The 230,686-nt window shown below is 72.2% G+C and carries 183 protein-coding genes, 4 tRNA genes and 2 pseudogenes (2 of these 189 running past the window's edge); 111 read left to right on the top strand and 78 right to left on the bottom strand.

Annotated elements, in window-relative coordinates; all coding sequences use genetic code 11:
- A protein-coding gene (locus tag ACZ5DC_RS08750) for a DUF8185 domain-containing protein (RefSeq protein ID WP_468650755.1) crosses the window boundary here: on the top strand, nucleotides 1–185 show its 3' end. The gene continues 496 nt to the left of window position 1, outside the view; only the last 185 of its 681 coding nucleotides appear in the window; its start codon lies off the left edge, out of view; the stop codon is at nucleotides 183–185.
- Between the two features lie 63 nt (nucleotides 186–248).
- Here the strand turns inward: ACZ5DC_RS08750 and ACZ5DC_RS08745 are convergent, their stop codons facing one another.
- The 4 genes from ACZ5DC_RS08745 to ACZ5DC_RS08730 all read right to left on the bottom strand — a co-directional run bounded on the left by ACZ5DC_RS08745 (nucleotide 249) and on the right by ACZ5DC_RS08730 (nucleotide 8,441).
- Nucleotides 249–1,199, bottom strand: coding sequence for an ABC transporter ATP-binding protein (locus ACZ5DC_RS08745; RefSeq protein WP_468650753.1), 951 nt, complete (start codon nucleotides 1,197–1,199; stop codon nucleotides 249–251).
- 82 nt (nucleotides 1,200–1,281) lie between these two features.
- The gene (locus ACZ5DC_RS08740) at nucleotides 1,282–4,293 is read right to left on the bottom strand and encodes an FtsX-like permease family protein (protein WP_468650751.1); all 3,012 of its coding nucleotides are present in this window, start codon (nucleotides 4,291–4,293) and stop codon (nucleotides 1,282–1,284) included.
- Between the two features lie 269 nt (nucleotides 4,294–4,562).
- Entirely contained in the window at nucleotides 4,563–7,874 is a 3,312-nt protein-coding gene (locus tag ACZ5DC_RS08735) for an FtsX-like permease family protein (RefSeq protein ID WP_468650749.1), read from the bottom strand.
- Nucleotides 7,875–8,036: 162 nt separating this feature from the next.
- The gene (locus ACZ5DC_RS08730; RefSeq protein ID WP_468650747.1) at nucleotides 8,037–8,441 is read right to left on the bottom strand and encodes a globin; all 405 of its coding nucleotides are present in this window, start codon (nucleotides 8,439–8,441) and stop codon (nucleotides 8,037–8,039) included.
- 85 nt (nucleotides 8,442–8,526) lie between these two features.
- On the opposite strand from ACZ5DC_RS08730, the gene ACZ5DC_RS08725 reads away from it, so the two are divergent.
- The gene (locus ACZ5DC_RS08725; RefSeq protein WP_468650745.1) at nucleotides 8,527–9,504 is read left to right on the top strand and encodes a methyltransferase domain-containing protein; all 978 of its coding nucleotides are present in this window, start codon (nucleotides 8,527–8,529) and stop codon (nucleotides 9,502–9,504) included.
- 6 nt (nucleotides 9,505–9,510) lie between these two features.
- Here ACZ5DC_RS08725 and ACZ5DC_RS08720 read toward each other — a convergent pair whose 3' ends face one another.
- The 15 genes from ACZ5DC_RS08720 to ACZ5DC_RS08650 form a co-directional block, all read right to left on the bottom strand.
- Complete coding sequence (locus tag ACZ5DC_RS08720) at nucleotides 9,511–11,184, bottom strand: FHA domain-containing protein (RefSeq protein WP_468650743.1); 1,674 nt, start codon at nucleotides 11,182–11,184, stop codon at nucleotides 9,511–9,513.
- 34 nt (nucleotides 11,185–11,218) lie between these two features.
- Nucleotides 11,219–12,562, bottom strand: a complete 1,344-nt coding sequence (locus tag ACZ5DC_RS08715; RefSeq protein ID WP_468650741.1) for a VWA domain-containing protein — start codon at nucleotides 12,560–12,562, stop codon at nucleotides 11,219–11,221.
- Between the two features lie 115 nt (nucleotides 12,563–12,677).
- Nucleotides 12,678–14,315, bottom strand: coding sequence for a PP2C family protein-serine/threonine phosphatase (locus ACZ5DC_RS08710; protein ID WP_468650739.1), 1,638 nt, complete (start codon nucleotides 14,313–14,315; stop codon nucleotides 12,678–12,680).
- Nucleotides 14,316–14,318: 3 nt separating this feature from the next.
- Nucleotides 14,319–16,802, bottom strand: a complete 2,484-nt coding sequence (locus ACZ5DC_RS08705) for a tetratricopeptide repeat protein (protein WP_468650737.1) — start codon at nucleotides 16,800–16,802, stop codon at nucleotides 14,319–14,321.
- Entirely contained in the window at nucleotides 16,799–18,079 is a 1,281-nt protein-coding gene (locus ACZ5DC_RS08700; RefSeq protein WP_468650735.1) for a hypothetical protein, read from the bottom strand. Before ACZ5DC_RS08700 ends, ACZ5DC_RS08705 begins: the two co-directional genes overlap by 4 nt.
- 41 nt (nucleotides 18,080–18,120) lie before the next feature.
- Complete coding sequence (locus ACZ5DC_RS08695) at nucleotides 18,121–19,152, bottom strand: glutamate ABC transporter substrate-binding protein (protein ID WP_468650733.1); 1,032 nt, start codon at nucleotides 19,150–19,152, stop codon at nucleotides 18,121–18,123.
- Between the two features lie 14 nt (nucleotides 19,153–19,166).
- Complete coding sequence (locus ACZ5DC_RS08690; RefSeq protein WP_468650731.1) at nucleotides 19,167–20,615, bottom strand: hypothetical protein; 1,449 nt, start codon at nucleotides 20,613–20,615, stop codon at nucleotides 19,167–19,169.
- Between the two features lie 195 nt (nucleotides 20,616–20,810).
- The gene (locus ACZ5DC_RS08685) at nucleotides 20,811–22,265 is read right to left on the bottom strand and encodes a purine-cytosine permease family protein (protein ID WP_468650729.1); all 1,455 of its coding nucleotides are present in this window, start codon (nucleotides 22,263–22,265) and stop codon (nucleotides 20,811–20,813) included.
- Between the two features lie 72 nt (nucleotides 22,266–22,337).
- Complete coding sequence (locus ACZ5DC_RS08680) at nucleotides 22,338–23,324, bottom strand: N-acetylglucosamine kinase (protein ID WP_468650727.1); 987 nt, start codon at nucleotides 23,322–23,324, stop codon at nucleotides 22,338–22,340.
- Nucleotides 23,315–24,580, bottom strand: coding sequence for a 6-phospho-beta-glucosidase (locus ACZ5DC_RS08675; RefSeq protein WP_468650725.1), 1,266 nt, complete (start codon nucleotides 24,578–24,580; stop codon nucleotides 23,315–23,317). The genes ACZ5DC_RS08680 and ACZ5DC_RS08675 overlap by 10 nt, the downstream gene beginning before the upstream one ends.
- A 7-nt stretch (nucleotides 24,581–24,587) precedes the next feature.
- Nucleotides 24,588–25,481, bottom strand: coding sequence for a carbohydrate ABC transporter permease (locus tag ACZ5DC_RS08670; protein ID WP_468650723.1), 894 nt, complete (start codon nucleotides 25,479–25,481; stop codon nucleotides 24,588–24,590).
- 2 nt (nucleotides 25,482–25,483) lie between these two features.
- Complete coding sequence (locus ACZ5DC_RS08665) at nucleotides 25,484–26,425, bottom strand: carbohydrate ABC transporter permease (protein ID WP_468650721.1); 942 nt, start codon at nucleotides 26,423–26,425, stop codon at nucleotides 25,484–25,486.
- On the bottom strand, nucleotides 26,425–27,768 hold the full coding sequence (locus ACZ5DC_RS08660; RefSeq protein ID WP_468650719.1) for an ABC transporter substrate-binding protein: 1,344 nt from the start codon (nucleotides 27,766–27,768) through the stop codon (nucleotides 26,425–26,427). The genes ACZ5DC_RS08665 and ACZ5DC_RS08660 overlap by 1 nt, the downstream gene beginning before the upstream one ends.
- A gap of 41 nt (nucleotides 27,769–27,809) precedes the next feature.
- Nucleotides 27,810–29,021, bottom strand: a complete 1,212-nt coding sequence (locus ACZ5DC_RS08655) for an ROK family transcriptional regulator (RefSeq protein WP_468650717.1) — start codon at nucleotides 29,019–29,021, stop codon at nucleotides 27,810–27,812.
- A 218-nt stretch (nucleotides 29,022–29,239) separates the two neighbouring features.
- Nucleotides 29,240–30,067: a hypothetical protein gene (locus tag ACZ5DC_RS08650; RefSeq protein ID WP_468650715.1), complete on the bottom strand. Its 828-nt coding sequence runs from the start codon at nucleotides 30,065–30,067 to the stop codon at nucleotides 29,240–29,242.
- 258 nt (nucleotides 30,068–30,325) lie between these two features.
- On the opposite strand from ACZ5DC_RS08650, the gene ACZ5DC_RS08645 reads away from it, so the two are divergent.
- Nucleotides 30,326–30,862 carry a hypothetical protein gene (locus tag ACZ5DC_RS08645; RefSeq protein WP_468650713.1) on the top strand — a complete coding sequence of 179 codons (537 nt, stop codon included), beginning with the start codon at nucleotides 30,326–30,328 and terminating at the stop codon, nucleotides 30,860–30,862.
- Between the two features lie 322 nt (nucleotides 30,863–31,184).
- Here the strand turns inward: ACZ5DC_RS08645 and ACZ5DC_RS08640 are convergent, their stop codons facing one another.
- Complete coding sequence (locus tag ACZ5DC_RS08640; protein WP_468650711.1) at nucleotides 31,185–31,811, bottom strand: Uma2 family endonuclease; 627 nt, start codon at nucleotides 31,809–31,811, stop codon at nucleotides 31,185–31,187.
- Between the two features lie 83 nt (nucleotides 31,812–31,894).
- Entirely contained in the window at nucleotides 31,895–33,007 is a 1,113-nt protein-coding gene (locus ACZ5DC_RS08635) for a mechanosensitive ion channel family protein (RefSeq protein WP_468650709.1), read from the bottom strand.
- A gap of 317 nt (nucleotides 33,008–33,324) precedes the next feature.
- Here ACZ5DC_RS08635 and ACZ5DC_RS08630 point away from each other — a divergent pair, with 317 nt between their 5' ends.
- Nucleotides 33,325–33,861 (top strand): HNH endonuclease, encoded by a 537-nt coding sequence (locus tag ACZ5DC_RS08630; protein WP_014672759.1) that lies wholly within the window; start codon nucleotides 33,325–33,327, stop codon nucleotides 33,859–33,861.
- Nucleotides 33,862–34,311: 450 nt separating this feature from the next.
- Here ACZ5DC_RS08630 and ACZ5DC_RS08625 read toward each other — a convergent pair.
- Both ACZ5DC_RS08625 and ACZ5DC_RS08620 read right to left on the bottom strand, forming a co-directional pair.
- A pseudogene (locus ACZ5DC_RS08625) lies at nucleotides 34,312–34,521 on the bottom strand (ATP-binding cassette domain-containing protein); the annotation flags it as partial.
- Complete coding sequence (locus ACZ5DC_RS08620) at nucleotides 34,431–34,988, bottom strand: RNA polymerase sigma factor (RefSeq protein ID WP_468651284.1); 558 nt, start codon at nucleotides 34,986–34,988, stop codon at nucleotides 34,431–34,433. The gene ACZ5DC_RS08620 and the pseudogene ACZ5DC_RS08625, both read right to left, overlap by 91 nt.
- 155 nt (nucleotides 34,989–35,143) lie before the next feature.
- On the opposite strand from ACZ5DC_RS08620, the gene ACZ5DC_RS08615 reads away from it, so the two are divergent.
- From ACZ5DC_RS08615 to ACZ5DC_RS08605, 3 genes are read left to right on the top strand one after another with little or no spacing between them, the layout of a single operon-like run.
- The gene (locus ACZ5DC_RS08615) at nucleotides 35,144–35,389 is read left to right on the top strand and encodes a hypothetical protein (protein WP_366750552.1); all 246 of its coding nucleotides are present in this window, start codon (nucleotides 35,144–35,146) and stop codon (nucleotides 35,387–35,389) included.
- Entirely contained in the window at nucleotides 35,390–37,519 is a 2,130-nt protein-coding gene (malQ, locus tag ACZ5DC_RS08610) for a 4-alpha-glucanotransferase (protein ID WP_468650706.1), read from the top strand.
- A gap of 9 nt (nucleotides 37,520–37,528) precedes the next feature.
- Complete coding sequence (locus ACZ5DC_RS08605; protein ID WP_171156272.1) at nucleotides 37,529–37,810, top strand: hypothetical protein; 282 nt, start codon at nucleotides 37,529–37,531, stop codon at nucleotides 37,808–37,810.
- A gap of 237 nt (nucleotides 37,811–38,047) precedes the next feature.
- Here the strand turns inward: ACZ5DC_RS08605 and ACZ5DC_RS08600 are convergent, their stop codons facing one another.
- A complete protein-coding gene (locus ACZ5DC_RS08600; RefSeq protein ID WP_468650704.1) occupies nucleotides 38,048–38,548 on the bottom strand; it encodes a MarR family winged helix-turn-helix transcriptional regulator in 501 nt (166 codons plus the stop codon).
- A 368-nt stretch (nucleotides 38,549–38,916) separates the two neighbouring features.
- On the opposite strand from ACZ5DC_RS08600, the gene ACZ5DC_RS08595 reads away from it, so the two are divergent.
- Nucleotides 38,917–39,222 carry a hypothetical protein gene (locus tag ACZ5DC_RS08595; protein WP_468650702.1) on the top strand — a complete coding sequence of 102 codons (306 nt, stop codon included), beginning with the start codon at nucleotides 38,917–38,919 and terminating at the stop codon, nucleotides 39,220–39,222.
- 162 nt (nucleotides 39,223–39,384) lie between these two features.
- On the opposite strand, the gene pepN (ACZ5DC_RS08590) is transcribed toward ACZ5DC_RS08595, so the two are convergent.
- Nucleotides 39,385–41,961: an aminopeptidase N gene (pepN, locus tag ACZ5DC_RS08590; RefSeq protein ID WP_468650700.1), complete on the bottom strand. Its 2,577-nt coding sequence runs from the start codon at nucleotides 41,959–41,961 to the stop codon at nucleotides 39,385–39,387.
- Between the two features lie 112 nt (nucleotides 41,962–42,073).
- On the opposite strand from pepN (ACZ5DC_RS08590), the gene ACZ5DC_RS08585 reads away from it, so the two are divergent.
- Nucleotides 42,074–42,556, top strand: a complete 483-nt coding sequence (locus ACZ5DC_RS08585) for a DUF1203 domain-containing protein (RefSeq protein WP_468650698.1) — start codon at nucleotides 42,074–42,076, stop codon at nucleotides 42,554–42,556.
- 7 nt (nucleotides 42,557–42,563) lie between these two features.
- Here ACZ5DC_RS08585 and ACZ5DC_RS08580 read toward each other — a convergent pair whose 3' ends face one another.
- Nucleotides 42,564–43,583, bottom strand: coding sequence for an aspartate-semialdehyde dehydrogenase (locus ACZ5DC_RS08580; RefSeq protein ID WP_468650696.1), 1,020 nt, complete (start codon nucleotides 43,581–43,583; stop codon nucleotides 42,564–42,566).
- Between the two features lie 329 nt (nucleotides 43,584–43,912).
- Here ACZ5DC_RS08580 and ACZ5DC_RS08575 point away from each other — a divergent pair, with 329 nt between their 5' ends.
- Complete coding sequence (locus ACZ5DC_RS08575; RefSeq protein ID WP_468651282.1) at nucleotides 43,913–44,464, top strand: RNA polymerase sigma factor; 552 nt, start codon at nucleotides 43,913–43,915, stop codon at nucleotides 44,462–44,464.
- Nucleotide 44,465: 1 nt separating this feature from the next.
- Nucleotides 44,466–45,422, top strand: a complete 957-nt coding sequence (locus ACZ5DC_RS08570; RefSeq protein WP_468650694.1) for a hypothetical protein — start codon at nucleotides 44,466–44,468, stop codon at nucleotides 45,420–45,422.
- Nucleotides 45,423–45,498: 76 nt separating this feature from the next.
- On the opposite strand, the gene ACZ5DC_RS08565 is transcribed toward ACZ5DC_RS08570, so the two are convergent.
- Nucleotides 45,499–48,798, bottom strand: a complete 3,300-nt coding sequence (locus ACZ5DC_RS08565; RefSeq protein WP_468650692.1) for a S8 family serine peptidase — start codon at nucleotides 48,796–48,798, stop codon at nucleotides 45,499–45,501.
- A gap of 152 nt (nucleotides 48,799–48,950) precedes the next feature.
- On the bottom strand, nucleotides 48,951–49,493 hold the full coding sequence (locus ACZ5DC_RS08560; protein ID WP_468650690.1) for a CGNR zinc finger domain-containing protein: 543 nt from the start codon (nucleotides 49,491–49,493) through the stop codon (nucleotides 48,951–48,953).
- A gap of 124 nt (nucleotides 49,494–49,617) precedes the next feature.
- On the opposite strand from ACZ5DC_RS08560, the gene ACZ5DC_RS08555 reads away from it, so the two are divergent.
- The 6 genes from ACZ5DC_RS08555 (at nucleotide 49,618) to ACZ5DC_RS08530 (ending at nucleotide 55,942) form a co-directional block, all read left to right on the top strand.
- Complete coding sequence (locus ACZ5DC_RS08555) at nucleotides 49,618–50,064, top strand: VOC family protein (RefSeq protein WP_468650688.1); 447 nt, start codon at nucleotides 49,618–49,620, stop codon at nucleotides 50,062–50,064.
- 2 nt (nucleotides 50,065–50,066) lie between these two features.
- Complete coding sequence (locus tag ACZ5DC_RS08550; protein ID WP_468650686.1) at nucleotides 50,067–50,954, top strand: pyridoxamine 5'-phosphate oxidase family protein; 888 nt, start codon at nucleotides 50,067–50,069, stop codon at nucleotides 50,952–50,954.
- Nucleotides 50,955–50,981: 27 nt separating this feature from the next.
- Nucleotides 50,982–51,446: an NUDIX hydrolase gene (locus ACZ5DC_RS08545; RefSeq protein ID WP_366750614.1), complete on the top strand. Its 465-nt coding sequence runs from the start codon at nucleotides 50,982–50,984 to the stop codon at nucleotides 51,444–51,446.
- 199 nt (nucleotides 51,447–51,645) lie between these two features.
- Nucleotides 51,646–53,394 carry a TIGR03767 family metallophosphoesterase gene (locus ACZ5DC_RS08540; RefSeq protein ID WP_468650684.1) on the top strand — a complete coding sequence of 583 codons (1,749 nt, stop codon included), beginning with the start codon at nucleotides 51,646–51,648 and terminating at the stop codon, nucleotides 53,392–53,394.
- 95 nt (nucleotides 53,395–53,489) lie between these two features.
- Nucleotides 53,490–54,617: a serine hydrolase domain-containing protein gene (locus tag ACZ5DC_RS08535; RefSeq protein ID WP_468650682.1), complete on the top strand. Its 1,128-nt coding sequence runs from the start codon at nucleotides 53,490–53,492 to the stop codon at nucleotides 54,615–54,617.
- Between the two features lie 140 nt (nucleotides 54,618–54,757).
- Nucleotides 54,758–55,942 carry a glycosyltransferase gene (locus ACZ5DC_RS08530; protein ID WP_468651280.1) on the top strand — a complete coding sequence of 395 codons (1,185 nt, stop codon included), beginning with the start codon at nucleotides 54,758–54,760 and terminating at the stop codon, nucleotides 55,940–55,942.
- Between the two features lie 4 nt (nucleotides 55,943–55,946).
- Here ACZ5DC_RS08530 and ACZ5DC_RS08525 read toward each other — a convergent pair whose 3' ends face one another.
- From ACZ5DC_RS08525 to pepN (ACZ5DC_RS08515), 3 genes are all read right to left on the bottom strand, one after another.
- Nucleotides 55,947–56,756 carry an SGNH/GDSL hydrolase family protein gene (locus ACZ5DC_RS08525; RefSeq protein ID WP_468650680.1) on the bottom strand — a complete coding sequence of 270 codons (810 nt, stop codon included), beginning with the start codon at nucleotides 56,754–56,756 and terminating at the stop codon, nucleotides 55,947–55,949.
- A gap of 107 nt (nucleotides 56,757–56,863) precedes the next feature.
- A complete protein-coding gene (locus ACZ5DC_RS08520) occupies nucleotides 56,864–57,937 on the bottom strand; it encodes a hypothetical protein (RefSeq protein ID WP_468650678.1) in 1,074 nt (357 codons plus the stop codon).
- 207 nt (nucleotides 57,938–58,144) lie between these two features.
- Nucleotides 58,145–60,724 (bottom strand): aminopeptidase N, encoded by a 2,580-nt coding sequence (gene pepN, locus ACZ5DC_RS08515; protein WP_468650676.1) that lies wholly within the window; start codon nucleotides 60,722–60,724, stop codon nucleotides 58,145–58,147.
- A 138-nt stretch (nucleotides 60,725–60,862) separates the two neighbouring features.
- Between pepN (ACZ5DC_RS08515) and ACZ5DC_RS08510 the strand changes: the two genes are divergently transcribed.
- Nucleotides 60,863–61,501, top strand: a complete 639-nt coding sequence (locus tag ACZ5DC_RS08510; protein ID WP_468650674.1) for a mycothiol-dependent nitroreductase Rv2466c family protein — start codon at nucleotides 60,863–60,865, stop codon at nucleotides 61,499–61,501.
- Nucleotides 61,502–61,612: 111 nt separating this feature from the next.
- Here the strand turns inward: ACZ5DC_RS08510 and ACZ5DC_RS08505 are convergent, their stop codons facing one another.
- From ACZ5DC_RS08505 to ACZ5DC_RS08470, 8 genes are all read right to left on the bottom strand, one after another.
- Nucleotides 61,613–62,260 (bottom strand): superoxide dismutase, encoded by a 648-nt coding sequence (locus ACZ5DC_RS08505; RefSeq protein WP_468650672.1) that lies wholly within the window; start codon nucleotides 62,258–62,260, stop codon nucleotides 61,613–61,615.
- A gap of 123 nt (nucleotides 62,261–62,383) precedes the next feature.
- A complete protein-coding gene (locus ACZ5DC_RS08500; protein WP_468650670.1) occupies nucleotides 62,384–63,769 on the bottom strand; it encodes an amino acid permease in 1,386 nt (461 codons plus the stop codon).
- Nucleotides 63,770–63,891: 122 nt separating this feature from the next.
- Entirely contained in the window at nucleotides 63,892–64,782 is an 891-nt protein-coding gene (locus ACZ5DC_RS08495) for a TauD/TfdA dioxygenase family protein (protein WP_468650668.1), read from the bottom strand.
- 11 nt (nucleotides 64,783–64,793) lie between these two features.
- The gene (locus tag ACZ5DC_RS08490) at nucleotides 64,794–66,131 is read right to left on the bottom strand and encodes an LLM class flavin-dependent oxidoreductase (RefSeq protein ID WP_468650666.1); all 1,338 of its coding nucleotides are present in this window, start codon (nucleotides 66,129–66,131) and stop codon (nucleotides 64,794–64,796) included.
- A complete protein-coding gene (locus ACZ5DC_RS08485; protein WP_468650664.1) occupies nucleotides 66,128–66,862 on the bottom strand; it encodes an ABC transporter ATP-binding protein in 735 nt (244 codons plus the stop codon). Before ACZ5DC_RS08485 ends, ACZ5DC_RS08490 begins: the two co-directional genes overlap by 4 nt.
- The gene (locus ACZ5DC_RS08480; RefSeq protein ID WP_468650662.1) at nucleotides 66,838–67,683 is read right to left on the bottom strand and encodes an ABC transporter permease; all 846 of its coding nucleotides are present in this window, start codon (nucleotides 67,681–67,683) and stop codon (nucleotides 66,838–66,840) included. Before ACZ5DC_RS08480 ends, ACZ5DC_RS08485 begins: the two co-directional genes overlap by 25 nt.
- Nucleotides 67,680–68,723 carry an ABC transporter substrate-binding protein gene (locus ACZ5DC_RS08475; protein ID WP_468650660.1) on the bottom strand — a complete coding sequence of 348 codons (1,044 nt, stop codon included), beginning with the start codon at nucleotides 68,721–68,723 and terminating at the stop codon, nucleotides 67,680–67,682. Before ACZ5DC_RS08475 ends, ACZ5DC_RS08480 begins: the two co-directional genes overlap by 4 nt.
- Before the next feature lie 206 nt (nucleotides 68,724–68,929).
- Nucleotides 68,930–70,129, bottom strand: coding sequence for an ROK family protein (locus tag ACZ5DC_RS08470; protein WP_468650658.1), 1,200 nt, complete (start codon nucleotides 70,127–70,129; stop codon nucleotides 68,930–68,932).
- A gap of 437 nt (nucleotides 70,130–70,566) precedes the next feature.
- On the opposite strand from ACZ5DC_RS08470, the gene ACZ5DC_RS08465 reads away from it, so the two are divergent.
- Nucleotides 70,567–71,148 (top strand): biotin transporter BioY, encoded by a 582-nt coding sequence (locus ACZ5DC_RS08465; RefSeq protein ID WP_468650656.1) that lies wholly within the window; start codon nucleotides 70,567–70,569, stop codon nucleotides 71,146–71,148.
- A 400-nt stretch (nucleotides 71,149–71,548) separates the two neighbouring features.
- Nucleotides 71,549–71,887: a hypothetical protein gene (locus ACZ5DC_RS08460; protein ID WP_468650654.1), complete on the top strand. Its 339-nt coding sequence runs from the start codon at nucleotides 71,549–71,551 to the stop codon at nucleotides 71,885–71,887.
- Nucleotides 71,888–72,002: 115 nt separating this feature from the next.
- Here the strand turns inward: ACZ5DC_RS08460 and ACZ5DC_RS08455 are convergent, their stop codons facing one another.
- Complete coding sequence (locus ACZ5DC_RS08455; RefSeq protein ID WP_468650652.1) at nucleotides 72,003–73,421, bottom strand: amino acid permease; 1,419 nt, start codon at nucleotides 73,419–73,421, stop codon at nucleotides 72,003–72,005.
- Between the two features lie 214 nt (nucleotides 73,422–73,635).
- On the opposite strand from ACZ5DC_RS08455, the gene ACZ5DC_RS08450 reads away from it, so the two are divergent.
- Together ACZ5DC_RS08450 and ACZ5DC_RS08445 are read left to right on the top strand one after the other, a co-directional pair.
- Nucleotides 73,636–74,124, top strand: a complete 489-nt coding sequence (locus tag ACZ5DC_RS08450; RefSeq protein ID WP_366750580.1) for a ribose-5-phosphate isomerase — start codon at nucleotides 73,636–73,638, stop codon at nucleotides 74,122–74,124.
- Nucleotides 74,125–74,155: 31 nt separating this feature from the next.
- The gene (locus tag ACZ5DC_RS08445) at nucleotides 74,156–74,965 is read left to right on the top strand and encodes an Fpg/Nei family DNA glycosylase (RefSeq protein WP_468650649.1); all 810 of its coding nucleotides are present in this window, start codon (nucleotides 74,156–74,158) and stop codon (nucleotides 74,963–74,965) included.
- Between the two features lie 43 nt (nucleotides 74,966–75,008).
- On the opposite strand, the gene ACZ5DC_RS08440 is transcribed toward ACZ5DC_RS08445, so the two are convergent.
- Nucleotides 75,009–76,250, bottom strand: coding sequence for a GNAT family N-acetyltransferase (locus ACZ5DC_RS08440; protein ID WP_468650647.1), 1,242 nt, complete (start codon nucleotides 76,248–76,250; stop codon nucleotides 75,009–75,011).
- 160 nt (nucleotides 76,251–76,410) lie between these two features.
- On the opposite strand from ACZ5DC_RS08440, the gene ACZ5DC_RS08435 reads away from it, so the two are divergent.
- Together ACZ5DC_RS08435 and ACZ5DC_RS08430 are read left to right on the top strand one after the other, a co-directional pair.
- Nucleotides 76,411–77,583: a PP2C family protein-serine/threonine phosphatase gene (locus ACZ5DC_RS08435; protein ID WP_171156339.1), complete on the top strand. Its 1,173-nt coding sequence runs from the start codon at nucleotides 76,411–76,413 to the stop codon at nucleotides 77,581–77,583.
- Between the two features lie 69 nt (nucleotides 77,584–77,652).
- Complete coding sequence (locus ACZ5DC_RS08430) at nucleotides 77,653–78,099, top strand: HD domain-containing protein (protein ID WP_468650645.1); 447 nt, start codon at nucleotides 77,653–77,655, stop codon at nucleotides 78,097–78,099.
- Nucleotides 78,100–78,133: 34 nt separating this feature from the next.
- Here the strand turns inward: ACZ5DC_RS08430 and ACZ5DC_RS08425 are convergent, their stop codons facing one another.
- Entirely contained in the window at nucleotides 78,134–79,309 is a 1,176-nt protein-coding gene (locus tag ACZ5DC_RS08425) for an acyltransferase family protein (protein ID WP_468650643.1), read from the bottom strand.
- A 440-nt stretch (nucleotides 79,310–79,749) separates the two neighbouring features.
- Between ACZ5DC_RS08425 and ACZ5DC_RS08420 the strand changes: the two genes are divergently transcribed.
- A complete protein-coding gene (locus tag ACZ5DC_RS08420) occupies nucleotides 79,750–79,944 on the top strand; it encodes a hypothetical protein (RefSeq protein ID WP_171156343.1) in 195 nt (64 codons plus the stop codon).
- Between the two features lie 212 nt (nucleotides 79,945–80,156).
- Here ACZ5DC_RS08420 and ACZ5DC_RS08415 read toward each other — a convergent pair.
- Nucleotides 80,157–80,227 (bottom strand) — tRNA-Gly (locus ACZ5DC_RS08415).
- Nucleotides 80,228–80,385: 158 nt separating this feature from the next.
- On the opposite strand from ACZ5DC_RS08415, the gene ACZ5DC_RS08410 reads away from it, so the two are divergent.
- The 5 genes from ACZ5DC_RS08410 (at nucleotide 80,386) to clpX (ending at nucleotide 85,117) form a co-directional block, all read left to right on the top strand.
- Nucleotides 80,386–80,462: transfer RNA gene (locus ACZ5DC_RS08410), tRNA-Pro, on the top strand.
- A 195-nt stretch (nucleotides 80,463–80,657) separates the two neighbouring features.
- The gene (gene tig, locus ACZ5DC_RS08405) at nucleotides 80,658–82,046 is read left to right on the top strand and encodes a trigger factor (RefSeq protein ID WP_366750585.1); all 1,389 of its coding nucleotides are present in this window, start codon (nucleotides 80,658–80,660) and stop codon (nucleotides 82,044–82,046) included.
- Between the two features lie 274 nt (nucleotides 82,047–82,320).
- Nucleotides 82,321–82,926, top strand: coding sequence for an ATP-dependent Clp protease proteolytic subunit (locus tag ACZ5DC_RS08400; protein ID WP_051009690.1), 606 nt, complete (start codon nucleotides 82,321–82,323; stop codon nucleotides 82,924–82,926).
- A 67-nt stretch (nucleotides 82,927–82,993) separates the two neighbouring features.
- Nucleotides 82,994–83,659, top strand: coding sequence for an ATP-dependent Clp protease proteolytic subunit (locus ACZ5DC_RS08395; RefSeq protein WP_053710263.1), 666 nt, complete (start codon nucleotides 82,994–82,996; stop codon nucleotides 83,657–83,659).
- Between the two features lie 171 nt (nucleotides 83,660–83,830).
- The gene (gene clpX / locus ACZ5DC_RS08390; RefSeq protein ID WP_014672712.1) at nucleotides 83,831–85,117 is read left to right on the top strand and encodes an ATP-dependent Clp protease ATP-binding subunit ClpX; all 1,287 of its coding nucleotides are present in this window, start codon (nucleotides 83,831–83,833) and stop codon (nucleotides 85,115–85,117) included.
- An 82-nt stretch (nucleotides 85,118–85,199) separates the two neighbouring features.
- Here the strand turns inward: clpX and ACZ5DC_RS08385 are convergent, their stop codons facing one another.
- A complete protein-coding gene (locus ACZ5DC_RS08385; RefSeq protein WP_468650640.1) occupies nucleotides 85,200–86,159 on the bottom strand; it encodes a hypothetical protein in 960 nt (319 codons plus the stop codon).
- 137 nt (nucleotides 86,160–86,296) lie between these two features.
- Here ACZ5DC_RS08385 and ACZ5DC_RS08380 point away from each other — a divergent pair, with 137 nt between their 5' ends.
- The 13 genes and pseudogenes from ACZ5DC_RS08380 (at nucleotide 86,297) to ACZ5DC_RS08320 (ending at nucleotide 107,107) form a co-directional block, all read left to right on the top strand.
- Nucleotides 86,297–88,921 (top strand): valine--tRNA ligase, encoded by a 2,625-nt coding sequence (locus tag ACZ5DC_RS08380; RefSeq protein WP_468650638.1) that lies wholly within the window; start codon nucleotides 86,297–86,299, stop codon nucleotides 88,919–88,921.
- Between the two features lie 201 nt (nucleotides 88,922–89,122).
- Nucleotides 89,123–90,637: a bifunctional tetrahydrofolate synthase/dihydrofolate synthase gene (folC, locus tag ACZ5DC_RS08375; RefSeq protein WP_468650636.1), complete on the top strand. Its 1,515-nt coding sequence runs from the start codon at nucleotides 89,123–89,125 to the stop codon at nucleotides 90,635–90,637.
- Nucleotides 90,638–90,644: 7 nt separating this feature from the next.
- Nucleotides 90,645–91,007 (top strand): DUF4233 domain-containing protein, encoded by a 363-nt coding sequence (locus tag ACZ5DC_RS08370; protein ID WP_468650634.1) that lies wholly within the window; start codon nucleotides 90,645–90,647, stop codon nucleotides 91,005–91,007.
- 65 nt (nucleotides 91,008–91,072) lie between these two features.
- Complete coding sequence (gene ndk / locus ACZ5DC_RS08365; RefSeq protein ID WP_031099045.1) at nucleotides 91,073–91,486, top strand: nucleoside-diphosphate kinase; 414 nt, start codon at nucleotides 91,073–91,075, stop codon at nucleotides 91,484–91,486.
- 261 nt (nucleotides 91,487–91,747) lie between these two features.
- A complete protein-coding gene (locus ACZ5DC_RS08360) occupies nucleotides 91,748–92,767 on the top strand; it encodes a rod shape-determining protein (protein WP_014672705.1) in 1,020 nt (339 codons plus the stop codon).
- A 165-nt stretch (nucleotides 92,768–92,932) separates the two neighbouring features.
- Nucleotides 92,933–93,871: a rod shape-determining protein MreC gene (mreC, locus tag ACZ5DC_RS08355; RefSeq protein ID WP_366750590.1), complete on the top strand. Its 939-nt coding sequence runs from the start codon at nucleotides 92,933–92,935 to the stop codon at nucleotides 93,869–93,871.
- 13 nt (nucleotides 93,872–93,884) lie between these two features.
- Nucleotides 93,885–94,562, top strand: coding sequence for a rod shape-determining protein MreD (mreD, locus tag ACZ5DC_RS08350; protein WP_366750591.1), 678 nt, complete (start codon nucleotides 93,885–93,887; stop codon nucleotides 94,560–94,562).
- 131 nt (nucleotides 94,563–94,693) lie between these two features.
- On the top strand, nucleotides 94,694–96,946 hold the full coding sequence (mrdA, locus tag ACZ5DC_RS08345; RefSeq protein ID WP_468650631.1) for a penicillin-binding protein 2: 2,253 nt from the start codon (nucleotides 94,694–94,696) through the stop codon (nucleotides 96,944–96,946).
- Nucleotides 96,943–98,139, top strand: coding sequence for a rod shape-determining protein RodA (gene rodA, locus ACZ5DC_RS08340; RefSeq protein WP_468650629.1), 1,197 nt, complete (start codon nucleotides 96,943–96,945; stop codon nucleotides 98,137–98,139). The genes mrdA and rodA overlap by 4 nt, the downstream gene beginning before the upstream one ends.
- Nucleotides 98,140–98,187: 48 nt before the next feature.
- Entirely contained in the window at nucleotides 98,188–99,720 is a 1,533-nt protein-coding gene (locus ACZ5DC_RS08335; protein WP_468650627.1) for a CYTH and CHAD domain-containing protein, read from the top strand.
- Nucleotides 99,721–99,760: 40 nt separating this feature from the next.
- Nucleotides 99,761–101,722, top strand: a complete 1,962-nt coding sequence (locus tag ACZ5DC_RS08330; protein WP_468650625.1) for a TIGR03960 family B12-binding radical SAM protein — start codon at nucleotides 99,761–99,763, stop codon at nucleotides 101,720–101,722.
- Between the two features lie 453 nt (nucleotides 101,723–102,175).
- The gene (locus tag ACZ5DC_RS08325) at nucleotides 102,176–106,021 is read left to right on the top strand and encodes an NACHT domain-containing protein (protein WP_468650623.1); all 3,846 of its coding nucleotides are present in this window, start codon (nucleotides 102,176–102,178) and stop codon (nucleotides 106,019–106,021) included.
- Nucleotides 106,022–106,206: 185 nt separating this feature from the next.
- Nucleotides 106,207–107,107: pseudogene (locus ACZ5DC_RS08320) on the top strand (phosphotransferase family protein).
- 188 nt (nucleotides 107,108–107,295) lie between these two features.
- Here ACZ5DC_RS08320 and ACZ5DC_RS08315 read toward each other — a convergent pair.
- Together ACZ5DC_RS08315 and ACZ5DC_RS08310 are read right to left on the bottom strand one after the other, a co-directional pair.
- Entirely contained in the window at nucleotides 107,296–108,915 is a 1,620-nt protein-coding gene (locus ACZ5DC_RS08315) for a recombinase family protein (protein ID WP_468650621.1), read from the bottom strand.
- Between the two features lie 243 nt (nucleotides 108,916–109,158).
- A complete protein-coding gene (locus ACZ5DC_RS08310) occupies nucleotides 109,159–111,660 on the bottom strand; it encodes a transcriptional regulator (RefSeq protein ID WP_468650619.1) in 2,502 nt (833 codons plus the stop codon).
- A gap of 1,455 nt (nucleotides 111,661–113,115) precedes the next feature.
- On the opposite strand from ACZ5DC_RS08310, the gene ACZ5DC_RS08305 reads away from it, so the two are divergent.
- The 9 genes from ACZ5DC_RS08305 to ACZ5DC_RS08265 all read left to right on the top strand — a co-directional run bounded on the left by ACZ5DC_RS08305 (nucleotide 113,116) and on the right by ACZ5DC_RS08265 (nucleotide 125,478).
- Nucleotides 113,116–114,228: a hypothetical protein gene (locus ACZ5DC_RS08305; RefSeq protein ID WP_468650617.1), complete on the top strand. Its 1,113-nt coding sequence runs from the start codon at nucleotides 113,116–113,118 to the stop codon at nucleotides 114,226–114,228.
- 46 nt (nucleotides 114,229–114,274) lie between these two features.
- Entirely contained in the window at nucleotides 114,275–115,045 is a 771-nt protein-coding gene (locus ACZ5DC_RS08300) for a TIGR03936 family radical SAM-associated protein (RefSeq protein ID WP_468650615.1), read from the top strand.
- Nucleotides 115,046–115,307: 262 nt separating this feature from the next.
- On the top strand, nucleotides 115,308–119,858 hold the full coding sequence (locus ACZ5DC_RS08295; RefSeq protein ID WP_468650613.1) for an Rne/Rng family ribonuclease: 4,551 nt from the start codon (nucleotides 115,308–115,310) through the stop codon (nucleotides 119,856–119,858).
- Between the two features lie 146 nt (nucleotides 119,859–120,004).
- A complete protein-coding gene (locus ACZ5DC_RS08290; protein WP_468650611.1) occupies nucleotides 120,005–120,757 on the top strand; it encodes a phosphocholine cytidylyltransferase family protein in 753 nt (250 codons plus the stop codon).
- Nucleotides 120,745–121,806, top strand: a complete 1,062-nt coding sequence (locus ACZ5DC_RS08285) for an iron-containing alcohol dehydrogenase family protein (RefSeq protein ID WP_366755309.1) — start codon at nucleotides 120,745–120,747, stop codon at nucleotides 121,804–121,806. The genes ACZ5DC_RS08290 and ACZ5DC_RS08285 overlap by 13 nt, the downstream gene beginning before the upstream one ends.
- Nucleotides 121,807–121,994: 188 nt before the next feature.
- Entirely contained in the window at nucleotides 121,995–122,315 is a 321-nt protein-coding gene (gene rplU / locus ACZ5DC_RS08280; RefSeq protein ID WP_366755308.1) for a 50S ribosomal protein L21, read from the top strand.
- A gap of 14 nt (nucleotides 122,316–122,329) precedes the next feature.
- Nucleotides 122,330–122,584 carry a 50S ribosomal protein L27 gene (gene rpmA, locus ACZ5DC_RS08275; protein WP_014672692.1) on the top strand — a complete coding sequence of 85 codons (255 nt, stop codon included), beginning with the start codon at nucleotides 122,330–122,332 and terminating at the stop codon, nucleotides 122,582–122,584.
- A gap of 118 nt (nucleotides 122,585–122,702) precedes the next feature.
- Complete coding sequence (gene obgE, locus ACZ5DC_RS08270; RefSeq protein WP_468650607.1) at nucleotides 122,703–124,148, top strand: GTPase ObgE; 1,446 nt, start codon at nucleotides 122,703–122,705, stop codon at nucleotides 124,146–124,148.
- Nucleotides 124,149–124,395: 247 nt separating this feature from the next.
- Nucleotides 124,396–125,478, top strand: a complete 1,083-nt coding sequence (locus ACZ5DC_RS08265) for a glycosyltransferase family 2 protein (protein WP_468650606.1) — start codon at nucleotides 124,396–124,398, stop codon at nucleotides 125,476–125,478.
- A gap of 80 nt (nucleotides 125,479–125,558) precedes the next feature.
- On the opposite strand, the gene ACZ5DC_RS08260 is transcribed toward ACZ5DC_RS08265, so the two are convergent.
- Both ACZ5DC_RS08260 and ACZ5DC_RS08255 read right to left on the bottom strand, forming a co-directional pair.
- Nucleotides 125,559–129,122 (bottom strand): bifunctional glycosyltransferase/CDP-glycerol:glycerophosphate glycerophosphotransferase, encoded by a 3,564-nt coding sequence (locus ACZ5DC_RS08260; protein WP_468650604.1) that lies wholly within the window; start codon nucleotides 129,120–129,122, stop codon nucleotides 125,559–125,561.
- 24 nt (nucleotides 129,123–129,146) lie between these two features.
- Nucleotides 129,147–131,378: a bifunctional glycosyltransferase/CDP-glycerol:glycerophosphate glycerophosphotransferase gene (locus ACZ5DC_RS08255; RefSeq protein WP_468650602.1), complete on the bottom strand. Its 2,232-nt coding sequence runs from the start codon at nucleotides 131,376–131,378 to the stop codon at nucleotides 129,147–129,149.
- A 331-nt stretch (nucleotides 131,379–131,709) separates the two neighbouring features.
- On the opposite strand from ACZ5DC_RS08255, the gene galE reads away from it, so the two are divergent.
- A complete protein-coding gene (gene galE / locus ACZ5DC_RS08250) occupies nucleotides 131,710–132,681 on the top strand; it encodes a UDP-glucose 4-epimerase GalE (protein ID WP_468650600.1) in 972 nt (323 codons plus the stop codon).
- A gap of 93 nt (nucleotides 132,682–132,774) precedes the next feature.
- Here the strand turns inward: galE and ACZ5DC_RS08245 are convergent, their stop codons facing one another.
- The gene (locus tag ACZ5DC_RS08245) at nucleotides 132,775–133,503 is read right to left on the bottom strand and encodes a hypothetical protein (RefSeq protein WP_468650598.1); all 729 of its coding nucleotides are present in this window, start codon (nucleotides 133,501–133,503) and stop codon (nucleotides 132,775–132,777) included.
- A 521-nt stretch (nucleotides 133,504–134,024) separates the two neighbouring features.
- Here ACZ5DC_RS08245 and proB point away from each other — a divergent pair.
- From proB to ACZ5DC_RS08220, 5 genes are all read left to right on the top strand, one after another.
- Complete coding sequence (proB, locus tag ACZ5DC_RS08240; RefSeq protein ID WP_468651278.1) at nucleotides 134,025–135,131, top strand: glutamate 5-kinase; 1,107 nt, start codon at nucleotides 134,025–134,027, stop codon at nucleotides 135,129–135,131.
- Between the two features lie 221 nt (nucleotides 135,132–135,352).
- On the top strand, nucleotides 135,353–135,778 hold the full coding sequence (locus ACZ5DC_RS08235) for a hypothetical protein (protein ID WP_103810746.1): 426 nt from the start codon (nucleotides 135,353–135,355) through the stop codon (nucleotides 135,776–135,778).
- Nucleotides 135,779–136,083: 305 nt separating this feature from the next.
- Complete coding sequence (locus ACZ5DC_RS08230) at nucleotides 136,084–137,370, top strand: glutamate-5-semialdehyde dehydrogenase (RefSeq protein ID WP_171156412.1); 1,287 nt, start codon at nucleotides 136,084–136,086, stop codon at nucleotides 137,368–137,370.
- Between the two features lie 143 nt (nucleotides 137,371–137,513).
- The gene (locus ACZ5DC_RS08225; RefSeq protein ID WP_468650596.1) at nucleotides 137,514–138,086 is read left to right on the top strand and encodes an SCO2584 family spore wall biosynthesis protein; all 573 of its coding nucleotides are present in this window, start codon (nucleotides 137,514–137,516) and stop codon (nucleotides 138,084–138,086) included.
- Between the two features lie 88 nt (nucleotides 138,087–138,174).
- The gene (locus ACZ5DC_RS08220) at nucleotides 138,175–139,245 is read left to right on the top strand and encodes an SCO2583 family membrane protein (protein ID WP_468650594.1); all 1,071 of its coding nucleotides are present in this window, start codon (nucleotides 138,175–138,177) and stop codon (nucleotides 139,243–139,245) included.
- Nucleotides 139,246–139,354: 109 nt separating this feature from the next.
- On the opposite strand, the gene ACZ5DC_RS08215 is transcribed toward ACZ5DC_RS08220, so the two are convergent.
- Nucleotides 139,355–140,440: a M48 family metallopeptidase gene (locus ACZ5DC_RS08215; RefSeq protein ID WP_468651276.1), complete on the bottom strand. Its 1,086-nt coding sequence runs from the start codon at nucleotides 140,438–140,440 to the stop codon at nucleotides 139,355–139,357.
- Nucleotides 140,441–140,541: 101 nt separating this feature from the next.
- On the opposite strand from ACZ5DC_RS08215, the gene ACZ5DC_RS08210 reads away from it, so the two are divergent.
- The 7 genes from ACZ5DC_RS08210 to ACZ5DC_RS08180 all read left to right on the top strand — a co-directional run bounded on the left by ACZ5DC_RS08210 (nucleotide 140,542) and on the right by ACZ5DC_RS08180 (nucleotide 144,973).
- A complete protein-coding gene (locus ACZ5DC_RS08210; protein ID WP_468650592.1) occupies nucleotides 140,542–140,706 on the top strand; it encodes a hypothetical protein in 165 nt (54 codons plus the stop codon).
- A gap of 165 nt (nucleotides 140,707–140,871) precedes the next feature.
- Nucleotides 140,872–141,036 (top strand): hypothetical protein, encoded by a 165-nt coding sequence (locus ACZ5DC_RS08205; RefSeq protein WP_014672678.1) that lies wholly within the window; start codon nucleotides 140,872–140,874, stop codon nucleotides 141,034–141,036.
- Between the two features lie 56 nt (nucleotides 141,037–141,092).
- Nucleotides 141,093–141,779, top strand: coding sequence for a nicotinate-nucleotide adenylyltransferase (gene nadD, locus ACZ5DC_RS08200; protein WP_468650590.1), 687 nt, complete (start codon nucleotides 141,093–141,095; stop codon nucleotides 141,777–141,779).
- A 16-nt stretch (nucleotides 141,780–141,795) separates the two neighbouring features.
- Nucleotides 141,796–143,571 carry an LCP family protein gene (locus ACZ5DC_RS08195; protein ID WP_468650588.1) on the top strand — a complete coding sequence of 592 codons (1,776 nt, stop codon included), beginning with the start codon at nucleotides 141,796–141,798 and terminating at the stop codon, nucleotides 143,569–143,571.
- A gap of 125 nt (nucleotides 143,572–143,696) precedes the next feature.
- A complete protein-coding gene (gene rsfS / locus ACZ5DC_RS08190) occupies nucleotides 143,697–144,140 on the top strand; it encodes a ribosome silencing factor (RefSeq protein ID WP_366755294.1) in 444 nt (147 codons plus the stop codon).
- Nucleotides 144,140–144,808 (top strand): histidine phosphatase family protein, encoded by a 669-nt coding sequence (locus ACZ5DC_RS08185; protein WP_468650585.1) that lies wholly within the window; start codon nucleotides 144,140–144,142, stop codon nucleotides 144,806–144,808. Before rsfS ends, ACZ5DC_RS08185 begins: the two co-directional genes overlap by 1 nt.
- A gap of 92 nt (nucleotides 144,809–144,900) precedes the next feature.
- A tRNA-Ala gene (locus ACZ5DC_RS08180) sits at nucleotides 144,901–144,973 on the top strand.
- 87 nt (nucleotides 144,974–145,060) lie between these two features.
- On the opposite strand, the gene ACZ5DC_RS08175 is transcribed toward ACZ5DC_RS08180, so the two are convergent.
- Complete coding sequence (locus ACZ5DC_RS08175) at nucleotides 145,061–145,927, bottom strand: helix-turn-helix transcriptional regulator (protein ID WP_468650583.1); 867 nt, start codon at nucleotides 145,925–145,927, stop codon at nucleotides 145,061–145,063.
- Between the two features lie 292 nt (nucleotides 145,928–146,219).
- On the opposite strand from ACZ5DC_RS08175, the gene ACZ5DC_RS08170 reads away from it, so the two are divergent.
- Together ACZ5DC_RS08170 and ACZ5DC_RS08165 are read left to right on the top strand one after the other, a co-directional pair.
- Entirely contained in the window at nucleotides 146,220–147,584 is a 1,365-nt protein-coding gene (locus tag ACZ5DC_RS08170) for an MFS transporter (RefSeq protein WP_468651274.1), read from the top strand.
- A 246-nt stretch (nucleotides 147,585–147,830) separates the two neighbouring features.
- Nucleotides 147,831–148,064, top strand: a complete 234-nt coding sequence (locus tag ACZ5DC_RS08165) for a hypothetical protein (RefSeq protein WP_030653820.1) — start codon at nucleotides 147,831–147,833, stop codon at nucleotides 148,062–148,064.
- Here ACZ5DC_RS08165 and ACZ5DC_RS08160 read toward each other — a convergent pair.
- The gene (locus ACZ5DC_RS08160; protein ID WP_468650581.1) at nucleotides 148,054–149,265 is read right to left on the bottom strand and encodes a glycosyltransferase 87 family protein; all 1,212 of its coding nucleotides are present in this window, start codon (nucleotides 149,263–149,265) and stop codon (nucleotides 148,054–148,056) included. The two genes, ACZ5DC_RS08165 and ACZ5DC_RS08160, sit on opposite strands and share 11 nt — an antisense overlap.
- Nucleotides 149,266–149,380: 115 nt before the next feature.
- On the opposite strand from ACZ5DC_RS08160, the gene ACZ5DC_RS08155 reads away from it, so the two are divergent.
- Nucleotides 149,381–149,453, top strand: a tRNA-Ala gene (locus tag ACZ5DC_RS08155).
- A gap of 115 nt (nucleotides 149,454–149,568) precedes the next feature.
- On the opposite strand, the gene ACZ5DC_RS08150 is transcribed toward ACZ5DC_RS08155, so the two are convergent.
- Both ACZ5DC_RS08150 and ACZ5DC_RS08145 read right to left on the bottom strand, forming a co-directional pair.
- A complete protein-coding gene (locus tag ACZ5DC_RS08150; protein ID WP_468650579.1) occupies nucleotides 149,569–151,179 on the bottom strand; it encodes an NADH-ubiquinone oxidoreductase-F iron-sulfur binding region domain-containing protein in 1,611 nt (536 codons plus the stop codon).
- On the bottom strand, nucleotides 151,176–152,456 hold the full coding sequence (locus ACZ5DC_RS08145) for a cytochrome b/b6 domain-containing protein (RefSeq protein WP_468650578.1): 1,281 nt from the start codon (nucleotides 152,454–152,456) through the stop codon (nucleotides 151,176–151,178). Before ACZ5DC_RS08145 ends, ACZ5DC_RS08150 begins: the two co-directional genes overlap by 4 nt.
- A 418-nt stretch (nucleotides 152,457–152,874) precedes the next feature.
- Between ACZ5DC_RS08145 and leuS the strand changes: the two genes are divergently transcribed.
- The 8 genes from leuS to holA all read left to right on the top strand — a co-directional run bounded on the left by leuS (nucleotide 152,875) and on the right by holA (nucleotide 164,150).
- Complete coding sequence (gene leuS, locus ACZ5DC_RS08140) at nucleotides 152,875–155,754, top strand: leucine--tRNA ligase (protein ID WP_468650576.1); 2,880 nt, start codon at nucleotides 152,875–152,877, stop codon at nucleotides 155,752–155,754.
- Nucleotides 155,755–155,891: 137 nt separating this feature from the next.
- A complete protein-coding gene (locus ACZ5DC_RS08135; protein WP_468650574.1) occupies nucleotides 155,892–156,629 on the top strand; it encodes a hypothetical protein in 738 nt (245 codons plus the stop codon).
- Nucleotides 156,630–156,701: 72 nt separating this feature from the next.
- The gene (locus ACZ5DC_RS08130; RefSeq protein ID WP_468650572.1) at nucleotides 156,702–157,547 is read left to right on the top strand and encodes a DegV family protein; all 846 of its coding nucleotides are present in this window, start codon (nucleotides 156,702–156,704) and stop codon (nucleotides 157,545–157,547) included.
- Nucleotides 157,548–157,713: 166 nt separating this feature from the next.
- Nucleotides 157,714–158,862: a ComEA family DNA-binding protein gene (locus tag ACZ5DC_RS08125; protein ID WP_468650570.1), complete on the top strand. Its 1,149-nt coding sequence runs from the start codon at nucleotides 157,714–157,716 to the stop codon at nucleotides 158,860–158,862.
- A gap of 77 nt (nucleotides 158,863–158,939) precedes the next feature.
- Nucleotides 158,940–161,780: a ComEC/Rec2 family competence protein gene (locus tag ACZ5DC_RS08120; RefSeq protein WP_468651272.1), complete on the top strand. Its 2,841-nt coding sequence runs from the start codon at nucleotides 158,940–158,942 to the stop codon at nucleotides 161,778–161,780.
- 63 nt (nucleotides 161,781–161,843) lie between these two features.
- Nucleotides 161,844–162,680, top strand: coding sequence for an arylamine N-acetyltransferase family protein (locus ACZ5DC_RS08115; protein WP_468650568.1), 837 nt, complete (start codon nucleotides 161,844–161,846; stop codon nucleotides 162,678–162,680).
- A 111-nt stretch (nucleotides 162,681–162,791) separates the two neighbouring features.
- On the top strand, nucleotides 162,792–163,037 hold the full coding sequence (locus tag ACZ5DC_RS08110; RefSeq protein ID WP_468650566.1) for a hypothetical protein: 246 nt from the start codon (nucleotides 162,792–162,794) through the stop codon (nucleotides 163,035–163,037).
- Between the two features lie 123 nt (nucleotides 163,038–163,160).
- Nucleotides 163,161–164,150 (top strand): DNA polymerase III subunit delta, encoded by a 990-nt coding sequence (gene holA, locus ACZ5DC_RS08105; protein WP_366749556.1) that lies wholly within the window; start codon nucleotides 163,161–163,163, stop codon nucleotides 164,148–164,150.
- A 345-nt stretch (nucleotides 164,151–164,495) separates the two neighbouring features.
- Here the strand turns inward: holA and rpsT are convergent, their stop codons facing one another.
- On the bottom strand, nucleotides 164,496–164,762 hold the full coding sequence (rpsT, locus tag ACZ5DC_RS08100; RefSeq protein WP_004001350.1) for a 30S ribosomal protein S20: 267 nt from the start codon (nucleotides 164,760–164,762) through the stop codon (nucleotides 164,496–164,498).
- A 225-nt stretch (nucleotides 164,763–164,987) separates the two neighbouring features.
- Between rpsT and lepA the strand changes: the two genes are divergently transcribed.
- From lepA to ACZ5DC_RS08075, 5 genes are all read left to right on the top strand, one after another.
- Nucleotides 164,988–166,862 carry a translation elongation factor 4 gene (gene lepA, locus ACZ5DC_RS08095; RefSeq protein WP_468650564.1) on the top strand — a complete coding sequence of 625 codons (1,875 nt, stop codon included), beginning with the start codon at nucleotides 164,988–164,990 and terminating at the stop codon, nucleotides 166,860–166,862.
- A 260-nt stretch (nucleotides 166,863–167,122) separates the two neighbouring features.
- Nucleotides 167,123–168,997 carry an AMP-dependent synthetase/ligase gene (locus ACZ5DC_RS08090; RefSeq protein ID WP_468650562.1) on the top strand — a complete coding sequence of 625 codons (1,875 nt, stop codon included), beginning with the start codon at nucleotides 167,123–167,125 and terminating at the stop codon, nucleotides 168,995–168,997.
- 129 nt (nucleotides 168,998–169,126) lie between these two features.
- Nucleotides 169,127–170,947, top strand: a complete 1,821-nt coding sequence (locus ACZ5DC_RS08085; protein WP_468651270.1) for a SpoIIE family protein phosphatase — start codon at nucleotides 169,127–169,129, stop codon at nucleotides 170,945–170,947.
- 27 nt (nucleotides 170,948–170,974) lie between these two features.
- Nucleotides 170,975–172,207, top strand: a complete 1,233-nt coding sequence (hemW, locus tag ACZ5DC_RS08080) for a radical SAM family heme chaperone HemW (RefSeq protein WP_468650560.1) — start codon at nucleotides 170,975–170,977, stop codon at nucleotides 172,205–172,207.
- Nucleotides 172,208–172,306: 99 nt separating this feature from the next.
- Nucleotides 172,307–172,885, top strand: a complete 579-nt coding sequence (locus tag ACZ5DC_RS08075; protein ID WP_468650558.1) for a Uma2 family endonuclease — start codon at nucleotides 172,307–172,309, stop codon at nucleotides 172,883–172,885.
- On the opposite strand, the gene ACZ5DC_RS08070 is transcribed toward ACZ5DC_RS08075, so the two are convergent.
- Nucleotides 172,863–173,678, bottom strand: coding sequence for a DUF3097 domain-containing protein (locus tag ACZ5DC_RS08070; protein WP_468650556.1), 816 nt, complete (start codon nucleotides 173,676–173,678; stop codon nucleotides 172,863–172,865). The two genes, ACZ5DC_RS08075 and ACZ5DC_RS08070, sit on opposite strands and share 23 nt — an antisense overlap.
- Before the next feature lie 68 nt (nucleotides 173,679–173,746).
- Entirely contained in the window at nucleotides 173,747–174,469 is a 723-nt protein-coding gene (locus ACZ5DC_RS08065; RefSeq protein ID WP_468650554.1) for an MBL fold metallo-hydrolase, read from the bottom strand.
- Nucleotides 174,470–174,630: 161 nt separating this feature from the next.
- Here ACZ5DC_RS08065 and hrcA point away from each other — a divergent pair, with 161 nt between their 5' ends.
- The 10 genes from hrcA (at nucleotide 174,631) to ACZ5DC_RS08015 (ending at nucleotide 185,538) form a co-directional block, all read left to right on the top strand.
- Nucleotides 174,631–175,647, top strand: a complete 1,017-nt coding sequence (hrcA, locus tag ACZ5DC_RS08060; protein ID WP_366749548.1) for a heat-inducible transcriptional repressor HrcA — start codon at nucleotides 174,631–174,633, stop codon at nucleotides 175,645–175,647.
- Nucleotides 175,648–176,784 carry a molecular chaperone DnaJ gene (gene dnaJ, locus ACZ5DC_RS08055; protein WP_468650552.1) on the top strand — a complete coding sequence of 379 codons (1,137 nt, stop codon included), beginning with the start codon at nucleotides 175,648–175,650 and terminating at the stop codon, nucleotides 176,782–176,784.
- Nucleotides 176,785–176,884: 100 nt separating this feature from the next.
- Nucleotides 176,885–177,958 carry a nitronate monooxygenase gene (locus tag ACZ5DC_RS08050; protein WP_468650550.1) on the top strand — a complete coding sequence of 358 codons (1,074 nt, stop codon included), beginning with the start codon at nucleotides 176,885–176,887 and terminating at the stop codon, nucleotides 177,956–177,958.
- Nucleotides 177,955–178,707 (top strand): 16S rRNA (uracil(1498)-N(3))-methyltransferase, encoded by a 753-nt coding sequence (locus tag ACZ5DC_RS08045; protein ID WP_468650548.1) that lies wholly within the window; start codon nucleotides 177,955–177,957, stop codon nucleotides 178,705–178,707. The genes ACZ5DC_RS08050 and ACZ5DC_RS08045 overlap by 4 nt, the downstream gene beginning before the upstream one ends.
- A gap of 14 nt (nucleotides 178,708–178,721) precedes the next feature.
- Nucleotides 178,722–179,114, top strand: a complete 393-nt coding sequence (locus ACZ5DC_RS08040) for a VOC family protein (RefSeq protein ID WP_468650546.1) — start codon at nucleotides 178,722–178,724, stop codon at nucleotides 179,112–179,114.
- Nucleotides 179,115–179,414: 300 nt separating this feature from the next.
- Nucleotides 179,415–179,924, top strand: coding sequence for a hypothetical protein (locus ACZ5DC_RS08035; RefSeq protein ID WP_468650544.1), 510 nt, complete (start codon nucleotides 179,415–179,417; stop codon nucleotides 179,922–179,924).
- A 47-nt stretch (nucleotides 179,925–179,971) separates the two neighbouring features.
- Nucleotides 179,972–183,205: a S41 family peptidase gene (locus ACZ5DC_RS08030; RefSeq protein ID WP_468650542.1), complete on the top strand. Its 3,234-nt coding sequence runs from the start codon at nucleotides 179,972–179,974 to the stop codon at nucleotides 183,203–183,205.
- 42 nt (nucleotides 183,206–183,247) lie between these two features.
- Nucleotides 183,248–183,601 (top strand): histidine triad nucleotide-binding protein, encoded by a 354-nt coding sequence (locus ACZ5DC_RS08025; protein WP_171156474.1) that lies wholly within the window; start codon nucleotides 183,248–183,250, stop codon nucleotides 183,599–183,601.
- A gap of 6 nt (nucleotides 183,602–183,607) precedes the next feature.
- Nucleotides 183,608–184,513, top strand: a complete 906-nt coding sequence (locus ACZ5DC_RS08020; protein ID WP_468650540.1) for a ribonuclease Z — start codon at nucleotides 183,608–183,610, stop codon at nucleotides 184,511–184,513.
- Nucleotides 184,514–184,533: 20 nt separating this feature from the next.
- Entirely contained in the window at nucleotides 184,534–185,538 is a 1,005-nt protein-coding gene (locus tag ACZ5DC_RS08015; protein ID WP_468650538.1) for an adenosine deaminase, read from the top strand.
- Here ACZ5DC_RS08015 and ACZ5DC_RS08010 read toward each other — a convergent pair.
- Entirely contained in the window at nucleotides 185,511–186,836 is a 1,326-nt protein-coding gene (locus tag ACZ5DC_RS08010) for an MFS transporter (protein WP_468650536.1), read from the bottom strand. The two genes, ACZ5DC_RS08015 and ACZ5DC_RS08010, sit on opposite strands and share 28 nt — an antisense overlap.
- Nucleotides 186,837–187,127: 291 nt before the next feature.
- Between ACZ5DC_RS08010 and ACZ5DC_RS08005 the strand changes: the two genes are divergently transcribed.
- The 7 genes from ACZ5DC_RS08005 to ACZ5DC_RS07975 all read left to right on the top strand — a co-directional run bounded on the left by ACZ5DC_RS08005 (nucleotide 187,128) and on the right by ACZ5DC_RS07975 (nucleotide 193,806).
- Nucleotides 187,128–188,417 (top strand): glucarate dehydratase family protein, encoded by a 1,290-nt coding sequence (locus ACZ5DC_RS08005; protein ID WP_468650534.1) that lies wholly within the window; start codon nucleotides 187,128–187,130, stop codon nucleotides 188,415–188,417.
- Nucleotides 188,418–188,492: 75 nt separating this feature from the next.
- Nucleotides 188,493–189,650: a carbohydrate kinase family protein gene (locus ACZ5DC_RS08000; protein ID WP_468650533.1), complete on the top strand. Its 1,158-nt coding sequence runs from the start codon at nucleotides 188,493–188,495 to the stop codon at nucleotides 189,648–189,650.
- 497 nt (nucleotides 189,651–190,147) lie between these two features.
- On the top strand, nucleotides 190,148–191,230 hold the full coding sequence (locus ACZ5DC_RS07995; protein ID WP_468650531.1) for a PhoH family protein: 1,083 nt from the start codon (nucleotides 190,148–190,150) through the stop codon (nucleotides 191,228–191,230).
- 12 nt (nucleotides 191,231–191,242) lie between these two features.
- On the top strand, nucleotides 191,243–191,740 hold the full coding sequence (gene ybeY, locus ACZ5DC_RS07990; protein ID WP_189882633.1) for an rRNA maturation RNase YbeY: 498 nt from the start codon (nucleotides 191,243–191,245) through the stop codon (nucleotides 191,738–191,740).
- Between the two features lie 7 nt (nucleotides 191,741–191,747).
- The gene (locus ACZ5DC_RS07985) at nucleotides 191,748–193,049 is read left to right on the top strand and encodes a hemolysin family protein (RefSeq protein WP_366749536.1); all 1,302 of its coding nucleotides are present in this window, start codon (nucleotides 191,748–191,750) and stop codon (nucleotides 193,047–193,049) included.
- Nucleotides 193,046–193,405 (top strand): MmcQ/YjbR family DNA-binding protein, encoded by a 360-nt coding sequence (locus ACZ5DC_RS07980; protein WP_468650528.1) that lies wholly within the window; start codon nucleotides 193,046–193,048, stop codon nucleotides 193,403–193,405. The genes ACZ5DC_RS07985 and ACZ5DC_RS07980 overlap by 4 nt, the downstream gene beginning before the upstream one ends.
- A 47-nt stretch (nucleotides 193,406–193,452) precedes the next feature.
- Complete coding sequence (locus tag ACZ5DC_RS07975) at nucleotides 193,453–193,806, top strand: cytidine deaminase (RefSeq protein ID WP_468650526.1); 354 nt, start codon at nucleotides 193,453–193,455, stop codon at nucleotides 193,804–193,806.
- 83 nt (nucleotides 193,807–193,889) lie between these two features.
- Here ACZ5DC_RS07975 and ACZ5DC_RS07970 read toward each other — a convergent pair whose 3' ends face one another.
- Nucleotides 193,890–194,228: a P-II family nitrogen regulator gene (locus ACZ5DC_RS07970; RefSeq protein ID WP_468650524.1), complete on the bottom strand. Its 339-nt coding sequence runs from the start codon at nucleotides 194,226–194,228 to the stop codon at nucleotides 193,890–193,892.
- Between the two features lie 5 nt (nucleotides 194,229–194,233).
- A complete protein-coding gene (locus ACZ5DC_RS07965) occupies nucleotides 194,234–195,538 on the bottom strand; it encodes an ammonium transporter (RefSeq protein WP_468650522.1) in 1,305 nt (434 codons plus the stop codon).
- A 174-nt stretch (nucleotides 195,539–195,712) separates the two neighbouring features.
- On the opposite strand from ACZ5DC_RS07965, the gene era reads away from it, so the two are divergent.
- Nucleotides 195,713–196,666 (top strand): GTPase Era, encoded by a 954-nt coding sequence (era, locus tag ACZ5DC_RS07960; RefSeq protein ID WP_468650520.1) that lies wholly within the window; start codon nucleotides 195,713–195,715, stop codon nucleotides 196,664–196,666.
- Here the strand turns inward: era and ACZ5DC_RS07955 are convergent.
- Nucleotides 196,663–197,517, bottom strand: a complete 855-nt coding sequence (locus tag ACZ5DC_RS07955; RefSeq protein ID WP_468650518.1) for a helix-turn-helix transcriptional regulator — start codon at nucleotides 197,515–197,517, stop codon at nucleotides 196,663–196,665. The genes era and ACZ5DC_RS07955 overlap by 4 nt on opposite strands.
- A 135-nt stretch (nucleotides 197,518–197,652) precedes the next feature.
- Here ACZ5DC_RS07955 and ACZ5DC_RS07950 point away from each other — a divergent pair, with 135 nt between their 5' ends.
- Entirely contained in the window at nucleotides 197,653–198,498 is an 846-nt protein-coding gene (locus tag ACZ5DC_RS07950) for an NAD-dependent epimerase/dehydratase family protein (RefSeq protein ID WP_468650516.1), read from the top strand.
- Here the strand turns inward: ACZ5DC_RS07950 and ACZ5DC_RS07945 are convergent.
- Genes ACZ5DC_RS07945 through ACZ5DC_RS07935 form a run of 3 tightly spaced genes read right to left on the bottom strand, consistent with a single transcriptional unit; the run spans nucleotide 198,493 to nucleotide 201,231 of the window.
- Nucleotides 198,493–199,815 carry a GH1 family beta-glucosidase gene (locus ACZ5DC_RS07945; RefSeq protein WP_468650514.1) on the bottom strand — a complete coding sequence of 441 codons (1,323 nt, stop codon included), beginning with the start codon at nucleotides 199,813–199,815 and terminating at the stop codon, nucleotides 198,493–198,495. The two genes, ACZ5DC_RS07950 and ACZ5DC_RS07945, sit on opposite strands and share 6 nt — an antisense overlap.
- Nucleotides 199,816–199,872: 57 nt before the next feature.
- Complete coding sequence (locus ACZ5DC_RS07940; protein WP_468650512.1) at nucleotides 199,873–200,139, bottom strand: protealysin inhibitor emfourin; 267 nt, start codon at nucleotides 200,137–200,139, stop codon at nucleotides 199,873–199,875.
- 21 nt (nucleotides 200,140–200,160) lie between these two features.
- Nucleotides 200,161–201,231 carry a M4 family metallopeptidase gene (locus ACZ5DC_RS07935; protein ID WP_468650510.1) on the bottom strand — a complete coding sequence of 357 codons (1,071 nt, stop codon included), beginning with the start codon at nucleotides 201,229–201,231 and terminating at the stop codon, nucleotides 200,161–200,163.
- Nucleotides 201,232–201,572: 341 nt separating this feature from the next.
- On the opposite strand from ACZ5DC_RS07935, the gene leuA reads away from it, so the two are divergent.
- The 3 genes from leuA to ACZ5DC_RS07920 all read left to right on the top strand — a co-directional run bounded on the left by leuA (nucleotide 201,573) and on the right by ACZ5DC_RS07920 (nucleotide 205,531).
- On the top strand, nucleotides 201,573–203,294 hold the full coding sequence (leuA, locus tag ACZ5DC_RS07930) for a 2-isopropylmalate synthase (protein ID WP_366749526.1): 1,722 nt from the start codon (nucleotides 201,573–201,575) through the stop codon (nucleotides 203,292–203,294).
- A 212-nt stretch (nucleotides 203,295–203,506) separates the two neighbouring features.
- Complete coding sequence (locus tag ACZ5DC_RS07925; protein ID WP_468650508.1) at nucleotides 203,507–204,202, top strand: tellurite resistance TerB family protein; 696 nt, start codon at nucleotides 203,507–203,509, stop codon at nucleotides 204,200–204,202.
- A gap of 93 nt (nucleotides 204,203–204,295) precedes the next feature.
- A complete protein-coding gene (locus tag ACZ5DC_RS07920; protein ID WP_468650506.1) occupies nucleotides 204,296–205,531 on the top strand; it encodes a sialidase family protein in 1,236 nt (411 codons plus the stop codon).
- Here ACZ5DC_RS07920 and ACZ5DC_RS07915 read toward each other — a convergent pair.
- The 5 genes from ACZ5DC_RS07915 to ACZ5DC_RS07895 are packed head-to-tail and all read right to left on the bottom strand — an operon-like array spanning nucleotide 205,528 to nucleotide 212,045.
- Nucleotides 205,528–206,466, bottom strand: a complete 939-nt coding sequence (locus ACZ5DC_RS07915) for a dihydrodipicolinate synthase family protein (protein WP_468650504.1) — start codon at nucleotides 206,464–206,466, stop codon at nucleotides 205,528–205,530. The two genes, ACZ5DC_RS07920 and ACZ5DC_RS07915, sit on opposite strands and share 4 nt — an antisense overlap.
- Nucleotides 206,467–207,471, bottom strand: coding sequence for an oligopeptide/dipeptide ABC transporter ATP-binding protein (locus ACZ5DC_RS07910; RefSeq protein ID WP_468650502.1), 1,005 nt, complete (start codon nucleotides 207,469–207,471; stop codon nucleotides 206,467–206,469).
- On the bottom strand, nucleotides 207,468–209,450 hold the full coding sequence (locus tag ACZ5DC_RS07905) for a dipeptide/oligopeptide/nickel ABC transporter permease/ATP-binding protein (RefSeq protein ID WP_468650500.1): 1,983 nt from the start codon (nucleotides 209,448–209,450) through the stop codon (nucleotides 207,468–207,470). Before ACZ5DC_RS07905 ends, ACZ5DC_RS07910 begins: the two co-directional genes overlap by 4 nt.
- Nucleotides 209,450–210,406, bottom strand: coding sequence for an ABC transporter permease (locus tag ACZ5DC_RS07900; protein ID WP_468650498.1), 957 nt, complete (start codon nucleotides 210,404–210,406; stop codon nucleotides 209,450–209,452). Before ACZ5DC_RS07900 ends, ACZ5DC_RS07905 begins: the two co-directional genes overlap by 1 nt.
- A gap of 4 nt (nucleotides 210,407–210,410) precedes the next feature.
- A complete protein-coding gene (locus tag ACZ5DC_RS07895; protein WP_468650496.1) occupies nucleotides 210,411–212,045 on the bottom strand; it encodes an ABC transporter substrate-binding protein in 1,635 nt (544 codons plus the stop codon).
- A 251-nt stretch (nucleotides 212,046–212,296) separates the two neighbouring features.
- On the opposite strand from ACZ5DC_RS07895, the gene recO reads away from it, so the two are divergent.
- From recO to ACZ5DC_RS07880, 3 genes are read left to right on the top strand one after another with little or no spacing between them, the layout of a single operon-like run.
- The gene (recO, locus tag ACZ5DC_RS07890) at nucleotides 212,297–213,043 is read left to right on the top strand and encodes a DNA repair protein RecO (RefSeq protein WP_132783564.1); all 747 of its coding nucleotides are present in this window, start codon (nucleotides 212,297–212,299) and stop codon (nucleotides 213,041–213,043) included.
- A 30-nt stretch (nucleotides 213,044–213,073) separates the two neighbouring features.
- On the top strand, nucleotides 213,074–213,922 hold the full coding sequence (locus tag ACZ5DC_RS07885) for an isoprenyl transferase (RefSeq protein WP_468650494.1): 849 nt from the start codon (nucleotides 213,074–213,076) through the stop codon (nucleotides 213,920–213,922).
- Between the two features lie 40 nt (nucleotides 213,923–213,962).
- Entirely contained in the window at nucleotides 213,963–215,288 is a 1,326-nt protein-coding gene (locus ACZ5DC_RS07880; protein WP_468650492.1) for a histidine-type phosphatase, read from the top strand.
- A gap of 22 nt (nucleotides 215,289–215,310) precedes the next feature.
- Here the strand turns inward: ACZ5DC_RS07880 and ACZ5DC_RS07875 are convergent, their stop codons facing one another.
- From ACZ5DC_RS07875 to ACZ5DC_RS07860, 4 genes are read right to left on the bottom strand one after another with little or no spacing between them, the layout of a single operon-like run.
- Nucleotides 215,311–215,730, bottom strand: a complete 420-nt coding sequence (locus ACZ5DC_RS07875; RefSeq protein WP_366749516.1) for a Fur family transcriptional regulator — start codon at nucleotides 215,728–215,730, stop codon at nucleotides 215,311–215,313.
- A 59-nt stretch (nucleotides 215,731–215,789) separates the two neighbouring features.
- Nucleotides 215,790–216,692 carry a metal ABC transporter permease gene (locus tag ACZ5DC_RS07870; RefSeq protein WP_468650490.1) on the bottom strand — a complete coding sequence of 301 codons (903 nt, stop codon included), beginning with the start codon at nucleotides 216,690–216,692 and terminating at the stop codon, nucleotides 215,790–215,792.
- The gene (locus tag ACZ5DC_RS07865; protein ID WP_468650488.1) at nucleotides 216,692–217,462 is read right to left on the bottom strand and encodes a metal ABC transporter ATP-binding protein; all 771 of its coding nucleotides are present in this window, start codon (nucleotides 217,460–217,462) and stop codon (nucleotides 216,692–216,694) included. The genes ACZ5DC_RS07870 and ACZ5DC_RS07865 overlap by 1 nt, the downstream gene beginning before the upstream one ends.
- 11 nt (nucleotides 217,463–217,473) lie before the next feature.
- Entirely contained in the window at nucleotides 217,474–218,451 is a 978-nt protein-coding gene (locus ACZ5DC_RS07860) for a metal ABC transporter substrate-binding protein (protein ID WP_468650486.1), read from the bottom strand.
- A gap of 160 nt (nucleotides 218,452–218,611) precedes the next feature.
- Between ACZ5DC_RS07860 and ACZ5DC_RS07855 the strand changes: the two genes are divergently transcribed.
- Complete coding sequence (locus ACZ5DC_RS07855) at nucleotides 218,612–219,994, top strand: glycine--tRNA ligase (RefSeq protein WP_468650484.1); 1,383 nt, start codon at nucleotides 218,612–218,614, stop codon at nucleotides 219,992–219,994.
- Between the two features lie 67 nt (nucleotides 219,995–220,061).
- Here the strand turns inward: ACZ5DC_RS07855 and ACZ5DC_RS07850 are convergent, their stop codons facing one another.
- Nucleotides 220,062–221,105: a chitinase gene (locus ACZ5DC_RS07850; protein WP_468650482.1), complete on the bottom strand. Its 1,044-nt coding sequence runs from the start codon at nucleotides 221,103–221,105 to the stop codon at nucleotides 220,062–220,064.
- A gap of 183 nt (nucleotides 221,106–221,288) precedes the next feature.
- Between ACZ5DC_RS07850 and ACZ5DC_RS07845 the strand changes: the two genes are divergently transcribed.
- Nucleotides 221,289–222,299, top strand: coding sequence for an aldo/keto reductase (locus ACZ5DC_RS07845; protein ID WP_468650480.1), 1,011 nt, complete (start codon nucleotides 221,289–221,291; stop codon nucleotides 222,297–222,299).
- 25 nt (nucleotides 222,300–222,324) lie between these two features.
- Complete coding sequence (locus tag ACZ5DC_RS07840) at nucleotides 222,325–222,930, top strand: TetR/AcrR family transcriptional regulator (RefSeq protein WP_468650478.1); 606 nt, start codon at nucleotides 222,325–222,327, stop codon at nucleotides 222,928–222,930.
- Nucleotides 222,931–223,209: 279 nt separating this feature from the next.
- Here ACZ5DC_RS07840 and ACZ5DC_RS07835 read toward each other — a convergent pair whose 3' ends face one another.
- Nucleotides 223,210–224,637, bottom strand: coding sequence for an MFS transporter (locus ACZ5DC_RS07835; protein WP_468650476.1), 1,428 nt, complete (start codon nucleotides 224,635–224,637; stop codon nucleotides 223,210–223,212).
- Nucleotides 224,638–224,827: 190 nt separating this feature from the next.
- Between ACZ5DC_RS07835 and ACZ5DC_RS07830 the strand changes: the two genes are divergently transcribed.
- Nucleotides 224,828–225,697, top strand: a complete 870-nt coding sequence (locus ACZ5DC_RS07830) for a helix-turn-helix transcriptional regulator (RefSeq protein WP_468650474.1) — start codon at nucleotides 224,828–224,830, stop codon at nucleotides 225,695–225,697.
- Between the two features lie 90 nt (nucleotides 225,698–225,787).
- On the opposite strand, the gene ACZ5DC_RS07825 is transcribed toward ACZ5DC_RS07830, so the two are convergent.
- A complete protein-coding gene (locus ACZ5DC_RS07825) occupies nucleotides 225,788–227,239 on the bottom strand; it encodes an MFS transporter (RefSeq protein WP_468650472.1) in 1,452 nt (483 codons plus the stop codon).
- Between the two features lie 175 nt (nucleotides 227,240–227,414).
- Between ACZ5DC_RS07825 and dusB the strand changes: the two genes are divergently transcribed.
- Nucleotides 227,415–228,545, top strand: coding sequence for a tRNA dihydrouridine synthase DusB (gene dusB, locus ACZ5DC_RS07820; RefSeq protein WP_468650470.1), 1,131 nt, complete (start codon nucleotides 227,415–227,417; stop codon nucleotides 228,543–228,545).
- A gap of 95 nt (nucleotides 228,546–228,640) precedes the next feature.
- On the opposite strand, the gene ACZ5DC_RS07815 is transcribed toward dusB, so the two are convergent.
- Together ACZ5DC_RS07815 and ACZ5DC_RS07810 are read right to left on the bottom strand one after the other, a co-directional pair.
- Complete coding sequence (locus ACZ5DC_RS07815) at nucleotides 228,641–230,431, bottom strand: LTA synthase family protein (RefSeq protein ID WP_468650469.1); 1,791 nt, start codon at nucleotides 230,429–230,431, stop codon at nucleotides 228,641–228,643.
- A gap of 149 nt (nucleotides 230,432–230,580) precedes the next feature.
- Nucleotides 230,581–230,686, bottom strand: partial view of an amylo-alpha-1,6-glucosidase gene (locus ACZ5DC_RS07810; protein ID WP_468650467.1) — the 3' portion only. It continues 1,832 nt past the right edge of the window; 106 of the gene's 1,938 nt are visible here — the last part of the coding sequence; its start codon lies off the right edge, out of view — the gene reads right to left on this strand; its stop codon occupies nucleotides 230,581–230,583.

Raw genomic sequence — 230,686 nt, 5'->3', positions numbered from 1 at the left:
GCACCCGGCTGCCGGTACGGGCCGTGCACGCGGCCCAGTCCCTGGGCTTCCTGCGGCCCGGCGGTGAGCCGGGCGGCATCGGGCTGTTCTCCTCGGGGGCGTGGCTGCGGCTGCGTACGCCGTACGGCTCGGTGGCCGTGCGGCAGGCGGGGCTGCTCGGGGCCTTCGGGGTCAGTGTGCGCTGAGCGGGGCGGGCCGGCGTGTGCGGGGCCAGGCGGGCCGGTGTGCGCTGAACCCGGTGGTTCCGCTCATGGTGTGTCGTCGGGCCATACGCCGATGTGGTCGGACTCCAGTTCCAGGGCCACGCGGTCGCGCATGTCCAGGGCGCGCAGGTAGTCGGCGGGCAGCTGGAGGCGGCCCGCGCGGTCGAGCATGGCGTACTCGCGGGCCACGACCGTCTCGTGGCCGGTCGCCGCGTCGATCTCGCTGCGGCGCAGCACCTCGGTGGAGGTCCGGCCGTCCCGGATCGCCACCGTACGGCGGACCTCGCCCGCCACCGCCTGGTCGTGCGTGACGATGACGATCGTGGTGCCCAGGGCCTCGTTGGCCGTGCGGAAGGCGTCGAAGATCTGCGCGGCCGTCTGGGAGTCGAGTTCGCCGGTGGGTTCGTCGGCGAGCAGGACGGCCGGGCCGTTGGCGAGGGCCACGGCGATCGCCACGCGCTGCTGCTGGCCGCCGGACATCTGCTGCGGGCGGCGGTCGCGGCAGTCGGCCACCTGGAGCAACTCCAGGAGTTCCAGGGCGCGTTCGGTACGGGCGCGGCGGCCCTTGCGGGTGCGGGAGAGCTGGAGGGGGAGCGCGACGTTCTGGGCCGCGGTGAGGTAGGGCAGGAGGTTGCGGGCGGTCTGCTGCCAGACGAAGCCGACGACCTCGCGGCGGTAGGCGAGACGGTCGGCGGCGGTCATGGTGAGCAGGTCGCGTCCGGCGACGCGGGCCGCGCCGGCGGTGGGGGTGTCGAGGCCGGCGAGGATGTTCATCAGGGTGGACTTGCCGCTCCCGGACGCGCCGACCAGCGCCATCAGTTCGCCCTCGCGGACGAGGAGGTCCAGTCCCTGGAGGGCCTGCACCTCTGTCCCGGCGGTGGCGAAGACGCGGACGAGGCGGTCGCAGGTGATCAGGGCGTCGTGGCCGTAGGCCGGGTTCGCCCCGGCCTCGGTGACGCGGTTGGCCAGCTCGGTCAGGCTCGGGTCGGTCGTCATGGGGTCTCCTGCGGGTACGCCGTGTCCGTGCCGGGCGGGGGCGGGGTCGCCGGCCCGTGCCGGCCGGGAGCCCTGCGGGGGGTCATCGGCCGTCCCCCGCCCGTAGTTCCGTCACCGAGCCCCGCCTCGCCGTCCACCAGGCCTGGAGCGCCGCCACTCCCACCGCCACTGTCACCACGGCGAGTGCCGGGAGCAGCAGCGACCAGGCGTCCGGGTGGAGGCGGATCCCGGTCACGGGGGTCTGGGCCGACGGGAAGGCGACGGCCGTCAGGTCGACGCCGGGCGCGAGGAGGTGGATCGCGGTCCAGCCGGTCAGGGTGCCGCCCAGGGCCGCCAGGAGGGCCTGGGGCAGGGATTCGAGGACCAGCAGGCGGCGCGACTCGGTTCGGGTGAGGCCCATCGTGCGGAGGCGGGCCAGCAGCGCGGAGCGTTCGGGGGCGGCCCGGAGCAGCGACAGCAGCAGGGCCAGCACGGCGAAGCCGGCCCCCGTGGCGACGGCCGCCGTGTAGACGCGCTCGGCGCCGGACTGGACGGGCGAGTCGGCGTACCGGGCGCGTTCCTCGGCCCGCAGCCGTACGGCGGCCGAGCCCCCCACGGCCTTCCGCAGGGCGTGCGCGTCCACGTGGTCGCCGGTGAGCAGCAGGGTCGTGGGGCGGCTCGCCGGGGCGGGCAGGCCCGCCCGGTCCACGACGAGGAAGTCGGGACCGGAGACGGCCGGCGTGCGGTCGCGGACGAGGACGATCCGCACGGTGACCGCGCTGCCGTCCTCCAGCCGCACCAGGAACGGCCGCCGGGTGCCGTACGAGGAGGCGACGGAGGGGGAGGCGACGGCGGGGAGGGGCCCGGAACGGGTCTCGCCCGCGAGGTGGCCGGCTCCGGGGCGGGCCTTGGCCGTCAGGGGGCTGGCGGCGGGGTGGGCTTCGACTGTCAGGGGGCTGACGCGGGGGTGGTGCCCGTCTGCCGGGGGACTGGTGCGGGAGTGGTCTCCGTCTGTCAGGGGGCTGATGCCCGCGTGGTCCCCGTGCGTCAGGAGGCTGGTGCGGGACCGTCCCCCGTCTGCCGAGGAGCGGCTGGGGGACAGGTACCCGCTACCGGAGCGGCCCCCCGCCGTCACCCGCCCCGTGCCGGTCCGCCCCCCCGCCGTCAGCCGGTCGGCCGGGAACGTGCCCAGGGCGGTGTGCGTCGTCAGGGCGTCATAGCCGCCCGGGTCGACGCCCACCAGGGGCACCGCGTTCGCGCCGTCCTCCGGTTTCGCCTCGTACGCGATGCTGACGGGGGTCACCGCGTGGACCCCGGGGACCGCGCGGGCCCGGGCGGGGGCGTCGGCGGGCAGGGGGACGCCCGCGTCCGCGCGGGCGTCCGCGCCGACCGTGAGGAGGGCCGCCCGGTCGCGGGCCTCGGCCACGCCCGCCAGCACCGAGCCGCCGAACGCCGCGGTGGTCAGCGCGGTCAGCAGGGCGAGGAGCGGGAGCACCGCGGAACCCTGGGTGCGGCCGGCGCGGGCCAGGGAGAGGTGGCCGACCGCGCCGCGGAGCCGTCCGGCGGGGCCGGACAGGCGGCGCAGCAGCAGCGGGTACACGCGCAGCAGCACGAGCGCGGCGATGACACCGACCAGGACGGGGGCGACGGCCGTCAGCTGGTCGCCCGACGTGCCGCGCCGGCGCAGGGTGGCCACCGCGCCGGCGGCCAGCACCAGCAGGGTCAGCTCGGCGACCGTACGGCGCCGGGACGGCCGTACCGAGGTGATGTCCTCGCGCGGGGCCGCCAGCCGGACCGTGCGGTGGGCGAGGGCGGCGCGCAGGGGGAGGGCGGCGCAGGCGGCCAGGATGACGGCCAGGGCGCACAGGACGGCCGGGGTGGTCCGGCCGGCGGGGACCACGAGCAGGGACACCGCCAGGCCGAGGACGCCCGCCGGTACGGCGATCACGGCGGTCTCGGCGAGCAGCCGCCCGGCGAGCCCGGACAGGGAGGCGCCGCGGGCGTGCAGCAGGGCGAGTTCGGCGCGGCGCCGGTCGGCGGCCAGACCGCCGGTCATGAGCAGGACGACGGCGACGACCGTCGCGGCGCCCGCGGCGGCCACGGAGACCAGCGGGGCGATGCCGGAGCGCAGCCGGGAGAAGGAGGCGAGGGCGTCGTCCAGGTCGGTGCTGACGTCGGTGCCGTCGTCGGTGACGGCGCGGGCGCGTTGCAGGCCGGGACCGGACTCCAGGGCGGCGACGGCCGGCCGCAGGCGGTCCAGGTCGTGGGCGCGCAGGCCGCGCAGATCGGGGGCGAGGTGCCAGTAGCGGGCCGGGTCGGTGCTGGTGCCCAGGAGGGCGGGAGCCGCCTCGGGGGCGAGCAGCAGCGCACCGAGCCAGTACTTGTCCGGGTCCGGGCCGGGGGTGGGCAGGGTCACCAGGGTGGGGGTGCGCAGCAGCGGGACGGTGGACCAGTAGGCGCTGCCGGGGTCGCGCGGGACGAGGATGCCGGTGACCCGGACGGCGAGCGGGGCACGGCCGGGCGCCGGCATGTGGACGACCGAGCCCACCTCGATGTGCAGGGCCTTGGCGGTGGCGGTGGTGACGGCGGCCTCCACCTCGGGGGTCGAGGCGTCAACCGGGCGCGGGGCGCGGGGGAACCGGCCGGTGCGCACGCGCGCGTGGTCGGCGAGGCCGTTCTGCGCGGCCAGCGAGATGCGGGCGGGCAGTCCGGTCGGCCGGGGCAGCCACGGGTCGGGCACCGCCGGGCTGACGGTGCCGGCGACGCCGTACGCGGACTCGGGGCGCCGCACGCTCAGCGGGCTGCCGACCGTGCCGAGCACCTTCTCGTACTGCCGCTTCAGTGCGCCGGGGCGCAGGGCCGCGGCGCGCCGCTCGGGTGGCAGAGCGAGGTCGGGCTGGGGGGCGGTCACGCGTACGGTGGTGTGTTCCGGGCGGGCCTGGCGGAGTGTTTGCCGTAGTCCCGCGTCTTCGTACCGGTCCACTGCGCGGGGAAGGGCGCCGGCCAGGCAGGCGGCGAGTGCGACCAGTACCGCGAGGGCGAGGGCGGCGCCGGGCGCGGCCCGCAGCCGGGTGCGCACCCAGGGAGCGACCATGCGGGCCGAGGGCCGGCTCATGTCACTCACCTCCCTGACCGTGCGGCACCTGTCCGGGGCCCGGCCGGCGCGCGGCGGCCACCGTCGCAGGCGGGTCCGGCAGTTGGGCGCGGGTGGGCGGAACGGCCCTGGGGGGTGCCCCGGGTGAGGGGGCGTGGGGCATCGGCGGGCTGGTGGGGGCCCGGTGCGCGGTGGCCGCCGGGCCGGCTGCGGGCCGGGGCGGCCGGCATGCAGTCACCGACCAGGCAGTGGCCGCCTCCGCGGCGACGGGACCAGGAACGATCCCCACGTCACTCACCTCCCTGCGCGCGCAGCGCCCGTGACGGGTCCGTCCGGCGTACGGCGGCCGCCGCCGCGATCGCCAGGGGGGCTGCCGCGACGGCGGTGAGCAGCAGCGCCACCGGTCCGGGCGGGAGGCGGACCAGCAGGTCCGGCACCGGGCGGGCCGCCTCGCCGGTCAGCACGATCAGGGGCAGGACGGTGCGGGCCAGTACGGCGCCCAGGCCCAGGCCCACCGCGAGCGCCAGGCCCACCAGGACGGCCTGTTCGGCGGCGACCGTCCGGGTCAGCCGGCGGCGCGGTACGCCGAGGGCGCGCAGGACGGCGAACTCGGCGCCGCGCGCCCGCTGCGCACCGGCGGCGCCGACCGCGAAGCCGACCGCGGCGAGCGCCGCCGCGACCACGGCCGCCGCCGTGAACGCGGCCTCGGGTCCGGCGCCGAACGGGTCGTCCCGCAGGTCGGCGGCGATCTCGTCGCGGACCACGACCTGCCCGGGACCGACGTCCGGCATCGCCCGGACGTCGGCGGCCACGCGCGCGGAGGCGCCGGGCGCGGTGGCCAGCCACCACTCGGTGGGGGTGGCGTTCTCGCCGTACCGGGCCTGGAGCAGCTGGTTCAGGGCGCGCAGGTCGAGCAGGACGGCACCGCCGTCGTGCGCGCCGGTGGCGGCCGGGTCGGCGGTGGCCGGAAGCGCCCGTACCGCCCGCACGATCCGCACCGGCACGCGCCGGTCGCCGACGGTGAGGTCGACGCGCTCTCCGGTGCGGGCGCCCGCCGCGCCCAGGTAGCGGTCGGTGGCGACGGCCGGGACCTCGGCGGGCGCGGCCTGGGCGACCTGGAACCGCAGGGTGACGGAGGCGACGGTCCAGACGTCGGCGTCCGGGAGGTAGCCGGTGCCGTAGGCGAAGGTCAGCGGGTGGGTGCCGGTGACCTCGGGGCGGGTGGGGCTGGTGGCGGCGCTCGGTACGGCGGCGCCACCGGCCTCCGCCGTGGTCGTCCACCGGGTGGGCAGCGTGAGCCGGTGGTCCGTGCCGTCGGTGCCCGACGCGGTCAGCCCGTCGATCGTCAGCCGGTGGCGCTCGGCGCGCCCGGCGGGCTGGGTCAGGTCGAGGCGGAGACCCGTCAGGGTCGCCGGTCCGGTGGCGGCGCCGAGGTCGAGGGTCAGGGTGTGCGGGCGCCCGTCGGCGGGGAGCAGTCCGGCCGGCAACCGGTACGGCACCCCGTACCGGTCGGTCAGGGTCGCCGTCAGCGCGGTCGTGGTGCCCGGTCCGGTCGAACTGCGCAGCCGGGCCGTCAGCTTCAGCCGGGCGGTGCCCGCCGGAATGCCGGCCCCGGCCGGGGTGCCCCTCGGGGTGAGCCGGCCCAGCAGCCGCCGTACCGGTTCGTCCGCCAGGTCGGGCCGCATGAGGACCGCGTCCGCCGCGTGCGCGGTGTCCAGGGCCAGCACGGTCGCCGTACGGTCGCCGGACAGTGGCTGGGCGGCGCGCACGGCCGGGGCGGCCTCGCGCACCCGGGGCAGGCGCGCGTACCGGTCGGTGCGGCCGAACTCGTCGTCGCCGGTGGCCAGGACCCGCACCGGCACCCCCGCCCGGAAGTCGGCCTGGTCGTCCTGCGAGCGGTCCCAGGAGGCGGCCTGCCCGATCGCGAGCACGCCGAGGGCGACGGCGAGGACGAGCAGCAGGACCGGGCCCGCGCCGCGCGCGGTGCGCCGGCTGAACTGCCAGCCGGCCAGCGCCACCGGCAGCCCCCGCCCGCCGGCCGCCCAGCGTTCGGCGAACCGCGCCACGGGCGGCAGCAGCCGCAGCGTGAGCACCGTCCCGGCGAGCAGGGCCAGCGCGGGCGCGGCCACCAGCAGCGGGTCGACGCCGAGCGCGCCGGACCGGTCGGCGGCCACGGCCCCGGAGTCCTGCCGGCCCAGCTGCCAGTACGCCACCCCGGCGATCGCGAGCAGTCCGAGGTCGGCGCCGGCCCGCAGCGGGACCGGCACGGCCCGCGCGCCGCCCGGCCGGGCCGCCTTCCCGCGTGGCCGCAGGGCCCAGGAACGCCGGGGAGCGGACGGGCGGGCCTCGGGCCCCGTGCCCGTCACCGCCGGCACGGTCACCGCCAGCGCACAGCCGACGGCGACGCCGGCCGCGACCAGCCAGACAGCGGGCCCGCCGGCGGCCGGCAGGTCCAGGCGCAGGCCGAGCCGGGCCAGCGGGCCGTGCCCGGCCAGCAGGGCGGTGAGCGGGCCGGCGAGCAGCGGCGCGCACACGGCCGCGGGCAGCGCGAGCAGCAGCGCCTCGGCCCCGGCGAGCGCGGCGATCCGGGTGCGGGAGGCGCCCCGGGCCCGCAGCAGCCGGGTCTCGTCGGCGCGTTCGGTGCTGAGCAGCCGGGCGACGAGCAGCAGCGCGTATCCGGCGAGCAGCACCAGTTGCAGCGCGACGATCAGCAGGGTGGAGCGGGACACCAGCAGCGCACGGTCCACCCGGTCCAGCACGTCCGGCAGCGCGGTCTGCGACACCGTCGTACCGCTCAGCGCGGCCGGCCGGCGCAGGGCCGCGCTGCCGGCCCGGGCCGCCGCGCGCAGCTCCCCGATCCGTCCGGTCGTCACCGAGGCGAAGTCCGCCGACGCCAGCCAGCCCGTCGCCCCCGCGCTGACCCGGCCGCCGGTGAGGACGGCGGGCTCGGCGAGCAGCGGGCCGTACGTCGTGAAGCCGGACTCCTTCACGCCGCGCCCCAGCAGGTCGTCCAGCCGCCAGTACGGTGCCGTCACCGAGACGGGGCGGTACACGCCGACGACCCGGACCCGGACCGCGGGGCCCTGGAGGCGGTCCGTCAGGGTGAGCCGGGCGCCGGGCTCCAGCCGCAGCGCGCGGGCCGCCGTCTCGGGCAGCGCCACCTCCGGCTCGCCGTCGGTGCGGCGGGGGAGGCGGCCGGCGGTCACCCGCACCTGCGTGAGGTCCAGTGCCGCGAAGTACGTGAGGTCCGGGTCGCCCGGCCTGCTCGCGGGCGGCTGGAGGGAGCGGGGCAGGGCGTACGGCCCTGAGCGGCGCAGGGTCCGCACGGTCACCGGTGCGCCGGCGAAGGCACGGCGCGCGCCCTGGCGTACGGCGGTGTCGGCGGCGGTCCGCTCGGCCGGGGGCACGTCCGCCTTGACGATCAGCGCGGTGTCGGCGGCGTTGCGCGGGTCGGCGAGCACATGGCGCAGCGCCGCGTCACCGATCGCCCCCGAGTACGCCGTGAGCGTCGCCAGCACGGTGGTGGTGAGCACCACCGTCAGCAGCGCGGCGCCCAGCAGCAGGCGGTGCGCACGCGCGCGTGAGAAGACGAACCCCGTCACCCGGCCCCCGTGTGTCCGGCGCTTCCAGACCTTCGGGCGATGCTGGCAGAGCGCCGGGCGGCGGGTAAGCGGTTGTCGGCCCGTCTATACCGGATTGTGACCGCAATGCGGCGCGGAGTGACCGGAATCCGACCTTCAGTGACGACCCGTCAGCCCGGATGATCAGTCGGGGGCGTTCACCATCGACGCGGCGGCGTACGTCAGGTAGTTCCACAACGTCCGCTCGTGCTCCTCCGACAGCCCCAGCTCGTCGACGGCCGCCCGCATGTGCCGCAGCCACGCGTCGTGCGCCGCGCGGTCCACGGTGAACGGGGCGTGCCGCATGCGCAGCCGCGGGTGGCCGCGGTTCTGGCTGTACGTCGTCGGACCGCCCCAGTACTGCATCAGGAACAGGACCAGCCGCTCCTCGGCCGGGCCCAGGTCCTCCTCCGGGTACATCGGGCGCAGGAGCGGGTCCTCCGCGACCCCCTCGTAGAAACGGTGGACGAGCCGGCGGAAGGTCTCCTCCCCGCCGACCTGCTCGTAGAAGGTCTGCTCCTGAAGCGTGCCGCGCCGAATCTCATTCACCCGTCCATCGTCTCAGACCGGGTGACCGAGGACTCGAGGCTTAGGACCAGCCCGTCCGCGGACCGTCCGTCCCTACTGTGGACCCATGGGCGGCTACGACACCGAGACCGAGGCCCTCGCCGACGCGGCGCGGGCCGAGCTGGTGCGGGAGATCGACGCGGACGGGGCCTGGGCGGACGACCCGGTGTGGCGGGAGGCGTTCGCGGCGGTGCCCCGGCACCTGTTCGTGCCGTACTACTACGTCACCGGGGCGCGCGGCTACGAGCGCCGCTGGGGCGAGAGCCCCGACCGCCGGGCCCGCGAGCGCTGGGTGCGCGGCGCCTACGCGGACGCACCGCTGGCCACCCGGCTGCGCGACGGCGAACTGCTCTCCTCCAGCAGCCAGCCCTCCCTGATGGCCCGGATGCTGACCGCCCTGCGCGTCGGGGACGGCGACCGGGTGCTGGAGGTGGGCGCCGGCACCGGATACAACGCGGCCCTGCTCGCCCACCGGCTCGGCGCCGACGACCTCGTCACCACCATCGACCTGGAACCGGAGATCACCGAGTCGGCCCGGCAGCACCTCGCGGCGGCCGGCCACCACCCCCTCGTCGTCACCGGCGACGGAGCGCGCGGGGTGCCCGAACGCGCCCCCTTCGACCGGATCATCGCCACCTGCGAGCTGTCCACGGTGCCGCGCGCCTGGCTCGCCCAGAGCCGCCCCGGCGCGCGCGTCCTCACCCCGCTCGCCACCGGCCTGCTCACGCTCACCGTGCGGGACGCGGAGCACGCCGAGGGCCCGTTCCTGCCCGGGGCCGCCTATTTCGTGCCGCTGCGCGGCGGGCGCCGGGTGATGCCCGAGGGCGTCTCACTGGCCGGGCTGCCCAGCCGGGCCCGTGAGCAGGAGTCGTTCCGCTTCCTGCTCACGCTGACCCGCGGCGCCCTCGGCCCGCAGGAGGCGTACGCCCTGTGGGACCGCGAGGGCGAGCCGGAGCGCGGACGGTACGGCGTCACGGTCGCCGGCGAGGACACCTGGGCGTGGCTGGACGACCCGCGGGGGCCGTACGCCTGGCCCCTGCCCTGAGCGCGGTCAGCCCCGGCGGACGGTGATCGTCGTCCAGGCGCCCACGTGCACCCGGTCGCCGTCCTGGAGCGGGACCGGCACGAACGGCTGGATGGGCTCCTCGGACATGTTGACCGTGGTGCCGTTCGTCGAGTTCTGGTCGACGACCGCCCAGCTGCCGTCCGGCTGCTGCACCAGCACCGCGTGCTGGTGCGAGACGCCCGGGTCCTCCGGCGGCACCGACAGGTCGATGTCGGGGGTGTCGCCGGTGGAGTGCCGGCGGCGGCCGATGGTGACCTGGTTGCCGGTCAGCGTGCGCTGCTGCTCGGGCGAGTACGCGGGCAGGTTCAGGCCCGCGGCCTCGGGGCCGGAGCGCTGCATCATCGCCATGAAGTACTCGCGGTCCGGGCCGATGGTCGCGGTCCAGGTGGCCGACCGGGGGGCCTGCGGTGCGTGCGGCGCCTGCGGGAAACCGCCCGGTCCGCCGGGTCCCGGCGGGGTCTGGGTGCCGCCGGACTGCGGGTAGCCGTAGCCGCCGCCCTGACCGCCGGGGCCGGTCGACGACGGCGGGGAGATCACCCAGTCGTCGTCGGCGGCCGGGGGCCGGGGGGTCTCGCCCGGGAACGCGGGCGGGGCCGACGCGCCGGACGGCTGGAACGCCTGCGGGGCACCGCCGGGACCGCCGGGCGCCGGCACCGGACCCGAGGGGTCACCGCCGAAGCCGGAGGGACCGGACGGCGTGGGGCCACCGGGACGGGAGGGCTCACGGCCGAAGGGGGAGGGGCCTTGGGACCCCTGACCCTGACCCTGACCCGGGTTGCCGCCGAAGCCTGAGGGCCCGCCGGAACCCGGGCCGCCCGGTCCCTGGCCGCCGAAGCCGGACGCGTCACCCGGACCCGGGCGCTGTCCCCGGCCACCGCCGAACCCGGACGGGCCGCCCGGGCCGCCGGGACCCTGCCCCGGACCGTCGGGACCGCCCGGACCCTGCCCCGGACCGCCGCCGAAGCCGGACGGGCCGCCGGAACCCGGGCCGCCGGGGCCCTGGCCCGGCACCGTGCCCCGGCCGCCGAAACCTCCGGGGCCGCCGGGACCGGACGGGCTGCCGGCACCCGGGCCCTGGCCAGGACCGCCCTGGCCCGGACCCTGGCCGAAGCCCTGCGGCGCCCCGGGCGGGCGGTGGTCGCCGGTGCCGAACGGGGGAGCGCCCGAGGGGCCGGGGGAGGTCGGCGGGCCGGACGGGGCCCGGTCGCCGCCGAACGGCGTCGGGCCCGACGGCTCGCTGTGGAAGGACGGGAGCGGCTCGGCGGGCCGGTTCACCTGCGAGGGCCGCGAACCCTGGTACTCGTACCCGTCACCCCCGCCGAACGTCGAGCTCGGCGGCTGGAACCGCGGCTGCGGCGGGCGCGGGGCGGCCGGGGTGTAGGAGGTCGCCGTGTTGGTCAGGAAGTTCCACCGGCACTCCTCGCAGAACGGCGCGCCGCCCTCGCGGGGCGTACGGCACTGCGGGCACAGCTCCGGCTCCGGGGCGGACCCGCCGGCCGGGCCGGGCCGGGTGCCGGCCCGGCCGCCCTGCGGGGGCGGGAAGCCGTAACCGCCCGGGGGCGGCGGAGGGGGCGGAGGTACGGCACCGGCCATGCGGTGACCGCAGACCTCGCACCAGTCGTCGGAACCCGACTGGTGTCCGTTCGGGCAGGTCGGCATGTCGGTGCTTCCCCTTCTCCTGCGCTCTGGAGGGTCACTTCTTCACACGGACGGTCTTGGTGGACCGGGTCTCCAGAGTCATCTCGTCCGCCTCCGCGACCCTCGTCTTCAACCGCACAGTACCTGTCACGGCGTCGACCACGTCCACCACCTTCGCAAGCAGTTTCGCAGTATCCGCGTTCCCCGAGGCGTTCGCGAGCTGAACCGCCCGCCCCAGTTTGGCCGTTGCTCCATCGAAATCGCCAACTTTGCGAAGGTCCAGGCCCTTCTGGATGACTTGCGCCAGTTCGGCCTGCCCGGTGTAGTGGGCGACTTGGGGGCTGATCGCGGTGGAGGCGGTCATGTCGTCGGTCCACACGGCCCGTACCAGCCCCTGTGCGCCCAGGTTCTGCGCGGTTCCTCCCGGTTCCGGAACGACCAGGGAGACCCGCGCGGCGAGCATCTCCCGGCCCAGTCCGGCCGGCGGGACCGTCACGCACAGGTGGTAGTCGCGGGACTCGTCGCCCCAGGAGCCCGTCGGGTAGTCCCCGGCGCGCGGCCCGGCCTCGGTACGCCGGCCGGTCAAGTCCTCGACAGCAGGGGCGACTTGCTTGACGAACCGGATGGTCGTGCCGACCGGCGTCCACACCCGCAGAGCGACGTCGGCGACCTCCTTGCCCATCGCCGTCTCCATCATCCGCGTGAAGTCGGCCGCCAGACCGGCCGGGTCGGCGACGATGTCGGCGGTGCCGAGCAGCGCCGAGGCGATCCCTGTGACTTCTTTCACTTCCCAGTCGGTGCCCACGCCCCGCGCGTCACAGGTGAACCGGCCGGCGCAGGCGTCGAGCGTGGCCCGCAGGTCCTCCGCCGACTCGTGCTCGTTGCGGCCGTCGGTGAGCAGGATGCCGTGCCGGATGGTGACGTCCGCTGCGGACAGCAGCCGGTCGGCGAGCCGCAGCCAGGTGCCGATGGCCGTGCCGCCGCCCGCGCTCAGCCGGCGCAGCGCCTGCTTGGCCTGCTCGCGGGTGGTGGCGTCGGCGACCGCGAGCCGGCCGCCGCCCGGATAGACCTCCTTGGCCACGTGCGTGCCGCCGATCACCGCGAAACGGGTGCCGTCGCGCAGGGTGTCGACCGCGGCGGCCGTGGCGTCACGGGCGCCCAGCATCTTGGCCGGCGGGTAGTCCATGGAGCCCGAGCAGTCCACCATGATCGCCACGGCGGCGGACGGCCCCCCGCCCGGCGGGTACACCGGCGCGGTGACCGCGCTGCCGAGGGTGCCGCCGCCGGTCGCGGTCACCGTGACGATGGCGTTGACCTCGCTGCCGCCCTCGGGCAGGTACTCGTTCTGGTAGACGTCCACCGAGAACCGCGGCACGTTCGACTTCGCGAAATTGGCCATGCTTGCTCGCATCCCCCTCGGACGCCCCGCCGACGCGAGGCGACGACTGTGAGCGGACCGGTCCCCTCCGGTCCGCCGCGGCTTCCCCGTGCCGTTCCCCCGTCGGATACGGCCCTCAGGCCGATCCTGCCCCCTGCGGCGGCAGCGGGAACGGCAGGACCGCCACTGTTACGTTGTCGTGGCCCCCGCCGTCCAGCGCGTGGCCGACCAGCACCCGTGCGCCGTGCAGCGGGCGGGCCGCCGCGTCGGGCGGGAGGACCTCGGACATCTCCTCCGCCGTCTCGGCGTAGTTCCACAGCCCGTCGGTGCACACGACCACGGCGCCGGGCCGGTCCGGCTCGAACGACGCGGTGTGCGGCTCCAGTTCGTAGGCGTCCGCGCCGAGCCAGCCGGTGATCGCGTGGGCACGCGCGTCGGCGTACGCCTCGGCCTCGCTCATCAGTCCGGCGGCGACCATCTGCGCGGCCCAGGAGTCGTCCTCGGTCAGCCGGGCGGGCGGGGCGGTGCGGTCGGCGGGCACCCAGTAGACGCGGCTGTCGCCGACCCATCCGACGACCAGCAGCCCCGGGGTGACCACCGCGCCGACGATCGTGCAGGCCGGCGCGTTCTGGTGTGGGGCGTGCTCGCGGGCCGTGGCGGGCTCCTCGGCGAGCGCGTTGACGGCCTGCGCGGCGGCGAGGATCGCCTCGTGCATCGCCGCCTGCGGGTGGGTGCCGCGCGGCAGCGCGGCCAGCAGAGTGTCGCCGGCGGCCCGGGAGGCGGCCAGGGAGGCGTCGTCGGGGCGGGTCGCGGACGACACGCCGTCGCAGACGACGGCCAGCGCGGCCGGGGTGCCGTCGGGCAGCGTGGTGTGGCCGACGGCGAAGGCGTCCTCGTTGCGGTGGTGGCGCAGACCGCGGTCGCTGACGGCGGCGACCGGTCCCGACTCCCGCTCCACGTGGTCGCGTTCCCGCGGCTGGGCGTGCCCGCAGTTCTCGCAGTAGCCGTCGCCGTCCACCCGGCCCGCCCGGCAGGCCACGCACAGCTGCGCCGGGTCGGTCGGTGCGGAGGCCGGCCGGGGGTCCGGTGCCTGCAACGGGTACTCCTCTGGCTCGTGCGACCGGTCGAACCGCACCCCGGAACCGGAGGCGTGCCCGCCCGGCTCCGCGTCACCCGGGACGGGACCGCTCTCGCCCGGGGGCAGCGACGCGCCGCCCGAACCGGATCCCCGGCCGGGCAGCGGGGCGGCTCCCGGTGTGGGTCCGGACTCCTGTGCGGACAGCGGTGTGCCGCCCGGGGTGCCGTGGGGCTCCTGGCCGGACGGTGACGCGTTGCCCGGGGCGGCCCCGAAACCGTGCGCGGCCGGCGGCAGGGCGCCGGGGTCCTGGCCGGGCAGCGGCGCGGCTGCCGGGGTGCCGTGGGAGCCCTGGCCGGACAGCGGGGCGGGCCCGGCGGCGGGGGCGCCGTCCTGTGCCGGCGCAGGTGTGGTCCCGGAGGCATCGCCGGACAGGGGTGTGCCGCCCGAGTCGGTGCCCGGCAGGTCCGTCGGGAGGTGGGGGGCGGACGAGGCCGTGGGCGGTCCGGGGGCGGGCCACGCCGGGCCGTCCCCGGGACCGGCGGGGCCCGTCATGGTGAGCGTCGGATGGTCCTGCGGCGGTGCGGGCACCACCGAAAGGTCGTATCCGCACGCTCCACAGAACAGGTCACCCGACTCCACGGGCTCCGCGCAGCTCGGGCACTTCGCCAGTGCGGCCTGCTGGGGCATCTGCGACATCGACTACACCCACGTCCGGGGGCGGTAACGGTTGGCCCGTTCCACCAGCTCGATCCTCTCATCGCCGCCGGGCGCCAGCCGGGCCAGCGTGCGGTAGGCGCGCTCCAGGCCGAAGCGGAGGCCCCGCTCGTCCAGGCCGCTGCCCAGCAGCACCCGGCCGCCGGCGGCGGGCCCGGTGCCCTGGCCCCCGGAGAGTATCCAGTCCAGCGCGCAGCCGAGCACCTCCGCCGACAGCAGCTCGCGCCGCGCCGGGTCCAGGCCGTACGCCTGGAGTGCCTCGACCTGACCGGCGGCGGCCGTCAGGTCGTCCAGGAACGGTACGTCACCCGCGCTCGCGGTGCGCTGTCTCAGCCGGGCCCGGACGGCGGCGACCCGGGCGGCCGTGTAGTGGATGGAGGACTCCGGCACCGACTCCAGCGTCGTCACGGCGCCCCGCCGGTCCCCGGCCGCGAGCTGCACCCGCGCCAGCCCGAACGCGGCGCTCACGAAGCTCGGGTCGGTCGTCCACACCAGGCGGTAGTACTCGGCCGCGTTGTCCAGCTGGCCCAGCACCTCGGCGCACAGGCCGAGCGCCAGCTTGGGCGCTGCCTCGCCGGGAAAGGCGTCGTAGACCGCGTCGAAGGCGAGCGCGGCCTGCTCGAAGTCGCCGGTGGCCAGCGCGGCCACACCCCGGTACCACACCACCCGCCAGTCGTCGCGCTGTTCCTCGTCCAGCTCGGCCAGGCTCGTCAGCGCCCCCCGGTGGTCGCCGCTCTCCAGCCGGGCGCGGATCCGCCGGAGCCGGGTCTCCACGGTCTGCGCGGGTGCCGCCGCCAGCGCGCTCATCAGCTCGGCCGGCGCCGAGGCCATCAGGCCCGCGAGGAAACCGGCGCTGGGGTCGCCGGGGTCGACCAGCGGGACCGGCAGGGCGAGCGCGGCGGCCGGCGTGTCGACGGGCCGGACCAGGGCCGGCGGGGGCGGGGCGGGAGCGGCGGGAGCCTTCCGCACCGGCCGGGCGCCCAGCCGGGACACGTCCCCGTGCAGCCGGGGGAACAGCTCCGTGTCCGTGACCTTGGTCTCGGGCGCGAACAGCGTCGACAGCGCGGGCCGCGCCCGGCCGGTCTGGAGCGAGACCACCTCGCGCAGCACCCCCGTCAGCTGCTCGGCCATCTCCTGCGCGGAGGCGAACCGGCGGCCCGGGTCGGGGTCGGTGGCGCGCACCAGGAGCCGGTAGAAGGACTCGTAGCGGCGGAAGACGTCGATGGTGTCGGGGTCGGGCAGACAGTCGGCGTAGACGTTGGTGTAGCCCTGGAAGTCGAAGGCCAGCACGGCGAGCGTGCGGGCCACCGTGTAGAGGTCGCTGGCCACGGACGGGCCGGACTCGCCGACCTCCGGGGCCTGGTAGCCCACCGTGCCGTAGATCGCCGACTCGTCGTCGTCCATCCGGCGGACCGCGCCCATGTCGATCAGCTTGAGCTGGTCCTCGGTCTGGATGGCGTTGTCGACCTTGAAGTCGCAGTACAGCAGGTTCCGGCTGTGCAGGTGGCCGAGCGCCTCCAGCGCCTCGATGCCGTACGCGCACGCCTGTTCCACCGGCAGCGGGTCGCGGCGGCCGTCGGGCGCCCGGCGGGCGTTGGCGATCTCCTTCAGGGACTTGCCGCCGACGTACTCCATGACGATGTAGCCGTCGAGGGAGCCGGTGCGCTGGTCCAGGTGTTCCACGAAGTTGTAGATGCGCACGATGTTGGCGTGCTCGATCTCCGCGAGGAACCGCCGCTCGGAGATCGCCGCGGCCATCGCGTCCTGGTCGCCGGTGTCGAGCAGGCCCTTGAGGACCACCCACCGGTCGGCGACGGCGCGGTCCACGGCCAGGTAGATCCAGCCCAGCCCGCCGTGCGCCAGGCAGCCCGCGACCTCGTACTGGCCGTGCACGATGTCCCCGGCCCGCAGCTTGGGCACGAAGGAGTACGGGTGCCCGCACTTGGTGCAGAAACCTTCCGTGCGGCCCGGCCGGTCACCCCGGGCCCGGCCGACCGGCGCCCCGCAGTCCGAGCGCGAGCAGAACCGCTTGCGCTCCGGCACCTCCGGGTTCTCCAGCACCATCGCGCGCGGGTCGGGCCGCGGCACCTGCGGCACCGAGACCAGCCCCGCGCCCAGCCGCCCCCGCGAGGAGGCCCCGGAGGACGATCCCGAGCTGCGCACCGACACCGAGCGGCCCGTGGGCGTCCCCGACAGCGACCGGGACAGCCGCCCGGACACCGAGCGGCGCGACCTCGACGACTGCGAGGTCGTCCCCGAACCGCGCGCACTGCGCGAGCTGCCGCTGTCGGACGCCCCCCGGGCCACCCCGGTGGGCGGCGAGCCCACCATGCCTCCCCCAAAGGGAGTACCCGCGGCCGAGACGACCGGCGCCAGACCGCACGTGTCGCAGTACAGCTCGCCGCCGCCGACGTCCTCGTACGACCCCTCGCAGCCCGGCCGCTGGCAGCTCTGCCCCGGCTGACTCATGACTCGTCCCCCTTACGGTCCTGCGGCGCGCTCGCGCTGCCGAGCACGTCCGCCGCCGCCTGCTGGTAGCGCAGCACGGCCTGCTCCGCCACCCGCAGGTCGCAGGGCGCGCTCCACAGCATGCGGCGGGCCGCGTCGTACCGCTCGACCAGCAGCGGGTCCTCCGCGAGGCCGTGCCGGGCGACCTTCGCCTTGTACGCGTCGAGCCTGCCGCGCAGCTCGGCGCGGACCGCGAGCGGCGCGGTGACCGCGGTCAACGACTCGCGGGCGCGCAGCAGTTCGTCCTCCGCCTTCTCCTCCAGTGACTCCAGCAGCGGGGACAGCCGGTGCCACTGGGCCTGCCTGCGGTACTCGGCGGCGGTCGCCAGCTGCTCCTGGAGCGCGGTCGGCGGTCCGCTCACCACCGGCACCTCGGTCGCCGCGATCTTCGCCAGCACCTCGCCGCGCGCGGTCCGCGCCTCGGCCAGGGTGCGGTCCGCGCGCGAGAGCACGTCCCGCAGCCGGATCAGCCGTGCTTCCGCGTCCTGCCGGACGGTCAGCACCGCGTCGATCTCCCGGCGCACGTCCTCCAGGGCACGCGCCTCACGGTCGTACACCGTCGTGTCCGGGCGGCCGCCGCCGGGCGCCGAACTGCCCTCGGCCGGCACCCAGAAGGCGAGCGGGTCCGAGACGACGTCCTCGCGCAGCCGGGTCAGCGTGCGGGTGATCCGCTCCAGGTCGTCACCGGCCGGGTGCTCGCCGGGGCGCACCCCGACCGAGTGGGCGAGCTGCCGGGTGCGCTGGAGTTCCGCGGCGAGTAAATCGATCCGCGCGGGCAGCGCCGACCAGACCGCGTCGGCGGCGACGATCACGTCCAGGCTCGTCGCGTACAGCTCGTTCATGCGTTCCACCAGCGCGGACAGCGAGAAGGTCTCGCTCAGCCTGCCGTTCCCGCCGCCGGGGACGGTCACGGACTCGCCGCGCAGCAGCTCGGTCAGCTCCGCCAGGTCCTCCCGGCTGGACCAGCGGCGCCGGGCGCGGATCTCGCGGGCGCCGCGCAGCGCGTCCGCGTAGGCGTCGAAGTACGCCCACAGCCGGGTGATCCGCGTCTCCGTGGCCTGCCAGCGTTCCCGGGTGACACCGGTCAGCCGCGCGCCTTCGAGGAGTCTGCGGCCCGCGTGGTCCTGGAGAGCCAGCAGCGAGGTCTCGATCGCCTCGTGCTCCTGGCCGAGCCGCGCCAGCGCACGGTCCACCTCGTCCCGGTCCATCACCGGCCCGGCGGGGTCCGTGACGCCCATCGATCACCTCTCGCTTGCTGTCTGTTCGGGTCGGGTACGGCTCAACCGCCAGGCCGGTAACGCGGCGCGGGCGGCTTCGACGCGGCCGAGTCCTTGCCCAGTGTCGCCGACAGCCAGTCGTCGTACGACGCCTGCCAGCCGTGCGCGCGGTAGTCCACCAGAACGCGGTTGACCCGGCGTACCAGATCGACGGCGTCCTTCTTCATCGCCACGCCGTAGTACTCGGTCGTGAACGGCTCGCCCTTCAGTGCGACGGTCGGGTCCTGCGCGGCCTGGCTGGCGGCGAGCGCGCCGTCGGTCACCACCGCGTCGACCTCGCCGAGTTGCAGCCGGACCAGGCAGTCCAGCTGGTTCGGCACGGTGGTGGACAGGTCGGCGGTGGCGGGCAGCCGGCCGTCCTTCCTGTCGGCCTCCAGCTTGGCGAGGGCGGTCGAACCGGCCGCCGTGCACACCTTCCTGTGTGCCAGCGAGCCGTCGTACCCCGTGATCGGGGAGGACTTGGGGGCGAGGACCTGCTGGCCGGTCCTGAAGTAGGGCGCGGAGAACGCGACCTGCTTCAGCCGGTCACAGGTGATCGTCATGGTGCGGACGACCATGTCCACGCGTCCGTCCTCGATCGCCGGGATGCGCTGGTTGGTCGGTATGGCCTTGAACTGCACCGCGTCCGGGTCGCCGAGGATGTCCTCGGCGATCCGGTGGACGAGGTCGATGTCGAAGCCCTCCAGCTGGGCGCCCTCGGTGTTGGGGTTGCGGTAGCCCCAGCGGTAGCTGTTCTGGTCGACGCCGACGATCAGCTTCCGCTTCGCTCCCGTGCGTGCCTTGATCGCGTCGATCGTCGGACCGTCCGCGCCGGACGGCGCCGGCGTCCGCTCGTGCGCCTCGGCGTCCACGCAGCCGTCGGCGCGGGCCTGGACGCCCGTGGCGGTCTTCTGCGCGGCGTGCCGCGGGCCGTCCGGGGTCCGCTGGGTGCACGGCAGCAGCAGGACGAACGCCAGCGCCAGCGCGCACAGCACCGCCATCGCCGCGACCCCGCCCCAGCCCCGCAGGGCGGACCGCGCACGGCTCACGTCCATCGCCTTGCCCCCTGTCACCGGTACTCCGAAAGTCTGCGTCCGATGCCGGCGACGGCGCCTGCCGCGCCCAGCACGGCGAGGACGGCGGCGCCCTCTGGCAGTCCGGTCATGGCGTCGCGCCCGTTTCCGGCCGCCCGCTGGAACTCGGCCCGCTCATGGGCGATGGCCCGGGCCAGACTGCGGTCGACGCCGTCGAAGCACTCGGCGGTCGCGCCCTTCTCGCCGATCACCCTGTCCAGCGCCTGCTGGTAGTTGCCGTTCTCGTCCTCGGCGCGGGCCGTGGCGTGGCGCTGCTTCCACACCGCCATGTCGGCCTCGGCCGCCTCGACCGGCGCGGTGCCCCCCTGGTCGTCGGCGAGCCGCGCCGCCTCGGCCAGCCCCTTGCCGAGCACGGCGATGTCCTGGTCGAAGGCGCGGTAGTAGGCGTCGTACGTCGTGCCGTCGACCGTGACGGTCTCGGCGCCGCGCGCCACCAGGCTCAGGTTCTCGTTGCCGCGCGCCTTCAGGGAGGCGATCCGGGCGTCGTGGAGCACGTTGAGCGAGCGGATGCCGTGCTCGTAGGAGCCGTCGAGCCCCGACCGGGCGACCATGTGGCCCACGACCAGCCACAGCAGGGCGACGGCCGTCGCGGCGCTGGCGGCGACCAGGCCGTGGTTGAGGACGCGGTGGGTGCGCCGGTACGTGCGGTGCTGGGCCCAGCCGAGCGCGGCCAGCGCGAGCAGCCCGAGCGCGATGGCGACCCACGGGTACGGCGTGGCGTCCGCGTAGTCCGCGTCGAGCCGCCGGTTCTCCGTGGTGTAGAGGTCCTCCGCCGCCGGGAGCATCTCCTTCTGCATCTTCTCGTTGGCGTACCGCAGATAGGCGCCGCCGACCGGATAGCCCTGCCGGTTGTACGTCCGGGCCCGCTCGATGAGGCCCTTGTACTCGGGCAGCAGCCGGTTCAGCCCGGCGATGGTCTCCTCGGACGCGGAGCCCGGCTCGGCGTTGGCGGCGGCGGTGACGAGCCCGGCGGCGGCGCTGCGGATGTCCTTCTCGTACCGGTCCCTGGACTGCGCGTTCTCCTGCCCGCCCGCCAGGAACCCGCTGGAGGCCGCGGTGTTGGCGTCGGCCAGCGACCGGTAGATGCCGGCCGCGCCGTAACTGAGCGGCTGGCTGCGGTGCAGCACGTCGTCGGCGGCGGCCGAGCGGGTGCTGGTCTGCCAGGCGGTGGCCGCCCCGAACGCGACGACCAGCAGCGCCAGGACCGCACCGATGATCCGCAGCCGCCCCGGCTCGGTCGTCGCGGCGGCCCGCAGCCGCTCGGCGCCCTCGGCGAAGGCGGTCCGGCGCGCGGGCGGCACTCCCGGGCCGGCGGTCGCGGGGAGCCGGGGCGGCCCGGGCTGGGCGGGGATGGCGGGGACACCGGCCGCACCGGCGGACCCTGCGCGCGGTGGTGCGGCGCTGCTCTTCGGCGGGTGTGTCACTCGACCTCCCCCATGGTCATCCGTACGCCGCCCAGTATCACCGCCCGCACCGACATCGCGCACCGGCCTTCACTGGATCTTGATCGGATCGCAGCGCGCCCGGGGGCGCGTACCGGCGTACGTACCACCCCCCGTGCTGGAACACGCGGGTGACGGGGGATCGGTTCCCTGCGCGGCGGGCCGGTGGGGGCGGCCTCACGGCTCGCGGTGCTCGTGTGCGGCCTGTTCCAGGGCCGCCGCCTCCGCCACCGCCAGCCGGGTCTCCGCCGCCACGTCGATCGAACGGGTCAGCCACCAGTACAGCAGGGCGCTGACGGGGAGGCCGACGAAGAGGGAGATGTCGGCGCCGCCCAGCGCCCTCGCGGCGGGACCGGAGAACAGAGTGCCGACGGAGAAGAACGGGACCATCGCGGCGAAGCCGACGAGGTAGGCGATGATGCCGTGCCGGCCCCAGCGGCCGTAGATGCCGTGCGGGTTGAAGATCTCGGCGATGGCGTAGTGCCCGCGGCGCACCACGTAGTAGTCCATGAGGTTCACCGCGGTCCACGGGATGAACAGGTAGAGCACCAGGAGCAGGAAGTTCTCGAAGTTCGCCAGGAAGTTCGTCGTCGCGGCCAGCGCGCCGGCCAGGGAGAGCGCCGCGGTGAGGCCGAGGGTGACCAGCCGTACGGCGAGCGTCGGCCGGACCCGTTTGAACGAGTCGATGGCGCTGATGAGGGTGAGGGACCCGCCGTACATGTTCAGCGCGGTCACCGAGACCAGGCCGAGGGCCGAGAACAGCAGCACGACGGCGCCGAACCCGGTGAACACCTTGTCGCCCGCGGCGTCGATCGCCGGGATCGTCCGGAAGGTCCCCGGGCCGGCCCAGGCCGCCAGCAGCGCCCCGAGCACCATCAGCCAGATGCCGCCCAGCGCGGAGCCGAAGTAGGTCCAGTAGAAGGTCTTGCGGACGGTGACGTCCGGGGGGAGGTAACGGGAGTAGTCGGAGACGTAGATGGCCCAGCTGATCTGGTAGCCCGCGACCACGCCGAACTGCGCGAGGAACGGCGTCCACCGGAAGCCGCCGAGGTCGAAGGAGCCCGCCGGGTAGTGCAGGGTGACCAGGACGCCCACGGTGAAGACCCCGAAGATGACGAGGAAGGTGTACGTCAGGATCCGCTCGGCCTTGTGGATGACGTCGTAGCCCACCAGCGCGATGACGAGCGCGACCGCGGTCACCACGGCGACCCACGGCTTCACGCCGCCGTGCAGCGTGGCGTGCAGGGAGTCGGCGGCGAGGATGCTGTTGAAGACGTTGAACCCGGCGTACTGCACGTAGGCGAACAGCCACACCAGCAGCGCGCCGACGTAGCCGAACTGGGGCCGGGACTGGATCATCTGCGGCAGCCCGAGCTGGGGTCCCTGGGCGGAGTGGAAGGCCATGAAGAAGGTGCCGGTCACGGTGCCCGAGACGATGGCCAGCAGGGACCAGACGAGGTTGCCGCCCTGGGTGATGCTGACCAGCCCGACCGCCAGGGTGGCGATCTGCGCGTTGGACATGAACCACAGCGGGCCCAGGTGCCAGAGCTTGCCGTGCCGCTCGTCCAGCGGGACGTAGTCGATGGACCGGACCTCGAGACCGGACACCCTTGGCTCGGCTGATGTGCTCATGACGCCTCCCGGGGTCGGCTCCGCCCCTCTGGTCACATTGTTGCCCCGCTCCGCGCCGGGGACGACCCAGGATCAGCCCGCTTCCCAGTGCCCCCGCGCCCGCTCCCGCGCCTCCGCGTCCGCCCCGAGCCGGTCCAGGCCCAGGAGGACCGCCCCCAGGACCGGGCTGGCCGTCACCACGCGGACGTCGGCCTTGGGGGCGCGGGCCGCCAGCAGGGTGCGGACGGTGTCGTCCAGCTGCGGGTGGCCGGCGGTGAGGACGCTGCCGCCGAGCAGCACCGGGGTCTCCTCGTCCAGCAGGTCCAGGCGGGTCAGGGCGACCGTGGCCATCACCGTGACCTCCTCCGCGAGCCGGGTGACGATCGCGCGGGCCACCGGGTCGCCGTCCGCCGCCGTGGCGAACAGCACCGGGGTCAGCTCGTGCCGGCGGTCGTGGCCCAGGTGCTCCAGGTGCAGCGCCTCGATGAGGGCGTACATGGTCGGCAGGCCGAAGTGGGCGGGCAGGGTGCGGGCCAGCGAGGTCGGGCCGCCCCGCCCGTCCTCCGCGCGTGCCGCGTGCCACAGGGCCTCCTCCGCCAGGCCCCAGCCGCCGCCCCAGTCGCCGGAGATGCGGCCGATGGCCGGGAAGCGGGCGGTACGGCCGTCGGGCCGCATGCCCACGCAGTTGATGCCCGCGCCGCACACCACCGCCACCCCGCGCGGCTCGGCGACGCCCGCCCGCAGGATCGCGAAGGTGTCGTTGCGGACCTCCACCGACGCGCCCCACGCCCGCGCGCGCAGCGCGGCCGCCAACTGCTCCTCCTCGACCGGCAGATCGGCGTTGGCGAGGCAGGCCGCGACATGGCCGACGGAGGTGACCCCGGCGTCCGCGAACGCCCGGGCCACCGGTTCCGCCAGCGCGTCCAGCGCCGCGGTCACGCCCACGGCCGGCGGCCGGAAACCGCCCCCGCGCGCCGTGGCCAGCACCTCACCGGCGGCGGTGACCACGGCCACGTCGGTCTTGCTGTTGCCCGCGTCGATGGCGAGGACCGTCAGCGGGTCGGGTGCGGTCAGGCCCACGCGAGGTGCTCCCGGTTGTGTGCGATCAGCTGGTCGGTGAGGGCGTCGGCGTACGCGTACTGGCCGATCAGGGGGTGGGCGAGCAGCGCGCGGAAGACGCGGTCCCGGCCGCCGCGCAGGGCGGCCTCCAGGGCCAGGTCCTCGTAGGCCGTCACGTTCGCGATCAGTCCCGAGAAGAGCGGGTCCAGGCCGGGGACCGGGAGCGGGACCGGCCCGGCCGGGCCGACCGCCGCCTGCACCTCGATCACCGCGTCGTCCGGGAGGAAGGGCAGCGTTCCCCTGTTGAGCGCGTTCACCACCTGGTAGGGGCTGCCCCCGCCGCCCAGCAGGGCCGCCGCCAGGTCCACGGCCGCCTCCGAGTAGAAGGCGCCGCCGCGCTTGGCCAGCAGGGCCGGCTTCTCGTCCAGGGCCGGGTCGCCGTACATCGCGAGGAGCTCGCGCTCCATCGCCGCGACCTCGGCCGCCCGCGAGGGCTTCGTGCGCTGCTCCCGGACGACCTCGTCGTGCGCGTAGTAGTAGCGCAGGTAGTAGGAGGGGACGACACCGAGGCGGTCCAGCAGCGGGCGGGGCAGGCGGACGTCGTCGGCGAGGGCGTCGCCGTGCTCGGCCAGCAGCTTCGGCAGGACGTTCTCGCCCTCCGGTCCGCCCAGACGCACACCGGTTTCCCAGGTGAGGTGGTTCAGGCCCACATGGGCCAGGTGCACATCCGCCGGGGCCGTGCCCAGCAGCGCCGCGAACTTGCGCTGGAAGCCGATCGCCACGTTGCACAGGCCGACCGCCCGGTGCCCGGCCTGGAGCAGGGCGCGGGTGACGATGCCGACCGGGTTGGTGAAGTCGATGATCCAGGCGCGCGGGTTGCTCCGGCGGACCCGTTCGGCGATGTCCAGGACCACCGGGACCGTGCGCAGGGCCTTCGCCAGGCCGCCCGCGCCGGTGGTCTCCTGGCCGACGCAGCCGCACTCCAGCGGCCAGGTCTCGTCCTGCTGCCGGGCCGCCTGGCCTCCGACGCGCAGCTGGAGCAGGACGGCGTCGGCGCCGTCGACCCCCGCGTCCAGGTCGGAGGTCGTGACGATCCGGCCGCCGTGGCCCTGCTTGGCGAAGATCCGCCGGGCCAGGCCGCCGACCAGTTCGAGCCGGTCCCCGGCCGGGTCGACCAGGACTAGTTCCTCGACGGGCAGGGTGTCCCTGAGGCGCGCGAAGCCGTCGACGAGTTCCGGTGTGTAGGTCGAGCCGCCGCCGACCACGGTGAGTTTCATAGCCAGTTCAACCCTTTACTCCGGTGAGGGTGACGCCCTCGACGAACGCCTTCTGGGCGAAGAAGAACACGAGGATCACGGGGGCCATGACCAGCACGGTGGCGGCCATGGTGAGGTTCCAGTCGGTGTGGTGGGCGCCCTTGAAGGACTCCAGGCCGTAGGACAGCGTCCAGGCGCCGGGGTTCTCGGACGCGTAGATCTGCGGCCCGAAGTAGTCGTTCCAGGCGTAGAAGAACTGGAAGAGGGCGACGGCGGCGATGCCCGGCCTCGCCATGGGCAGAACGACCCGCAACAGGGCGCGCAGGTCGCCGCAGCCGTCCACCTTCGCCGCGTCCAGGTACTCGTTCGGGATCGTCATCAGGAACTGGCGCAGCAGGAAGATGGAGAACGCGTCCCCGAACGCCATCGGGACGATCAGCGGCCACAGCGTGCCCGACAGGTCCAGCTGTTTCGCCCAGAAGAGGTACATCGGGATGACGACCACCTGCGGGGGCAGCATCATCATCGAGATCACCAGCATGAGCGACAGGTTGCGGCCCCGGAAGCGGAACTTGGCGAGCGCGTACGCCACCGGGATCGAGGACACCACGGTGAGCACGGTGCCGAGACCGGCGTAGAGCAGCGTGTTCTTCCACCAGGTGAGGAAGCCGGGCGTGTCGAAGACCTTGCGGTAGTTGTCCCACTCCCAGGTGTGCGGGATCAGGTCCCGGCTGAGGGCCTGGCTGTCGCTCATCAGCGAGGTCAGGAACACGAACACGAACGGCAGCGTGAAGAACAGCGCGGCGGCGACGCCGAGCGAGTGGACGGCGATCCACTCCAGCACCGCCCGGCGCCGGGCGGTGCGCTCGGCTCCGGTGGCGAGCGGCGCCGGCTTCACCGGCTGGTCCAGTACCTGGGTCATGGTCAGTCACCTGCCTGGATCAGGCCGCCCCGGCGCCGCATCAGCAGCGCGGTGAACGCCATCGACAGGGCGAACAGCACCAGCGCCACCACGCACGCCGAGCCGTAGTCGAAGCGCTGGAAGCCGAGGTTGTAGACGAGCTGGGGGAGGGTGAGCGTGGACTTGTCGGGGTAGCCGGGCTCGAACTGGGTGCCGGCGCCCTGGATCACCCCGGAGGCGACCTTCCCGGCGACCAGCGGCTGCGTGTAGTACTGCATGGTCTGGATCACGCCGGTGACGACGGCGAACATCACGATCGGGGAGATGTTCGGCAGGGTCACGTAGCGGAAGCGCTGCCAGGCCGAGGCGCCGTCCAGCTCCGCCGCCTCGTACTGCTCCGTCGGTACGTCGAGCAGCGCGGCCATGAAGATGACCATCAGGTCGCCGACGCCCCACAGGGCCAGCAGGGTCAGCGCCGGCTTGGACCACGTGGGGTCGTTGAACCAGCCCGGCGCCGGCAGCCCGGTCTTCTCCAGGAGCGAGTTCACCGGGCCGGTACCGGGGTTGAGCAGGAACGCGAAGGCCATGGTGGCCGCGACCGGCGGGGCGAGGTAGGGCAGGTAGAACAGGGTGCGGAAGACGCCCGTGGCGGTCTTGATCTTGGTGATGAGCAGTCCGACGCCCAGCCCGAACAGCACCCGCAGGCTCACCATGATCACGACCAGCCAGAGCGTGTTGCGCAGCGCGGGCCAGAACAGCGGGTAGTGCTCGAAGACGTACGTCCAGTTCTTCCCGCCGCTCCACGTCGGCGGCCGGAAGCCGTCGTAGTGCATGAAGGAGAAGTAGACCGTGGAGACCAGCGGGTAGGCGAAGAAGACCGCGAAGCCGATGAGCCACGGCGACATGAAGGCGAGCGTGCGCAGGGCCGAGCGCCGGCGTCTCGACGCGAGGGTCACGGCGCTCATCACTGGGCCTGCGCGATGTCCGTGTCGATCTGCGCGGCCGCCTTCTTCAGCCCGGCCTTGAGATCGGTGGCCTTGCCGCTCTCGTAGTCGTAGCCGAACTGCTGGATCGTCACCAGGTACACACCGCCGTTGATCGAGGCGGGAGTCGTGGTGGAGTGCGGGTCGGCGGCGATGTCCAGGAAGGTCTTGAACCGCGGGTCGTACTTCAGTTTCGGCGACTTCAGCGCGGCCAGCGTGGAGGGCACGTTGTGGATGCCGTTGGCGAAGCCGACCACCGCGTCCGTGTCCGTGGTCATGTACTTCACCAGTTCCCAGGCCGCGTTCCGCTTGTGGCTGGTGGCGGCGATGCCCGCGATGGTGCCGGTGATGTAGCCCTTGCCGTACTGGCCGGCCTGGTCGTCCGGGACGGGCAGCGGGGCGACCCCGATCTCGAAGCCGGGCTTCGCCTCCTCGGCCATCCCGAGCCGCCATTCGCCGTCGAGCTGCATGGCGACCTGGCCGGTGTGGAAGGGGTGCTTGGGGCCCCACTCGTCGCCCAGCGTGGCGCGGAACCTCTCCAGCTTCTCGAATCCGCCGAGTTCGTCCACGAGCTTCTTCTGGAGCGTGAAGCCCTTCTCGAACGCGGGGTCCTTGGCGAGGTTCGACTTGCCGTTCTTGTCGAAGTACGTCGGTGAGAACTGGCCGAGGTAGTGCTCGGTGGTGGACTCCCAGCCGTGGTAGTTCGGCATGAAGCCGAGCTGCTTGTACCCGTTGCCCTGAGGAATCGTCAGTTTCTTGGCGTCCGCCTCGAATTCGGACCAGGTCCTCGGCGGACGCGCGATGCCGGCCTTCTCGAACGCCGTCTTGTTGTAGTAGAGCCCGTACGCGTCACCGAGCAGCGGCACCGTGCAGCGGTCGCCGTCGAACTGGGTGTACTCGTTCATCGGCTTCGGGAACGTCTTCTCCGGGTCGATCCCGGACTTCTCGAAGAAGGGGTTGAGGTCGACCAGCGCACCCGAGGAGCAGAACTTGCCCACGTTGTTGGTGGTGAACGACGAGATCACGTCCGGGGCCTTCTCGCCGCCGGCCCGCAGCGCCTGGTTGATCTTGTCGTCGGTCATGTTGCCGACGACGTTCACGTGGATGTTGGGGTGCGCGTGCTCGAAGCCGGCGACCAGCGACTTGACGGCCTTCACCTCGTTCGGCGCGCTCCAGGCGTGCCAGAAGTTGATCGTCGTGTCCTGCGAGGGATCGTCGGTGGCGCCGGAGTCGGACTGGCCGGTACACGCGGCGGTGAGGAGCACGGCGGAGGCAGTCAGGACAAAGGCCGCTTTTCGGGCGACTCCGGGTATGGCTGTGGGCATGGCGAGGTCTCCCAGGGGACGGGTCGGGAAAGAGGGGGCGCTCAGCGCGAGGTGTCGAAGACCTCGTCGCGGGTGGCGGCGAGCGCGGACTCCAGCGCGCCGCGCAGCACGGGGTGTTCGTGGACGTCGCCGACGACCAGCCGGGGCCGGGCCGCGGCCAGCTCCTCCAGCTCGGCCTGGACGAGGGCGCGCAGCACCTCGCCGCCGGCCGTCAGGGCGGAGCCGCTGAGGACGACGAGTTCGGGATCGAGGACGGAGACGAGCGAGGCGAGACCGGTGGCCAGCCGGGTGGCGTAGGTCCGGAGCAGTTCCCGGTGCGGGCCGCTCGCGTGGTCGGCGGCACGGGCGACGAGCGTGGTGGCGGCTTCGGTGTACGGGCCCGAGGGCACGTCCTCGACACCGAGCTCGCGGGCCAGCTTCGGCAGCGCCTGGGAGCCGGCCAGCTCCTGGTAGCCGCCGCTGTTGGCCTTGGTGACCTGCCGGACCAGCGGGGTGCCCGGCACCGGGAGGAAGCCGACCTCGCCGGCGCCGCCGGTCCAGCCGCGGTGCAGCCGGCCGCCCAGGACCAGGGCGGCGCCGAGGCCCTCCTGGTTCCACAGCAGCACGAAGTCCGCGTGGCCGCGGGCCGCGCCGAGGCGCTGTTCGGCGATGGCGACGAGGTTGACGTCGTTCTCGTACTCGACCGGCATCGGCAGGGCCGCCGCGAGGTCTTCGAGCAGCGCGGGGGAGTGCCAGCCCGGCAGGTGGGAGGCGTAGCGCAGCCGCCCGGTGTTGGGGTCGAAGGCGCCGGGCGTGCCGATGACCAGCCGGTGCACGTCGGGCCGGGCGAGCCCGGCGGCCTTGACGGCGCCGTCGAGGGCGTCGGTGACCTGCCGGACGACGGGGTGCGCCGGGCGCCGGCCGGGGGTGGGCAGCTCGTACTCGCCGACCGTGCGGCCGGTGATGTCGGCGACGGCGGCCCGGATGCGGTGCGGGGTGACGTCGAGCCCGGCGGCGTACGCGGCCGTGGGGTTGATCGCGTAGAGCTGGGCGTTGGGGCCCGGCCGGCCCTCGCTGGTGCCGGTGACGCGCACCAGTCCGGCCGCCTCCAGACGGGCCAGCAGCTGGGAGGCGGTGGGCTTGGACAGGCCGGTGAGCTTGCCGATTCGGGTGCGCGACAGCGGCCCGTGCTCCAGCAGCAGGTCCAGGGCGGCACGGTCGTTCATGGCGCGCAGGACGCGCGGGGTGCCCGGCGTACCGGCGGTTCCTGCCATGGGGGTCGACACCTGCCTTTCCAGCCGCCCAGCTTCTCAGTGACCTGGGCATGACGTCCAGTCTTGATCAACGGCCGCCCGGGAGATCACTGTTAGGAAACTTTCCTATTGGGGTGGGAGGAACGTAAGCCGAGGACGAAGGGGGCGTCAATAGACAACGCCCCCGAGGCAACAGAGTCGTTACCTCGGGGGCGCTGCGGTACGGGGAGTGCCCGGGGCTACTTCACGGTCACGTGGTCACCGGCGGACGTCTTCGCGTCCGTGGTGGACGTGCCGGCGAAGACGAAGCGGTAGGTACCGCTCCGGCCCGCCTTCACCGTGGTGGACAGGGCGCCGCCGGTGCCGGAGGTGAGCGTCCTGACATCGGCGTACGCGCCGCCGTCCGCCTTGAACTGCAGGACGGCCTTCTGGCCCTTGTACCCGGTGTACGTGCCGGTCGCCCAGGTGGCGCGGGTCAGCTTGCCCTTGACGGTCAGCGTACGGCCCTTGGCGACGGGCTCCGGGGCGGCGTCCACGGTCAGCCGGGAGGCGCGCTTGACCTGCGCCGACGCGAGGTTGCCCCACATGGTGAGGTCGTACTCGCTGTGCAGGTAGTCGTCCGAGGCGCTGCCGTCGCTGTGCGCGTAGACGCCGGCGGCCTTCCAGGTGCCGGCGTCGGCGGCCTCGTACAGCTCCTGGTCCGGAACGGCGACGATCGTCTCGGTGCAGCTCTCGGTGACGGTCGTCTCCGTCGTGGCCTTGGTGGTGCAGACGGGCGCCTCGCGCGGGCCCAGCTCGCTGTCGGGCGACTTCAGCGTGCCGCGGTACAGCAGCACGGCCTGCACCGTCTTCTCCTGGTCGATGACCAGGTTCTTCGGCCGGGTCAGGGTGTACGACACCGGCACGTTCACCGCCTTGGTGGCGCCGACCACGATCGGCTTGCCCTTGTTCACGGTCACACCGGCGAAGGTCAGGTCCGGCGTGCCGGCCGCCGACGCGGCGGGCGCGGCCAGGCCGGCCAGGGCCAACGCACCGGACAGGGCGGTGCCGATGGCGAGCTTTCGCATGTTTCCCCACATTCGACACGGGCCCCCGGGCGGCGTCGCGCTCCAGAACAAGGGCCCGTTGTGAGGCGACCCTAGAGGATCACCGGATGCGGAGGGAACGCGGGGTTCCGGTGAAGACGATCTGTGTTCGGATGGGGTCCAAGGCCGCGTCACGCGTGCGTCACGGACATGGTCTTCGCTGGTCACCGGCCCTCCATTCGGGCGAAGGACGGACGCGGGGCACGGGGGACGGGGGACGGGGGACGGGGGACGGTGGGGATGGTCGACCGGAGGCTGCTCGGGAGGCTGTGGCTGCTCACCCTGTCCGGTTACGTGCCCTTGCTGATCACGGTGGGCCTGAGCGACTTCCTGGGCGAGGGACTCTCCCGGTCGTTCGCCGAGGACCTCGTCCTCGTCCCGCTCGTCTGGGCCGCCCTCGGCCTGCTCGCCGCCCTCCACGTGTACGCCGCCCTGGTCCGCCGGGCACGCGGTACCGGCATCCCGGTCACCGTGGACGCCCTGCGGGCCACACAGGAGCGGGCGTTCCCGGCGGGGCAGGCGGAGCGGCTGCGAGCGGCGATCGCCGCGTCCGAGCGGGCGTACGACGTGACGGGCGAGGCGGGGGCGTGGGACTTCCAGTGGCGCCCGTTCCGCGGCCGGCACGCGGTCACCGGCTCCCTGACGGTGGACCGGTCGTCGGGCGCGTCCCGGGTCCTGCTGCGCGCGGACCAGGGACTGACGGGCATGCCGGGGCAGCGCATGGCGAGCGCGTTCGTGGCGCTATGCCAGGTGGCGAGAGCGGGGGAGACCGAGTGAGAAGCGGCCGAGCGGGGAGCGGTGGCACGTCCGGGTGGCGCCCCCGCCGGGACGCTTCGCATCGGCGTCCCGCGGCTCCGGCGCGTTCCGCTGGGGTGCGGTACGGCGGGAGACGCGGCTCACCGGTGTGTCCCCGGTGGTGACGCTCGGCGAGGACGACGGGCGGACCACGTTCCGGAACGTGCCCGTCCGCACGATCGTCGCGTCGGTCCGTACGAACGGCGCGGAGGTGTCCGAGCGGCGGGCGATGGCCTCGCTCGCGCGACACCCATCCCCGGCACCACGACCGGATCGACGGCGTACCGGCCGGCCTGCGGCCCGCTCAGCCCTCGATGAAGGGGGCGGTGTCCAGGGTGGGGTAGGGCGCCGGCAGTGGAAGCGGTTCGCCGAGGCCGACCTCGGTGTCGGTGGCGTAGTACGCCTCGGTGGGGTCGTCGTCGGGGAGGACGGGGTCCGTGTAGCAGTGGGCCGTTGTGGAATGGCGGTCGACGAGGACGTAGACGGGGACGCCGGCGGCGGCGTAGGCACGGAACTTGGGGCCGGTGTCGGTCTCGTGGTTCGTGGACGTGACTTCGCCGACCAGGGCGAGCATGTCGATGGGGTACCAGCCGGGATGCGTGGCGAAGTGCGCCACGTCCGTGCTCGTCGGCTGGCGACGCATGGCGTAGAAGTCGGGGATGATGAGCGCCGTCGTGCCGTGGTCCGGGTCGGCGGACCTGAAGCCGTTGCCGATGCCGGCGTGAGGGACCGCTGCCGAGCGAAGCTGGAAGCACAGCGACAGAGCCGTGTCGCTGTGCCCGTCCCCGGGCGGCGCCAGCGGTACGCACGCCCGGCCTTCGATGAACTCGGGGCGTACGGGCATGGGGGAGACCGCCTCGTACGCCGCCAGGAGCTGGACGGGGTCCATACGGGCCATGAGGTCCGGCTCCCCGGTGCGGTCGGTGTTCATGGCCGGAACGATGGGGCACCCGCGCGCCCCCCGCGCCGGAACGCCCCGTCCGTTCACTCGAACGTGTGTGCCGAACCGTTCCGTTACTTCCCCGAGGGCGCCGGCCGCTGCGGGACTATCGGCGTGGCCGCCGCCGACTGCGGGGATTCCGCGTCGGAGTACACCACCGGGGCCGCGACCGCGGCCGTCGGGTCGGGGGCGTCCTGCTGGTCCTCGACGGCCGTCGCACCGCCGACGATGCGGATGCTCGCCGCGTCGAACGCCCGCTTGATCCGCCAGCGCAGCTCCCGCTCCACCGTCACCGACTTGCCCGGCATCGTCCTGGCCGAGACCCGGACCACCATGTGGTCGATCAGCACCGAGTCGAGACCGAGCACCTCGATCGGGCTCCACAGCAGCTCGTTCCAGGGCTCTTCCTTGCCCATCTTCTCGGCGACCTCGTCCAGCGTGGCCTTCACCCGGTCCAGGTCCTCGCTCGCCCGCACGGTCACGTCGACCCCGGCCGTCGCCCAGCCCTGGGACAGGTTGCCGATCCGCTTGACCTCGCCGTTGCGGACGTACCAGATCTCCCCGTTGTCGCCGCGCAGCTTGGTCACGCGCAGCCCGACCTCGATCACCTCGCCGGTCGCCACCCCCGCGTCGATCACGTCCCCGACGCCGTACTGGTCCTCCAGGATCATGAACACGCCGGACAGGAAGTCCGTGACCAGGTTGCGCGCGCCGAAACCGATCGCCACGCCCGCGACGCCGGCCGACGCCAGCAGCGGCGCCAGGTTGATCTTGAAGGTGCCCAGCACCATCAGCGCGGCCGTGCCGAGGATCAGGAAGCTCGCCACCGACCGCAGCACCGAACCGATCGCCGCGGCCCGCTGCCGCCGCCGCTCGGCGTTCACCAGCAGCCCGCCCAGCGCACTGCCGTCCACGGCCTGCACGGAGCGGTTCATCCGCTCGATCAGCTTGGTGATCGCCCGCCGCACCACCGCCCGCAGCGCCACCGCTATGACCAGGATCAGCAGGATCTGCAGACCCATCGCGAGCCATGTCGACCAGTTCTGCTCGACCCAGCTCGCCGCGTTCGTCGCGCTCTCCTGGGCGTCCTGGAGCGTCGGCACGACCGGGGCCGTCGATCCCGACGGCGACGGCGAAGGAGACGGCGATGCGCCGGCGGCCAGGACGGCGGCGGGCAGGGACGACACGGCAGGTACCTCCCAGGTGCTGCGCGGTCCGCACCGGCGGGCGGTCAAGGTCACGAAAAGGTCACCGGACGGACAGGACCACCACACTAACGGGGCATTCTGTATGCCCCGTGCCGATCGGCACAGGAGGCGGGCGGGAGAGACGCGGCTCACGCGGGCTTGAACAGGCCGTGATCCGGGGGATGAATCAGGATGTGGTCGAAAACACTCCCAGCCCGTTACCGGGACATGGTGGCGCGTCCACCAGGCATGAGGAGAGACTGACTGCAGATCGTCCCGGCGCGAGCCACGCGCCGCCGACGCCCAAGGAGGCACCCGTGCCGCATGTCCTGGTCCTCAACGCGTCGTACGAGCCGCTCGGCGTCGTACCGCTCCGCCGCGCGCTCGTCCTCGTCCTGGAGAACAAGGCGGTCTCCCTCGAGGAATCCGGCGCCTATATGCACAGCGCGACCGTCACCCTCCCCGCACCCAGCGTGGTCCGGCTCAAGCGATTCGTCCGGGTCCCCTACCGGGGGCCTGTTCCCCTGACCCGCCGTGCGCTGTTCGCGCGCGACGGGGGCCGGTGCATGTACTGCGGTGGCGTCGCAACCAGCGTCGACCACGTCATCCCGCGCAGTCGCGGGGGCAAGCACGTCTGGGACAACGTGGTGGCGTCCTGCCGCCGCTGCAACCACGTCAAGGCCGACCGCCACCTCGTGGAACTGGGCTGGCGGCTGCGCCACAAACCGGCTCCGCCCACGGGGCTGGCCTGGCGGATCATCGGCACGGGACATCGCGACCCGCGCTGGTTGCCGTACTTGCAGCCGTACGGCGCGGACGACGCCCTGGCCCGGATCGACGGCATCTCCGCCTAGATCCGGGCCCGGTTCGTTCGCACGCCTGCGAGAAGGGGGGCGCGTCGGCCGGTCCGCGCCTAGCCGCCGAATCCCTCCGGGCGGGCGCCGCGCGCCGCGTACAGGGCCGCACCCAGCGCGAACGCGGCCAGGGCCGCCGCCCAGGCTCCCGGCTGGGCGCCCGGCTGCATCGGCCAGGCCCACACCGTGGCCGCGCGGCCACGGGCGGCGGACGAGCCCGAGCCGGGTCAGCGCCTCGGGTGTGCCCCGGTACGCGATCCGGCCCGCGTCCAGCAGGGTGACCTCGGTGCAGGCGGCGGCCACGTCCTCCACCAGGTGGGTGGAGACCACCACCGTCGCCGAGGCGCCCAGCAGCTCGCGGAACTCCACCCGCTGCTCCGGGTCCAGACCGGCGGTCGGCTCGTCCAGCAGCAGCACGGCGGGGTCGTTGACGATGGCCTGCGCGATGCCGACCCGGCGGACCATGCCGCCGGACAGCGTCCGGACCTTGGCGTCGACACGGTCCGCGAGGCCGACTCGGGCCACCGCCCGCTCCACGGCCGCCGGCACGTCCGCCGCCGGCATCTCCTTCAGCCAGGCCACGTACGCCACGAACTCCCGCACGGTGAAACCCGGGTAGTAGCCGAACTCCTGCGGCAGATAGCCCAGCCGGCGCCGCACCCCGGCCAGCCCGCGGTGACCTGCGGTGTCCTGCCCGAGCAGCGGTCCGGCGCGGTGCCCACGTCGCCGTACTCCAGACCCGCCAGCACCCGGTCCTCGGCGGACGGCGCGGCGGCGGACCCGCACCGCCCGGGGGACTCCGGCTCCGGCAGCGCTCCCGCGACCCGCGCGGCCCGCTCCTGGGCCCGCCGCGCGTCGACCAGCCGGCGCGCGGCGATCGTCCACAGCCAGCCGCCCGCCTCCTGCCCGCGGTGCCCGGCCGCCGACCGCCACACCGTGACGAACGTGTCCTGGAGCACCTCCCGCACCAGCTCGGGGTCGGCGCACCGGCGGGCCAGCCGCGCGTGCAGCCACCCGGCGTGCCGGTCGTACAGGGCGGCCATCGCCGCGGCGTCCCCCCGCGCGACGGCCCGCAACAGGGCCGCGTCCCCGCCGCTCCCGTCGCCCTTCTCCCGCTGGCCCCCCATGGGGCGGAACAGTCTCACACCCCCTCTATCGATCACCGGACCGGCGCCGGATCACCCCGGCGCCTTCTTTTGCCGCGCGTGGCCGCGGGCTCACGGGGTAGGCCTGCCGTGACCCGTCCGAGCCGCACCATCCGCGCACCCCCTAGGAGGCCCCCGTGGCCGCACCGGCCCGACTCACGATCCCGGCCCAGCTCAAACCCGTGGCGGAGCCGTCCGCCGAGACCGGTACGACGTCGCTGTGCGCGTTCAGCGCGGAGAGCGCCTGCGCGCAGGCGCCGCTGACCAGCGAGCCGCCGCTGCCCGACGCCGAGCCCCTGACCAGTGAGCCCCCGCTCGCCGAGGGCGCCCCGCTGACCAGCGAGTCCGACCCGGTCCCGGACTCCTTCGCGCCGGGGCTGTAGATGGCCGCGGCGCCCGACGAGCACCCCACCGAGGACCTCGCCCGGCTCGCCGAGCTGCACGGGGTCGCCACCTCCTACCGCCCCGCCCCGGACCGTACCGTCCAGGTCTCCGCCACCGCCGTGACCGCCGCCCTCGCCGCTCTCGGCGTCGACGCGGCCGGCCCGGACGCCGTGCGCGCCTCCCTCACCGCCCGGGAACGCGAGCTGCGCGAGCGTCTGCTGCCGCCGACGGTGGTGCAGTGGGCCGGAGCGGAACCGCCCGCCGCCCTCACCGCGCTGCCCCCCGGCACCCGGCTGCGCGTCGCAACCGAGGACGGTGCGGAACGGGACGGCACCGACGGCCTTTTGCCGGGTGTCCACCGGCTGACCGCCACCGCGCCCGACGGGCGGACCGGTGAGGCGTGTCTCGTCGTCGCCCCGGACCGGCTGCCCGCCCCGCCCGGCCGCTCCTACGGCCTCCTCGTCCAGCTCTACTCCCTGCTCTCCCACCGCTCCTGGGGCATGGGCGACCTCGCCGACCTCGCCGAGCTGGCCGGCTGGGCCGGACGCACCGCCGGTGCCGGGTTCGTCCAGGTCAACCCGCTGCACGCGGCCGTACCCGGCGCCCCCACCGACCCCTCCCCGTACCGTCCCTCCTCCCGCCGCTTCCCCGACCCCGTCCACCTGCGCGTCGAGGACGTCCCCGAATACGCGTACGCCGAGGACCGCGAGCGACTCGCCGGGCTGCTGGAGCGGGCCGGGCGGCTGCGCGCCGCCGTCCTGGAGAAGGGCGCCCTCATCGACCGGGACGCGGTGTGGGAGCTGAAGCGGGAGGCGCTGGAGCTGGTCGCCCGGGTGCCCCTCGGCCCCGGCCGCCAGGCCGCCTACGACGCCTTCCGCGCCACCCACGGCCGGGCCCTGGACGACCACGCCACCTGGTACGCCCTCGCCGAGGTCCACGGCTCCGACTGGCACCACTGGCCGGACGGGCTGCGCGACCCCCGCTCGGCCGACACCGCCCGGGCCCGGCGGGAGCTCGCCGACCGGGTGGAGTTCCACACCCGCCTCGCCTGGCTCACCGACGGCCAGCTGCGCGCCGCCCAGCGCGCCGCCCGTGAGGCCGGCATGCCGGTCGGGATCGTCCACGACCTCGCCGTCGGCGTGCACCCGGCGGGCGCCGACGCCTGGGCCCAGCAGGACGTGTTCGCCGCCGGGATGTCCGTCGGCGCCCCGCCGGACGCCTTCAACGCCCGCGGCCAGGACTGGGGCCTGCCGCCCTGGCGCCCCGACCGGCTCGCCGCGACCGGCCACGCCCCCTACCGCGACCTCCTGCGCGCCTTGTTCCGCTACGCCGGCGCGCTGCGCATCGACCACGTCATGGGCCTCTTCCGGCTCTGGTGGGTCCCCCAGGGCAGCCCGCCCACCGAGGGCACCTACGTCCGCTACGACGCCGAGGCCATGCTCGCGGTCCTGGCCCTGGAGGCGACCCGCGCGGGCGCCGTCGTGATCGGCGAGGACCTCGGCACCGTCGAACCCGGCGTGCGCGAGACGCTCCAGCGGCGCGGGGTGCTCGGCACCTCCGTGCTCTGGTTCGAACGGGACTGGGAGGGCGACGGCCATCCGCTGCCGCCCGACCGCTGGCGCGCCGACTGCCTGGCCACCGCCACCACCCACGACCTGCCGCCCACCGCCGCCCGGCTCACCGGCGACCACGTCGAGCTGCGCGACCGGCTCGGCCTGCTGACCCGTTCGGCCGCCGAGGAACGCGCGGAGGCCGCCGCCGACACCGCGGAGTGGCTCGCCCTGCTCGGCAGCCTCGGTCTGCTGGACAGCCCGGCGGCCGGACCGCCCGGCTCCGACGAGGAGGAGGAGATCCGCGCCGTCCACCGCTTCCTGCTGCGCACCCCCGCCCGGCTGGTCGGCGTCTGGCTCCCCGACGGCGTCGGCGACCGCCGCCCGCAGAACCTGCCGGGCACCTGGGACCAGTACCCGAACTGGCGGCTGCCGGTCGCCGGCGCCGACGGCCGCCCGGTGCCGCTGGAGGAACTGCTGGCCTCGCCCCGGCTCAGGGCCCTGCTGGAGGTGCTGCGCCGACCCCCCGCGCCCCCGTACGGGCACCCCGGCCGCGCGGCCCCTACGGCGGTTCGCTAACGTGATTCCGTGGACAAGAAGAACGCCCTGCGCGCCGGCGCCCTGGCCGCCGGTACGACGCTGATGATGCTGCTCATGTCGTCCCCCGCGCTCGCGCTGACCCGCGACGACGGTGACGACCCCGGCAAGGGCCTGAGCGTCATCGAGACGCTGGGCCTCTACGTGTTCGCCCCGGTGGTGCTGTTCCTGGTCATCGCCGGTCTGGTGATGGCCCTCGACAAGTCCCGGGCCAAGAAGGACACCACCTCGTCCAACATCAACGTCCAGTCCGACGCCCGGGCCAAGGCCTGAGCGACCGTCGGTCCGTTCGCCGGGGGCGCCGGTCCTCCCGTCGGTACGCGCGCACGCCGTACCCGGGTGGGACCGGCGCCCCCGGCGTTTCTCCCGCCCAGCGGGCCGGGCGGGCCTTCTGACCGGGGAGGCGGCGCACGGGAGCGAGGCGGCGTCGGCCCGGCACCTCGGCTCCGCCGCTCCCGCCCGCCGCCCGGGTGACGTGCGGTGAGCGACGCGTGGTGACGGCTGCGGCGGCTACTCGGCCGTCGCGTCCAGCAGCTTCCGCAGCAGGCCGGCCAGTTGGTCGGCCTCCTCGGCGTCCAGGGCGGACAGCGCGGTGCTCTCCTGCGCCAGTCCGGCGTCCACCGCCTCGTCGATCAGCCGCAGCCCCTCCTCGGTGAGGCTCACCCGCAGGCCGCGCCGGTCGTGCGGGTCGGGGGAGCGGCGCAGCAGCCCGGCCCGCTCCAGCTTGTCGAGCCGGCCGGTCATCCCGCCGGTGGTGAGCATGAGCGTGGCCGACAGCTCGCTGGGCGAGAGGGTGTACGGCTCGCCGGCCCGGCGCAGGGTGGCCAGGACGTCGAACTCGCCGCGGGAGAGGCCGTAGGGCTTGTACGTCCTCTCCATCCGGTCGCCCATCACGCGCGAGAGCCGGAAGATCCGGCCGAAGACCTCCATGGCCCGGGTGTCCAGGCCGGGCCGCACCCGCGCCCACTGCTCGATGATCGCGTCGACGGTGTCCGCGGGCTGTGGCTGCATGCGCAGAGTATCGACCGCGTCGCGCTCGCCCGCAAGAAAGCTAAGTAGCTTGCGGCTAAGCTAACCAAGAGCGAGCCCTGTGCGCCCGCGCGCCGGAAGCGGCAGGGGCCGGGCGGTCACGGTCCGTCGCTGTCCGAGATGCTGACTGACCGCAGGCCGGTTAGCGTGAAGTAAAAGGGCCGCGATCAGGGGTGTGTCCGCCGCAGGCGGCGAGAGCCCCGTACGACCGGGACCGGCAGCCGTCGTGGCCAGGTCTGCTGCTCGTCCCCGCGGCAACACCTACGACCGCGCCGTGCCCCGTTCGCACGCGGCCGCGGCCATCGCCCCCGGACCGGAAACCCCGCGAGGGCGTGGAAGGAAGGTAGCCCATGACAGCACGTAGCGTGAGGCGTCTCTTCGCGGTATCCGCCGCCGGCGTCCTCCTGGCGGGTGGTGCCGCGATCGGTACGGCGGGTACGGCCTCGGCCGCCACCTCGCACCAGGTCACGGCCAACCGCGGCTGCTTCAACCGCGGCTTCGGGTTCAGCAACTGCTACGGCGGCTACAACAACGGCTTCCGCAGCGGCTTCTACGGCTATGGCAACGGCTTCTACGGCTACGGACCCGGCTTCTACGGGTCGGGCTTCGCCCCCGGCTACGGCAGCGGCAGCACCGTGGTGGTCGTCGTCAACTGACAGCCGATCACGGCCCCGGACCGCTGAACCGCACCACGGTCCCGGCCCGCTGAACCCACCCCGATGCCGGACGGGCCGAGCCCGCCCGGCATCGGCATGCGCGGGCCCGCCGACGCGCAGGGGCGTCCGGTCTCGCGCCGGGCGCCCCTGCCGTGACGGCTGCTACTCGGCGGAGCCCGCCGTGTCCGCCGCCTGGGCCTTCAGGGCCCGTTCGACGCCCGCGCGGGACTCCGAGACGAGGCGGCGCAGGGCCGCGGTCGGCTCGGCCGAGGCCAGCCAGGCGTCCGTCTTGGCCAGGGTCTCCTCGGAGACCTGGACCGACGGGTACAGGCCGATCGCGATCTGCTGGGCGATCTCGTGCGAACGGGAGTCCCAGATGCCCTTGACGACCTCGAAGTACCGGTCCGTGTACGGCGCGAGCAGCTCCCGCTGGTCGGTCTGCACGAAGCCGCCGATCACGGCCTCCTGCACGGCGTTCGGCAGCTTGTCGGAGTCGATGACCGAGGACCAGGCCTCCGCCTTCGCGTCCGCCGTCGGGCGGGCCGCCCGGGCCGTGGCCGCGTGCCGCTCACCGGCCGCCGTCTTGTCCCGCTCGTACTCGCCCGCGATCTCCGCCTCGTCGTACCGGCCGACCGCCGCGAGCCGCTGGACGAACGCCCAGCGCAGCTCGGTGTCGACGGCCAGGCCCTCGACGGTCTGCGTGCCGTCGAGCAGGGCCTCCAGCAGGTCGAGCTGCTCCGGGGTGCGCGCGGTCGCCGCGAAGGCACGCGCCCAGGCCAGCTGGTGGTCGCTGCCGGGCTCCGCCGCGCGCAGGTGCGCCAGCGTGGCGTCGGTCCAGCGGGTCAGCAGGGCCTCGCGGGTGGCCGGGGCGGCGTACAGGTCGATGGCCAGCTTGACCTGGCGGTGCAGGGACTGCACCACGCCGATGTCGGACTCCTTGCCGATGCCCGACAGCACCAGGGACAGGTAGTCGCGGGTGGCCAGCTCGGCGTCCCGCGTCATGTCCCAGGCCGACGCCCAGCACAGGGCGCGCGGCAGGGACGCCTCGAAGTCGCCGAGGTGCTCGGTGACGGCCTTCAGGGACTCCTCGTCCAGGCGGACCTTCGCGTACGACAGGTCGTCGTCGTTGAGCAGGATCACCGTCGGGCGGCGGGTGCCCGTCAGCTGCGGTACGGCGGTCAGCTCGCCGTCCACGTCCAGCTCGATCCGCTCGGTGCGCACCAGCTTGCCGGCGTCGGACAGGCCGTACAGGCCGATCGCGATGCGGTGCGGGCGCAGCGTCGGCTCGCCCTTGGCGCCGGCCGGCAGCGCCGGGGCCTCCTGGCGGACGGCGAACGACGTGATCACGCCCTCGGCGTCGGTCTCCACCTCCGGGCGAAGGATGTTGATCCCGGCCGTCTCCAGCCACTTCTTCGACCAGGTCTTCAGATCGCGGCCGGAGGTCTTCTCCAGGGCGCCGAGCAGGTCGGACAGGCGCGTGTTGCCGAACGCGTGCGCCTTGAAGTACGCCTGCACGCCCTTGAAGAACTCGTCCTCGCCGACGTAGGCGACGAGCTGCTTCAGCACGGAGGCGCCCTTGGCGTACGTGATGCCGTCGAAGTTGACGAGGACGTCGTCCAGGTCGCGGATGTCCGCCATGATCGGGTGCGTGGACGGCAGCTGGTCCTGCCGGTACGCCCAGGTCTTCATCGAGTTCGCGAACGTGGTCCACGAGTGCGGCCAGCGCGAGCCGGGGGCCGCGGCCTGGCAGGCGATGGAGGTGTAGGTGGCGAACGACTCGTTCAGCCACAGGTCGTTCCACCACTCCATGGTGACCAGGTCGCCGAACCACATGTGGGCCAGCTCGTGCAGGATGGTCTCCGCGCGGACCTCGTACGCCGCGTCGGTCACCTTCGAACGGAAGACGTACTGGTCGCGGATGGTGACCGCGCCCGCGTTCTCCATGGCGCCCGCGTTGAACTCGGGCACGAAGAGCTGGTCGTACTTCTCGAACGGGTACGCGTAGTCGAACTTCTCCTGGAACCAGTCGAAGCCCTGCCGCGTGACCTCGAAGATCGCGTCGGAGTCCAGGAACTCGGCGAGCGAGGGCCGGCAGTAGATGCCGAGCGGCACGGACTGCCCGTCCTTCTCGTACACGCTGTGCACGGAGTGGTACGGGCCCACGATCAGCGCGGTGATGTACGTCGAGATCCGCGGCGTCGGCGCGAAGACCCAGACGTTGTCCTTCGGCTCCGGGGTCGGCGAGTTGGAAATGACCGTCCAGCCCTCGGGCGCCCTCACGGTGAACTGGAAGGTGGCCTTCAGGTCCGGCTGCTCGAAGGACGCGAAGACGCGGCGGGCGTCCGGGACCTCGAACTGGGTGTACAGGTAGGCCTGGTCGTCGACCGGGTCGACGAACCTGTGCAGGCCCTCGCCGGTGTTCGTGTAGGCGCAGTCCGCGACGACCCGCAGGACGTTGCGTCCCTCCAGCAGTCCGGGCAGCGCGATCCGCGAGTCCTTGAAGAGCGCGGAGGCGTCCAGGTGGTCACCGTTGAGGACCACCTCGTGGACGGCCGGGGCCACCAGGTCGATGAAGGACTCGGCACCGCCGCGGGCCACGTCGAAGCGCACCGTGGTCACGGACCGGTAGGTGCCGCCCTCCTGCGCGCCGGAGAGGTCGAGATCGATCTCGTACGAGTCAACGGTGAGCAGCTCGGCCCGCTGCTGCGCCTCTTCGCGAGTCAGGTTTGTGCCAGGCACGCGGTCATCTCCTCGTTATGTGTCGGTTGCGTCATCCTTCCATGTGATCGAGGGGGAACGCGATGTCCGTATCCCGCCGGTCGGCGCGGCGCCGCGGCGGGACGCTGGGCGCATGACGACGTACACCGCACGGCCCATCCCGGCCGAGGTCCTCGAGGAGCTGCGCACCGCCGACGACGCCGGCCGCCCGCCGGTCCCGGTGACGGACGAGGAGGGCGGCGCCCCGCTGCGCTGCTGCCTGCGCCGCAGCCTGCCCGGCGAGCGGATCGCCCTTGTCTCGTACGCGCCGCTGCGCCGCTGGGCGGCCGGGACCGGCGCCGACCCGGGCGCCTACGACGAGCAGGGCCCCGTCTTCGTCCACGCCGGTGAGTGCGCCGGCCCGGCCGGCGACGCCCTGCCCTTCACCGACTCCTGCTCCCACCGCGTCCTGCGCCGCTACTCGGCCGACGGCCGCATCCTCGGCGGCCGTCTGGTGGAGCACCCGGACGCCTTCGCCCCCGCCCTGGCGGAGGCCTTCGCCGACCCGGAGGTGGCGTTGGCGCACGTGCGGGCGGTGGAGTACGGGTGCTTCCTCTTCGAGGTGCGACGGGCGTAGGCCGGGGTTACTTCGAGGAGAGTTCCGCCGCCACCAGTTCCGCGATCTGGACCGCGTTCAGCGCGGCGCCCTTGCGGAGGTTGTCGTTGGAGACGAACAGGGCCAGGCCGTTGTCCACCGTCTCGTCGCGGCGGACGCGGCCGACGTACGACGGGTCCTGGCCGGCGGCCTGAAGCGGGGTCGGGATGTCGGAGAGGGCCACGCCCGGCGCCTTCGCCAGCAGTTCGGTCGCGCGCTCCGGGGAGAGCGGGCGGGCGAAGCGGGCGTTCACCTGGAGGGAGTGGCCGGAGAAGACCGGGACCCGCACGCAGGTGCCGGAGACCTTCAGGCCGGGGATCTCCAGGATCTTGCGGGACTCGTTGCGCAGCTTCTGCTCCTCGTCGGTCTCGTTGAGGCCGTCGTCGACGAGGTTGCCGGCGAAGGGCAGCACGTTGAAGGCGATGGGGCGCTTGTAGACGTTCGGCTCGGGGAAGTCGACCGCCGCGCCGTCGTGGGTGAGCCTGTCCGCCTCGGCGGCCACCTTCTGCACCTGGCCGTGCAGCTCGGCCACGCCCGCGAGGCCCGACCCGGACACCGCCTGGTAGGTCGCGACGACCAGCGCCTCCAGGCCGGCCTCCTCGTGCAGCGGCTTGAGCACCGGCATCGCGGCCATCGTGGTGCAGTTGGGGTTGGCGATGATGCCCTTGGGGCGGTCGGCGATGGCGTGCGGGTTCACCTCGGAGACCACCAGCGGGACCTCGGGGTCCTTGCGCCAGGCCGAGGAGTTGTCGATCACCACGGCGCCCTGGGAGGCGACCTTCTCGGCCAGTGCCCTGGAGGTCGCGCCGCCCGCGGAGAACAGGACGATGTCCAGGCCGGTGTAGTCGGCGGTCGCCGCGTCCTCCACCGTCACGCCGTCCAGCACGGTCCCGGCGGAACGGGCCGAGGCGAACAGGCGCAGCGTGGTGACCGGGAAGTTCCGCTCCGCGAGGATCCTGCGCATGACCGTGCCCACCTGACCGGTGGCTCCGACGATTCCGACCCTCACGGTGACTCCCTCTGTGTGTCTCTTGCCTGACCGGGGCGTTTCCATCATGCGGCCGACCCCGGTCCACCTGTCCAATTCTTTGTCCCGCGTGCCCGAGGAATGGGACACGCTCAGCCGGCGGACGGTTCCGTACCTCCGCCGGGCACCCGGCTGAGGTGCAGGAATTCCCTCTGCCGGGGGTCCGCGCCGGAAGCTGTGCTGTCCCGCCCCTGCCCGTCCGGATCCCGGCCATACGGGGGTGTGACGTACGCCTCGGAAGACCTCCGGCACCGGCCGAACGTTTCGGCCCGCCGCCGCGTCGTAGGGGCGAACGCGTGAGGGGGTGGCTTGTGCTGCGCGGAAAGGCGCGCCGCGACCGGGGGGCGGAGTACGCCGCCGGTACGGACGGTACCGGCGGTGATCCGCTGGACGCGGCCCAGGAAAGCCGGGTGCGGGCGGTGCTCGCGCTCGGCGGGGTGCCGCAGTCGGACCTGCCGGACGGGGTGCAGCAGGTCCGGCTGCGGCTGCTGGAGCGGGCCGCGAGCGGGCGCGAGGCGCCGCGGGACGTGTCGGCGTGGGCGGCGGTGGTCGCCTCCAACCTGGCCATGGACTGGCACCGGGCCAAGCGGCGCCAGGAACGGCTGGGGGAGCGGCTGGCCGCGCTGCGCGCGCCCGCGCACGCCTCCGGGGAGGAGACCAGCCTGCTCTCCCTCGCCGTCGCCCGGGGTCTGGACGAGCTGCCGGCCGCCCAGCGGCAGGTGGTCGTGCTGCGCTTCTTCGCCGACCTGCCGGTGCGGGCCATCGCGGAGGAGCTGGGCATCCCGGAGGGCACGGTCAAGAGCAGGCTGCACACGGCGGTCCGCGCACTGCGCGACCGGCTGCACGAGGACGAGGTGGCGTGACATGACCGCCGGACACGAGGACGCGCGGGGCGCCGACGGCGCCGGACGCGCCGAGAGCGCCGGACAGCAGGGGGAACGGCACGGCGGGGAGTACGGCGGCATGGACGCCCTCATGGCCGCGGTCACCGGGGACCCCCTGCCGGAGGAGGCCCGGCGGGACCCCGCCTTCCTCGCCGCGCACCGGGCGGCCGAGGCCGACGTGGCCGTGCTGCGGGACCAGCTGGTGCGGCTGGCCGAGGCGCTGACGGCGGAGGGGAGCACCGGGGAGGCGCCCGGGGCGTCCCCGGACGCCGTCCCCGCCCCGCCCCCCGCCCGGCGCACCCGCGGCCGTGCCCGCCCCTCCGCTCCCACCCGGCCGGCCCGGCCGGGTCACCCCGGGCGGCCGGACAGATCCCGCCGGGCCCTGCGGATCGCGCTCGGCTCGCTCGCCGGCGCCGCGGCGTTCTCCCTGGTCCTGGGCTTCGGCTGGCTGGTGGCCCAGGGGGGTGGCCCCGGCGGGGCGGACGACAGCAGCGGGGCCTCGTCGGGAGCCAAGCGGCATACCGACGCGACGGGACAGGAGGCCGGGGCCGGCGGGCGGCCGGCGTACCCGGAGCGCGAGCTGGCCTGTTCCCGGCTCGTCGTGGAGGGGAGGGTGGCGCGGGTGGAACGGGCCGGGGACGTGCCCGGCAGCCGGGTCACGCTCACCGTGATCCGCTCCTACCGGCCCGCGCACGGCCCCGCCGAGGTCCGCTTCCTGCTCGGCGCCGGTGCCCGGCCGGCGCCCCGCGCGGGCCAGCACGTGCTGGTGCGGGTCGGCCGGGGCGAGCGGTACGCGGGACAGTGGGCCGTGGGTGACCGCGAGGTGGCGGCCGCGCGCGCCTGGATCACCGACGCCCTGCCCGGGTCCCGGGAGCTGACCTGCCCCTCGGGCGACGGCCCGGCCGGCTCCGCGGAGCCCACGGACCCGGCCGGGTGACGGCGGGCGGCCAGTGACACGCAGAAGGGGCGGGAGTCCGTCAGGACCCCGCCCCTTCCCCGTGTGCGTCACCCCGTTACGGCGTGACCTTCTCGATCTTCACGCTGCCGCTGCCCGCGACCGTGCCGCGCGCGTTCACGAGCTGGACCCGCCCGAAGAACTCACGGCCGGCCGGGGCCTCGGCGGCGGCCGTGACCTGGCCGGTCACCGTGGCCGAGTCGCCCGTGCCGAGCTTGACCGGGGCCGAGCCGTCGACCGTGACGGAGCCGAGCGCGGTCGAGAAGAACACGTCCCGGTAGTCGTAGTCGGTCGAGCCGGACGGGACGGAGTAGCCCACGACCTGGATGGTGTAGGTGCCGGCGGCCGGGGACGGTACGGACACCGCCTCCTCGGAGTCACCGTCGGCGGACTTGCCGACCTCCTTGCCGGACGCGTCGTACACCATCAGGTCCAGGTCGGCCGCGGTGTCCGAGACGCCCCCGATGGCGACGTCGAGCGAGGTCGCGCCGGCCGGGACCGTCACCGTGGTGGTCTGGGTCTCGCCTTCCTTGATGGCCGGGCGGGCGGTCTTGGCCGAGCCGAGCGGACCGCCGGTCAGCCTGCCGTCCAGCGCGGCGTAGGCGTTGGTCACCTTCCAGGACGCGGTGGCCGGGGTGCCCACCTTGGCCTCGGGCACGGTCACGGTCTGCGGGTCGAAGGCGGCGCCGAGGACGGTGACGTCCAGCCGGTAGGGGTTGTCGAGCAGCGGGGAGGTCCGCCGGGACTCGACCTCGACCTCCCAGACGCCGGGCTGCGGGGCGGCGTAGGAGCGCACGTCGGGCTTGCAGCCGTTGCCGTCCAGGTAGTTGTTGTAGCAGTACGGGGTCGAGGTGTTGTCGGACGGGACGCCGTACGGGTGGATGGCGATGAACCGGGTCTGGCTCTTGTCCTCCAGCCCGCCGATCGCGACCTCCAGCGAGGTCGCGCCCTCGGGCACGCTCAGGAAGTAGGAGCGCGTGCTGTTGCGCTGGACCGAACCGGACGCGGAGTACGTGTACTTCACCGGGGCCGCGACCACGACGGTGGACAGGATCTGCTTGTCGACGCCCTCGGTCCGCGGGTCGTCGACCTCCAGGATCGCGCTCTTGATGCCCTCGGACTTCGGGGCCGCCTGGACCTTGACGGTGACCGGCTGGTCCAGCGGCAGCCTGACGTCGTCGTCGCCGACGATCCGGAAGGTGCCGCCGGCGTCGTTCGCGAAGCGCAGCTCGTGCCGGACCGCCTTGTCCGGGCCGGACGTACGGGTGATCGTCACGTCGTACGTCTTCTTCTGGCCCGCCTTCAGACCGCCCTCGCGGTCGTACAGGCCGGTGCCGAAGCCCGGGGTCTTCAGGGCGTAGTCGATCGCGGTGTCGACCGGGGCCTTGACGGTGTACTCGTGGGCGGTGGCGCCGTCCCTGATGGCGTCCCACGCGTCCACGATGTCGATGAGGCCCGCGCCCTCCTCGTACGCCTGCACGCCCTTGATGTGGTGGGCGGTCGAGGTCAGCGCCGTGCGCAGCGCGGCGGGCGTGAGGTCGATGCCCTTCTGCTTGGCGGCGCTCAGCAGCAGCGCGGAGGCGCCGGCGGCCTGCGGGGAGGCCATCGAGGTGCCCTGGAGCATCGAGTAGCCGGCCGGCAGCGCGTAGCCCGCCTCGGCGACCGGGGAGCCCGGCAGCCAGGTCTGGGTGGTGTTGATCGCGGCGCCGGGCGCGCTGAGGGTCGGTGTGAAGCCGCCGTCCTCGCGCGGGCCGCGCGAGGAGAAGGGCATCATCGCGTACTTCGTCTCCACCGCCGAGCCGTAGTCGGCGGCCCAGGTCTCCTTGGAGACGGTCGCGCCGACGGAGATCACCTTGTCGGCGAGACCGGGGTCGCCGATGGTGTTGGCGCCGGGGCCGGAGTTGCCGGCGGAGATCACCAGCTGCACGCCGTAGGTGTCGATGAGCCGGGTGTACAGCTCGGCGCGCGCGTTGTTGCCGTCGTTCAGCGCGGGCAGGCCGCCGATCGACATGTTGACGATGTCGACCCCGCGCTTGGTGACGAGGTCGATCATGCCCTCGGTGAGGGCGACGTTGGTGCAGCCGCCGGTCCAGGTGCAGGCCCGCGAGGAGACCAGCTTGGCGCCCGGGGCCGCGCCGTTCATCTTCCCGCCGAACAGGCCGTTGGCGGCGGTGATGCCGGCGACGTGGGTGCCGTGCTCGGACTCGATGACGCCGATGTTGACGTAGTCGGCCTTCGCGCCGGTGGAGTTGTAGACGACGTCCTTGCGGGTCTCGACCACGAAGGGGACGCGCTCCACGACGTCCGTCGCGGGGTCGTCGGTGCCGAAGTACCCGACCTGGTAACCGTCCTTGTACGGCTTCATCGCCGCGTCGTCGGTGAAGTCCAGGTTGTCGTTGGTGTCGACGCGGACCGTGCCGGTGGCCGGGTCGTAGAGCACGCCCCAGGCGTCGGTGGTGTCACCGTCCCGGTTGAGGTCGCCCTTCTCGTCGCCTCCCGCGGTGGCGGACTCGTACATGTAGTTGAACTTGTACGAGCCCTCGGGCGCCGTGAACTTCTCGGTGCCCTGCGAGGCGGTGCTGATGGAGAAGGACGGACCGGAGACACCGGTGGTCATCCGCCGCCAGGTGCCGTCGCCGTCGACGACCGGGTCGGTCGCCGTCACCCAGTCGACGATCTTCCGCTCGCCGGTGGTGGTCTTCTGCAGGGCCGGGTGGCCGAGGTCGACGCCGGAGTCCAGGATGCCGATGGTGATGCCGCGGCCGTCCGCCTTCGGGTGGTCCTCGACGAAGTCGACGGCACCGGTCTCGAAGGACGGGTTGTACGGGTTCGCGGCCGGGGTCTTCTTCCCCGGCGCGGGGTACGTGCCCTTGCCCGTGGTGGTGGACTTCGCTCCGTTCGGCGCGGGGTCGTCCAGCGGGATCTCCTGCTTGAGGTCGATCGCCTGGACGGAGGAGAGCTTCGCGGCGGCGGCGATGGCCGAGTCCGCCCGGCCCGTCGGGACGGTGGCGCGGACGTAGCCGAGCTTGTCGTCGGTGCGGCCGACCAGGCCGCCCTCGACCGCGTCCAGCTGCCCGGCGACCCGCTCCGTCTGCCCGGGCGAGGTCGCGATCATCATCGTGACGTTCTTGTCGCCGTCGGCCTTGGCCTCGGCGAGCAGGGCGGCGTCGTAGGAGCCGAGCTTGTCGTGGGCGGACTTCACGGCGGGGTCGGCGGCCGGGGCGGGGGCCGGGTCCGCGGCGAGGGCCAGGGGCACGGGCCCCACCGCGGAGAGGGCGGCCACGACGCCCACGGCCACGGCTATGCGGGCCAGGCGTCTCGGACCGGGTATCGGATCACGCTCGGGCGTGTGGGTCATCGGCATCCCTCAGGTCAAGGAACGAGCGGACGGAGCGCTCAGCCTGGCCGAAAGGGTCGGTTTTTGGGGACCGTTGACCGAATCGAAATCAAGGTATGGGGAAAACCCGCGATGGATATGAGCGAAGTCGGCCGGTATCGTCCGGATTTCGCTCAACCCTCCTTCGAACGGGCGTAATGCCGGGAGGCCTTGGCCCGGTTGCCGCACGCGGCCATCGAGCACCAGCGGCGGGTGCCGTTGCGGGACGTGTCGAAGAAGTACAGGACGCAGCCGCCGCCGGCACAGGTGCGGATCCGCTCCGGAGCCCGGGTGAGCAGGTCCAGGTAGTTCCGGGCGGCCAGCCAGGCCGGGCCCCAGGCGGGGTCCGCGAACTCGGGCTCCTCGGCCGGGCCGCCGGCGGTGAGCCGGGCCCGGATGCGGCCGTGCTCCAGTACGGCGTCCACGAGCGGAGCCGCCCGCTGCGGTGACCCGTCCACGGCCGCCTTGACCGCCTCGCGCGCCGTGCGCAGATGGCGCAGCACCGCCGCGTCGGCCGGATGGGTTCCGGCCAGCTTGTTCGACGCGAGCCAGACCGCCAGCCCCTCGGTGTCCGCGAGCAGGTCCTGGATGACGCCGTCGCTGTTCCACCGGGTGTTGAGCAGGTCGAGCGCGAGCGGCTCTCCGGTGAGCGGGCGGGGGTCGCGGGCGCTGGACATCGGGCACTCCTCCTCGGCTAACCGGTCAAGCGTACGTGAGTGGTTGACTCTGCCGAGTCTAACCTTCTAACGTGCTCTACAAAGGTTAGAAATGCCCGGTGAGGGCACGCCGAAGGGAAGAGCCATGACCTTGAGCACCGGCCACACGGGCCTGAACGTCACCGACCTCGACCGCTCGCTCGCCTTCTACCGGGACGTCCTCGGCTTCACCGTGCTGGCCGAGGGCAAGGAGGACGACCGGCGCTACGCGTTCCTCGGCGACGGCGACGACCAGCTCCTCCTCACCCTGTGGCAGCAGGCGCGGGGGTCGTACGACAGCGGCCGGGCCGGACTGCACCACCTGGCCTTCACCGCCGACACGATGGACCGGGTCCGGGAGTACGAGACGGCGCTCAGGGCCGCCGGGGTGGAGTTCGCCCACGACGGTGTGGTCGCCCACCGGGAAGGCGCGTCCTCCGGCGGGATCTTCTTCCACGACCCGGACGGCACCCGCCTGGAGATCTCCGTCCCGCACGGCGCCGAGCAGGCCCCCGCCCCGCACGCGTCCGCCCCGACCTGCGGTTTCTTCTAGTCATGGGCGTGTTCCACGCGGGCTCGCGGGCCCTCCAGGACCAGACCGGCGTCCGGGACCGGGCCGACCACGTCGGCCGCTCCCTCGGCCAGGACATCAAGCCGGTCGCGGCGGCCTTCCTGGAGCAGCAGCCCCTGCTGATCGTGGGCGCGGCGGACCCGGGGACGGGAAGGGTGTGGGCCTCGGCGCTCACGGGAGCACCGGGTTTCGTCCGGGCGACGGGCCCGAGGCGGATATCCGTCGACGGAGACACCGCCCGGGCGTTCGCCACGACGGACCCGCACCCGGACGACGGCCCGCCACGCGTCGGCACCATCGCCCTGGACCCGAGGACCCGCCGCCGCATGCGCCTCAACGGCCGCCTCCACGCCACGGCGACCGGATTCACCGTGGAAGCGGACCAGGTCTTCTCCAACTGCCCGAGACACATCCAGCGAAGGGAGTCGTACGAAACGGTCGACCGCACCCCCGGCGCCCCCCGCCACCTCACCGAACTCGGCGAGGTGGAAGCCGGCTTCGTCCGGTCCGCCGACACCTTCTTCCTCGCCACCGTGCACGGGGCCGGCGCCGACGCCAGCCACCGCGGCGGCGACCCCGGCTTCGTCGAGGTCACGTCCCCGCGCGAGCTGACCTGGCCGGACTACCCCGGCAACGCCATGTTCCTCAGCCTCGGCAACCTGCGCGCCGACCCCCGCGCCGGTCTGCTCTTCCTGGACTGGGACACGGGCACCACCCTCCAGCTCACCGGCGAGGCCCGTACCGAGTTCGCCCGGGACGGCGCCCGTACCGTCCGCTTCACGCTCACCGAGGCCGTGTGCACCCCGGCCGCCCTGCCCCTGCGCTGGTCCGCGCCGGAGTATTCGCCCGCCAACCCGGACACCGCGCGCTAACGTCCGTCCATGCGACGGAAACTGAGGGTGGCGGCCTACGCCGTGTGCGTCCGCGACGGGCAGCTCCTGCTCGCCCGCTCGCCGGCGCCGGACGGCACGCCCGAGTGGGTCCTGCCCGGCGGCGGCATGGAGCACGGCGAGGACCCCTACGACACCGTCCGCCGCGAGGTCGGCGAGGAGACCGGCTACCGCATCGAGGTGACCGGTCTCCTCGGCATCGACTCCGCCCGCCACGTCCTGCCCGGCGGGCGCCCGCGCCGCCGCACCGACCACCACGGGGTGCGCATCCTCTACACGGGCGAGGTCGTGGGCGGTGAACTCCGCTACGAGGTGGGCGGTTCCACCGACCTCGCCGCCTGGCAGGACCTCGACGCCGTACCCGGGCTGACCCGGGTGCGACTGGTCGACACCGCGCTGCGGCTGTGGCGCGAACAGCCCCCGCACGGACACCTGGAGGACGTGGCCCTACCCCGGCAGTTGAACGAGGAGTGACCGGTCCCGGTCCACCGGCGATCCGCTCCATGACCGCGCCCGGTAACCCGTGATCCACGTACGGTGATTGGCGCCGCGCGTTGCGACCACGTTCACGCGCAGGTCATCCCCGGTGCCAACGATCCACAGTGAGCGGGACGTTCGCGTCCGTGACGGCCCGCGACCACTGCCGACGCGTTCGCACTCGGGGAGACCGCGCATGTCGCGCATACGCTCTGTCGCCACCTCCGCCGCGGGGGTCAACCGCCGTACCGTCCTCGCCGCCGCCGGAGCGGTCTCGCTCTCCGCGGGCGTCGGCTACGCCCTGCGCCCGGCCGGTGGCGAGCCCGTCACCGCCGCCGAGGAGCCCGTCGCCCACAGCGGACGGGCCTTGGCCGCCCCGCTCGCCCCCTACACCAAGGGCACGACACTCGCCTCCGTCGCGGCCCCACGCAACAGCTCCGGCTACCGCCGGCTCGGCGACGGTCCCGGCTGGAAGCGGGTCGTACGCGACGAGCTGGCCACCCCCAGGGCCGGCCGCGCGGGCCGCCGCCGGGCCCTCGCCGCGTTCGTGCAGTTCACTGACATGCACCTGACGGATGTGCAGCACCCGCTGCGCGCCGAGTTCGTGCGCGCCGCCGACCCGCACGCCTGGCGCCCGCAGGAGGCGCTGACCGTGCAGGGTGCCATCGCCTTCGTCGAACGGGTCAACGCGCTGCGCGGCGGGCCCGTCACCGGCGCTCCGCTCCACTTCGTCATGACCACCGGCGACAACACCGACAACAACGCGCTGTCCGAGCTCGAGTGGTACATGAAGGTGATGAGCGGTGGCCGCTTCGCCCCGAACTCCGGTGACCCGGCGCACTACGAAGGCGTGCAGAACAGCGGCCTGAAGCTGTACTGGCAGCCCGGCGCCGCCCTCCGCGACAACGACAAGGCGCTCGGCTTCCCGCACCTGGACGGGTTCCTGGCCGCGGCGATCCGCGAGGTGCGCAGCCCCGGCCTGAAGCTGCCCTGGTACTCCACCGTCGGCAACCACGACATGCTCCAGCTCGGTGTCTACGGCTCCCACGGCGACCCCTACCTGGCCGAGGCCGCCATCGGCGGCCGGAAGCTGATGACCGTCTCCGCCGCCGAGGCGAAGAAGTTCCGGGACACCAACAAGAACGCCCGGGACCCGCGGGGCACCGGCTACCGGGACTTCCTCAAGGCCCACGCGCGCGCCATGCGCTCCGTCACCCCCGACGAGAAGCGGGCGCCGTACACGCCCGCCGACTACCTCAAGGCCCACCTCGACCCCGCCCACCAGGGCGTCGGCCCGGTCGGGCACGGCTACTCCTCCGCGAACCTCGACGCCGGGACCCAGTACTACTCCTTCCGCATCTCCGACGACGTCATCGGGATCAGCCTCGACACCAACGACGCCGGCGGCCACTTCGAGGGCTCCCTCGGCACCGCCCAGCTCAACTGGCTGGACAAGACCCTGAAGGACAACAAGGACTCCTACGCCGTGGTCTTCAGCCACCACACCAGCACGACCATGACCAACACCCGCCCGGACCCGGCCCGCCCCGGCGAGCGCCGGCACACCGGCCAGGAACTGGTGGCCCTCCTCTCCCGGCACCGCAACGTGCTCGCCTGGGTGAACGGCCACGTCCACAAGAACGTCATCACCCCGCACGCGGCCTCCGGCGGCCGCTCCTTCTGGGAGATCTCCACCGCCTCGCACATCGACCACCCCCAGCTCGCCCGCGTCGTCGAGCTGGTCGACAACAAGGACGGCACGCTCTCCGTCTTCACCACCCTCATCGAGTCCGCGGCCCCGCACCGCACCGACTTCGCGGACCTCTCGCAGACCGGCCTCGCCGCCCTCTACCGCGAGCTGTCCTTCAACGCCCCGGGCGCCAGCACGACGTTCGGGGGCAAGGCGGCCGACCGGAACACCGAGCTGGTGCTGAAAAAGAGCTGATATTCACTCAACCGGAGTACACCCGGGCAACCTTCGCACAACACTCCCGGGTCCCTCCCCCCGACCGCACCGGCACACCACAGGTTGGGGAAGACATGCGCGCACGCACAGCTCTGGTGGGCGGCACCGCCCTGCTCCTCGCGGCGGCCCTCGCGGGGCCGGCCGTCGCGGCCGGCCCCGCACCCCACGAACGCACCCGCGAGGCCGTCGAGGCGGCGGTCGAGGCCGGCGTCCCCGGCGCGACCGTCACCGCGCGGGACGGCCACGGCGTCTGGTCCGCCACCGCGGGCGTGGGCGACACCCGCACGGGCGAGCCGCGCTCGCCCGCCGACCGTTTCCGCGTCGCCAGCATCACCAAGACCTTCGTCGCCACCGTCCTGCTCCAGCTGGAGGCGGAGGACCGGCTCTCGCTCGACGACCCGGTGGACCGGTGGCTGCCGGGCGTGGTGCGCGGCCACGGCCACGACGGCCGCCGGACCACCGTCCGGCAGCTGCTGAACCACACCAGCGGCATCCACGACTACCTTGCCGACCCCGGCTTCAGCTCCGCCTACTTCACCAAGGACGGCTTCTTCCGGCACCGCTACGACACCCTCACCCCGCGGTACCTGGTGGACCTCGCCATGCGGCACGCGCCGGACTTCGCCCCGGGCACCTCCTGGCGGTACTCCAACACCAACTACGTCGTCGCCGGGATGGTGATCGAGAAGGTGACGGGCCGGTCGTACGCCACCGAGATCGACCGCCGGATCATCGGCCCGCTGCGCCTGCGGGCGACCTCCCTGCCCGGGACCAGGGTCACCCTGCCGCGGCCGGGCAGCAGAGCGTACTCGACGTTCAGGGTCCCCGGCGGCCCGGCGTACGACGTCACCGACCTCAACCCGTCCATGGCCTCCTCCGCCGGGGAGATGATCTCGGACGCCGCCGACCTGTCCCGCTTCTACGGCGCCCTGCTCGGCGGCCGGCTGCTCCCTGACCGGCAGCTGAAGGAGATGGAGACCACCGTCGCCACGCAGGCCGACTCCCCGCACATCCGGTACGGCCTCGGGCTCATGAACACCCGGCTGAGCTGCGGCGTCCGCGTCTGGGGCCACGACGGCGGCATCCACGGCTCGGTGTCCGAGGCGGCGTCGACGGCGGACGGCCGGCACTCGGTGGCGGTCAACTTCAACGGGGACTGGGCCGGGGACACGGTGGACGTGCTGGAAAAAGAGTTCTGTTAGCCAACGTTTCGTCCGCTTAGCGCCGCGTTAACGCGCACGCCATGTCCGTACCGCCTCATATCGGCTAACCCGCTGTTCACGGGGATGGCTCGATTTTGTGCAAGGCGGGTGGTCGTGTGCGCGCGAGGCACGGACTGCGTGTGCTGTCGGTCTACGAGGGCTTCTTCTCCGGAGGCGCCCGGATCGTGCACTCCGACGTCGTTCTGGGACTGGCCGAGGGCGGCCAGTCCCACCAGGTACTCAGCATCCACGGCGAGGTCCACCGCGAGGCCACCCGGCAGCGCATGGAGGACGACGCCTGCTACCGGGCCCTGACCGCGGGCGGGGTCGGCGTCACCTCGCTCGGCCGCACCGCGGGGCTGGTGGACGGCACGGTCGCGGCGAACGTTTTCAGCGGGCCCGAGCTGGCCGAAACCGCGCGGGCCATGGCCGCGGCGGACGTGATCCTGTCGCTGAAGGAGCAGCCGCTGGCGCTGTTGAACCAGGCCGGGCTGCCCCGCCGCCCGGTCGTGGTCTGCCTGCACCGCTCCGACCCGGAGAACCAGGGCCCGGCGCTGGCCGAGCTGAAGGCCGCGATCGCCGACGGCACCGTGGTGGCCTGCGTGTGCTGCGCCGAGTCCACGCGGGACGCCTACGCGGCGGCCGGCGTCCCGCGCGAGCTGCTGCACGTCATCCCCAACGGGGTGGACCTGCTCCGCTTCCGCCCGGACCCGGCCGCCCGGACGGCGTTCCGCGCCTCCCTGGGCATCCCGGCCCCGGCGCCGGTGACCGTCTTCGCCGCCCGCTACGCCGCGATGAAGAACGTGCCGCTGTTCCTGCGCGCCGCCCGCGCCTGGCTCGCCCGCGAGCCCGAGGGGCACGTCCTGATGTGCGGTGCGGGCATGACGGACACCAACCCGGCGCTGTGGGCCGACCTCGAGGTCGCGTTCGGCGCCGACCGGCACCTCGCGGAGCGGGTGCGGTTGCTCGGCGTGCGCCCGGACATGGAGACCGTGTACGCCGCCGCCGACGTCGTCGCCCTCACCTCCGCCTCCGGGGAGGCGGCGCCGCTGTGCCTGATCGAGGGCATGATGTGCGGCGCGGTCCCGGTCACGACGGACGTGGGCGACAGCGCGCGGATCGTCCGGGGCCACGGGTTCGTGACCCCGCAGGACCCCGAGGCCATCGCCCTGGCCTGGTCGGCGGCGGTCGCCGACCGCGCCGTACTGGCCCCGGCGCTGGCGGCGAGCCGCGAACGCTTCAGCCGCACGCGCATGATCGCGGCCTACGCCGCCCTGCTCGCGGGCGTGCACACGGCGGCCTCGCGGCTGCCCGAGCCGCTGTAGCGGTTCACGACACCCGGCTGAGCACCGGCAGGTAGCCGAGGGACTGCCCCGGTGCCGTCGGGTGGTAGGAGTCGGTGATCGACAGCACGTCGACACCGCGCAGCCAGGGCCGCGACGAGCAGATCTCGTGCCCGGCGAAGGCGGCGGTGACGTCGGCGAAGACGAACCCGTGGGCGGTGGCGCGCCGGGCGATCACGGCGTTGAGGTGGTCCACGGCGTCGTTCAGCGTGGCGCGTTCGCCGTCCGGCAGGCCCAGCGCGCAGGCGCCCTGGAGGTGGTACAGGTGCGGGTAGCCGAGCACCACGACCCGGGCGGCGGGGGCCCGGTCCCGGATGGCCGAGTAGAGCCGGTCGAGGCTGCCCGCGAGGGACCCGTCCATCGTGGTGCGGGCCCGGGAGACGGCGGACAGGCACCCCTTGGCGCCGCCCAGCGCGCAGTTCGCGATGACGGAGACGAAGCCCGTGTCGCTGCCGCCGACGGTGAGCGTGACCAGCCCGGTGCGGGGGCTGAGGTGGCCGAGCTGGTCGGCCAGGACGTCGTCGGCGCCGGCGCCGTTGCACGCGGCGAAGGTGAAGGAGGCCGGCGCGTGGGCCTCGGCCCACAGCACGGGGAAGGCCCGGCTGCTGCGCTTGCACTCCTTGCCGGAGTCCAGGTAGTCGCCGGCTCCGGCACCGGAGGAGTAGGAGTCGCCGAGGGCCACGTAGCCTCCGGTCACGGTACGCGGCGCCACTTGCGCCCTCGCGGGGCCGGCGAACGCGCACGCGGCCGCGAGGAGGAGGGAGCACGCGCCTGCCGCTATTCGGGGGTGTCTCATGACTCTCCTCTACCGTGGCCCGCCCCCGCCCCGCCCGCCCTGCTCGTCCGTTCCGGTGACTCCTCACCCGTCCGGCGCAGGAAAACAGGAGGGAGCGGGCGGCCTCGCTACCGGGGCAGCACCACGACGTACGCCGCCGGGTCGCGGTCCCCGGACGCCATCAGCGCCGTCCGCACCACCGCGGCCTGCTGCTCCAGGGAGTCCCGCAGTTTCCTGGGCGTGATGTACACGACCGTGATGCCGAGGCGTTCCAGGTGCTCGCGCTTGCGGGCGTACTCGGACCACAGCGCGTCGTCGTCCTGCCCCTGCCCCTGCTCCTGTCCTTGGCGACGGCCCTGCCGGGGCGCGCGGGTGTCGAGTTCGACGGCGACGGCCTGGTCCGGCCAGTAGGCGTCCAGGCCGCCCAGGTGCGGACCGCCGGGCAGGCGCAGGTCGACGTTCCAGACCGGGTCGGGCAGCCCGTACTCGCGGACCATCCGGTACAGGCGGTCCTCGGCGACCGAGCGGCCCTCCGCGAGCAGCGCGTCCACGGCGTCCACCACGTGCGGGCGGTTCAGCAGCTTGGCGAGGGTCAGCTCCCGGACGACCGCCGCCGGTTCGCAGTGGCCGCCGCGCACCGCCTCGGTGAGCAGCCGCCGTACCTCCTCCGCGTCCGTCAGCTCCGCCACCGCGTCCGCCAGCGCCCGGGGCACCGGCGCCACCGGCAGACCGGTCACCGTCTGCGGGACGGGCAGGGCGGAGGTGCGCAGGACGCGGACGTAGCGCGCGGAGCGCAGCCGGCGCTGGCGCGGGACCAGGACGTCCACGTGGTCCAGGCCGGTCAGCGCCGGGGTGGACGAGAAGCCGTGCAGGGTCAGCGCCGCCAGTCCGGTGAGCACCGCCTCCTGGTACTGCGGCCGGTGCGGGCTGCCGGCCGTCGGCTGGACCGGGACGCCCGGCTCCGTCGCGCGGGCCGCGTACAGCAGGGCCCCGTGCAGCCGCTCCTCGCCGGTGGGCGGGCCGGGGTGCAGCAGGATCACGTGCGGCAGGAGTTCCCGCCAGGGGCCGCCGGGCCGGCACTGCTCGGCCAGCTCGGCCGTCGGCACGCCGTGGGCGCGCAGCTGGGCGGCCGTCAGGACGCGGCGGTGGACGTCGGAGAGGTGGCGGAGGGGGCGGGGGGAGAGCGGGGTGTTGTGGGTCATGGCCTCGGGATTCCCGCGCCCGGTGCGGACTGTAACCGCTGTTACACGCTCGTCGAGAAATGCGGACAAGAAGGGACTAAAGGTCAGGTGTTCGGATGCCGAGTAGGCCAGCAAATCCCCTGGTCCGAACGGGTGCGGACCAGGGGTTACGGCTGTGTTTGCCCGAATTTCGTAACGGTCACCGGCCGGGCAAGCTCAGGCCAAAGCTCACCGGCCGGCCGCGGCGTCGCACTCCTGCGCGCGCAGCGCCCGCGCCAGGTCGTCCCGCGCCTCCAGCACCAGCCGGCGCAGCGCCGGTGCCGCGTCCCGGTGCGCCTCCAGCCACGCGTCCGTCGCCTCCAGCGTCTCCGGCCGGTCCTGGTACGCCGGGAACAGACCCCGCACCACGTCCATGCCGATCTGGATCGACCGCTCCCGCCACACCCGCTCGACCGCCGCGAAGTACAGCTGCGCGTACGGCGCGGTCAGCTCCCGCTGCGACGGCTGCTGGAAGCCCGAGATCGTCGCCTCCACCAGCGCGTTCGACAGCGCGTCGGACTCCACCACCTGCGCCCACGCCTGCGCCTTGACCGGCGCCGACGGCCGCGCGGCCAGACAGCGCACCTGGTGCCGCTTGCCGGACGCCGTGTCGTCCCGGACCAGCTCCGCCGCCAGCACCGACTCGTCCGCCGCCCCGTGCGCGGCCAGCGGCTCGAGGAACGCCCAGCGCAGCTCCTGGTCCACCTCCAGCCCCTCGATCTCGACCGTGCCGTCCAGCAGGTCGGTCAGCAGCTTCAGGTCCGGCTCGGCGGACGCCACCGACGCGAAGAACCGCGCCCACGCGAGCTGGTGCTCGCTGCCCGGCTCCGCCTGCCGCAGCTCCCGCAGCGCCCCCTCGGCCAGCAGTTCCCCGCCGGTCTCCCGCCAGTCCGGCGCCGCGTAGTGGGTCAGCGCGGCGTTCGCCCAGGCGTGCAGCATCTGGAGCACCCCGATGTCCGACTCGCGGCCCGCGAACCGCAGCACGAGACCGATGAAGTCCCGCGCCGGCAGCAGGGCGTCCCGGGTCAGGTTCCACAGCGCCGACCAGCACAGCGCGCGGGCCAGCGGATCGGTGAGCGCGCCCAGGTGCGTCCGCAGCGTCATCAGCGAGGTCTCGTCGAACCGGACCTTGCAGTAGGTCAGGTCGTCGTCGTTGACCAGCACCAGCTCCGGCGCCTCGGTGCCCGCCAGCTCCGCCACGACGGTACGCGGCTCGTGCACGTCCGTCTCCACGCGCGCGTACCGCTCCAGCGCGCCCCCGGGCGTACGCCGGTACAGGCCCACCGCGATCCGGTGCGGGCGCAGCTCCGGGTGCGACTCCGGGGCCTCCTGGAGGATCGCCAGCTCGGCGATCCGGCCGCCCTCGGTGTCCAGCAGCACCTGCGGGGTCAGCGTGTTCACCCCGGCGGTCTGGAGCCAGGAGGCCGCCCACGCCGTCATGTCCCGGCCGCTGGTCTCCGCGAGCACCGACAGCAGGTCGCCGAGGCGCGTGTTGCCGTACGCGTTCCGCTTGAAGTAGCGCCGGGAGCCCTCCAGGAACGCGTCCTGGCCGACGTACGCCACCAGCTGCTTGAGCACCGAGGCGCCCTTGGCGTAGGTGATGCCGTCGAAGTTCAGCTTGGCGTCCTCCAGGTCGCGGATGTCCGCCGTGATCGGGTGTGTGGACGGCAGCTGGTCCGCGCGGTACGCCCAGGCCTTGCGGCGGTTGGCGAAGGTGGTCCACGCGTCCTTGAAGCGGGTCGCGCCCACGTTGGCGAACGTGCCCATGAAGTCCGCGAAGGACTCCTTCAGCCACAGGTCGTCCCACCACTCCATGGTGACCAGGTCGCCGAACCACATGTGCGCCATCTCGTGCAGGATGACGTTGGCCCGCGCCTCGTACGACGCCTGCGTCACCTTCCCGCGGAAGATGTACTCCTCGCGGAAGGTCACCAGGCCCGGGTTCTCCATCGCGCCCAGGTTGTACTCCGGCACGAACGCCTGGTCGTACTTCCCGAACGGGTACGGGTAGTCGAAGTGGTCGTGGAAGAAGTCCAGGCCCTGCTTGGTCACCAGGAACACGTCGTCCGCGTCGAAGTGCGGCGCCAGACCCTTGCGGCACATCGCGCCGAGCGGGATCTCCAGCTCGGTGCCGTCCTCGAAGGTCCGGGTGTAGGAGTCCGTCACGTAGTGGTACGGGCCCGCCACCACGCACGTGATGTACGTCGAGATCGGCTTCGTCTCCGCGAACCGCCAGACCCCGTCGGCGAGTTCACCGGCGCCGTTGCTCCACACCGTCCAGCCCCGCGGCGCCCGCACCTCGAAGCGGTACGGCGCCTTCAGGTCCGGCTGCTCGAAGTTCGCGAACACCCGGCGGGCGTCGGCCGGCTCGTACTGCGTGTACAGGTAGACCTCGCCGTCCTCGGGGTCGACGAAGCGGTGCAGGCCCTCGCCGGTGCGGGAGTAGGCGCACTGCGCGTCCACCACCAGCTCGTTCTCCGCGGCCAGGTCCTCCAGCAGGATCCGGGAGCCGTCGAACACCTCGCCCGGGTCCAGGTCCCGCCCGTTGAGCGACACGGACGTCACGCCCGGCGCGACCAGATCGGCGAAGCTGGAGGCCCCCGGCTCGTTGCAGCGGAAGCGGATGGTGGTCACCGAGCGGAACGTGCGCGGCTCGCCGCCCGCGTCGCCGACGGCGGACCGCAGGTCCAGGGACACCTCGTAGCCGTCGACGGACAGCAGGGCGGCCCGTTCCCGGGCCTCGTCGCGGGACAGATTCTCACCGGGCACGGACGGCACTCCCTCGTGATCGCGTGTATGGCGGCTGAACAGCACCGATCCTGCCATGTGCTCCTGACAGGGGTGACGGGGAATGGCACAGCGGGCAGCCGCGTTTCTCCGGGAAAGGCCTTCCCCACGAGGAGAGACATGCCGGACAAGACCCCCGTCGACTTCTGGTTCGACCCGCTGTGCCCCTGGGCCTGGATGACCTCTCGCTGGGTGCTGGAGGTGGAGAAGGTACGGGACATCGAGGTCCGCTGGCATCTGATGAGCCTCGCCGTGCTCAACGAGAACCGCCTCGACGAGCTGCCCGAGGAGTACCGCGAGATGCTCGCGACCAAGGCGTGGGGGCCGGTCCGCGTCGTCATCGCGGCCCAGCAGGAGCACGGCGCGGAGGTGCTCGGCGACCTCTACACCGCGCTCGGCACCCGCATCCACAACCAGGGCGAGGGCCCGGAGAAGCCGGCCGTGGCCGCCGCGCTGAAGGACGTCGGGCTGCCCGAGTCCCTCATGGACCACTGGGACTCCACCCCGTACGAGCCCGAGCTGCGCGCCTCCCACAAGGAGGGCATCGAGAAGGTCGGCCAGGACGTCGGCACCCCGGTCATCGCGGTGCCCGGCCCCGACGGCGAGCAGATCGCCTTCTTCGGCCCGGTCGTCACCCCCGCCCCCAAGGGCGAGGAGGCGGCCCGCCTGTGGGACGGCACGATCGCCGTGGCCTCGGTCCCGGGCTTCTACGAGATCAAGCGCAGCCGCACCAAGGGCCCGGACTTCAGCAACCTGTGACCTTCGGCGCCGCGCAGGCGAAGACCCCCGTGAGTCACGTCCTCACGGGGGTCTTCTCCCATCCGCCCGCCGTCGTGAAGGGTGAGAAGACGATCACGAGGCGGGACGTTCTCAGGGGGCCAGGAGCAGCACGTTCGCGCGGGACTTCGCCGCCTCGTAGCGCTTGGCGACGTCCTGCCAGTCGACCACCTGCCACATGGCCTCGATGAAGTCGACCTTCTGGTTCCTGTACTGGAGGTAGAAGGCGTGCTCCCAGGCGTCGAAGACCAGGATCGGGGTGGAGCCCTGGCCGACGTTGCCCTGGTGGTCGTAGACCTGCTCCACGACCAGCCGCCCGCTCAGCGGCTCGTGGGCGAGGACGCCCCAGCCGGAGCCCTGGGTGGTCGCGGCGGCCTTGGACAGCTGGGTCTTGAAGGCGGCGAAGGAGCCGAAGGACTCCTTGATCGCCTCGGCCAGCTCGCCCACGCCGTCGGCCGCCAGCGGCTCGCCGCCGCCGTCCTTCGGGCCCGTCATGTTCCGCCAGTAGATCGAGTGCAGGATGTGCCCGGACAGGTGGAACGCCAGGTTCTTCTCCAGGCCGTTGATCGACCCCCACGCCTCCTTGTCCCGCGCCTCGGCGAGCTGCTCCAGCGTGTCGTTCGCGCCCTTCACATAGGCCGCGTGGTGCTTGTCGTGGTGCAGCTCGATGATCTCGGGACTGATCACGGGAGCGAGCGCCGCGTAGTCGTAGGGCAGGTCGGGCAGCGTGTAGACGGGCATGGGTGATCCCCTCCGGAACCTTATTGCAAGTACCTTGCAACTACACGCTAGCAACAACAACCTCGGAGCAACAGAAAGGCCCCCACGTGTCGCACGCGGGGGCCTTGTCGCGGGACACGGCGGTCAGCGCCCTGCCCGCGCCCGCTGCCGGGCGTACCCCACAGCCGCCAGGACCAGCGTCATCCCGCCCGTCGAGTACAGCTGGACGCGGGTGTCCGGCTCGCGGGCCATCAAGGCGAAGATCGCGACCATGCCGGCCAGCGCCACCCAGGTCAGCCACGGGAAGCCCCACATGCGCACGACCAGCTTCCCCGGGGCCTCGCGTTCGATGCGGCGGCGGAGCAGCAGCTGGGAGACCGCGATGAAGATCCAGACGACGAGGATGACCGCGCCGATCATGTTCAGCAGCCAGGGGAAGACGTCGTCCGGGCGCCAGTAGCTGAGCAGCACGCACACGAAGCCGAAGAAGCAGGACGTGAGGACCGCGGCGCGCGGGACCCCGCCGGACAGCCCGGCCAGCGCCTTCGGGCCCTGGCCGCGCTCGACCAGCGAGTAGGCGATGCGCGAGGAGCCGTAGATGTTGGCGTTCATCGCGGACAGCAGGGCGACCAGGACGACCACGTTCATCAGCTGGCCCGCGCCGGGGATGCCCAGGTGGTCCAGGGTGGCGACGTAGGGGCCCTTCGCCACGAGGTCCGCGGAGTCCCAGGGGACCAGGGTGACGACGACCGCCATGGAACCGATGTAGAACAGGGCGATCCGCCACATCGCCGTGCGCACGGCCGAGGCGACACCGCGCACCGGGTCCTCCGACTCGGCCGCCGCGATGGTGACCGTCTCCAGTCCGCCGTACGCGAAGACCGAGGCGAGCAGGCCGACCAGCAGGCCCTCGCTGCCGTGCGGCAGGAAGTCGGTCAGGTGCGACGCGCCGGGGGAGTCGGTGCCGGGCAGCACGCCCGCGATGGCCAGCCCGCCCAGGACCAGGAACAGGCTGATCGCGCCCACCTTCAGCGCGGCGAACCAGAACTCGAACTCGCCGAAGTTCTTCACGGCGGCCAGGTTCGCCCCGCAGAAGACGACCATGAACAGCGCGACCCACATCCACTGCGGGGTGCCCGGCAGCCAGCCCTGGACGATCTTCGCGGCGCCGATGCCCTCCAGGCCCACCGCCGTGCAGAGCAGCACCCAGAAGGACCAGCCCGCCGCGAAGCCCGCCCACGGGCCGATCGCCCGCTCGGCGTGCGCCGAGAAGGAGCCCGAGGACGGGTAGGCGGCCGACATCTCGCCGAGCATCCGCATCACCAGCATCACCAGGACGCCGGAGAGGGCGTAGGCGACCACGATGGACGGGCCGGCGGCGGCGATGCCCGCGCCGGAACCGACGAAGAGGCCCGCGCCGATCACCCCGCCCAGGGCGATCATCGACAGGTGGCGCTGCTTGAGGCCGTGGGAGAGGGAGGCGTCCGTCCGCTGCTGCGGCGGCGTCCCGGTGGTCGTGCTGCTGGGCATGGGGGGCGGCTCTCCCAGTGCGATAGGCGGGCAAAAACCCCGCCAGTCTGGGCGGCCCGTCCGCTCGCGTGACAGGGCCGCCCACTATCCGGACACCCGGTGTACGCAGGGTCAGCCCACGGTCACGCGGCCACGGGCGTGTAGTGCGACGCGTCGCCCTCGATCGAGTAGCTCTCCTTGCCCTCGATGCCGACCGGGACGTCACCGGCGACGGTCACCCGGTGCAGGCGGCGCGGCAGACCGTCGTAGTTGTCGATGGCGTAGTGCTGGGTGACGCGGTTGTCGAAGAGGACGAGCTGGCGCTCCGACCAGCGGTGCCGCAGCACGTTCTCCGGCCGGGTGACGTACGCCTGGAGCAGGTCCAGCACCTTGCGGGACTCGCCCGCCGACAGGCCGACGATCCGCTGCGCGAAACCGCCGATGAACAGCCCGCGCTCCCCGGTCAGCGGATGCACGCGGACCACGGGGTGCGCGGTGCGGTACGCGATGGAGGTGAACTGGGCGCGCTGGGCCGCCCGCTCCTCGTCGATCTCCTCGTCCGGCACCGCGTAGTCGTAGTCGTTCGTGTGCTCCGCCCACAGGGTGTCGGCCAGGCGGCGCAGCGGCTCGGGCAGGTCGCGGTAGGCCGCCGCCGCGTTCGCGATCAGCGTCTCGCCGCCGTACGGCGGCACGGTGAGCGAACGCAGGGTGCTGGCCTGCGGCGGGTTCAGGACGAAGGTGACGTCCGTGTGCCAGTGGTTGGCGCGGCCCCGCTCGCTGTCGACCGGCAGCACGTTCGGGGCGCCGTCCACCGCGCCGACCGTCGGGTGGGCCGTGGTCAGGTCGCCGAAGTGGCGGGCGAACGCCTGCTGGCCGGCGTCGTCCAGGTCCCCGGCGTCGAAGACGAGCGCCTTGTGGACGCCCAGGGCCTCACGGATCGCGGTGACCTCCTCCGGGGCGAGCGGCCGGGTGATGTCGACGCCGGAGACGCGCGCGCCGATCCGGGCGGTGACCTTGGTGAACTCGACGGACATCGGGGTTCCTCTCAGCCGAAGGCGGGGGTCAGGTACTGGTTGGCGGGGCGGGGGAGGCCGTAGCGCTCCCGGAGGGTCTGCCGGGGCCCGTACTCGGTGCGGAACAGACCGCGGGCGCGCAGGCGCGGTACGACGTGCTCGACGAAGGCGTCCAGGCCGGAGGGCAGCACGGCCGGCATGATGGTGAAACCGTCGGCGGCGCCCCGCGTGAACCAGGTCTCGATCCGGTCGGCGACCTGCTCCGGCGTCCCGGCGAAGGTGAGGTGTCCGCGCCCGCCGCCGAGCCGACCGATCAGCTGCCGGACGGTGAGCCGGTCGCGCCGGGCCAGCTCCACGACGAGCGTGTAGCGGCTCTTGGCGCCCTCGACGGCGGACTCGGGCGGCAGGTCGTCGGGCAGCGGACCGTCCAGCTCCAGCGTGCCCGCCGGGAGCCGCAGCAGGTTCTCCAGGCGGACCACGCCGTGCTCGTACACGATGTGGTCCTCCAGCAGCCGTTCGGCGGCCCGCGCCTCGGCCTCCGTGGACCCGAGCACCGGGACGATCCCGGGCAGCACCTTCAGGCGCCCGGGGTCCCGGCCCGCCCGGGCGGCACGGGACTTGAGGTCGGCGTAGAAGTCCTGGGCACCCGCGAGGGTCTGCTGGGCGGTGAACACCGCCTCGGCGTACCGGGCGGCGAAGGCCCTGCCGTCCTCCGAGGACCCGGCCTGGACCAGCAGCGGGTAGCCCTGCGGGGTGCGCGGCACATTGAGGGGGCCGGCGACGCTGAAGTACGTCCCCCGGTGCCGGGGCGGATGGATCTTGCTGTCGTCGCCCCAGACGCCGGCCGCCTTGTCGGCCACGATCGTGTCGTCCTCCCAGCTGTCCCACAGCTTGAGGGCCACGTCCAGGAACTCGGCGGCGCGCGCGTACCGCTCCGCGTGCGGGGGCTCGTCGGCGAGCCCGAAGTTGCGGGCGGCCTCCTGGCCGGCGGTGGTGACGATGTTCCAGCCGGCCCGGCCGCCGCTGACGATGTCCAGCGAGGCGAACCTGCGGGCCAGGTTGTACGGGGAGTTGTAGGAGGTGGACGCGGTGGCGATCAGGCCGATGTGCTCGGTGGCCGTCGCCAGCGCGGTCAGCAGGGTGAGCGGTTCCAGCGCGCCGGCCGGCCGCTGGGCGAGGTTGCTCCACAGCTGGGGGCCGTCGGCGAGGAAGAGCGAGTCGAAGGTGCCCCGTTCGGCGATCCGGGCGAGCCGGACGTAGTGGCTCAGCTCCACGTGGGCGTAGGGGTCGCTCTCGGGGAGCCGCCAGGACGCCTCGTGGTGTCCGGTGTTCATCAGGAACGCGTTGAGGCGGAGCCGTCTCGCGGTCACCGGTGGTCCTCCGTGACGCCGAGGGCGGCCAGCAGCCGCTCGCGGTACTCGCCCAGCAGCGGCTCGCGGTACGAGCGCGGGTGGGGACGGTCGATGGTCAGGTCGAGGCCGATTTGGCCCCGGTCCAGGACGAGGACCCGGTCGGCGAGCACGATCGCCTCGTCCACGTCGTGGGTGACGAGCAGGACGGACGGCCGGTGGCGCGTCCACAGCTCGCGCAGCAGGTGGTGCATCTTGATCCGGGTGAGCGCGTCCAGCGCCCCGAACGGCTCGTCCGCCAGCAGCAGTTCCGGCTCGCGGACCAGGGAGCGGGCCAGCGCCGCCCGCTGCGCCTCACCGCCCGACAGCTCGCCCGGCCAGGCCCGCTCCCGTCCCGCGAGGCCGACCTCTGCCAGGGCGGCCCGGCCGCGCTCCCCGGCGTCCTTGCCGTCCAGGCCGAGCAGGACGTTGTCCAGCACCCGCCGCCAGGGCAGCAGCCGCGAGTCCTGGAAGACGACCGACACCCGCTCGGGCGCCGTCAGCCGCCCGTCGCCGGCCACCCCGTGGTCCAGGCCGGCGATCGCCCGCAGCAGGGTCGACTTGCCGGAACCGCTGTGCCCGAGCAGGGCCGTGAACTGCCCGGCGGGCAGGTCCAGGTCGATGCCGTCGAGGACGGTACGGCCCGCGAACGAGCGGGTCAGGCCGCGCAGCCGCACGGCGGGCCGGGTCAGTTGCTCAGTGTGCGGCGCCATGACAGCACCCTCCGTTCGATCAGGCGGACCACGCTGTCGGAGACCAGGCCGAAGACGCCGTAGATCAGCAGGCCGACCAGGATGACGTCGGTCTGGCCGTAGTTCTGCGCCTGGAACATCAGGTAGCCGAGCCCGCTGGTGGCGTTGATCTGCTCCAGGACCACCAGGCCCAGCCAGGAGCCGGTGACGCCGAGCCGGAGGCCCACGAAGAATCCGGGCAGCGCGCCGGGGACCACCACCTGGCGGACGAAGGCGAGCCGCGACAGGCCCTGCACCTCGGCGAGTTCGACGAAACGGCTGTCGATGCCGGACAGCGCGGCGTGCGTGTTCAGGTAGACCGGGACGTACACGACGATCGCGATGATGGCGATCTTGAAGGTCTCGCCGATGCCCAGCCAGAGGATGAACAGCGGGATCAGACCGAGGGTGGGGATCGCCCGGTTGAGCTGCACGGTCCCGTCGATCAGCGCCTCCCCGGCCCGGCTCAGACCGGAGGCGAGGGCGAGCAGCACCCCGGCGCTCAGGCCGATCGCGAAGCCGTAGCCCGCCCGCCTGAGGGAGGTCAGCACGTCGGTGGGCAGGGTGCCGTCGGTCCACAGGCGGCCGGCGGTGCGCAGGACGGTCCAGGGCGCGGGGATCGCCCCCGTGTCCAGCGCCCCGGCGGCCGAGGCGGCGGCCCACGCGGCGAGCAGCACCAGCGGGCCGATGAGCCGGGCGGCGGGCAGCCGGCGTCCGGGGGAGAGCCGGCGGCGCCGGCGGACCTGGGGGAGGTCCCCGGTGGTGGTCCCGGGGACGGCGGTCGTCGTGGTCACGGCGGTCACCTGCGGTACTCCTTGGGTACGGCCTTGGCGGCGAGGGACTCGAAGCGGTGGTCGAACAGCGACGACACGTCGAACTTCTTCACGAAGCCGCCCTCGGCGAGCAGATCCGCGGTCTCCTGCTCCCACCTGATCGCCTCGTCCCAGCTCGGCGGGAACAGCGGCTTGTTGGCCAGGGCGGCGATGCCCCGCGCCTGTGCGAGGGTCAGGTTCTGCGTCCTGACGTAGAACTCCTCGTTCCAGACGTCCCGGTGCTCGTACTGCCACACCTGGCCCTTGGCCCACTGCGGGATGTAGGCGGCGATCGCGGCGGCCTTCGCCGGGTCGTCCAGCACGGACCGCGGCGCCCACAGCAGGTTGAGCAGGTCGACGACGTCGGTGGGGATGGAGCGGGCGCCCTTGGACGCGTACTGCTTCAGGTAGGCGGGCGCCTGGCTGACGGCGAGCGGGGCCACGTCCACCTGCCCGGACTGCAGGGCGGTGAAGAACTGGTTGCTGGTCAGCGGGACCAGCTTCACCTCGTCGTAGCCGAGGCCCGCCTTCTTCAGCGCCCGCAGCAGCACGACGCCCTGGGCCTGCCCCTGCGAGAAGGCGAGCTTCCCGCCCTTGAAGTCCGCGACCGCGCGGATGTCGCTGCCGGGCCTGGTGGCGAAGAGGTAGCTGGGCTTGCGGGTGATGTCGATCGCCACGATCTTCGCGTCGAAGCCCTGGTAGTGGGCCTGGATCGGCGGGATGCCCGCGTTGTTGGCCAGGTCCAGGGACCGGGCGCGGAACGCGTTGATCACGTCCGGGCCCGCGCCGATGTTCACCCAGTCGGCCACCTTGAACGGCAGCTCGGGCAGCTTCGCCAGCCGGAACTGGAGTTGCTGCTGGCCCAGGTAGGAGGCGATCTTCAGGCTGGTGCCGGCCGGGACCTCGTCGGCGAGCGGTGCGGTGGCGGCACCACGGGTGTCGGCGGCGGCGTCGCCCTGCGCGCAGCCGGACAGTCCGGCGACGGCGGCGGACGCGCCGAACACGGAGGTGAGAAAGGCACGACGGTGCATGGGAGGACTCCCAGGAGAAAAATAAGAGAAAAGCAGGAGGAATTCCGGGAGAAGCAGGCCGGAGGAAGAGGACTCACGCAGCGGGAAACACGCGCTTCATGCGCGGCAACACGTCAGCAACAGAGGGTGCGACAGCTCGTGAGAGGGCTCATGACCAGGATGTTCCCGGCCATGCTCGACCCGTGTCAACATTCCGAGTTTCTGAATTAAATACCCTCAGGTGACGCACCCAGCGGATCCCGGAACAACGTCTCCAGTACGACGGACCCGCCCGCCACCGCCAGCACGGAATCCGGGAAACTCGTCGGGAGGACGGCGGCGGAACGCTCCGTGCCGACCGCGTCCTGGAGCGCCTCGAGGCACCCCTCGACATGGATGACACCGACCTCGGTGACGACGACCGTCTCCGGGTTCAGCACGTCCAGCAGCAGCCCGGCCGCCCGCCCCGTCGCCCGCGCCCGCTCCACCAGCAGCCGCCGGGCCACCGGGTCCCCGCCCGCCGCCGCGGCCACCACGCGCATCGGGTTGGCCGGATCGGCCACCCCGGCCGCCCGCGCCCGCCGGCACAGCGTCCGCTCGCTCAGCTCCGCCTGGAGACAGCCGGTACGGCCGCACGCGCACGGCTCGGTGCCGCCCGGCACCGGCAGGTGGGCGATCGCGCCGGCCGCGGACCGGGGGCCGTAGTGCACCTCGTCATGGGTGGCGAAGGCGGCGTCGACCACGTTGCCCACGAACAGGTGGAGCACGCTCCGGCTGCCCCGGGCCCGTCCGAACAGCCGCTCCCCGTGCACCAGCGCCCGCGCGTGCCCGTCCACCTGGACCGGCAGCCCGACGCGGGCGCGCAGCAACTCCCGCACCGGCACGTCCCGCCAGCCCAGCAGCTCGTGCTCGACCACGGTGCCCGTCTCCCGGTCCACCCAGCCGCCGACCGCCAGCCCGACCCCGAGCGGGCGCCGGCCCGGCATCCGTGCGAGCAGCCCCGCGAGCCCTTCGGCGGCCCGCGCCACCACCCAGGCCGGGTCGGTCCGCTCGTGCCGCAGCTCCCGCCGGGCCACCACCCGGCCCCGCAGGTCCAGCAGCGCCACCGTGGTGTACGGCACGGCCACGTGCACCCCGGCGACCAGGAAACGGGTGTCGTCGAGGTCGACGGGCACGTGCGGCCGGCCGACCCCGCCCGAGCGGCGGGGCGCGGCCGACTCCCGGATCAGGCCGCGCTCGGCGAGCCGGGCGCAGTGCTCGGTCACCGACGCCGGGGACAGCCCGGTCAGCCGGGCGATGGTGCTGCGCGCCACCGGGCCGTGCTCCAGCACGGAGCGCAGCACGACGCTGGCGCTGGTGCGCCGCCGGTCGCTGTCGGCGGCACGCGGCACGGGCGAGGGCAGGGTGGGAACGGCGGTACGGGGCATGGAGAACCGTCCTCGGGAGCGGGGCCGACACGTCTCGGAGGCTCGGAAGGGGGTGAGGCGTGCCGGACGGCCCGCCCCTATCCCGGACGGCGACAGGTGGCCGTGCCCTGGCGCCGCAGATCGACATAGCGACGCGAGGTGAGACAACGGGCCTGGGCAACCATGGCTGAAGGGTAGGGCAGGGGGAAGGGCTCCGACCAGACGACCGGCGTCCGTTTGGTGAGACCGCACAGTTTCGTCAGCACGGGCTTCACGTGAGCGAAACGTCCCTGCCTCCGTGATCAGGGTCACGCCCCGGCCGGTGTAGCCGGCACTCTTTGTCCGGAGCCCACGAAGCTCTCGTTCCGCCCTTTGTCGGGCGCTGACGGTGATCGGCCGCGGCCGGCTCGGATAGCGTCACCCTGTCCCAGCATGTCCCCGTCACCCGCGGAGTCCCCATGAGCACCGCCACCGCCACCGCCCGCCCCGGCGCCGTCCTCGCCGACCTGCTGCCCGCGTCCCGCGTCCGTGACGTCGCCCTCGTCGTCGGCGGCGCGGTGCTCACCGGTGTCGCGGCCCAGCTGTCCGTGCCGGTGCCCGGCTCCCCGGTGCCGGTGACCGGCCAGACCTTCGCCGCGCTGCTCGTCGGCACCACGCTCGGGGCCCGCCGCGGCTTCCTCTCCCTCGCGCTGTACGCGGTCGCCGGTGTGGCGGGCGTGCCGTGGTTCGCGCAGGGCGCCTCCGGCGCGGGCATGGTCTCCTTCGGCTACGTGCTCGGCATGCTGCTCGCCTCCGCGCTGGTCGGCGCCCTGGCTCGCCGCGGCGCCGACCGCTCCGCGCTGCGCACGGCCGGCACGATGATCCTCGGCGAGGCCGTCATCTACGCGGTCGGCGTCCCCTACCTGGCCCTGGCCGCCCACCTGTCCGCGTCCCAGGCCGTCGCGGCCGGCCTCACCCCGTTCCTGATCGGTGACGCCCTCAAGGCCGCCCTGGCGATGGGCCTGCTGCCCACCGCCTGGAAGCTGGTCGACAAGCGCTGACGCCGTAGTTCCCGCGGAAGAGGCTCGCCGGGTCGGAGGTTCCCCCTCGCCCGGACGAGCCTCTTCCGCGTCCCGGCGTCGTACCGCTCGAAGGCGAAGTCGAGCGACCGGCCGAGCGTGCCGCCGCCCGGCAGCGCGAACACCGGCTCCGGCACGGCCCGCCCCCCGCACCGGGGCACCACGTCCGGCACCGGCCGCGCGAGCGCGCCGCTGGCGGGGCGACGACGTCCGGGCCGCCGGGACCGCCGTACGCGCCCCACGGCCACGGCGAAGGACGAGGCCGGCCCGTCCGGCACGGTCCGCGCCCACGCCCGCACGCCCGCCGTGCTCCGTCCGTCGAAGCCGGGCGAGTCGCCGTACGCGCCCCGCAGCGGGCGGCCCGGGTGGGTGCGGGCGCGGCATGGTGGTGGAGGACGAGGCCGGCCCGTCCGGCACGGTCCGCGCCCAGGCCCGCACGCCCGCCGTGCTCCGTCCGTCGAAGCCGGGCGAGTCGCTGTGCAGCGTCCGCGCCGGGGTGAGCCCGGCCTCCGGCTCGGTCATCACGCCCGGGTTCTGGCCGGTACCGAGCAGCGTCCAGCGCGGGTCGGGGTCGCGGGTCGGGGTAGCCCGTCGGAGTGTGGCTCCGGTCACCGCAGGTGGTCGGCCGCGTACCCAGCTGCCGGGTCAGGACGCCGGGCCCGCCGCCCAGCGCGTACGGCACCACGCCCTCGCCCGGCGCGGAACCTCCCCCACCGCCTGACGCGGGTCACGCCGGTGCGCCGGTCCGTGTGCGGCTCCGAACGCGGCATGGCCGCACGACCCGACCGCCTCCGTCAGGTCATGCGGCCATGGCGTACGGCCGTGCCGGGCCGGGATCAGCCGACGGACACCTTGTCGGCCGGGGCCTCCGCGGCGGGGGCCGGGCGGCCGGCCCGGATCCGCTCCCTCACCACGGCGATCACCAGCACGATCGCCGCGACCAGCAGCGACAGCAGCACGGTCTCGCGGCCGTCGTGCTTGGTGTCGGTCAGCATGTAACCGAGGACGAACACGATCAGCGCGGCCGTGGCCCAGGTCAGGTACGGGTACAGCCACATCCGCACGACCAGCTTCTCCGGCGCCTCGCGCTGGATGATCTTCCGCATCCGCAGCTGCGAGAAGCAGATGACCAGCCACACGAACAGGGCCACCGCTCCCGAGGAGTTGACGAGGAAGAGGAAGATCTTGTCCGGGGACAGGTAGTTGAAGAAGACGGCGACGAAGCCGAACACCACGGACGCGAGGATCGCCGCCATCGGCACGCCACGGCCGTTGACCCGCGCGAACGCCTTCGGCGCGTCGCCCCGCTCGCCGAGCGAGAAGGCCATGCGGGAGGCCGTGTACAGGCCGGAGTTCAGACAGGACAGCACCGAGGTCAGCACGATGAAGTTCATGATCTGACCGGCGTGCGCGATGCCCAGCGAGTTCAGCGCGGCGACGTAGGAGCCGTCCTTCGCGATGGACGCGTCGTCCCACGGCAGCAGCGAGACCACGATCAGGATCGAGCCCAGGTAGAAGACGCCGATCCGCCAGATGATGCTGTTGGTGGACTTGGTGACCGCGCGCTGCGGGTCCTCGGACTCGCCGGCCGCCAGCGTGGCGATCTCGCTGCCCATGAAGGAGAAGACGACCAGCAGCACACCGGTGAGGATCGAGCCCGGACCGTGCGGCAGGAACCCGCCGTGCGAGGTCAGGTTGCCGAAGCTCGCCTGGTCGGCGTGCACGCCCGGCAGGACGCCGAGGACGGCCAGCAGGCCGACGACGATGAACGCGCCGATCGCCACGACCTTGATGCCGGCGAACCAGAACTCGAACTCGCCGTAGGAGCCGACGGAGACCAGGTTGGTCGCGGTCAGCACGGACATCACGATGAGCGCCCAGCCCCACTGCGGGACGGCCGGGACCCACCCTTCGAGGATCTGGGCACCCGCGGTCGCCTCGACGGCGAGCACGACGACCCAGAAGAACCAGTAGAGCCAGCCGATGGAGAACCCGGCCCAGCGGCCCAGCGCGCGGTCGGCGTGCGCCGAGAACGAGCCGGAGGTGGGGTTGGCGGCGGACATCTCGCCGAGCATGCGCATCACGAGGACGACGAGCGTGCCGACGAGGGCGTACGACAGGAGGATGCCGGGTCCCGCGGTGGCGATACCGGCTTTGGAACCGACGAAAAGGCCGGCTCCGATGACGCCACCGATCGCGATCATCGAAAGGTGGCGGTTTTTCAGTCCTGCTTGGAGGCCCGAACCAGAGGTCATGGACGGATTTCCTTTGCGCCAGGTTGAGCTGCCCGTACGAGCGGTGTACGAGTCGGTCCAGTGAATCCGAGGTGAACGAATTCGGGAACCTCTGATTCCGTATCGTTACTTGAGGTTCCCTTGAGGATCTATGGTCTGCCTCACATTCGCCGCCCCGGATGCCCGGCGACACCCTGGGGCTGCTGCCCCGATACGGGCGTGTCACACTCGTGGCATGCGCGTGTATCTCGGCTCCGACCATGCGGGCTACGAACTCAAGAACCACCTCGTCGAGTGGCTGAAGGCCGCCGGCCACGAGCCCGTCGACTGCGGGCCGCACCTCTACGACGCCCAGGACGACTACCCGCCCTTCTGCCTCCGTGCCGCGGCGCGGACGGCCGCGGACCCGGACGCCCTCGGCATCGTCATCGGCGGCTCCGGCAACGGCGAGCAGATCGCCGCGAACAAGGTGAAGGGCGTGCGCGCGGCGCTGGCCTGGAGCGAGGAGACGGCCACGCTCGGCCGGCAGCACAACAACGCCAACGTGGTGGCCGTGGGTGCGCGCATGCACAGCACGGAGGAGGCGACCAAGTTCGTCGAGGTCTTCCTCAACACCCCGTTCTCCGGTGACGAGCGTCACATCCGCCGCATCGACATGCTGTCGGCGTACGAGACCACGGGCGACCTCCCGCCGATCCCGGCCCACCACCCGCAGCAGGACTGAGCCCCCAGGGGGCGGGAAGGAACGGGGACCCGTGCCAGAGGGGCACACGATCCACCGGCTGGCCCAGGACTACGCCGAGCGCTTCTGCGGACGGGCCGTCCGCGTCACCAGCCCCCAGGGCAAGTTCTCCGACGCCGCCGCCCTCCTGGACGGCAGCGAGCTGACCGCCACGGAAGCCCACGGCAAGCACCTCTTCCTGGGCTTCCGGGACGGCGACTGGGTCCACATCCACCTCGGCCTCTTCGGCAAGGTCGGCTTCGGGGACGCCCCGGCGCCCCCGCCCGCCGACACCGTCCGGCTGCGGCTCGCCGACGACACGTCGTACGTCGACCTGCGCGGCCCCACCACCTGCGCCCTGATCACGGACGCCGAGAAGCGGGCGGTCCACGACCGGCTCGGCCCCGACCCGCTGCGCGCGGACGCCGACCCGGCCGCGGCCCACCGCCGGATCTCCCGCAGCCGCACGTCGATCGCCGCGCTGCTCATGGACCAGAAGACCGTGGCCGGCGTCGGCAACGTCTACCGCGCCGAGGTGCTGTTCCGGCACGGCATCGACCCCTACCGCGCGGGCCGGGACATCACCCCGGCCGAGTGGGACGCGATCTGGGCCGACCTGGTCGCCCTGATGCGGGAGGGCGTCCGCAACAACCGCATCGACACCGTCCGCCCGGAGCACACCCCCGAGGCCATGGGCCGCCCGCCCCGCGTCGACGACCACGGCGGCGAGGTGTACGTCTACCGCCGGGCGAACCTGCCCTGCCACATCTGCGGCGGCGAGATCCGCACCGCCGACCTCGCCGCCCGCAACCTCTTCTGGTGCCCGGCCTGCCAGAAACGCTGACCGGCCGGCCGTGAACGCCGACCGGCCCGCCCGAAGCGCCGGCCTAGAAGCCGTGGGGCAGCCACGGGGCCACCGGTGCGCCGAACGCCACCGACGCCTCCGTCAGCGCCCCCGGCCGCAGCTCCCGCACCCGCCCGGCCGCCGCCAGCGACAGCAGGCTCGCCCCGCCCAGGTACGCCGCGCCCAGCTCCCGCGCGGACAGGACGAGATCGGCCGCGTCCGCCGTCCGCTCGCAGGACGCGCCCTTCGGGTCGCCGGTCAGCCGCCAACGCCCCTCGTTCCAGGGGCAGAAGGCGTCCTCGACCTCGAACACGACGTCGACGGGCGTCAGATACGTACGGGCCGACAGGGCCGCCCCCACGTCCACCAGCCGGACGTACCCGGCGTCCCGTGTCGTCGGCAGGCAGCGGCGGAGGTCGGAGACCAGGTACTGCCAGGCGTCGTCGACCGGCCGCGCCCGCATCTTCAGCGTCGTCATCAGGTCGATGCCGAACAGGAAACGCCACAGCGCCGCCTCGCTCGCCGGATCGAGCGCGGCCAGGTCCTCCAGCGTCACCGTGCCGTCGTGACCGCTGCGCCCCCAGCCCATCTTCGTGCGGAAGCGCGTGTACCCGGTGATCTCGCCGTCCCGTTCGGTGACCACGCACTGCAGCGCCGACGCGCCCTCCCGCTCGCTCTCCGGGTCGAGCAGCGCCACCCGCTCCCAGCCGGGCTGCCGCGCCAGCATCCCCGGGCGCCGGGGCACCAGGGCCGCGTACACCGCCTCGCACTCCGCCAGGACGTCGGCGGGCGCCGCGTAGCGCACGCGCACCGCGTCGGTGCCCTCGGGCACCGCCAGGGTCACCCGGCCGGTGTCGATCTCGGCGATGAGCTGGCCGGTCGCCGCACCGAAGCCGAAACGGCCGTAGATCGCGGGCTCGGAGGCGAACAGCGCCGCCAGCGGCTCGCCCTTGGCGCGCGCGTCGTCCAGCAGCCGGCGCATCATCGACGTCAGCACCCCGCGCCGCCGGTGCGTCGCGGCCACGCTGACCATCGTCACGCCCGCGGTGGGCACCACCGCCCCGCCCGGCACGGTCATCCGGAAGCTGAACGCCCCGGACGTGCCGACGAGCGCGTCGCCGTCCCAGGCGGCCAGGGAACGGTCGAACTCGGTGAGCGACTTGTCCAGTTCCCGTTCCTCGGCGGACATCGGTCCACCGCCGAAGGCGCGGACCAGGTGGTCCCACCACCGGTCGAACTCCTCCTGGCGCAGCGTCTTCAACTCGGTCCCGCTCTCAGTCCCCATACGCCATGCCTATCAGGGCGAAGGGGGGCGAGCCAGTGATTTTCGACCCCGGTCCGGCCCGCCGGGACCCGGCCGACGGGCGGCGAAGCGGAATCCCACAGGGGGACAAGTGGGACCTCCCGTGCCAAGCAGCCGGTCCGCTGGATAGGGTCGCGAACTGATGGCAGCAGGACGACAGCGGCGCGCGAAGGCCGAGACGTTGACGGCCCGGTGGAAGATGCAGTGGCACCGGGCCCGCGTCGGCCTGCGCAGAAGTGCCGTGGACTACTTCCGCGGGGACGGCTCCGACTGGATCGCCTTCGCCGGACTGCTGCTGATGGTCCCGGTCCTCGCGACCATGACCCTCCTCGACTCCGTGTGGTGCTCCCCGGCCACCCTGGTGCTGCCGATCGTCGCCGGCGGCCTGCTGCTGCGCCCGGCGAGCCTGCTCGGTCTGTACGCGGCGGCGGCCACCGCGCTGATCGTGGAGTCGGTCCGCCTCGGCCCGTACACCGAGGGCCCCTCCCGGGTCACCCCGGGCGTGGTCCTGGTGGTGGCCGCCTGCGGCTTCTTCGGGCTGCTGACCGCGCAGTTCCGCAGCCGGGTCGGCGTGCCCTGGCGGCGCGGCGGCACCATGCTGTTCGACCTGCGCGAGCGGATCCGGGTGCAGAGCAAGCTGCCGAAGCTGCCGCAGGGCTGGCACCACGAGATGGCCCTGCGCCCGGCGGGCGGCCAGTCCTTCTCCGGCGACTTCGTCGTCGCCGCCCGCACGAACGGCGGCCGGACGCTGGAGGTCGTGCTCACCGACGTCTCCGGCAAGGGCATGGACGCGGGCTCGCGCGCCCTGCTGCTGTCCGGCGCCTTCGGCGGCCTGCTGGGCTCCCTCCCGCCGCACGCCTTCCTCCCGGCCGCCAACGGCTACCTCCTGCGCCAGGAGTGGGAGGAGGGCTTCGCCACCTCCATCCACCTGGTCCTGGACCTGGACTCCGGTGACTACGAGCTGTACTCCGCCGGGCACCCCCCGGGGCTCCAGCTCAGCGCGGGCAGCGGACGCTGGGAGGAGAAGGCCGCCGAGGGGCCGCTCCTCGGGGTCTACGACGGCGCGCAGTTCGACCCGGTGAAGGGCTCGCTGCGCCCCGGGGACGTCCTGATGCTGTTCACCGACGGACTGGTGGAGACCTCCGACCGGGACATCGTGGAAGGCATCGACCGGCTCACCGGCGAGGCCGACCGCTATGTGGCCGGCGGCTTCCACGGCGCCGCCTGGCACCTCATCGAGGCGGTCGCCAAGGACGTCAACGACGACCGCGCCCTGCTCCTCATCTGCCGCCAGCCGACCGCGAACGGCCGCTGACCCCGCCCGCCGGGCCGCGGCCGTTCCCCGTGGTGGGCGCCGGGCGCGGGGCCGGGGGACACTGGAGCCATGACCCAGCTCACGCTCGCCGAGGTCGAGGCCGTCGCACGGGCCGCCCACGAGGGGCAGACCGACAAGGCGGGGCAGCCGTACGCCGAACACCTCGCGGCCGTCGCCCGGGGAGTGCGGGACCGCGGCGGTGACCCGGAGCAGATCGCGGCGGCCTGGCTGCACGACTCCGTCGAGGACGACGCGCTCAGCCGGGAGTGGCTGGCCGGCGCCGCCCTCACCCCGCGCACCAAGGCCATCGTGGACGCCCTCACCAAGCGGCCCGGGGAGGAGCTGGAGGCGTACACGCGCCGCATCCTCGACACGCCGGGCGCGCTGCTGGTGAAGGAGGCCGACCTCGCGCACAACGCCGACCCCCGGCGGCTCGCCGCGCTGGACGGGCCGACCCGGGACCGGCTGGCCGAGAAGTACGCCAGGACGCGCGCGCTCCTCGGCCTGCAAGCCTGAGCGGGGTTCCCGGGGGAGGGAGGAGCGGGACCGGCTAGACGCCGACCGTCTCCCGCGGCTTGTGCCGTTCGCGGGCCGCCTCGGCCGCGTCCTCGCGGAACGCCCACTCCATCTTCGGCTCCATCGCGAAGCGGAAGACGCGCTGCACCGGCTTGGTGCACAGCACCGTGACGGCGGCGGCCGCGAGGACGGTGACGACGACCGTGCCCAGGGCGCCGTACCGCTCGGCGAGGTCGAACCCGCCCGCGTAGAGCGTGCTCTTGACCACGAAGCCGTGGAGCAGGTAGCCGTACAGCGTGCCCGCGCCGAGCGCGGTGAACCACGTGCGGCGGCCCGGCACCCAGGACAGGAAGCAGGCGGTCAGCAGCAGCGCGCAGCCGAACATGGCCAGCGTCATCAGCGGCCCGGTCCACCAGGGCGCACCGATGTCCTGCGCCGAGCTCTGCCGGTAGAACCACCCGCCGTCCACGCGCGGCACGGACCACCAGCCGACGGCCAGGGCCGCGGCGAACACCGGTACGGACAGCACCCGCACCGCGGGCCGGCGTATCAGCGCGAAGTGCTCGGGCTTCAGCAGCAGCCCGAGGACGAAGCAGGGCAGGAACTGCAGGACCCGGCCGAGGTCCAGGTTGTCGTCGAGGCCCGGGGTGACGGATCCGACCATGGCGATTCCCAGCGCGAGGGGCAGCGGCCTGCGGACGAGCTTCCACAGCGGGGTGGTCAGGCGCCAGATGAACAGCGCGCACAGGAACCAGGTCAGGTAGTACGGGGAGACGAGGCTGATCGGGTCGTCGGCGTGGCCCGCGTAGCGCCGGAACAGCGAATAGGCGATCTGGAACAGCAGGTACGGGACGGCGATGCCGGTGACCAGCCGCTTCAGCCGGTCCGGGCGCATGTCGAAACTGCGGGAGAAGTAGCCGGAGATGACGATGAACGCCGGCATGTGGAAGGTGTACACGACGTTGTACAGGCCCTCGAGGACCCGGTTGTCGGTCTTGATCGCCGACCAGGAGTGCCCCAGGGCCACCAGCACGATCGCCAGGTACTTGGCGTTGTCGAAGAACGCGTCGCGCTGTCCGCCCGGTCTGCCGGTCCGCGACTGCTCCCGCGCGCTCGTCGGGGTGCGCCGGTCGGGCGCTCCAGGCACCGGCGGCTGTGCCGGGGGGAGCGGCCTGCGGCTGTGGCCGGGGGACGTTGCGGCGTCGAACATCTCAGGCACCCTAGCGTCGGCTGTGGGATTCCGTAAAACCCGCACTGTCATTCCTGGTTATCCCGCCCGGGTACCCCGTAATTCGCCGAACTTGCCATCCTGGTCGACGTGGTGATGGGCACACAGGTGTCGTCCGTTCGCCCTGGATGTGCCGATTAATACAGACTAATTCGGGCATACGGTCCTCTGTGTCCCGTACGTGGATTCCTCGTCCCGTTCATTGCGTGGTTATTGAAACGAAGTCCCGCGAATTCGTGTGGATTTCGTGACCGCGTCGCCGGTCGTATTCCTGTGCGAGGTGTCCCGCGCATGTGTGCCCGTCCGTCGTTGCGTCAGGACCCGCATAAGGGAGGCGTGTTGGTGGCACGATGGTTCTGGCGGGGGTGCGCGGGCCGTACCTCCGGGCCGGGAGAGCGGACCGACCGAGGGTGTGATCAGTTGTGGCCATTTCACTGTCTGTGGTGCTGCTGTTGGCGATCATCCTGGTGGTGTTGATCCGAGGGGGGAACATCAAGGCCGGCCCGGCCATCGTCGCCATCCTCTTCGGGTTCTTCCTCGCCTCGACCGGCATGGCGCCGTCGATCAACCGGTTGATGAACTCGATAGCGGAGTCCATCAACTCGATCAGGTTCTGACCCGGCGGGGGAGCCGGAGCCCGGACGGCGGCCGGGGGCCCACGCCCGGCCGCACGGCCGTGCCCGAACGCACCGCGCCCCTCTTCCCGCCCCGCCCCGCTCCCGCCGAGCCCCTGGGGGACGAGGGGGCGCACCGGACGGGACCGCCCCCGGTGCGACCGAAGGCCCAGATCAGAGGGAAACACCCCTTGATCTGGGCCTTCGGCATCCAGAGCGGGCGACGGGAATCGAACCCGCGTAGCTAGTTTGGAAGACTAGGGCTCTACCATTGAGCTACGCCCGCAACAGTGCGCCGCAGGTCGGCGACCGCGGCACTGAAGGCATCGTAGCGGGTCGCCCGCCGCCGAGGCCAACGAGTCGGCCACGCCGCACCGCGCGTCCGGCCCGGAGAATCCGGCCGACGGATCGAGTGCGGCCATGTACCCTACGTGTCGCACCAGACGGGGTGTGGCGCAGCTTGGTAGCGCGTCCGCTTTGGGAGCGGAAGGCCGTGGGTTCAAATCCCGCCACCCCGACCACCGGCTCGTGACGTCCGGCTCAGTGACGTCACGGTGATCGCCTTTTGGGGCGCTGACCGGCTGCGGTTACTATGCAAGCTGCGCGCCCGTGTGTCCCCGGCCCTCACGGCCTACGAACTCCTCCGGGCGGCGAAATCCGCCGGACCCATCGGGCTCCGGCAGAACCCGAGAAGTCAGCCACAAGGAGACCGAACCGTGAAGAGCGCCGTGGAGACCCTGAACCCGACCCGGGTTCGGCTCACTGTCGAGGTGCCCTTCGAGGAGCTCAAGGACAGCCTCGACGCGGCGTACAAGAAGATCAACCAGCAGGTCACGGTGAAGGGCTTCCGCAAGGGCAAGATCCCGGCCCGCGTGATCGACCAGCGGTTCGGCCGCGGTGCGGTGCTGGAGGAGGCCGTCAACGACGCGCTGCCCAAGTTCTACACCGAGGCGGTCAACGAGGCCGAGCTGAGCCCGCTGGGCCAGCCCGAGGTCGACATCACCGAGCTGAAGGACGGCGAGACGCTGAACTTCACCGCCGAGGTCGACGTCCGCCCCGCCCTCGAGATCCCGGACTACTCCGGCATCGAGGTCGAGGTCGACGCCGTCGAGGTGACGGACGAGGACATCGAGAAGTCCGTGGAGCAGCTCCGTGAGCGCTTCGCGTCGACCTCCCCGGTCGAGCGCGCCGCCGAGGACGGCGACGTCGTCACCATCGACCTGGAGGCCAAGGTCGACGGTGAGGTGCTGGAGGACGGCATCGCCAACGGCGTCTCCTACACCATCGGCTCCGGCGAGCTGCTGGACGGCATCGACGACGCCGTCAAGGGTCTGTCCGCCGGCGAGGAGGCCACCTTCACCTCCGAGCTGAAGGGCGGCTCCGCCGCGGGCAAGGAGGCCGAGGTCACCGTCAAGGTCACCCAGGTCGCCGCCCGCGAACTGCCCGAGCTGGACGACGAGTTCGCGCAGCTGGCCTCCGAGTTCGACACCCTGGAGGAGCTGAAGGCCGACAGCCGCAAGCGCCTCGCCAACATGAAGCAGTTCGACCAGGCCACGCAGGCCCAGGAGCGCGTCCTGGAGAAGCTGCTGGAGCTGGTGGAGGTCCCCGTCCCCGAGAAGCTCCTCGAGGACGAGATCAACACCCGCAAGCACAACCTGGAGCACCACCAGCTCGGCCAGATGGGCCTCACCCTCGACAAGTACCTGGAGATCCAGGGCAAGACCGCCGAGGAGTTCGAGACCGAGACCCGCGAGGCCGCGGTCAAGGGCATCAAGACCCAGTTCGTCCTCGACGAGCTGGTCAAGAAGGAGAACCTCAACGTCAACCAGGAGGAGCTCACCGAGCACCTCATGCGGCGTGCGGCCTCCTCCGGCATGTCCCCCGACCAGTTCGCGCAGGCCGTCGTCGAGGGCGGCCAGGTGCCGCTCCTGGTCGGCGAGGTCGCCCGCGGCAAGGCCCTGGCCGTCGTGGTCGAGTCCGCCACGGTGAAGGACACCAACGGCGAGGTCGTCGACCTGGACGACGAGGAGGAGACCGAGGAGGCACCGGCCGGGGCCGAGGCCGCCGAGGCGTCCGACTCCGCCGAGGAGAAGACCGAGGGCTGAGCGGCCCCGCGGCGCCTGTGAGGCGCCCACGACGGGCCCTGGGGGCTTCCCCCGGGGCCCGTCGGCATCTCCCGGACCCCGTACCCCGCCGTCCGCCCCGGCACGGCCGTGGCGGGCGTTTCCCGGCGCCCCGCCGAGCGACCTGCGCTCACAGCGAACAGCTCACTTACCGGGATTCCCCGGAGGGAACGTCGCGTTAGGGTCCATGAAAGGCAGAACAATGAGACGGCCCGGCGCCGTCGTAAGACGAGCAGGTGGATACGTGACGAATCTGATGCCCTCCGCCGCCGGCGAGCCTTCCATCGGTGGTGGCCTCGGCGACCAGGTCTACAACCGGCTGCTCAACGAGCGGATCATCTTCCTCGGCCAGCAGGTTGACGACGACATCGCCAACAAGATCACCGCGCAGCTGCTGCTCCTTGCCGCCGACCCGGACAAGGACATCTACCTCTACATCAACAGCCCGGGCGGCTCGGTCACGGCCGGCATGGCGATCTACGACACCATGCAGTACATCCCGAACGACGTGGTGACGATCGCGATGGGCATGGCCGCCTCGATGGGCCAGTTCCTGCTGACCGGCGGCGCGGCCGGCAAGCGTTTCGCCCTGCCGCACGCGGACATCATGATGCACCAGGGCTCCGCGGGCCTCGGCGGTACGGTCTCGGACATCAAGATCCAGGCCGAGTACCTGATGCGCACCAAGAAGCGCATGTCGGAGCTCACCGCCCTCCACTCGGGCCAGACGGTCGAGGCGATCATCCGCGACGGTGACCGCGACCGCTGGTTCACCCCGGAGGAGGCCAAGGAGTACGGTCTCATTGACGAGATCATCACGCACGCCTCGGGTGTTCCGGGAGGCGGCGGCACCGGTGCCTGACCGGTCCGGCCACGCCACGCACCGCCGAGACACCAGCCCCCCGAACGCCACCAGGACGGTGAACCCCATGAGCAACTTCCCCGGCGCCGCCAGCGGCATGTACGAAGGGCCCCGCCCCGACAGCCGCTACGTCATCCCGCGCTTCGTCGAGCGCACCTCCCAGGGCATCCGCGAGTACGACCCGTACGCGAAGCTCTTCGAGGAGCGCGTGATCTTCCTGGGCGTCCAGATCGACGACGCCTCCGCCAACGACGTCATGGCGCAGCTGCTGTGCCTGGAGTCGATGGACCCGGACCGGGACATCTCGATCTACATCAACAGCCCCGGCGGCGACATGACCGCCCTCACGGCGATCTACGACACGATGCAGTTCGTGAAGCCCGACATCCAGACGGTCTGCATGGGCCAGGCGGCCTCCGCCGCGGCCATCCTGCTCGCCGCCGGCACCCCCGGCAAGCGCATGGCGCTGCCGAACTCCCGGGTGCTGATCCACCAGCCGGCCGGCTCCACCGGCCGCGGCCAGCTCTCCGACCTGGAGATCATCGCCAACGAGTTCACCCGGATGCGTGAGCAGCTGGAGAACATGCTGGCCAAGCACTCGAACCGGCCGCTCGAGAAGGTCCGCGAGGACATCGAGCGGGACAAGATCCTCACGGCCGAGGAGGCGCTGGAGTACGGCCTGGTCGACCAGATCATCTCCACCCGCAAGCTGAACAACAGCGCGGTCCGCTGACAGCGCAACCACGCACGTCCGGCCCCTCTTGGCACGGTGCACGTCAAAGTGAACCCTGCCAAGGGGGGCCCGAACACCGGGCCCGGCAAGGTACCGTCGGACATAAGGCAGCACCAGGAGCCGCTGGACTCATAGCGTCCAGGCGTCTCCCAGGCGAAGGGGAAGCACACCGTGGCACGCATCGGTGACGGCGGCGATCTGCTCAAGTGCTCGTTCTGCGGCAAGAGCCAGAAGCAGGTCAAGAAGCTCATCGCAGGGCCCGGTGTGTACATCTGCGACGAGTGCATCGATCTCTGCAACGAGATCATCGAGGAGGAGCTCGCGGAGACCAGCGAGGTGCGCTGGGAGGAGCTGCCCAAGCCCCGCGAGATCTACGAGTTCCTCGAGGGCTACGTGGTCGGCCAGGAGGCCGCCAAGAAGGCGCTCTCCGTCGCGGTGTACAACCACTACAAGCGGGTCCAGGCGGGCGAGAACGGCGGCGCGAGCGGCCGTGACGACGCCATCGAGCTGGCGAAGTCCAACATCCTGCTGCTGGGCCCCACGGGCTCCGGCAAGACGCTCCTCGCGCAGACGCTTGCGCGCATGCTGAACGTCCCGTTCGCGATCGCCGACGCCACGGCGCTGACCGAGGCGGGCTACGTGGGCGAGGACGTCGAGAACATCCTTCTCAAGCTCATCCAGGCGGCCGACTACGACGTCAAGAAGGCCGAGACCGGGATCATCTACATCGACGAGATCGACAAGGTCGCGCGCAAGAGCGAGAACCCGTCGATCACCCGCGACGTGTCGGGCGAGGGCGTCCAGCAGGCCCTGCTGAAGATCCTGGAGGGCACCACGGCCTCGGTCCCGCCGCAGGGCGGCCGCAAGCACCCCCACCAGGAGTTCATCCAGATCGACACGACGAACGTGCTGTTCATCGTGGGCGGCGCCTTCGCGGGCCTGGAGAAGATCATCGAGGCGCGCGCCGGCGCGAAGGGCATCGGCTTCGGCGCCACCATCCTCTCCAAGCGCGAGCTGGAGGCCAAGGACGTCTTCGAGGACGTCATGCCGGAGGACCTGGTCAAGTTCGGCATGATCCCCGAGTTCATCGGCCGCCTGCCGGTGATCACGTCGGTCCACAACCTGGACCGCGAGGCGCTGCTGAAGATCCTGGTCGAGCCCCGCAACGCGCTCGTCAAGCAGTACCAGCGCCTGTTCGAACTCGACGGCGTGGAGCTGGACTTCGAGCGCGAGGCGCTGGAGGCCATCGCCGACCAGGCCATCCTCCGCCAGACCGGCGCGCGCGGCCTGCGCGCCATCATGGAGGAGGTCCTCCAGGGAGTGATGTACGAGGTCCCGTCCCGCAAGGACGTCGCCCGCGTCGTCATCACCGCCGACGTGGTCCTTTCCAACGTCAACCCCACCCTGATCCCGAGGGACGCCCGCGGCCGGGGGTCGGGGGAGCAGAAGACGGCGTAACCGCGGCCGTCGCGCACACAGGCACAGCAGAGGGGCCCCGGTCGACCGACCGGGGCCCCTCTGCACGCCGCCGCTGAACGCGTCAGCTCTTGACGCGCACCGCGGCGCGGAACTTCGCGGTCAGCTCGGCGTCCGTCGCCGGGTCGCTGCCCCGGCCCGCCGCGAGGTTGGCGAAGTCCATCGGCATGACCATGCCTATGGTGCTGTGGTCGCCCCAGACGCAGATCGTGAGCGTCACGTCCTTCGGTCCGCCGCTGCCCGCGCCAGTGGGGGCCGTGGCCTGCTGGCACTTGAGGACCGCGCCGTCGAGCCCGGCCGGGTCGTACGCCTTCGGCTCGCCCTTCAGGGCGACGTCCTTGCTGTCGCTGTCCTTCTGGGACTCGGACTTGAACCAGGCGAACATCGCGTCGACGGTCTTCTCGGGGTCGTCGATGGTGCCGTAGACACCGCCGAAGTTGATCCCCTTCTTGCTCAGCGGATTGTCCGGGTCCCCCGCCTCGTACGCGGCGCTGACGTCCTTGGGGTCGTGCACACCCCACTTCTCCGCGTCCTTGAGGTCGCTGGCCGTCATGGTGTCGCTGTCGCCCTTGGACTTCTTGTACTCGGACAGCACCGTCGCCGGCGTCGTCAGCTTGTGCGGGCCGTCGTCCGCGACGCTGCCGCCGCCGCTGCCGCTCAGCAGGAAGTACGCGCCCACCGCCACGGCGGCCACCACGGCCACCGCGCCGATGACCAGGCCCGTCTTCTTCCTGCCCCCGCCCGGCTGCGGCGCCTGCGGCGTGCCGTACGGCTGCGGCTGCCCGTAGGGGCCCGGCTGCTGGCCGTACGGACCGGGCTGCTGCGGCGCGCCCTGCTGCGGGTAGCCGTATCCCGGCTGCGGCGCCGGAGGGGTCTGCTGGGGGTAGCCGTAGCCGGGCTGGGGAGCCTGCGGCGGCTGGCCGTAGGGGCCCGGCTGGCCGTACGGACCGGGCTGCCCCTGCTGGCCGTACGGACCCGGCTGCTGGGGCGGCTGGCCGTACGGGCCCGGCTGGTTGTTGCTCATTCCTGGGTTCCCCTCCAGAAGCTTATGTGTTCCTGACATCCTGGCCCAGGCACGGGAACGGCACGGCACCGGGGGCCGCACCGTTACAGAACAAAGGCGTTTCGGGACCACCCCGTGACACCTCTAAACTGACCCCCGTGACCGAGAACGCTCAGCAGCAGCCACCCGCGCCCGACACCGAACTGCCGACCCAGTACGCGCCGGCCGATGTAGAGGGGCCGCTGTACGAGCGCTGGGTGGAGCGGGGCTACTTCGAGGCGGACGCCAAGAGCGACAAGCCGCCGTACACGATCGTCATCCCGCCGCCGAACGTCACCGGCTCGCTCCACCTGGGCCACGCCTTCCAGCACACGCTCATGGACGCCCTCACCCGCCGCAAGCGCATGCAGGGCTACGAGGCGCTGTGGCTGCCCGGCATGGACCACGCCGGCATCGCCACCCAGAACAAGGTCGAGCAGCAGCTCGCCGAGGAGGGCAAGTCCCGCCAGGACCTGGGTCGCGAGGCGTTCGTCGAGCGCGTCTGGCGGTGGAAGGAGGAGTACGGCGGCAAGATCCTCGGCCAGATGCGCCGCCTCGGCGACGGCGTCGACTGGTCGCGCGAGCGCTTCACCATGGACGAGGGCCTGTCCCAGGCCGTCCAGACCATCTTCAAGAAGCTCTACGACGACGAGCTGATCTACCGCGCCGAGCGCATCATCAACTGGTGCCCGCGCTGTCTGACGGCCATCTCGGACATCGAGGTGGAGTACCAGGAGGACGACGGCGAGCTGGTCTCCATCAGGTACGGCGAGGGTGACGAGACGCTGGTCGTCGCCACCACCCGCGCCGAGACCATGCTGGGCGACACCGCCGTCGCGGTCCACCCGGACGACGAGCGGTACAGGCACCTGGTCGGCAAGCGCATCAAGCTGCCCCTGACCGACCGCAGCATCCCCGTCGTCGCGGACACCCACGTCGACCCCGAGTTCGGTACCGGCGCCGTCAAGGTGACCCCGGCCCACGACCCCAACGACTTCGCGATCGGCCAGCGCCACGACCTGGAGTCGATCACGGTCATGGACGAGCGGGCGGTCATCACCGTGCACGGCCCCTTCCAGGGCCTGGACCGCTTCGAAGCCCGCTCCGCGATCGTCGCCGCGCTGCGCTCGCAGGGCCGGATCGTCGCCGAGAAGCGGCCGTACGTCCACAGCGTCGGCCACTGCTCACGGTGCAGCACCACCATCGAGCCGCGCCTGTCCATGCAGTGGTGGGTCAAGGTCGGCCCGCTGGCCAAGGCCGCCGGTGACGCCGTCCGCGACGGCAGGGTGAGGATCCACCCCGAGGACATGTCGAAGCGGTACTTCGACTGGGTCGACAACATGCACGACTGGTGCATCTCGCGCCAGCTGTGGTGGGGCCACCGCATCCCGGTCTGGTACGGCCCGGAGGGCGAGGTCGTCTGCGTCGGCCCCGACGAGGAGCCGCCCGCCGGCGAGGGCTGGCACCAGGACACCGACGTCCTGGACACCTGGTTCTCCTCCGGCCTGTGGCCGTTCTCCACGCTCGGCTGGCCCGGACAGACCGACGACCTGCGCAAGTTCTACTCGACCGACGTCCTGCTCACCGGCCACGACATCATCTTCTTCTGGGTCGCGAGGATGATGATGTTCGGCCTCTACGCCATGGACGGCGAGGTCCCCTTCAAGACGATCGCGCTCACCGGCCTGGTCCGCGACGAGCGCGGCAAGAAGATGTCGAAGTCCTTCGGCAACGTCGTCGACCCGCTGGACTGGATGGACACGTACGGCTCCGACGCCGTCCGCTTCACCCTGGCCCGCGGCGCCAACCCCGGCACCGACGTCCCGATCGGCGAGGACTGGGTCCAGGCCTCCCGCAACTTCGCCAACAAGATCTGGAACGCGACCCGCTTCGCGCTGATGAACGGCGCGACGGTCGACGGCCCGCTGCCCGCTCCGGAGCGGATGTCCGCCACCGACCGGTGGATCCTGTCGCGCCTCAACGAGACCGTCGCCGACGTCGACGCGTTCTACGAGGACTACCAGTTCGCGAAGCTCAGCGACGCGCTGTACCACTTCGCGTGGGACGAGGTCTTCGACTGGTACGTGGAGCTGTCCAAGACGGTCTTCCAGGCGGGCGGCGAGCCGGCCGAGGTCTCCAAGCGCGTCCTCGGCGAGGTCCTGGACGTCACCCTCAAGCTGCTGCATCCGGTGGTCCCGTTCGTCACGGAGACGCTCTGGACGACGCTGACCGGCGGCGAGTCGATCGTCATCGCGGACTGGCCGACCGACAGTGGCTTCCGTGACGCGGCGGCCGAGCGGGAGATCGCCACCCTCCAGTCGGTCATCACCGAGGTCCGCCGCTTCCGCGCCGACCAGGGCCTCCAGCCCGGCCAGCGGGTCCCGGCCCGGCTGACGCTCGACGGCACGGCCCTCGCCCCGCACGAGGCCGCCATCCGCCAGCTGCTCCGCCTCCAGCCGGAGGGCGAGGGCTTCACGGCCACGGCGACCCTGCCGGTGGCGGGCGCCGAGGTCGCCCTCGACCTCTCCGGCACGATCGACGTCGCCGCGGAGCGCAAGCGCCTCGCGAAGGACCTCGCCGCAGCGGAGAAGGAGAAGGCCCAGGCCACGGCCAAGCTGGGCAACGAGGCGTTCCTGGCGAAGGCCCCGGAGAACGTGGTGGACAAGATCCGCACGCGCCTGGCCAAGGCGGACGAGGACATCGCCCGCATCACCGCCCAGCTGGAGAAGCTGCCGCAGGCGTAGCCGGTCGTACGCAGGTGAAGGCCCCGGCGCCGCACAGCACCGGGGCCTTCCCCGTGCCCCGTCACGGGGCGCGGGGCCGTATCGACATGCGGTTCCCCCGCATGGGCGCGACCAGCCCCCAGGCACCCGCGGCACGCAGCCGAGACAAGCCACCCCATACCGCCGCCGCACCGCAGGCGTCCGCTCCGTAGACTTGGTCCCGTGAGCGAAGCGCCCGGCACCAGCGACACCCCCGACCCCCTCGACTCCTTCGACGAGATCATCGAAGCCGAGACCACCCGCGACCCCGACCTCGCGGTCATCGAGGCCGGCAGCCGCACCCTGCGCACCCAGGGCGGCCCTCCCCAGGCGGACGTGCCCGTCCGCCCCGAGGACCCCGAGGTCGACAGGGCCCTGCGCGAGGTCGAGGCGGAGCTGGCCACCCGCTGGGGCGAGACCAAGCTGGAGCCCTCGGTCAGCCGCATCGCCGCGCTGATGGACGTGCTGGGCGAGCCCCAGCGGTCGTACCCCTCGATCCACATCACGGGCACGAACGGCAAGACCTCCACCGCCCGCATGATCGAGGCCCTGCTCGGCGCCTTCGAGCTGCGCACCGGCCGCTACACCAGCCCGCACGTGCAGTCGATCACCGAGCGGATCAGCCTGGACGGCGCCCCGATCACCGCCGAGCGGTTCGTCGAGACGTACCAGGACATCAAGCCGTACATCGAGATGGTGGACGGACAGCAGGAGTACCGGCTGTCCTTCTTCGAGGTGCTCACCGGCATGGCGTACGCGGCCTTCGCGGACGCCCCCGTGGACGTCGCCGTCGTGGAGGTCGGCATGGGCGGTTCCTGGGACGCCACCAACGTGATCGACGGTGACGTCGCCGTCGTCACCCCCATCGACCTCGACCACACCGACCGGCTCGGCGAGACGCACGCGCAGATCGCCGGCGAGAAGAGCGGCATCATCAAGCAGGACGCCACCGTCATCCTGGCCCAGCAGCCGGTGGACGCGGCGCAGGTGCTGCTGAAGAAGGCCGTGGAGGTCGACGCCACCGTGGCCCGCGAGGGGCTGGAGTTCGGGATCGTCGCCCGCCAGGTCGCCGTCGGCGGGCAGCTGGTCACGCTGCGCGGCCTCGGCGGCGAGTACCCCGAGGTCTACCTGCCGCTGCACGGCGCCCACCAGGCGCACAACGCGGCCGTCGCGCTCGCCGCCGTGGAGGCGTTCTTCGGCGTGGGCGCGCAGCGCGCCGAGCCGCTGGACGTCGACACCGTGCGCAAGGCGTTCGCGGCCGTGTCGTCCCCGGGCCGGCTGGAGGTCGTACGGCGCTCTCCCACCGTGGTGCTGGACGCCGCGCACAACCCGGCGGGCGCCGAGGCCACCGCCGAGGCCGTGCGGGAGGCGTTCGACTTCACCCGGCTGATCGGGGTCGTCGGCGCGAGCGGCGACAAGAACGTGCGCGGGCTGCTGGAGGCATTCGAACCGATCTTCGCCGAGGTCGTCGTCACGCAGAACTCCAGCCAGCGCGCCATGGACGCGGACGAGCTGGCCGCGATCGCCGTCGAGGTGTTCGGCGACGAGCGCGTGCAGGTCGAGCCGCGGCTGCCGGACGCCCTGGAGGCCGCGATCACGCTGGCCGAGGAGGAGGGCGAGTTCGCGGGCGGCGGCGTGCTGGTGACCGGTTCCGTCATCACGGTCGGCGAGGCCCGGCTGCTGCTCGGGAAGGGCTGAGCCGACCATGCGTACCCTCTGTGCTTCGACCCTGATCGGCGAGTTCTTCGTCATCGGCTTCGCCGGGCTCGTCGCCATGAAGGACCCGGACCTGTCCACGTCGACGGTGTGGCTGGTGAGCGGCATCGCCATGCTGCTGTCCGTGCTGCTGTGCGGCATGGTGACCCGGCCCGGCGGCGTGGTCCTCGGCTGGGCCCTGCAGATCGCCCTGATCGCCTCCGGTGTCTTCGTCCCGACGATGTACTTCCTGGGCGCGGTCTTCGCGGCCCTGTGGTGGGCTTCGGTGCACTTCGGGAGAAAAGTGGACGAGGCGAAGGCCCGCTTCGCGGCGCAGGCCCAGTCCTCCTCCTCCACGGCTGACGCTGCGTAACAACGGCCCCGACACGCCCTGTAACCTCGTTCCACCGCACCCGCACGTCGTGTAAGGAGCCCCTCGTGAGCCAGCGCACCCTCGTCCTCCTCAAGCCCGACGCCGTCCGTCGTGGCCTGACCGGCGAGATCATCAGCCGCATCGAGCGCAAGGCGGGCTGGCAGATCACCGCGCTGGAGCTGCGCACCCTGGACCAGGACACGCTGGAGCAGCACTACGGCGAGCACAAGGGCAAGCCCTTCTACGAGCCGCTGGTCGAGTTCATGTCCTCCGGCCCGGTCGTGGCGCTGATCGTCGAGGGTGAGCGGGTCATCGAGGGCGTGCGCCGGCTCGCCGGCCCCACCGACCCGATCGCCGCCGCGCCCGGCTCGATCCGCGGGGACTACGGCGTGATCGTGCGCGAGAACCTGATCCACGCCTCCGACTCCGAGGAGTCCGCCGAGCGCGAGGTGAAGATCTTCTTCCCGGGCCGCGCGTAACGCCCGCCCGCCGGGGAACAGGTCCGGGGCCACGCCCGGACCATTCCGGCACAGTCCTGGCATTTGAGGGAACGAGCGCCCCCGAACGCCCGTCTCCACAAGCGGGGCGGCACGCCATCTGGTGACAATGGCGGAGACCCTCGCGCAGTGTTCGTGCAGGCGCGTTTACGATGGAAGCCTTCACGTCACAGCACCCGCCTCGCCGTCCTGACATGCCCTCAAAGGCTCAGGACGGCCAGATGAATCCGGATGGGGAACTCAATGTCGTTCATCGGCCGTGACATGGCTGTCGACCTCGGGACCGCCAACACGCTGGTGTACGTCAGGGGTCGCGGGATCGTACTGAACGAACCGTCCGTCGTAGCGATCAACACCAACACGGGTGGGATCCTCGCGGTCGGTGCCGAAGCGAAGAAGATGATCGGCCGGACTCCGGGCAACATCGTGGCGGTCCGTCCGCTCAAGGACGGCGTGATCGCCGACTTCGAGATCACCGAGCGGATGCTCCGCTACTTCATCCTCAAGATCCACAAGCGGCGGTACCTGGCCCGGCCGCGGGTCGTCGTCTGCGTGCCCTCGGGCATCACGGGCGTCGAGCGCCGCGCGGTCATCGAGGCGTCCTCCCAGGCCGGCGCCCGCCAGGTGCACATCATCGAGGAGCCCATGGCCGCCGCCATCGGCTCCGGCCTGCCGGTCCACGAGGCCACGGGCAACATGGTTGTGGACATCGGCGGCGGCACCACGGAGGTCGCGGTCATCTCGCTCGGCGGGATCGTCACCGCCCAGTCCATCCGCGTCGCCGGCGACGAACTGGACAACGCGATCATCCAGTACATCAAGAAGGAGTACAGCCTCCTCCTGGGTGAGCGCACGGCGGAGCAGATCAAGATCACGATCGGTTCGGCGTACGACCTCGACACCGACGAGCACACCGAAGTCCGCGGCCGGGACCTGGTGTCCGGGCTGCCGAAGACCGTCGTCATCTCCGCGGCCGAGGTCCGCAAGGCGATCGAGGAGCCCGTCAACGCGATCGTGGACGCCGTGAAGACCACCCTCGACAAGTGCCCGCCGGAGCTGTCCGGCGACATCATGGACCGAGGAATCGTTCTGACCGGCGGCGGAGCCCTGCTGCGCGGGCTCGACGAGCGGCTGCGACGGGAGACCGGCATGCCGATCCACATCGCCGAGGACCCGCTGGACAGCGTCGCGCTCGGCTCCGGCAAGTGCGTCGAGGAGTTCGAGGCGCTGCAGCAGGTCCTGGACGCCCAGCCGCGCAGATGACGCGACTTTTCGATTCCGCCGTACGAGACGTTCTCCTCTCGTGCGGCGGATCGTTGATATAGAGGCATAAGCTCCCCCGAATGGGCCTGTTGGGCCGCGCCACAGCATGCGCGTCGTCCAGGGGCCCGACGAATTCCTACTTGAGGAAGGGCACGGCCGCCGCACGTGAGGGACACGAAAGAGAGCCGGCTGCTCCTGGTCCTGTTGGTCGCCATCGCGTTCGCGCTGATCACGGTGGACATCCGCGGGGGCCGGAACTCCCCGGTCGACGGTGCCCGCCACGCCGCCGCGGCGGCGTTCGGCCCGGTCGAGAACGGACTGTCCTCCGCGGTGGACCCGGTCGGCAACGCCGTCTCCGCGATCCGCGACTCCGGCAGCCGGCACGACCGGCTCGCCGCGCTGGAGAAGGAGAACGCGGCCCTCAAGGCCAAGCTCGGCAGCGACGACCGCAACCGCAGCCGCCTGCGGCAGCTCGACAAGCTGCTCAAGGTGGCCGGCGAGGGGCAGTACGGCATCAAGGGCGCCCAGGTCATCGCCATAGGCTCGGCCCAGGGCTTCTCCTGGACCATCACCATCGACGCCGGCGCCGACGACGGCATCAAGCGGGACATGACCGTCCTGAACGGCGACGGCCTGGTCGGCCGGGTCACCACCGTCGGCCCCAGCACCTCGACCGTGCTGCTCGCCAACGACCCGGACTTCACCGTCGGCACCCGCATGGAGGCGGGCGACGAACTCGGCTTCGCCTCCGGCCAGGGCGACCGCCCGCTGCGCGTGGAACTGCTCAACGGCAAGGCGGAGGTGAAGAAGGGCGACCGGCTCGTCACCTTCGGCTCACAGGCCGACAAGCCGTTCGTGCCCGGTGTCCCGGTCGGCGTGGTCTCCCGCGTCGACCCCTCCGGCGGCGGCCTGACCCGCACGCTGTACGTCACGCCGTACGTCAGCTTCACCAAGCTCGACATCGTCGGCGTGGTCGTGGCGCCACCGAAACAGGACCCGCGGGACACCGTGCTCCCGGCCAAGCCGAAGCCGGTCCCGACGCCGACGGTGACCGTGACGGTCACCCCGTCGGCCGACGCCCCCGCCACCGACCAGCAGCAGTAGGAGCTGTATCCCCATGCGTGTCAACCGGATCCTGCTCTCCGTCCCGCTGGTCGTCGTGGCCCTGGTGATCCAGGTGAGCGTCCTCGCCCGGCTGCACCTGCCGGGCGCCGTCCCCGACCTGCTGCTGCTCACCGTGCTCGGCCTGGCGATGGTCTACGGCCACGTCGGCGGCGCCCTCGTCGGCTTCGGCGCCGGTCTCCTCGCCGACCTGGCCCCGCCGGCCGACCACGCGGCCGGCCGGTACGCGCTCGTGCTGTGCGTCATCGGCTACCTCGCCGGGCTCGTCAGGCCGGAGAACGGCCGGCTGAAGTCGGCGGCCGGCCCGATGGCCGTCGTGGTCGCCGCCGCCATCGGCTCCACCCTGCTCTACGCCGGGGTGGGCGCCCTGGTCGGCGACACCGCCGCCCGCCATGTCGGCCTGCCCGGACTGCTGTTCTCCGCCGCCCTGTACGACCTGCTGCTCGCCCCGTTCGTGGTGCCCGGCGTGATGTGGCTGGCCCGCCGCGCCGACAACGACCCGCTCACCGAGACCGGGCCCGCGGCCAAGGCCGGGGACATCTCCTCGGGCTGGCTCTCCTCCGGCACGGGGCTGCGCATCGGCAGCCAGCGCGGCGGCCTGGGCGCCCTGAAGGCCAAGGCACGCACGCGCTCCGCCCGGGTCGGCCGCATCAAGGGGGTCAAGCGACTGTGAGGAACGGGGAGTTCCACCCGGGAGAGTTCACCCGAACGGGTAAGCCAGCCTGGAACGCCTGTTCACAGGCCGGTCGTTCATCATTCGTACGCGTTCCCGCACAGGGGCACTGAGAGGGGGAGACAGCAGCAGTGACCAACATCCCCGAGACCGGTCGGACCCCACGGGTCCAGATCCGGCTCGTCGTGATCCAGATCCTCGTCCTCTCCCTCCTCGGCACGCTCGGCGGCCGGTTGTGGTACCTCCAGATCCGCGAGGGCGCCGAGTACCAGAAGGAGGCGTCGGGCAACCACGTCCAGCAGGTCGTCGACCCGGCCGTGCGCGGCGACATCCTGGACGCGCGGGGCGTCCCCCTCGCGGACAACGAGACCCGCCTGGTGGTCTCCGCCTCCCGGACCGACCTGCTGAAGCAGAAGGACGACGGCAAGGCCGTCCTCACCAAGCTGGCCGGCGTCCTCGGCATGAGCCCCGAGGAGGTCATGCAGAAGGTCCGGCTGTGCGACGCCAAGACCCCCCAGCCCTGCTGGAACGGCTCGCCGTACCAGCCGATCCCGATCACCGACGACGCCACCGCCAAGCAGGCCCTGCAGATCCGCGAGCGCTCCGAGGACTTCCCCGGCATCACCGCCGAACCCGAGGCCGTCCGCCGCTACCCGGGCCCCGGCAAGTCCAACAGCGCGCAGGTGCTCGGCTATCTCTCGCCGGTCACCGACGCCGAGATCCAGCAGGCCAAGGACACCGACTCGCCCTACCTGCGCTCCGACATGGTCGGCCGCTCCGGCCTGGAGCGGACGTACGACAAGGTGCTGCGCGGCAAGGCCGGCGTCACCCGCTACGAGGTCGACAACCTCGGCCGGGTCATCGGCAAGGCCAAGTCGGACGCGGCCGAGCCCGGTTCGAACCTGGTCACCAGCATCGACTCCCGCGTCCAGCGGGTCGCCGAGTACGAGCTGGACAGGGCGATGAAGGCCGCCCGCCAGCAGTTCGACAAGATCACCGGCACCAACTACAAGGCGGACTCCGGCGCCGTCGTGGTGATGGAGGCCAAGACCGGCCGCATCGTCGCCATGGCCTCGGCGCCGACCTACGACCCGAACGTCTGGGTCGGCGGCATCTCCGCCAAGGACTACAAGGCCCTCACCGGCAAGGACTCGGACTACCCCCTGCTCAACCGGGCCATACAGGGCCAGGCCGCCCCCGGCTCGACGTTCAAGGTGGTCTCCACGGCCGCCGCGGTCGAGGCCGGCTACCCCTTCGACGGCCGCTACCCGTGCACCAGCTCCTACTCGGTCGGCGGCCAGGTCTTCAAGAACTTCGAGGGCGAGAACTTCGGCCCCATCTCCCTGGGCCGCGCCCTGGAGGTCTCCTGCGACACCGTCTTCTACGGCCTCGCCGACCGCGAGTGGAAGAAGGACGGCGGCATCAACCCCAAGAAGGGCCAGCCGAAGGACTACTTCTACAAGGCCGCCCACCAGTTCGGCCTCGGCAAGGAGACCGGCGTCGACCTGCCCAACGAGGTCACCGGCCGCGTCCCGGACCGCCAGTGGAAGCTGGCGTACTGGAAGGCCAACAAGGACGCCTGGTGCAAGAGCGGCAAGAAGGACGGCTCCTACGTCGAGAAGATCGCCTACGAGAACTGCCTCGAAGGCAACAAGATGCGCGAGGGCGACTCGATCAACTACTCCATCGGCCAGGGCGACACCCTCGTCACCCCGATCCAGGAGGCCGTGATCTACGGCGCCGTCGCCAACGGCGGCACGATGTACCAGCCGACCATCGGCAAGGCGATCATCAGCGCCGACGGCAAGACCGTACGGGAGATCAAGCCGACCAAGCGCGGCAGGCTGCCCGTCAGCCAGGCCACCCTCAAGGGCATGGACGACGCCTTCGCCGGCGTCATCACCCGCGGTACCGCGGCCTGGAAGTTCGGCGGCTGGCCGCAGGACAAGATCCCGCTGCACGCCAAGACCGGCACGGCCGAGGTCTACGGCAAGCAGACCACCTCCTGGCTGGCCACCTACTCCAAGGACTACACGGTGATCATGACGATCGCCCAGGCCGGTACGGGTTCCGGCGCCTCCGGTGAGGCCGTGCGCAACATCTACAGCGCCCTCTACGGCGTCCAGGGCGACGGCTCCATCGACAGCAGGAAGGCGATGCTGCCCGAGCCGCAGAAGGGCCTGCCCAAGGTCCGCACGGACGGCACCATCGCCGCCCCGAAGATCTCCGGCGACCCGGCCAAGGACGCCGAGGCCGCCCAGAAGAACAACCCGACCAACGGCGACGGCCAGCAGCCCGCCGGCACCACGCCGTCGCCCGGCACGGGCAACCGCGACACCCGCAGACGGCCTCGCAGGAGGGGAAGCCGGAGGATGCCCTCATGACCGGCGCGAACAGCTTCTCCGTCTCCGGGTACGGCCCCGAGCGAGCCCGCTGGACCAGGCTCTTCGCCCGCGACTCGCTCACCCGCCGGCTGGACTGGCCGATACTGCTCGCGGCCACCGCCCTGTCCCTGCTGGGCTCCCTGCTGGTGTACTCGGCGACCCGCAACCGCACCGAACTGAACCAGGGCGACCCGTACTTCTTCCTGCTCCGGCACCTGATGAACCTCGGCATCGGGATCGGCCTGATGATCGGCACCGTCTGGCTCGGCCACCGCGCCCTGCGCAACGCCGTGCCGATCCTCTACGGCCTGTCGGTGCTCCTCGCCCTGGTGGTCCTCACCCCGCTCGGCGCCACGATCAACGGTCAGCGCAACTGGCTGGTGATCGGCGGCTTCTCGCTCCAGCCCGCCGAGTTCCTCAAGATCTCGATCATCCTGGGCATGGCCATGCTGCTGGCCGCCCGGGTGGACGCGGGCGACAAGCCGTACCCCGACCACCGGACCGTGTTCCAGGCCCTGTGCCTGGCCACCGTCCCGATCCTGATCCTGCTGCTCATGCCCGACCTCGGCTCGGTGCTGGCCATGGTGGCGATCATCCTCGGCGTGCTGCTCGCCTCCGGCGCCTCCAACCGCTGGGTCTTCGGCCTGCTCACCGCCGGTGTCATCGGCTGCATCGCGATCTGGCAGCTGCACATCCTGGACGAGTACCAGATCAACCGGTTCGCGGCCTTCGCCAACCCGGACCTGGACCCGGCCGGTGTCGGCTACAACACCAACCAGGCCCGCATCGCCATCGGCTCCGGCGGACTCACCGGCGCCGGGCTGTTCCACGGCTCGCAGACCACCGGCCAGTTCGTGCCCGAGCAGCAGACCGACTTCGTCTTCACGGTCGCGGGGGAGGAGCTGGGCTTCGTCGGCGCCGGCTTCATCGTCTTCCTGCTCGGGGTCCTCCTGTGGCGCGCCTGCCGGATAGCGCGTGACTCGACCGAGCTGTACGGGACGATCGTCGCCGCCGGGATCGTGGCCTGGTTCGCCTTCCAGTCCTTCGAGAACATCGGCATGACCCTCGGCATCATGCCGGTCACCGGTCTGCCCCTGCCGTTCGTGTCGTACGGCGGCTCGTCCATGTTCGCGGTGTGGGTCGCCGTGGGACTGCTGCAGTCGATCAAGGTCCAACGGCCCATGTCGGCGTAACCCCGGCGCCCCCTGCCGTACCGGCGCCCCGGACATTAGATTCGGTGCATGGCGGATGCGAAACGCGAGATCGAGCGCAAGTACGAGTCCGACGACAGCGGGCTGCCCGACCTGACCGGCGCCGGCCCGGTGGCGGCCGTGCTGGACAAGGGCCTGGTGGAACTCGACGCCACGTACTACGACACCGTCGACGAACGTCTGGCCGCCGCCGCGCTCACCCTGCGCCGCCGCACCGGCGGCGCGGACGCCGGCTGGCACCTGAAGTTCCCGGTCGCCCCCGGAGTCCGCGACGAGATCCAGGCCCCGCTCTCCGACACCGTCCCCGAGGAGATCGCGGCCCTCGTCCGCTCCCGCGTCCGGGACACCGAACTCGTCCCGCTGGTCCGGCTGCGCTCCGCCCGCGACGTCCGGCACCTGCTCGACGCCGAGGGCGAGCTGCTGGCCGAGGCCAGCGTCGACGCCGTGACCGCCGAACGGTTGGGCGGCGGGGGCACGGTCGCCCAGTGGACCGAGATCGAGGTGGAACTGGCCGACGGCGGCGACCCGGCCCTCCTCGACCAGCTGGAGAAGCGGCTGCGCAAGGCGGGCGTACGGCCGTCCCGGTCGCCGTCGAAACTGGCCCGCGCCCTGGAACAGACGGCCCGGGGCAGGCCCCGCGAGAAGGCCGCGCCCCCGGCGCCGGTGACCGCCGGCGATCACGTCCTCGCCTACCTCCGCGCCCAGCGGGACGCCCTGGTCGAGCTGGACCCCGCCGTCCGCCGCGACCTCCCCGACGCCGTGCACCGCATGCGGGTCGCCACCCGCCGCGCCCGCAGCACCCTGCGCACCTTCGGCGCCCTCCTGGACCGCACCGTCACCGGCCCCCTCGGCGCCGAGCTGAAGTGGCTCGCCGGCGAGCTGGGCGTCGACCGAGACCAGGAGGTGCTGGCCGACCGCCTGGCCACCGCCCTCGACGCGCTCAAGCCCGCCCTGGTCACCGGCCCCGTGCCCGAGCGGCTGACCGCGTGGTCCCGGGCCCGGCACGGCGGCGCCCACGCCCATCTCACCGGGGTGCTGGACTCCCGCCGCCACCTGGCCCTGCTGGACGCCCTGGACGCCCTCCTCGCGGACCCGCCGCTGCGCGGGGCGGCCGGCAGGAAGCCGCACAAGGCCCTCGCCAAGGCCGTACGCAAGGACGTGAAGAAGCTGACCCACGTCATGGAGCACGCGCTGGCGCTGCCGCCGGGACAGGACCGCGACCTCGCCCTGCACGAGGCCCGCAAGAAGGCCAAGCGCACCCGCTACGCCGCCGAGGCCGCCACCGAGGCGCTCGGCGCCCCCGCCCGCACCCTGACCGGGGCCATGAAGTCCCTGACCACCCTCCTGGGCGACCACCAGGACAGCGTCATGGCCCGCCGCACCCTGCGCGAGCTCGCGGCGGTGGCGCACGCGGCGGGGGAGAGCACGTTCACCTACGGGGTGCTGTACGCCAGGGAGGAGGCGCGGGCGGCGGCGACGGAGGCGGAGCTGCCCCGGCTCTGGAAGGAGACCGGGTCGAGGGCGGCTCGCGGGGCGTTCGGGGGAGGCCGCCGGGCGGGTTAGGCTTGATGGTCCCCCCTGTCAGCTCATGAAGGTTCGCGAGATGCCTGTCGAGTCGGTTTTCCCGCAGCTCGAAGCTCTGCTCCCGCACGTGCAGAAGCCGATCCAGTACGTCGGCGGAGAGCTCAATTCCACGGTCAAGCCGTGGGACGAGTGCGATGTCCGCTGGGCGCTCATGTACCCGGACGCGTACGAGGTCGGCCTGCCCAACCAGGGCGTCATGATCCTCTACGAGGTCCTCAACGAGCGGGAGGGGGTCCTCGCCGAGCGCACCTACAGCGTGTGGCCGGACCTGGAGGAGCTGATGCGGGAGCACGGCGTCCCGCAGTTCACGGTGGACAGCCACCGCCCGGTGAAGGCCTTCGACGTGTTCGGCATCAGCTTCTCCACGGAGCTGGGCTACACGAACATGCTCACCGCGCTGGACCTGGCCGGCATCCCGCTGGAGTCCCGGGAGCGCACGGTCGACGACCCGATCGTCCTGGCCGGCGGCCACGCGGCCTTCAACCCGGAGCCGATCGCCGACTTCATCGACGCGGCGGTCATCGGCGACGGCGAGCAGGCCGTGCTGGACATGACCCGGATCATCCGCGAGTGGAAGGCCGAGGGCCGCCCCGGTGGCCGCGAGGAGGTCCTCTTCCGTCTCGCGAAGACCGGCGGGGTCTACGTCCCGGCGTTCTACGACGTCGAGTACCTCCCCGACGGCCGTATCGCCCGCGTGGTCCCGAACAAGAGCGGTGTCCCGTGGCGCGTGTCCAAGCACACGGTCATGGACCTGGACGAGTGGCCCTACCCCAAGCAGCCCCTCGTCCCCCTCGCCGAGACGGTCCACGAGCGCATGTCGGTGGAGATCTTCCGCGGCTGCACCCGCGGCTGCCGCTTCTGCCAGGCGGGCATGATCACCCGCCCGGTGCGGGAGCGCTCCATCACGGGCATCGGCGAGATGGTCGAGAAGGGCCTGAAGGCGACCGGCTTCGAGGAGGTCGGCCTGCTGTCGCTGTCGAGCGCGGACCACTCGGAGATCGGGGACGTCGCCAAGGGCCTCGCCGACCGCTACGAGGACGACAAGATCGGCCTGTCCCTCCCCTCCACCCGCGTCGACGCCTTCAACATCGACCTGGCGAACGAGCTGACCCGCAACGGCCGCCGCTCGGGTCTGACCTTCGCCCCGGAGGGCGGCTCCGAGCGCATCCGCAAGGTCATCAACAAGATGGTCTCGGAGGAGGACCTGATCCGTACGGTCGCCACGGCCTACGGCAACGGCTGGCGCCAGGTGAAGCTGTACTTCATGTGCGGCCTGCCCACGGAGACCGACGACGACGTCCTCCAGATCGCCGACATGGCGACCCGCGTCATCCAGAAGGGCCGCGAGGTCTCCGGCTCGAACGACATCCGGTGCACGGTGTCGATCGGCGGTTTCGTCCCGAAGCCCCACACCCCCTTCCAGTGGGCCCCGCAGCTCTCCGCCGAGGAGACGGACGAGCGCCTCGCGAAGCTCCGCGACAAGATCCGCGGCGACAAGAAGTACGGCCGCTCCATCGGCTTCCGCTACCACGACGGCAAGCCCGGCATCGTGGAGGGCCTGCTCTCCCGCGGCGACCGCCGCATCGGCGCGGTCATCCGCGCGGTGTACGACGACGGCGGCCGCTTCGACGGCTGGCGCGAGCACTTCTCCTACGACCGCTGGATGCGGTGCGCCGAGAAGGCCCTCGCCCCCTACGGCGTGGACGTCGACTGGTACACCACCCGCGAGCGCACCTACGAGGAGGTCCTTCCCTGGGACCACCTCGACTCCGGCCTGGACAAGGACTGGCTCTGGGAGGACTGGCAGGACGCCCTCGACGAGACGGAGGTCGAGGACTGCCGCTGGACCCCGTGCTTCGACTGCGGTGTCTGCCCGGCGATGGATACGGCCATACAAATCGGCCCGACCGGCAAGAAGCTGCTGCCTCTGACGGTCAAGAACGGTGGGCCGACGCCGGCTTCGAGTGGTCACACGCACTGAGGTGGGCGGGGCACTCGATCGGGTGATGGAGGCGCTGGCGGGGGTAAGCGAGGAGGAGGTGGCTGCCCTACTGGCTACGCTAGCTGTGCCGCGTGCTCGCTCTTCGCTGCCGATGACCTCGTACCGAACGCCACTGCCAGACTCTGAAAGTGGTTCGCGGATCGCCTCCGAGGTGGAGTGGGTCTGAGTTCGCCCTCTACTACTCATCGCCATGCTGCAAGCCGGGCCCCTTCCCTGGACTGGGAAGGGGCCCGTTGGTGTTGACGTGCTCGCGTCGCTGGCAGGGGTTCCGGGCGGCCACCGGCTCGCGGCCTCCGAGGTCATCGTCGATCCCAACGGACTGTGGATGGTCGCGACCGTTGCTGCCACTAAGACCAGCGTCGCAGCCATTCGCACTTCTTGATCTTGATCGTGCGGCACAATGATGAGAGGGCTGAAGGAGGGCGGCGTAGGGTGGGGGAGACGTATCCGTACGAGGAGCTTGACGGTCGGCGATTTCAGCGATTGGCCCAGTCACTCATCACGGCTGAGAGGCCACGGACACAATGCCTTCCAATCGCTGGTCCCGACGGTGGACGCGATGCTGCAGGGCTTGATTTTGACCTAGATGGCAAGTTGAGCGATGCCGTCATCTACCAGGTTAAGTATCGCGAACAGAACCCTGTTGGAATACCGTCTAATAACGATCTCTATGACTGGGTCATCAAGCATCTTGGTGCGGAAAATAAAAAACTCTCAAAATTGAAAGACAGGGGTGCGCGTGAATTCGTATTTATCACTAACGTGCCCGCTAGTGGACATTTAGGCACAGGCCTTCGAGACAGAGTACAGCAATGGGTTGCCGAAAATGTCACCTTGCCTACATTTATCTGGTGGCGTGAAGACATTGATGCCAGGCTAGATCGAAACCCGGCACTCGTATTCCGGTTCATGCTCTTTCGTGGCCCTGACTCTGTACAGGCCTACTTGGCAGGGGTACTGGACAAGTCAACTACTTTTTCAAAGCCCGATTCCTCAGCCATAGAGTACTCAACTCGCAACCCGGCTATTTCCACACTGCTCCTCTATCTCGCACGCCAATATGAGGAGGAGTCCACACTTCGCTTCAAACAAGCTCATCTAGATGCGCCGCTCATTGACTCATTCGTGGATGTACCCTTCGAACTGAACAGGCGAACGCTCCGCGAGCATCCCGAGATGCAGTTCAAGTACCGGCAGCTGTCGGACGAATTTCTGAAGAGACGAGGGCCGGAAGTAGAGCCTGCGGGGGAGGTTGGTTACCTTCCGCGCATGTCGGATTCCTTCGATGGCATGCCCGGGGCGGCAAGTAAAGACACGCCGGGGGCCGCAAGCGTGCTGCTGTTCGACCAGGAAGTCCTTAGTCTGCACAGCGTGGTGATCGAGGCTGGCCCCGGACAAGGCAAATCCACTCTCGTTCAGTTCCTCGGACAAATCCACAGGGCGAAGATTCTAGGCAAAACAGAAGACTTGGCCCGCTTGCCTTCTCACCTCTCGCAAGCCGCTCTGCGGATTCCAGTCCGCATCGAATTGCGGCATTTAGGGGAGTGGTTGCAGGGCTCTTCTCCGTGGTCTCGGGCGCAGAAAGTCTCCCATGATGGCGGTGCACCTTCCTTGCACGGTTACATCGCAAGCCACGTGCGACATGTTACCGGCGGGATGCGGTTCACCAATGAAGACTTGATAGCCATCGTCTCCAGTACCCCCACGCTGCTGCTACTCGATGGGTTGGATGAAGTGGCGGATATTTCGCTACGCGAACTCGTCGTTACAACCGTGCACTCGTTCGTCCGAGACATGAAGTCCTTGGGCGCGCAATTGCAGGTCGTCGCCACGAGCCGTCCTTCGTCGCTAGCAAGAGCCCCTATTTTCGCACGGAATGATTTCCTGTATTGTCAGCTCACGGACCTCTCGACTGAACTCGCTGAAAAATATACGAACTCCTGGGTGAAGCGGCGAGCGCTCCCAGACGATCAGGCATCGGAATTGCGGCGCGTTTTGGCTGGCTGTTTGACTCAACCTCATATTTCTGAGCTTGCGCGGACGCCGATGCAGTTGGCTATTCTGCTATGGCTCGTGCACACGCGCGGATGGAACCTTCCTGACAAGCGGACGGCTTTGTATGAAGAGTACGTCCGAACTGTGTTCGATCGAGAGGCAGATAAAAGCCCGAAGGTTCGACAATACCGCGATCTCCTACTTGAGATTCATGGCCATCTCGGCTGGCTTCTTCATGCGCGTAGTGAGGGCGGCCCACGAGGCGCCAGCGCAGGCGACATAGCCACTACCGATTTGAAACGCACCATCTGGGAGTACCTAGAGAGAAAACAGGAACCGGGCGACGATGTGCCCAGCGAAACCGTATCAGATGTTTTCGACGGCATCCGTAGAGTCTTCATCCTTGTGGACCGAATTCAGGGCAAGCATGAGTTCCAAGTTCAACCTCTACGTGAGTTTTTTGCCGCGCGACACTTGTACAAGACTGCCCCCTATCATTCGAATGCTGTTGAGGTAACTGGTTCTCGTCCTGAACGGCTTGAGGCACTCCTCAGAAGTCCATACTGGTTGAACGTAGCTCGGTTCTTCTGCGGATCGTACGATGTGGGAGAGCTTGCGGATCTAGTACAGAGGATCGAGGAACTGAAAGAGGATGAAAAATATCGCTACTCGTTGCATGTGCGCCTACTAATTGTTTACCTACTCAGAGATTATGTGACGGCAGCATCACCTAAAGCGACGCGAAAACTGGCGAGGCTGTTGACTGACTCTTTGAGTATGCGCCAGCTTCTCGCCGATCACCATCTGGAGCAAAGTCAGGGCGAGGCGCCCGGAGAGTTGATTCCACGTGACTCCGGCCTTCCAGCCCTGCTGGATGCGGCACAGTCTCGTTACGTCTCGCCGCTACCTGATCAAGTGGTGTATGAGCTGGCTCGCCTCATTCGCCAAATCCCGAAGGAAGAAAGGTGGAATTGGTGGCTAGGTGGAGCACCTAAAGAAAGTAAGGGCCGTGACGAGTGGCTGCGACGCGGTGTCATAGCATCCTGCTTCGACGGGGCTCCGGCAGAGCAGCTCCTGTCGATCTTTTCAGAAGATGCCGGCACGTTGAGCTGGGTCCGCTGCGTAGAGGCCAGCCGACTTGACGTCGCGCTGGCGGGTTCCCGTATGCCTCATTTCGTTGACGCTTTGATGCGTGGATACGGGCCTCTCGGAAGGTCGCAGGAGTCGTCTCACCAGTTCCTCGATTATGTCACTCGCGGCCTCCTGCTTACAGCGCCGACGAATCCGCTTGCAGCCGAGTTGTTCGATGAAGTGCCGAGAGTCTGGCCGGAATTTCAGGGCAGTTCGACCGCGATGGAGGAACTCGGTAAACTGGCCGAGCTTGAATCTTCGATTAAGCACCTACCTAAAACTCCGGCGGGTCTTGCGCGAAGGGCAGACGTTATAGGGGAAGCTTACGGCGAGCCCTGGGTTGCATGGCGTATCGCTATGTTCGTTGCGCCCTTCATCGGGGCCTCTTCCGTAGGCATCGGTGGGGAATCACTATCCGGCCAAGCGGCTATTATGTGGAAGCATAGAAAGGCTCTCAAGTATTGGACTGACCATCTTGATGCGCTGGATCATCAGGGACGCAGGATGGGATTCATGGCCGGGTTGTTGGCGTGGGCTCCCGCTGACGTTATAACCGGCGTTCTGGGGATAAAACCGGAGCTCTGCCGCAGTATTGCAAGTTGGGAATTCTCTAGGGTGAGGAGCTTTGTTCAGGCAGTCGCAGCTCAGGAGGCTCCGCACAACATACACAATAGAGTTCGAATGTCATCGAAAGACGTGCCTTCGCTAGCTGCCGTCCATTTGAGTTGCTTGTTGTCTATCTTGGATGTGCGGATAAGGAAGAATGCCAAATGGGATCTTGATGCGCGTATCAACCTAGATTCGGTGTGCGAGGCTCATCGCGATTTCACGGCAGGATACGCTGTCTCGCGCGCCATGAAGCGCCTTTCCAGGACGGCCGGGCGGGGTCAGAGTCATCGTGCGATTCAAAAGCATTTTCCGCAAGCCAGGGGTGAAACCGTGGAAATCCGGGATCTATCACCTAGTGGTTTCGCTGCGTTGCAGACTCGCATGACAATAGGCGAGGCTGAGTCGATCCTGCAAAATCCAGAGCTGTACCCGATCGATCTGCTCACCTTGGCTGGTTTCAGGTTGGAAGGCTCAGGCAAGGTCGGCGCTATCACGATGCTGAAGGTTGCCCGCGATCGACGCTGGTTTGACCAGGACCTCTGACATCTCGGGTGTGGCCTTCTGAGGCTGTTGAAGTCAGTGATGTTGCATAACCCTGGGTCCGGCCTGTTGTTGGTTCCTGGGTTGACGCCGCGGGTACGGTCAGAAGCGTGTCCGGTGCGCGGCGGGTTGGTCACCCATAGACGTGTGCCGGTTGATCGCGCGCGACTAGGGGAGCTGGTACGAGCATGGCGGTTGACGCTGCTCGATCGGAAGAGGGGTTCACGTCGGCGAGGGCTGCGCGGGTGATGAGTGCCGCGTGCCGGGCTGCGGGCCTTGATGGCAGAGGCGCGGAGCTGATTCGTCTCGGAGAGAACGCTCTGTTCCGACTGACCACGGCGCCGGTGATCGTCCGCGTAGCTCGGGGAGAGCCCTGGTTGTCGAAGGCGCGTGTCGAGGTGGCTGATCGGAGAGGGATTCCCGGCGGCCAGACTCGTTGACGGCCTGGAGCAACCGTTCCTGATCGAGGGCCACCCGGTGACTTTCTGGCGCCTCATCGTGGAGGGCGACCGCAAGGCCACCTACGGCGAACTGGGCAGCATCCTGAGGGACCTGCACTCTATGAAGATGCCCGCGGGCCTTGAGCTGCCTGCGTTCGATCCTTTCGACAAGCAGGAGCTGCGGATCAGTAAGGCGCCAATCCCGGATGATGACCGGGTCTTCCTCCGTAAGCGGTGGCAGGAGCTGCGTGGCCAGTTCGAGGAGCTGAGGTTCGAGACTCCGAAGGGGCCGGTGCACGGGGATGCTCATGTGCAGAACCTCATGGTGAACGATCGGGATGAAGTGATTCTGATCGACTTCGAGGCCTTCTGCTTCGACCACCCTGAGTGGGATCTGATGGTCACGGCGGTTGAGCATCACAGCCTTGGGTGGCAGACCGATGAGCAGTACGCGGACTTCGTGGGGGCGTACGGGCGGGATCTGTACGACTGGCCCGGCTATGACACGCTCCGGCGGCTTCAAGAGTTCGGCATGACGACGTGGCTCATGCAGAACGTTCAGGAGAGTGAGGAGACGGCGGCCGAGTACCGCCGGCGCATCGCTGGCCTGCGCAACGACGCTGCGCCGCGCGACTGGCGTCCCTGGTAGCTGTTACTCGTCGTCCAGGCGGGCGAGTGCTTCGCTTACCTGCTCGTTGAAGGCGACGACGGCGGGGTGTGCGGCGTCTGCGCTGATGGAACGGAAGAGCCGTTCGACCCGGCGTCATGGTTCTCGTGAGGCGGAGCCGCCGCCCGCTTGCATGGGGGCGGCTCTGCTCGTGTGGCTGCCAGAAGCCGTCAGAATGCCTCGGCGAAGTCATCTTCTTTCATGATCAGTCGGTCTCGTACGTCTTTGGGAATCATGAGCTTCATGTGGATGTGAGGGGCGCGAACCCCCTTCACCCTGGTCCGCTTGATCACGCACTTGATTCCCACCCTGAGCAGATCGGCGGCCATAGCCTCTATGCCACCTTCTTCCCAGTGCTGCCGGAAGGTCTTGCCGTTGTGCACGGCTACCCATCGGTCCTTCGTGGACTCCGGGTCGATGGCCTCCAACTGCTTGATCAGGTCGTCCAGCGTCTTCTCGGCCTTCTCCTTGGTGAAGCGGGTCTTCGTGAACCGGCCTCCGGGCTCCAAGCCAGTCATGTAGTAGCTGATCGACTGCTCCAGCCGCTGTAGCTCCTTGCGGGCCTCGGCGCCCTGTCGGTACTCGCGTGTCATGACAGGCTCGTCACCCAGGACCCTCAGGACGTCGTCCACAAGCTTGCCGTAGATCTCGTCGGGGTTAGGGGCGCCGTGTCCTCCGGCTTTGCACTTACCGCACCGCAAGTACGCGTACGACCGTCCATTGACCCGGTTCTTTTGCACAGTCATGTTCGAGCGGCAGTCATGGCAGATCAGTACGCCGAGGAACTTTGTCGCACCGCCGGGACGCCGTGTGGGCTGGTCCTTCGCCCTGTGGTCCAGGGCCTTCTGTAGGCTGTCGTACTCATCCTCGGTGAAGATCGGGTCGGCCACACGGATGGGCTGAGCATCGCTACCGAGGACGATCTTCGAGCGGCGTACGCCTCCGTTCTTGTCCTCTTCTACCCGGTAGCCCATGAGGGCAGGGTTCCTGAGGCGCCGGAGCAGCGTTGAGGCCGTAAGCCCTGGCCCGCAGAGGCCGGCTCGTACGAGAACCTTGGCCATGCGACGCGCTGACGCCGGCTTGGCACGCATGGCAGCTTTCCGGCACCAGTGCAGTGCCCGGTACGCATCCGGGTTGATGACGAGTACGACCCGGCCGTCCTCGTCCTCCGTCGTCTCGTATCCGTACGCGGGCTTGCCTACCAGCCACTCACTCTGAGTCTTCGTGTAGTCCCAGAGGCTTGCTACGCGTGTGCTCGTGTTGGCGGCCTCGATCTCGGCGATGCCGCCAATGATCGTCACCATGATCTTCCCGGCCGTCGTGGTCAGGTCGATCGAGTCGTTCTTGGAGACGAGGTTCTTGCCGTACTTCAGGCACCAGTCGATCATGGTGCTGAGGTCGGTGAGCCGCCGGACGAAACGGTCCAGCTTCCAGAAGAGGATCACGTCGAGCTCTGGTGCCCGGTTGTTGAGCCAGTCCCCGAGTTCTTTGCGCTTCCACGGCGGAACCTTCGTGGCTGACACGTTGAGATCGCTCGCCACCCCTACGACTCGACAACCGCGCTCCAGGGCCAGTTTGCGGAGATCGAGTTCCTGACGAACAGGTGACGTCGTGTCGTCGGTGAGGACGGAGAGCCGCACGGACAACAGGGCTCGCGGGGCGTCGTCGGGTAAGCGTGCCTCCGCCCTCTTCAGCTCTTCCAAGAGCGCTAAGTCCGCCTCCGTCCACTCAGTCTCAACTGCGTACTGGGCGCGGTCAGTTGCCGCGCGGGTCCTCGTTCGCTTCCCCATGACCAGCACGGTAGCGGTTTTGGGTCCGTTGGTGAATGGCCGCAGATGGACACCCACATCCAGATCGGCCCGACCGGCAAGAAGCTGCTCCCGCTGACGGTCAAGAACGCGGGTCCGACGCCGGCTTCGAGTGGTCATACGCACTGAGGTGGGTGAGGCCCTCGATCGGGTGGTTGAGGCGTTGGCGGGGGTGAGCGAGGAGGAGGTGGCCGCAGCGCTGGCTGTGCTTGCCAGCGCATGTCCTCACTCGCCAGCGCCTTCTACTGCCTCTCGGACGCCCCTGCGAGGGCGTAGAAGTGCCTCACAGATCGTCTCCGAGGTGGAGTGGATCTGACGCGCAGTTCCAGGCTGGTGTCCGATCAGGTCTCGTTCTAGCCGACGGGTCAGGCCTGCTCTCAGTTCCGCGAGGCGGGTGAGGGCACTGGGGTTGCCTGCGTCAGCGGCGATCTGGGCGAGTTGGTCGGCTTGCCGCCTGTCGCCAGCCATTTCACGTATAACGGCCACCCGCGCCATGGCGTGCGTATCCCCTGCATCAGCCGCAAGCCGGGCAAGTTCCTCGGCCCCTTCCTGGTCTCCCGCAACTCTCCGCATGTCGGCCAGCCGCATGAGGGCAGTGGTGCTTCCTCTCTGGGCAGCCTGCTTGGCAACGCGTACTGCTCCTTCTTGGTTCTTTCCGAGTTCACGCATTTCGGCGAGTCGAGCGAGGGCACCGACGTCGCCGGCGTCAGCCGCCAGCCGCGCCAGCTCCTGCGCTCCCTCTGGGTCTCCAGCTGCTTCCCTTAGGTCGGCCAGGCGGGCCGCGGCGCTCGGGTTACCAGTCTCGGCAGCCTGCCGGGCGAGGTACTCTGCTTCCTCCGGGTCTCCGGCGGCCACTTTCATTTCGACGAGTCGGGCTACGGCGGTGGGATTGCCCGCTGCTGCGGCCTGCTGGTACAAGCGCTCGGCTCCTTCCACATCCCCGGCCACTTCACGGATGGAGGCGATGCGGATCAAGGCGAAGCGGTGACCGGCCTCGATAGCTTGTTGCGCGAGTTTCTCGGCTTCCTCGTGTGCGCCGGCTACCGCACGCATCTCGGCGAGCCGGACCAGGGCAAAGGACTGGCCGGCGCGCGCTGCTCGCCGAGCGAGTTGTTCGGCTTCTTCTCGGCGGCCGGCTGCCTCACGCTCGGCGGCTAGCCGAGCAAGCGCGCTTGCGTTGCCCACGCGGCCGGCACGTTGGTAGAGGCGCCGGGCTTCGTTGCGGGCTGTCGGTCCGCCAGTTTCTCGGATGGTGGCCAGCCTGACGAGGGCTGTTGTGTCGCCGGCCTTAGCGGCCAACTGTCCCAGTCTTTCCGCTCCTTGAGTGGCTCCTGCGAGCTCTCGCATCTCGGCGAGGCGAACGAGCGGGCCGGTGTTGCCTGCCGTTGCGCACCGTATTGCGAGTTCTTCAGCCTTTGTTCTATTTCCATACACTTCGTGGATCTCGGCGAGCTGGCCTAATCCCCTGGTGTCACCCGCGTCGGCTGCCTGTTGGGCGAGCGTCTCTGCTTCTTCACTGAGGCCGGCCTTGTGCCGTATGCCGGCGAGCCGGATGAGCGCAGCAGTACTGCCTGCGTCGGCGGCTTGCTGAAGGAGCTGGTCGGCTTCCTTCCAGGCGCCGTTTGTCCGTCGGATCTCGGCAAGCCGTGCGATGGCGTCGGCGTTACCCGAATCGGCGGCCTGTTGGGCGAGGCGCTCGGCCCAGTGGAAGCGGTGGCGGATCCGGGCGGCGTCAGCGAGATTGACGAGACCCTCGGGGGCGAGATGGTCGTGCGCTGCCTGCCAGAACGACTCCGGAGGGCACAGGCGTGCGCGGCCGCGCCGTCCGTGTTGCTCCAGGTAGTCGGCGAGTCGGTAGGAGTGCGAGGGGGCAGTCTCCATTGCAGAGGATCTTCGGGCCGGACGAGGCCGAACTCGGCGCAGGGGAGCAAGGCGTCCGTGGACAGGCGAGGTGACATCGGCGAAGGCCTGGTCTAGCCAGTTGTCTGCGAGGTCGTCGTATTCGTCGTCGCTGAGATAGTCGTCCACGGCTTGTTCGAGAAAGCTGACCGGCAAGTGCAGTCCGGCTCCGAGACGTCGTGCGTCCATTGCGACTTCGAGCAGGGCACGAACAGGCGGGTCAGCTGTCTCGTAGCGACGTAAAAGCTCCGGTGCTCCCGCGAGGAACTGAGTCAGCCGACCGTTGTCGGTGTGTTGCAAGGCATGAGCCAGTTGACGGTCACCAGCTACGGCAATTGCTCTGGCCTTGTTCAAGGCGATGTGGTCGAAACGGTCCGGCAGGGTTACGAGGCGTCCGGCCAGCAGCGCACGAGCCTGCGGATGCGGGTCAGGGTTCCCAGGACGAGGGAGGGCCATGTAGTCGTTCTGGTACTCGGGCCACAAGGTTCCCAGGACCAAAACAGGGCTGCGCGATACGTCGGTGAGCAGCCTGTGGACTGCAGCGGCGATCTGTTCCCCGTTCTCACCACCAAGGTACTGCTGGGCGTCGTTCAGCCAGACTATGGTTCGCTGCTCCACTCGGTGCAGATCAGCGAGCGCGGCATCGGCCCGTGTGGGATCGAAGGGATGCCACAGGCGCCATCCGAGAGCAGCCAGCGGCTGCACGGCCTCCCAACAGGCGCGCGTCTTGCCCGTGGAGGATGACCCCACAAGAACAGCCATCTCGCTGTGCCCCTCGTTGGCGGCCTCGATGACAGCTGCAAGATGCTCATCATGCGGGCGGCGCACATAGGCAGGTAGTGTCCCGGCTCGGCCCTGCCAGCTTCGGTCTCTGCGCCCGTTGGGGCTGGAGCCCAAGGCTGGTGCCTCGACGGCAAAGTGGACCTCCAGATCGTGGGGATCCCACATCCGGATGAGGCGACCCAGTGCTCCGGTATTGGCAGTGGCGGACGGACCGCGCCCGTACGCGGTGTCGAGGAGAGCTAGCAGCCCATTCACGTCAAGACGCAGGGCCCTGCCCAACGCTCCGACCGTGTCCGCAGATGGCCCCGGCGCACCGGAACTCAAGGCTCGGCTGACCGTTGTGCGCCCCAGCCCGGCCGCCCGCGAGAGTTCGGTCTGGTTGAGTCCCCGAGCTATCCGTCCTGTTTCGAGGCGAGACCGTAACTCCGCCAGTGCCGCAGGATCGCGTACATCTTCCATCCCCACGCGGAGTCCCCACCCCTTGCCGTGCTCCGTTGTTCGTCCATGTTCATCTTCGACCGGCGAACCGCGATGAACGTCGCAACGCCGAAAGTCGGTCACACGACAGCAACCATGCCGACCTGTAGAGGTGTTCGACAATGTCCGACCACTGCGCCGTGATTCTTCTTGCCTGTGCCCTGGTGACTCTGACTGGGGCCCTCATCGCAGCAGCAGCTGGCTATGTTGCCCGCCGGGACCACGCCTCGTATCCAGCGGCACTCACCCGGGCAGCAGTTGCCTTCACCACCACGCTCAGCATGGCCGCCACTCTGGTAACGGTCCTCAGCAACCTGACACAACGGTGACGGAACGTCTCCAACCAATGCTCGGCCTACGCATTATCTGGGCGATCCGACCGCAGATGGACACCCACATCCAGATCGGCCCGACCGGCAAGAAGCTGCTCCCGCTGACGGTCAAGAACGTGGGTCCGGCGCCGGCCGCGAGCGGTCACGTGCACTGACGTGAGCCAGGCACTCGACTCCCACTCTGAAGTGGAGTGGGTCTGAGCCGCTGCGGTCGCGCACAGGCTGCGCGGTGACCATGAGTGCCCCCTTCGCTTCGGAGGGGGCGCAGTCGTGTCATGACCTGCCGTAGCAGGCGGCGCAAGGTGTCTTTGGCAAGTTGATGTCCGAACTCGTGATTGCTGGTAAAAGTCGTTTGGTTCTACTGGTTGTAGGGGCAACCAGAGCTTGGTCGGCTCCGTTACCTACCGTTTGGTAATTGCTGATTTCTCCTCCGGTCAAAGTCAGAGCGGCTAGCGGGGCAGGTATGTAAACTCTCGCCTCGGGATCGTCGTCGGCGTGGTCGCCAGTCCCAGCACCTGGCCGTACGCCGCCATTGAGCACCTGCAGACGTACTCATCTCGAACGGGCTGGTGGCCGTCGTGGCGTTCGGCTCGTTGCTCACCGGGGAGTTCACGCAACGCTGTCCAGAGCCCCGCAGGGCAACGCGTGGCGGGGCCGGATCCGAATGTGCGGTGCGTGCGTCTACCCCGGTATGGAACCGCAGAAGCCGCCGCCCCCGTCCCACCAGCCCGAAGGGTGCCTCGTCGTCGCCGTCCGCCTTCCGGTGCGGATCGTCGTCCTGGTGCTGGTCGTGCCGGTGCGGATGGTGTGGGACGCGTTCGTCGTCGTCGGGCGTGTGCTGCGGGACAGCGTGCTCAGGCCGCTCGGGCGTGCCCTGGTGTGGGCCGGCCGGGCCGTGTTCGTGTGGCCGTTCGTGGGCCTGTGGCGGTACGTCCTGACGCCCGTCGGCAGGGCCCTCGCCTGGCTCGGCACCGTCCTGCTGGTGGTGCCGGCCGTGTGGTGCCACCGGTGCCTGCTCACCCCTCTCGGCCACGCCCTCGCCCGGCTCGCGCGCGGGGCCGGAGCCGGGCTCGCGTGGGTCTACGCGCGCGTGCTCACCCCGGCCGGGCACGCGCTGGCCTGGCTGCTGAAGGGGACCGGAGCGGTACTGGCCGCCCTCGGCGCCGGGGCGTACACGGCCGTCGCCTGGCTGCTGCGGTACCTGCTCGTCGTACCCGCGCGGTGGCTGTACACCTGGGTCCTGGCGCCCGTCGGCCGGGCCGTCGCCTGGTGCGCGCGGGGAGCGGGGTGGCTGCTGGGGCTGGTCGTCACCGGCGTGGGCCTGGCCCTGTACTGGACCGGCCGTGTCCTGTTCGTGCTGCCCGCGCTCGCGCTGTGGCGGTGGGTGCTCGCCCCGGTAGGCCGGTTCCTCGCGGTCGTCGCGCGCGAGGCGGGGGAGGCGCTCGGACACGCGTGGCGGGTCGCCGGGCGGATCTCCCTGGCCGTCGGGCGCGCGCTGGGGACCCTCTTCCGGTGGATCTTCGTGGAACCGGTGCGCTGGGTGTACCGGGCCGTCCTCACCCCGGTCGGGCACGTCGTGCTGGACGCCGTCCTGCGGCCCCTGGCCGGGGGCCTGCGCGCGGTGGGCCGGATGTCGCGGGAGGCGCTGGCCACGGCCCGGGAGACCGTGCGGCAGGCCCGCGCGGACTTCCGCCGGATGCTGTTCGGCGAGCCGCGGCAGCCGGCCGCGGTCGACCGGCGGGAACCCACCGCCCGCGACACACGTACTCTTGGTAGGAGTACGACCGCTCTCACGAAGGACTAGGACACTGGGCAAGCGACAGCCCGAAGGCCCGCCGCCCGCACCCGCGGTGCAGCGCATCCGACTGCGTTACACCAAGCGCGGCCGCCTGAGGTTCACCAGCCACCGAGACTTCCAGCGCGCCTTCGAGCGTGCGTTGCGCCGCGCCGAGGTGCCCATGGCGTACTCGGCCGGGTTCACGCCGCACCCGAAGGTGTCGTACGCCAATGCCGCACCCACCGGCACGGGCAGCGAGGCGGAGTACTTGGAGATCGCGCTCACCGAAGCGCGCGACCCCGAGACCCTGCGCGTCCTCCTCGACGAGTCGCTGCCCGCCGGGCTCGACGTCGTCGACGCGGTCGAGGCGCGGACCTCGGGCCTCGCCGACCGGCTGACGGCCTCCGTGTGGGAGCTGCGGCTGGACGGCGTCGACCCGGCCGACGCCGGGCGAGCGGTCGAGGCCTTCACCGGGGCCGACGCCGTCGAGGTCAAGCGCACGACCAAGAACGGCGTCCGCACCTTCGACGCCCGCCCGGCCGTGGTGAGCCTGGAGGCGCACGGTGTGCCGGGTGATAGGCCGACCGACCAGCCCTGTGCGATACTGCGGCTGGTTGTTCGGCACGTGACGCCTGCCGTACGACCCGACGACGTCCTGTCCGGTCTCCGCGCCGTGGCCGACCTGGCGCCGCCGGTCCCCGCAGCGGTGACCAGGCTGGCGCAGGGGCTGTTCGATGAAGAGACCGGCACGGTGACCGATCCGCTCGCGCCCGACCGCGAGGCTGCCGGGGCCCTGACGGCCCAGCCGGCCGCCGCCGCGACGGCGCCGGAAGGTCCCGCGTAGGGACGGACGTCGTAGCGCCGCCCTCGTACTCGGGAGCCACCTGGGTCGGGCAGCGCACCGACCAGAAGACTTTCGCCAGGCCGTACCGACAAGGCGTACGGAACCGGCGAGACAGGACACAGAGTGCTCCCGTGCGGCGCCCGCGCCCCGGACGGCGGCCATCGCGCATCGCGCGGGCCGCGGACGTCAACGGCGGACGGTCCTCAGAGACCGGCGCCGGACCAGGTGCGGCGCCCGGGAGCCTGACGGGAGAAACGCCCGCATGCTCGAACCGACCGAACCCAATGAGGGTTCCGAACTGAACACTCCGAGCGACACCCTGCCGCCGCGCAGGCGTCGCCGTGCCGCCTCCCGGCCGGCGGGTCCGCCCGCCGCGGTCGCGGAGGCGCCCGTGGAGGTCACCGTGCCGGCCACGCCGCCCGCGGAGGCCGACGAGGTCACCGAGGTGACCGAGGACGCCAGCGGGGCCACCGGAGCCGGTGAGACTCCCGAGGCGGAGGGGACCGAAGCGGCCGCCCCCGCCGAGGAGGCCGCTCCCGCGCGTCCGCGCCGGCGGGTGGCCCGCCGGGCGTCCGCGCCCACCGGGTCGCCGGCGTCCGCCGAGGCCGCCGAGACGGTCGTACCGGCCGAGCCGGAGAAGACCGCCGCCGTCCCCGAGGCCGGCGAGGTCGTCGTCGGTGAGGAGGCCGCCCCGCGCCGCACCCGGCGCCGGGCCACGCGCAGCGTGTCGACGCCGACCGCCGATGCCGCCGTGACCGCCGAGGTCCCGGTGACGGAAGCCGCTGCCGCCGAGACCGCGCCCGCCGAGGAGGCCGCTCCCGCGCGTCCGCGCCGGCGGGTGGCCCGCCGGGCGTCCGCGCCCGCCGGTTCGGCGGCGTCCGCCGAGGCCGCCCAGACCGCGGAGACCGTGGTCCCGGCCGCCGCCGCGTCCGCTGCCGCCGAGGCCGAGACCCCGCAGCAGCCCGCCGCCGAAGCCGCGGCCCCCGCCGAGGAGGCCGCTCCCGCGCGTCCGCGTCGCCGGGCCACCCGCCGGGCGTCCGCGCCGGCCGGTGCCCCGAAGGGCGCCGAGGAGGCCCCGGCCGCCGCCCCGGCGGCGCAGCCGGAGTCCGGGTCGCAGGCGGAGACCCCGGCCGCCGAGCCGGAGGCCGCCGAGGCCGAGGAAGCCGCTCCGCGCCGTACGCGCCGTCGTGCCACGCGCCGGGTGTCCGCGCCCGACACCGCGCCCGGCGCCGAGGAAACCGCGGAAGCCGTGCAGGCCGTGCAGGCCGTGCAGGCCGAGGAGACCCCGGCCGCAGAGCCGGAGACCGCCGAGGAGGCGCCGCAGGCCGCCGCGGCCGAGGAAGCCGCTCCGCGCCGTACGCGCCGTCGTGCCACGCGCCGGGTGTCCGCGCCCGACGCCACCCCCGCCACCGGGGAAGCCGCCGAGGCGGAGGACGCCGTGGCCGCCCACACTCCGGAGGTCCCCGCGACCACGCACACCACCGAGCCGGCCCCGGCCACCCAGCCCGTCCAGGCGCCGCCTGCCCCCGCGCCGGCCGCCGAGGCCGAGGCCGGGGCTCCGCGCCGGGCCCGGCGCCGGGTCGTCCGTGCCGCGTCCGGATTCGCCGAGCCCGCGCGGACCGCCGAGCAGGAGGAGGCCGGGGCCCCGCGCCGGCCCGCCCGCCCCGCCGTCGCCGTCTTCCAGGCGCCGGTGTTCACCGAGCCCCAGTTCCAGACGCCGGAGCGGGCCGCCGCCGAGGCGGCTGCCGTGGCCGAGGTCGATGAGACCGTCGAGGCCGAGGAGACCGAGGAGTACACGGAGGAGCACGTCGAGACCGGTGGCCGCCGTCGCCGGCGTCGCCGTGGTGCCGCCGCCGAGGAGAGCAGGCCGGCCGAGGCCGCCGCCGAGGAGGAGCCCGAGGAGGCCGACGAGGCCCCCGAGGCCGCCGACGACCTCGCCGAGGGCGAGGACGGCGACGAGACCGAGGGCGCCGAGGGCTTCGAGGAGTCCGGCTCGCGCCGTCGCCGCCGCCGCGGCGGACGCCGCCGCCGGCGTGGTGACGCGGGCGACGGCGAGTCCGGCGAGGGCGTGGACGCCGACGCCGACGAACTGGCCGCCGAGCAGGCCGCGCAGGACGCCGAGGACACCGCCGAGCAGGAGGAAGAGGACGACGACGAGGCGCGTGGCGAGGAGTCGGGCGGCTCCAGCTCCAGCAGCCGCCGTCGCCGTCGCCGGCGCCGCCGGGCCGGTGACACCTCCGTGGACGCCGAGCCGTCAGAGGACGACCCGGAGCGCACCGTCGTCAAGGTCCGCGAGCCCCGCAAGCCCAGCGAGCCGTCCGACGAGGTGCAGTCCATCAAGGGCTCGACCCGTCTGGAGGCCAAGAAGCAGCGCCGCCGGGAAGGCCGTGAGCAGGGGCGCCGACGCGTCCCGATCATCACCGAGGCCGAGTTCCTGGCCCGCCGCGAGGCCGTCGAGCGCGTGATGGTCGTCCGTCAGCACGGCGAGCGCACGCAGATCGGCGTCCTGGAGGACGGCGTGCTCGTCGAGCACTACGTCAACAAGGAGCAGTCGACCTCGTACGTCGGCAACGTCTACCTGGGCAAGGTCCAGAACGTGCTGCCGTCGATGGAGGCCGCCTTCATCGACATCGGCAAGGGCCGCAACGCGGTCCTGTACGCCGGTGAGGTCAACTTCGAGGCGCTCGGCATGGCGGGCGGGCCGCGCCGGATCGAGTCGGCGCTCAAGTCCGGCCAGTCCGTGCTCGTGCAGGTCACGAAGGACCCGATCGGGCACAAGGGCGCGCGGCTCACCAGCCAGGTCTCCCTCCCCGGGCGCTACCTCGTGTACGTGCCCGAGGGCTCGATGACCGGCATCAGCCGCAAGCTGCCCGACACCGAGCGGGCCCGGCTGAAGACCATCCTCAAGAAGATCGTCCCCGAGGACGCGGGCGTCATCGTGCGCACCGCCGCCGAGGGCGCGAGCGAGGACGAGCTGCGCCGCGACGTCGAGCGGCTCCAGGCGCAGTGGGAGGAGATCCAGAAGAAGGCCAAGAACGGCGGCAGCGCTCCGACGCTGCTGTACGGCGAGCCGGACATGACCGTCCGGGTCGTGCGGGACATCTTCAACGAGGACTTCTCCAAGGTCATCGTCAGCGGTGACGAGGCCTGGCAGACGATCCACGGGTACGTCTCGCACGTCGCCCCGGACCTGGCCGGCCGGCTGTCGAGGTGGACCTCCGAGGTCGACGTCTTCGCCACCTACCGGATCGACGAGCAGCTCGCCAAGGCGCTGGACCGCAAGGTCTGGCTGCCCAGCGGCGGTTCGCTGGTGATCGACCGGACCGAGGCGATGGTCGTCATCGACGTCAACACCGGCAAGTTCACCGGCCAGGGCGGCAACCTGGAGGAGACGGTCACCAGGAACAACCTGGAGGCGGCCGAGGAGATCGTGCGCCAGCTGCGGCTGCGCGACCTCGGCGGCATCATCGTGATCGACTTCATCGACATGGTCCTGGAGTCCAACCGGGACCTGGTGCTGCGCCGCTTGCTGGAGTGCCTGGGCCGCGACCGTACGAAGCACCAGGTCGCGGAGGTGACGTCGCTGGGCCTCGTGCAGATGACCCGCAAGCGGGTGGGCCAGGGCCTGCTGGAGTCGTTCTCCGAGACCTGCGTCCACTGCAACGGGCGCGGTGTCATCGTCCACCTGGACCAGGCGACCGCGAACGGTGGCGGCGGCAAGCGCAAGAAGCGCGGCCGGGGCGCCGAGGCGCCGGAGCCCGTGCACGAGCACGTGCACGAGACCGCCGCCGTGGCCGTGGAGACCGGCGAGGCCGTCGAGCCCGAGGTGGAGACCGCCGTGGAGGTGGCCGCCGAGGCCGCCGAGCCGGTGGCCCTGCCCGCGCCCGAGTTCGCGCCGGACGAGGAGCTGTACAGCAGCGTCGCCGAGGCGGAGGCGGCGGCCACCCGTGGCCGTACGCGGCGCCGGGCGAGCCGCCGGGTGTCGGCTCCGGCGGGTGCGCCGAAGGCGGAGAGGGCGCCCCGGGCCGAGCGCGCGCCGAGGGCGGGCAAGGCCGCCGCGGAAGCCGCGGAGGCCGAGGCCCCGACCGCCCAGGACGTCACCGCCGAGGAGGCGGCGGCGCGCCCGGTGCGGCCGGAGCCGGCCGCCGAGGCGCTGGCCGAGCCGACGGCCGTCGAGGACCAGGTGGTCCCGGCGCCGCAGGCCGAGGCCCCGGCCACCGAGGAGGCCGCGCCCAAGGGCCGTACGCGCCGTCGGGCGACCCGGAAGGTGTCGGCCCCGGCCGGCTCGCCCGAGGGCGCCGAGGCGGCCGTCGTGACGGTGCCGGAGACGGCGCCCGCGGCCGAGGCGCCGGCGGAGCAGCCCGCTGCGGACGCCGTGACCCCGGCCGAGGCTCCGGAGGGGCAGCAGACGGAGGCCGTGAGCGCCGCCGCACCGGCCCGCCCGCGCCGCCGCGCGGTGCGCAAGGCCACCGCGCCGACCGCGCCCGAGGAGGCGGCCGTCGTGGTCGTCCCGTCGGCCGCGGCGGAGGAGGCCGCCGCGGCCGGGACTCCGGCGGCGCAGTCCCCGGCCGCCGAGGCTCCGGTGACGGAGGAGACGGCCGGCGAGGAGGCCGCGCCGGCCAAGAAGGCCGCACGTAAGACGGCGGCCAAGAAGACCGCGGCGAAGAAGACGGCCGCCAAGAAGACCGCGGCCAAGAAGACGGCCGCCAAGAAGACGACGGCCAAGAAGGCGGCGAAGACCGCCAAGACGGCTGCCGCGAAGTCGACGGCGAAGAAGACCACCACGGTCTCCACCGCCGCGGACGAGGACTGAGTCCCGTCCCACCAGGTGTGGTCCTGCCCCTGCGGGCAGGACCACACCTCTTGTCGGGGCCTTGGAGCGAGTTCTCCTCGGGGCGCCGGAGCCGGGTCAAGACGTACAGTGCCTCGGCACAGCTGAAACAAAGGAGAGAAACCGCGATGATAGGCCTCGTTCTGGCGGCCGGCGCCGGGCGCCGTCTGCGCCCCTACACCGACACCCTGCCCAAGGCTCTGGTGCCGGTGGGTCCCGAGGGCGCGGAGGAGTCGCTGACGGTCCTGGACCTCACCCTGGGCAACTTCGCCGAGGTGGGGCTGACCGAGGTCGCGGTCATCGTCGGCTACCGCAAGGAGGCCGTGTACGAGCGCAAGGCGGCCCTGGAGCGGAAGTACGGCCTGAAGCTGACCCTCATCGATAACGACAAGGCCGAGGAGTGGAACAACGCCTACTCCCTGTGGTGCGGCCGTGACGCGCTGAAGGACGGCGTGATCCTCGCCAACGGCGACACCGTGCACCCGGTCTCCGTCGAGAAGACCCTGCTCGCCGCGCGCGGCGAGGGCAAGCGGATCATCCTCGCCCTGGACACGGTGAAGAGCCTGGCCGACGAGGAGATGAAGGTCGTCGTCGACCCCGAGAAGGGCGTGCGCAGGATCACCAAGCTGATGGACCCGGCGGAGGCGACCGGTGAGTACATCGGCGTCACCCTGATCGAGGGCGAGGCGGCGCAGGAGCTGGCCGACGCGCTGCGGACGACCTTCGAGCGCGACCCGCAGCTGTACTACGAGGACGGCTACCAGGAGCTGGTCGACCGCGGCTTCAAGGTCGACGTGGCGCCGATCGGCGACGTGAGCTGGGTCGAGATCGACAACCACGACGACCTCGCGCGCGGACGGGTGATCGCGTGCCAGTACTGACCCGGCTGATTCCCTCGCCGGTCGTCGTGGACATCCGCGCGGGTGCCCTGGACGACCTGGCGAGTGTGCTCGCCGACCAGCGGATCTCGCACTCCGGGCGGCTCGCCGTCGCCGTCAGCGGCGGCTCCGGGGCCCGGCTGCGCGAGCGCCTCGCGCCCACGCTGCCCGGCGCGGTCTGGTACGAGGTCGGCGGCGGCACCCTGGACGACGCGGTCCGGCTGGCCGACGAGATGAAGTCGGGTCACTACGACGCGGTGGTCGGTCTCGGCGGCGGCAAGGTCATCGACTGCGCGAAGTACTCCGCGGCGCGCGTCGGCCTGCCCATGGTCGCCGTCGCCACCAACCTCTCCCACGACGGGATCTGCTCGCCCGTCTCCATCCTGGACAACGACGCCGGCCGCGGCTCCTACGGGGTGCCGACGCCCATCGCCCTCCTCATCGATCTGGACGTGATCCGCGAGGCGCCGATGCGGTTCGTGCGGTCCGGCATCGGTGACGCCCTGTCCAACATCTCCGCGGTCGCGGACTGGGAGCTGGCCAACCGCGTCAACGGGGAGAAGATCGACGGCCTGGCCGCCGCCATGGCACGCCAGGCGGGCGAGGCCGTGCTGCGGCACCCGGGCGGATGCGGCGAGGACGAGTTCCTGACCGTGCTGTCCGAGGGGCTGGTGCTGTCGGGCATCGCCATGTCGATCGCCGGGCACACCCGGCCGTCCTCGGGCGCCTGCCATGAGATCAGTCACGCGCTCGACCTGCTCTACCCCAAGCGGGCGGCGAGCCACGGCGAGCAGGTGGGACTGGGGGCCGCCTTCGCCATGCACCTGCGCGGCGACACCGAGCGTGCCCTGCTGATGGCCGGCACGCTGCGCCGGCACGGGCTGCCCGTGGTGGCGGAGGAGATCGGGTTCGACGACGACGAGTTCGTCCGCGCGGTGGAGTACGCGCCGCAGACCCGGCCCGGCCGTTACACGGTCCTGGAGCACCTGGAGCTGTCCGCGGAGGGCATCCGGAAGGCGTACGCCGGTTACGTGGCCGCGGTCGCCGGCTGAGCCGGGGCCCGGTTTGACCCCTACGGTTCCGGCCCGTAACCTTGACCGTCGGCGTGTCCACTGAACACGCCACATCCCCGTAAACCTCTTCCTCCCGGGCACACGGTTGGCCGGGAGAGGTCGTCCGTGGTTCTCCCGGGCGACTGGCCTGCGGGGGTGCCGTTTCTTCGAGCGAAAGTGAGATCCGCGTGTACGCCATCGTGCGCAGCGGTGGTCGCCAGCACAAGGTTGCTGTCGGCGACGTCGTTGAGGTTGACAAGATTTCCACCGCCAAGGTTGGCGACACGGTCGAGCTCTCGACCCTGCTCGTTGTCGACGGCGACTCCGTGACCAGTGACCCGTGGGTGCTGGCCGGCATCAAGGTCCAGGCCGAGGTCGTGGACCACCACAAGGGCCAGAAGATCGACATTCTGCGCTACAAGAACAAGACCGGCTACCGCCGTCGGCAGGGCCACCGCCAGCAGTACACGGCGATCAAGGTCACTGAGATCCCCGCGGCTGCGAAGTAAGGGACTGAGGAGAAATGGCACACAAGAAGGGCGCATCGTCCACCCGGAACGGTCGCGACTCCAACGCCCAGCGGCTCGGCGTGAAGCGCTTCGGCGGTCAGGTCGTCAGCGCGGGTGAGATCCTGGTCCGCCAGCGCGGCACGCACTTCCACCCGGGCGCCGGCGTCGGCCGTGGCGGCGACGACACGCTGTTCGCCCTGCAGGCCGGTTCGGTGCAGTTCGGCACCCACCGTGGCCGCAAGGTCGTGAACATCGTTCCGGTCGCCTGAGTCGGCTGATCGGAAGCTTTCGCGAGGCGGACCTCACTTCCCGGTCGGGAAGGCGGGTCCGCCTTTCGCGTGTTACCCACAAGACATACCCGGACGTTCCTTCTGGAGGCACTTAACCATGACCACCTTCGTGGACCGCGTCGAACTGCACGTCGCCGCGGGTAACGGGGGCCACGGCTGTGCCTCCGTCCACCGTGAGAAGTTCAAGCCGCTCGGCGGCCCCGACGGCGGCAACGGCGGCCGGGGCGGTGACGTCATCCTGACGGTCGACCAGTCGGTCACGACGCTGCTCGACTACCACCACTCCCCGCACCGCAAGGCCACCAACGGCAAGCCCGGCGAGGGCGGCAACCGCTCCGGCAAGGACGGCCAGGACCTGGTCCTGCCCGTGCCGGACGGCACGGTCGTCCTGGACAAGGCGGGCAACGTGCTCGCCGACCTGGTCGGCCACGGCACCTCGTACATCGCCGCGCAGGGCGGCCGGGGCGGCCTCGGCAACGCGGCGCTGGCCTCCGCCCGCCGCAAGGCGCCCGGCTTCGCGCTGCTCGGCGAGCCCGGTGACGTCCAGGACGTCGTCCTGGAGCTGAAGACCGTCGCGGACGTGGCCCTCGTCGGCTATCCGAGCGCCGGCAAGTCCTCGCTGATCTCCGTGCTGAGCGCGGCCAAGCCGAAGATCGCCGACTACCCCTTCACCACGCTGGTCCCGAACCTGGGCGTGGTGACCGCCGGTTCCACCGTCTACACCATCGCCGACGTGCCCGGTCTCATCCCCGGCGCCAGCCAGGGCCGCGGCCTCGGCCTTGAGTTCCTGCGGCACGTGGAGCGGTGCAGCGTGCTGGTGCACGTGCTGGACACCGCGACCCTGGAGTCCGACCGTGACCCCGCCTCCGACCTCGACGTCATCGAGGAGGAGCTGCGGCAGTACGGCGGCCTGGGCGACCGGCCCCGCATCGTCGTCCTGAACAAGGTGGACGTGCCGGACGGCAAGGACCTCGCAGAGATGGTCCGCCCCGACCTGGAGGCCCGCGGCTACCGCGTCTTCGAGGTGTCGGCGGTGGCGCACATCGGGCTGCGCGAGCTGACCTTCGCCCTCGGTGAGCTGGTGGCGGGCGCGCGTGCCGCCAGGCCGAAGGAGGAGGCGACCCGGATCGTCATCCGGCCCAAGGCCGTGGACGACGCGGGCTTCACCGTCACCCGGGAGGACGTCGCCGGTGAGCCGCTGTTCCGGGTGCGCGGCGAGAAGCCCGAGCGCTGGGTCCGGCAGACCGACTTCAACAACGACGAGGCCGTCGGCTACCTCGCCGACCGGCTCAACCGCCTCGGTGTGGAGGAGGAGTTGATGAAGGCGGGTGCCCGCACGGGTGACGGCGTCGCCATCGGTCCGGAGGAGAACGCGGTCGTCTTCGACTGGGAGCCGACCGCCATGGCCGGCGCGGAGATGCTCGGCCGCCGTGGTGAGGACCACCGCTTCGACGCCCCCCGGCCCGCGGCACAGCGCCGCAGGGACCGGCAGGCCGAACGGGACGAATCCCAGCAGGAGTTCGACGACTTCGAGCCCTTCTAGGCGAGCCGCCTCGAGCCCTTCCGGGCGAGCCGCTGCGGGCGCGGAGGAGTGGGCTTCGGCTGTTACAGCACCTTTACACAACTTCGCGCCGATCGCCGTACGGGTGACACGGAGCCGAAGTGTGGCGGGCGCTACGGTGACATGACCGTTGCGGACGGGGAGCGTTTGACCGGCGCTCCCCGCCGCGTGCACGTCGTGTCCCGTGGGGGGAAGACATATGGGCTCCGCGCCCGCCGAGCGTCCTGTCGTGTCCGTGATCGTTCCCGTCTACAACGCCGTCGACCATCTGCCGCAGTGCCTGCGGTCCATCGCCGGTCAGTCGATCGGGTTCGAGCGCATCGAGATCATCGCGGTGGACGACGGTTCCACCGACGGCGGCGGCGAGCTGCTCGACGCCTGGGCCGAACGCCATCCCGGCCGGGTGCGGGTGGTGCACCAGGAGAACTCCGGCGCACCGGGCGGCCCGCGCAACCGGGCCGTCCGGATGGCCCGGGGCGAGTTCCTGTTCTTCGCCGACCCCGACGACTACCTGGGCACCGAGGCGCTGGAGCGCCTGGTCGCCGCCGCCGAGCGCAACGACTCCGACGTGGTCCTCGGGAAGATCAAGGGTGTGGGGCGCAAGGCCCCGGTCACCCCGTTCCGGGAGAACGTCGACGGGGGTGACATCTTCACCTCCAAGGGCGTGTGGTCCCTCACCGCGCACAAGCTGTTCCGCCGCTCGCTGGTCGAGGAGCACGGACTGCGGTTCGCGGAGGGCCTGCGGCTGGCCGAGGAACAGATGTTCGTGGTGCCCGCCTACCTGCACGCGCGGTCGATCTCCGTCGTGTCCGACTACGACTGCTACTACCTGGTCCGCCGTGACGACTTCCCGCACCTGACCCAGGAGGTCCCGGACCCGGCCCCCTTCTACGCGAACGTGCGGGACGTGCTGACCGTCGTGACGTCGCACGTCCCGCCCGGCGCCCGGCGCGACAAGCTGCTGTACCGGTGGCTCACCCTGGAGATCCTCGGCCGCTTCGACGGGCGCTTCGCCGACCTGCCCGAGGAGGTCCGCGCCCTGCACGTGAAGCTGGCGGGGGACCTGCTGCGCGCCTTCATGCCGCAGACGCTCGTGGACCAGCTGCCGCCGCTCTCCCGGCTGCGCTGCCTGCTGGTCTCCCAGGGGCTCGTCGAGGAACTCACCGCCCTCACCACGCTGGTCCCCAGGCCGGAGCCGAAGCCGCCCGCGACCCCCGCCCGGCCGGCGTCCGCACCGAGCCGGCGGCTCGCCCGGTACACCCCCGCCCGTGTGCTGAAGGCGCTCAGACGGCGTCTGCGCCGGGGGCGCTGACCGGCCGGCGTCCCCCCGGACGGCACAGGGCGGGGCCCGGAGGTCGAACCTCCGGGCCCCGCCCCTTGTCCCGTGCTCGCTCAGAGCTCCTTGGTCTGCTCCAGCATCCGGTCCACGACCCGCTTCGAGGCGTGACCGTCGTCCAGGTCGCAGAACAGGTGGTGGAAGCGGTCGAAGCGGTCCTGGTACTCGGCGGACACCTCGTCGATGTCCAGGAGCGCGTCGACCAGCTCCTTCGACGTGAACACCAGCGGACCGGGCGAGTCCTGCTCGAAGTCGAAGTAGAAGCCGCGCAGGGTGTCCCGGTAGTGCTCCAGGTCGTAGGTGAAGAAGAGCATCGGCCGCTTCAGGTGGGCGTAGTCGAACATGACCGACGAGTAGTCCGTGATCATGATGTCGGCCGCCAGGTACAGCTCGGCGATGTCCGGGTACTCCGACACGTCCCACACGAAGCCGTTGCCGGCGCCCGGCACCGCGTCCACCACGTTGGAGTGGCGGCGGATCAGCAGGACGTGGTCGTCACCCAGCCGCCGCTGCGCGTCCTCGATGTCGATCCGCAGGTCGAACCGGTACTGGCCCTGGCTGTGCGCCTGGTCGTCCCGCCAGGTCGGCGCGTACAGCACGACCTTCTTGCCCTTCGGCAGGCCGAGGTGCTTCTTCACCCGCTCCGCGACGGCGTCCTTCTCCGGCGAGTACAGGTAGTCGTTGCGCGGGTAGCCCGCCTCCAGGATCTCCCCGTCGTAGGAGAAGGCGCGCTTGAGGATCGGCGTGCTGAACCGGTTGGAGGACACCACCAGGCTCCACTGCTTCGCCTCCAGCGCCAGCTTCTCCTGGTAGCGGCGGTCGAAGTGCAGCGTGTCGATGTCGTGGCCGATCTTCTTCAGCATCGTGCCGTGCCAGGTCTGCACGATGACCTGGCCGGGGCGCCGCTCGATCCAGTCCGGCAGGTGGCCGTTGGTGACGATGTAGCGGCTGGAGGCCAGCGCCTCGTACCACTCGCGGCCCCACATGCGGACGCGCTCCACGCCCTCCGGCAGCAGGACCTGGCCGTCGCGCACGGCCCACAGGTGCTTGAGCTGCGAGCCACGGGCGACCAGCTCCTCGTACATCGCCTTCGGGCTGTCGGAGAACTGCTTGCCGTTGTAGCTGAGGTAGAAGACCTGGTCCTTCAGGGGCTGCCGCCGCAGGGGCGCGTACACCTGCTCGCGCAGCTGCCGCTGGCGGTACGGGCCGCGCTCCAGGTCGTCCAGCTCCGAACGGCAGTTCAGCTGGGGGAAGTCGGCCCAGCGGTTCTCCAGCCAGTAGCGGCGGCCGCCCAGTTCGGCACGGAGCGGGAACTGCGCCGCCGCGAGGCGGTCGGTGACGAACGGCACGTCGGGACCCTCACCGTCGGCCGGGCGCAGGAAGAGGTTCCAGCGGCCCGCGCGCAGCGGCACATTGCCGTCGCCACCGAGGGTGGAGGGGTCGAAGGCGACCTCGAAACGGCCGTCGTCGAGCCAGCGCGGCTCCACGAAGCGCTCCTCGAACCGCGCCCGGGGCTTGAGCAGCAGCCGGGCACCGGTGAGCCGGGCGTCGGTGCGCGCGGTGAGGACGATCCGGCCGTCCTCCAGGGCGACCCGGTCGATCACGGCCCGCCGGGTGCGGCCGGCCAGCTTCAGGTACCCGTTGTGCCCGCCGACCACGGCCAGCTCGCCGTGCTCGACGTGTTCACCCAGCGAGGCGGGCAGGTTGTAGCGCCCGTCCGCCAGGCCCTCCTGGAGGACCGTGCTGAACTGGCGCTCGCCTCCCTTGGGGTCCGTGGCCACCAGCACGGTGGACCAGACGCGCTTCTCGGGCCGGGTCAGGGCGTCGACACCCTCGCTGAAGACCAGCGCCACGTCGGCCACCGGGACCTCGACCGAGAACCGGTGCGTGCCGCCCTCCTCGGTGACGTCGACCGGGTACTCGTGGACCTCGGCGCCCTTCTGGTTCTTCACCCGCAGCGCCACCCGCTCGCCGGCGTGCAGCGGGACCCGGATGTCACCGGTCACCCGCAGCCGGTCGCCCTCCAGGGTCCAGCCGGTGATCAGGGCGCGGACCTTCTCGATGCGCAGCTTGAGCGCACCGCGCTCGACCGACGGCAGCATCCGGAAGTCGGTGTCCAGCCAGAGGTACGGCGGGAAGTTGCAGGCGGCGCCGCCGCTGGACTGCACGGCGGCACGGCGCACCAGGCCGGAGGCGTACAGGCCGAGGCCCACGTGCCACAGGCCCTCCTGCCACTCACCGCCCTTGCGCAGCTTCGCCGGGTCGATGGTGACCTCCCAGCCGGCCCAGTCGTAGTTGTACCGGTCCTGACCGGAGTCCGTGGTGCGCTCCGGGGACTCGGTGTTCCGGGTGGGCAGCACGATGCGGCGGCGGGACTTGTCCTTGCGCAGTTGCAGGACCTTGACGGACGAGCGCTTCGAGGGGAGGTCGATCTTGTCGATCCAGGCGTGCCCGCCCAGCACCAGCTTGCCGTCGGACCAGCGGACGTCCTGGAGCGGGGCGCGCATGCGCAGGTCCCGGTCGATGCGCAGGGCCTTGCGCGGGACGTCCAGGTCGGCGTCGGCCAGGGCCGGGAAGGAGGCGTACTTGCGGACCAGGCCGGTGACCTCGATGGCCTCCTTGCGCCGCTGCGAGGCCAGCAGGGTGATCAGCTCGTCGAGCTGGTGCTTGCGGACCAGCAGCCACTGCACCCGCAGGTGCGTCGGCAGCGCCATGACGACCTTGGGGTCGATGTGGTCCAGGAAGCGGTTGGCCGAGCGCAGGAACTCGGCGCGGTACTCCTCGTCGCCGTCGGGCACCACGTTGAGGAACAGCCGCAGGTCGTCCACGAGGACGCGGGTGTCGTACTCCTGCTTCAGGCGGGCGAAGGTCTCGCCGGACTGCCTGCCCAGGAAGTCGCTGATCTCCAGGACGGAGGTGACGCGGTCGCGCACACCGGCCGGGTCGGTGCGGCGCTGCGTGATGGAGGGGGCGGACTCGCCCTCGCGCAGCCGCCAGTAGTAGCAGGGCTCGGAGATGACGTCGACGGCCTCGGCGAGGTAGTGCGCCCGCATGGTGACGGGAGTGTCCTCGTACAGGCGGCCCTCGGGGAAGGCGAAGCCGTGCTTCTCCCAGAAGGCCCGGCGGAAGACCTTGTTGCAGGCGATCCGGTCGGCGACGAGCTTGGCGTACTCGGAGATGTGGGTGCGCTGGCGTGCCTCGCCCGCGAGCATCCGCATCAGCGGGACCTGCCAGGTCTTCTCGCCCTTGAGGTGGAAGACGTTGCCGGTGGCGAAGTCGGAGCCGGTCTCGTCGAGGCTGCCGACCATCAGGCGGTAGGCGTCCGGCGGGACGAGGTCGTCGCTGTCGACGAACGTCAGGAACTCCGACTCGGGGGCGAGGTGGGCGATACCGGTGTTGCGGGCGGCCCCCAGCCCTCCGTTCTCCTTGCGTATCAGCCGGAACCGCGGGTCACGCTCCGCGTAGGTCTCGGCTATCGCCGCAGAGCTGTCGGGGGAGCCGTCGTCCACCATGAGGACCTCGAAGTCCTCGAACGTCTGCGCCGCCAGCGAGTCGAGACAGGCCGGCAGATAGTGCTCGACGTCGTACATGGGGACGATGACACTGAGCCGAGGGGCCATGCTTGTCGATCTCCTTCTCGGGGGTCAGGCCCGCTCGACGGCTGCGAGCGCCTGGGCGGGGGCCGGTGCGTGGGAACGCTCTGCGAACGGCACGAAGGGCAGCGGCTCCGTCTCGCCGAGGAAGACGCGGCGCACCACGCGCTCGGCGGCCCGTCCGTCGTCGAACTCGCAGAACCTACGGCGGAAGGCGTCGCGGCGCGCGGCCGCGTCCTGCCCGCGGTACTCGTCCGATCCGAGCAGGTCGATCAGCTCGGCCTGCGAGGTGGCCACCGCGCCCGGCGACTCCTGGAGCAGGTTGAAGTAGGTGCCGCGCACGGCGGAGTAGATGTCCCAGTCGGGCGCGTAGATGATGATCGGCCGGTCCAGGACGGCGTAGTCGAACATCGCGGAGGAGTAGTCCGTGATCAGCGCGTCGGCCGCGAGGTACAGCTCCTCCACCCGGGGGTGCGCCGACACGTCGACGATCCGCCCGCTGCGGCGCAGTTCGGCCACGTGGGCCGACCCGCCGTAGAAGTAGTGGCCGCGCACCAGCAGGGTCACGTCCGGCCCCAGCTCGTCGGCGAGGCGGGCGAGGTCGAGGCTCGGCACGAAGCCGGGCTGGTACTCGCGGTGCGTGGGCATGTACAGGAACGCCCGGGTGCCGTCGGCGAGCCCGAGGGCCGTGCGGGCCCGGCGGACGTCCTCCGACGTGCCGTTGACGAGGACGTCGTTGCGGGGGTAGCCGGTCTCCAGCGAGACGTAGGAGCACGGGTAGACCCGTTCCCAGACGGCGGTGGAGAAGCGGTTGGAGCTGACGCTGAAGTCCCAGCGGTCGCAGCGCTCCAGGAGCTTGTCGAAGTCCATGTCCGTCGAGGCGGGGTACTTGCGCTGGTCCAGGCCCATGGTCTTCAGCGGGGTGCCGTGGTGGGTCTGCAGGTGGATCTGGCCCTCGCGCTTGACCACGCTGTCGGCGAAGTTCACGTTGTTGACCAGGTACTTGGCCCGTGCGAGCGCGGCCCAGTACTCCTTGGAGCCGACCCGGACGTACCGCACGCCCTCGGGCACCCGGTCCACCGCGTCCGGCCGGACCGCCCAGACCCGGCGGATGTGCGGGGCGAGCCGGGCCAGTTCGGCGTCGATGGCGGCCGGGTTGCAGTTGACGCTGCGGCTCCAGTAGGCGGAGAACAGCGCCAGGTTCTCGTCCAGCGGCAGCCGGAGCTGCGACTGGTAGTAGACGCCCATCGCGCTGCGCTTGGACCGGTTGACGGCCGTACGGGTGCGGGTCCTGACCGCCTTGCGGAGCTTCACGGCGGCGGTGGCACCGGCCATCGCGGCGTACGCGTCCTTCTCCAGCATCGCGTACTTGTGGCCGCGGCCGCCGCCCGGGCGCTGGAAGCCCTCGGGGAGCCGGGCGCGGTAGTCGGCGGAGGCGCGGTGGAAGAACTCCGCCCGCGCGTCGGCCGGCAGCCGGTCGGGCCGGTCCAGGATGGTCAGGAAGTGGTCGGCCATCTTGCGGAACAGCGGTGCGCGCCACTGCGCGAACTCGGGGTGGGCGTCCAGGTAGTCGAAGACGCGGCGGTACTGGTCGAAGACGTCGAAGTGCTTGCGGCTGACCGTCTTCAGGATGTTGCCGCCCTCGCGGCGCTGGCGGTACATCACGCAGACCCGGTTCAGCACCGCGATGCGCTCGGCACTGATCATGGAGCAGAACGTCCAGGGGGCGTCCTCGTAGTAGCCGGGCGGGAAGGTCAGCTCGTGACGCAGGACGAAGTCCCGGCGGTAGGCCTTGTTCCAGACGATCTGCAGCAGGTCCAGCAGCTTCGGCCGCTCGGAGAGGGGGAAGGCCTCGGGACCGTCGGGCTGGAGCAGCTCGGCGCGCTGGTTGGGGCGGACCCGGCCGTCCCAGTAGCTGCGGGCGTAGTCGTAGACGAGGATCTCGGGGTTCCCGGCCGCCTCCAGCCGGTCGGCTATCGCCCGCAGCGCGCCGTCGGTCAGAGTGTCGTCACTGTCCAGGAAAAGTACGTAATCGCCCTGAACCTTCTCCATGCCCGCATTGCGCGCACGCCCCAGCCCCACGTTCTCCGTGAGGTGAATCACGTGAATGCGCGGGTCCCGCTCCGCGTATTCATCGAGAATGGCACCCGAACCGTCCGGTGAGCAGTCGTCGACCGCGATGACCTCGAAGTCCGTGTAGTCCTGCCCGAGCACCGAGTCCAGGCACTCGGTGAGGTAGCCCTGCACCTTGTAGACAGGGATGACGAGAGAGAGTCTGGGCATCCTTACAACCTGTTCCGAGACTGATCACGAGAGCGTGGGCCGAGGCCAGAGCACGCTCCGCCCGCCGGCGGCGCAGCGCGCCGTCGCATCAGAGTAAAGGATTCACTTGATGTTTCCGTGAGCAAGGTAGCGGGGCGGTCGGGGCGCGGAACAGCCGCGGACGCCGGACCTTTACTTGCTCGGAACATTCTCCCACCCCGATCCGCGGGCCATTCCACCCCGACTCACCGCTCAGGGTTTTCGCCGTAGTTGCCCGAAATCACCCGATTCGATTTTCCGTAGCCCATGAACGAGTCTGCTCTCCTACCGACACAGACCGAGGAGGCACGGAATGAGCTGGCTGGTCACGGGCGGCGCCGGGTACATCGGTGCGCATGTGGTGCGCGCCATGACGGAGAACGGCGAGCACGTGGTCGTCTACGACGACCTGTCGACCGGCAGTGCCGACCGGGTGCCCGGCGACGTCCCGCTGGTCGTGGGCAGCGTGCTGGACCAGGACCTCCTGGAGCGGACGATCCGTGACCATGCCGTGACCGGAGTGGTGCACATCGCCGCCAAGAAGCAGGTGGGAGAGTCGGTGGAGCGGCCCCTCCACTACTACCGCGAGAACGTCACCGGTCTGCAGACCCTGCTGGAGGCGATGACGGCCACCGGCGTCGGCCGGATCGTCTTCTCCTCGTCCGCCGCCGTCTACGGCATGCCGGACGTCGACCTCGTCACCGAGGACACCCCCTGCGTCCCCATGAGCCCCTACGGCGAGACCAAGCTGGTCGGCGAGTGGCTGATCGCCGCCGCGGCCAGGGCCCACGGGATCCGCGCCGTGTCCCTGCGCTACTTCAACGTGGCCGGTGCCGCCGCCCCGGAGCTGTCCGACGCGGGTGTCTTCAACCTCATCCCCATGGTGTTCGAGCGGCTGGAGGCCGGCGAGGCGCCGCGGATCTTCGGCGACGACTACGCCACGCCGGACGGCACCTGCGTACGTGACTACATTCACGTCCAGGACATCGCCTCCGCCCACCAGGCGGCCGCGGCGCGTCTGCGCGACGCCCCGGAGGGGACCTCGCTCGTCCTCAACATCGGCCGGGGCGAGGGCAGTTCGGTCCGGGAGATGGTGGACCGCATCCTGAAGGTGACCGGCAACGAGCGGCTGGCGCCCGAGGTCACCGACCGCCGGCCCGGAGACCCGGCGAGGGTGGTCGCGTCGGCGGACCGCATCCGGGCGGAACTGGGCTGGACGGCCCGTCTCGGCCTGGACGACATGATCGAGTCCGCGTGGCTGGGGTGGCGGCACCGGCACGCCTGAGCCCGAGCCCGAGCGGCCGGGGGTGAGGCCGGGCGCGGACCGCGGCCCGGCTCCAACCCCCGGCTCGCCCCGAGTTCGCGCGCCTGAGCCCCGTCAGGCCTTCAGGTCGGGCTTGTCGCCCATCACCACGACGGGGTGCAGCCGGGGGTCGAGGGTGCGCAGCAGGTACCGCATCGCCGACTCGGACTGGCTCACGCACGCCGACGTGCCGCTGCCGTGGTCCATGTGCAGCCAGATGCTGCCGCCCTTCGACTGGCCCTGCGGCCGGGTCGGGTCATTGGGCGCGGTGCCCTTGACCCGGTTGTAGTCGATGGCTATGACGTAGTCGAAGTCGTGCCAGTACGCCTTCTTCCAGTAGTGGGGCGCCTGGAAGGCCGCGGACCGGGTGTACGGCAGCTTGGCCCCCGGGGCGGCGAGGACGCCGCCCGCGTCGCTGAGCGTGAAGACCCCCACCGGGCTGCGCAGATCGCCCTCGTGATGGTCCGTCGTCCAGCCCTTCCGCCCGTTGTGCGCCGCCCAGGAGCGCTCCTGCTTCCAGACGGCGCCGTGCTTGGTGAAGAGGGCGACGGTGGAGTCGGGGGAGTTCTTCCCCGCGCCGTACACCGCGACCACCTGGCGGGAGCCGGCCGGTACCTGCCGCCACAGCCGGTCCCCGATGCCGGGGACGCGCTTGAGGGCCGTCTTCCGCGGCTGTGTGTCGTCCGACTTGCCCCGCGACCCGGCACTCCCGTGGTCCGAACTGCCGCACGCCGCCACCGACATCACCAGCAGCCCAGCGAGGACCCCGCCCAACCCTGCCCGTGCCGAACCTCTTCTCCGCATGGGGTCCATGGTCGCAGACCGCCGCGAACGCGGCCGTACCGCCCTGTCCGGCACCGGCCAAACCAGCGCGCGGGCAGACCGGTTGGGGACGCGATGGGCTGGGTGAGGGGTGAGGGGGTGGGTCGGGGCGAGGGCAGCGGGCCAGGCGACGTCGGCGGGGCGGTCCGGGAGTTGGTCTCGACAGCGCCGGCGAGGGTTTCGGTGACGGCGACGGCGACGGCGACGGCGACTGCGACTGCGACGGCGATGGCGACCGCGACGGCGACGGCGATGGCGCCGGACCGGCCGGACATGACGTTGACGCGGTGAGGGCGAGGGTGTGGCCCCGGCTCGGCGGCCGTGCCCGGGGGCGGGGTCCTCGCATCGCGGTGACCCCGCGGGGCCGGGCCGGGACTGTCCGGCGGTTGGGCAGCGCGGGCACGCCGCACCCGGCTTCCCGTAGATTGAGGACGCCGGGAAGCACGGTGCCGGAACGCGCACGTGAAGGAGACGGACCGCAGGTGGCAAGGGTGAGGCAGGCCGTGGGCGAGGCCCGCAGGATCGTCGTCAAGGTGGGCTCCTCCTCGCTGACCACCGCCGCGGGCGGCCTGGACGCCGACCGCGTCGACGCGCTGGTCGACGTCCTCGCCAAGATCCGCAGCGGTGGGGAGAAGGAGATCGTGCTGGTCTCCTCCGGCGCCATCGCCGCGGGCCTCGCCCCTCTCGGTCTGCGCCGCCGCCCCAAGGACCTCGCGCGCCAGCAGGCCGCCGCCAGCGTCGGCCAGGGCCTGCTCGTCGCCCGTTACACCGCCTCCTTCGCCCGCTACGGCGTCCGCGTCGGCCAAGTCCTGCTCACCAGCGACGACATGAGCCGCCGCGCCCACCACCGCAACGCCTCCCGCACCCTCGACCAGCTGCTCGCGATGGGCGCCTTCCCGATCGTCAACGAGAACGACACCGTCGCCACCGACGAGATCCGCTTCGGCGACAACGACCGCCTCGCCGCCCTCGTCGCCCACCTCGTCCACGCCGACCTGCTGGTCCTCCTCTCCGACGTCGACGGCGTCTACGACGGCGACCCCAGCAAACCCGGCACCTCCCGGATCGCGGAGGTGAGGGGCCCGGAGGACCTCGCCGGCGTCGAGATCGGCAGCGCGGGCAAGGCGGGCGTCGGCACCGGCGGGATGGTCACCAAGGTGGAGGCCGCCCGGATCGCCGCCGCCGCCGGCATCCCGGTGGTGCTGACCAGCGCCGTCCACGCGGCCGAGGCCCTGGCCGGCGGCGACACCGGCACCTACTTCCACGCCACCGGCAAGCGCTCCGCCGAGCGGCTCCTCTGGCTCCAGCACGCCTCCACCCCGCAGGGCGCCCTGATCCTGGACGACGGCGCGGTCGACGCGGTCGTCAAGCGGCGCACGTCGCTGCTGCCGGCCGGGATCGCCGCCGTCGAGGGCGAGTTCAGCGCGGGCGATCCCGTCGAACTGCGGGACACCACGGGCCGCGCGGTGGCCCGGGGACTCGTCAACTTCGACGCCAGGGAGATCCCCCTGCTGATCGGGCGTTCGACCCGGGAGCTGGCACGCGAGCTGGGCCCGGAGTACGAGCGCGAGGTCGTGCACAGGGACGACCTGGTCCTCCTGTACACCTGAGGCCCCCCGTCCCGCTCGTAAAACGGGGCGTACGGAACGACCCCGGTGGGGGACGTTCCGTAAAACCACCACGCGGAGCCCTGCGGCCTGCTCAACTTTGTCTGGGGGACATGTTGAAGGGGATGGGTTCCGTCAAGGGGCCGAGCGAGCCATACGAGCATGCGAGCCCGCGCGAGCCGTGCGCGCGTGCGTGCCATGCGTGATGCGTGAAGGAGGCCGTCGTGAGACGAGTGCGCCCGGGGGCGGCGTCCCGCGGTGCTCTGACGAGCGTCGCGGCCGGGGACACCTATGAGGAGCCCAAGGACCTGCCCAGGCTGTGGCACGTCACCCTCAGCGTCTCCGGGGAGAAGGTCCCCCTGCCCGAGCTGCGGCGGGCCCTTGAGCAGCTCGCCCACGATCACCCCTTCCTGCTGACCAGCAGATACGCGACCGATCACGCCGAGATCAGGTACTGGGAAGAGGCCCGCGACCTGCACGACGCCGCCGCGGTGGCACTGCGCCTGTGGGGCGAGCACCGGCAGAGCGCCGGCCTGCCGCCCTGGGAGATCGTCGGCCTGGAGGTCATCGACCGCGAGACCTACCACCACCGCATCGCCGAGGGCTACGGCCCCGCCCCGGCGACACCGGTGGGGGTGCACCCGTTCTGAGCCGGTTCCGGACGGGCCGGGGGCGCGACGATCCGGGTCCGGACGAGCGGATACCGGGTGCGTGCGCTGTGCCGGGGTGAGCGGGCGCCGGGTGCGTGTGCTGTGCCGGGGTGAGCGGTGCCAGGGGGTGCGCCGGGGCGGGGCGGGCCCGGGGCGGCCGTCCGGGTGCGGGCACCGGGTGGGGTGCGCCGTGCCGGGGTGGGCTCCCGGGCGTGCCCCGGCCGGGGAAGGTTCACCCCATTTGGGGTGTCTCGGGGTGTGGGACGACCGCTGAACCGCCGCGCCCCGCGCACTACCCTTCCCTCATGACCACGCTCTCGCCGTACGACTCGATGTCCCCGGTCACCCAGGCCGCCTACCGGGCCAAGGCCGCCGCCGCCGACCTCGCGCCGCTCCCGCGTGCCGTGAAGGACGACGCGCTGCTCGCCATCGCCGACGCGCTGGAGGTCCGGACCGCCGAGATCGTCGAGGCCAACGCCAAGGACGTGGCCAAGGCGCGGGAGAACGGCACCAGCGAGGCCATCGTCGACCGGCTCACCCTCACCCCGGAGCGGGTCCGCGCCATCGCCTCCGACGTCCGCGACGTCGCGAAGCTGCCCGACCCGGTCGGCGAGGTCGTCCGCGGCTCCACCCTGCCCAACGGCATCGACCTGCGCCAGGTCCGCGTCCCGCTCGGCGTCGTCGGCATCATCTACGAGGCCCGCCCGAACGTCACCGTGGACGCCGCCGCCCTCTGCCTCAAGTCCGGCAACGCCGTCCTGCTGCGCGGCTCGGCCTCCGCCTACGAGTCGAACTCCGCCCTCGTCCGGGTGCTCCGCGACGCCGTCGGCGGCGCCGGGCTGCCCGCCGACGCCGTCCAGCTCGTGCCCGGGGAGAGCCGTGACTCCGTCCGCGAGCTGATGCGCGCCCGCGGCCTGGTCGACGTCCTCATCCCGCGCGGCGGCGCCTCCCTGATCCAGACCGTGGTCAACGAGTCCACGGTCCCCGTGATCGAGACCGGCACCGGCAACTGCCACGTCTACGTCGACGCCCAGGCCGACATCGACACGGCCGTCGAGATCCTGATCAACTCCAAGGCCCAGCGGGTCAGCGTCTGCAACGCCGCCGAGACCCTCCTGGTCCACCAGGACATCGCCGCCGAGTTCCTGCCGCGCGCCCTGGACGCCCTCGCCGAGGCCGGCGTCACCGTCCACGCCGACGAGCGGGTCATGGCCTACGCCAAGGACTCCAAGGCCACCGTGGTCGAGGCGACCACCGAGGACTGGGAGACGGAGTACCTGTCGTACGACATCGCCGCCGCGGTGGTGGACTCCCTGGACAGGGCCGTCGAGCACATCCGGCTGTGGACCTCCGGCCACACCGAGGCCATCGTGACCACGTCCCAGCAGGCCGCCCGCCGCTTCACCCAGCTGGTCGACTCCACCACCGTCGCCGTGAACGCCTCCACCCGCTTCACCGACGGCGGCCAGTTCGGCTTCGGCGCCGAGATCGGCATCTCCACCCAGAAGCTGCACGCCCGCGGCCCGATGGGCCTGCCCGAGCTGACCAGCACCAAGTACATCGTCACCGGCGACGGACACGTCCGCCGCTGAGGTTCACCCGTCCGGCCGCGGGCCCGCCGCCCGCGCCCCGTCCCGGTAACCGCTCCGCGGCCCAGGTCCCCGAGGCGTCTCACCAGGCAGACGAATTTCCATACCGTCTGCCCAAATTGACCCCCCAGGTCTACTCTGGACGCGTGCCGGAGGACGTGGGGGGCACGCCGTTCCCTGACGGCTGGGAGCCCGACGACGACCACGACCACGGGGTGTCGGACGAAGAGTTCGCCTCCGTGGTCTTCGACGAGGCCTTCGTGCGGGCGGCCGCCTTCCACGAGCCGACCGCCGTGGAGCGCCTCCTGGCCGCGGCCGAGGCCAGAGCCGAGGCCTCCGAGGCCGAGGCCCGCCGCGCCCGCGCCCGCGGCGAGCGCTACGACGACGGCTACGGCCCCGAGGGCACCGCCTTCGGCCGGGATCACGACGATGACGAGCTGGACGACACCTACGTCGTCGGCGACCGCCACGGCCTCTTCGGCGCCTACGGCAAGCAGATCCGCTGGCACCGGCCCGTGGCCTGGCTCCTCGCCGTCGTGATGGGCATCGGCATGGTCGCCCTGGCCTTCGCCGCCGTCTACCGGGGAAGCTCCTCGGGCACCCGCGACCGCGTTCCCGCCCCCGCCTCCACCGGCCTGGAGCAGGGCGGCGCGCCCGTCCCCGGCACCGCCGCCGAGCACTCCCGGCCGGCCGTCTCGGCCATCCCGCCCTCCCCCTGAGCGCCCCGTCCGTTCTTGGTGAGAACCTGTCAGAAGTTGTGGCGCAGCGGGGCGTTTACCCGTGGCTCACGAGACCTACTCTGAAGGTATGGGCGGGCCTGGAGACCCACCGGAGGGGACACCCGAGGGCGGCCCCGGCGGTGCGGAGGACGAATACCGATCCGTCGTCTTCGACGAGTCGTTCGTCCGTGCTGCCCGCCTCCAGGAATTCTCCGCCGAGGAGCGGATGGCCGACCACGCCCCCGCCGTCCGCCGCCGCCCGCCCCTGCACCGGGGCCTCACCCGGCAGGCCCTCGTCCTCGTCCTGCTGATCGCCGTCGCCTTCGTCACCGCGATCTACATGGGCGTCCGCCACCCCTACGGCTCTCCGCAGACCCGGCGCCCCGTGGAATCCCTCAGGACGACCGTCATCCCGCTCGCCCCCCAGGGCAAGGTGCCCGGCGCCACCGACCCCGAGAGGCTCTACGCGCACAGCCCCGCCGCCCCGTACGAGGCCGGCGCCGAGGGCATCCCCCTGCCGGCCTCGCGCGGCACCGCCCACTTCTCCGACAGCCAGGTGGTGACCGCCCTCACCACCGCCAAGGACTACATCGTCAGCTCCTCGCTCTACCCCGAGGTGCTCAGCGGACGCGAGGTCCGCCCCGCCCGGGCCCTGATCGACTCCGACCAGCTCGAACAGTTCGACCAGAGCATCGACCACCCGGCGGCGGACGGCCGGCACGCGGCCACGGGCTGGGTGGTCCGCATCGACCCCGCCCGCGCCCAGCTGGCCGACGACAGGATCCGCGTCTTCGGCAGCCTGCACGCCGCCGAAGCCGACCCGGCGACCCTGGAGGTCACCGCCGACCACACCTTCGTCTACGCCCTGCGCCCCACCGGTGCCGCCGCCGGCGCCCCCGCCTCGCTCTTCACGGTCCGCCGCGAGGTGACCTTCCGCTTCGACCGCGACGACCTGCGCACCCACCAGGTCCAGCTGGCCGTGTCCTACGTCCAGGCGGGCCCCCTCGCCTGCGCGGAGGACGCCTCGGCCTACCTCCGCCCCCTCCTGGCCGGCCAGACGGCCCGCTCGGGCGGCCCCGCGGGCACCAACCCCTACGAGACGGACAGCGCCACGGCCCTGTGCGGAACGCTGGCCCCCGCGGCCCAGCCGAAGGTGTGAGGGGCGGGGGCGCGGGGAGAGGGGATGGCGCGGGGAGGGGGACGGCGCCTCCGGCCGTGGTTCTTCCCGCCGGCCTCCAGGCCGTGGCTCCCCCCGCCGGACCCGGCGCCTACGCCTCGCCGGCCTCGGGAGCGTCCCCCTTGGCCGGCGGCGGGCTCCGGAAGCCGTCGAAGCCCCGCCGGACCCGGCCGCCCAGGTCGCCCGCCCCGCCCGCGAGGTCCGTGACCAGCTTCATCAGCGGGTCCTTGGAGGTCTTCACATCGCTCGCGTAGCTGGCCGCCGACTCGCGGAAGGAGTCGCTGACGGAGGCGTCCCCGTCCTCGCTGCGCCGTGCGTAGTGCCCGTCCATGATCCGCTGGTAGTCCCGGGACTCGGCCCACTTCTTCAGCTCGGCGGCCCGCACGGTGGTGAACGGGTGCGAGCGGGGCAGCACGTTCAGGATCTTCAGCACCGAGTCGCGCAGATCGCCCCCGGAGTCGTACTCCTCGGCCTGCTCCAGGAACGCGTCCACGTTCATCTCGTGCAGATGGTTGCCGCCCGCGATCTTCATCAGCCCCCGCATCGAGGCCCGGACGTCCTGGCCCACCAGCAGACCCGCCCGGTCGGCGGACAGCTCCGACTTGCGGAACCACTCCCGCAGGGCCGTGACGATCGCCGTGATCGCGAGGCTGCCCAGCGGGATCCAGGCGACCTTCAGCGCGAGGCTCGTCAGGAACAGCAGGACCGTGCGGTACACCGAGTGCCCGGACAGCGCGTGCCCCACCTCGTGCCCGACGACCGCCCGCATCTCCTCCTCGTCGAGCAGCTCCACCAGCCCCGTGCTGACCACGATGATCGGCTCGTCCAGACCGATGCACATCGCGGTCGGCTGCGGATCCTGCGTGACGTACATCGGCGGGACCTTCGGCAGGTCCAGGATGTAACAGGCGTCCAGCAGCATGTCGTGCAGGTGCGAGAACTGCCGCTCGGAGACCCGCACCGAGTCGGACAGGAACAGCAGCCTGAGGCTCCGCTCCGGCAGCAGCCCGCTGAGCGCCTTGAAGACGGTGTCGAACCCGCTCAGCTTGCGCAGCGCGACCAGGGCCGAGCGGTCGGCCGGGTGCTCGTACGCGCGCGTGGATATCCCGGGAAAGCGCCTGCGCTGCCTGCTCGGCACCCGCTCGTGCCCCGCGTGCTGGTGGCCGTCGTCGGACATGTCTTCCCCCATGCGTGTGAGTGCCCACCGTGCCCCCGAGGCGGGGCCCAGCCTAGGCGGAGATACCTTGGACGGGCAGTACACGCGAAGGAGTCCACGTCATGGAGCACCACCCCGCAGCCGCCCGGCTGACCGAGGCCGCCACGAGCGCCGTCCAGCAGCACGGGTCAGGAAACCTGCTCCGCGTCGTACTGGTCGTGATGGTGCTCGGCTGTGTACTGACCGCGTGGTTCCTGTTGCGCGGCTACAAGCGGAAGGACGACTGACGAGCGGCGAAGGTTCCCCGCCGCCGGGCATCGCCCGCCCTCCCGCCATCCGAGCCGCCGCGCCCTCCGGTGCCAACGGCGGAGTCGGCGTGATCGCCGAACGGCCGCCCGCTTACGATGGGCCGACATCTTTATTCCGCCCACACGCGATAGGTCCTGCCGAAGATGAGCTTCCACAGCGCAGCAGCCCAGTTGGTCACCCTTGCCGCCGAGGGCGAGCAGCACGGCGGAAACCACAACAGTCTGAACCCGGCCCTCACCGGCGGCGGCGCCCTGTTCATCCTGCTCCTGCTGCTGTGGATCACCACGCGCTTCAACCGCGACCGCTGAGCGGGGAACCCGTCCCCGGCCGGACGTCCGAGGCCGGGCCGGTAGGGTCTGCACGCATGGGAGAGCAGGACATGCCTACCGGTCCGGCGCACGTGACCGCCGACGACACGGTGAAGCACCCGCAGCACGGACCGGGCAACGGCCCCGCCCACACGGGCAAACGGCGCCTGGGCGTCATGGGCGGAACGTTCGACCCGATCCACCACGGGCACCTCGTGGCGGCCAGTGAGGTCGCCGCGCAGTTCCACCTGGACGAGGTGGTGTTCGTCCCCACCGGCCAGCCGTGGCAGAAGTCCCACCGCAAGGTCTCCCTGGCCGAGGACCGCTACCTGATGACGGTCATCGCGACCGCGGAGAACCCCCAGTTCTCCGTGAGCCGCATCGACATCGACCGCGGCGGGCCCACCTACACCGTCGACACCCTGCGCGACCTGCGCGCCCTCAACCCCGACACCGACCTCTTCTTCATCACCGGCGCCGACGCCCTCGCCCAGCTGCTGACCTGGCGCGACTCGGAGGAACTGTTCTCCCTCGCGCACTTCATCGGCGTCACCCGCCCCGGCCACAACCTCACCGACCCGGGCCTGCCGGAAGGCGGGGTCTCGCTCGTCGAGGTGCCCGCCCTCGCCATCTCGTCCACAGACTGCCGTGCGAGAGTCGCCAAGGGAGACCCCATCTGGTACATGGTGCCGGACGGAGTCGTGCGCTACATCGACAAGCGCGAGCTGTACCGCGGCGAGTGAGCCGAGAGGGGCACCGGTGAACGACCGATACGACGCGGGCGACGCGGGCTACGGCGGCGGACCGTACGAAATCGTCGGCTACGACGAGTACGGCCGGCCCGTGTACGGGCAGGTCCCGGCACAGCAGGCTCCGCACTCCTCCCAGCAGGCGGCCTACGACCCGTACGCCCAGCAGCAGGGCTACGGCTACGACCCCTACGCCGCCGGCGGGCAGCCGCAGGCTCCCTCCTACGGCTCGTTCCCACAGCCGCAGGCCTACGACCCCTACGGCACCCAGGCCCCGTACGACCCGTACGCCACGGGCAGCCAGGAGACCACGGGGTACGACCCCTACGGGCAGGCGGCGAGCAGCGGACAGCAGCCCCGGGTCGCCGAGCAGACCGCCTACATTCCGCAGCAGGCCGGCCCCGCGGAGAACACCCAGGTCCCGGAGAACACCTACGTCCCGGAGAACACCCACGTCCCGCAGGACACCCGGACGCCGGGGGACGACGATCCCGCCACGGACGAACCGGACCACCACACCGAGCAGTTCGCCTTCGTCGAGGAGCCCGACGGCGACTCCGAGGACGTCATCGACTGGCTGAAGTTCACCGAGAACCGCACCGAGCGCCGCGAGGAGGCCCGCCGCCGCGCCCGCAGCCGCGTCATCGCCCTTCTCGTCGTCCTCGCCCTCGTCGCGGTCGGCGGTGTCGGCTACCTCTGGTTCGCCGGGAAACTGCCCGGCCTGTCCTCGTCCGGCGGCAAGACCGGCACCGCCACACCGGTCACCGCCCAGAAACGCGACGTGATCGTCGTCCACCTGCACAACACCGGCAAGAGCGGCACCTCCACGGCGCTGCTGGTCGACAACACCACCACCAAGCAGGGCACCACGGTCCTGCTGCCCAACTCCCTCGCGCTGACCGACGACGACGGCTCGACCACGACCCTCGCCAAGTCCGTCGACGACGACGGCGCCTCCGGCACCCGCGACCAGCTCGACACGGTCCTCGGCACCAGCATCCAGGGCACCTGGCGCCTCGACACCCCCTACCTGCAGAACCTCGTCGAACTCGTCGGCAACATCGAGATCGACACCGACACCGACGTGCCCGACCCGAGCACCAAGAAGAAGGGCACCGCCCCGCTCGTCCACAAGGGCAAGGGCCAGACCCTCAGCGGCAAGATGGCCGTCGCCTACGCCACCTACCGAGCCGCCGGCGAGTCCCAGAACGCGCAGCTCGAGCGGTTCGGCCAGGTCATGCAGGGCGTGCTGCGCAAGATGTCCTCCGACCCGTCGTCCGCCACCACGACCGTGCAGACCCTCGCGCAGATCCTCGACCCGCCGCTCACCGACAAGGACCTCGGCGGCTTCCTCGCCAAGCTCGCCGACCTCGCCAAGAGCGGCGACTACAGGACCGCCCTGCTGCCCGTGCGGTCCGACGGCACGCTCACCGCGCAGACCAGCGACAGCGTGGTGAAGGACATCCTCGGCGGCACTGCCAAGAGCCCCGACGCCGGCTCCTCGGTCCGGGTCTCCGTCCAGAACGCCACCGGTGTGAAGGACGACACGGAGAAGGCCCGCGTGGTCCTCCTCAACGGCGGCTTCACCTTCCTGGAGGGCGGCACCGCCTCCGGCACCCAGGCCGCCTCGAAGGTGCTGTACGCGGACGCCGCCGACAAGGCCAACGCCGCCGAGGTCGCGAAGACGCTGGGGCTGCCCGCCGGCTCCGTGGCCAAGGGAAGCGTCTCCTCCGGCGCCGACGTCTCGGTGATCCTCGGCGGCGACTACAAACCGTCCTCCTCCTGACTCCGGGCCGCCTCCGGACGGGAGCGCGGGCGGGGGCACCCCACGTGATGCCGTCATCACGTGGGGTGCGCCCGGCCGTCCGTGAGACCCTTGATGACAAAAGACCGCCGACGGAAAGCCACGTAGTGACCGCCACCGACCGTTCCCTTGAGCTCATCCACACCGCCGCCCAAGCGGCGGCCGACAAGCTCGCCCACGACGTCATCGCCTACGACGTGAGCGACGTGCTGTCGATCACGGACGCCTTCCTGCTGGCGTCCGCGCCGAACGACCGCCAGGTCAAGGCCATCGTCGACGAGATCGAGGAGCGCCTCCTGAAGGACCTCGGGGCCAAGCCGGTCCGCCGCGAGGGCGACCGGGAGTCCCGCTGGATCCTGCTCGACTACGTCGACATCGTCGTCCACGTCCAGCACAGCGAGGAGCGCGTCTTCTACGCCCTGGAGCGGCTGTGGAAGGACTGCCCCGAGCTGGAGCTGCCCGCCGACGCCAAGGCCACCCGCGGCAAGGCGGAGGAGCACGCCAGGGCGCAGGCCGCCGAGGCCGACCAGGAACCGGGCGGGGCTTGGTGATGAGCGCCACCGGCGAGGTGACCGACCGCAAAAGCCGGGGCCGCCGCATCATCCTGTGGCGGCACGGCCAGACGGCCTGGAACCTGGAGCGCCGCTTCCAGGGCACCACGGACGTCGAGCTGACCGAGACGGGCATCGGCCAGGCCCGTCGCGCCGCCAGGCTGCTCGCCTCCCTGCGGCCCGACGCGATCGTCTCGTCCGACCTGCGGCGGGCCGCGCACACGGCCGCCGAGCTGGCCGCCCTCACCGCCCTCGAAGTCACCCACGACGGGGGGCTGCGCGAGACCTACGCGGGCGTCTGGCAGGGGCTGACGCACGAGGAGATCATCGCCCGGCACGGTGAGGAGTACGCCGCCTGGAAGCGCGGCGAGGCGGTCCGCCGCGGCGGCGGCGAACTGGAGACCGAGGTCGCCGACCGCGCCGCCCCCGTCGTGCTGCGGCACGCCGAGAAGCTGCCCCAGGACGGCACGCTCGTCGTCGTCAGCCACGGCGGCACCATCCGCACCACGATCGGCCGGCTCCTCGGCCTGGAGGCCCGGCACTGGGAGAGCTTCGGCGGGCTCTCCAACTGCTGCTGGTCCGTGCTCGGCGAGGGCGCCCGCGGCTGGCGCCTGCTGGAGCACAACGCGGGCACCCTCCCGGAGCCCGTCCTCGGCGACGACGACTGACCGTCCCGAGCCCCCCGGCCCCGGATTTCACTTTCCGGCAGGTCACAGGCTAAAGTTCTTCTTGTTCGCCCCGCCGAGCGGGAAGAACGCAAGGGGCTATAGCTCAGTTGGTAGAGCGCCTGCATGGCATGCAGGAGGTCAGGAGTTCAATTCTCCTTAGCTCCACTGATCGACACTCTGTTGAGTTGTCAAAGATCGGTTGATGAGGATCCCGTCCCCGCAGGGGGCGGGATTTTCTGCGTTCCGCTGCCGTCAGGTGTTCAGGGCCGACGGCCGCAGCCGCTCTCTCCGCTCCCGCAGCGCCGCGGTCTTCGCCCGCGTCTCCTCGTCCTCCGGCGTGTAGACCACGATCCGGCACTCGGGCATCCCGTCGATGGACAGCGACTGCGAGGTCATCCGCATCTCGCCCACCGCGGCGTGGCGGAGCACCTTCACCCGGGGGCCGGGAGTCACCACCTCACCGCTCGCCCACAGCTCGCCGAACCAGGGGCTCGCCGCCGACAGCCCGCGTATGTACTCCTCCCACGGCTGCTCGCCCACGTGTCTGCCGTAGGCCGCCCGCAGGGTCGCCACCATCAGCGGCAGCTCCCTCTCCCGGTGCATCAGCGGACTGAGCGGGTCCGGCAGCGTGAACAGCGTCCACAGCACGTTCGGCACACCGGTCGCGAGGGTCTCGGGGACCAGGAAGAGGTCCCGGTAGGCCGCGTTGGTGGCCAGGACGTCGTACCGCGCGTTGTAGACCGTCGCCGGCATCGGATCGAGGGCGTCGATGATGCCCTGCACCTTCGGGTTGATCCGCCGGGTCAGCCCCTCGGGGTCCGGCTCGAACGGCACCTCCGCGAGCCGGTACAGGTGCTCCCGTTCCGGCGGTTCGAGCCGCAGCGTCCGCGCCACCGCGTCCAGCACCTGCGGCGAGGCGTTGATCGGCCGGCCCTGCTCCAGCCACGTGTACCAGGTCACGCCGACGCCCGAGAGCTGGGCCACCTCCTCCCGGCGCAGCCCGGGAGTGCGCCGCCGCAGACCCGGCGGCATCCCCACGTCGGCCGGTGTGACCCGGGCCCGCCTGCCGCGCAGGAAGGCCGCCAGTTCGGGCCTGCGCCGCTGTGTCCTCGTCCCCATCGTCATCCCCCGTCGTCCCCGTCTCATCGTCGGCACCCGGAACCGCTCCTGCCAGGTGCGGGCAGTACCAGCATCGGCAGGCACTCGGCACCGGTACCCGCCCGTCGTCACGCTCGACGCCATGACGACGACATCCCGTACCGGTCCGGGCGCCGGGCCCGTCCCGAATCCTGCCCACAGTGAAGCACTCGCCACTGACAGTGACGCCCCCGGCGTCCAGCGGACCGTCTCACCCGTCACGGACAGTGAAGCACCCGCCACTGACAACCGGCACCGGCTGCTGCTCGGCGTGCTGCTGGCCGCCCTGTTCATGGCGGCCCTCGACGTCTTCATCGTGAACGTCGCCGCCCCCACGATCGGTTCCGGACTGCACGCCTCCGGCGCCGACCTGCAACTGGTCATCGCCGGCTACACCATCACCTACTCCGTGCTCCTGGTCACCGGCGCCCGGCTCGGCGACCGGCTCGGCCACGGCCTGGTCCACGTCGCCGGACTGGCCCTGTTCACCGCGGCGTCGCTCGCCTGCGGACTGGCGCGGGGCTCGACCGAGCTGATCGTGTTCCGGCTGGCGCAGGGCGCCGGCTCGGCGCTGATGATCCCGCAGGTGCTCAGCCTCATCCAGCGCACCTTCACCGGCGAGGCCCGGGCCCGGGCGCTCGGTGCCTACTCGGCGGTCCTGGCCGTCGGCGCGGCGGCCGGGCAGGTCGCCGGCGGGCTGCTGGTCAGCGCCGACCTGTTCGGCATGGGCTGGCGACCGGTGTTCCTGGTCAACGTGCCGGTGGGAGCGCTGCTGCTCGTGCTGGGCCGGCGGGTCCTGCCGCCGGGCCGGGCCGGCGGGCGCGAGCGGGCCCGGGCGCTCGACCTGCCGGGACTGGTCCTGCTCGGCGCCGCCGTGTCGCTGCTGACGGTGCCGCTGGTGCTCGGGCAGGAGGAGGACTGGCCGCTGTGGTCCTGGCTGTCGCTGGCCGCGGCCGCCGTGCTGTTCACCCTGTTCTGCGGCCACGAGTCCCGGCTGGCCCGGCGCGGCGGCGCCCCGCTCCTCACGCCCCGGGTGCTGCGGCATCCCGGCATCGGTCTCGCCGTCGTCCGCGTCCTCGCCGTGATGTCGGTCAACGCCGGCTTCCTGTTCGCGCTGACCCTGCACGTCCAGGGCGGCCTCGGCCACAGCGCCCTGCGGGCCGGACTGGGTTTCGCGCCGACCGCGGCCGTCTTCGGCGCCGTCAGCCTGACCTGGCGGAAGTGGCCGGCCGCCTGGCAGCGGGCCCTCGTGCCGGCCGGGTTCGCGCTCACCGCGGTGTCCGTCGCCGTCGTCGGGCTCGCCTTCCACGGCGGCGGTGACGGGGGAGCGGTCCTGTACACGGGGTACGCGGGCACGGGGGCCGGACTGGCGCTGGCCTTCAGCCCGACGCTCACCGGGGCCCTGGCCACCGTGCGGCCCGAGGACGCGGCGGACGCCAGCGGTCTGCTGGCGACGGTCGCGCAACTCGGTCAGCTGATCGGCGTCGCGGCCTTCGGCACGCTGTTCCTGAACCGGCTTGAGTCGTTCGGGGCGCTGCGCCCGTATCCCTCGGCGGAGGCGTTCTCGGTCTGCGCCTGGGCCCTGGCCGCGACGGCCGCGGTGGGAGCCGTGTCCGGACTGGTACTGAGGCGTCGCTGACCGTATCGGTCCGGTCGTGGCAGAATCAAACGGCCGGAAGGGGGCGCGGCCCGACGGGAGGGAGTAGCGATGCCTGCGAGCATCCTTGAGGAGGGCGGCCACCTCCTCGGTGCGGCGTTAATACGGGACACGACCACCCGGCTGAGCTGCCCTTCCTGCGGTTCCGCGCATGTGGCGCAGGTCCTCGGCGACAACGGCGGAATTTCCTACGTGTGCACGGCCTGCGGCCACAGCTGGAGCTGATCGATGGGTGCACACAGGCGAAAGTGCGACTGGTGCGGGAGCGGTACCCCGATCGTGCGGGACATGGAGCCGATCAATCCCGATTACCAGTACTGGTGCGAGGAATGCGCGCGGGCACTGATCATAAAAGGCGACCCGATCGAGACGTACCGGGAGCTGGAGGGCGAGCCGATCTACGGCCGTCTCCTGGAGGAGCACTGCACGCTCAAGCGGTTCTACCAGTTCGTCACGGCTTGACGCGGACCCCGCCCGGTCCGGCCTTCGGCAACGATGTCCGGGCCAGTGCGAGGAACACGGCGCCCGCGCCCGTGTAGACGGCCGACAGCGCCAACTGCGCGGCCGATTGGTGCAGTTCCGGCCGTCCGGTTCCGTGCGGCACCCACCACGGGGCGTAGGAGCAGAACACCAGCACGGCCCCCAGGGCCGCCGCCCGCTGCCCGCGCGTCCACAGCAGCAGCGCCAGCGGCACGCACCACACCCAGTGGTGGGTCCAGGAGACCGGGCTGATCAGCAGGGCGGTGACCGCGCAGACGCACACCGCCCAGGCCCGCTGCCCCCGCAACTCCGCCCGGACGGCCAGGGCGAGGCCCAGGACGGCCACCACGGCCGCACAGGCCGTCCAGAGCGCTCCCGGCTCGGGCGTGTGCAGAAGGCGCGCCAGGACGCCGCGCAGGGCCTGATTGGCGGTGTCCTCGGCGCGCCCGACCCGGCTCGCACGGAACAGCGCCCGCGTCCAGAACCGCCGGGAGTCGTACGGCAGGACGGCCGCCGCCAGCAGCGTCGCCCCGGCGAACGCGACGGCCGCCCCGCGCGCGTGCCGCAGCCATGGCTCGCCCTGACCGCCCCTCAGACGGGCCACCACCCCCGTGGCCAGCAGGAACACGGGGAACAGCGCGGGTGTCAGCTTAACCGCGGCGGCCAGCCCGAGGCCCATGCCCGTCCAGCGGTCGAACCCGCCGGCCGGGCGGCGGGTCAGGTCCCACAGCACCAGGACGGCCAGCAGCAGGTTGATCTGGCCGTAGCGCACCGTCGTCCACACCGGCTCGCACCACACGGCGGACGCCGCGACCCACCACACGGTCTCCACGCGCGCGTGGCCGACGAGTTTGAGCGACAGCCGGACGAAGACCACCAGCAGCGCGAGGTTCCCGGCCGTCGCCAGTTCCCGCAGCAGCGCGGTGTCCAGCAGGGGCAGCGGCGTGAACAGCAGGGCCGCGAAGGGCGGGTAGGTGGTGGGCAGGCGCGCGGCCGTCGCGCGCAGCGCGTACAGGTCGCCGCCGGCGCGCACCGTGGCGCCCTCCGCGCGGTAGACCATCAGGTCGATCATGGACACGTGCGCGGCCCGCTGAGCGGCCCAGAAGGCCGCGAAGGACACCAGGCACACGCCCAGCGCGACGGGGACCCCGCGGCGGGCTGAAGGCGACGCGATCATGGCCATGAAAACCGACATTAGCGGGCGAATCGGTGTGGAGCAGAAACCGATTTTGTGCTGCGCCCTCCTCCCTGTAATGTTTACGTCGTCGCCGGGGGAACCGGGCGAAACAACAGAACAAGGGGCTATAGCTCAGTTGGTAGAGCGCCTGCATGGCATGCAGGAGGTCAGGAGTTCAATTCTCCTTAGCTCCACAGAAGTCGAAGGCGGATCATCCTGACGGATGGTCCGCCTTCGGCGTGTTGCGACGCCGCGACCGGGCGAAGGGGGCGGGCCGCCCGTACGGTGGCCCGCCCCCTTCGCGTGTCCTCAGCGGCCGAGCGCGCGCCGGCCGCGGCCCTGGGAGAGGACCGGCAGGTTGCGCGACGGCGCCTGCCCGCGCGTGTCCTCCTCGAGGCGCAGGGCCAGCGCCGGGCAGCGGCGCACCGCGCGCAGCGCCTTGGCCTCCGCGTAGCGCGGCACCTGCGCCTGGGCCACCGTCGGGAAGCCGTCGGCGCCGAGCTCGAACACCTCCGGCAGGATGTCCGCGCACAGCCCGTGACCCCGGCAGAGCGTCCAGTCGACGTAGATCTTCTGGCGGCTGGCGCCGGCCTCCGCGGGCTCTCCGCCGCCCGGCACGCCCGTAGGGGCCCTGCCCCCCTCGAAGAGCGGCAGCACGCCCTCCACGGGCCGTCCGCAGCCGTTCCCGAGGACGTGCGCGGCCAGGTCGTCCGTGAACGCCTTGATGGTCGACTCCAGGAACATCGCCGAGCCGTCCGGGTGCGAACACGCACCGCGCCGCTTCACGTTCTTCGCGACCTGCTTCAGCGCCTCCAGGGCGGCCGGCCCGCCGCCGTTCAAAATGTCCTCCAGCCCGCGCGCGGCGGCGGGCAGTCCCAGGTAGCAGGGCCCGCACTGGCCCGCGCTCTCCTCGGCCAGCCACTGCGCGACCCGCAGCGACTCGCCCAGCGGGCACGTCTCCTGGCTGATCGGCAGGATCGCGCCCGCGCCCAGCGAACCGCCCACCGCGTCCAGCGAGTTGCGGGAGACGATCGCCTCGTCGACGGTCGCCGCGTCGATCCACTTGCCGTGGTAACCGCCGGTCAGCACGCCCTGCGGCACCGGCGGGGCGCCGGCCAGTTGCAGCACGTAGCGCAGCGGCACGCCCGTGGGCACCTCGATCACCATGGGACGGGCCACCGCGCCGGACACCGTGAGCATCACCGTGCCCGGCTCGTCGTACAGACCGGTGTTGCCGTAGCGCTCCGGGCCGATGCGGGCCGCGATGGCCAGCTGCGCGAACGTCTCCGCGTTCGACAGCAGCGTGGGCGCGCCGCCGACGCCGCTCTGCGAGGCGCTGACCTTGCGGCCGGGCGGGATCGCCGGCCCGCCGTCGACGGAGCGGATCAGCGAGGCGGCGGCGCCGGTGACCATGCGCACCGGATTGCGCTGCACCCACGCGCGCAGCGCCGATCTGCGGCTGTTGCTCAGTCCGCGTTCGGCGAGCGCCGCCTCCATGGAGCGCTGCGTGGACTCCCGGGTGACGCCGATGACGAGCGTGCGCGCGCCGAGCGCCTCGGCGCACAGCAGCGCGCCGTCGAGGATGAGGTGCGGCGCGCGGTTGATCAGCACCGTGTCCTTGCGGCAGGCCGGCTCGTCCTCGCTGCCGTTGACCACGACGACCGGCCGCACCCCGCGCTTGATCGCCGCCTCGGCGACCGAGCGCAGCTTCTTGTGGAAGGGGAAGCCGGCGCCGCCGCGGCCCTTGAGGTTGATGCGCTCGGCGAGCTGGGCGAGCTGTTCGCCGCCCAGCGGGTCGAGCGGCCCGTGCACCTTCAGGTGCATGGCCAGATCGAGCCGCTCCACAAGGTCGAAGCCCGACGTGAGCTGGGGAAGCCCGACCACGCGGACTTCGGGGACGTCGGGCAGGGCCTCGTTCACTTAAAGCCTCCGGAAGGCGTGTTCCAGGGTTCGCCCGAGCCCGGTGTCTCGTAGGACGAGCCGGGCAGCGTTTCGGTGGCGGGACCGCTGCTGAACGTGTCACCCGGGTTGTACGCGCCGTAGAGGCCGTTTGTCTCACCGGTGTCGTACACGTCACTTCCGCCGTATCCGGGTGTGCCCGGATTGCCGTAGACCGGGATGGTGTATCCGGTGTCCTGGAGCGGGTCGTACGCGGACGGCGGGGCCTCGCCGACCGGCGGCGGGGACGGGATCGGCCAGCTGCCCGAGGTGCTGGAGGGGCCGTCCACGCGCGGGACGGCCTCCGTGGGCCGCAGGTCCACCGGCACGTCCATGCGGGCGGTCTGGTCGGCCGTGTACGGCTGCTGGGGGCGTCCGGGCGCGGAGACAGTGCGGTAGGCCGCCGCGAAGCCGGGCCCGGGCTCGCCGGCGGCGGCCGGGGTCTGGTAGAGCGGGGACGTCACCGTGTCGGCGGAGGCCATGCGCGGCTCGCGCCGGCTCTCGAAGCCGGGCAGTGCCGACTCGGCCACCCGCGAGCGGCTCGCGTCCAGCTCGTCGAGCCCGGGCCGCTCCGAGCTGCCGAACAGGGCCACCAGCCGGTCGGCGACCTTCCGCTTGACCGGGCGCGGCGCGGCGCGCAGCGCGAGGGCGCCCATCACGCCGAGCAGGGAGAGGCTGTAGAGGATCACGAAGACCGGCTTGGCCGAGCGACCCGCGTAGAGGCCGTGGACGAGCGCGGCGCACCAGGCCGGATAGGCCAGCATGTGCATGGCCCGCCAGCGGGCGGCGACCGGGGCCGGGGTGGCGAAATTGCTGCGCAGGGCGCCGGTGATGCCCACGAAGACCATCAGCAGGCCCGCGAGCGAGCCCAGTCCGATCAGGCCGGCGATTCCGGTGACGCCGAGCGAGAACGGAATGATCGCGGCGATCAGCTGGGTGTGGCCGAGCGCGATCTTCGTGGTGATGTGCAGCAACAGGAACGCGATCGAGGCGACCGCGGTCGTCCGGTGCACCGCCTGGCCGATGATCCGCTGCCGCGTGTTCAGGAAGATCCGGTCCTGGGCGAACAGGCCCCAGATCACCGAGCAGCTCAGCGAGACGAGGGACAGCACGCCCGCGCCGAAGTTCAGGAACTCGCGGAACTGGCTGCCTCCGATCAGCACGACCACGGGTATGAGCAGCAGGACGACAGCGGACGCCACCCCATAGGCCGAGCGGCCCGGTCTGGGGAGCGAACTGGTACTACGACGAGGGTTCATGGGGGCAACTCCGAGCAGTTTCGGGAAAGCGGTCCCGCTGCCGCACTCTAAGTGGCGCCATACCGATCAGTACGGGGTTTGAGTTATTGCGTTGTTATCAACGGATCATGCGACTGAGGGGAGGTGTCCCCTAGGGGACGTTACGCGAAGTAATCATTGGCCTTCGTTCAGTTCCGGCGGGCTTCGTGACATGTCCACCAGGGATACGGAAGCGCCTCGCGGCTTGCTCAAGGGCTGCGGTACCCTAACGCCATGCGTGCCGTACGCCTTCTGCTTAGCGGGCCGCGCTGATCAGTACCGACCCCGGTCCACCCGTGAGGTCGGCATCGGCGCGGCGTCCCCTCCTGTGCGAGGGGTTTTTTCGTTTCTTTGGATGTCACGCCCGCAGGCAGAGACGATCGATGGAGCTTTGAGGATCATGAGCGAGACGAACCCCGCTGCCACCGCCGCGTCGGCGGAGGCCGCGCCGCACCGCTACACGGCCGCCATGGCAGCCGAGATCGAGGCACGCTGGCAGGACTTCTGGGACGCGGACGGCACCTACGCGGCGGCCAACCCCACGGGCGACCTGGCGGGAGATCCGGAGCTGGTCGCCAAGCCCAAGAAGTTCATCATGGACATGTTCCCGTACCCCTCCGGTGCGGGCCTGCACGTCGGCCACCCGCTGGGCTACATCGCCACCGACGTCTACGCCCGGTTCCAGCGCATGACCGGCCACAACGTCCTGCACACCCTGGGCTTCGACGCCTTCGGCCTGCCCGCCGAGCAGCACGCCGTCACGACCGGCGAGCACCCGCGGATCACCACCGAGGCCGCCATCGGCAACATGAAGTCCCAGCTGCGCCGGCTGGGCCTGGGCCACGACAAGCGCCGGTCGTTCGCCACGATCGACCCGGACTACTACAAGTGGACCCAGTGGATCTTCCTGCAGATCTTCAACTCCTGGTACGACGAGGAGGCGCGCAAAGCCCGCCCGATCTCCGAGCTGATCGCACAGTTCGAGTCCGGTGAGCGCGCCGTCCCGGGCACCACGCGCGCGTGGAACGAGCTGACCCACACCGAGCGGGCCGACGTCCTGGGCGAGTACCGGCTGGCCTACGCCTCCGACGCGCCGGTCAACTGGTGCCCGGGCCTGGGCACCGTGCTGGCCAACGAGGAGGTCACCGCCGACGGCCGCTCCGAGCGCGGCAACTTCCCGGTCTTCAAGGCCAAGCTGCGCCAGTGGAACATGCGCATCACCGCCTACGCCGACCGGCTGCTGGAGGACCTGGAGGAGCTGGACTGGCCCGAGGCCATCAAGCTGCAGCAGCGCAACTGGATCGGCCGCAGCGAGGGCGCCCGCGTCGACTTCCCGATCGACGGCGAGCGCATCACCGTCTTCACCACCCGCCCGGACACCCTGTTCGGCGCGACCTACATGGTGCTGGCGCCCGAGCACCCGCTGGTCGAGAAGTTCACCCCCGAGGCGTGGCCCGAGGGCACGCACGAGGTGTGGACCGGCGGCCACGCCACCCCGGCCGAGGCCGTCGCCGCCTACCGCGCGCAGGCCGCCTCGAAGTCCGACGTCGAGCGGCAGGCCGAGGCCAAGGACAAGACGGGCGTCTTCACCGGCGCGTACGCGACCAACCCGGTCAACGGCGAGCAGGTCCCGGTCTTCATCGCCGACTACGTCCTGATGGGCTACGGCACCGGCGCGATCATGGCCGTGCCCGCGCACGACAGCCGCGACTTCGCCTTCGCGCGCGCCTTCGAGCTGCCGATCCGCTGCGTGGTCGAGCCGACCGACGGCCGCGGCACCGACGCGTCCACCTGGGACGACGCCTTCGTCTCCTACGACGCGAAGATCGTCAACTCCGACAGCGACGACGTGCGGCTGAACGGCCTGGGCGTGGTCGAGGCCAAGGCGCGCATCACCGCGTGGCTGGAGCGCGAGGGCATCGGCGAGGGCACCGTCAACTTCCGGCTGCGCGACTGGCTGTTCAGCCGCCAGCGCTACTGGGGCGAGCCCTTCCCGATCGTCTACGACGAGGACGGCGTCGCCCACGCGCTGCCCGAGTCGATGCTGCCGCTGGAGCTGCCGGAGATCGAGGACTACAGCCCGCGCACCTTCGACCCGGACGACGCCGACACCAAGCCCGAGACGCCGCTGTCGCGCAACGAGGAATGGGTCAACGTCACCCTGGACCTGGGCGACGGCCCCCGGAAGTACCGCCGCGAGACCAACACCATGCCCAACTGGGCCGGTTCCTGCTGGTACGAGTTCCGCTACCTGGACCCGCACAACGACCGCAAGCTGGTCGACCCGGAGATCGAGCGGTACTGGATGGGCCCGCGCGAGGGCCGGCCGCACGGCGGTGTCGACCTGTACGTCGGCGGCGCCGAGCACGCCGTGCTGCACCTGCTGTACGCGCGCTTCTGGTCCAAGGTGCTGTACGACCTGGGGCACGTCTCCTCCGCGGAGCCGTTCCACAAGCTGTTCAACCAGGGCATGATCCAGGCCTACGTCTACCGTGACAGCCGTGGCATCGCGGTGCCGGCCGCCGAGGTGGAGGAGCGCGACGGCGCCTACTACTACCAGGGCGAGAAGGTCAGCCGGCTGCTGGGCAAGATGGGCAAGTCCCTGAAGAACGCGGTGACCCCGGACGAGATCGCCGCCGAGTACGGCGCCGACACGCTGCGCCTGTACGAGATGGCCATGGGCCCGCTGGACGTCTCCCGCCCGTGGGACACGCGCGCGGTGGTCGGCCAGTTCCGGCTGCTGCAGCGGCTGTGGCGCAACGTCGTCGACGAGAACACCGGCGAGGTCACCGTCACCGACGCCGAGCCCGACGAGGAGACCCTGCGCGCCCTGCACAAGGCGATCGACGGCGTGCGCCAGGACCTGGAGGGCCTGCGCTTCAACACCGCCATCGCCAAGGTCACCGAGCTGAACAACCACCTGACCAAGGCCGGCGCCGCCGTGCCGCGGGCCGTGGCCGAGCCGCTGGTGCTGATGGTCGCCCCGCTGGCCCCGCACATCGCCGAGGAGCTGTGGCGCAAGCTGGGCCACACCGACTCGGTCGTCCACCAGGACTTCCCGGTGGCCGACCCGGCCTACGTCGTGGACGAGACCGTGACCTGCGTCGTGCAGATCAAGGGCAAGGTCAAGGCCCGGCTGGAGGTGCCGCCCGCCATCTCCGAGGAGGAGCTGGAGAAGGTCGCGCTGGCCGACGAGAAGGTCGTCGCGGCGCTGGACGGCGCGGGCATCCGCAAGGTGATCGTGCGGGCGCCGAAGCTGGTCAACATCGTGCCGGCGTAACCACCGGGGTCATATCACCGGCTCGGGGTAGTCCCCTACGGGCAGGTTCGGGGTTCTTCCGGAACTCCGCACCTGCCCGCTGCGTTTACCGTGGAGAGCACAGCGGCTCGTGCCGTGCCGGCCGGAGGAGGAGCGCCATGGAAGTCGTGCTGACCGTGTTCGCCCTGCTCTTCCTGCTGTTCGTCGCCCTGGGCGCGTACGCCACGGTCAAGGCGGTCGGCGCCGCCAAGCGCGGCGTGGACCGGACGATCGCACAGGCCCGCCGCACCGTCGAGGACCACACCCTGCGCGCCAAGTCCTTCGCGCAGCCCGGAGCCGCCGGGGAGATCGCCCAGCTACGGCTCGCGCTGCGCACGTCCATGCGCGCCACACAGGACGCGCTGCACGCGGGCGTGGCCGAGGACGAGTCGCTGAAGGAGTCCCTCGGCCTCTTCGAACGGCTCAGCGCGCACGGACACGAACTGGACGCCGACCTCAAGCGTCTGGAGTCCGAGCCGGACCGGGCCACGCTCACCGCGCGCCTGCCCGAACTGCGCAGCCGCACCGAGCGGATCACCAAGTCCGCGGACTCCCTGCGCTGGGCCGTCCGCGACCGGGCCCGCCGCTTCGCCGACGACGATCTGGGCACCCTCAGCGCGCAGATCCACGTCGAAGCGGACGCCCTGCGCCACTGGACGCGCGCCGAGCCCGGCCAGGCGCCCCCGCCGTGGCCCGAAGCGCCCGCCACGGCCGACGGCCGGACCACCGAACAGACCTGGCCCCAGGCGCCCGGGGCCCCCGCGGCCGAGGGGCCGGCTCCCGAGGCGATCGCCCCGCCGTCATGGCGCCCCACCGCCCGCTGGCAGAAGAAACCCCGCCCCGAAAGCACCACATGAGCGACCCGGACCCGGGCCGCGGGACAGGGGCCGGGCTGCCGAGTGGGCACTACGCCAGGTAACCTCCAGCTCATGTCCCGCCATGTCGCGATCGTTACCGATTCAACGGCCTACCTGCCGCCCCGGGCGATGGAGCGTCACGGCATCACCGCGGTCCCGCTGACCGTGGTTCTCGGCGACCAGGCACTGGAAGAGGGCACCGAGATCTCGACCCGCTCCCTGGCCCAGTCGCTGCAGAAGCGACGCCCCGTCACCACCTCCCGCCCCAGCCCCCAGGTGTTCGCGGAGACCTACCGCCAGGTCGCCGAGTCCGGCGCGTGCGGCATCGTCTCCCTGCACCTGTCCGCCGAACTGTCCGGCACCTACGACGCGGCGGTCCTCGCCGCGCGCGAGGCACCGGTGCCCGTGCGGGTGGTGGACACCGGAATGGTCGCGATGGCGCTCGGCTTCTGCGCGCTCGCCGCTGCCCAGGCCGCGGAAGCGGGCGGCACGGTGGACGAAGCCGTCACGGCCGCCGAGAAACGCGCCGACGGCACGTCCGCCTTCTTCTACGTCGACACCCTCGACTATCTGCGCCGCGGCGGCCGTATCGGCGCCGCGCAGGCACTGCTGGGCTCCGCGCTCGCCGTCAAACCCCTGCTCCAGCTGGACGGCGGCCGCATCGACCTGCTCGAGAAGGTCCGTACGGCGTCCCGGGCGATCGCGCGCCTGGAGGAGCTGGCCGCCGAGCGGGCGGGCGGCGCCGAGGTCGACATCGCCGTCCACCATCTCGCCGCCCCCGACCGTGCCGCCGCGCTCGCCGACCGGCTGCGGGCGCGCATCCCGGGCCTGGCCGACCTGCACGTCAGCGAGGTCGGAGCGGTCATCGGGGCGCACACCGGACCCGGGCTGCTGGGCGCGGTCGTCTCGCCCCGCTGACAGGGGCGGCGCTCGGGGCGGCGATTTCCGGGTACGGCCTGTTCCGCCGATGTGAGGGCCCGCCGGCTTCACCCGTGTGAGTGACGAAGTTATCCACAACGTGGCGGTCGTCCACGGGAAATCACCAAGATCATCGCGATCGGGCGGAATGCCCCATCCTCGTCGCATGGCACTTCGATCGCGTTCACGCACAGCAACCGCGACCAGCGGCCCCGGCCGTGACCCCGCATCCGACGGCCGGGTCCGGCAGCGCCGCTCCACCGGCCGCCGCCCTGCCCACCGTCGCCCCTCCGCACCGGCGGAGGAACTGCGCCGCCGAGCGGAACTCCTCTTCGGCGAACGGGACGTGCACTGGCGGGAGTCGGGAAACGCGCCGCCGGTCCCGGACGGCACCGGGGGCACACCGACGGCAACGGTGACCGGCCTGGCACCCGGCCTGAGCGCGCGTTCGGGCTCCCGGCGGACGGTGACAGCGGTCACGTCGGTGTCCGGCGGCATCCGGGAGCGGGCAGCGACTGTCGCCGCGCCTGAGCCGGACGGTGCGATGCGGTCGCCGGTGCCGGTGCCGGTGCAGGAGCCCGACCCGGTACCGAAGGGGCTCGGGGCCCCGGGCTGGCGGGAGCGGGCCGGGCTGGCGCTGCGCGAGCGGATGCCGGTGTGGCTCCAGACCCGGTACGGGGTGGAGCGGCGGGGGGCCGTGGCGCTCGCCGTGGTGCTCGTGGCCGCAGCTGTCTTCGCCGTGCAGCACTTCTGGGCGGGCCGGCCCCAGCAGGTGAGCGCCCCTCAGGTGGTCCGTGCCCAGGCGCCCTTCGCGAAGAAGGGCGAGGGAGCGACCGCCGGACCGGCGGTGAGCGCGTCGGCGACACCGGGCGCGGAGATCGTCGTGGACATCAGCGGCAAGGTCCGCGAGCCGGGGATCCGCCGGCTGCCGGCCGGCGCCCGGGTGGCCGACGCGCTGCGGGCGGCGGGCGGGGTCCGGCCGGGCGTGAGCACGGAAGGACTGAACCGCGCCCGCTTCCTCGTCGACGGCGAACAGGTCGTCGTCGGCGCCCCCGCCGGGGCCGCCGCGCCGCCCGCCCCGGCAGGAGGGCCGCTCACCGGATCCACCGGCACGGGCCCGCCGGCACCGGTCTCCCTGAACACGGCCACGGTGGACCAGCTCGACACCCTGCCCGGAGTCGGTCCGGTACTGGCCCAGCACATCATCGACTACCGCACCCAGCACGGCGGTTTCCGCTCGGTGGACGAACTGCGCGAGGTCAACGGCATCGGCGACCGCCGGTTCTCCGATCTGCGCGACCTGGTACGGCCATGAGCCGCGTGCTCGACGGGACCGGGCCGCGTTCCGAGCCCGAGGGGGACGGCCCCGGGCGCACCGACCGGAGCGGCCCCATGGACCTGCGCCTGGTACCGCCCGCACTGGCGGCCTGGGCCACGTCGGCCCTGACCGTGGACGCACCGGGAGCCTGGACCGCGGTGACCGCCGTCGTCTGCCTGGCCGCGGGGGTGCTCCTGCTGTCGGTGCGGCGACCGGGACGGGCGGGCGGGGCAGGACGGGCAGCGACGGACCCGCCGACGGATGACGCGGCCGGTGCACCTCGGGCGGCGTCGACAGCGTCTGCGATGCCGGAGTCGGCGGTGCCGGGGTCGGCCGTGATGGGGATGGCGGGGACGAGACCGGCGGTGACCGGCACGGCGGTGACCGGCACGGCGGTGCCGGGCACGGCGGTGACGCGGCAGTGCCGCCGGGCGGAGCGGACCCGCGGGACGCAGCCGACCCACCGAACCCGGTGGGTCGGGCGGGCTGGATGGGCGGAACGGGTGCGGTGGGTACGCGCCCAGTTCGGATGGGCGCGTGCCGCCGTCGCCGCGGTGTCGCTCTGTGCCGCCGCGGCAGCCGCCTCCGCCTGGCTGCACGGGGCCGACGTGCGGCGCGGGCCGGTGCCCGAGCTGGCCCGGCGGTTCGCGACCGTGACCGCCGAGGTGGAGCTGAGCGGCGATCCCCGGCTGAGCAGGCCACGCGTGCGCGGCGATCACGCGGCACCCGTGGCGGTGCTGGCCCGGGCCGAGGTGCGCAGCGTCGAGGAGGCCGACGGAAGACGTGCGCTGACGCGGACGCCCGTGCTGTTGATCGTCGACCCGGATGTCCCGGCACCGGAGGAGAGCGCCGTGGGCAGCCGGAGTTCCGGGCCGCCACCGGACCGCGCCGGACAGGGCGTGCCGGCCGGGCGAGCCGCCTGGCTCGGTCTGCTGCCGTCCACACGGCTGCGGGTGGCGGGGCGGCTGGCGCCTGCGCTGACGGGCGGTGACCGGACCGCGGCCGTGCTGCGGGTGCGCGCCCGCCCGGAGCCGCGGATCGTGGCCGGGCCGAGCGCGCCGCAACGTCTGGCGGGGCGGCTCCGAACCGGCCTGCGGGTAGCGACCGAAGACCTGCCGGGGGACGCGCGGGCGCTGCTGCCAGGGCTGGTCGTCGGGGACACCTCGCGGATCACGCCCGAACTGGACCACGCCTTCGAGGAGACGGACCTGGCGCACACGCTGGCCGTCTCCGGCAGCAACCTCACCGTCCTGCTCGCACTGCTCATCGGACCGCCCGGCCTGGCTCAACGCGCCGAGCGCCGTGGCCTGGCGCCACGCCTGGGGCTCTCCCTGCGGGCGACGGCCCTGCTGGCGGGGGCGCTGACACTGGGCTTCGTGGTCGTCTGCCGGCCCGACCCCAGCGTGCTGCGGGCCGCCGCCTGCGGCGCGGTCGCGCTGCTCGCCCTGGCCACCGGGCGCCGTAGATCACTGGTGCCGGCCTTGGCCACGGCCGTCCTGCTGCTGGTGCTCTACGACCCGTGGCTCGCCCGTGGTTACGGCTTCGTGCTGTCCGTGCTGGCCACCGGTGCGCTCCTGGTGCTGGCGCCGGGCTGGAGCGAGGCGTTGCGGCGGCGCGGGGTGGGCCCGCGGCTCGCCGAGGCGCTGGCGGCGGCCGCCGCCGCACAGGTCGTCTGCGCACCCGTCGTGGCGGTGCTGTCGGCAAGGGTGAGCCTGGTGGCGGTGCCTTGCAACCTGCTGGCCGAGGTGGCGGTGGCGCCGGCGACGGTCCTGGGGTTCGCTGCGCTCGCGGCGGCGCCGGTGGCGATGCCGGTGGCCGAGGTGCTGGCCTGGTGCGCGAGTTGGCCGGCGCGGTGGATCGCCGGCGTCGCCCGCACCGGGGCGGCACTGCCCGGTGCGGGAGTGGACTGGCCCGGGAGCTGGCAGGGAGCACTGGCGCTTGCGCTGGTCACCGTGGCCGTCGTCCTGGCCGGCCGGAGACTGCTGCGGCGCCCGGGGTGGTGCGGGCTGCTCGGAGTGCTGCTCGTGCTGCTGATCACGCGGCCGGCGCCGCTGACCCGGGTGATCACGGGCTGGCCGCCACCGGGCTGGCGGTTCGCGATGTGCGATGTCGGCCAGGGCGACGCCACCGTGCTGGCGGCGGGCGACGGCGCCGGTGTGGTGGTGGACGCCGGACCCGATCCGGCGCTGGTCGACGACTGCCTGCGACGGCTGGGCATCACGCGTGTCCCCCTCCTCGTCCTCACCCACTTCCACGCCGACCATGTGGCGGGCCTGCCCGGCGTGCTGCGGGGCCGCGCGGTGGCCGCGATCGAGACCACGACGTTCGCGGAACCCGCGGAGCAGGCGGAGTTCGTCCGAAGAGAGGCGGCCGAGCGGCACATCCCGGTGACGACCGCCGTCGCGGGAGAGGAACGGCGCACCGGACCGCTCACCTGGCGGGTGCTGTGGCCACCACCATCACCACCGCCCTCGCCACCGCAGAGCCCACGCGTACCCCCGATATGGCAGGGCGTGGGTGCCGGGTGGGAGCCGGAGGGGCCGAACGACGCCAGCGTCGCACTGCTCGTGCGCACGGGCGGGCTGCGGCTGCTGTTGCTGGGAGATCTCGAACCCCCCGCCCAGCAGGCGCTGGTGCGGTCCCCGGTGGCGGCCGAGCTGGCCGGTGTGGACGTCCTGAAGGTGGCCCATCACGGCTCGGCCTATCAGGAGCCGGAGCTGTTGCGCCTCGCGGCACCCCGGGTGGCGCTGGTGTCCGCCGGCGTCGGCAACCCCTACGGTCACCCGGCCCCGGCGACCGTGGCCGCGCTGCGGGCCGGCGGCACGGTGGTCCTGCGCACCGACCGGGACGGGGCGCTCGCGGTCACCGGGACCGGAGGGAGGAACGGGCGGATGGGGGTGGTCAGAGAGGACTGACGAGAAGACAGGGAGACGTCCCTGCTCGGTGAGGACGAGCAGGGGCTGGAGCAGACTGGGCCGATGACCTCGGTACAGATCGACGCCTATCTCCGCCGACTCGGCCTCACCCACCCGCCACGGCCCACCAGCGAGACGCTGCGCGAGTTGCACCTGCGCCATCTGCGGGCCGTTCCCTTCGAGAACCTGTCGGTCCACCTCGGAGAGGAGATCACCCTGGAGGAGAAGCGGCTGCTGGACAAGGTGACCGAGGCCCGGCGGGGCGGCTTCTGCTACGAACTGAACGGCGCCTTCGGGACGTTGCTCGCCGCCCTCGGCTACGAGGTCGAGCTGCTCGCCGGACGCGTGTACGGCGACGAGGGGCAGCTCGGGATCCCTTACGACCATATGGCGCTGCGGGTGCGGACGGCGGACGGGGACACCTGGCTCGCCGATGTCGGATTCGGGGCGCACAGCCACTGGCCGCTCGCCTGTGCGGAACGCGGGGAGCAGGACGACCCCGGTGGGAGCTTCCGGGTGGTGGACGCCGGGCCGGATCCGGCCGGGGCGCGTGGCGGTGCCGCGCCGGGCACCGGGGACCTGGACGTCGTGCGGGACGGCAAGCCGCAGTACCGGCTGGAGACCCGCCCCCGGGCGCTCGGGGACTTCGCGGCCGGCGCCTGGTGGCACAACACGTCGCCACGGTCGCACTTCACCCGGTCGCTGGTCTGTTCGCGGCTCACGGAGGACGGGGGAAGGATCACGCTCAGCGGGCGCGGGCTGAAGACGACCACCGTGGACGGCGCACAGGAGACGCGGGAGCTGCAGACGGACGAAGAGGTGCTGACGGTCTACCGGGAGCGCTTCGGCATCGAGTTGAGCCGTGTGCCGACGGTGCGCGACCCCGGCCCGGACCGCTGACGGTGGGCGCCGGGCGTGATGTGGGCCCGTGATGCCCCGGAACGGCGCACGCCCCGCTCGCCCCAGGACTGACCTGCCCCTTCGTCTCGCGCGGTGCCGGACAATGGCCCCGTGAGTGATGTGAGACATGTGCTGGTGCTGCCTGATCGCGACGCCGCCGAGGAGGCGGCCGAGGCGCTCGGGGAGCGGTTCGGCATCGCCGAGGAACCCCGGCTGGTCCGGGACGCGCTGGCCGGTGAGGACGACGCCGAGGACGCCCAGTGGCTGGTGGTGCTGCGGGACGAGGGCGAGCGGCTCGACCCCGCCGAGCTGGACGCGTTCGCGGGGGAGTGGGACGGCTGGCGCGAGGAGCCGTGACCCCGGGCCCGGCGCGCCGCTCGCGTCGGGGCCGGCCCCCGAGTCGTCCTCAGGGTCCGCTCGGGGCCCGGTCAGGGTGCCGGGAGCGCTTCGTTGTCAGTGCCGCGTGGGATGCTGTCAGTGATGGCCAGGAAGACTGCGAATGACGACCCTCTCGCCCCGGTGACCCTCGCCGTGGGCCAGGAGGACCTCCTGCTCGACCGTGCCGTGCGGGAGGTGGTGGCCGCCGCCAGGGCCGCCGACGCCGACACGGACGTACGTGACCTGACCCCGGAGCAGCTGCAGCCCGGCACACTCGCCGAGCTGACCAGCCCGTCGCTCTTCGCCGAGCGCAAGGTCGTGGTCGTACGCAACGCGCAGGACCTGTCCGCCGACACGGTCAAGGACGTGAAGGCGTACCTCGGTTCGCCCGCCGAGGAGATCACGCTGGTGCTGCTGCACGCCGGCGGTGCCAAGGGCAAAGGGCTGCTGGACGCCGCGCGCAAGGCGGGGGCGCGGGAGGTGGCCTGCCCGAAGATGACCAAGCCGGCGGACCGGCTGGCCTTCGTGCGGGGGGAGTTCCGTTCGTCCGGGCGGTCGGCCACGCCCGAGGCGTGCCAGACGCTCTGCGACGCCATCGGGAGCGATCTGCGGGAGCTGGCCTCGGCGGTCTCGCAGTTGGTCGCCGACGTGGAGGGGACGATCGACGAGGCGGTCGTCAGGCGGTACTACACCGGGCGTGCCGAGGCGTCCAGCTTCACGGTCGCCGACCGGGCCGTGGAGGGCCGGACGGCGGAGGCGCTGGAGGCGCTCAGATGGTCGCTGGCGACGGGCGTGGCGCCGGTGATGATCACCAGTGCGCTGGCGCAGGGCGTGCGGGCGATCGGGAAGCTGTCCTCGGCCCGGGGCGGCCGGCCGGCCGACCTGGCGCGTGAGCTGGGCATGCCGCCGTGGAAGATCGACCGGGTCCGGCAGCAGATGCGGGGCTGGACGCCGGACGGGGTCGCGGTGGCGCTCAGGGCGGTCGCCGAGGCGGACGCCGGTGTGAAGGGAGGCGGGGACGATCCCGAGTACGCGTTGGAGAAGGCGGTCGTGACGATCGCCCGGGCCGCCCGTTCCCGCGGGCGCGGGTAGCGACCGCCGGGAGCGAACCGGCGAGAAAGGGGTGCGGAGAAGGGCGACCAGCCCTTGGTCCGCCTCCCGGATCACGAGCACCCTGCACCCCTGGGCGCCCGGGCCGGTCTCGGGGCGCCCGGGCCCGGTCCCAGGACGCCCGGGCCGCATTCCGGGCAGCAGACGAACGAAGACCCCGGTCCCCCGCCCTGGGGAAGGGCGAGAGGAGCGGGGTCCTCGGTTCAAGCTGGTGAGCCCGTTCCCGCGTGGCGAACGCAGGCCGCGAACAGGCTCGGGGGTGCCGGGCGGGAGCGGATGAGAGAGGGCCCGCTCTGGGTCCTTCCGGCGGTCAGATCAGAAGGGAGTTCAGCCCTTGAGGGACGCGACCTTGGAAGCAAGCGCCGACTTCTTGTTGGCGGCCTGGTTCTTGTGGATGACGCCCTTCGAGACGGCCTTGTCGAGCGCACGCGCGGCAGCGCGCTGCAGCTCGGTGGCCTTCTCGACGTCACCCGCGGCAGCGGCCTCGCGAGCCTTGCGGATCGCGGTCTTCAGGGAGGACTTGACGGCCTTGTTGCGCAGCCGGGCCTTCTCGTTGGTCTTGATCCGCTTGATCTGGGACTTGATGTTCGCCACGAAGGAGCCTTTTCAGGTTCAGGCACGGGGCCGCATGGGTCCCGTGCCGGTGATCCAAAATTATCTGCCGTGCCTCGCGCTGAGAGGGCATGAGGCACAGCCATCTACAGTACCAGTGGCCTTCCGGACGGCCCAAAACGGCCCCCGGTCCCTGCGCGTGGGACCATGGAGACTACGTAACGATCCGACCCGAGGCATAAGGCGCCTCAAGAGACAGGACCCTGCGTGCCCGCGACCCCTAACCATGTGCCCGAGCCGAGCCGTACCGACCCGGCTCTGATCCGCAACTTCTGCATCATCGCGCACATCGACCACGGCAAGTCCACCCTCGCCGACCGGATGCTCCAGCTGACCGGTGTGGTCGAGCAGCGGCAGATGCGTGCTCAGTACCTCGACCGGATGGACATCGAGCGCGAGCGCGGCATCACGATCAAGTCCCAGGCGGTGCGTCTGCCCTGGGCCCCGACCGAGGGCCCCGACCAGGGCACGACCCACATCCTCAACATGATCGACACCCCGGGGCACGTCGACTTCACCTACGAGGTCTCGCGGTCGCTCGCCGCCTGCGAGGGGACCGTCCTCCTCGTCGACGCCGCCCAGGGCATCGAGGCGCAGACCCTCGCCAACCTCTACCTGGCGATGGAGAACGACCTCACGATCATCCCGGTGCTGAACAAGATCGACCTGCCGGCCGCCCAGCCGGAGAAGTTCGCCGAGGAGCTGGCGAACCTGGTCGGCTGTGATCCGCAGGACGTGCTCAAGGTCTCCGCGAAGACCGGGCTCGGCGTGGACGCGCTGCTGAACAAGGTCGTCAAGGAGATCCCGGCGCCGGTCGGGGTCGCCGACGCGCCCGCCCGCGCCATGATCTTCGACTCGGTGTACGACTCCTACCGCGGTGTCGTGACGTACGTCCGTGTCATCGACGGTCAGCTCAACAGGCGTGAACGCATCAGGATGATGTCGACCGGCGCCACGCACGAGCTGCTGGAGATCGGCGTCAACTCGCCCGAGATGCTGCCGGCGGACGGCCTGGGCGTGGGTGAGGTGGGTTACCTCATCACCGGTGTGAAGGACGTCCGGCAGTCGAAGGTCGGTGACACCGTCACCAGCCAGCACAAGGGCGCGACGGATGCGCTCGGCGGTTACAAGGACCCGAAGCCGATGGTCTTCTCGGGTCTGTACCCGCTGGACGGCTCCGACTACCCGGAGCTGCGCGAGGCCCTGGACAAGCTCCAGCTCAACGACGCCGCGCTGGTCTACGAGCCGGAGACGTCCGCGGCCCTCGGCTTCGGCTTCCGCGTCGGCTTCCTCGGCCTGCTGCACCTGGACGTGATCCGGGAGCGGCTGGAGCGGGAGTTCGGGCTCGATCTGATCGCCACCGCCCCCAACGTGGTCTACCGCGTGATCATGGAGGACGGCAGCGAGACCACCGTCACCAACCCGAGCGAGTTCCCCGAGGGGAAGATCGCCGAGGTGTACGAGCCGGTCGTGCGGGCGACGATCCTCGCGCCCACCGAGTTCATCGGCGCGATCATGGAGCTGTGCCAGACCCGGCGCGGCACGCTGCTCGGCATGGACTACCTCTCGGAGGACCGGGTCGAGATCCGCTACACGCTCCCGCTCGCGGAGATCGTGTTCGACTTCTTCGACCAGCTGAAGTCCAAGACGCGCGGTTACGCCTCGCTGGACTACGAGCCCACGGGCGAGCAGTCGAGCAGCCTCGTCAAGGTCGACATCCTGCTGCACGGCGACAAGGTGGACGCGTTCTCGGCGATCACCCACAAGGACCAGGCGTACGCGTACGGCGTGCGGCTCGTCGCCAAGCTCAAGGAGCTGATCCCGCGGCAGAACTTCGAGGTGCCGGTGCAGGCCGCCATCGGCTCCCGGGTGATCGCCCGCGAGACCATCCGCGCCATCCGCAAGGACGTCCTCGCCAAGTGCTACGGCGGTGACATCTCCCGTAAGCGGAAACTGCTGGAGAAGCAGAAGGAAGGCAAGAAGCGGATGAAGATGGTGGGTTCCGTGGAGGTTCCGCAGGAGGCCTTCATCGCCGTGCTGTCCAGCGATGACAGCGCGGGGTCGGTCAAGGGCAAGAAGTAACCAGGGGTAACTACCGGCGACGCCCGTAAACCGGGCATGTGGGGGCCCGTCGTGCGAAAGTGCGGCGGGCCCTACGCGTGCGTAACGTCGCTCTGAGTGGAAAGTGACAGGCCGAGGCCCCTTACGCAGCGGGCGGTCGCCCCTTACCCTGATCCCTGCTCGATAGTTACTCGCGAGTTAAACAACAGACCGAGACCCCACCGTGAGTTAACCCAGCCGCACCGAGTCAGCCGCACCGTCGCGGGCCCCCGGAGGATGTCGTGAGCGACACACAGACCCTGATCGAGAACCGTCCGCCGTCCGTGGCGGCCCTCTTCCTGGAGCGCGTGGCGGCGACACCCGACGCCGAGGCCTACCGCTACCCCGTCCCGCCGTCCGCCGGGCAGGGCCCCGACGACTGGAAGTCGCTCAGCTGGGCGCAGGCGGCCGACCGGGTGTACGCGATCGCGGCCGGGCTCATCGACCTGGGCGTGGAGCCCGAGCAGCGGGTGGCGCTCGCCTCCTCCACCCGCGTCGAGTGGATCCTCGCCGACCTCGGCATCATGTGCGCCGGCGGTGCCACCACCACCGTCTACCCGCAGACCAACGCCGACGAGTCCGCGTTCATCCTCTCCGACTCCCAGAGCCGGGTGCTGATCGCCGAGGACGCGGCCCAGCTCGCCAAGGCCGTCGAGAAGCGCGCCGAGCTGCCGGACCTGACGAAGGTCGTCGTCGTCGACCCGGCCGGCGTGGAGGCGGACGACTGGGTGATCACCCTCGCCGAGCTGGAGCGGCGCGGCGCCGCCTACCTGGAGCAGCACCCTCAGCTGATCAAGGAGCGGGTCGGCGCGATCACCAAGGACCAGCTCGCCACCCTCATCTACACCTCCGGCACCACCGGCCGCCCCAAGGGCGTGCGGCTGCCGCACGACAACTGGGCCTACATGGCGAAGGCCATCGCCGCGACCGGCCTGGTGACCATGGACGACGTGCAGTACCTGTGGCTGCCGCTCGCGCACGTCTTCGGCAAGGTGCTCACCTCCGGACAGATCGAGGTCGGGCACGTCACCGCCGTGGACGGCCGGGTCGACAAGATCATCGAAAACCTCCCCGTGGTGCGGCCGACGTACATGGCGGCCGTGCCGCGCATCTTCGAGAAGGTCTACAACGGCGTCGCGGCCAAGGCCCGCGAGGGCGGCGCGGCCAAGTACAGGATCTTCCAGTGGGCCGCCGAGGTCGCCCGCGAGTACGCCAAGGCCAGCCAGGACAACTTCCGGCGCACCGGCACGGCCTCTGTGCCGTTCGGGCTCGCCGCCAAGCACAAGGTCGCCGACACCCTCGTCTACGGCAAGCTCCGCGAGGCCTTCGGCGGCCGGCTGCGGGCCTGTGTCTCCGGAGCCTCCGCGCTCTCCCCGGAGATCGGCTACTTCTTCGCCGGCGCCGGCATCCACATCCTGGAGGGCTACGGCCTCACCGAGACCTCCGCGGCCTCCTTCGTCAACCCCGGCGAGGCCTACCGCACCGGCACGGTCGGCAAGCCGCTGCCCGGCACCGAGGTCCGCATCGCCGACGACGGCGAGATCCTGCTGCGCGGCCCCGGCGTCATGGAGGGCTACCACAAGCTGCCCGAGAAGACCGCCGAGGTGCTGGAGTCCGACGGCTGGTTCCACACCGGGGACATCGGCGAGCTGTCGCCCGACGGCTACCTGCGCATCACCGACCGCAAGAAGGACCTCATCAAGACGTCCGGCGGCAAGTACGTCGCCCCGGCGGAGGTCGAGGGGCAGTTCAAGGCGGTGTGCCCGTACGTCTCCAACATCCTCGTGCACGGCGCCGACCGGAACTACTGCACCGCCCTCATCGCCCTGGACGAGATCGCGATCCAGGAGTGGGCGAAGGAGAACGGGCTGGAGGGCAGGCCGTACGCCGAGATCGTCGCCGCGCCGCAGACGGTGGAGATGGTCGACGGATACGTGCGGGAGCTCAACTCCGGGCTCCAGCGCTGGCAGACCATCAAGAAGTTCCGGCTGCTGCCGCGGGACCTCGACGTGGAGCACGGGGAGATCACGCCGAGCCTGAAGCTGAAGCGGCCGGTGGTGGAGCGGGAGTACAAGCACCTCATCGAGGAGATGTACGCGGGGACGAAGGAGGCGTAGCGCGGTCCCCGTCGACGGGCCCTGGGCCCCTTTTCCTGCTCACGCGCGCCCGAAACGTTCCGTCTTCTGGCCACTTCGGTAACTCGCCGCTTATAGCCGCCCCCCGTCTGTCACCCTGGCCGCATGGATATGGCGGCCATACCCACGCAGCGGGAGAGCGGCACCCAGCCCGGTGAGACGCGCGGGCGGGCCACGCTGCCCGGGAGCCCTCTGGCCCCGGGCTCGGCCCGCGCGCTCGTGCGGGCCGCGCTGGACGGGATGCCCGGGGTCTGCGCGCGGCTCGCCGACGACGCCATGGCCGTCGTCAGCGAGCTGGTCACCAACGCCGTCGTGCACGCCGGCACCGAGGTGCAGGTCGAGTGGCGGCTGGAGGACACCGGCGCGCTCGTGGTCGAGGTGCGCGACCAGCACCCGTCCCGCGCCCCACGGGACGCCACGAGCGGCGAGGGGCCGTACGACACACCCGAGTACGGGCGCGGCCTACGGCTCGTCGCCACGCTCGCCGAGTCGTGGGGCGTGACCTACCGCACCGGCGCCAAGACCGTCTGGGCGCGGCTGCCCCCGGGCGGCAGCGAGGCCCTGGACGGACCCGGCCCCGAGCCCGCCCTGGAGGTCGCCGAGGACCTCGCCCCGCAGCCGCACCGCGCCGAGGGCGACCGGGACTGGCTCGGCCGGGGCGCCCTGTCCTTCCTCGCCGAGGCCTCCGACCTGCTCGCCGGACAGCTGGACGAGAACCTGGTCGCCGCGCTCACCGGACAGCTGATCGTGCCCCGGCTCGCCGACTGGTGCGCGGTCTGGCTGGAGGACGAGGCGACCGTCCGGGGCGGCGCCGGCGGCGGACCCGCCCGGGTCTGGCACGCCAGCGAGGCCCGGATCGAGGAGCTGCGGTGCGCCCTGGAGAAGGAACCGCCGGGCCCGCCGGGCGGGCTGCGCTCCGGCCCCGAGCCCTACCCCTGGCCCGGCCACGCGCTCGGCCCGCAGGGCGCCGACGGGACGGCGCTGTCGTACCGGCTCATCGCGGGCGGCCGGCCGCTCGGCACGCTGGTCATCGGCCGGTGCGGACTGACCGGCTTCCCGGACGAGATCACCGGGCTGGTCGAGGACCTCGGCCGCAGGGTGGCCCTGGCCATCGGCGCGGCCCGCCAGTACGCCCGCCAGGCCACCATCAGCGCCGTCCTCCAGCGCGGCCTGCTGCCCGGCGCCGTCGCCGAGATCCCCGGCGTGCGCAGCGCGCTCGTTTACGAACCCTGCGACAAGGGCGGCCCCAGCGGCGACTTCTACGACCTGTTCCCGGCGGGCGACGGCCGCTGGTGCTTCGCCGTCGGCGACGTCCAGGGCAAGGGCCCGGAGGCCGCCGTGGTGATCGGCCTCGCCCGCCCCTGGCTGCGCCTGCTGGCCCGCGAGGGCTACCGGGTCGCCGACGTCCTGGACCGCCTCAACCAGCTCCTCCTGGACGACGCCACCGAGGCCGCCGACGCCGCCGCCCGCGCCCTGGTCGCCGTCGGCGGCCGGCCGCTGGCCACCGGAGAGGGCCCGCAGACCCGCTTCCTGTCCCTCCTCTACGGCGAGCTGACGCCGTACGACGGCGGGGTCCGCTGCACCCTCGCCTCCGCCGGCCACCCGCTGCCGCTCGTCCTCAGCCCCGACGGCACCGTGCGCACCGCCGCCCGCCCGCAGACCCTGCTCGGCGTGGTCGAGGACGAGACCTACACCAGCGAGACCCTCGACCTGCGCCCCGGCGACAGCCTGCTCTGCGTCACCGACGGCGTGACCGAGCGGCGCTCCGGCAGCCGCCAGTTCGACGACGGCGACGGCCTCGCCCGCGCCCTGTCCGGCTGCGCCGGGCTCGGCGCCGAGCTGATAGCTGAAAGGATCCGCCGCCTGGTCCACGACTTCGGCGGCGGCCTGCCCGAGGACGACCTGGCCCTGCTGGTGCTCCAGGCGGAGTAACGCCCACGGTGCTGGACAATGGAGGGCATGCCTTCCGCACTCCCCGACGGCGAGCCCGTCCCCACCGACGGCGCGCTGCCCGCGCACGCGCTCGCCGGGGCCGCCGCCCGCCCGCTCGGCTTCTACCTGCACGTCCCGTACTGCGCGACCCGCTGCGGCTACTGCGACTTCAACACCTACACCGCGACCGAGCTGCGCGGCACGGGCGGGGTGCTGGCCTCCCGCGACAACTACGCGGACACGCTGGCCGAGGAGATCCGGCTGGCCCGGAAGGTGCTGGGCGACGACCCGCGCGAGGTCCGCACGGTGTTCGTCGGCGGCGGTACGCCGACGCTGCTGGCCGCCGACGACCTCGTACGGATGCTCGGGACCGTCCGGGACGAGTTCGGGCTGGCACCGGACGCGGAGATCACCACGGAGGCGAACCCGGAGTCCGTCGACCCCGCCTACCTCGCCACGCTCCGCGAGGGCGGCTTCAACCGGATCTCCTTCGGCATGCAGAGCGCCAAGCAGCACGTGCTGAGGATCCTGGACCGCACCCACACCCCCGGCCGCCCCGAGCGGTGCGTCGCGGAGGCGCGGGCGGCGGGCTTCGAGCACGTCAACCTCGACCTGATCTACGGCACGCCCGGCGAGAGCGACGACGACTGGCGGGCGTCCCTGGAGGCCGCCCTGGGCGCCGGACCCGACCACATCAGCGCCTACGCGCTCATCGTGGAGGAGGGCACCCAGCTCGCCCGCCGGATCCGCCGGGGCGAGATCCCGATGACCGACGACGACGTCCACGCCGACCGGTACCTGATCGCCGAGGAGATGCTGAGCGCGGCGGGCTTCGACTGGTACGAGGTCTCCAACTGGGCCACTTCCGAGGCGGGCCGCTGCCTGCACAACGAGCTGTACTGGCGCGGCGCCGACTGGTGGGGCGCGGGCCCCGGGGCCCACTCGCACGTGGGCGGGGTCCGCTGGTGGAACGTCAAGCATCCGGGCGCGTACGCGGCGGCGCTGGCGTCGGGGAAGTCGCCGGGCGCGGGCCGGGAGCTGCTGTCCGACGAGGACCGGCGCGTGGAGCGCGTCCTGCTGGAGCTGCGGCTGCGGGAAGGGGTCCCGTTGTCCCTGCTGAGGGAGGAGGGGCTCGCGGCCTCCCGGCGCGCGCTGGCGGACGGGCTCCTGAAGGAGGGGCCGTACGAGCAGGGCCGGGCCGCGCTGACCCTGCGCGGGCGGCTGCTGGCGGACGCGGTGGTGCGGGACCTGGTGGACTGATCACCCCGGCGGGTGAATCCACCCGGAACGCCGGTTCGGTCCCTAACCTGGTTCGTAGGCTGCCGCCGACAGGACGCGGCGGATGTGGAGGCCACGGAGATGACCGCTGTGGACGAGCGTGGGATGGCCAGGTACCTCGACGAGTTCGAGCCTCCCGAGGGCGTCAAGGCCGAGCTTCTCCGAGGAGTCATCGTGATGACGGCCGGCCCCGATCTGGTGCACAACCTGATCGTGCTGCACACACAGCGGCAGATGCCCCTTGAGCGGTGGTACCCCCTCCAGACCCAGGACGTCGACATCGCCGGTGAGTCGAGCGAACCGGTGCCGGATCTGGTGGTCCTCTCACCCGATGTCCTGCCGAGTTCGGGACGGCTGTTGCCCGGTCGGCTGATCACGATGGTGCTGGAGGTCGTCTCCAAGTACAGCGTCCACCAGGATTACGTGGTCAAGCGCTCGATCTACGCGGCGGGGGGGATCCCCGCCTACCTCGTCGTCGACCCGATCATGGCCCAGTGCGTTCTCATGACGAAGCCGTCGGGCCACGGAGAGGACGCCGACTATCTGAGCCAGGAGATCGTGAAGTTCGGCGATCCGGTCCCGTTGGAGGCTCTCGGACTCGAACTCGACACCACCGAGTTCGGGACGTTCCCCGACGTCAGGCCCCACCGCTACCCGTGACGAAGTCGATCAGCTCCTCCACGCGCCCCAGCAGCTCCGGCTCCAGGTCCTTGTAGGACCCCACCCGCTTCAGGATCGCCTGCCACACCGCCCCGGTGTTCTCCGCCGGCCAGCCCAGCGCCCGGCACACGCCCGTCTTCCAGTCCTGCCCCTTCGGCACCGCCGGCCACGCCCCGATGCCCAGCGACGCCGGCTTCACCGCCTGCCAGATGTCGATGAACGGGTGGCCGACCACCAGCGCGTGCTCGCTGGTCACCGACTGCGCGATGCGCCACTCCTTCGTGCCGGGCAGCAGGTGGTCCACCAGGACGCCCAGGCGCGCGTCCGGGCCGGGAGCGAAGGACTCCACGATCGACGGGAGGTCGTCGACGCCCTCCAGGTACTCCACGACCACGCCCTCGATCCGCAGGTCGTCGCCCCACACCTTCTCGACGAGCTCGGCGTCGTGCCGGCCCTCCACGTAGATGCGTCCGGCGCGGGCCACGCGCGCGCGTGCCTGGGGGACGGCGACCGAGCCGGACGCCGTCCGGGCGGGGCGTACCGGCGCCGGGGAGGCGGGGCGGACCAGCGTCACCACGCGGCCCTCCAGCAGGAAGCCGCGCGGCTCCAGCGGGAACACGCGGTGCTTGCCGAAGCGGTCCTCCAGGGTCACCGTGCCCGCCTCGCAGCGGATCACCGCGCCGCAGAACCCGGTGCCGGGCTCCTCCACCACCAGACCCGGCTCGGCCGGGACCTCCGGCACGGGCTTGGGCTTCTTCCAGGGTGGGGTCAGGTCGGAGGTGTACTGGCGCATTCGGATGACGATAGGAGAAGCCGTGCGGTGAGGCGTACGACACGCCGGGGCCGGCCGCGAAGAGCCGCTCAGATCACGCCGAACCGCGTTGCCAGGGCGTCGCGTTGACGGCGGACGAACCCCGCGTCCACCACCGCTCCGTGACCGGGCACGTACAGTGCGTCCTCGCCGCCGAGCGCCAGCAGCCGGTCGAGCGCGTCCGGCCAGCGGGACGGGACCGCGTCGGGGCCCGCCTGCGGTTCGCCGGACTCCTCCACCAGGTCGCCGCAGAACACCACCTCCGGATCGCCCGGGACCAGGACGGCCAGGTCGTGCGCCGTGTGGCCGGGGCCCACGTTGGCCAGCAGTGCCTGGCGGCCGCCGCCGAGGTCCAGCGTCCACTCGCCGGAGACCGCGTGGCGGGGCGGGACCAGCGCGTCCACCGCCTCGTCGGCGTCGGCCACCGGCAGCCCGTTGCGGATCGCGTCCAGCCGCAGGTCCGCGCGCTCGTACGCGAACACCGCGTCCAGTCCCACCGCCCCGTACACCTCCGCCCCGGCGAGGGCGGCGGCGCCGAAGACGTGGTCGAAGTGGGGATGGGTGAGCGCGAGATGGGTCACACGGCCGCCCGCCAGCGCCTCGGCCCGCCCGCGCAGCCGGACCCCCTCCGCGAGGCTGGAACCGGCGTCCACGAGCAGGGCCGTACCCTCCCCGAGGACCAGCCCCGCCGTGCAGTCCCAGCCCGGCAGCCGGCACCGGCCCACCCCCGCGGCCAGCCGCTGCCACCCCAGCTCTTCCCAAGTCACGGTCATACCCGCGACGCTAGCGGTACGAGCCGGTACGGCGGCCCGACCTTGCCCAGGGTGTACCCGGCAGCCGTACACTGGCCGGGGAACGCTGGCACTCGCATGGGTGGAGTGCCAGGCGGACGACCCGAGCGGACGAGGGGACGACGTGCTGGAGGTGCGCGCGAATGCTGAGTGAACGCAGGCTTCAGGTACTGCGCGCCATCGTCCAGGACTACGTGGGCACCGAGGAGCCGGTCGGTTCCAAGGCGCTCACCGAGCGGCACAACCTCGGCGTGTCCCCGGCGACCGTCCGCAACGACATGGCGGCCCTGGAGGACGAGGGGTACATCGCCCAGCCGCACACCAGCGCGGGACGGATCCCCACCGACAAGGGCTACCGGCTGTTCGTGGACAAGCTCGCGGGCGTCAAGCCGATGAGCGGGCCCGAGCGGCGGGCGATCCAGAACTTCCTGGAGGGCGCCGTCGACCTCGACGACGTCGTGGCGCGGACCGTGCGGCTGCTCGCGCAGCTCACCCGGCAGGTCGCCGTCGTGCAGTACCCGTCCCTGACCCGGTCCACCGTCCGGCACGTGGAGCTGCTGTCGTTGGCCCCCGCGCGCGTGATGCTCGTGCTGATCACGGACACCGGCCGGGTCGAGCAGCGGATGGTCGACTGCCCGGCGCCGTTCGGCGAGGGCTCGCTGGCGGACCTGCGGGCGCGGCTCAACAGCCGGGTCGCCGGTCGCCGGTTCACGGACGTGCCGAAACTGGTCGAGGACCTCCCGGACGCCTTCGAGCCGGAGGACCGCGGTACGGTCTCCACGGTGCTCTCCACTCTTCTGGAGACACTCGTGGAAGAGAACGAGGAGCGGTTGATGATCGGCGGCACCGCCAATCTGACCCGCTTCGGCCATGACTTCCCCCTCACGATCCGGCCCGTCCTGGAGGCCCTGGAGGAGCAGGTCGTGCTCCTCAAGCTCCTCGGCGAGGCGAAGGATCCGGGCGTGACCGTGCGCATCGGGCACGAGAACGCCCATGAGGGACTCAACTCCACCTCCGTCGTGTCGGTCGGCTACGGTTCGGGCGGCGAGGCGGTTGCCAAGCTCGGCGTGGTCGGACCGACCCGCATGGACTACCCGGGAACGATGGGAGCGGTACGCGCAGTGGCACGGTACGTCGGACAGATCCTGGCGGAGTCGTAAGTGGCCACGGACTATTACGCCGTTCTCGGCGTGCGCCGCGACGCGTCGCAGGATGAGATCAAGAAGGCGTTCCGCAGGCTCGCGCGCGAGCTGCACCCGGACGTCAACCCGGACCCGAAGACCCAGGAGCGGTTCAAGGAGATCAACGCCGCTTACGAGGTGCTGTCGGACCCGCAGAAGAAGCAGGTCTACGACCTCGGCGGCGACCCGCTCTCCCAGTCGGGCGGCGCGGGCGCGGGCGGCTTCGGGGCCGGCGGCTTCGGCAACTTCTCCGACATCATGGACGCGTTCTTCGGTACGGCGTCGCAGCGCGGGCCGCGCTCGCGCACCCGGCGCGGCCAGGACGCGATGATCCGGATCGAGGTCGAGCTGGACGAGGCGGCCTTCGGGACCACCAAGGACATCCAGGTCGACACGGCCGTCGTCTGCAACACCTGCAACGGCGAGGGCGCGGCGCCCGGCACGTCCGCCCAGACGTGTGACATGTGCCGCGGCCGGGGCGAGGTCTCCCAGGTCACCCGGTCCTTCCTGGGCCAGGTCATGACCTCGCGGCCGTGCCCGCAGTGCCAGGGCTTCGGCACGGTCGTCCCGACGCCGTGCCCGGAGTGCGCCGGCGACGGCCGGGTGCGCTCGCGGCGGACGCTGACCGTGAAGATCCCGGCCGGCGTCGACAACGGCACGCGCATCCAGCTCGCCGGCGAGGGCGAGGTCGGCCCCGGCGGCGGCCCGGCCGGCGACCTGTACGTCGAGATCCACGAGCTGCCGCACCCGAGGTTCCAGCGGCGCGGCGACGACCTGCACTGCACGGTCACGATCCCGATGACGGCGGCGGCCCTCGGCACGAAGGTGCCGCTGGAGACGCTGGACGGCCTGGAGGAGGTCGACATCCGGCCCGGCACCCAGTCCGGCCAGTCGATCCCGCTGCACAGCCGGGGCGTCACGCATCTGCGCGGCGGCGGCCGGGGCGACCTGGTCGTGCACGTCGAGGTGACGACGCCGACCAAGCTGGACCCGGAGCAGGAGCGGCTGTTGCGCGAGCTGGCCAAGCTGCGCGGCGAGGAACGGCCCCAGGGCCAGTTCCAGCCGGGTCAGCAGGGGCTGTTCTCGCGGCTGAAGGATGCGTTCAACGGGCGCTGAGCGGTGACGGACGGGGTGCCCCGGCACCCCGTATGCCGTGGGCATGTGCCGGTGGATGCCCGGATTCGGACTTGTCCGAAGGACGTGACAACATGCGCTCATGTCCTCCGCGCTGACCGATCTCTTCCCCCACCCGATCGTGCAGGCCCCCATGGCGGGCGGTGTCTCCGTCCCGCAGCTCGCCGCCGCCGTCTCCGAGGCCGGCGGCCTCGGGTTCCTCGCCGCCGGGTACAAGACAGCCGACGGCATGTACCAGGACATCAAGCAGCTGCGCGGGCTCACGAGCCGCCCCTTCGGCGTGAACCTCTTCATGCCGCAGCCCGAGCACGCGGAGTCCGGGGCCGTCGACCTCTACGCGCACCAGCTGGCCGGCGAGGCCGCCTGGTACGAGACCGAGCTGGGCGACCCGGACAGCGGCCGGGACGACGGCTACGACGCCAAGCTCGCCGTCCTGCTCGACGACCCGGTGCCGGTGGTCTCCTTCCACTTCGGGGTGCCGCCGCGCGAGGTGTTCGACAAGCTCCACCGCGCCGGCACCTTCACCCTGGTCACCGCCACCACCGCCGAGGAGGCCCGCGCGGTCGAGCGGGCCGGGGCCGACGCGGTGATCGCTCAGGGCGTGGAGGCCGGCGGACACCAGGGCACCCACCGCGACCTCCCCGAGAACGACGGCGCCGGCGTCGGCCTGCTGTCGCTGCTCGCGCAGGTCCGCGAGGCCGTGCGCATCCCGGTCGTCGCCGCCGGCGGCGTCATGCGCGGCGGCCAGATCGCCGCCGTCCTCGCCGCGGGCGCGAGCGCGGCCCAGCTGGGCACCGCGTTCGTCGCCGCCCACGAGTCCGGCGCGCACCCCCTGCACAAGCGGGCGCTGACCGACCCGCTGTTCCCGCGCACCGAGCTGACCCGCGCCTTCACCGGCCGCCCGGCCCGCGCGCTGGTCAACCGCTTCCTGCGCGAGCACGGCCGGTACGCCCCCGCCGCCTACCCCGAGGTCCACCACCTCACCGCGCCGCTGCGCAAGGCCGCCGCCAAGGCCGAGGACGCGCAGGGCATGGCGATGTGGGCCGGGCAGGGCCACCGGATGGCCCGGGAACTGCCCGCGGGCCGGCTGGTGGAGGTGCTGGCGGCCGAACTCGCCGAGGCCCGGACAGCGTTGTCGGCCGGGGGCCCCCGATGACCGCGCCGGTGTTCGTCGTCGACACCCTGGAGGGCGTGGGCCCCGGCTCGGTCGTCGACGTCCAGGGCCCCGAGGGACGGCACGCGGTCTCCGTACGGCGGTTGCAGCCGGGCGAGAACGTGGTGCTCACCGACGGCAGGGGCCGGGGCGCGGCCGGGGTCGTCGTCGGCGTGTCGGGGAAGGACCACCTGGTGGTCGAGCCGTTCGAGTTCCCGGTGGAGCCCGAGCCCCGCCCCCGTATCACCGTCGTCCAGGCGCTGCCCAAGGGCGACCGGGGCGAGCTGGCCGTGGAGACGATGACGGAGACCGGCGTCGACGCGATCGTGCCCTGGCAGGCCGCGCGGTGCATCACCCAGTGGAAGGGCGAGCGGGGGCTGAAGGCGCTCGCCAAGTGGCGTGCCACCGCGCGGGAGGCCGGCAAGCAGTCCCGCCGGCTGCGCTTTCCCGAGGTCGCGGACCTGGCGTCCACCAAGCAGGTCGCCGCGCTGCTCGCCGCGGCGGACTTCGCCGCCGTGCTCCACTCCGACTTCGACCACGTCAGCGAGCCGCTGGCCACCGCCGAACTCCCCACCGAGGGGGAGATCGTCCTGGTCGTGGGTCCCGAAGGCGGTGTGTCACGGGACGAGTTGGCGCTCTTCGAGGAGGCGGGCGCGAGGGCCTGCGTCCTCGGCCCCAGCGTCCTGCGCACCTCCACCGCCGGCACCGCCGCCGTGGCCCTGCTGCTGGGCCGCACCGGCCGCTGGTCCTGACCCCTGGAGACACCGTGGAACTCGTCCAGGTCCGGCTCCTGGTGACCGACTTCGCCGCCTGCTACCGCTTCTACGCCGACGTCCTCGGCCTCGAGCCGCAGTCCGGCGCGGCGCAGGGGCCGTACGAGAAGTTCGGCCCGCACGCCGGCTCGGCCGGGATCGCGCTCCAGGACCGCGCGATGATGGCCGGGGTGCTGGCCGGGCTGGGCGACACCGCCACCGGCCACCGGTCCCTGGTCGTCCTGCGCGTCGACGACCTCAACACCTACTGCGCGCGGATCACCGCCCGGGGCGCGACCCTGCTGCACGGACCGGCCCCCATGACCGACCGGATGCGCGTGGCCCACATCGAGGACCCGGAGGGCAACCTCGTCGAACTCCAGGAGTGGCTGCTGCTGCGCGGCTGACGTCCGCCGCCGTGGGGGCCCGGGCGCCTTCGACGGCGTCCACGGCCTCGACGACCGGGCGGAACAGCTCCCAGCCGTCCAGCACGCGGCCCGCGTACCGGTAGCCGCTCCCGGCAGGCGTCGCGGTCCGCGTGCGGGTGCCGGACGGCCCACCAGGAGACGGTGCCGTCCGCCACCACGAGCCGTCTGAGCCTGTGATGACCGCGCACGCGGCCGGCGCAGACGGCCGGCCCCCCCCGAACGGGTGAGTGGCCGTATCCGGGCTTCCCCGCGGTGGGGGCCGATGGGACGCTGCCCTGTATGGGGGCTTCGAGGCGGAGACGGCGGGCGGTGGCCGTGGCGGGGCTCGTCGCGGTGGGCGGCGGGGCTGCCGTGGCCTGTCAGCCCGGTGGGGGGCTCGGCTCCGCGAGCGTCGCCTACACCACCGACCGGACCGCGACCGCCGCGCTGGAGCACCGGCACGTGAACGTCGCCTGGCTCACGTGCACCGGCGGTCACCGCGGTGACGACGGCGCGCGCCGCGGCTCGCCCGCGTCGCCGAGCGAGACCACCGTCGTCTCCGTCGACTGCCGGGGCGAGACGGACGACGGGCGGAGGATCGTCGTCGCCGGCGTGGTGACCAGGGCCGTCGACGGAGCCTGCGTGCGCGGCGACCTGACCGCCAAGGTCGACGGCAGACAGCTGTTCCGCGTCGACGGGCTCGGCAACTGCTCCGCCCCGGCCGGGCCGACGTACCGGCCGCCCACCGGGGGACGGCCGACCGTGACCGTCACCGTCACCCGCACCGTCCGGCCCGTGCCGGGCAAGTGATCCGAAACCGCGAGCGGAGGCACCCGGTCGCTGCGTAGAGTGACGGCGTGACTCAGGGTGCTTCGACGGGAACCACGGCAGACTCCGCCTATCTCCGATTCCCCCATCCGCACGGGGACTTGGTGACCTTCGTCGCCGAGGACGACGTCTGGCTCGCGCCGGTCGACGGCGGCCGGGCCTGGCGGGTCAGCGCCGACAACGTGCCGGTGACCCGGCCCCGGATATCACCGGACGGCCGGCACCTGGCCTGGACCTCCACCCGGGACGGCGCCCCCGAGGTGCACGTCGCCCCGGTCGACGGGGGTCCCGCCGAGCGGCTGACGTACTGGGGCAACAGCCGTACCGAGGTACGCGGCTGGACCCCGGACGGCCGGGTGCTCGCGCTCGGCGCGCAGGGCCGGCACAGCCTCCGGCAGACCTGGGCGCACGCCGTCCCGCTGGACGGCGGACCCGCCGAGGCCCTGCCGTACGGCCCGGTCGGCGACGTGGCCCTCGGCCCGGCCACCGTGCTGCTGTCCGCGCCGATGGGCCGTGAGGCAGCGCACTGGAAGCGCTACCGGGGCGGCACGGCGGGCAAGTTGTGGATCGACCGTGCCGCCGGAGGCGGGGAGGGTGCCGGCGAGTTCGTCCGGCTGCACGAGGACATCGACGGCAACATCGAGTGCCCGGTGTGGGCCGGGGACCGCATCGCCTTCCTCTCCGACCACGAGGGCGTCGGCGCGCTCTACTCCTCCCTCGCCGACGGCTCCGACCTGCGCCGGCACACCCCGCTCGACAGCTTCTACGCCCGGCACGCGGCCGGTGACGGCACCCGTGTCGTCTACAGCTCGGCCGGCGAACTCTGGCTGCTGGACGACCTGGAGGACGCCGAACCGCGCCGGCTGGACGTGCGGCTCGGCGGACCCCGCGTCGACCTGCGGCCGTACCCCGTCAACGCCTCCCGCTGGTTCGGCGAGGCGGCCCCCGACCACACCGCGCGCGGCAGCGCCGTCTGCGTGCGCGGCGGCATCCACTGGGTCACCCACCGCAACGGCCCCGCCCGCGCCCTGGCCGCCACCCCCGGCGTGCGCGCCCGGACGCCGCGCGTCTTCCGCGCCGACGGCGAGGAGTGGGTGGTGTGGGTGACGGACGCCGAGGGCGACGACGCCCTGGAGTTCGCGCCCGCGACCGGCACCGTGCCCGGAGCCCCGCCGCGCCGGCTCGCCGCCGGACAGCTCGGCCGGGTCCTGGAGCTGGCCATGGCCCCCGACGGCAGCCGGGCCGCCGTGGCCGCGCACGACGGCAGACTGCTGATGGTCGAACGGGAGACCGGTGAGGTCCGCGAGGTCGACCGCAGCGCCGACGGCGAGGTGTCCGGCCTCGCCTTCTCACCCGACTCCGCCTGGCTCGCCTGGTCCCACCCCGGCCCCCGCCCGCTGTCCCAGCTGCGCGTCGCGCACACCACCGACCTGTCGGTGACCGAGGCGACCCCGCTGCGCTTCCAGGACTACGCGCCCGCCTTCACCCTGGACGGCAAGCACCTCGCGTTCCTCTCCAACCGCGCCTTCGACCCGGTCTACGACGAGCACGTCTTCGACCTCGCGTTCGTGGTCGGGGCCCGCCCGCACCTGATCACGCTGGCCGCCACCACCCCCTCGCCGTTCGGCCCGCAGCGCCACGGCCGCCCCTTCGAGACCTCCGACAAGGACGAGACCCCCGACGGCGAGGGCACACCGGCCACCCGCATCGACCTGGACGGCCTGGCCGACCGGATCGTCCCCTTCCCGGTCGAGGCCGGCCGCTACTCCACGCTCCGGGCCGCCAAGGACGGCGTCCTGTGGCTGCGCCACCCCGTGCAGGGTGTCCTCGGCGCCACCCGCGCCCACCCCGAGGACCCCGACCCGCACACCGAGCTGGAGCGCTACGACCTCGCCCAGCGCCGTCTGGAGCACCTCGCCTCCGACGCCGACCACTTCGAGGTCAGCGGCGACGGCAAACGCGTCCTGCTGTGGGCCGACGGCCGGCTCCGGGTCGTGCCGAGCGACCGCCGTACCGGCACCGACGACGACGGCGACACGAGCGTCACCGTCGACCTGGCCCGGGTCCGGCAGACCGTCGACCCGGCCGCCGAGTGGCGGCAGATGTACGACGAGACCGGCCGCCTCATGCGCGACCACTTCTGGCGCCCCGACCTCGGCGGCGCCGACTGGGACGGAGTCCTCGCCCGCTACCGCCCGCTCCTGGCCCGCCTCGCCACCCACAGCGACCTGGTCGACGTGCTCTGGGAGGTGCACGGCGAACTGGGCACCTCGCACGCCTACGTCATCCCGCGCGGCGGTTCCGGCCGCCGCGCCCGGCAGGGTCTGCTGGGCGCCGACATCTCCCGCCACGAGGACGGCAGCTGGCGCATCGACCGCATCCTGCCCTCGGAGACCTCCGACCCGGAGGCCCGCTCCCCGCTCGCCGCGCCCGGCGCCGCGGTCCGTCCCGGAGACGCGATCATCGCGGTCGCCGGCCACCAGGTCGACCCGGTCACGGGCCCCGGCCCGCTGCTCGTCGGCACGGCCGGCCAGCCGGTGGAACTGACCGTCTCCCCGGCCGGCGGCGGCGAACCCCGGCACACGGTCGTCGTCCCCGTCGCCGACGAGGAGGCCCTGCGCTACCACGCCTGGGTCGCCGATCGCCGCGCCCACGTCCACACGGCCTCCGCGGGCCGCCTCGGCTACCTCCACGTCCCGGACATGCAGGCCCCCGGCTGGGCGCAGATCCACCGCGATCTGCGCGTCGAGGTCGCCCGCGAGGGCCTCGTGGTCGACGTCCGGGAGAACCGGGGCGGCCACACCTCCCAGCTCGTGGTCGAGAAACTGGCCCGCCGGATCATCGGCTGGGACCTCCCGCGCGGCATGCGCCCCACCAGCTATCCGCTGGACGCCCCGCGCGGCCCGGTCGTCGCCGTCGCCAACGAGTTCTCCGGCTCCGACGGCGACATCGTCAACGCGGCGATCAGGGCCCTGGGCATCGGCCCGGTCGTCGGCACCCGCACCTGGGGCGGCGTCATCGGCATCGACAGCCGCTACCACCTGCTCGACGGCACCCTGGTCACCCAGCCGAAGTACGCGATGTGGCTGGAGGGCGTGGGCTGGGACGTGGAGAACCACGGGGTGGACCCCGACGTGGAGGTCGTCCAGCGCCCGCAGGACTGGGTGGCCGGCCGGGACGCCCAGCTGGACGAGGCGATCCGGCTGGCGCTGGAGGCGCTGGCGGGCAGTCCCGCGAAAACACCGCCTGACATGCCCGTCTGACCGACTACGATGCCCACGGTATTGATCACAGGAGGCACACCCATGGCCGGAGAGCCGCAGAACGACTGCCTGTTCTGCAAGATCGTCGCGGGCGAGATCCCGGCGACGATCGTCCGCGAGACGGAGACGACCGTCGCCTTCCGGGACATAAATCCCCAGGCCCCGACGCACGTCCTGGTGATCCCCAAGGCCCACTACGAGAACGCCGCCGAGCTCGCCGCGGGCGCCCCGCGGATCGCGGCCGACGTGCTCGCCGAGACCAAGGCCGTCGCCGACGAGGAGAAGCTCGACAGCTACCGCCTCGTCTTCAACACCGGCAGCGGCGCCGGCCAGACCGTCTGGCACGCCCACGCCCACGTCCTCGGCGGCCGCGGCCTGCAGTGGCCGCCCGGATAGGCAGCCGTGTCCGTCCGTGAACTGGTGGTCCTCGGCACCGCCAGCCAGGTCCCGACCCGGCACCGCAACCACAACGGCTACCTGCTGCGGTGGGACGGCGAGGGCCTCCTGTTCGACCCCGGCGAGGGCACGCAGCGGCAGATGCTGCGCGCCGGGGTCGCCGCCCACGACCTGAACCGGATCTGCGTCACGCACTTCCACGGTGACCACTGCCTCGGCCTCGCCGGGGTCATCCAGCGGATCAACCTCGACCAGGTGCCGCACGAGGTCACCGCGCACTACCCGCGCTCGGGGCAGCGCTTCTTCGACCGGCTGCGCTACGCGACCGCCTACCGCGAGACCGTCGGCATCACCGAGGCCCCGGTCGCCGCCGACGGCATTCTCGCGGTGACCCGGTCGTACACCCTGGAGGCCCGCCGGCTCTCGCACCCGGTCGAGTCCTACGGCTACCGGCTGATCGAACCCGACGGCCGCCGGATGCTGCCCGACCGGCTCGCCGCGCACGGCGTCAGGGGACCGGACGTGGGCCGCCTCCAGCGCGAGGGCCGGCTCGGGGACGTGACGCTCGAGGACGTCAGCGAGGTGCGGCGCGGGCAGCGGTTCGCGTTCGTCATGGACACCCGGCTCTGCGACGGCGTGCACGCGCTCGCGGAGGGCTGCGACCTGCTCGTCATCGAGTCCACCTTCCTCGACGAGGACGTCGAACTCGCCGTCGAGCACGGGCACCTGACGGCCGGACAGGCCGCCGCCGTGGCCCGGGACGCCGGGGTGCGCCACCTCGTGCTCACCCACTTCAGCCAGCGCTACACCGACCCCGGGGAGTTCGAGCGGCAGGCGCGGGCGGCCGGGTTCGCGGGAGAGCTGACCGTGGCCTACGACCTGCTGCGGGTGCCGGTTCCGAAACGCCGGTAAAACCCCCGTACGATGCTTCGATGCCCCTCCCGAAAGCAGAACTGCACCTCCACATCGAAGGCACCCTGGAGCCGGAGCTTGCCTTCGAGCTCGCCGCCCGCAACGGCGTGAGCCTCCCGTACGCGGACACCGAGGCCCTCCGCGAGGCCTACCGGTTCGCGGACCTCCAGTCCTTCCTGGACCTGTACTACGAGCTGATGGCCGTCCTGCGCACCGAACAGGACTTCGCCGACCTGGCGAACGCCTACCTCGCGCGGGCCGCGGCGCAGGGCGTGCGGCACGCGGAGATCTTCTTCGACCCGCAGGCCCACCTGGCCCGGGGCGTGGCCATGGGCACGGTCGTGGAGGGGCTGTGGCGGGCGCTGGGCGGCAGCGAGACCGCCCACGGCGTCTCCACCAGGCTGATCATGTGCTTCCTGCGGGACGAGCCCGGAGAGTCGGCGCTGGCCACCCTGGAGGCCGCGAAGCCCTACCTGGACCGGATCACCGGGGTCGGCCTGGACTCCGCCGAGGTCGGGCACCCGCCGGCGAAGTTCCGGGAGGTCTACGAGGCCGCCGCCGCGCTCGGGCTGCGCCGGGTCGCGCACGCCGGCGAGGAGGGGCCGCCGGAGTACATCACCGAGGCGCTGGACGTGCTCGGCGTGGAGCGCGTCGACCACGGCCTGCGCTGCGTGGAGGACCCGGCGCTGGTCGAACGGCTGGTGCGGGAGCGGATCCCGCTCACCCTGTGCCCGCTGTCCAACGTCCGGCTGCGGACCGTCGACACCCTCGCCGGCCACCCCCTGCCCGCCATGCTCGACGCCGGTCTGCTGTGCACGGTCAACTCCGACGACCCCGCGTACTTCGGCGGGTACGCCGGCGACAACTTCGCGGCCGTGCACGAGGCCCTGGGGCTGTCGCGGGACCGGCTGCGCGACCTGGCCCGCAACTCCTTCCTCGCCTCCTTCCTGGAGGACGACGAGGAGCGCAGGGCCCGTTACCTCGCCGAGGTGGACGCCTACGAGTTCGGTGACGCCGTCTCGTAGGCACGCCGGGCGGGTACGGCGGGCGTCCGCACCGGGACCTCGACGACCGGGATGTCCCCGACCGGGACGGCGGCGAGCGGGACTTCGGTGACGGGGACTCCGGTGACCGGCACGTCCACGGGCGGCACTCCCATGACCGGTACCTCCGTGACCGGTACGTCCACGGCCGGCAGCGGGCGCCTGCCCGTCCGCAGTGCCACCGCGGTCATCGGCACGGCGATCAGCAGCAGCCCGGCGCCGAGCACCCGCCCCATCGCCGGGAAGCCCGCACCGGCCGCCAGCGCACTGCCCGCCAGCGGCCCCGCCGCCGTCCCCAGCGAGGACGCCGAGCCGACCAGGACCGTCCAGCGGCCGCGCGGGTCCAGGGACGCGGCCAGGGCGATCACGTAGGACAGCACGACCGGGTAGAGCAGGTTCCAGGCGATCTCGCCCGCCGCGAAGGCCGGCAGGTCCGTGGCCGCCGCGCCGAGGGCGACGCACCCCGCGATGACGGCGGTCCCGGCGCCGATGGGCAGGGCGCGGCCCAGCCGCGGGCCGAGCGCGCCCGCGCCCACCACGCCGAGGAGTCCGGCGCCGAGCGCGACCGCGAAGACCACGCCGACGGTGACCTCGGTGAGGTGCGCCTGTTCGAGGCCGATCCGGCCGCTGACGCCCCACAGGGCGTTCTGGGCGAGGGACCAGCAGGGCATCGCGACGGCCAGCAGCAGTCCGGAGCGCCGGTGGGGGAGCCGGTCGCAGCCGGCGGCCGGGCGGACCGGGGCGCTCCGGCCGGACAGGCGGCCGGTGAGCGGCCAGACGGCGAGCGCGGTCAGCGCGAGGGCGGCGAGCGGGAGGCCGTGGCCGGGGCCCAGGTGAGGGATCGTCAGGTACAGGGCGCCCGCGAGGGCGGAGACGCCGAGCAGGCCGAGGGTGGTGACCCGGTGCGGGTCACGCTGACCGGCGATGCCGCTCACGGCCACCGCCGTCACCGTGCCGGACCCGAGGCCCCCGACGACCGCGCCCGCGACGACGGCCGGTACGGCGCCGGTGAGGGCGGCGCCGCCGTAGCCGAGGGCGGCGAGCGCGAGGCCGGCGCGGGCGAGGACACGCGGGCCGGCCCGGTCGACCCGGGATGCCAGCAGGAAGCCGGCGGTCGCCGAACCCAGCAGCAGGGCGCTGCCGACGGCCCCCGCCTGGGTCGCGCTGAGCGGGAGTCCGCTGTCGAGTCTGCCGACGGTCGTGGGCAGCAGGTAGGAGGCGAGGTACCCGGCCGCGAACAGGGCGACGAGGGGCCAGGGCAGGGTGCGGGGGGCGGACACGGGCGTTCCCAGGGCAGGCGAGCGGCACGGCTCGGAAAGAAAAAGGGGGGAGGGCTGCGGCCGTCGACGGACAGGAACGCGCGAGCAAGTTGTATCAAGCACGTGGTTTCCGAAGAAGGGTGGCGCGTGTGATCTGGATCACGATGGCGTTTGCGGGTGGTGCGCGCGGGTAGGAGGCCTTAGCCTCCGTTCTCATATGTGGATGCCATTCATAAGGGGAGATGGTTGGAGGGAAGCTCGCCGGCCCGAAGGCCCTCCTCGCCGCCGGACCCGACCGCGTAGGAGCCCCCTGTGACCCGTGACCTGACCATCGCCGAGGTGCGGCTGACGCCGATCCTGGTCGCCGACCCGCCGTTGCTCAACACCCAGGGCGTGCACCAGCCGTACACCCCCCGGCTGATCGTGGAGGTCGTCACCGCCGACGGGACCACCGGGCTCGGCGAGACCTACGGCGACACCAAGTACCTGGAGCTGGCCCGGCCGCTGGCCGACCGGCTCACCGGGCGGTCGGTCATGGACGTGAACGGCCTCTTCGGGATCGACCTCGCCGTGGACGCCTCCCGGGTCGAGGGGCAGGCGGACGCGGGCGGGCTGCGCGGGGTGCAGACCGCCGACAAGCTCCGGCTCTCCGTGCTGTCCGCCTTCGAGGTCGCCTGCCTCGACGCCCAGGGCAAGGCGCTCGGCCTGCCGGTGCACGCGCTGCTCGGCGGCAGGGTCCGGGACGCGGTCGAGTACAGCGCCTACCTCTTCTACAAGTGGGACCGGCACCCGGCGGGCGTCCCCGCCGAGCCGGACGAGTGGGGCGCCGCGCTCGACCCGGCCGGTGTGGTGGAACAGGCGCGCAGGCTCCAGGAGCGGCACGGCTTCGGCTCGTTCAAGCTCAAGGGCGGGGTGTTCCCGCCCGACGAGGAGATCGCCGCCGTCCGCGCCCTCGCCGCCGCCTTCCCCGGAAGCCCGCTGCGGCTCGACCCCAACGGCGCCTGGTCGGTGGAGACCTCGCTGAAGGTCGCGCAGGAACTCGGCGACGTCCTGGAGTACCTGGAGGACCCGACGCTCGGCACACCCGCCATGGCGCGGGTGGCCGCCGGCACGGACGTCCCGCTGGCCACCAACATGTGCGTCACCACCTTCGGCGAGATCAAGGAGGCGTTCACGAAGGACGCCGTCCAGGTCGTCCTCTCCGACCACCACTACTGGGGCGGACTGCGCAACACCCGGCACCTCGCCGCGATCTGCGCCGCCTTCGGGGTCGGGGTGTCCATGCACTCCAACACCCACCTCGGCATCAGCCTCGCCGCGATGACCCAGGTGGCGGCCACGGTCCCCGACCTCCACCACGCCTGCGACTCCCACTACCCCTGGCAGTCCGAGGACGTCCTCACCGAACGGATCGTCTTCGACGGCGGCCGGGTCGCGGTGTCCGACGCGCCGGGCCTCGGCGTCGAACTGGACCGGGACGAACTGGCCCGGCTGCACCGGCGGTGGGCCGAGGACGACGGCTCGCTGCGCGACCGCGACGACGCGGCGGCGATGCGCGCCGCCGAACCGGACTGGCGGACACCGGCGATGCCGCGCTGGTGACCCGGCGCCACCCGGCATGCCGGTGCGTGGCCTGGTGCACACTGGCCGAAACCGCACCACGCCAGGGAGCGCACCGTGACGCCGTCGCACACCCTCACCGGAGAGGAACCGGAACACCTCACCCAGGCAGCCCGCTGCCAGATCCAGGTCGACCCGCTCGCCGCGCTGCGCGCCCCCGGTGACCCGCCCTGGGACGTCTACCTCACCGGCACGGTCTTCCTCGACATCATCTTCACCGGCCTGGAGTCGGCGCCGGTGCGCGGCACCGAGTCCTGGGCCCGGGGCATGGGCTCCAGCCCCGGCGGGGTCGCCAACATGGCCGCCGCCCTGGCCCGGCTCGGCCTGCGGACCGCGCTCGCGGCGGCCTTCGGCGACGACCACTACGGCGAGTACTGCTGGGACGCGCTGGAACAGGGGGAGGGCATCGACCTGTCCGCCTCGCGGACCGTGCCCGGCTGGCACTCGCCGGTGACCGTCTCCATGGCCTACGAGGGCGAGCGGACCATGGTCTCCCACGGGCACGAGCCGCCGGCGGAGGCCGTGCTCCTCCAGGAGGACGCCACGGTCCGCCCGCCCCGCGCGCGGGCCGCCGTCGCCTCCCTCACGCCCGGCCGCAGCGCGCCCTGGATCGCGCAGGCCGCCCGCGCGGGGACCCGCATCTTCGCCGACGTCGGCTGGGACGAGACGGGCGCGTGGGATCTGGCCGGGCTGGCCGACCTGGAGCACTGCGAGGCCTTCCTGCCCAACGCGGAGGAGGCCAAGCGGTACACCGGCACCGACTGTCCGCGGCTCGCCGCGCACGCCCTGACCGAGTACGTGCCGGTCGCCGTGGTCACGCTGGGCTCGGACGGCGCCTACGCGGTGGACCGGCGGACCGGGGAGACGGCGGAGGTGCCGGCCATCGAGGTGGAGGCGCTGGATCCGACCGGGGCGGGGGACGTGTTCGTCGCCGGGTTCGTGACCGGGTCCCTGGCGGGGTGGCCGCTGGCCGACCGGCTGGCCTTCGCCGGGCTCACGGCCGCGCTGTCGGTGCAGGAGTTCGGGGGGTCCCTGTCGGCGCCGGGGTGGTCGGAGATCGGGGCGTGGTGGCGGCGCGTGCAGTCCCTGCCGGGGCAGTCGCCGGCGGCGCTCCGGCGGTACGAGTTCCTCGAGGGGCTGGTGCCGGAGGAACTGGACCGGCCCTGGCCGCTGCGGCGGGCCGTCCCGACGATCGGCTTCCGCCGCTCCGGCTGACCGGGGGCTTCGCGGGGTTCGCCGTTCTTTCCCACCCGCCCCCCGACTCGGCCCGCTGAGAGGTACCCCACGGGGGCGCGGCTCGACAGCTGGGAACCGCGCGGGCGTCCCGCTCGGCCGGCTGAGCCGAGGCTCGCGGGGGTGTGGTCGGGTGGCGGGGGACAGGGGTGGATGGCTCGGCCGGCTGAGCCGAGGCTTGGGAGGCGTGACCCGGTCGGCGGAGAGGTGGCCGGTGGGACGGGCTCGCGTGGCTGGGGCGTGCGGGCGTGGCACGGGCGGCTGGGGGCGGCCGTGGGTAGCCCGATCGGCCGGGGGCACTGGTGGGGCTCGGCGGCCGGCGCGGCCCGGGGCTGGGGCGGCTGGGAAGACTGCGGCGTGTGACTCGTATGAAAAGCCCTACGGTGTTGTCAGCCCCCCGTCGTACTCTGGACAGTGCGAGGCCGCCCTCAGCTACGCGGCCGTGACGAGGAGGAAGCGCAGGCCTTAAGAGCCGGCCCATGACACAGACACCCACAGCTCGCACCCCCGCGCAGGAGCAGGCGAGAGCGCAGTTCACCGTCCCCGCCCAGCACCCCATGGTGACCGTGCTGGGTTCCGGCGACTCCCTCTTGCGCGTGATCGAGACGGCCTTCCCGGCGGCCGACATCCACGTCCGGGGCAACGAGATCAGCGCGGTCGGCGACCCGGTCGACGTCGCCCTCATCTCGCGCGTGTTCGAAGAGATGATGCTGGTGCTCCGCACCGGGCAGCCGATGACGGAGGACGCAGTGGAACGCTCGATCGCCATGCTGAAGGCGAGCGAGGCAGGGACGAGCGACGGCCTGGAGACCCCGGCCGAGGTGCTGACGCAGAACATCCTGTCCTCGCGCGGCCGTACGATCCGCCCGAAGACCCTCAACCAGAAGCGGTACGTCGACGCGATCGACAAGCACACGATCGTCTTCGGCATCGGCCCCGCCGGTACCGGCAAGACCTACCTGGCCATGGCCAAGGCCGTGCAGGCCCTGCAGTCCAAGCAGGTCAACCGGATCATCCTGACCCGTCCGGCGGTGGAGGCGGGCGAGCGGCTCGGCTTCCTGCCCGGCACGCTCTACGAGAAGATCGACCCGTACCTGCGCCCGCTGTACGACGCGCTGCACGACATGATCGACCCGGACTCGATCCCGCGGCTGATGGCGGCCGGGACGATCGAGGTCGCGCCGCTCGCCTACATGCGCGGCCGCACGCTCAACGACGCCTTCATCATCCTGGACGAGGCCCAGAACACGAGCCCCGAACAGATGAAGATGTTCCTCACCCGCCTCGGCTTCGACTCGAAGATCGTGATCACGGGTGACGTCACCCAGGTCGACCTGCCGAACGGGCAGAAGTCGGGCCTCAGGCAGGTGCAGGAGATCCTGGAGGGCGTCGAGGACGTCCACTTCTCCCGGCTGTCGTCCCACGATGTCGTCCGGCACAAGCTGGTGGGCCGTATCGTCGACGCGTACGAGAAGTACGACAGCAAGAACGGCACCGAGAACGGCGCTCCCAAGGGCGTCCGTGGCAAGGCAGGCGCCGTCAAGGGCACCAAGGGGAAGTAGACCAGCACGACCATGTCGATCGACGTCAACAACGAGTCCGGCACCGAGGTAGACGAGCAGGCGATCCTCGACATCGCCCGCTACGCGCTCGCGCGGATGCGCATCCACCCGCTCTCCGAGCTCTCGGTGATCGTCGTGGACGCCGACGCCATGGAGCAGCTGCACATCCAGTGGATGGACCTGCCGGGCCCCACCGATGTCATGTCGTTCCCGATGGACGAGCTGCGCCCGCCGTCCAAGGACGACGACGAGCCGCCGCAGGGCCTGCTCGGCGACATCGTGCTGTGCCCGGAGGTCGCCGCGAAGCAGGGGGCGGAGGCCCCGACGCGGCACTCCATGGACGAGGAGCTCCAGCTGCTCACCGTCCACGGGGTGCTGCACCTGCTCGGGTACGACCACGAGGAGCCCGACGAGAAGGCCGAGATGTTCGGGCTCCAGGCCGCCATCGTGGACGGATGGCGGGCCGAGCACGGCCTGACCGGGCCGTCCCCGGCGCCGACCGTCTCGTAGGGGCCGCATGTCTCCGCAGATCGTGATCGGCGCGATCGCGCTGGTCGTCGTGGCCTGGCTCGCCGCCTGCGCGGAGGCGGGCCTCGCCCGCGTCTCCAGCTTCCGCGCCGAGGAGGCCGTGAAGTCCGGCCGGCGGGGCAGCGCCCGGCTCGCCCAGGTCGCCGCCGACCCCACCCGCTATCTGAACGTGGCCCTGCTGGTCCGCGTGGCCTGCGAGATGGCCGCCGCGGCCCTGGTGACGTACGCCTGCCTCCAGGAGTTCGCCGCCACCTGGCAGGCCCTGCTGGTCGCCATCGGGGTGATGGTCCTCGTGTCGTACGTCGCCGTGGGGGTGTCCCCGCGCACGATCGGCCGCCAGCACCCGGTCAACACCGCGACCGCGGCGGCCTACGTGCTGCTGCCGCTGGCCCGGATCATGGGCCCCGTCCCCTCCCTGCTGATCCTCATCGGCAACGCGCTCACGCCCGGCAAGGGCTTCCGGCGCGGGCCCTTCGCCTCCGAGGCGGAGCTGCGCGCGCTGGTCGACCTCGCCGAGAAGGAGTCGCTGATCGAGGACGACGAGCGCCGGATGGTGCACTCGGTCTTCGAGCTGGGCGACACGCTGGTGCGCGAGGTCATGGTCCCGCGGACCGACCTGGTCACCATCGAGCGCTTCAAGACCATCCGGCAGGCCCTCACCCTCGCCCTGCGCTCCGGGTTCTCCCGCATCCCGGTCACCGGCGAGAGCGAGGACGACGTCGTCGGGATCGTGTACCTGAAGGACCTGGTCCGCAAGACGCACATCAGCCGCGAGGCCGAGGGCGACCTGGTGTCCACGGCGATGCGCCCGGCGATGTTCGTGCCCGACACCAAGAACGCCGGCGACCTGCTGCGCGAGATGCAGAAGGAACGCAACCACGTCGCCGTCGTCATCGACGAGTACGGCGGCACGGCCGGGATCGTCACCATCGAGGACATCCTGGAGGAGATCGTCGGCGAGATCACCGACGAGTACGACCGGGAACTGCCGCCCGTGGAGGACCTCGGCGACGACCGCTTCCGGGTCACCGCCCGCCTCGACATCACCGACCTCGGCGAGCTGTACGGCCTGGAGGAGTACGACGACGAGGACGTGGAGACCGTCGGCGGGCTGCTCGCCAAGGCGCTCGGCCGCGTCCCCATCGCCGGGGCGTCCGCCGAGGTCGAGCTGCCCGACGAGCGCCGGCTGAAGCTGACGGCGGAGGCCGCGGCCGGCCGCCGCAACAAGATCGTCACGGTGCTGGTGGAGCCCGTGCCCGTGCCCGTCGCCGAGGGGGAGACGGCCGAGTGACGCCCCGGGAGCTGCGCGCCTTGTGCCTGTCCTTCAACGCGGCCGTGGAGGACTTCCCGTTCAGCCCCGAGATCTCGGTCTTCAAGGTGCTGGGCAAGATGTTCGCCCTGACCCACCTGGACGCGCGGCCCCTGACGGTCAACCTCAAGTGCGACCCGGAGGACGCCGTTCGGCTGCGCGGGGAGCACGAGGGGCTGATCGTCCCCGGCTGGCACATGAACAAGCGGCACTGGAACACCGTGAGGGTCGACGGGGGGCTGTCGGACCGGCTGGTCCGGGAGCTGGTCGAGGATTCGTACGACCTGGTGGTGGCCGGTCTGCCGCGGGCCGAGCGGCTGCGGCTCGACCGTCCGTGAGCGCACCCGCGCCGGGCGGGCCCGCCGGGGCTTCGTATGCTCGGGGCATGACCGAGAGCACCGCGCTGGATCCCGAGGACCGCAAGATCGTCACCCTGGCCCGTTCCGCGCGGGCCCGCAACGGCGTGCCGGAGGGGGCGGCCGTGCGGGACGAGACCGGGCGCACCTATGTCGCCGGGTCGGTGGAGCTGGCCTCGTTGAAGCTGAGCGCGCTGCGTACGGCGGTCGCCATGGCCGTGGCCTCGGGGGCCCGGTCGCTGGAGGCGGCGGCCGTGGTGAGCGAAGCGGAGTCCGTGCCGGCGGAGGACCTGGCCGCCGTCGCCGACCTGGGCGGCGCCGGGACGCCGGTGCTGCTGGCCGCACCCGACGGCGCCGTGCGGGTCACCGTCTCCGCCGGCTGAGCGGTCCGCCGGCTTCCTCGCGCTGCCCCGGCTGCCGGTGACGCCGGTGTGCGCCGCCGGGGTGCCGGCCGGGGCGCTGCCGGTCAGAGCGCGTCGGGTCCGCGTTCGCCGGTCCGCACCCGGACGACCGTCTCCACGGGAACGGCCCACACCTTCCCGTCCCCGATCTTCCCCGTCCGCGCGGCCCTGACGACCGCGTCGATCACGTCGTCGGCGGCGGTGTCCTCCACCACGACCTCGATGCGCACCTTCGGCACCAGGTCGACGCGGTACTCGGCCCCCCGGTACACCTCGGTGTGGCCGCGCTGCCGGCCGTAGCCGCTCGCCTCGGTCACGGTCAGCCCGTGCACCCCCAGCTCCTGCAGGGCGGTCTTGACCTCGTCCAGCCGGTACGGCTTGACGATCGCGGTGATGAGCTTCATGCCTGCTACTCGACCTTCTGGGCGGAGGGGGAGAGGACGGACGAGCCGACCGGGGCGCCATGGCCCAGGACGCCGTGATCGTATGCGGTCTCGGCGTGCACCGTGAGGTCGAGGCCGGTGTGCTCCTGCTCCTCGCTCGCCCGCAGGCCCAGCGCCTTGTCGAGCAGCCTGCCCAGGCCGTACGTCACGCAGAAGGCGTACCCCGCGACGACGAGCACGGCGAGCAGCTGCTTGCCGAGCGGGGCGAGTCCGCCGCCGTAGAACAGGCCCTCCGTCCCGCCGGTCATCGCCTTCTGGGCGAACAGGCCGATCAGCAGGGTGCCGATGACGCCGCCGACCAGGTGGACGCCGACGACGTCCAGGGAGTCGTCGTAGTTCAGCCGGAACTTCCAGCTCACCGCGTAGGAGCAGACGACGCCGGCGGCGAGGCCCACGACCAGGGCGCCGGGCAGGGACACCGTGCCGCAGGAGGGGGTGATGGCGACCAGGCCGGCCACCGCGCCGGAGGCGGCGCCCAGGGTGGTCGGGTGGCCGTCGCGCCGCTGCTCGACGAAGAGCCAGCCGAGCAGGCCGGTGCAGCCGGCGGCGAGCGTGTTGAGGAACGCGGCGGCGGCCAGGCCGTTCGCGCCGAGCGCGGAGCCGGCGTTGAAGCCGAACCAGCCGAACCAGAGCAGGCCGGCGCCCAGGACGACCATCGGCAGGTTGTGCGGGCGCATGGCGTCCCTCCTGAAGCCCAGGCGGGGGCCGAGGACGAGGCACAGCGCCAGCCCGGAGGCGCCGGAGGTGATCTCGACGGGCAGACCGCCCGCGAAGTCCAGGGCGCCCAGCCTGCCGAGGATCCAGCCACCCGGGCCCCACACCCAGTGGGTGACCGGGACGTACACGAGGAGCGTCCACAGGGGCACGAAGACCAGCCACGCCGAGAACTTCGTGCGGTCGGCGACGGCGCCGCTGATCAGGGCGGCCGTGACGATCGCGAAGGTCAGCTGGAAGGTGGCGAACAGGACGGCCGGGACCGTGCCGTGCACGCTGTCCGGGCCCAGCCCGCGCATCCCGGCCTGCTGGAGACCGCCGATCAGCCCGCCGCCGCTGTCGTCGCCGAAGGCGAGGGAGTAGCCGGCCGCCAGCCACACCACCGTGACCAGGGCGATCGACACGAAGCTCATCATCAGCATGTTGAGGACGCTCTTCGTGCGGACCATGCCGCCGTAGAACAGGGCGAGGCCCGGGGTCATCAGCAGGACGAGGGCGGTCGCGGCGAGCATCCAGGCGGTGTCGCCGGTGTTCACGTGGGCTGCGGCGTGGGTCACGGGCGTCTCCAACGGGCGGGGGCTGCGTCAGAGGGTCACCGGTGTGCGTTTCCGGTCGCGTACGGGTGTGTTTCCGTGACGTTTCGTTGCGTGCGGGTTTCCGGAAGCTCACCGCGCGGGGTGCGCGGCGGCCGTGGTGCGGCGCCGCTCTGTGGATCAGGGAGAATGGGCGGCATGAGCGTTCGTACCCAGACTTCCGAGCAGCCGGCCGAGACCGTCCACCGCGCCGGCTTCGCCTGCTTCGTGGGCCGCCCCAACGCGGGCAAGTCCACCCTCACGAACGCTCTGGTCGGGCAGAAGGTGGCGATCACCTCCAACCGCCCCCAGACCACCCGGCACACGGTACGGGGCATCGTGCACCGGCCCGACGCCCAGCTCATCCTGGTCGACACCCCGGGGCTGCACAAGCCGCGCACGCTGCTCGGCGAACGCCTCAACGACGTGGTCCGCACCACCTGGGCCGAGGTCGACGTGATCGGCTTCTGCCTGCCGGCGGACCAGAAGATCGGCCCGGGTGACCGGTTCATCGCGAAGGAACTGGCGGGGGTCAGGAAGACCCCGAAGGTGGCCATCGTGACGAAGACCGACCTCGTCGACTCCAAGGCCCTCGCCGAACAGCTCATCGCCGTCGACCAGCTGGGCAAGGAGCTGGGCATCGAGTGGGCGGAGATCGTCCCGGTGTCGGCGGTCGGGTCCAGGCAGGTGGACCTCCTGGCCGACCTCCTGGTACCGCTGCTGCCGGAGGGACCCGCGCTCTACCCCGAGGGCGACCTGACGGACGAGCCCGAGCAGGTGATGGTGGCCGAGCTGATCCGGGAGGCCGCGCTGGAGGGCGTCCGGGACGAGCTGCCGCACTCCATCGCGGTCGTCGTCGAGGAGATGCTGCCGCGCGAGGACCGGCCCGCCGACCGGCCGCTGCTGGACATCCACGCCAACGTCTACATCGAGCGCCCCAGCCAGAAGGGCATCATCATCGGGCCCAAGGGCAAGCGCCTGAAGGAGGTCGGCATCAAGTCCCGCAAGCACATCGAGGCACTGCTCGGGACGCCGGTCTTCCTCGACCTGCACGTGAAGGTGGCCAAGGACTGGCAGCGCGACCCCAAGCAGCTGCGCCGGCTGGGTTTCTAACCGACGGTTCCCGTGGGGGTCATGTCCTGCGTCCCCACCACCCGCAGCAGTTCCAGCCTCTCGTGCGACTCCGTGCCGGGGCGAGCGGTGTGGATGATCAGGTGATGGTGGCTGTGGTGGCTCAGCATGACCTCGCAGTCCAGTTCCAGCAGGCCCACCACCGGGTGCAGGAAGCGCTTGGTGCCCGGGCGGCGCAGGGACACCTCGTGCTCCTCCCAGAGCCGGGCGAACTCCTCGCTCCCCGCACGGAGTTCGGCCACCAGGGCCGCCGGTTCCGGGTCGTCGGGGCGGGCCGCGGCCACCGCGCGGAGGTTGGCCACATGGTCCCGGGCGTGGGCCGGAAGGTCCTCCGGCGGGAACAGCGCGCGAGCCGTGGGGTCCAGGAAGAACCGGCGGGTGAGGTTCCGCTCGCGCGGCGGACGGCTGAGCGCGTCCCCGACCAGCGCCTTCGCCAGCGCGTTCTGTGCCAGCACCGCCCCCAGGTCCGTGACCACCTGCGCCGGTGAGTCGTACAGCCGGTCCAGGACCAGCAGCAGCCCCGGCCGGACATGGGCCGAGGCCGCGTCACGGCGCGGCGGCTCCTCGCCCACCAGGTGGAACAGGTGGTCCCGTTCGTCGTCCGTCAGCCGCAGCGCCCGCCCCAGCGCCGTGAGCATCTGACGGGACGGACGCGGGCCCCGGGACTGCTCCAGGCGCGTGTAGTAGTCGACCGACATCCCGGCCAGCGCCGCCACCTCCTCCCGGCGCAGTCCGGGCGTGCGGCGGCGGGCGCCGGGCGCCAGGCCCACCTCGGACGGTTCCAGACGGGCGCGGCCACGGCGCAGGAAGTCGGCGAGTTCGGCTCGGTTCACCTCTCCAGACTGCGGCAGGCCGGCCGGCTTATCCAGGGACTGCCGATCCCCCGATCAGGAGGTCTCTCCCCGCGGCGCCGCCCACCGCGGAGGCTGGGCGCACCGAACGAGACTTGATCGAGAAGGAGCACCACCATGCTGACCCTGGTCACCGGCGCCACCGGACAGGTGGGCCGCGGTTTCGTCCCCCGGCTGCTCGCCCAGGCCCGGCCCGGCGAGCGGGTGCGGGTGATCGTGCGCGACGGGACCCGCGCCGCCGCCCTCGCCGAGCGCGGCGCCGAGGTCGTCGTCGGCGACCTGCGCGACACCGACGTCCTCGGCAAGGCGCTCACCGGAGCGGACGCCGTCGTGAACATCGCCGCCTCCTTCCGGGGCGTGCCGGACGAGGAGATGCGGGCGGTCAACCGGGACGCCGCGGTGGAGCTGGGCCGGGCGGCCGTCGCCTCCGGGGTACGGCGGTTCGTGCAGGCCAGCACCATCCTGGTGTACGGCACGGGACGCGGCCGGCCGCACGTCGAGGACGACCCGTCCGTGCCGGGCGGCCCCATGTGGATGACGTATCCGGAGACCAAGCTGGAGGCCGAGCACGGCCTGCTCGCGCTGGAGGGGCTGGACGTCCGGATCGGCCGCCTCGCCTTTGTCTACGGCGAGGGCGACCCGCACCTGCCGGGCATCACCCGCTGGACCGCGACCCAGCCGGCCACCAAGCGGCACCACCTGGTGCACGTCGCCGACACCGCCCAGGGCCTGCTGCGCCTGCTGCACGCCCCCGGCGCCGGCGGTCGCGTCTACAACATCGCCGACGACGCCCCCGTCACCGCGCTGGAGATCCACCAGCTCCTCGGTGCGGAACCGCCGGCGGACGGACCCGACCCGGACCCCTGGTACGGCATCGCCTCCACCGACCGCGTCCGCCGCGAACTGGGGTACCGGCCCCACTTCCCGACCCTGTGGGCCGCGCGGGACGCCGGCGCCCTATGAGGGCAGGCGCTGCGCCCGCAGCAGCTCCCGGAACCAGTGGTAGGAGGCCTTGGGCGTGCGCTCCAGCGACGCGAAGTCCACGTGCACCAGGCCGAACCGGCGGGCGTAGCCCTCGGCCCACTCGAAGTTGTCCATGAGGGACCACACGAAGTAGCCGCGTACGTCGACGCCGGCCTCGATCGCCCGGTGCAGGGCACGGACGTGGGCGTCCAGGTAGGCGATGCGGTCCTGGTCGTCGACGCCCTCGTAGGAGCAGCCGTTCTCGGTGATGACGACGGGCGGGAGCCGGTCGCCGTAGCGCTCACGGAACCCGGTGAGCAGTTCCGTCAGCCCTTCCGGTACGACCGGCCAGCCGAAGTCGGTCACCGGCCGGCCCTCGATCTCCCGCACGGAGAAGGGCAGTCCGGCCGGCACCGTCAGTCCGCCGAACTCGGTGTCGGCGCCCTGCGGGGCGCCCACCCGCGTCGGGGCGTAGTAGTTGACGCCGTACCAGTCGACCGGATCGGCGATCACCTCCAGGTCGGCCTCGACGTCCCCCGGCATCAGCTCGCCCATGCCCTCCGGGTACGCGCCCAGGATGACCGGCTCGGCGAACAGCCGGTTGAGCAGCAGGTCGTAGAAGCCGGCCGCCTCCACGTCCGCCGGCTCCGGTGAGGCGGGCCAGGCCGGGCCGTGGGAGTTGGCGATGCCGATGTCCGTGGCGCCGGCCGCGCGCAGGGCCCGGACCGCGAGGCCGTGGGCGAGGAGCTGGTGGTGGGCGACCGGGAGGGCGTCGAAGAGCAGTCGCCGGCCGGGGGCGTGGGCGCCGATCGCGTGCCCCAGGAGGGTGTGTTCGGCGGGCTCGTTGAGGGTGATCCACGTGCGCACCCGGTCGCCGAGCCGGTCCGCCACCACCGCCACGTGGTCGGCGAACCGGGCCGCCGTGTCCCGGTCCAGCCAGTCCAGGCGGGCCGGCAGGTCCCAGTGGAAGAGGGTCGGGACCGGCCGGACGCCGGCCGCGCACAGCTCGTCCACCAGGCGGTCGTAGAAGTCCGCGCCGCCGGGGGAGTTCACCCGGGGCCAGGAGACGGAGAAGCGGTAGGCGTCCACGCCGAGACCGGCGAGGAGGGACACGTCCTCCCGGTAGCGGTGGTAGTGGTCGCAGGCCACCGCCGCCGTCGAGCCGTCCTTCACCCGTCCGGGCCCGGCCGTGAACACGTCCCAGACGGACGGCTCCCGCTCCTCGGCCGCGCCCTCGATCTGGTGCGCGGAGGTCGACACGCCCCACAGGAAGCCGGGCGGGAACCGGGGGATCGCCGTGCCGGTGTCAGTCGCCATGGCCGGATCATCCGTACCGGCGGTAACGGAAGTCAACGCCCGTGCACGGGAAGGCCGTTACGCGCCCTCCTTCAGTATCCGCGAGACAAGTTCCCGCTGGGCCTCGGTCAGCAGGGGATCCGCCGCGTACACCGTGCGGCCGTCCACCGTGATCTCGTAGCTGAAGCCGTCCGGGACGCCCGCCGGAGGGGTGCCGCGGCCGGACGCGAGGGCGCGTTCGGCCAGGGACCGCCACTCCTGGGCGTCGGGCCGGCCCGAGGTGTCCACCTCGGCCCGGCGCTCGATCCCCGCGAAACCGCCCGTGCGCCGCACTCGAATACGCATGGGTCTCTGTGTAGTACGGAACTACAGCGTCCGCACCCCGACCTGTCCCCACGCCTTCTGCACGGCCTGGAGTTCGTCCCGGGTGCCGTACCGCTCCCTGGCCGCCTTCACGGTCAGCGTGGCGAAGTCGGCGAAGAGGGCGTCCTCCTTCAGCTCGCCGCCGGTCAGCACGTCGTACCAGATCTGCCCGGCCTTCTCCCAGGCGTAGCCGCCGAGGGCGGTTGCGGCCAGGTAGAAGGCGTGGTTGGGGATGCCGGAGTTGATGTGCACGCCGCCGTTGTCGCGGCCCGTGCGGACGTAGTCCTCCATCTTCGCCGGCTGCGGGTCCTTGCCGAGGACGTCGTCGTCGTACGCCGTGCCCGGGGCCTTCATCGAGCGCAGGGCGGTGCCGGTGACGCGCGGTGCGAGGAGCCCGGCGCCGATCAGCCAGTCGGCCTCGGCGGCGGTCTGGCCGAGGGTGTACTGCTTGATCAGCGAGCCGAAGACGTCCGACACCGACTCGTTCAGGGCGCCCGACTGGCCGTAGTACTCCAGGTTCGCGGTGTGCTGGGTGACGCCGTGGGTCAGTTCGTGCCCGATGACGTCGACCGGGATGGTGAAGTCGAGGAAGATCTCGTCGTCGCCGTCGCCGAACACCATCTGCTCGCCGTTCCAGAAGGCGTTGTCGTAGTTCTCGCCGAAGTGCACGGTGGCGTCGAGCGGCATCCCGTTGTCGTCGATGGAGTGCCGGCCGTAGGCCTTGAGGTACAGCTCGAAGGTGGCGCCGAGGCCCGCGTAGGCACGGTTCACCGTGGCGTCGGAGCCGGGCTCGGAGCCCTCCTCGCGGACCTTGGCGCCGGGCAGGTCCTGGGAGTGCCCGGCGTCGTAGACGGTGCGGTGCGGCTTGTCGGCGGCGGCGCCCGCGGGCGGGGCGGCGGAGGCGGCACCGATCACCGTGGTCAGGCGGCGCTTGGTGCGCTGGTAGGCGTCGTGCTCCAGCGACCGGCGGGCCGGACCGGAGAGCGCGGGGTCCTCGTTGCGGGCGAGCCGGTCGAGGACGTGCGGCGGCACGATCGTGCAGAAGACGGGCTGGAAGCCCCCGGTGGTCGTCATGTTCCGCACCATTGCACTGCGTGATGTCACTGTCACTACCTGCCACCATGATTGGTGAAATACCAGGACACCAACCGCGACAGATCGTGACTGTGTGGTAGGGCGATGTGGTACGTCGCACTTTTTGTCCCGTTTTGCCGTGCGGTCCCGCATACTGGGACAGGCCCGCGCACCCGGAACGGCTCGGCTAGGCTGCGGAGCATCATGCGTTCCTGGCTGCTTCTTCTTAGCTGCCGCGGCGAGGGCCTGTAGTCGAGGCCGACTCCCTCCCCGCGGAGCTTGGCGTTGCGTCGTCGGCCGTCCACTCGGATATCCGGACATCCTGAGGAGCCCACGCCATCATGGCCAACCGCCAGCAGCCCAGCCCCATGCCGATCCACAAGTACGGCCGCTACGAGCAGGTCGACATCCCGGACCGCACCTGGCCGAACAAGCGGATCACCACCGCGCCCCGCTGGCTCTCCACCGACCTGCGCGACGGCAACCAGGCCCTGATCGACCCCATGTCGCCCGAGCGCAAGCGGCGCATGTTCGACCAGCTGGTCAAGATGGGCTACAAGGAGATCGAGGTCGGCTTCCCCGCCTCCGGCCAGACCGACTTCGACTTCGTGCGCTCGATCATCGAGGAAGAGGGCGCGATCCCCGAGGACGTGACGATCTCCGTCCTCACCCAGGCCCGCGAGGACCTGATCGAGCGGACCGTGGAGTCCCTGAAGGGCGCGCGCCGCGCCACCGTGCACCTGTACAACGCCACCGCCCCGGTCTTCCGCCGGGTCGTCTTCCGCGGCTCCAAGGACGACATCAAGCAGATCGCCGTCGACGGCACCCGCCTGGTGATGGAGTACGCCGAGAAGCTGCTGGGCCCGGAGACCGAGTTCGGCTACCAGTACTCCCCGGAGATCTTCACCGACACCGAGCTGGACTTCGCGCTGGAGGTCTGCGAGGCGGTGATGGACGTCTACCAGCCGGGCCCGGGCCGCGAGATCATCCTCAACCTGCCCGCCACCGTGGAGCGTTCCACGCCGTCCACGCACGCGGACCGCTTCGAGTGGATGCACCGCAACCTGAGCCGCCGCGAGTACGTCTGCCTGTCCGTCCACCCGCACAACGACCGCGGCACGGCCGTGGCCGCCGCCGAGCTGGCGCTGATGGCCGGCGCCGACCGCGTCGAGGGCTGCCTGTTCGGGCAGGGCGAGCGCACCGGCAACGTCGACCTGGTCACCCTGGGCATGAACCTGTTCTCCCAGGGCGTCGACCCGCAGATCGACTTCTCCGACATCGACGAGATCCGTCGTACGTGGGAGTACTGCAACCAGATGGAGGTCCACCCGCGCCACCCGTACGTGGGCGACCTGGTCTACACGTCCTTCTCCGGCTCCCACCAGGACGCCATCAAGAAGGGCTTCGACGCCATGGAGGCCGACGCGGCGGCCCGCGGGGTCACCGTGGACGACCTGGAGTGGGCGGTGCCGTACCTGCCGATCGACCCGAAGGACGTCGGCCGCTCCTACGAGGCCGTCATCCGCGTCAACTCGCAGTCGGGCAAGGGCGGTATCTCCTACGTCCTGAAGAACGACCACAAGCTCGACCTGCCGCGCCGGATGCAGATCGAGTTCTCGAAGATCATCCAGGCGAAGACCGACGCCCAGGGCGGCGAGATCACGCCGAAGGAGATCTGGGAGGTCTTCCAGGACGAGTACCTGCCGAACCCCGCGAACCCGTGGGGCCGCGTCCAGGTCAGGACCGGCCAGTCGACCACCGACACCGACGGTGTGGACACCCTCACCGTCGAGGCCACCGTCGACGGCGAGGACCGGGTCCTGACCGGCTCCGGCAACGGTCCGATCTCGGCCTTCTTCGACGCCCTGCAGTCCATCGGCATCGACGTACGCCTGCTGGACTACCAGGAGCACACGATGAGCGAGGGAGCCTCCGCGCAGGCCGCCTCCTACATCGAGTGCGCGATCGACGACAAGGTCCTGTGGGGCATCGGCATCGACGCGAACACGACGCGTGCGTCGCTGAAGGCGGTCGTCTCCGCGGTGAACCGCGCGACGCGCTAGCGCGTCGCCGGGCAGCGGGCCAAGACGCTGTCCCGCCCCGGCGTTCACAGGTCCCCGCCCGCCGTGCACCGGTGGGCGGGGATCGTCTGTTTCCGGCCAACGCGCCCCCCAGGTCACAGAAAGGTCTCTTACGGGGTACTGACTCCGCCTCGGTGATGTGGCTAACATCACGCCAGCGCGGCGATGTTGCCGTGCGGTTACGGAGGTGCGACGTGCTGCCAGTACGGGGACGAGACGGCCAAGCCGCCAGGGCTGCGCGCTTCCTGGGCACCCGCACCGCGTGGACGGCCGTGGGCGACGGCGAGTTCTTCTGCCCCGGCTGCGGCGGCGACCGCAACTACCAGCGGCTCACCGGACGACGCCGGCTCACCCTGCTCGGCGTGCCCGTGCTGCCGCGCGGGACGGCCGGACCGGTCGTGGAGTGCGCGGCCTGCGAGCACCACTTCGGCACCGAGGTGCTGGACCACCCCACCACCCGCCGGTTCTCCGCGATGCTCCGGGACGCCGTGCACACCGTCGCCCTGGCCGTGCTCGCCGCGGGCGGCACCTGTTCCCGTACGGCCCTGGAGACGGCCGCCGCCACGGTCCGCGCGGCCGGCTTCGCCGAGTGCACCGAGGACCGGCTGGCCGCCCTGGTCGACGCCCTCGCCGCCGACACCGGCCGGTACTTCGAGCAGCCGTGCGGGGCCGGGCTGACCATAGAGCTGCACGAGTCCCTGGACCCGCTCGCCCCGCACCTGGCGCCGGCCGGACGCGAGTCGCTGCTGCTCCAGGCCGCCCGCATCGCCCTCGCCGACGGCCCCTACACCCCCGCCGAGCGCGACGCCCTCGCCACCGTCGGCGCGGCCCTCACCATCTGCTCCGACGACGTGACCCGCCTCCTGGCCGCGGCCCGGACCCCGTCCTGACCACCGCGGTGACCGGCCGCCCGCCCCGGCCCCCCGCCCCTGATCACCCGGACGGAGTAAGACCGCCCCGGTGATCCTGGGGAGCATCAGGGCGTGACCCCGCGCAGCCGCTCCCTGCTCACCAGCCTGGCACTCCTCGCCCCGCTCACCACCGGGCTGCCCGCCCACGCGACGCCCGCCGGCTGCGCCTCCTCGGTGCCGTACGCGTCCGGGCGGGGCGGGTACGCCGCCTACCGCATCCCGGCCGTGGTGACGACCCGGCGCGGCACCGTCCTGGCCTTCGCCGAGGGCCGGCGCGACGGCGCGGGAGACACCGGTGACATCGACGTCGTCCTGCGCCGCTCCACCGACGGCGGCTGCACCTGGGGCCCGCTGACCGTGGTGGCCGCCGGGCGGGGCCGCACCCGGGGCAACCCGGCGCCCGTGGTCGACCCGCGCACCGGCGCGGTGGTCCTGGTCACCTGCGCCAACGGCGGGAGCGTGACGGAGGCGCGGATCATGCGCGGCGAGGTCACCCCGGAACAGGGCCGCCGGGTCTTCGTGCAGCGCAGCTCGGACGACGGCCGCCGTTTCACTGCCCCCCGGGACATCACGGCCCGGGTGACCCGGCCCGGCTGGCGCTGGTACGCCACCGGTCCCGGCCACGCCGTCGCCCTCACCCGCGGCCCGCACTCCCCCGCAGGGGGCGCCCCCAGCCGCCTGCTGGTGCCCGCCGACCACTCCGCCGCCCCGCCCGCCGGCTCCCGGGACACCGGCCAGGAGGCCAGGTACTACGGCGCACACGTCCTCTACAGCGACGACTCCGGCCGCACCTGGCAGCTGGGGGCCGTGGACGCCGGATACGACGGCGTGACCAACGCCAACGAGACCAGCGCCGCGCAGCTCCCCGACGGCCGCGTCTACTTCAGCTCCCGCGACCAGAACGGCACCGCTCCCGGCAACCGCCTCGACACCTACTCCGGCGACGGCGGCCTGACCCTGGACCGCCCCTACGCCGTCCAGCCCGCCCTGGACGCCGTCCCGGTGGTCCAGGGCAGCGTCCTCCAGCCGCGCGGGCCGGGCGCGCCCCTGCTGTTCTCCGCGCCCTCCGTGCCGACCGCACGGCGCGCCCTGGCCCTGTGGGCGAGCACGGACGCCGGCCGCACCTTCCGCAGGCTGCTCACCCTCTCCGACCACCCGGCCGCCTACTCCGACCTGGTCCAGCTCGCCCCCGGCACGATCGGCGTCCTCTACGAGACCGGCGTCCGCGGCCCGTACGAGTCCCTTCGGTTCCGCAGACTCCGCCTGGACGCTCCGGAACCCGCCGGCGGGGCCCGCGGCACGAACTAGCCGTCGAGGCCGAGCAGGCCCGCCGCCGCCATCAGCTTGCCGATCCGCTCGACCTCCGCGCCGGTCAGCGGGACCTGCGGCTCGGCGGTCACCGGGCAGTCGATGATCCCGCGCAGATGCAGCGCCGCCTTGAACGCGCCCAGCGCCGCCGAACTGCCGCCCATCCGCGCGGGGTCGCCGACACCGGTGATCCCGAACAACGCGCACAACCGCTCCTGTTCGACCCGCGCCCCCTCCGCGTCGCCCGCCCGGCACTGGCGGTACAGGCGCACGTAGCCGTGCGGGTCGACGTTGGCCAGGCCCGGCACGGCCCCGTCGGCGCCCAGCGCCAGTGCCGCGTCGGTGATCAGCTCCGAGCCGGTCAGCACGCTGAACCCGGGGTGGGCGCGGGCGCCGGTGACCACCTCCCGGAACGCAGCCAGGTCCCCGCTGGAGTCCTTGACCCCGGCCAGTACGCCGTCCCCGGCGAGCCCCAGCAGCAGGTCGGCGGGGAGTTTGGCGTGCACGGCGACGGGGATGTCGTAGGCGATCACCGGGACCGGACTGGCGGCGGCGATCCGGCGGTAGTGGTGGACGATCTCCGCCGGGTGGGTGCGGGCGTAGAACGGCGCGGTGACGACGACGGCCCGCGCGCCCGCCGAGGTGACCGCCGCCACGTGGTCCAGGACGCGCGGGGTGGTCATGTCGATGGCCCCGGCGAGCACGGGCAGCTGACCGCCCACGTGCGCGGTCACGGCCGCCACCACCCGCTCGCGCTGCGCGTCCGTCAGGAAGGCCGCCTCCGACGTCGAGCCCAGCAGGAACAGCCCGTGCACCCCGGCCTCCACCAGGAAGTCCACCAGGCGCAGCAACGAGGGCACGTCCACCTCGCGTTCCGGTGTCAGGGGCGTGCAGACGGGCGGGACGACACCGGTGAGCGGGGTCGGAAGGGTCATTCACGGCTCCTGGGGCGCTGGGTGTCGGACCGGCTGGTCCTCCTGCACAGGATGGTGGCACCGGTAGCGGTGTCCGGGCCGTGACGCGGCCGAGAAGTCCGGCATCGACGCGGCGCAGACCTCGTCGGCCCTCCAGCAGCGGGTGCGGAACGGGCAGCCGCTCGGCGGGCGGGCCGCCGAGGGGACGGGCCCGGTCAGCGGGATCGGTTCGACGGGGTCCAGCAGGCCCGGCGTGGCCGAGAACAGGGCGCGGGTGTACGGGTGCCGCGCCGCGCCGGTGACCCGGTCCGCCGGGGTCTCCTCCACGATCCGGCCGAGGTACATGGTGATCACCCGGTCGCTCATCCGCCGTACGGTCTGGATGTCGTGCGAGACGAACACCAGGGCGAGACCGAGGCGCTCCTTCAGGTCGAGCAGCAGGTTGAGGATCTGCGCGCGGACCGAGACGTCCAGGGCGCTGGTCGGCTCGTCGGCGACGACCAGGTCCGGGTCGAGGGCGAGCGCGCGGGCGATGGCGACCCGCTGCCGCTGTCCGCCGGAGAGCTGCCCGGGCAGGGCGCCGGCGAGCGCCCGGGGCAGGCCCACGAGGGCCATCAGCTCCCGCACCCGTTCCTCGCGCCCGGCCCGCGTGCCGCGCCGGTGGACGTCCAGCGGGTCGCGCAGGATACGGCGGACCGTCAGCCGGCGGTTCAGCGCGGTCGACGGGTCCTGGAAGATCATGCCGGTGCCCGCGCCGACCGTGGCCCTGCGCTCGGCGGCCGGCATCGCCCACAGGTCCCGGCCCCGGAACGCCACCGTCCCGGACACCGGCCGCTCGATGCCCACCAGCACCTTCGCCAGCGTCGACTTCCCGCACCCCGACTCGCCGACCACCCCGACCGTCTCACCGGGCGCGACACGCAGATCCGCGCCGGTCAGGGCGTACACCCGGTCCCGGCGGAACAGGCCGCCGCTGCGCGCCCGGTGGACGACGTGCGCCTCCCGCACCTCCACGACAGCGCTCACCACAGGGCCTCCTCGCTCTGCGCCGACGACAGGCCGACCGCCGGGTGGTGGCAGGCGGCCGCGTGGGCTGGGGTGCCCGTCAGGACCGGGGCGGTGGTGTGGCAGACCTCGGTGGCGAGCGGGCAGCGGTCGGCGAACCGGCAGCCCGCCGGGAAGTCGGCGGGGGCCGGTACGACCCCCTTGATCTGGGTCATGCGCTCCGCGGCCGACTCCAGCGAGAGCACGCTGCCGAGCAGCCCGCGCGTGTAGTGGTGGGCCGGCGCCGCCACCAGGCCGGCGGTCACCCCGGTCTCCACGATCTGCCCGCCGTACATCACCACCACCCGGTCGGTGACGTCCGCGACCAGCGCCAGGTCGTGCGAGACCAGGATCAGCGCGAAGCCCAGCTCGGCCCGCAGCCGCAGCAGCAGCTCCATGACCTGGGCCTGCACGGTGACGTCCAGGGCGGTGGTCGGCTCGTCGGCGACGATCAGCGCGGGGTCGCGGGAGAGGACCATCGCGATGAGCACCCGCTGGCGCTGCCCGCCGGACAGCTCGTGCGGATAGCTGCGCAGGGTGCGGTCGGGGTCCAGGCCGACCAGCTCCACGAGCTCGCGCGGACCGCGCCTGCCGCCGCGCCGGACGAGCTGCTTCAGCTGGGCCCGGACGGTCATGGCCGGGTTCAGGGAGGACAGGGCGTCCTGGTACACCATGGCCATCTCGTGGCCGAGGAGCCGCCGCCGCGCCCGCGCCGGCTCGGTCAGCAGGTCCCGCTGCCGGAACCGGATCCGGCCGCCGACCCGGGCGCCCTTCGGCTGGAGCCCCATCACGGTCAGCGCGGTCAGCGACTTCCCGCAGCCCGACTCGCCCACCAGCCCCAGCACTTCACCGGGGTACACCTCGAAGCCGACCCCGGCCACGATGTCCACGCCCCGGTGCCGGTCCGGGAAGCCGATGGCGAGGTCCTCCACGGCGAGCACCGGCTGTCCGCCGCGGTCCGGCAGCGGCCGGGCCCGGGCGCGCAGCCGCCGGGCGGCCTCGGTGAGACCGGGCAGCGCCAGCACCTCGCCGGCGCCGGGCTCCGGGGTCTCCAGGCGGTCCGCCGGGGGCGCGTCCACCTCGCGGGGCGCGGGCGCCGCCCACGCGTCCGAGACGCCCTCGGAGAGGATGTTCAGCGCCAGCACGGTGAGCAGGATCAGCAGCCCGGGGAAGACGGTCGCCCACCAGCCGCCGGTCAGCACCATGTTCTTGCCGTCGGCGATGACACTGCCCCAGGACGGGTCCGGGGGCCGCACGCCCGCGCCGATGAAGGACAGCGACGCCTCGAACACGATGGCCTCGGCGACCTGGACCGTGCAGAACACCAGGACCGGCGCGGCACAGTTGACGGCCACGTGCCGCAGCACGATGTGCGGGGTGCGGGCACCGATGACCCGCTCGGCGGTGACGTAGTCCTCGCCGTACTGGTCCAGCACGTTGGCCCGTACGACCCGTGCCACGGGCGGGGTGAAGAGGAACGCGATCGCACCGATCAGCACGCCGATGCCGCCGCCGAACACGGCCACCAGCACGGCCGCGAGCGCGATGCCCGGGAACGCCATCACCACGTCCAGGCAGCGCATCAGCGTCTCGTCCACCGCCTTGCGGGAGGTGGCGGCCAGCGCCCCGACGACGGCGCCGACGGCGAGCGCGAGCGCGGTCGCGCCCAGCCCGATGGCGAGGGACCAGCGGGCGCCGTACATCAGCCGGCTCAGGACGTCCCGGCCGAGGCTGTCCTGCCCCAGCCAGTGCGCGGCCGACGGCGCCCCGGTCCCGCCGTCCGGGTCCTGCTGGTCGAGCGGGTCGTGCGGGGCGAGGAGGGGGGCGAGGACGGCGACGACGATGACGACGGCCAGGAAGCAGACGGCGGCCCGGGACAGCGGCGGCAGCCGGCGCCGGCCGCGCGGCCGGGCACCGCCGGGCCGGGACAACCGCTTGCCGAGCTGCGCGCGCGTGATCATCAAGCCGCCCTCAAGCGTGGGTTGACCAGCAGATACAGGATGTCGATGACGAGGTTGACGACGACGAACCCGGTCGCGGTGGTCAGCACGACCCCCTGCACGACGGCCGGGTCGCCGTTCTGCACGGCGTCGATCATCAGCTTCCCCATGCCGGGCAGCGAGAAGATCGTCTCGATGACGACGGCGCCGCCGAGGAGGTAGCCGACCCGCAGCCCGAGCACGGTGAGCGGATTGACGAGCGCGTTGCGCAGCACGTTGCGGCCGACGACGACCCGGGGCGGCAGCCCGTTGCCGATCGCCGTCCGGACGTAGTCCTTGTCCAGCTCCTCCACCACGGAGGTCCGCACGATCCGGGTGAGCTGGGCGGCGACCGGCAGGGACAGCGCGAACGCGGGCAGGGCCATGGTCCTCAGCCAGCCGGTGAGGGAGTCGGCGGGGTTGACGTAGCCGCCGGTCGGGAACCAGCCCCGGTCCACGGCCAGGTACTGGATCATCAGCAGCGCCAGCCAGAAGCCGGGCGCGGCCACCCCGACCAGTGAGACGACCCGGATGACCTGGTCCGGCAGCCGGTCCCGGTACACCGCCGCCGTCACCCCGCCCGCCAGCGCCAGCACGACCGCGAGCGCGAGACCGAGGAAGGTCAGCTGGAGGGTGAGCGGCAGCGCGGTGGTGACCTGGCCGGCCACGGGCGCGCGGGTGAGGGCGCTGGTGCCGAGGTCGCCGTGGAGCAGGTCGCCGACGAAGTGGACGTACCGCAGGGGCAGCGGGTCCAGCAGCCCGTTGCGCTCCCGGAACTCGTGCAGCTGCCCGGGGGTCGGGTTGGCGCCCTGGAAGAACGCGGACGCCGGGTCGGCGTCCGAGAACCGCATCACCAGGAACACGAAGAGGACGATGCCGAGGAGCAGGGGCACGAGCAGGGCGACGCGGCGCAGCAGGATCCGTACGACGGCCGTCATGCCGTCAGGTCCACTTGGCCTGGAGCACGTTGATCCCCGGGTACGGCTGGGCCCGTATCCCGCTGAGCTCGCGCGGGTCCCAGGCGGTCATCAGCTCGTTGTGGACGACCGGGTAGAGCACGGCCTGCTCGGCGACGACGTCGACGTAGTCCTGGATCATCGCCTTCTTCCGCGCGGGGTCCGGCTCCCGGGCCGCCCGGTCCATGTCCCGGAAGAGCCGTTGCGCGACGGGGTGGCCCTCCCACCGCGTGTATCGCATCCACAGGTTCCCGGGCCCGTAGTTGTAGTGCATGATCAGGTCGGCGTCGCGCCCGAACTGGTTGGGGTTGGAGGCCGCAGCGACCACCTGGTAGTCCTGCCTCTGGTCCATCTTGGTGAAGACGGCCGTGGTCTCCTGCGGCGCCAGGGTGGTCCGCACGCCGATCGCGTCCCAGGAGGACTTGATGGTCGGCAGGCAGTCCACGATCCAGCTGACGTTGACGGCGAGGATCTCGACGGTGAGGCCGGTGACTCCGGCGGCCCTCAGCAGGGCCTTGGCCTTGCCGGGGTCGTGGTCGTAGACGGTGCCGGCCCGGCGGTAGCCGGGATTGCCCTCGTTGAGGAACGAGGACGCGGGCCTGCCGTGGCCCTTCAGCGCGACCCGCACCATCTTCTCGGTGTCGATGGCGTAGTGCAGCGCCTGGCGGACGCGGACGTCGTCGAAGGGCTTGTGCCGGGTGTTGAACATCAGGAAGAGGTTGTTCATCCCGGCGCCGCCGGCCACCTTCAGCCCGCCCTGTTCCAGCCGGGGGATGTTGGCGTAGGGGATGTTGTCGGCGATCTGCGCGCCGGCGCCGGTACCGGAGATCTTCGCGACGCGGGGTGCCGCGTCCACGATGGTCAGCCAGTTCATCCTCCGGAAGGCGGGCCTGCGGGGACCGTTGTAGGCGGCGAACGCCTCGAAGGCGGTGTTCGACTTCGGGTGGTGCGCGGTCTGCCGGTACGGTCCCGAGCCCACGGCCAGCCCCTTGACCGCGTCGTCCCAGGCGCCGGGCCGGGAGAAGACGTGCCGGGGCATGACCTTGGCGAGGGTGAGCCGGGACAGACCGTCCGGGAAGGGGAACTTGAGGACGAGCTCGACCGTCCGGGCGTCGATCTTCCGCACGGAGTCCAGCCAGGGGGCGAAGAAGCCCTTGGCGAGCGTCTGGGTGTCCGGGTCGAGGATCCGGTCGAAGACGAACAGGACGTCGTCGGCGGTGACGGGCTTGCCGTCGTGGAAGGTGGCGCCGGGGCGCAGCGAGAACCGCCAGGTGGTGGCGGACGGGTCGCGGGGGATCGCGGTGGCCAGCGCCGGATACGGCTCCCGGCTGATCGGGTCCGTGTCCAGCAGCCCCTCGTAGATGTGGTTGTTGGCGGCCATCGCGAACGCCGACGCGGTCTGCGTGGGGTCCCAGCTGCCGTCGTTGCCGTACCCGATCACGGCGGTCAGCGTCCGGTCCTTGCCGCTGCCACCGCCTCCGGTGTCGTTCGTCGACTCCGGACCGGCGGAACAGGCGGCCAGCGCGGGGGTCAGGGCGGCGGCGCCGAGCGCGCCGGAGTACTTCAGGAACTGCCGGCGAAGCGGTGCCGGTCCGCCGGGGTTCACGTCGTCGTCGCGCACGGGTCCTCCAGCAGGTGGGTGGGGGAGGGGTGAGGGAGGGAGGTGATACGACGTCCTACGTCCTACGTCCGACCGGTAGCGCGACCATAGGAGCGCCCCCGGAACCGGTCAAGACGGCACACACGAACCGAGCGACCGCGCACCGGCGCGCACGCGCCGTCGCGCCGTCGGCTCCGAGCCCTCCGGTCCGGCCCCGGCCGAGCCGTCCGACGGGCGACGGCGCCGCCCCCGGCATGGGCGAGAATGGGGCCATGAGTCTGTTCCGCGACGACGGCATCGTGCTGCGCACCCAGAAGCTGGGTGAGGCGGACCGGATCATCACGCTGCTCACCCGCGGCCACGGCCGGGTGCGGGCCGTCGCCCGGGGCGTGCGGCGTACGAAGTCCAAGTTCGGCGCCCGGCTCGAACCCTTCTCCCACGTCGACGTGCAGTTCTTCGCGCGGGGGAGCGAGCTGGTCGGACGCGGACTGCCGCTGTGCACGCAGAGCGAGACCATCGCGCCGTACGGCGGCGGCATCGTCACCGACTACGCGCGCTACACCGCCGGGACCGCCATGCTGGAGACGGCCGAGCGGTTCACGGACCACGAGGGCGAGCCGGCCGTCCAGCAGTACCTGCTGCTGGTCGGGGCCCTGCGGACGCTCGCCCGGGGCGAGCACGCGCCGCACCTCGTCCTCGACGCCTTCCTGCTGCGCTCCCTCGCCGTCAACGGCTACGCGCCCAGCTTCGGCGACTGCGCGAAGTGCGGGATGCCCGGCCCCAACCGGTTCTTCTCCGTGGCCTCCGGCGGCTCCGTCTGCGCCGACTGCCGGGTGCCCGGCAGTGTCGTACCGTCCCCGCAGACCCTGGTGCTGCTGGGGGCGCTGCTTACGGGAGACTGGGAGACGGCGGACGCGTGCGAGGCACGGTACGTCCGCGAGGGCAGCGGGCTGGTGTCCGCCTACCTGCACTGGCACCTGGAGCGCGGGCTGCGCTCCCTGCGGTACGTAGAGAAGTAACCACGGCACGTTCGAGGAGACGAGAAGCACATGGTCGTACGCGGGATCCTGGGGCGCCAGCGGCGCGAGTACAGGGCGCCGGAGCCGCACCCCTCCGGTGCCCGCGCGCCCAAGCTCCCGGGTGAGCTGGTCCCGGAGCACGTGGCGATCGTCATGGACGGCAACGGGCGGTGGGCCAAGGAGCGGGGGCTGCCGCGCACCGAGGGGCACAAGGTCGGCGCCGAGCGGGTGCTGGACGTGCTCCAGGGCTCCATCGAGATCGGCGTCCGCAACATCTCCCTGTACGCCTTCTCCACCGAGAACTGGAAGCGGTCGCCGGATGAGGTCCGCTTCCTGATGAACTTCAACCGGGACTTCATCCGCAAGACCCGCGACCAGCTCGACGAACTGGGCGTCCGGGTGCGCTGGGTGGGCCGGATGCCGAAGCTGTGGAAGTCGGTGGCGAAGGAGCTCCAGGTCGCCCAGGAGCAGACCAAGGGCAACGACCTGCTCACCCTGTACTTCTGCATGAACTACGGCGGCCGTGCGGAGATCGCCGACGCGGCGCAGCGGCTCGCGGAGGACGTGAAGGCGGGCCGGCTCGACCCGTCCAAGGTCAACGAGAAGACCCTCCAGAAGTACCTGTACTACCCGGACATGCCGGACGTCGACCTGTTCCTGCGGCCGAGCGGTGAGCAGCGCACGTCCAACTACCTGCTCTGGCAGAGCGCGTACGCCGAGATGGTCTTCCAGGACGTGCTGTGGCCCGACTTCGACCGCCGTGACCTGTGGCGGGCGTGCGTCGAGTTCGCCTCCCGCGACCGCCGCTTCGGCGGCGCCGTCCCGAACGAGGAACTGCTCGCCATGGAAGCCGCCATGAAGGGCGATTCCACCTCATAGCCACCGCGGGTTCACGCGGGCCGCCGAGGATACGGGACTCATGAGACGTCTGACTCCTGTCCTCGCCCTCGGCGCCCTGCTGCTCGCCGCCCTGCCCGCGCACGCGGCGGAAGGGCCCGCGCACCGCGGGAGTTACGGCACCAAGGCGCCCTACGCGCCGCTCCGGGACCCGCACGGGTACCAGCGGCCCCCGGCCGGGTTCGAGCCGGTCTTCACCGAGAACGTGTCCCGGCACGGCTCCCGCGCGGCCACGGACAGCGCGGACGGGGATCTGGTCCTCGCGCTGTGGGACCAGGCCGAGGCGGAGGGACAACTCACGCGCAGGGGTGAGGAGTTCGGCCCGGCGGTCCGCGCCCTGGAAGCCGCCATGGCCGAGGTCGGCTACGGCAACCTCAGCGGGCGCGGCAAGCGGGAGCTGGCGGACACGGCCGTCCGCATGCAGCGGCGGCTGCCCGCCCTGTTCAAGGAGATCGCGGACGACGGGGAGCGGATCGACGTCGTCACCTCGGGGCAGGGGCGGGCCGTGGACAGCGGCACCGCGTTCACGGACGCCCTCGCCGGGACCGACCCGGCGCTGGAGCCGCTCATCGGGCCGGCCCGCACCGACAAGGACCTGCTGTACTTCCACAAGGCGGCGGGCGGCGCCGCCTACCGCGACTACATCGCGGGCGACCAGCGCCTCAAGGACACCCTGGGCCGGATCACCGGGCAGGCACGGACGCGGCAGGCCGCCCGCAGCGTGCTGCGGAAGATCTTCAAGGACGCCTTCGTGGAGCGGATCACCGACCAGACGGGTGCCGCGGAGGCCGTCTACAACCTGTACGCCATCGCCCCCGCGATGACCGAGGAGAGCCCGGGCGGCGCGGGCTGGGGCATGGAGCGCTTCGTCTCCCCCGCGGACGCGGCCTGGTTCGGGTACCTCGGGGACGCGGAGGACTTCTACGAGAAGGGCCCCGGCTTCGCCGGCAGCGACATCACCTACAAGATGGCGGACGTCCTGCTGGACGACCTGTTCCGGCAGGTGGAGGCCAAGCGCGCCGGCACCAGCCGGCTCGGCGCCGAGCTGCGCTTCACCCACGCCGAGGAGATCATCCCGCTGGCCGCGCTGATGGGTCTGCCGGGCAGCACGAAGCCGGCGACGCCGGAGGAGCCGTACACCTACGCGGACAACCCGTGGCGGGGCGCCGCCGTCTCCCCGCTGGGCGCGAACATCCAATGGGACGTCTACCGAGGGGGCGGCCGCTGGCTGGTGCGGATGCTCTACAACGAGAAGGAGACGGCGTTCAAGGAGGGCTGCCGCCCGGTCGCGAAGGGCAGCGCCTTCTACGACCTGGACGAGCTGGAGCGCTGCTTCGGGCGCGGCTGAGCCGGGGCGGGCGCCCGGGCGGTCAGCCCTGGGCGCAGCCGGCGCAGTCGGCACACGTGCCGAAGATCTCCACCGTATGGGCCACGTTGACGTAACCGTGCTCGGCGGCGATCGCCTCGGCCCACTTCTCCACCGCCGGGCCCTCCACCTCCACCGCCTTGCCGCAGGCGCGGCAGACCAGGTGGTGGTGGTGTTCGCCGCTGGAGCAGCGGCGGTAGACGGACTCGCCGTCGGACGTGCGCAGGACGTCGACCTCGCCGGCCTCGGCGAGGGACTGGAGGGTGCGGTAGACCGTGGTCAGGCCGACGGAGTCGCCCTTGTGCTTGAGCATGTCGTGCAGTTCCTGCGCGCTGCGGAACTCGTCGACCTCGTCCAGGGCCGCCGCCACGGCTGCACGCTGGCGGGTCGCGCGGCCCTTCACGGGCGGTCCAGCGGTCGTCACCGTTGCCTCCTCACGTCTGCTGCTGCCCGGGCCATTGTGCCAGTCCGGGCCGTCGGCGGTCAGACGCCGACTTCGTCTCCGGCCCCCCGCGCGGCCGGAATCGCGCACTCCGCGGGGTCCCCGGCGGGCCGGGCCGCGGCGGCCGCGCGGGCGCGTCGCCGGGCCAGCGGACCGGCCAGCGCGGTCAGCGCGAGGAACGCGGCGATGGTGAGCAGGACGATCGTGGCGCCGGGCGGGACGTCCTGGTAGTACGACGTGACCGTGCCGCCGACGGCCACCACCACCCCGATCGCCACCGCGGTGACGAAGGTGACGGTGAAGCTGCGGGCGAGCTGCTGCGCCGCCGCCACGGGGACGACCATCAGGGCGGACACCAGCAGCAGGCCGACGACCCGCATGGCGACCGTCACGGTGACGGCCGCGGTGACCGCCGTCAGCAGGTTCAGCGCGCGCACCGGCAGGCCCGTGACCCGCGCGAACTCCTCGTCCTGGCTGACCGCGAACAGCTGGCGGCGCACGCCCAGCGTGACCAGCAGGACGAACGCGGCGAGCACGCAGATCGCGGTCACGTCGGACTCGGACACCGTCGACAGGGAGCCGAACAGGTACGACGTCAGGTTGGCGGTGGAGCCGCCCGGCGCCAGGTTGATCAGCATGACGCCGCCGGCCATACCGCCGTAGAACAGCATGGCCAGGGCGATGTCGCCGCGGGTCCTGCCGTACCAGCGGATCAGTTCCATCAGGACCGCGCCCAGGACGGAGACGGCCGTCGCCATCCACACGGGCGACGTGGACAGCAGGAAGCCGAGGCCGACGCCCGTCATGGCCACGTGCCCGATGCCGTCGCCCATCAGGGCCTGGCGGCGCTGGACCAGGTAGATGCCGATCGCGGGCGCGGTGATGCCGACCAGCACGGCGGCCAGCAGCGCCCGCTGCATGAAGGCGTAGTTCAGGAAGTCCATCAGCTCAGCAGTCCCGTGCGGATCGGTTCGGCGCCCGCGGGCGCGTGCGGGTGTACGTGGTCGTGGCCGGGCAGGGCGTGCTGGCCGACCGCGCGCGGGGGCGGGCCGTCGTGCAGCACGCAGCCGTCGCGCAGGACGACCGCCCGGTCGATCAGGGGCTCCAGCGGGCCCAGTTCGTGCAGCACGAGCAGGACCGTCGTACCGGCCTCGACCTGCTGCTCCAGGGTGCGCGCCAGGATCTCCTGGCTGGCCAGGTCGACGCCCGCCATCGGCTCGTCCATGATCAGCAGCTCGGGCTCGGCGACCAGCGCGCGGGCGATCAGCACTCGCTGGTGCTGGCCGCCGGAGAGGGCGCCCGCGGAGTCCTTGGCGCGGTCCGCCATGCCGACCAGCTCCAGGGCGCGGCGCACGGCCTCCCGGTCGCTCCTGCGGAAGACGCCGAAGCGGGTGCGGGACAGGCGGCCCGAGGAGACGATCTCGGTGACCGTCGCCGGCACCCCGCCCGCGGCCGTCGTCCGCTGCGGTACGTAGCCCACGCGCGCCCAGTCCCGGAAGGACCGGCGCGGGGTGCCGAACAGCTCGACCGTGCCGCCGCTCACCGGCACCTGGCCGATGATCGTGCGGATCGCCGTGGACTTGCCGGAACCGTTCGCGCCGAGCAGCGCGACGACCTCGCCGCGGCCGACGGTGAGGTCGATGCCGCGCAGTACGGGGCGCGCGCCGAGTTCGGCGGTCACGCCGCGCAGGGCTATGACAGGCTCGCTGGTCATCTCGTCTCCTGTCACTTGGCGCCCAGCGACTGCTGGAGCGCCTTGAGGTTGGCCCGCTGGACGGCGAAGTAGTCCTTGCCGCGGGACTTGCCGGTGATGCCCTCGATCGGGTCGAGGACGTCGGTCTTCAGGCCCGCGTCCTTCGCGATGGTCTTGGCGGTCTTGTCGCTGACGAGCGTCTCGTAGAAGACCGTGGACACGCCGTCGGCCCTGGCCATCCTCTCCAGGTCCCGGACGCGGGCGGCGCTCGGCTCGGACTCGGGGTCGAGGCCGGTGACGGCCTCCTCGGTGAGGCCGTAGCGCTCGGCGAGGTAGCCGAAGGCGGCGTGCGTGGTGATGAAGACCTTGCTCCTGGTGTGGCCGAGGCCGTCCTCGAACTCCGTGTTCAGGCCGTTCAGCTGTTTCACCAGGGCCGCGGTGTTCTTCCTGTAGTCGGCGGCGTGCTTCGGGTCGCCCTTCTCGAAGGCCTTGCCGACGCCTTCGGCGACCTGGGCGTAGCGCACCGGGTCGAGCCAGATGTGCGGGTCCTTGCCGGTGGATTCCCCGCCCTCGTGGTCGTGCCCGGCCGCGTGGCCGCCGACCTCGCTGCCGTGCTCCTCCAGCGTGGTCAGGGAGGCCGCGTCGATCTTCGTCGCGACCGGGGACTGGGCCACCGCGTCGTCGACGGACGGCTGGAGGTTCTTCAGGTACAGCACCGCGTCGGACTCCTCCAGCGAGGCGATCTGCCGGGGGCTGATCTCCAGGTCGTGGGGCTCCTGGCCGGGCGAGGTGAGGGTGGTGACGTGGACGTGGCCGCCGCCGATCCGCTCGGCGAGGAAGGCCATCGGGTAGAAGGACGCGACGACGTCGAACTTGCCCGTGTTGGACGCGACCGCCTTGTCGCCGGAGCAGGCGGACAGCGAGCCGATCCCGAGTGCGGTGACCGCGGCGACCGCGGCGGCGGGTATGAGGCGCTGCGCGCGGGACCGGGTGTGACGTCGTACGTTCATGACAGTCATTTTCAACAAAGATGGAAACCGTTGTCAACAACGCTCGTCAGGCGGTCTGGGCAGGGGCCGATTTGGTCGTGGGGGAGCATGCGCCGGTAACCTGAATCATTCGCTGGAAGCATCTCGCTTCAACGCCCGTCGTCGTAATGAAGAGAGCACCGTGGCCGCCGACAAGATCGACACCATCGTCAGCCTGAGCAAGCGCCGTGGCTTCGTTTTCCCCTGCAGTGAGATCTACGGCGGACAGCGTGCCGCCTGGGACTACGGACCGCTCGGTGTCGAGCTGAAGGAGAACATCAAGCGCCAGTGGTGGCGCTACATGGTGACGTCGCGCGAGGACGTCGTCGGTATCGACTCGTCCGTCATCCTGGCCCCCGAGGTCTGGGTGGCCTCCGGCCACGTCGCCACCTTCACGGACCCGCTGACCGAGTGCACCGCGTGTCACAAGCGGTTCCGCGCCGACCACCTGGAGGAGGCGTACGAGGAGAAGAAGGGCCACGCCCCGGCGAACGGCCTCGCGGACGTCAACTGCCCGAACTGCGGCAACAAGGGCCAGTTCACCGAGCCCAAGCAGTTCTCGGGTCTGCTCTCCACGCACCTCGGCCCGACCCAGGACTCCGGCTCGGTCGCGTACCTGCGCCCCGAGACCGCCCAGGGCATCTTCACCAACTTCGGCCAGGTGCAGACCACCTCGCGCCGCAAGCCGCCGTTCGGCATCGCCCAGATGGGCAAGTCCTTCCGCAACGAGATCACGCCGGGCAACTTCATCTTCCGCACCCGCGAGTTCGAGCAGATGGAGATGGAGTTCTTCGTCAAGCCGGGCGAGGACGAGCAGTGGCAGGAGTACTGGATGGAGCAGCGCTGGAACTGGTACACCGGCCTGGGCCTGCGTGAGGAGAACATGCGCTGGTACGAGCACCCGAAGGAGAAGCTCTCCCACTACTCCAAGCGCACCGCCGACATCGAGTACCGCTTCCAGTTCGGCGGCTCGGAGTGGGGCGAGCTGGAGGGTGTCGCCAACCGCACCGACTACGACCTCTCGGCGCACTCCAAGGCCTCCGGCCAGGACCTCTCCTACTTCGACCAGGAGGCCGGCGAGCGCTGGACGCCGTACGTCATCGAGCCGGCGGCGGGTGTCGGCCGCACCATGCTGGCCTTCCTGCTCGACGCCTACGTCGAGGACGAGGCGCCCAACGCCAAGGGCAAGATGGAGAAGCGCACGGTGCTGCGCCTGGACCACCGCCTGGCCCCGGTGAAGGTCGCCGTGCTGCCCCTGTCGCGCAACCCCGAGCTGTCCCCGAAGGCCAAGGGCCTCGCCCAGGCGCTGCGGCAGAACTGGAACATCGAGTTCGACGACGCCGGTGCCATCGGCCGCCGCTACCGCCGCCAGGACGAGATCGGTACGCCGTACTGCGTGACCGTCGACTTCGACACCCTCGAGGACAACGCGGTCACCGTCCGCGAGCGTGACTCCATGAAGCAGGAGCGCGTGTCGCTCGACCAGATCGAGGGCTACCTGGCCCAGCGTCTCGTCGGCGCCTAGTCACACCACCGGATGCCGGGCGGCCCGCCGACGCGGGCCGCCCGGCATCCGTGCGTCCGCCCCCGGCTCAGCGGCCCTGGAGCGCCTTGACGTTGTCGCCGAAGGTCCAGTTCTTCGCGCCGTCCCAGTTGACCGACCACGTCATCAGGCCCTTGAGCGACGTGCCGTAGTGCCGCCACGCCTGGGAGACCAGCGACGGGGACATGTAGCCGCCGCCCGCGCCGGACTGGGCGGGCAGGCCGGGCACCTGCTTGTCGTACGGCACCCTGACCGTGGTGCCCTGCACCACCAGGCCCTTGTTCAGGCAGTCGGTCTGGGCGGTGAAGCCCTGCACGGTGCCGGCCGCGTAGGAGTCGCCGGAGCAGCCGTACATGCTGCCGTTGTAGTACTGCATGTTCAGCCACCACAGGCGGCCGTTGTCCGCGTACTTCTTGACGATGGGCAGGTACGCGCCCCAGATGGAGCCGTAGGTGACGCTGCCGCCGGTGACGTACGCCGTCTCCGGGGCCATCGTCAGGCCGAAGCCGGACGGCATCTGCGCGAGGATCCCGTCGATGATGCGGATCAGGTTGGCCTGGGAGGTGGACAGCTGGCCGATGTTCCCGCTGCCGACCAGGCCCGTCTCGATGTCGATGTCGATGCCGTCGAAGTTGTACTTCTTCAGGATGGGCACGATCGTCGCCACGAAGCGGTCGGCCACGGCGGAGGAGCTGAGGTCGATCCCGGCCGCCGCGCCGCCGATGGACAGCAGGATCGTCTGGCCGGACGCCTTGGCCGCGCACATCTCCGCCGGGGTGGCCACCTTCACGCCGGCGTCCATGCCGTCCTCCCACAGGGCCGTGCCGTCGGAACGGATCACCGGGAAGGCCGCGTTGATCACGTTGTAGCCGTGCGCGGCGATGCGGGAGTCGGTGATCGGGGTCCAGCCGAAGGGCGGGTGGACCCCGTTGGCGGCGCCGTCCCAGTTCTCCCAGTACCCCTGGAGCACCTTGCCCGCCGGCTTCGGCTTCACCGCGCAGGTGTCGGCGGCGGAGGCGGCGGGCGCGGTGGCGATGCCGAGCGGGACGAGGAACGCCGCGGTGAGCGCGGTGGCGAGCAGTCGTCTGATCATGCGGGGCCTCCCGGTGGGGGTGCGGTGAGGTGTCGTAGTCATGACAGTGCGGCTGGTCCAGACCTCTCGTCAATAGGTCTGGACCAATCGATCGCGGGTGGTGCCGGGGGTGGCACGAGAGCCGCTGACAGGATTGGAGTGACAGATATTGAAATCTGTCACCTGTCATGCGACAGTGGGGTCATGACGATGCGAACCCGAACCCTCGGCACCACCGGCCCCCAGGTCTCCGCCCTCGGCCTCGGCTGCATGGGCATGTCCGGCATGTACGGCGAGGCGGACCGCGCCGAGTCGATCGCCACCCTCCACGCCGCCCTGGACGCCGGAGTGACCCTGCTCGACACCGGCGACTTCTACGGCATGGGCCACAACGAGCTGCTGATCGCCGAGGCGCTGCGCTCCGCCCCGGCCGGCCTGCGCGACAACGCGCTGCTGAGCGTGAAGTTCGGCGCCCTGCGCGACCCGGACGGCGGCTGGTCCGGCTCCGACGGCCGCCCGGCCGCCGTGAAGAACTTCGCCGCGTACTCCCTCCAGCGCCTCGGTGTCGACCACATCGACGTCTACCGCCCGGCCCGGCTCGACCCGGGCGTGCCGATCGAGGAGACCGTCGGCGCGATCGCCGAACTGGTCGAGAAGGGCTGGGTCCGGCACATCGGCCTCAGCGAGGTCGGCGCGGATACCATCCGCCGGGCCGCCGCCACCGCCCCGATCGCCGACCTCCAGATCGAGTACGCGCTCATCTCCCGAGGCCCCGAGCGGGAGATCCTGCCCGTCCTGCGCGAACTGGGCATCGCCGTCACCGCGTACGGCGTGCTCTCGCGGGGGCTGCTCTCCGGTCACGTCACGGCCGGCCGGCAGTTCGCCGCGAACGACTTCCGCGCCCACTCGCCCCGCTTCCAGGGCGACAACCTCCAGCACAACCTGACCCTCGTCGAGTCCCTGCGCAAGATCGCTGAGCAGAAGGGCGTCACGGTCGCGCAGATCGCCATCGCCTGGGTGCTGTCGCGCGGCGAGGACGTCGTGCCGCTGGTCGGCGCCCGCACCCGCGAGCGGCTCGGCGAAGCGCTGGGCGCGCTGGACGTGACGCTGGACGCGGACGACCTCGCCGCCATCGAACGCGCCGTACCGGCGGACGCGGCGGCCGGCGAGCGGTACGCCTCGGAACAGATGGCCCAGCTCGACAGCGAGCGGTGACCGGGACGCCGGGTACGGTCTAGGCATGCCACCGACCAGCGAGACCCTGACCGCCGAGCGCATCCTCGAAGCCACCGAGGAGGTGCTGCGCCGCCACGGGCCCGCCAAGGCCACCGTGGTCGACGTGGCCCGCGCGCTCGGCGTCAGCCACGGCAGCGTCTACCGGCACTTCCGCACCAAGGCGGCGCTGCGCGAAGCGGTCACCAAGCGCTGGCTGGACCGGACCTCGCAGCGGCTCGCCGGGATCGCCGGTGCCGACGACCGGTCACCGGAGCAGCGGCTGCGGGACTGGCTCGCCGCCCTGTTCGCCGCCAAGCGGCACAAGGCGGGCGACGATCCCGAGCTGTTCGCCACCTACACCGTGCTGGCCGGGGAACTCGGCGGCGTGGTCCGGGAGCACATAGCCGACCTCACCGGCCAGCTGACCCGGATCGTCGCCGCGGGTGCCGAAGCGGGCGTCTTCCGCGCGTCCGACCCGGCCACCGCGGCTCGCGCCGTCTTCCACGCCACCGGCCGGTTCCACGACCCCGGTTACGCCCGGGAGTGGACGGCCCCCGGTATCGACGAGGAGTTCGAGGCGGTCGTGGATTTGCTGGTACGGGGGTTGCGCACGGCCGACGGGCAGGGCTGAGCCGGGGCGAACCGCTCAGCCCACCGCCCGTGGGAGCCGCGGGCTCCGCTGTCCGGACGGCGGTGTGCCCGGCGTCGCCGGCGGGCGTCTTCCCGGGGGCTGGGTATGGCCGACGGGCAGGAGCGAACCGGCCGGGCCGGCTCCCGCTCAGCCCACCGTGCGGGGGAGCCGCGGGCTCCGCTGTCCGGACGGCAGTGTGCCCGGTGTCGCCGGCGGGTGTCTTCCCGGGGGCTGGGTATGGCCGACGGGCAGGAGCGAACCGGCCGGGCCGGCTCCCGCTCAGCCCACCGTGCGCGGGAGCCGCAGGCTCAGGAGCCCCGTCAGCACGATCCCGGCCAGCTGCACCAGCAGCGTGCTGACCAGCGCGTCCCGCATGCCGACGTGCGGCACCAGGGTCAGGAACAGCGTGCCCAGTGTCGCCACGCCCAGCGCCAGCGCCGACTGCTGCGTGGTCACCATCACCCCGCTGCCGACCCCGGCCCGCGCGGGCGGCACCTCCGACATCACCAGCCGCATGATGTTGGGCAGTTGCAGCGCCTGACCCGCGCCGGCCACCGCCGCGCCCGGCAGCAGGGAGACGATGTCCAGCCGCGGCCAGTCCCGCCACGCGGCCAGCACGATCAGCAGCACGCCCGCCCCCTGGAGCACGGACCCGGCCGTGACCACCCGCGTGCCGAAGCGGGCGATCAGCCGGGGCCCGGCGAGCGAGACGAGCAGGAACGCCACGGCCATCGGCGCCAGCGCCAGCCCGGCCGGCACCGGACCGAGCCCGGCACCCTGCTGCAACGCCAGCGCGATCATGAACATGAACCCGCTGAAGCCGATGGAGAACGGCACCATCAGCTCCAGACCGCGCCGCATCGACGGCACCCGGAACAGGCTCGGCGGCACCAGCGGCGTCCGCCCCGACCGGTCCGCCCGCCGCTCCACCACCCAGAACGCGCCCGCCGCGAACGGGAACGCGGCCAGCGACAGCCACGTCCACAGCGGCCAGCCGGCCGCCCGCCCCTCGGTGAGCGGCGCGAGCAGCGTCAGCAGGGAGACCGCGAGCAGCACGGTGCCCGGCCCGTCCACGGGCTCGGGGTGCTGCGACCGGGTCTCCGGCACGAACCGGGCGGCGAGGACGAGCCCCAGCACGACCACCGGCACATTGACGAGGAAGATGGCCCGCCACCCGGTCCCGGCGATGTCGGCGGCGACCAGCACCCCGCCGAGGATCTGCCCGGCGACCATGGACAGCCCGGCCGTGGCGCCGTAGAGGCTCATCGCCTTGGCCCGGCGCGTGCCGCTCGTGGCGGACTGGATGGTGGCGAGCACCTGCGGCAGCATCGCGGCGGCCGAGGCGCCCTGCGCGACCCGGGCCGCGACCAGGCTCCAGGCGCCGGGCGCCAGCCCGCAGGCCAGTGAGGTGAGCCCGAAGGCGGCCATCCCGGCGAGGAACAGCCGGCGCCTGCCGAACAGGTCCCCGAGCCGCCCGCCGAGCACGAGCAGCACGGCGTACGCGACCCCGTACCCGGCGACGACCAGCTCCAGCACGGCCTCGCCCGCGGCGAGATCGGCGCCGATGGTCGGCAGCGCGACGTTGACGATGAAGAAGTCGACCAGCGGCAGCGCCGCGGCCAGCAGGACGGTGAACAGCCCGGGCCCGGTGAGCGCGGGCGGCGCCGCCGTCGGCCGGACGGCGGGGGCGGTGACGGTTTCACTCATGCTCCCGAGCCTGGAAGACCGCCCAGGCTGGTACCAGAGTCTCCTCATCCTGGTAGCCGGACTACCCGGAACCACCCGCGGGCCGGGCCGGTCTCCGGGCCCGGCTCCGGGTCATGCTGGTGCTCGGCGGCCCTTGTCCTGGTACTCGGAGCACCTGGAAACAGGCTGGCCGGACCGGCACCCTGGACGCATGACGACCTCGGTCCAGGAAACCCGGGCGCCCGCCCGGGGAGCGGAGATCCGCCGGCACGAGCTGGCCGCGTTCCTGCGCAGCAGACGGGAGCGCATCACGCCGGAGCAGGTGGGCCTGCCGCGCGGGGCCCGCCGGCGCACTCCCGGGCTGCGCCGCGAGGAGGTCGCCCACCTCTCCGCGGTCGGCGTCACCTGGTACACCTGGCTCGAACAGGCCCGTGACATCCAGGTCTCCGTCCAGGTCCTCGACGCCCTCGCGCGCGCCCTGCGCCTGGACGCCAGCGAACGCGCCCACCTCTTCCAGCTGGCCGGCGCGACGGACCCGACCCCGGCCGCGAACTGCCCGAGCGTCACCCCCGCGCTGCGCGAGATGCTGACCGGGCTGGAGCCGATCCCGGCCTGCATCCAGAACAGCCGGTACGACATCCTCGCCTACAACCGCACCTACGCCCGCCTCCTGGGCGACCTGGACGCGATCCCGCCCGAGGACCGCAACTGCATGCTCCTCGTCCACACGAACAAGGAGTGGCAGGCGGCGGTCGTCCACCTGGAGAAGACCCAGCGCCTGATGGCCGCCCGGCTGCGCGCCGCGCTGGCCGGCCATCTCGGCGAGCCCGCCTGGAAGGTGCTCCTGAAGCGGCTGGACGAGTCACCCGCCTTCCGCGAGAACTGGCGGCGCTACGAGGTGGTCGACACCCGCTCCAAGTCCAAGGAGTTCCTCAACCCCCAGGTGGGCCTCCTCAGCCTGGAGCACACGGACCTGTGGCTCGCCCCCGAGGTGGGCGCCCGGATGGTCACGTACACACCGAGGAACGAGGAAACCAGGAAGCGCCTGGAGAAGCTGTACGAGATCGCCTGCGCCCGCTGACCCCCGGCCGGCCGTCCGCCCCGGTGCCCGGCCGCACCCCCCGGGTGGCGGTGCGGGCCGCGCCGGCCGGCGGCCTGCCGGGCCTCGCCGCTACGCCCGCTTCGCGGTTTCCACGACCTGGCGCACCTCCGGTGACCGCAGGCTCTCCGCCGTGCGGTCGGCGGTGCGGCGGGCCCAGTGGCCGCTGGTCAGGAAGCCGAGGGCCAGGACGGCCAGGCCGCAGGCGGTGAGGATCCACCAGCCGGGGCGGGCCGCCGAGACGAACACCTGCCGGTACGGGGACGAGCCGATGCCGGAGGCCAGGACGGCGCCGATGACCGCGACGCCGAGCGTCTGGCCCAGCTGGCGGCTGGTGGAGGCGACGGCGGCGGCGACCCCGGCCTGGGTGCGCGGCATGCCGGAGACGGCCGTGTTGGTGATCGGCGCGTTCACGAAGCCGAAGCCGATGCCGAAGAGGACGTAGCCGAGCAGGAGGGTGGTGTCGGAGGTCTCCGCCTCGAACGCGGCGAACAGGACAGCGCTCGCGGTCATCGCCGTACCCGCCACCAGCAGCGGCAGGCGTGGGCCGCGGCTGCCCACCAGGCGGCCGGACAGCGGGGCGCACAGGAACGTCGGCAGGGCCATCGGGAGCATCCACAGGCCCGCGTGCAGGGCGTCGAGGCCGCGCACGTTCTGCAGGTACAGGGTGGACAGGAACAGGAAGCCGCCGAGGGCCGCGAACGCGCTGATCGCGATCACGGTGGCGCCGCTGAACGGAGCCGAGCGGAAGAAACGCAGGTCGATGAGGGGTTCGTCGCGGCGGGGCTCGTACCACAGGAGAGCCAGCAGCGCGGCCACGGCGACCACGGCGAACGGCGCCACCGGGCCGGCGCCCGACTCCGGCGCCTCGATGATCGCGTACGTCAGCGAGCCGAACAGGGCGATCACCAGCAGCTGTCCGACCGGGTCGGGACGGCGGGCCTTGGGCGCGCGCGACTCCGGGACGAAGCGGAGGGTGAGCAGCAGGGCCGCGAGGCCGACCGGGAGGTTGACCCAGAAGATCGAGCGCCAGCTCACCGACTGCACCAGCAGCCCGCCGACCAGCGGACCCGCCGCCATGGAGATGCCGACCACCGCGCCCCACACCCCGATCGCGCGGGCGCGTTCGCGGGCGTCGGTGAAGGTGTTGGTGATGATCGACATGGCGACCGGGTTGAGCATCGAGCCGCCCACCGCCTGGACCATGCGGAACACGATCAGCAGTTCCAGGTTCGGGGCGACGGAGCACAGCGCGGAGCCGGCGGTGAACACCACCAGGCCCGCCATGAAGACGCGTTTGCGGCCGATCCGGTCGGCCGTGGAGCCGGCCAGCATCAGCAGCGAGGCCAGGACCAGTGTGTAGGCGTCGATCGTCCACTGCAGGCCGGAGGTGGTGGCGTGCAGGTCGCGCTGCATGGAGGGGAGGGCCACGTTCAGCGCGGTGTTGTCGAGGCTCACGATCAGCAGGCTCATGCAGCAGATCAGGAGCACGAGCAGGCGTCGGCGAGGGCTCAGCTCTGGCATGGGCCCCATCGTACGCCCAACTCGATAGTGCGTCTAACTAATGAGTCATGCATGGTCTCTGGGTGTCGGCCGGTGGTGCCCGCGGACGAGCCGCCCGGCGGGTGAGGGACAATGGGTGCTTGCCCAGTGTTCCCGTGTCCGTCCTGTGCCGTAGATCCGTCCCGGAGTCCTGACGATGACCCACCCGCTCTCCATCGGCCCGCACGCCGTGACACCGCCCGTCGTGCTCGCACCCATGGCGGGGATCACCAATGCGCCCTTCCGTACCCTGTGCAGGGAGTTCAGCGGCGGCAAGGGGCTGTTCGTCAGCGAGATGATCACCACTCGGGCGCTGGTCGAGCGCAACGAGAAGACCATGCAGCTGATCAGGTTCGACCCGAGCGAGCAGCCGCGCTCGATCCAGCTGTACGGCGTCGACCCCGCGACCGTCGGCAAGGCCGTCCGCATGATCGCGGAGGAGGGCCTGGCCGATCACATCGACCTGAACTTCGGCTGCCCGGTGCCGAAGGTGACGCGCAAGGGCGGCGGGTCCGCGCTGCCGTACAAGCGGAACCTGCTGCGGGCGATCCTGCGGGAGGCGGTGTCCGGAGCCGGTGACCTGCCGGTGACCATGAAGATGCGCAAGGGCATCGACGACGACCACATCACCTACCTCGACGCCGGCCGCATCGCCGTCGAGGAGGGCGTGACGGCCATCGCCCTGCACGGCCGCACCGCCGCCCAGCACTACGGCGGCACCGCCGACTGGGACGCCATCGCGCGGCTGAAGGAGCACGTGCCGGAGATCCCCGTGCTCGGCAACGGTGACATCTGGTCGGCCGGGGACGCGCTGCGGATGGTCCGGGAGACCGGGTGCGACGGCGTGGTCGTGGGCCGCGGATGCCTGGGGCGGCCCTGGCTGTTCGCGGACCTCGTCGCCGCGTTCGAGGGGCGGGACGACTTCCTGCGGCCCACGTTGCGGGAGGTCGCCGACGTCATGGTGCGGCACGCGACCCTGCTCGGGGAGTGGCTCGGGGACGAGTCCAAGGGCGTGGTCGACTTCCGCAAGCACGTCGCCTGGTACCTGAAGGGGTTCGCGGTCGGGTCCGAGATGCGCAAGCGGCTCGCGATCACGTCGTCGCTCCAGGAGCTGCGGGCGGGGCTGGACGAGCTGGATCTGGACCAGGCCTGGCCGGCCGGTGCGGAGGGGCCTCGGGGGCGGACGTCCGGGAACAACCGGGTGGTGCTGCCGGACGGGTGGCTGAGGGATCCGTACGACTGTGCCGGGATCACCGAGGAAGCGGAGCTCGACACGTCGGGTGGGTGAACGCCCCCACCCGGGGCTCCGCCCCTGGACCCCGGCCTCGCCCACCCGCCGCCCGACTCGGTCGGCTGGACGGTTCCGTGTCCGCGGATCAGGCGTCAGCCGTTCTTCGGGTGGGGTGTCGAGCCGTAGGCCGTCAGGAAGCGGTCGCGGAAGGAGCTCATCTTCCACACCGGGGCGTCGTGGGCGGGGCGGAGCCCGTCCGTCCAGTTCCAGTCGGCGATCTTGTCCAGCATCCTGGGGTCCTTGGCGACGATCGACACCGGCACGTCTCGGCTGGCGTGGTTGCCGCTGACCCGGGCGATGGGCTGGTGGTCGCCGAGGAAGACCAGCACGGTGTCCTCGGTGCCGTACCGCTCCAGCCACTCGGTCAGCGCGGTCACCGAGTACTGGACCGACTTGCCGTACTCCTCGCGGGACTTGGCGGTGTCGGCGATGACGTCGGCCGGCTTGTTCCCGGCCGCCTGGATGTCCTTGAAGACCGAGCCGTCGCCGAGCTGGTCCCAGCCCACCCTCTTCGGGATGGGCGCCCAGGGCTGATGGCTCGACGTCAGGATGAGCAGGGACATCCGTGCCTTGCCGGCGGCCGGCGGCTTGCTGTGCACCCGCTCCTGGTACTGCTGGAGGGCGTACTGGTCGGGCATGGTCGACCAGCTGAACTTCGGCCCCCGGTAACCGAGCTGGAAGGCGTTGTAGACCTTGTCCAGGCCGTACCACTTCTGCTCCGGCCACCCCTTCTGCACCCCCGGCATGACCCCCACCGTGTCGAACGCGCCGGTCTTGCGGAACGCCTCCGTCAGGCTGAGGTGGTCACTGGCCATCACCGTGCGGTAGCGCTGCTGGTTGCTGATCCACAGGCCCGACATGGTGGTGGAGTGGCCGAGCCAGCTGCTGCCCCCGTACGTGGCCGAGGTCAGCCAGCCGCTCTTGGCGTGGAAGCCCGCCCTGGCCAGCGCCTTGGTGCGGACGTCGAGGGTCCGGTCCACGCCGGGCGCCATGATCGGGTCCTCGATCGCGCTGCGGCCGTAGCTCTCGATGAAGGTGAAGATCACGTCCTTGCCGCGCAGGTCGGGGACCAGCTGGCTGCCCGGCGTGTTCCCGAACGCGTCGACCCGGGCCACCTTCCGGAACTCCGCCTCGTCCTTCAGCGTGTCGGACACCCGGCGGGCCTGGACCTTCAGCGCGTTCGCGGTGCGGGACGAGGCGAGCGGCACGCCCGCCACCTGGAGCCCGAGCGAGGAACAGGTGATCCAGACGACCCCGGCGACCAGGGTGCCGCGGGTCGCGGTGCCGGGGTGCCGGGCGAGGAGGTTGCCCAGCCGGACCATCGCCAGGGCCGGCAGCACGAAGAGCAGCAGGACGGCCACGATCAGCCCGGCCACGGCGGCGAGGGTGGCCGTCCGCCCGAGGGAGTCCTCCAGATACGACTCCGCGTCCCCGAACAGGGCCCAGTCCAGTACGACGTTGAAGTCGCGGCCGAGGTACTCGTGGAACCCCATGTCCAGCGCGTTGAGCACGGTCATGGCCCCGAGCAGCACCCCGGACACCGCCGCCAGCACCACCCGGGGCCGCCGCGGCAGCGCGAGCAGCACGGCCGCCCCGATGACGGCCTCGGCGGGTATGCGGAAGAACTTCGCGGGCCCCAGCCGCACGACCGTGTTCGGCATCACCAGCGCGGCGACGACCAGCGCCGCGGCGAGCACGGTGACGGTGACGGACAGGGCCCGCGCGGCTTCGGGATGCCCCTCCCGCCAGCGCCTGCGCCGGGCCGACCACGCGGCCCAGGGACGGCGGAACGTGCGGACGGCGGGTTCGGTGACCTCCGCGGCCACGCCCTCGGCGGAGGAATCGGCAGTGGCAGCGGCAGAGGCAGGCTGGAGCGCGCTCATGCCCTCCCGTACGGCCCGCGGGGTAGCACCGTTCAGGACAGCCGGGCAAACACCTGGTCAACACAGCCGACGGAACGTCAGCTCCCCCGAAGGGGCGCGCGGAGCCGCGCCCACGACCCCCGCACGCCCCACAGCCGGACCCCACCCCCTCAGGCGCCCCCGACAGCCGTCAGCAGGGCGAGCGGCGCGGCGGCGGACCGGGCCCCCCGCCCGCACGCGTGCGGATACGGCACCGGCGCGGCGTCCGGCGCCCGC

This window comes from Streptomyces sp. NPDC031445 (genome assembly GCF_055581365.1).
This window is presented reverse-complemented; position numbering and strand designations above follow the sequence as displayed.

Coding starts and splice junctions, on each gene's coding strand:
- ACZ5DC_RS08535 (WP_468650682.1), top strand. CDS start 53,490: ATGCGCGCACGCACAGCTCTGGTGGGCGGCACCGCCCTGCTCCTCGCG.
- ACZ5DC_RS07970 (WP_468650524.1), bottom strand. CDS start 194,228: ATGAAGCTCATCACCGCGATCGTCAAGCCGTACCGGCTGGACGAGGTC.
- ACZ5DC_RS07835 (WP_468650476.1), bottom strand. CDS start 224,637: ATGAGTGAAACCGTCACCGCCCCCGCCGTCCGGCCGACGGCGGCGCCG.
- ACZ5DC_RS08475 (WP_468650660.1), bottom strand. CDS start 68,723: ATGCACCGTCGTGCCTTTCTCACCTCCGTGTTCGGCGCGTCCGCCGCC.
- ACZ5DC_RS07985 (WP_366749536.1), top strand. CDS start 191,748: ATGTCTCCGCAGATCGTGATCGGCGCGATCGCGCTGGTCGTCGTGGCC.
- ACZ5DC_RS08600 (WP_468650704.1), bottom strand. CDS start 38,548: ATGCAGCCACAGCCCGCGGACACCGTCGACGCGATCATCGAGCAGTGG.
- ACZ5DC_RS08620 (WP_468651284.1), bottom strand. CDS start 34,988: ATGGGGGGCCAGCGGGAGAAGGGCGACGGGAGCGGCGGGGACGCGGCC.
- ACZ5DC_RS08330 (WP_468650625.1), top strand. CDS start 99,761: ATGCCTGTCGAGTCGGTTTTCCCGCAGCTCGAAGCTCTGCTCCCGCAC.
- ACZ5DC_RS08460 (WP_468650654.1), top strand. CDS start 71,549: ATGGTGGTGGAGGACGAGGCCGGCCCGTCCGGCACGGTCCGCGCCCAG.
- ACZ5DC_RS08505 (WP_468650672.1), bottom strand. CDS start 62,260: ATGCCCGTCTACACGCTGCCCGACCTGCCCTACGACTACGCGGCGCTC.
- ACZ5DC_RS08165 (WP_030653820.1), top strand. CDS start 147,831: ATGGGTGCACACAGGCGAAAGTGCGACTGGTGCGGGAGCGGTACCCCG.
- ACZ5DC_RS08725 (WP_468650745.1), top strand. CDS start 8,527: ATGGGCGGCTACGACACCGAGACCGAGGCCCTCGCCGACGCGGCGCGG.
- ACZ5DC_RS07840 (WP_468650478.1), top strand. CDS start 222,325: ATGCCACCGACCAGCGAGACCCTGACCGCCGAGCGCATCCTCGAAGCC.
- ACZ5DC_RS08715 (WP_468650741.1), bottom strand. CDS start 12,562: ATGGCCAATTTCGCGAAGTCGAACGTGCCGCGGTTCTCGGTGGACGTC.
- ACZ5DC_RS08665 (WP_468650721.1), bottom strand. CDS start 26,425: ATGAGCGCCGTGACCCTCGCGTCGAGACGCCGGCGCTCGGCCCTGCGC.
- ACZ5DC_RS08450 (WP_366750580.1), top strand. CDS start 73,636: ATGCGCGTGTATCTCGGCTCCGACCATGCGGGCTACGAACTCAAGAAC.
- ACZ5DC_RS08430 (WP_468650645.1), top strand. CDS start 77,653: ATGACCCAGCTCACGCTCGCCGAGGTCGAGGCCGTCGCACGGGCCGCC.
- mreD (WP_366750591.1), top strand. CDS start 93,885: ATGCGTGTCAACCGGATCCTGCTCTCCGTCCCGCTGGTCGTCGTGGCC.
- ACZ5DC_RS08115 (WP_468650568.1), top strand. CDS start 161,844: ATGACCTCGGTACAGATCGACGCCTATCTCCGCCGACTCGGCCTCACC.
- obgE (WP_468650607.1), top strand. CDS start 122,703: ATGACCACCTTCGTGGACCGCGTCGAACTGCACGTCGCCGCGGGTAAC.
- ACZ5DC_RS07995 (WP_468650531.1), top strand. CDS start 190,148: ATGACACAGACACCCACAGCTCGCACCCCCGCGCAGGAGCAGGCGAGA.
- ACZ5DC_RS08015 (WP_468650538.1), top strand. CDS start 184,534: ATGCCCCTCCCGAAAGCAGAACTGCACCTCCACATCGAAGGCACCCTG.
- ACZ5DC_RS07905 (WP_468650500.1), bottom strand. CDS start 209,450: ATGATCACGCGCGCGCAGCTCGGCAAGCGGTTGTCCCGGCCCGGCGGT.
- ACZ5DC_RS08070 (WP_468650556.1), bottom strand. CDS start 173,678: ATGCGCCAGTACACCTCCGACCTGACCCCACCCTGGAAGAAGCCCAAG.
- ACZ5DC_RS08125 (WP_468650570.1), top strand. CDS start 157,714: ATGGCACTTCGATCGCGTTCACGCACAGCAACCGCGACCAGCGGCCCC.
- ACZ5DC_RS07870 (WP_468650490.1), bottom strand. CDS start 216,692: ATGGACTTCCTGAACTACGCCTTCATGCAGCGGGCGCTGCTGGCCGCC.
- malQ (WP_468650706.1), top strand. CDS start 35,390: ATGGCCGCGGCGCCCGACGAGCACCCCACCGAGGACCTCGCCCGGCTC.
- ACZ5DC_RS08700 (WP_468650735.1), bottom strand. CDS start 18,079: ATGGGCGTCACGGACCCCGCCGGGCCGGTGATGGACCGGGACGAGGTG.
- ACZ5DC_RS07940 (WP_468650512.1), bottom strand. CDS start 200,139: ATGCGTATTCGAGTGCGGCGCACGGGCGGTTTCGCGGGGATCGAGCGC.
- ACZ5DC_RS08550 (WP_468650686.1), top strand. CDS start 50,067: ATGGGCGTGTTCCACGCGGGCTCGCGGGCCCTCCAGGACCAGACCGGC.
- ACZ5DC_RS08685 (WP_468650729.1), bottom strand. CDS start 22,265: ATGAGCACATCAGCCGAGCCAAGGGTGTCCGGTCTCGAGGTCCGGTCC.
- ACZ5DC_RS08260 (WP_468650604.1), bottom strand. CDS start 129,122: ATGGCCCCTCGGCTCAGTGTCATCGTCCCCATGTACGACGTCGAGCAC.
- dusB (WP_468650470.1), top strand. CDS start 227,415: ATGACCCACCCGCTCTCCATCGGCCCGCACGCCGTGACACCGCCCGTC.
- leuS (WP_468650576.1), top strand. CDS start 152,875: ATGAGCGAGACGAACCCCGCTGCCACCGCCGCGTCGGCGGAGGCCGCG.
- ACZ5DC_RS08185 (WP_468650585.1), top strand. CDS start 144,140: ATGAGCGCCACCGGCGAGGTGACCGACCGCAAAAGCCGGGGCCGCCGC.
- ACZ5DC_RS08400 (WP_051009690.1), top strand. CDS start 82,321: ATGCCCTCCGCCGCCGGCGAGCCTTCCATCGGTGGTGGCCTCGGCGAC.
- ACZ5DC_RS08660 (WP_468650719.1), bottom strand. CDS start 27,768: ATGCCCACAGCCATACCCGGAGTCGCCCGAAAAGCGGCCTTTGTCCTG.
- ACZ5DC_RS08215 (WP_468651276.1), bottom strand. CDS start 140,440: ATGTCCGACGACGGCCACCAGCACGCGGGGCACGAGCGGGTGCCGAGC.
- ACZ5DC_RS08315 (WP_468650621.1), bottom strand. CDS start 108,915: ATGGGGAAGCGAACGAGGACCCGCGCGGCAACTGACCGCGCCCAGTAC.
- ACZ5DC_RS08500 (WP_468650670.1), bottom strand. CDS start 63,769: ATGCCCAGCAGCACGACCACCGGGACGCCGCCGCAGCAGCGGACGGAC.
- ACZ5DC_RS08245 (WP_468650598.1), bottom strand. CDS start 133,503: ATGCGGAGAAGAGGTTCGGCACGGGCAGGGTTGGGCGGGGTCCTCGCT.
- ACZ5DC_RS07945 (WP_468650514.1), bottom strand. CDS start 199,815: ATGGCGACTGACACCGGCACGGCGATCCCCCGGTTCCCGCCCGGCTTC.
- ACZ5DC_RS07900 (WP_468650498.1), bottom strand. CDS start 210,406: ATGACGGCCGTCGTACGGATCCTGCTGCGCCGCGTCGCCCTGCTCGTG.
- ACZ5DC_RS08705 (WP_468650737.1), bottom strand. CDS start 16,802: ATGAGTCAGCCGGGGCAGAGCTGCCAGCGGCCGGGCTGCGAGGGGTCG.
- ACZ5DC_RS08045 (WP_468650548.1), top strand. CDS start 177,955: ATGACCGCGCCGGTGTTCGTCGTCGACACCCTGGAGGGCGTGGGCCCC.
- ACZ5DC_RS08540 (WP_468650684.1), top strand. CDS start 51,646: ATGTCGCGCATACGCTCTGTCGCCACCTCCGCCGCGGGGGTCAACCGC.
- holA (WP_366749556.1), top strand. CDS start 163,161: ATGGCCAGGAAGACTGCGAATGACGACCCTCTCGCCCCGGTGACCCTC.
- era (WP_468650520.1), top strand. CDS start 195,713: ATGAGCGTTCGTACCCAGACTTCCGAGCAGCCGGCCGAGACCGTCCAC.
- ACZ5DC_RS08495 (WP_468650668.1), bottom strand. CDS start 64,782: ATGTCCGTCGAGTTCACCAAGGTCACCGCCCGGATCGGCGCGCGCGTC.
- hemW (WP_468650560.1), top strand. CDS start 170,975: ATGCCTTCCGCACTCCCCGACGGCGAGCCCGTCCCCACCGACGGCGCG.
- ACZ5DC_RS07865 (WP_468650488.1), bottom strand. CDS start 217,462: ATGACCAGCGAGCCTGTCATAGCCCTGCGCGGCGTGACCGCCGAACTC.
- ACZ5DC_RS08510 (WP_468650674.1), top strand. CDS start 60,863: ATGCCGGACAAGACCCCCGTCGACTTCTGGTTCGACCCGCTGTGCCCC.
- ACZ5DC_RS08740 (WP_468650751.1), bottom strand. CDS start 4,293: ATGAGCCGGCCCTCGGCCCGCATGGTCGCTCCCTGGGTGCGCACCCGG.
- ACZ5DC_RS08440 (WP_468650647.1), bottom strand. CDS start 76,250: ATGGGGACTGAGAGCGGGACCGAGTTGAAGACGCTGCGCCAGGAGGAG.
- ACZ5DC_RS08425 (WP_468650643.1), bottom strand. CDS start 79,309: ATGTTCGACGCCGCAACGTCCCCCGGCCACAGCCGCAGGCCGCTCCCC.
- ACZ5DC_RS08675 (WP_468650725.1), bottom strand. CDS start 24,580: ATGAAACTCACCGTGGTCGGCGGCGGCTCGACCTACACACCGGAACTC.
- ACZ5DC_RS08210 (WP_468650592.1), top strand. CDS start 140,542: ATGGAGCACCACCCCGCAGCCGCCCGGCTGACCGAGGCCGCCACGAGC.
- ACZ5DC_RS08565 (WP_468650692.1), bottom strand. CDS start 48,798: ATGACCCACACGCCCGAGCGTGATCCGATACCCGGTCCGAGACGCCTG.
- ACZ5DC_RS08670 (WP_468650723.1), bottom strand. CDS start 25,481: ATGACCCAGGTACTGGACCAGCCGGTGAAGCCGGCGCCGCTCGCCACC.
- ACZ5DC_RS08650 (WP_468650715.1), bottom strand. CDS start 30,067: ATGCGAAAGCTCGCCATCGGCACCGCCCTGTCCGGTGCGTTGGCCCTG.
- ACZ5DC_RS08255 (WP_468650602.1), bottom strand. CDS start 131,378: ATGCCCAGACTCTCTCTCGTCATCCCTGTCTACAAGGTGCAGGGCTAC.
- ACZ5DC_RS08435 (WP_171156339.1), top strand. CDS start 76,411: ATGGCAGCAGGACGACAGCGGCGCGCGAAGGCCGAGACGTTGACGGCC.
- ACZ5DC_RS08360 (WP_014672705.1), top strand. CDS start 91,748: ATGTCGTTCATCGGCCGTGACATGGCTGTCGACCTCGGGACCGCCAAC.
- ACZ5DC_RS07885 (WP_468650494.1), top strand. CDS start 213,074: ATGGTCGTACGCGGGATCCTGGGGCGCCAGCGGCGCGAGTACAGGGCG.
- ACZ5DC_RS07845 (WP_468650480.1), top strand. CDS start 221,289: ATGACGATGCGAACCCGAACCCTCGGCACCACCGGCCCCCAGGTCTCC.
- ACZ5DC_RS08645 (WP_468650713.1), top strand. CDS start 30,326: ATGGTCGACCGGAGGCTGCTCGGGAGGCTGTGGCTGCTCACCCTGTCC.
- ACZ5DC_RS08130 (WP_468650572.1), top strand. CDS start 156,702: ATGTCCCGCCATGTCGCGATCGTTACCGATTCAACGGCCTACCTGCCG.
- ACZ5DC_RS08710 (WP_468650739.1), bottom strand. CDS start 14,315: ATGTCGCAGATGCCCCAGCAGGCCGCACTGGCGAAGTGCCCGAGCTGC.
- ACZ5DC_RS07825 (WP_468650472.1), bottom strand. CDS start 227,239: ATGCCAGAGCTGAGCCCTCGCCGACGCCTGCTCGTGCTCCTGATCTGC.
- ACZ5DC_RS08335 (WP_468650627.1), top strand. CDS start 98,188: ATGGCGGATGCGAAACGCGAGATCGAGCGCAAGTACGAGTCCGACGAC.
- ACZ5DC_RS08585 (WP_468650698.1), top strand. CDS start 42,074: ATGACGACGTACACCGCACGGCCCATCCCGGCCGAGGTCCTCGAGGAG.
- ACZ5DC_RS08135 (WP_468650574.1), top strand. CDS start 155,892: ATGGAAGTCGTGCTGACCGTGTTCGCCCTGCTCTTCCTGCTGTTCGTC.
- ACZ5DC_RS08465 (WP_468650656.1), top strand. CDS start 70,567: ATGAGCACCGCCACCGCCACCGCCCGCCCCGGCGCCGTCCTCGCCGAC.
- ACZ5DC_RS08295 (WP_468650613.1), top strand. CDS start 115,308: ATGCTCGAACCGACCGAACCCAATGAGGGTTCCGAACTGAACACTCCG.
- rodA (WP_468650629.1), top strand. CDS start 96,943: ATGACCGGCGCGAACAGCTTCTCCGTCTCCGGGTACGGCCCCGAGCGA.
- ACZ5DC_RS08205 (WP_014672678.1), top strand. CDS start 140,872: ATGAGCTTCCACAGCGCAGCAGCCCAGTTGGTCACCCTTGCCGCCGAG.
- ACZ5DC_RS08145 (WP_468650578.1), bottom strand. CDS start 152,456: ATGAACCCTCGTCGTAGTACCAGTTCGCTCCCCAGACCGGGCCGCTCG.
- ACZ5DC_RS08520 (WP_468650678.1), bottom strand. CDS start 57,937: ATGACCCACAACACCCCGCTCTCCCCCCGCCCCCTCCGCCACCTCTCC.
- ACZ5DC_RS08720 (WP_468650743.1), bottom strand. CDS start 11,184: ATGCCGACCTGCCCGAACGGACACCAGTCGGGTTCCGACGACTGGTGC.
- ACZ5DC_RS08555 (WP_468650688.1), top strand. CDS start 49,618: ATGACCTTGAGCACCGGCCACACGGGCCTGAACGTCACCGACCTCGAC.
- ACZ5DC_RS08075 (WP_468650558.1), top strand. CDS start 172,307: ATGACCGCTGTGGACGAGCGTGGGATGGCCAGGTACCTCGACGAGTTC.
- ACZ5DC_RS08120 (WP_468651272.1), top strand. CDS start 158,940: ATGGACCTGCGCCTGGTACCGCCCGCACTGGCGGCCTGGGCCACGTCG.
- galE (WP_468650600.1), top strand. CDS start 131,710: ATGAGCTGGCTGGTCACGGGCGGCGCCGGGTACATCGGTGCGCATGTG.
- ACZ5DC_RS08175 (WP_468650583.1), bottom strand. CDS start 145,927: ATGGGGACGAGGACACAGCGGCGCAGGCCCGAACTGGCGGCCTTCCTG.
- ACZ5DC_RS08485 (WP_468650664.1), bottom strand. CDS start 66,862: ATGGCGCCGCACACTGAGCAACTGACCCGGCCCGCCGTGCGGCTGCGC.
- ACZ5DC_RS08570 (WP_468650694.1), top strand. CDS start 44,466: ATGACCGCCGGACACGAGGACGCGCGGGGCGCCGACGGCGCCGGACGC.
- ACZ5DC_RS08695 (WP_468650733.1), bottom strand. CDS start 19,152: ATGGACGTGAGCCGTGCGCGGTCCGCCCTGCGGGGCTGGGGCGGGGTC.
- ACZ5DC_RS08595 (WP_468650702.1), top strand. CDS start 38,917: ATGACAGCACGTAGCGTGAGGCGTCTCTTCGCGGTATCCGCCGCCGGC.
- hrcA (WP_366749548.1), top strand. CDS start 174,631: ATGCTGAGTGAACGCAGGCTTCAGGTACTGCGCGCCATCGTCCAGGAC.
- ACZ5DC_RS07830 (WP_468650474.1), top strand. CDS start 224,828: ATGACGACCTCGGTCCAGGAAACCCGGGCGCCCGCCCGGGGAGCGGAG.
- ACZ5DC_RS08560 (WP_468650690.1), bottom strand. CDS start 49,493: ATGTCCAGCGCCCGCGACCCCCGCCCGCTCACCGGAGAGCCGCTCGCG.
- ACZ5DC_RS08230 (WP_171156412.1), top strand. CDS start 136,084: ATGACCACGCTCTCGCCGTACGACTCGATGTCCCCGGTCACCCAGGCC.
- ACZ5DC_RS08655 (WP_468650717.1), bottom strand. CDS start 29,021: ATGGCAGGAACCGCCGGTACGCCGGGCACCCCGCGCGTCCTGCGCGCC.
- ACZ5DC_RS07915 (WP_468650504.1), bottom strand. CDS start 206,466: ATGACCCTTCCGACCCCGCTCACCGGTGTCGTCCCGCCCGTCTGCACG.
- ACZ5DC_RS07860 (WP_468650486.1), bottom strand. CDS start 218,451: ATGAACGTACGACGTCACACCCGGTCCCGCGCGCAGCGCCTCATACCC.
- ACZ5DC_RS08370 (WP_468650634.1), top strand. CDS start 90,645: ATGCGTACCCTCTGTGCTTCGACCCTGATCGGCGAGTTCTTCGTCATC.
- leuA (WP_366749526.1), top strand. CDS start 201,573: ATGGCCAACCGCCAGCAGCCCAGCCCCATGCCGATCCACAAGTACGGC.
- ACZ5DC_RS08085 (WP_468651270.1), top strand. CDS start 169,127: ATGGCGGCCATACCCACGCAGCGGGAGAGCGGCACCCAGCCCGGTGAG.
- ACZ5DC_RS07815 (WP_468650469.1), bottom strand. CDS start 230,431: ATGAGCGCGCTCCAGCCTGCCTCTGCCGCTGCCACTGCCGATTCCTCC.
- ybeY (WP_189882633.1), top strand. CDS start 191,243: ATGTCGATCGACGTCAACAACGAGTCCGGCACCGAGGTAGACGAGCAG.
- ACZ5DC_RS08395 (WP_053710263.1), top strand. CDS start 82,994: ATGAGCAACTTCCCCGGCGCCGCCAGCGGCATGTACGAAGGGCCCCGC.
- ACZ5DC_RS07950 (WP_468650516.1), top strand. CDS start 197,653: ATGCTGACCCTGGTCACCGGCGCCACCGGACAGGTGGGCCGCGGTTTC.
- ACZ5DC_RS08050 (WP_468650550.1), top strand. CDS start 176,885: ATGTCCTCCGCGCTGACCGATCTCTTCCCCCACCCGATCGTGCAGGCC.
- ACZ5DC_RS08035 (WP_468650544.1), top strand. CDS start 179,415: ATGGGGGCTTCGAGGCGGAGACGGCGGGCGGTGGCCGTGGCGGGGCTC.
- ACZ5DC_RS08640 (WP_468650711.1), bottom strand. CDS start 31,811: ATGAACACCGACCGCACCGGGGAGCCGGACCTCATGGCCCGTATGGAC.
- recO (WP_132783564.1), top strand. CDS start 212,297: ATGAGTCTGTTCCGCGACGACGGCATCGTGCTGCGCACCCAGAAGCTG.
- ACZ5DC_RS08290 (WP_468650611.1), top strand. CDS start 120,005: ATGATAGGCCTCGTTCTGGCGGCCGGCGCCGGGCGCCGTCTGCGCCCC.
- ACZ5DC_RS08065 (WP_468650554.1), bottom strand. CDS start 174,469: ATGACCGTGACTTGGGAAGAGCTGGGGTGGCAGCGGCTGGCCGCGGGG.
- ACZ5DC_RS07935 (WP_468650510.1), bottom strand. CDS start 201,231: ATGACGACCACCGGGGGCTTCCAGCCCGTCTTCTGCACGATCGTGCCG.
- ACZ5DC_RS08745 (WP_468650753.1), bottom strand. CDS start 1,199: ATGACGACCGACCCGAGCCTGACCGAGCTGGCCAACCGCGTCACCGAG.
- ACZ5DC_RS08470 (WP_468650658.1), bottom strand. CDS start 70,129: ATGCCCCGTACCGCCGTTCCCACCCTGCCCTCGCCCGTGCCGCGTGCC.
- rpmA (WP_014672692.1), top strand. CDS start 122,330: ATGGCACACAAGAAGGGCGCATCGTCCACCCGGAACGGTCGCGACTCC.
- ACZ5DC_RS08455 (WP_468650652.1), bottom strand. CDS start 73,421: ATGACCTCTGGTTCGGGCCTCCAAGCAGGACTGAAAAACCGCCACCTT.
- ACZ5DC_RS08385 (WP_468650640.1), bottom strand. CDS start 86,159: ATGAGCAACAACCAGCCGGGCCCGTACGGCCAGCCGCCCCAGCAGCCG.
- ACZ5DC_RS08220 (WP_468650594.1), top strand. CDS start 138,175: ATGGGCGGGCCTGGAGACCCACCGGAGGGGACACCCGAGGGCGGCCCC.
- ACZ5DC_RS08305 (WP_468650617.1), top strand. CDS start 113,116: ATGGAACCGCAGAAGCCGCCGCCCCCGTCCCACCAGCCCGAAGGGTGC.
- ACZ5DC_RS07975 (WP_468650526.1), top strand. CDS start 193,453: ATGACCGAGAGCACCGCGCTGGATCCCGAGGACCGCAAGATCGTCACC.
- ACZ5DC_RS08160 (WP_468650581.1), bottom strand. CDS start 149,265: ATGGCCATGATCGCGTCGCCTTCAGCCCGCCGCGGGGTCCCCGTCGCG.
- nadD (WP_468650590.1), top strand. CDS start 141,093: ATGGGAGAGCAGGACATGCCTACCGGTCCGGCGCACGTGACCGCCGAC.
- ACZ5DC_RS07880 (WP_468650492.1), top strand. CDS start 213,963: ATGAGACGTCTGACTCCTGTCCTCGCCCTCGGCGCCCTGCTGCTCGCC.
- ACZ5DC_RS07850 (WP_468650482.1), bottom strand. CDS start 221,105: ATGATCAGACGACTGCTCGCCACCGCGCTCACCGCGGCGTTCCTCGTC.
- ACZ5DC_RS08525 (WP_468650680.1), bottom strand. CDS start 56,756: ATGAGACACCCCCGAATAGCGGCAGGCGCGTGCTCCCTCCTCCTCGCG.
- ACZ5DC_RS08025 (WP_171156474.1), top strand. CDS start 183,248: ATGGCCGGAGAGCCGCAGAACGACTGCCTGTTCTGCAAGATCGTCGCG.